Origin of the sequence: Microbacterium sp. CGR1, from assembly GCF_001266755.1 — a bacterium.
GTDB lineage: Bacteria > Actinomycetota > Actinomycetes > Actinomycetales > Microbacteriaceae > Microbacterium.
Genome location: NZ_CP012299.1, coordinates 2,258,146 through 2,484,128, shown reverse-complemented (window position 1 = coordinate 2,484,128; position 225,983 = coordinate 2,258,146). Strand labels below are relative to the sequence as shown.

Genomic DNA, 225,983 nt, shown 5'->3' with positions numbered 1-225,983 from the left:
ACAATCACATCGAAGGCTTCAACGAGCACGTCTGGTTCGACCCGCACACGATGATCCACGTGGTCGAGGCGATCGCCGATGAGCTTGCCGCGATCGACCCCGACGGCGACGCGGAGTTCACCGCCAACGCCGAGGACATCGTCGCCGACCTCGAGGGGTTCGAAGCCGACCTCGAGACCCTCAAGACGGATGCCGCCGGCGCCGATGTGATCATCACCGAGCCGCTGCCCGGCTACATCGCCACCGCCGCCGGACTCACCGATGTGACCCCCGAGGGATTCGCGGAGTCGGTCGAGGAGGGCAGCGATGTCGCCCCCGCGACCCTGCTCGAGACCCTGAACGTCGTCGACAGCGGCGACGTGGCAGCCGTGCTCACCAATGCGCAGACCGGCGGGGCCGAGACGCAGCGCGTCGAGGATGCCGCGACCGCCGCCGGCATCCCTCTCGTCGCGTTCACGGAGCTGCTGCCCGAAGGATCGTCGTACTCTGAGTGGATGAGTGACGCGATCCAGAGCCTCGCCGACGCGCTCCAGTCGTGAGCGCCGCCGCCGACGCGCGGGCAGGAGCCGAGAAGTCGAACCCCGTGCTCGAGGTGCGGGGAGCCGCCCTCCAGCGCGGTGACCGGGAACTGTGGTCGGGCCTCGACCTGACCGTCGAGCTCGGGGAGTTCATCGCCGTGCTCGGACCGTCTGGTTCGGGCAAGACCACGCTGCTGCGCAGCATCCTGGGCCTGCAGCCGCTGTCGGCCGGCGAGATCTCGGTCGCCGGCGGGCCGGTGCGCAAGGGCAACCCGCGCATCGGATACATCCCGCAGCAGCGCTCGCTGGCTCCCGACACGAGCATGCGGGCCCGCGATCTCGTGGCGCTCGGTGTGCAGGGCAGCCGCTTCGGCTTCCCGATCCCGCACCGCGGCGACAAGGCCAAGGTCGATCAGCTGCTCGCCTCGGTCGGAGCCGCGCACTACGCCGACCGCCGGGTCGGCCTCCTGTCGGGCGGTGAGCAGCAGCGACTGCGCGTCGGTCAGGCGCTCGCCGACGAACCCGCCCTGCTGCTGTGCGACGAGCCGCTGTCGAACCTCGATCTCGCGAACCAGGTCGCGATCACCGACATCATCGACCGCCAGCGTCGCGATCGCCGCGCCGCTGTGCTGTTCGTCACCCACGACATCAACCCGATCCTCGGCCGCGTCGATCGCATCCTCTACATCGCCGGCGGTCGCTTCGTGCTCGGCACCCCCGAAGAGGTGCTGCAGACCCGCGTGCTCACCGAGCTCTACGGCACCCCGGTGTTCGTGCTGCGCGCCGGCGACCGACTCGTCGTCGTCGGGGTGCCGGATGCCGAGCCCCACCACCTGCACGACCACGACCACGGAGGTGCCGCATGAACGTCATCACCGGCATCGTGCCTGCGGTCGACTGGAGTGACGTGTTCTCGTTCCAGGACTACGGCGAGCTCGTCGCCCTGCTCGCGAACTCGATCATCGCGGGTGCGGTGCTCGGCATCGTCGGCGGACTGATCGGCGTCTTCGTGATGCAGCGCGACCTCGCGTTCGCGGTGCACGGCGTCAGCGAGCTCTCGTTCGCGGGTGCCGCCGCAGCCCTGCTCTTCGGGGGCAGCGTGGTCGTCGGATCCCTCGGCGGTGCGCTCGTGGCGGCGATCCTGATCGGCGTCCTGGGGGCCAAGGCCCGAGATCGCAATTCGATCGTCGGGGTGCTCATGCCGTTCGGCCTCGGCCTCGGCATCCTCTTCCTGTCGCTCTACGACGGGCGCAGCGCCAACCGCTTCAGTCTGCTGACCGGACAGATCGTCTCGGTCTCGAGCCCCGACCTCGGCTGGCTGCTCGGCATCAGCATCGTCGTGCTGCTCGGGCTGCTGCTCATGTGGAACCCGCTGCGCTTCGACTCGCTCGACCCCGAGTCGGCCGCGGCCCGCGGTGTGCCGACCCGCGCGGTGAGCCTGCTCTTCATGGTGCTGCTCGGTCTGATCGTCGCAGTCAGCGTGCACATCATCGGCGCCCTGCTCGTGATGGCGCTACTCGTGACTCCCGCGGCGGCCGCCATGCGCGTCTCGGCCGGGCCGGTCGCGGTGCCTCTGCTCGCGGCGCTCTTCGGGTTCGTGTCGGCCGTCGGCGGCATCCTGCTCGCCCTCGCGGGCACGCTGCCGGTGAGTCCGTACATCACGACCCTGTCGTTCACGATCTACGTCGTGTGCTGGATCATCCAGCGCGCCCGAGGCGGCGTGCGCCGCGTGCGGGCCTGACGTTCCCAGGGCCCGGCAAGGGCGGCGCGCCTAGAATCGTGGGTATGGCTCAGCGGAACACCTGGCAGCGCGATCGCGTGCGCGAAGCCCTCGCCGACGCGCGAGGATTCGTCAGCGCGCAGAATCTGCATGCCTCGCTCCGCGACGACAACACCGGCATCGGCCTCGCCACGGTCTATCGAGCCCTGGCCGGACTCGCCGCAGCCGGCGACGCCGACTCGCTGCAGAGCCCCGAAGGCGAGGCGCTCTACCGCGCCTGCACGACGCAGGGCCACCACCACCACCTGATCTGTCGCAACTGCGGACTCACGGTCGAGATCGAGGCGACCGACGTCGAGCAGTGGGCGCACCGCACCGCGGCCCTCCACGGCTTCACGGATGCCGCGCACGTGGTCGACATCTTCGGGCTGTGCGCCTCCTGCACCAACAAGCGGGACGCCGAAGAGGCAGCGAACGCGTGACCACCCAGGCCGCTCCACGGACGGTGCACTCGCACCGGCCCTCCCGATCGCCGCGCTCGCCGTGGATCGGGGTCGGCCTCGGCGCCGCGATCGTGCTCGCGCTCTTCCTGATCGACCGGTTCCTTCCGTCGCTCTTCACCGCGAGCCTGCCCAGCAGGGCTCAGGACGGACTGACCCTCGCCCTGAGCGTGCTCATCGAGGCGCTGCCGTTCGTGATCCTCGGCGTGCTGCTGTCGATCGTCGTCCAGGTGTGGCTGCCCGCCGACGTCATCCACCGCTGGCTGCCGAAGCGCGCATGGGCCCGGCGTGCGGTGCTGTCGCTGCTCGGCATGCTCATCCCGGTGTGCGAGTGCGGCAACGTGCCCTTCGCCCGCGGTCTCATGATGCGCGGGCTCGCACCGGCCGAGGCGCTGACGTTCCTGATCGCCGCCCCGATCGTGAACCCGATCGTGATCCTGACCACGCACGCGGCATTCGGCTTCGACGACGGCATCCTGGTGGCCCGTCTCATCGGCGGATACCTGATCGCCAACCTCATCGGCTGGATCTACAGCCGCCACCCCTCGCCCGACTCGCTGCTCACCCAGCGGTTCATCGACACCTGCGATCGCGTCACGCACGAGCACGGCACACCGGTGCGCCGCAGCCTCACGCAGTTCCTCGTCGAGCTGCGCGCCGTGATGCCCGCGCTCGTGATCGGATCGGCGCTCGCCGGAGCGGTGCAGGTGCTGATCCCGCGCGAGGTGCTGCTGGCGATCGGCTCGAACCCGGTGCTGTCCATCCTGGCGATGATGGCCCTCGCGATGACCGTCGCGATCTGCTCGAACGTCGACGCCTTCTTCGCCCTGTCGTTCGCCTCCACCTTCTCGTCGGGCGCGCTCGTGGCGTTCCTGCTCGTCGGCCCGCTCGTCGACGTGAAGATGCTCGCTCTCATGCGCACGACCTTCACCACCCGCACCCTCGTCGGGATCGTCGGCGTGGTGCTGTTCGCCGCCTTCGCGATCGGGATCGGGGTGAACGTCCTTGTCTGATCACGCGCACCCCACGCAGGCCCGCTCGCGCGCCCGTGCCCTGGGCACCCGCTGGCTCGGCATCGGTCTCGCCACGGTGATCTCGGTCGTCACGCTCGGACTCGGCCTGACCGGTCGCCTGAATCTCTACATCAGCCCCGAGTCGGTGTGGTTCGCCTGCGCCGCGGCCGTCGTGACTCTTGCCGGAGCGATCTGGTCGTGCACCCTGCCGCTCGGCGAAGAAGGCGACCACGGACACGATCACGGACACGGCACGGATGCGGATGCCGAGCCGTCGCCTCGCCGCAGCCTCACCCTCGTGGGCACGGTCACCGGAGGTGTCGTCGCTTCGGGTGTCGTCATCGCAGCGCTCGTGCTGCCGCCCGCATCGCTGTCGGTCGAGCTGGCGATGTCGCGGGTCGGAGAGCAGACCGCGCTGTTCGCCGGGGCCGACGATGTGACCCTCGGGGTCGCCGACACCGCGACCTTCGGGGTGGGCGACTGGGCGAGCGTGTTCGCGACGGCGACCAACACCGCCGCCTACGACGGCAAGACGGTCACGCTGACCGGCTTCGTCACCCCCACGGATGCCGACGGCGTCAACCTCACGCGCCTCGTCATCACGCACTGCGTGATCGACGCGCAGCCGGCGACGCTACCGGTGACGATCGATGCGGGAGAGTTCGACACCGGCCAGTGGGTCGAGGTCGAGGGCACGGTCAAGGCGGATGCCGACGGCTCGCTGCACGTCGAGCCCACCACCGTCACCGCGATCGACGAGCCTCAGGACCCGTATGAGTACTGACGACGAGCGCCCCGACCTCCCGGCGGTGCCGCGCACGCGCGCCGAGCTGCGCGCCGCCCGCGAGGTGGAAGCGGCCGCTGCTGCCGCGGATTCCCCGTCGCCGTCGGTGAGCGACGCCGGCGCAGCCGAACCCACCGCCGAATCGCCGGACGAGGGTGGCGGGGCAGAGCGAGCCGGAACGTCTCCTGCGACCGACACGCCTGTCGTCTCACCTGCGGCTCGCGGGGCTCGCGGGGCCGGCGGCGAACGGCCGACGCGTTCGACCTTCGTCCCGCCTGATGCGGAGTCCACGACGTCGTTCGCGGCTCACTCCACGACCGACTACGCGCCCCCGGCGCCGGTGCAGCCGAAGGCCGAGAAGAAGCCGAAGGCCGAGAAGAATCCCAAGCCGGCGAAGGCCGCCAAGCCCGCAAAGGCCGCCAGGCCGGAGAAGCCCGCCAAGCCGGAGAAGCCCGCGAAGCCCGAGAAGTCCGACACCCCGAGCGACCGCCGGTTCCTGCTGGCGCTCGGCGCTGTGCTCGGCATCCTCGTGCTGGTGGGGGCGGGACTCGGCGTCGTCAGCCTCACCCAGGGACCCCGCATCACCGAGGTGCAGGTCGACCCGACCGAGGCCATCGAGACCTCCGGCAGCCGGGTCATCCTCACCGCGAACCAGTCCCTCGCCGCGATCGACGAATCGCAGGTGACGGTCGATCCCGCCGTGCCCTTCACCCTCGACGCCGCGGGCCGCGGCATCGGCATCCGCTTCACCGTGCCGCTCGACGATGACACCGAGTACACGGTGAAGGTCGCCGATGCGGTCGGCGCCGGAGGCGGCCCGAGCGCCACGCTGTCGACGAGCTTCTCGACTCCGGCATCCCACATCTTCCTGCTGCGCCGAGACCCCGACGGAAACGACCAGATCTTCCGCACCGACCTGTCGGGTGAGAAGGCACAGCCCGTGTTCGCGGCCGACAAGATCAACGACTTCCGCGCGACGTCGTCGCAGCTCGTGGTCTCGGTCGAGGAGGACGAGGGCTCGAAGCTGCTCGTGATGGACCGCGACGGGACGGATCAGCGCGAGCTCGAGCTGCCCGGTGTCGGATACGTCGGGGCGATCCAGGTCTCCGACCGCGGGGGTCTGGTCGGCTACAGCTACTCCGACAAGGAGCTCAGCGATACGGAGGGGCGCGCCAGCGTGCTCGTCACCCAATCGCTGAGCGGCGACGACGAACCGGTGGTGACAGAGGTCGGGGGCAAGGAGGCGAACATCTTCGTCTGGCAGTTCGTGCCGGACAGCTCCGCCGTGCTCTTCATCGACTTCGACGGTGCGCTCTCGCTGGTCGACCGCTCGACCGATGCGGGAGTGCAGTCCCTCGGACTCGCGACGACCATCCAGGGCATCTCGCGGGGCACGTACACGGCGATCGTCGAGCGACTCGACGGCACGGTGGTCGAGCTGAACCTCGCTGACGGGTCGGAGGTGCCGCTCGAAGCATCGACTCCCGACTACGGCACCGCGATCACGATCACGCCGTACCCCGGCGGCACGCTGCGCCACGTGGTGTCGCGCGACGAGAACGGTCTGCCCGTCGGTCAGGCGGTCATCCGGGTCAACGACGAGGGCGCGGCGACACCGCTCGTCGAGGTCGATTCGACCGACTCGATCCTGCAGGCCTGCGCGTCGCCCAGCGGTCAGTACGCCGCGGTCGTCATAGCGCCGGAGCTCGCCGACAACCCCTACGACCAGATGCTGCTGCCGCTGCCCGAGAACCTCGAGACGCACCTGCTCGACCTGCGCACGGGTGACGAGATCGTGGCGCTCACCGGCTTCGACGCCTCGTGGTGCCAGACGGCCCCCCAGTTCTGAGCCCATGCCGACGGATGCCCTGCACCGAGCGACCCGCGCCGAGCTGAGCGGGCTGCCGGTCGAGGTCGCTCCGCTGCTGCTCGGCGGCGAGCTGCGCACCGTCGTGGCCGGCTCCGAGGTGCGACTCCGACTCACCGAGGTCGAGGCCTATCACGGGCAGGGCACGGGACCGGCGGCCGACCCCGGGTCGCACGCGCGCATGGGGCGCACCGCACGCAACGCGACGATGTGGGGCGAGCCGGGGCACCTGTACGTCTATCTGAGTCACGGCATCCACTCGTGCGTGAACGTCGTCTCGGGCCCCGAGGGTCAGGCGGGCGGGATCCTGCTGCGTGCGGGCGAGGTGGTGCACGGGGCGGATGCCGTCGCGGTGCGCCGCCGTGCGACGCCCCCTCTGACGGCGACCGCGCGGCGCGACCTCGCGCGCGGGCCCGGGCGATTCGGCCAGTCGGCGGGCCTGCGGCATCCGATCCACGACGGCATCGACGCGATCACCGGAGCGGACTTCGCGGGCGCCCGCGCCGAGCTGTGGCTGCGTGACGAACCGGTGACCGATGTGGCGACCGGGCCGAGGGTCGGTGTGGCCGGCATCGCCGGGACCGCGGCATTCCCCTGGCGCTTCTGGATCTCCGGCGACCCGACGGTCTCGCCGTTCCGCTGGGGGAGGGGCGCTCAGGCCGAGTGTCTCCACACCATGGGCGTCGGCAGCATGATCCCCTCGCGCGGACGCTGATCGTCGCGCAGCTGCGCGAGGACGGATGCCGCGGCCGCGGCCCCGAGACCTTCGGCAGGCTGGTCGACGGTCGAGAGCAGCGGGGTGGTGCGCGTCGCCCACGTGCTGTTGTCGAAGCCGACCACGCCGACGTCATCCGGCACACGCCGTCCCGCTTCGCGCAGCGCCCACATCGCTCCGGCGGCCACCGCGTCGGACGCGGCGAAGACTCCGTCGATGTCGGGTGCTCGGTCGAGCAGTCGCCTCATGGCGGCGGCTCCGTCGGCGTAGGAGTACAGCGGCACCTCTTCGACGAGGTCCGGATCGAAGTCGTCGCCGAGAGCGTCGGTGAATCCGGCGAGTCGATCGGTGCCCGAGTCGCGGTCGAGGGCGGCGGCGATCATGCCGACCCTCGTGCGACCGGTCGCCAGCAGACGTGAGGTGACGGCCTGCGCGGCGCCGCGGTTGTCGACGCCGACCCAGGCGGCATCGACGTCGGGTGGGTGGCCGACGTAGGCGACAGGCAGGTCGAGTCGCATCACGGCCTTGGTGATCGGATCCTGCGCTCGGGCCGAGACGATCACAGCGCCGTCGACGAACCCGCCGTTGAGGTAGCGCGCGACGCGTTCGGTGTCGCGCACCGAGTCGACCACGAGGCAGACCATCTGGTAGTCCGCCTCGGAGAGAGTCTCGTTCGTGCCGAGCATGATCGCGCCGATGTTGGGGTCTTCGAGGAACAGCGCGTGCGGCTCGTGCACGATGAACGCGATGGCCTGGGTGCGCTGTCGCACGAGGTTCTGGGCGGCGGTGTTCGGCACGTAGCCGACCTCGCGGATCGCCTCTTCGATCGCGGTGCGCGCGGCGTCCGACACGTAGCCGCCGTTGATCACGCGGCTGACGGTTCCCCTGGAGACTCCGGCGACGCGCGCGACATCGTGCACGGTGCTGCGACGGCGGGCGGAAGTGCTCATGATCGACAGCCTATCGACCCGGACTTGACGGGATTCGCCACGACATGCGACGATGTGTGCACGTTCACAGAAATCCCGATCGCTGTTTCGACGCAGCGGACTGTGCACGTGCACACATGATCCGCAAAGGAGCGTCACCGATGGCCGCCGCTGTGTCCGACCGCATCGCCACCCTCTCCGCAGGGCGCGGCCTCGTCTTCGGATGCGACTACAACCCGGAGCAGTGGGACCGCAGCGTCTGGCCCGACGACGTGCGGCTCATGCAGCAGGCCGGCGTGGGTCTCGTGGCGATCAACATCTTCGGCTGGTCGTCGATCAACCCCGCCAGGGGAGTGTGGGACTTCGCGGCGCTCGACGAGATCATCGCGCTGCTGCACGCCGCGGACATCCGCATCAACCTCGGCACCGGCACGGCCTCGCCCGCACCGTGGCTCACCGCGCAGCATCCCGAGATCCTGCCGGTCGGCGAAGACGGGACCGTCTTCCAGCAGGGCGGTCGTCAGGGGTACTGCCCGAGCTCGCCCCTCTTCCGCGCGTACGCCGCCGAGGTCGTCACCCGTGTCGTCGAACGCTACGGCGACCACCCGGCCGTCGCGCTCTGGCACGTGTCGAACGAGCTGGGCTGCCACAACGCGCTCTGCTACTGCGACACGAGCGCCGAGGCCTTCCGTGGCTGGCTGCGCGAGCGGTACGCCGACATCGACGCGCTGAACCGCGCGTGGGGCACGACATTCTGGAGCCAGCGCTACAGCGACTTCGACGACGTGCGGGTGCCCGCTCAGGCCCTCTCGCTGCGCAACCCGGGGCAGATCCTCGACTTCCAGCGCTTCAGTTCCGACGAGCAGCTCGCGCTCTACCGCGCCGAAGCCGCGATCCTGCGCGAGCGGAGCGACGTGCCGGTGACGACCAACTTCATGGTCACCGCGCACATCCGCAACCTCGACTACTGGTCGTGGGCGGGCGAGATGGATCTGATCGCCAACGACCACTACCTCGACCGTCGCCTCGACGACGCGCGGGGCGAGCTCTCGTTCGCCGCCGACCTCACCCGCGGCCTCGCCCAGGGTGCGCCGTGGCTGCTCATGGAGACCTCGACCGGCGCAGTGAACTGGCAGCCCTACAACCTCGCCAAGGCTCCCGGTGAGCTGCAGCGCAACATCGCCGCGCACATCGCGCGCGGCGCCGACGGCATCTGCTTCTTCCAGTGGCGGGCGTCGACCCAGGGCGCCGAGAAGTACCACACGGCACTCGTGCCGCACGCGGGCGAGGACTCCGACCAGTGGCGCGAGGTCGTCGCGCTCGGCGGACTCCTCGATCGCCTGGGCGAGGTCGCCGGGACGCGCGTCGTCGCCGACGCCGCACTGTTCTTCTCCTGGGAGAGCTGGTGGGCCGCCGAGAACGAGGGCCGTCCGAGCGAGGCGCTGACCTACCTCGGCCAGGTGCATGCCGCGCATGCCGCGCTGGCGGATGCCGGCGTCACGACAGACGTCGTGCGCCCCGGCGCAGACCTCGACGGCCACCGCCTGCTGATCGTCCCCGCGCTGCACCTCATCGGCGATGCGGATGCCGCGGCGATCGCCCGCGCGGTCGAGAACGGCGCGACAGCACTGATCACCTTCTTCAGCGGCATCGTCGACGAAGAAGACAGAGTGCGCACCGGCGGCTATCCCGGCGCGTTCCGCGACCTGCTCGGCATCCGCTCGGAGGAGTTCACGCCCCTGCGTCCCGACGAGACCGTCACCCTGACCGACGGCACGACCGCGACAGTGTGGAGCGAGCGCCTGAAGGCCACGGATGCCGAGGTCATCGCGTCGTTCGTCGACGGCCCCGCCGCCGGACGCCCCGCGATCACGCGGCGCGCGACGGGAGCGGGCGAGGCCTGGTTCCTCGGCACCCAGCCCGCTCGCGAGGACTACCGCGCACTGATCGCACGGCTCGCCGCATCCGCGGGTGCCGCGCCCGTCCCCGGCGCCGGACCCGACGTCGAGATCGTGCGCCGCACCGGCGACGCCGGCTCGTTCCTGTTCGTCATCAACCACGGATCCACGGATGCCGAGGTCGCGGCCGCAGGTCACGACCTCGTCACCGACGCCCGCGCCACCGGCCTGGTGCCGGCCGGTGCGGTCCGCATCATCAAGGAGGATGTATGACCACCACGCTCGCCGCTCCGGCGGTCGCCTCAGCGCCGAAGGCGCCGGGCCGCCGCCGACGGATCCCGCACAAGGGCGCCATCGCGTTCCTCATCGTGCCCTTCGGCGTGCTGTTCGCGCTGTTCTACGTCGTCCCCATCGCCTACGCGTTCTGGCAGTCCCTGCTCGTGGTCGAGCGCGACGGCACCTTCGGCAAGGCCGAGCAGGTGTTCGGCGGCTTCACGCAGTACGTGCTCGTCTTCCAGAACGAGGCCTTCTGGGCATCGATGGGGCGGATGCTGACCTTCGGCGTCGTGCAGGTGCCGGTCATGCTCGGCCTGGCCCTGCTGTTCGCGCTGCTGCTGGACTCGCCGCTCGTCCGCGGCAAGCGCTTCTTCCGCCTCGCGTTCTTCGTGCCGTATGCGGTGCCCGGTGTCATCGCCGCGATCATGTGGGGCTCGCTGTTCTCGCCGAACCTCTCGCCGTTCACCGCGATCACCAAGAACATCGACTTCCTCGGGGCAGACCTCGTGCTGTGGTCGATCGCGAACGTCGTGACGTGGGTCTACGTCGGCTACAACATGCTGATCATCTACTCGGCGCTGCTCTCGATCCCGCAGGAGCTCTACGAGGCGGCCATCCTCGACGGCGCCGGACAGTGGCGCATCGCCTGGTCGATCAAGATCCCGCTGGTGCGCCCGGCGATCGTGATGACCGCGATCTTCTCGATCATCGGCACGCTGCAGCTGCTCGCCGAACCGCAGGTCTTCCGTTCGTTCAGCTCGGCGGTCACGAGCACGTTCACCCCGAACATGACCGTCTACGCCACGGCATCCATCCCGAACACCAACCTCGCGGCCGCCTTCTCGGTCGTGCTGGCCGTGACGACGTTCGTGCTGTCGTTCGGATTCATGAAGTACATGCAGCGCAAGGAGCAGAACGCATGAGCACCATGACGATCGTCGCCCCCGGTCGGGGCTCGCGCGCACAGGCCCCGCGCGGAAAGGGTGCTCGCGAATCGGGCATCTCCCGTACCGGCGCCATGCTGATCATGGCCGTGTTCACGGTCTACTTCCTGCTGCCGCTGTGGTGGCTGCTCGTCGCGTCGAGCAAGGAGACCGGCGACATCCTGACCACCGCCCCGCTGTGGTTCGCCGACTTCCACCTGCTCGACAACATCGCCGAGCTGTTCGCCTACCGCGACGGCGTCTACCTGCGCTGGCTGCTGAACTCGGTGCTCTACGCCGCGCTCGGCGGTGCCATCGCGACCCTGCTCGCCGCCATGGCCGGCTACGCCCTCGCGAAGTACCGGTTCCCGGGCCGCGACCTGATGTTCGACATCGTGCTCGGCGGAGTGCTGGTTCCCGCCACGGCCCTCGCGCTGCCGCTGTTCCTCATCTTCAGCCAGGCGCAGCTGACCAACACGTTCTGGTCGGTGTTCCTGCCGTCGATCGTGAGTCCGTTCGGCGTCTACCTGGCGCGGATCTTCGCGGCCTCCTCCGTTCCCGACGAACTGCTCGAGGCGAGTCGGCTCGACGGCGCGGGGGAGATCCGCACGTTCTTCACGGTCAGCATCCGACTGATGACGCCCGCGCTGGTGACGATGTTCCTCTTCCAGTTCGTCGCCATCTGGAACAACTTCTTCCTGCCGATGATCATGCTGCGATCCGAAGACCTCTTCCCGGTCGTCTTCGGTCTCTACAACTGGAACAACCAGCTGAACCAGCTGCCGGAACTCCGTGGTCTCGTGCTGATCGGCGCTCTGCTGTCGGTCATCCCGCTGATCGTCACCTTCCTCCTGCTCCAGCGCTTCTGGCGCAACGGACTGGGCGCCGGCGCCCTGAAGTGAGCAGGCGGCCGCCCGGACCGACCGGACGGCCCGCACCACCGCACCATCCCTACCGCACCACCCCCATCGCATCCACGAAAGGATCGAAATGCAGCATTCGAAGATGAAGGCAGCCGCTGTCATCGCCATCTCGGCACTCGCGCTCGCCGGTTGCTCGGCGTCCGGCGGAGACAGCTCCGGCACCGGCGGCGAAGCCGCCGCGTGCACCCCGGCGGACGGCGACGTCACGCTCGAGTTCACCTCCTGGATCCCCGGCATCGAAGACGTCGTCGAGATCTGGAACGAGGCCAACCCCGAGATCCAGGTCGACGTGCAGACCGGCCCGAACGGCAACGGCGGCACGTACCAGAACTTCTTCAACCAGATCAAGGCCGGCGATGCGCCCGACCTCGGTCAGATCGAGTACGACGCGCTGCCGAACTTCCTCGTGCAGGACGGCCTCGAAGACCTCAGCGCCTGTGAGGACGTCGTCGCCGCGGAGGACCAGTTCGTCGACTGGGCCTGGGGACAGGTCACCCTCGGCACCGAGGGCGTCTACGGCGTTCCGCAGGACACCGGCCCCATGGCGCTGTTCTACCGCGCCGACCTCTTCGAGCAGAACGGCATCGCGATCCCCACCACGTGGGACGAGTACCGCGAGGCGGCCGTGAAGATCCGTGACCTCGGCGGATACATCACCAACTTCTCGCAGTCGGACATCAACCAGTTCGCCGGCTTCGCCTGGCAGGACGGCGCTCAGTGGTTCTCGAGCGACGACGAGGGCTGGACGGTGTCGCTGGCCGACGACGCGACCACCACGGTCGCCGACTTCTGGCAGAGCATGCTCGACGACGACCTCGTCGCCACGGTTCCCGCCTGGACCGACGAGTGGAACAACGCCTACAACTCCGGTCAGGTCTGGACCTGGAACTCCGCCGTCTGGGGCGCCAACTCGATCTCCAGCGGAGCCCCCGACACCGCCGGCTCCTGGGCTGTCGCACCGCTGCCGCAGTGGGAGGCCGGCGGCACCGCGGCCGGCAACTGGGGCGGGTCGTCGACCGCTGTCCTCAAGGGCAGCGAGCACGTCTACGAGGCGACGAAGTTCGCGCTGTGGCTCAACACGTCGGATGAGGCGCTGACCGCGCTCGCCGAGGCCGCCAACCTCTACCCGGCCACGACAGCCGGTCTCGAGCTGCCGGTCTACGCCGAGGGCGTCGAGTTCTACGGCGGACAGAAGATCTACGACGTCTTCGCCGACGCCGCCACCCAGGTTTCCCCCGACTTCGCGTGGGGCCCGACCATGACCCAGACCTACTCGGACGTGTCCGACGGCTTCAAGGCCGCGGTCTCGGGCAACGGCACTCTGCTCGACGCGATCGAGAAGGGCCAGACGGCGACCATCGACGCGCTCAAGGCCGCATCGATCCCCGTCACGGAGTAACACCTCTCGGAGGCCCGCCCGTATGCTCACGGGCGGGCCTCCCCCTTTTCGTCTGGAGCGGCAATGAGCGAACTCGTCCACCTGACCTCGGCCGGCGTCAGCGTCGTCATCGACACGACGAGTGCGCGACTGCTGCACTGGGGCGCGGCGCTCGACACCGCCGACCTCGACGCACTCGCGGTGTCGTCGACCGGGGCTGTGACGTTCAGCTCGTTCGACGCCTCGCGCACCTTCCCGCTGCTGGCCGTCGAAGCCGACGGATGGTCCGGCGCCCCGGCGCTCGCGTGGCACCGCGGCGGGCTGCACAGCGCTCCGCTGCTGCGCTCGACCGGGTGGAAGGCGACGGAGTCATCGCTGCGCGGGGAGTTCGCGGATGCCGCGGCCGGCGCATCCGTCGTCCTCGATCTCGAGCTGGATGCCGTCGGCGTGCTCACCGCCCAGGTGTCGGTGACGAGCACGGCGGATGCTGCCGAGCCGCTCGACCTGCTCGCCGCGCGCATCCTGCTGGCGATCCCCGCGCATGCGACAGAGGTGCTCGATCACACCGGACGCTGGACGGGCGAGCGGCGACCACAGCGAGGCGCCCTGCGCCACGGAGCGCATCTGCGTCAGGTGCGCCGCGGTCGCGGTGGCCACGACGCCCCGTACCTGACCGCGATCGGCACCGACGGGTTCGGCTTCCGCCGAGGGGAACTGTGGACCGCGCACGTCGCGTGGAGCGGGGACCTCGAAGTCGGCGTCGAGCGTCTTCCCGAGGGTGCCGGCGTTCACGGGGCGGTGCTCGGCGGGGGAGAACTGCTGCTGCCCGGCGAGATCCGGCTCGGCGCGGGGGAGACGTACGTCTCGCCTCGGGTGTTCCTCGCCTACGGCGAGAGCGGGCTCGACTCCGTGTCGGCCCGCCTGCATCAGACCGTCCGCGCGTTCTCCGCACACCCCACGACGCCGCGCCCTCTCGTGCTCAACACCTGGGAGGCCGTGTACTTCGACCACGACCCCGCGAAGATCATCGAGCTGGCCGAGGCTGCGGCATCCGTCGGCGTCGAGCGGTTCGTGCTCGACGACGGATGGTTCCGCGGACGGCCCGACGACCGATCAGGACTTGGCGACTGGTTCATCGACGACGCCAAGTGGCCGGAGGGGCTGCGGCCGCTCGCCGATCAGGTGCACGGTCTCGGGATGCAGTTCGGTCTCTGGTTCGAGCCTGAGATGGTGAACCCGGTCTCCGACCTCGCCGCGCAGCATCCGGACTGGGTGCTGCAGGCCGCGCCCGACGCGCCCACCTGGCGGCATCAGAAGGTGCTCGACCTGGCGAACCCGGATGCTGCGGCCCACCTGCTGGAGCGCATCGACGCCCTGGTCTCCGAGATCGGCATCGACTTCATCAAGTGGGACCACAACCGCGACCTGCACGCCGCGGTGTCGCCGCACACCGGCCGCGCGTCCGTGCATGCTCAGACGGCCGCCTTCTACGCCCTGCTCGACGCGCTGCGCGAGCGGCATCCCTCTCTCGAGATCGAGTCGTGCGCGAGCGGCGGAGCCCGCGTCGACCTCGGGGTGCTCCAGCGCACCCAGCGCGTCTGGGGCTCGGACTCGAACGATCCGATCGAACGGCAGCAGATCCAGCGCTGGACAGGCGCTCTCGTGCCCCCGGAGGTCGTGGGGTCTCACGTCGGTCCGCCGGTCGCCGAGACGACGCATCGCGCGGCATCCTTGCCGTTCCGCATGGCCACCGCGCTGTTCGGGCACGCTGGCATCGAGTGGGACATCACGCGGTGCACGGATGACGAGCGGGAGGCGCTGACCCGCTGGACGGCGCTCTATCGCGAGCTGCGGCCGCTGCTGCACTCCGGGGTCACCGTGCGCAGCGACGAGGTCGACGACGAGACGCTGCTGCACGGCGTCGTCGCGGTCGACGGCTCCCGCGGTGTGTTCGCGTGGGTGCGGCAGGGTGCGTCGGTCGACGCGTTCACGCCGCGCACCCGCATCCCCGGACTGCAGCCCGGCGGGCGCTACCGGCTGCGGGTGCGGGACGAGCTGGGCACCGCGACGCGGCATCAGGTCTCGGACCCCGCCTGGCTGGATGCCGGGATCGAGGCGACCGGCGCGTTCTTCGAGACGGTCGGGGTGCCCCTGCCCCTGCTCGCGCCGGGGGCGGCGCTGCTGCTCGAGGTCGTTCGGGTCTGACTCGGGGTCGTGCTAAACTGACTCTTTGTCTGCGCACACTCCTGTGCGTAGTTCGCGTGCTTCCCCTTCTTTGGCCGAGAGATCGGCGATGCGGGGTGGCGCGCAGACAAGGGATCTTGGGTGAGACCGTCCGGTCTCACGGTATAGAAGGAGTCACATCATGGCAGCAGTGTGCCAGGTGACAGGAGCTGTTCCCGGCTTCGGTCACAACGTCTCGCACTCGCACCGCCGGACGAAGCGTCGCTTCGACCCGAACGTGCAGAAGAAGACCTATTTCGTCGCTTCGCTCGGTCGTAAGATCACGCTCAACGTGTCCGCCAAGGGCATCAAGGTGATCGACGTCCGCGGCATCGAGAACGTGGTCAAGGACCTCCAGGCGAAGGGTGTGAAGCTCTAATGGCCAAGAAGGCTCAGGACGTACGTCCGATCATCAAGCTGCGCTCCACGGCAGGTACGGGCTACACGTACGTGACCAAGAAGAACCGCCGCAACACCCCCGACCGCCTCGTGCTCAAGAAGTACGACCCGGTCATCCGTCAGCACGTCGAATTCCGAGAGGAGCGTTGATCAATGGCTAAGAAGAGCAAGATCGCTCGCAACGAGCAGCGCAAGGTCATCGTCGAGCGTTACGCAGAGCGTCGCGCCGAGCTGAAGAAGACCCTGGTCGACCCGAACGCCACCGACGAGGCCCGCGAGGCCGCACGCGTCGGCCTGCAGAAGCTGCCGCGCAACGCGTCGCCGGCTCGCGTGCGTTCGCGCGACGTCATCGACGGCCGCCCCCGCGGTGTCCTCACGAAGTTCGGCGTCTCGCGCGTCCGCTTCCGTGACATGGCACACCGTGGCGAGCTGCCCGGTGTCACCAAGTCCAGCTGGTAAGTCTCAGCAGACAAGCCGAAAGGGGCGAGGATCTTCGGATCCTCGCCCCTTTCGCTGTCCCCGAGCCTGTGGCGCTCGCTGCGAAGGGGATCTCTCGCTGAAAAGGGGATGCTGCGCCATTCGCTCCTTCGTTGCATGAGATCTCCTTCGCAGCAGTCGCTCTGCACCGAGGGGCCGAGTTCACGGTTCTCTACAGGGGCCGGGTGCGCGGCCTCCTCGGAAGCCGACCACGGGGGAGTATCGCCTGATGGATGCGGTCACCGAGCTCGAACGTCAGGGTGGGTCGCGCGCGTCGAGCGACTTCGGTCACTCGGGGTGAGCGCTCACACACTGCGCCGTGCGAAGGAGCTCGGTGCGGTGAGATCGATCCGTCGAGGATGGATTGCGCTGCCCGACGCCGACCCGATCGTCGTGGGCGCCGCGACTCGCGGGGTCGTCATCACCTGCGTCACCGCAGCCGAGCGCATGGGGTTGTGGGTGCCGAACGCATCGTCTGTCCACGTGGCTGCCCGCCCGAATGCCGCCCGCGTGCGGGTGCCGTCGCAGGTCGTCGTCCACTGGTCGCGCCCGGTGGTTCAGCGCGACCCCGACTCCACCGTCGACGGGCTCGTCAACACCCTCGCCGTGGTGGCGCGCTGCCAGCCGAGAGAGACCGCCCTGGTGATCTGGGAGTCGGCTCTGAACAAGGGGCTCGTCGACGAGCGTGTGCTGTCGCGATTCGAGCTGCCGCCCGCCGCCCGGGAGCTGCTCGAATCCGCCAGGCCGTTCTCGGACTCGGGTCTCGAGACGATCTTCGTGTCGAGGCTGCGGTGGTTGGGTCTTGCGATGGTGCAGCAGGCGTGGCTGCACGGACACCGTGTCGACCTCCTGATCGGCGAGCGCCTGGTGATTCAGATCGACGGAGCGACACACGTCGGAGCACGGCGGATGACGGACATCGAGCATGACGCACAGCTCATGCTCCGTGGCTATCACGTGCTGCGGTTCGGGTACGGGCAGATCATGGCTCGCTGGCCAGAAGTGCAGGCGATCATCATGGATGCGGTCGCTCAGGGCAGGCATCTCGGCTGATGTCCTCGCTTGCAGAGAAGGAGATCTCACCCAGCGAAGGACCGAATGCCTCATCCAGTCCTTCGCTGCGCGAGATCTCCTTCGCACACCGAGGCGCTCTCCGTATCGCAGATGCCCTCCGAGGCGGCGCAGCGCCCCGCATCAGGCGACGGATGCTGTCGCGTGCTCCACCGCCCAGGTGAGCGCGTAGTCGGCGATCTCCTCCCAGCCGTTCTGGCTGACGAGACGGTGGGTGCGGCCCGCATACTCCTTGTACTCGACGATGGCGGTGCTGCCGGACGAGTGGTACTTCTTCACGATCGCGCGTCCGATGGCCGGGGGCACGACGTGGTCGATCTCGCCGGTGATGACGAGCAGCGGGGCGCGGTCGGCGCGTGCGTAGTCGACGTGGGTGACTCCGCCCTTCTCGTTGAGCACCGAGGTCACGCCCTCGAAGAAGACCTTGTTGTAGGAGTTCACGGCGTACTCCTCCCAGAGGGCGTCGGATGCTGCGCGGGGGAGGTCGTTGCCGAACGTGAAGTGGAAGTGGCGCTTCGACAGCGGCTTGGCTCCGTTGATGCCGAAGGGGTTGGAGAGGATCGGCGTTCCGGTCCACAGGGTCGAGAGGGGCAGTGCGGTGACGCCGGCGGTCTGTCCCGGGGCCACGCCCACGTAGACGGCGCCGAGGCCGCGGTCGGCGAGCATCTGGGTGAGCACGCCGCCGAACGAGTGGCCCATGATGATCGGCTTGACCGGAAGCGCACGGATGATGCGCTCGTAGTTGTCGGCGATCTGCTTCAGACCGATCCCCTTGAGGGCCGACGGGTCGCGGCGGATGTCCTCGACGGAGCGGTCGTCGATCCCGGGCCATCCCGGGATGATCACCTCGTGGCCCTGCGCGCGGAACCGCTCGGCCCACGTGTCCCAGCTCTTCGGCGTCATCCAGAGTCCGTGGATCAGGACGATCGGGGTCTTGTCGGTGCTGTTCATCGTTTCTTCTCCTATGTCTGCCCCGCCCGGTGCGAGTGCGTTACGCTGGTAGTAGACCGAACGTTCTATCTAGCACAACCTATTCCCGAAAACCCGAATCGGATGACACGATGAGAGGGATCATCATGAAGACCACGACTTCCAGCTCCGCTCCGACGACGGCTCCTAAGCGGCCCAGCGCAGCCCGCGCCCGGCTGATCGACACGGCCACCAGGCTCTTCTACGAAGAGGGGATCCATGCGGTCGGCGTCGACCGCATCACCGATGAGGCCGCGGTCACCAGGGCGACGCTCTACAACCAGTTCGGCGGCAAGGAGAACCTCGTCCTCGCGTACCTGCGCAACGAAGACGAGATGCTCCGCGCGATGTTCGCCGACGCGGGCGAGGCGGTGACGGATCCTGCGCAGCTGGTCGACGCCGTGATCGACGGCATCGCCGCCGACATCCGCCTCCGGCACACGCGTGGCTGCCCGTTCATCAACGCGGCAGCGGAGTATCCGGATGCCGACGGTGCCGTCCGTCTGCTGATCGACGAGCACCGGGAGTGGTTCCGCTCGACGCTCCAGGCCGTCGCCGAGCAGGCCGGCCTCGAGAGCCCCGTCGATGTCGCGGCGTCCCTCGTGCTGCTGCGCGACGCCGCGCTCGTCGGCGGGTACATCGACGGAGACGAGCGGGTCACGCCGGCGTTCGAGCGCACCGCGCGCTCGGTGGTCGCCGCCCACCGCCCGCTCTGAGGCGGCGACGGGGCGGCGGATGGCGGCGGGTCGATGGCGGCCAGCTGGCGGCTGACTGGCGGCTCGGTGGCGTGGCGGCGGATCGGGGCCGCTGGAGAGCATGGAGAACATGAACACGACACGAATCACAGAACTGCGCCAGGCGCAGGGGTGGACTCAGGAACGACTGGCGACCGAGAGCGGCGTGGGACTCAGAACCGTGCAGCGCCTGGAAGCCGGACAGGATGCGAGCCTGGAGACGCTGTGTCTGGTCGCGGATGCGCTGCAGGTGCCGGTGCGGGACCTCTTCGCCACGATCGACGATGAGGCACTCAGCAGCCGGGTCGATTCGCTGCAGCAGCGCACGGATGACCAGCAGGCCGCGCGTGATCGCATCGCCCACGCCTGGACCTGGCTCTATGTCGGCATCGGCATCGTGTGCACGCTGCTGAGCTTCACGTTCTCGTATGGACTCGTGCTGTTCCTGTCCTACTGGGTGGGCGGGTATGTGATCCTCACTGCGCTGCGTCGGATCGTCCTCGAGCCCCGGCTGGACGCCCGGTATCCGTTGTCGAAGGAGACACGCACCCGTCGTGCGAAGCGCCGCGCCGCGATGGCCTCCGCCGCGGCCGACGACGCATCCCCGACCGCCACGACGACGGCCGAACCGACCTGAGACGCGTCGTCGCCCGGGCTGATCTGCGCGCGCCGAGCGAAGGAGATCTCTCTCACGCAAGGGTCCGAACGGTGATTCCGCCCCTTCGTGGCAAGAGATCGCCTTCCCACGATGAGGCCGACAGGCGCGCTGAAATCGATGCCCACGAGTCACATTCGTCACTTCTGCCCCACGACACGCCGCCGAAAAGCCCAAAACCCGCGAAATGACGCGGAAATGTGGGTGGTGGTTGGTACATTCAAGGCGGTCACTCGACCAACGGAGGGCAGCAGCCCTCTGAACCACAACGATGCGACGGGAACCTCGTCGCTGGAGGATGACATGGCTGACAAGTCCATCACCAAGACCGAGCTCGTCGCGAGCATCGCTTCTGCCACCGGCCAGAGCCAGGCCACCGTCTCGGGTGTCCTCGACGCGCTGTTCTCCTCGGTCTCCGACGCTGTTGCCAAGGGCAGCAAGGTCTCGATCCCGGGCTGGATCTCGTTCGAGCAGGTCGCGACCGCAGCTCGCACGGGCCGCAACCCGCAGACCGGCGCCGAGATCAAGATCCCGGCCGGCCACCGCGTCAAGGTGACCGCTGGTTCCAAGCTCAAGGCTGCCGTCAAGTAAGACCGCACCTCTTCGAAGGCCGCTCCCGATCCATCGGGGGCGGCCTTCGTGCGTCCTCCCCGGATCCGCGGCTTAGGCTGGAGGGGTGAGTGCCCGCGCCGTGCAGACCCCGACCCGCTCCGCGTATCGCGCGGCCGGAATCGGCATCCTGCTCGCGACCGGACTGATCGGCGTGATCTTCGCCCTCGTGATCGGCGGAGGCGCGGCTCCGCTGCTGCTGCAGGATCCGGGTCCCTTCGTGCGCTGGGCCACCCCCATCGTCAAGCTCGTGATGAACATCGCGGCCGCGGCGATGCTGGGTTCGCTCGTGCTGGCGCTGTTCGCCCTGCGCAGCGAGGAGAAGTCGTTCGACACGGCGCTCAACACGGCCTCGGCCGGCGCTGCCGTCTTCACGGTCACCGCCGGCATCAGCGGATTCTTCACCTTCATGGCGGCCTTCAACCCGCAGCTGAGCGCCGAGCGCGAGTTCGGTGAGCAGCTCGGACGATTCCTGCTGCAGCTGCCGCTCGGTCAGTCCTGGCTGATCACCACGATCATGGGCTCGGTGATCACCGTGCTCGCGTTCGCGTGGCGCACGTGGACGCCGACGCTCATCACGGCGATCCTCGCCGCGGCATCCTTCCTTCCGCTGGCGACGCAGGGTCACTCCGGGGAGCTCGCCGGTCACAACATCGCGGTGAACTCGATCCTGCTGCACACGATCGGCGCGGCCGTGTGGCTCGGCGGCCTGCTGCTCGTCGTGATCCTGCGCGACCGCTCGGGCGTGGGCACGGCGCAGCTGGTGAGCCGCTATTCGAGTCTCGCGATCGCCGCGTTCGCCGTCGTCGCGATCTCGGGTCTCGCCCGCTCCGTCGTCTCGTTCGGCGACATCTCGCAGCTCTGGACGCCGTACGGCACCATCCTGCTCGCGAAGGTCGTGCTCCTCGTCGGTATGGGAATGCTGGGCGCCTGGTATCGCACCCGCCTGATCCCTCGGCTCGAGGACGACGGAGCCGCGCGCTGGTTCTGGATGCTGGTGCTGTGCGAGGTCGCTCTGATGGGTCTGGCCTCGGGAGCTGCCGCCGCGCTCGCGCGCACGCCCCCGCCCACCGGCGAGGAGGCGGCGTTCGTGCAGACCCCCGCCGAGAACCTCACCCGCTCCCCGCTGCCGCCGGAGTTCACGATCGACCGCTGGTTCACGGCGTGGGACATCGACGTGCTCTGGCTGGTGGCCGCCGGGTTCGGCCTCTTCCTCTACCTCGCCGGCGTGCGCCGACTGCGGCTCCGTGGCGACCGCTGGCCGATCCACCGCACCGTGTTCTGGGTGCTGGGAATGCTGATGCTGCTCTGGGTCACGGGCGGCCCGATCAACGCGTATCAGGAGTATCTCTTCAGCGTGCACATGCTGGGACACATGATGCTGTCGATGGCGATCCCGCTGCTGCTGGTCTCGGGGGCGCCGGTCACGCTGGCCCTTCGAGCGATCCACAAGCGCGACGACGGCACCCGCGGTGGTCGCGAATGGATCATGTGGGCCGTGCACTCGCCGTTCTCGAAGGTCGTCACCCACCCGTTCGTGGCGGCGGGCATCTTCATCCTGTCGCTGTGGGCGTTCTACTTCACCGACCTGGTGCGCTGGTCGATGTTCGAGCACCTCGGCCACGAGTGGATGGTCGCGCACTTCCTCATCTCCGGCTACCTGTTCGTGCTGAGCCTGGTCGGCGCCGACCCGGTGCCCTACCGTCTGCCCTACCCGGGGCGCCTCATCACCCTGATCGCCATCATGGCCATGCACGCCTTCTTCGGCGTCGCGATCATGATGCAGGAGGGGTTGATGGTCGCCGACTGGTTCGGGTCGATGGGGCGCACCTGGGGCCCGACGCCCATCGAGGATCAGTACATCGGCGGCGGCATAGCGTGGTCGATCGGAGAGATCCCGACTCTGATCCTCGCGATCACCGTCGCGATCCAGTGGAGCCGCAGTGACACCAAGCTGCAGAAGCGCCGTGACCGTCATGCAGACCGCACGGGCGAGGCCGAGCTCGAGGAGTACAACCAGAAGCTCGCGGCGCTCGCCGAGCGCGACCTGCGTCAGGCGGAGCGCGACGCACGGTGACCGTGCTCCCGGCGGGCGTCAGCCCGTGGACTCCTCGTCGGGGGATCCGACCCGGATCGACACCTTGCCGTCGGGGAGGATCGTGATCGATCCGTTCACCTGGAACGGGACGTCTTCCGACCGCTCCTGAACCGAGCCGTCGAAAAGCGAGCGGATCTCGACGTCGACGTGCGCGACGGCATCCGTCGGGGGGATCTTCCAGTGTCCGCCGTCGGGCACGACGCTCACCTGCGGTTGTGCGGCGATCGACCACTTCGGCAGCGAGGCGAGGCGGTTGGAGACCTCGAGGCCGAATGGGCAGGCGGTCGGCTGCAGCACCTCCTGCGTCGTGCAGGTGGTGAGGAACTCCTCGACCCGCTGCTGCACCACCGCGACGAAGTCCGAGGTGGGCTCGGTCTGCACGTCGACGGGCGTGGTGGCGAGCGGGGTGTCGGCGAGGACGCCGATGCCCTCGGACTCCGCGATCGCAGTGTCGACGGTGACCGAGTACAGCCCCGGCGTGAAGACCAGCAGGGGAAGGGGATCGAGGGGTGCGGCCTCCGCCCCGGCGGGTGAGACCTGGCGGCGATCCATCTCGAAGCCGTTGACGGCGAACTGATCGGCACCGCGCACCGTGAGCTCGACCACGGCCAGCGGGCTCGTCGTGAAGCGCCAGTTGGGGGTGACCCCCGCCCAGCCGTCCTGCTCGACGGTGAAGGTGGTGGTGCCGGCGTGCCCGCTCGCCTCGTACGACACGGTCACCTCGGTCTTGCCGGACTCGTCGGCCTGTTCCGACTGCACCTCGACGTCGGTGAGCGGCGCGAGTGCCGAGTGACGCAGCAGCGCCTCCGACGCCGTGGCTCCGATGCCGGCGATCTCGAGGGTCTCCCGATCGATCGCGACGCCGGGCACGCGCAGAGCGTCAGCCGCTCGTCCTTCCGAGAGCAGGTCGAGGTAGCGCACCACGAACGCCGATGGCCCGTAGAACTGCTGGTACAGGGTGGCTCCACCTGCACCGAGAGCGGCGACGAGCACGAGGCCGATGACCGCGAGGAGCGCGAGATCGGCAGCGAGGCGCGAGCGCCGGGGCGCCTTCGTCTCGACCTGCTGCATGGCGTCAGTCTAGAAGCGTGGCCTGGGACGACGCCGTGCGTGAGTCGGTGTGCGTCGGCCGCGATCGCTGTGTTCCTCGGATGCCGGGCGGCGCCGCCACGTAGCATGGGGAGGCACGGTCTCGCCGTGCATTCCCGCCTCCGTCCGTGTGAGAGAACCGTGTCGCTTCCCGCCCTGTCCGAAGAGCAGCAAGAGCTGTTCCGGTTGATCGAGGACACCAGCGAGCACGTCTTCATCACCGGTCGAGCGGGCACCGGCAAGTCGACGCTGCTGCAGTACTTCTCGTGGAACACGAAGAAGCAGATCGCCATCTGCGCGCCGACCGGCGTCGCCGCGCTCAACGTCGAGGGTCAGACGATCCACTCCCTGTTCCGGCTGCCGATCGGACTGATCGGCGACTCGGACATCGATCAGAACGACAACACGCGACGGATCCTCAATGCGATCGAGACGCTCGTGATCGACGAGATCTCGATGGTCAACGCCGACCTGATGGATGCGATCGACCGTTCGCTCCGTCAGGCGCGGGGCAAGCGGGGCATCCCGTTCGGCGGAGTGCAGATCGTGATGTTCGGCGATCCGTATCAGCTGGCTCCCGTGCCGCCGCGCGGCGACGAGCTGCGCTACGTCAAGGACCACTACCGCTCGTTCTGGTTCTTCGATGCCAAGGTCTGGGCGGGTCCGGCCGGCGGTGAGGGTGACGATGACGACGGGGGACTGTTCGCCGTCGACACCCGGGCCGAGCTGCACGTGCGCGAGCTCGTGCAGATCCACCGGCAGTCGGATGACGGTTTCAAGGCGATGCTGAACGCGGTGCGGTACGGGCGGGTCACCGCGGAGATCGCGGGAGTGCTGAACACGCAGGGCGCGCGCACACCACCGGACCCGGAGCCGGGAGAGGTGCCGATGATCACCCTCGCCACCCGCAACGACATCGTGAACACCATCAACAGCCGCCACCTCGCAGCGCTGCCCGGCAAGGAGCAGACGGCGCGTGCCGAGGTCAGCGGCGAGTTCGGGAAGGGCGAGGCGTCGCTGCCGGCCGAGTCGGAGCTCAAGCTCAAGATCGGCGCGCAGGTGATGTTCCTCCGCAACGACACCTCGATGTCGGGCGAGCCGCCGCGGTGGGTGAACGGCACGATCGGCACGGTCGTGCGGATCCTCGGAGAGACCGTGCGCGTCGAGATCGACGGCGAAGAGGTCGACGTCGAGCCCGCGGTCTGGGAGCGGTTCCGATACTCCTACGAGCCGAGCACCAAGAAGCTGAGCCGTGACGTCGTGGCGGAGTTCACCCAGTTCCCGCTGCGCCTCGCGTGGGCCGTCACGATCCACAAGTCGCAGGGCAAGACCTACGACCGCGCGATCATCGACCTCGGCTCAGGCGCCTTCGCTCCAGGGCAGACCTATGTGGCGCTGTCTCGGCTCACGTCGCTCGACGGGCTCTACCTGTCGAGGGCGCTGCGCCCGAGCGACATCCGCGTCGACGAGGATGTGCGCCGCTTCATGCGCGACGCGTGGCTCGCGGCATCCACTCCCGAGGTCGGGAAGGGCTGAGCCCGTTCGTGGTCAGGCGGCGACGCGTGCGCGGTCGAGGTCTTCGAAGAGCTCGGTGTTGAACCGGTAGGCGAGCAGGACCTCGTCGATCACACGCTCGCGCTCGGCGTCGTCCCAGGGGGCCGAGTCGAGCTGCTCGCGGTAGACGTCCTTGAACGCCGACGGGTCGGCGATGTCGTCGAACAGATAGAAGCCGATGCCGTTGGTCTCGAAGCCGAAGCGGCGTGCCATGACGCGTCCGATGAAGATGCCGCCCGACAGATCGCCGAGGTAGCGCGTGTAGTGATGCGCGACGAAGCCACCGGCCCAGGTCGCCCCGACCTGGCGGATGCGCTCGACGTAGCGCTGCGTGGTCGGCAGCGCGACGATCACATCGCGCCAGTGCGCCCCGAGGAGGAACTCGAGGTCGGCCTCGAGCGCGGGCAGGCGGGTCAGCTTGTCGCTGAGGAAGACGGATGCCACGGGGTCCTGGCGCATGCGCTCGCCCGCGCCCTCGAGGGCTTCGTAGATGAAGTAGTGCTGCGCGACGAGCGCGATGTAGTCCTCGCGCGATCCTTCGCCCTTGAGCAGGTCGGACATGAAGCCTGCACCCTCGCTGCGCGAGTGCGAACCGGAGGAGCGCTCACGGAGGGCTGCGGAGAAGGAGAGGATCTCGGACATGTGCCCAGTGTAAGGGTCGCCTAACCTGAAAGGAAACCCCTCGGTGAGCCGAGCGTCATGCGTGCGGACGCGGCTCGACCCCGAGCTTCTCGCAGGCGAGATCGTAGAGCGCGACGACCTCGCGGCGCACGGCGGGGCGCTCCGTGATCGGACCGGAGGGCCAGGGGATGTGAAGCTCGGAGGCCTCGCCGGAGCGGGTGACCTTCCAGACTCCGCCGTCGCCGTCGAGGTCCGTCATCACGGCGTCGGTGATCTCGTCCGACTGAGACCCTTCGGCCGGCGCGAAGGCGCGCGTGATGAGCAGATTGTCATCGGTGTGGTCGCCGTTCATGTGGCGGAGGATCGCGGAGACGACGTCGGCATCGAACGTGTGGGGCATGGTGATCACCCTAAACGGCGTTCGGTGATGCCTTTCTTTCAGGATGGGCGTTCTAGACTCGGGAGACACGTCTTCCGGGGGTCCCCTTTCATGCAGCTTCTCTCGTCGCGCACGTTCCGCGCAGCAGTGGCCGGCGCAGCCGCGCTCGGGCTCTTCCTCACCGGCTGCACGGCCGAACCGGAGTTCAGCTACCAGCCTCCGTCCCAGGTCGACGGCCCTCTGCCCGACGACACGGTCGCCGCCATGGAGGCGGCCATCACCAACGCGCTCGCCGCATCGGGTGCCTCGGGCGCCGTCGTGGGCGTGTGGGCTCCGTGGAGCGGCAGCTGGGTCGCCGGCCTCGGCACCCAGACCCCCGGCGGTGACGAAGAGATCAGCACCGACATGTCCTTCCGGATCGCGGACATGACCCGTCTCATGACGTGCGACGTGCTCTACGGTCTGGCCGATGACGGCGTGGTCGATCTCGACGACCCCGTGCCCGACCACGTCTCGGGCGTCGCTGACATGAAGGACATCACGCTGCTCGACCTGTGCAACAGCACGAGCGGCGTCGGCTCGTCCGAGGCGACCGCGCAGGCCGCATGGTTCACCACCCCCGAGCGCGTGTGGGCACCCCTCGAGCTCGCGGCGTACGGCCTCGGCGCCCCGCGCACCACTCCGAAGACGACCTACACGAACTCGGATGCCGGCTACCTGCTGCTCGGACTCGCACTCGAGCGGGCGTCCGGCCGCACGGCGTCCGAGCTGATCGCCGAGTACGTGACCCAGCCGCTCGGTCTCTCGGCGACGTCGCTGCCTTCGCCGGCCCCGGCGCCGCCCTCTGACGGACCGGTCATGAACGGGCACTACCTGACACCCGTCGAAGGCGGGTACGACTGTGCGGCCCCGGTCGACATCACCACGCTCTCGTCGAGCACCGGCTACACCGACTCCGGCGTCGTGTCGACGATCGAGGATCTCGGTCGGTACGCCCAGGCCGAAGCCGCGCAGAAGCTGCGCACGAAGGACGAGCCGAACCGCTTCGGAGCTCCCCTGCCGCAGGGCCCCCAGGCTCCCTCCTGGCTCCAGGCCACGGGCGGGGCTCTGCTCGTCGGCTCGATGGTCGGACAGGCGGGCTGGACTCCCGGGTATCAGACGTCGGCGTTCTCCGACCCCGAGACGGGCTTCACGGTCGCAGTGTCGCTCAACAACTCGACGACCGGCGCGACGACCGCGATGTACCTGGCCTGGGAGCTCGCGGCGATCGCCTCCAAGGTGCCTGCGGCCGCGGGTGAGACCGCTCCCGAGTTCGGGCTTCCGTTCACGGCCGAGCAGTATCACCAGGCCATCACGGACTCGGCGGTCGCCTGCGTCGCACCGCCGGCCGCCTAGGGCCCGGCGCACGACCGCCGCGGCATACCGACGAAGGGAACGCCGATGGCGATCATCGACAACGCGATCTACGTCGACGGTGTCCGCACCGAGAATCCGCGGAGCCTCAGTGAGACGTTCGAGGTGCTGCGCGAACGCGGCGGCATGAGCTGGATAGGTCTGTACCGGCCGAGCGAAGCCGAGATCCGCGAGGTCGCCGACGAGTTCGGCATCCACGCTCTCGTCGTCGAGGATGCGCTCTCGGGTCACCAGCGGTCGAAGCTCGAGCGGTACGGAGACGTGCTGTTCATGGTGCTGCGATCCGCCCGGTATCTGGATGCCGCGGAGGAGGTCGAGTTCGGCGAGATCCATGTGCTCGTGGGGCCCGACTTCGTGGTGACGATCCGCCACGCGGAGTCTCCCGACCTGGGGCGGGTGCGACGCCGACTCGAAGACGACCCCGGTCTGCTGAAGCTCGGTCCGGAGGCGGTGCTCTATGCGATCCTCGACGAGGTCGTCGACGAGTACGCACCCGTGCTGTCGGGACTCGAGAACGACATCGACGAGATCGAGAGCCAGCTCTTCGAGGACGAGGTCGACGCGACGCAGCGCATCTACGAACTCGGTCGTGAGGTGATCGACTTCCAGCGCGCGGTGCAGCCTCTCGCGGGCATGCTGGACTCGCTGCTGCGAGGTTCGACGAAGTACGAGGTCGACGAGGAGCTGCAGCGGTACCTGCGCGACGTGCTCGACCACACCCTGCGCGTGTCGGAGCGCGCGAACACCTTCCGCACGGTGCTCGACAACGCGCTGACCGTCGAGTCCACGATCGTGGCGCGGCGGCAGAACGAGGAGATGCGGCGGATGACCGAGTTGAGCATCCGCCAGAACGACGAGGTCAAGAAGATCTCGGGCTGGGCGGCGATCCTGTTCGCCCCGACGCTCGTCGGCACGGTGTACGGCATGAACTTCGACCACATGCCCGAGCTGCATTGGACGCTCGGATACCCCATGGCGGTCGCTCTGATGCTGGCGATGGGCGTCGGGCTCTACTGGGCGTTCAAGCGCAAGGGCTGGCTGTAGGCCCCTGACCGCGGGCGCGCCGAACGTCGACGTGGTCGATTGTTCCGCATTCGCCACCGAAGTGCAACTAGTTACAAAAAGTGCTTGGAAACCGCTATCCGGTCGGCTAGCGTCGAGATGGCCGACGAGAGTCCGGCACAGAATCAAGGGAGATCACATGCACAACGCAACGACGCGCGCCGCACGCAGCCGCCTCCTGCTGGTGACCGCCGGTGTCGCGGCCTCCGCTCTCGCGCTCACCGGGTGCGGCGGGGGCTCAGGCGACTCGACGGCATCTGCAGACAAGACCACGATCCGATTCCTCTACGCCACGGGAGACGAGACCTGGAACGCGGTCGTCGACCAGGTCGTCACGGCCTTCAACGAGCAGAGCGACACGACGGAGGTCAAGCTCGACCCGCTCCCCGCCGGCTCGGACTACGCCACGGCGCTCAAGACCGTCGATGCGACAGGCAACTGGCCGGCCGTAGTCGACATGCGCGACACGCTCACCTATGTCAATGCGGGCAAGCTCGCGGGCATCCCCGATGAGGTCACGGCCTTGCTCGAGCCCGATGCATACGCTCCCGCAGCGGACGGCGAGGTCTACACCGTGCCGTACAGCGCGCTCAACGGCGAACTCGGCATGAACATCGTCTACAACAAGGCCTACTTCGAAGAGCACGACCTCGAGGTCCCCGAGACCTATGACGACTTCATCGACCTGCTCGATGAGATCAAGTCGAACGGCGACGTCCCGCTGGCGACGGCCGCCGCTGAGGTGTGGCCGTCGGATCAGCTCTGGAAGCCCCTCGCCGCGCCGACGTTCGCAGAGTTCAGCGACGACGGCGGCTTCTGGAACGTGGCCGCCGAGGGCGGCGCCTCGGTGGCCGACCTGAAGGCTCCGCTCGAGGAGCTGAAGATGATCATGGACAACTACGTGCTCGAGGGATGGCAGTCCACCGCCGACGCCCAGACCACGACCCTCCTTGTCAACGAGCAGGCCGTCATGGCCACGTCCTCGGCCGGCCTCGGACGTCTCATGGACATCAACAAGGTCGACCCGGAGTTCGATGCGGGGCTGTTCATCATCCCCGACGAGGACGGCAAGATCAACGTGCTCAAGAACAGCGTCGTCGGCGACACCGCCGGCGGACTGGCGATCTCGTCGCAGGCGGCGGAGAACGAGGACGAGTACGCCTCGGCGGTCGAGTTCCTCACCTACTTCTACTCGGTGGATGCGGCGAACCTGATGGAGGCGAGCGGCTGGATCTCGCCGAACATCCTGAAGTCCGACGAGGTCGAGCGCAACGACACGATCCCCGGTGCGGAGGACTTCTTCGCACTCCTCGAGAACCCGGACCTCGTCTGGTACGAGAACGCGCCGACGCTGAGCACCTTCAGCTCGGTCAACACGTTCTTCCGGCAGTCGCGCATCGAGATGCAGGACGGCCAGACCACGATCGACGAGACGATCGCGAAGGTCCAGGCCGAACTCGAGGCGCAGGTCGCCGCAGCCGGTTGATCCGGCCCCGAGGGCGCGGGCCCGACCGCGCCCTCGGCACCCGGCAGACGGCGATCGATCAAGGAGAGAACATGAGTGCACACACCGCGGTCCGCGTGCGGCCCCGATTCGGACGAGGGCGTCTGGCCATGCTGGGCTTCGTCGTCCCGGCCCTGGTGATCTACCTCCTGATGGTGATAGTCCCGTCACTGCAGACCCTGCAGCTGAGCCTGACCGACTGGGACGGCATCAGCGACGGCTACGACTACGTCGGCATCAAGAACTACGAGGACATCGTCGCGAGCACTCGCTTCTGGAACGCGGTGCGCAACACCCTGATCCTGGGACTCGGCTCGGCGCTGATCATCAACGTGATCTCGCTCGCCGTCGCACTGATGCTCGACAAGCTCGACCATGCACAGGGCTTCTTCCGCACGGCCGTGTACCTGCCGGCCCTGGTCAGCGCCTTCATCATGGCGACGATCTGGAAGTACCTGCTCAACTACAACTTCGGCTCCGTCAACACGGTGCTGCGTGACATGGGGCTTCCCGAGTGGGCCCGCGACTGGCTGGGTGACAGCAGCATCGTGATCTGGGTGATCCTCTTCATCACCTGCTTCACCCTGGGCGGCAACACCACCCTCATCTATCTCGCCAACCTGCAGTCCGTTCCGCAGGAGCTCATCGAGGCGGCCCGCATCGACGGGGCCAGCGGAGCGAAGGTCTTCTGGAACGTGACCTGGCCGATGATCGCGGGTGCGGTGACCGTCAACATGACGCTCGCGATGATCGCCGGTTGGGTGATCTTCGACCAGGTGCTCGTGCTCACGTCCGGTGGGCCCGGGTTCGTGAGCGAGACCATGGCGTTCTTCATCTACAAGGTCGGCTTCGGCGAATACCGTGCCGGCTTCGGGTCGGCGGCCGCCGTCGTGCTCTTCATCGTGGTGATCGTGAGCACCGTCGCCGCGAACGCCTACATGCGCAAGAGGGAGATCCAGGCATGACCGAGACGATGACCCAGGTCACCATGAAGATCGAGCCCGAGCAGCGTCCGTCGGGCCTGGCCCGCATCCCCCGTCCACCGCGTCAGCGGCGGGAGAGGAAGAAGTGGTCGCTCGGGGAGATCATCGTGATGGTCGTGCTCAGCGTCCTGGTGCTGATCGTCGCCTCGCCGGTGATCTACGCCCTGCTGAACTCGTTCCGCTCATACGCCGAGATCACGAAGGATCCGATGGGGCTCCCGACCTCGTTCGCCTTCGACAACTACGTCGCCCTGTTCCAGCAGACCGACTTCCTCGAGGCGGTGCTGAACACACTCATCATCACGGTGGGCACCGTCGTGATGCTGATCATCATCGTGCCGATGGCCGCCTACGGCATCGAGCGGATCGGCGGACGCACCTCGCGCTTCCTCTACGTGCTGTTCATCGCCGGGCTCATGATCCCGTTCCAGGTGCGCATGATCCCGCTGGTGAAGGGCTTCGACGACGTCGGTCTCTACAGCACGCTGCTCTCGGTGATCCTCGTGCATCTGGGAGGAGCCGCGAGCTTCGGCATCCTGCTCTACTGCAGCTTCATCAAGGGCATCCCGATCGAGGTCGAGGAGGCGGCGCACGTCGACGGCGCGGGCCGCCTGCGCACCTTCTGGCTCATCGTCTTCCCGATGCTCCTTCCGGTGACATCCGCCTTCGTGATCATCCAGGCGCTCGGTCTCTGGAACGACTTCTTCATCCCGCTGGTCTTCCTCGACTCCTCGTCGGCGGGCACCATCAACGTGGCGATCAACCGCATGGTGGGGCTCCTCACCTCGCAGTGGCAGCTGATCTACACCGGAGCGATCCTCGCGATCGTCCCGTCGGTGGCGATCTTCGCGGCCTTCCAGCGGTACTTCATCAAGGGCATGTCGGTCGGGGCGGTCAAGGGATGAGCGCCGTCGCCACCACCCGACTCGGACGCCTGCTCGGCTACGACGGCATCATCGCGACGCTGCTGCTGGGCGCCTTCCGATACTTCCTCGTGTCGCTCTCCTTCGTGTGCTGCCTCGTGCCGATGCTCGCGTTCCAGGCGCTGGTCGGCTGGCAGGCGACCCATACCGCGCTCTGGCTCGGCGCCGCGGCCGTGCTGACGGTCGCACCCGCTCTGCACGGTCTGACGCAGGCTGCTGCCGGCCTGGTCGACGGCGAGCCGCACGTCGCCCGGATCTTCTGGGCCGCCTTCGCCGGTGCCGTGCGCCACCGCTGGGGTTCCGCGCTCGTGCTGAGCGGCGCAGTGCTGGTGCTCGGATACGACGTGGCGCTTCTCGGAGCGGATGCGAACGTGCTGCTCGGTGCCGTCGCCGTCGCGGCCGTCATCGCCATGGTCGTTGTCGCGGCCGCGTTCCTCACGGACTCGCCGCTGCGCGGTGCCGGCTTCGCGATCGCCGCCGCGCGGATCGTCCTGCAGCGCCCGCACCTCGCCCTCGTGTGGCTGCTGGTGGGCGCCTTGGCTGCGCTCGCGACCACTCTGCCCGTGGTCGGCGCGGTCGGCTGGCTCTCCGCCCCGGCCCTCGCCGCCGTCGCGGCGACGATCTGCAATCGCGCACTCGGCTTCGACCGCTCGCGTCAGCGGGTGGGAGCATGATCGCCCGGATCGCCGGCTTCACGATCGCGTGGAGTGCGGATGCGCCCGCGACCCTGGCCGTGGACGACGGGCATCCGGCGCCTCTCGTCGAGATCTTCACCGCGGCCGAACAGCGTGCGCGCACCAGTCAGGCGTACGTGCGCTCGGCGCTGGGCGCCCGCCTGAGTTCGACGCGAACGGAGACGGCGAGCGACGCCGTCACGCTCGTGCAGCGGGATCCGCGCACCGGGCTCGAGGTCACGAGCGTGCTGTCGCTGTCGGGTTCCGCTCTGCGTGTGCAGCACACTCTTCGCGCCACGGCGCCGGGCCAGGTCACGGTCACGGCCGTCAGCTCGGCGAGCGTCGGGCTCGGCGCCGGGCCGAACGCGGGCGAGGACTACGACATCCTCACCGCGCGCAGCGAGTGGCTGGCGGAGAACCGCTGGTACCGTCGTGCTCTTTCGGACGAGCTGCCCCCGCTCTCCCTCCCGATCCACGCGCAGGACGGCCGCGGTCACGCCACACTGACCAGCCATGGGGCATGGTCGACCGGTGAGCATCTTCCTGTCGGCGCGCTGCTGCGCCGCGACGGCGCCGCCGTCGTCTGGCAGATCGAGAGCGGAGCCGGATGGCATGTCGACCTCAGCCAGGGCCTCGACGGTCTGACGCTGTCTCTGCTCGGCCCCACGGATCTCGAGCATCAGTTCGCCCACACGCTCGGTGAGGGCGACGAGTTCACCAGTGTCCCGGTCGTGCTCGCGGCCTCCCCACGAGGTCTCGACGCGGCGATCGCCGGCCTCACCTCTCACCGCCGTGCGATCAGACGCGTCGACGGACCCGATCTCCCGATCGTCTACAACGACTTCATGAACACACTCATGGGCCAGCCGTCGTCCGAGGCGCTGCGCCCGCTGATCCGGGGTGCCGCAGACGCGGGCGTCGAGGTGTTCTGCATCGATGCCGGCTGGTTCGCCGACCCCGCCATCGGCGACTGGTGGGACACGGTGGGCGAATGGCAGGAGGCCGCCGACCGGTTCGACGAGTCGGGCCTGCGAGGCATCATCGGCGAGATCCACGCCGCAGGGATGCGCTCGGGGCTGTGGCTCGAACCCGAGGTCGTGGGTGTCAACAGCCCCGTCGCCGAGGCGCTGCCGGACGACGCCTTCTTCCGACGCTTCGGCGTGCGGGTCACCGAACACGATCGCCATCACCTCGACTTCCGGCACCCCACGGCCCGCGCCCATCTCGACGAGACCGTCGACCGGATCGTGCGCGACTACGGCGTCAGCTTTCTGAAGCTCGACTACAACATCAACCCCGGTGCCGGCACCGACTGGCAGGCGGCGGCCGCCGGCGACGGTCTGCTCGGGCACATCCGCGCGTTCGGGGACTGGCTCGACGACGTGCAGCGCCGGCATCCCGCACTGCTGATCGAGAACTGCTCGTCCGGTGCGATGAGGGCGGACTATGCGCTGCTGGCGCGAACGCACATGCAGTCCACGAGCGACCAGCAGGACTTCCGGATGTATCCGCCGATCGCCGCATCCGCCCCCGCGTCGATCCTTCCCGAGCAGGCGGGCAACTGGGCCTATCCCGCGGTCGGGATGTCGGATGCCGAGACGGCGTTCACGCTCGTCACCGGGCTCAGCGGACGGCTGTACCTGTCGGGCTTCCTGGCCGAGCTGCGCGAATCGCAGCGCGCGCTCGTGGCCGAGGCCGTCGCGGTGCACAAGACCCTCCGCACGCAGCTTGCGATGAGCGACCCGTTCTGGCCGCTCGGTCTGCCGGGGTGGGAGGACGACCTCATCTGCCTGGGTCTTCGCGCCGAGGGGCGCACCCTGCTCTTCGTCTGGGACCGCTCCGACGAACCGCGAGCGGTGACCATCCCCGGTGTCCATACGGCCGAGACGATCTTTCCGGCGGGTCTGCCGGCGGTCGGCATGGCAGATGACTCGTGGCGCCTCGAGGATGTCGACGGCGGCATCCGGATCGAGACGGGCGACGGCATCGGCGCTCGCGTTCTCCGCGTCGGCGAGGGCCACGCATGACCGGCCGGATCCGGCCCGGCGAGGTGCTCGTCGATGATCGCGGGAGCATCGCGCAGCTGCACGGCATCGGCGTTCAGCGGGTGGGCGGTCACTGGTACGCCTGGGGCGAGGACAAGACCGCGGGAGACCGCTTCACGGCCGTGGCCTGCTACCGCTCCACCGACCTCGCGAGTTGGGAGTACGTCGGCGATGCGCTCGCCGCGGGCGGGGGAGATCTCGCCCCCGATCGGATCGTCGAGAGGCCGAAGGCGCTGCAGCGCCCCGACGGACGCTGGGTGCTGATCATGCACATCGACAGCGCCGACTACTCCGATGCGAAGGTCGGCTATGCCGTCGGCGACGCCCCTGAAGGTCCGTTCGACTACCGAGGGAGCGAGCGCCCTCTGGGCAACCTCAGCCGGGACATCGGGGTGTATCAGGAGGACGGCATCGGCTACCTCCTGTCCGAGGACCGCGACCACGGACTGCGCATCTATCGCCTGCGGCCGGACCACTGCGGCGTCGAGTCCGTCGTCGCGACGCTGCGCCAGCAGGATCGCCCGGAGATCGGCTACGAGTCGCCGACGCTCATCCGCCATGAGGGCACCTACTACCTCTTCGGCTCCGACCTCACCGGGTGGGACCTCAACGACAATAAGTACTCGACCGCTCGGTCGCTCGAGGGTCCGTGGTCGCCGTGGCAGGATTTCGCTCCGGCGGGGACTCGCACCTTCGATTCTCAGGTGAGCGTCGTGCTGCCCGTCGAGGGAGCGCATGTGTACATCGGCGACCGCTGGAATCGAGACGACCTCGCATCCTCTGAGCCCGTCTGGCTGCCCCTGCACGTCGAGGAGGGTCGCGCCGAACTGATCTGGCGCGACGACTGGAGCATCGAGGAGCTGAAGAAGTGAACGCCCGACCCCGCGCGATCGTCGCGATGAATCCACCGGCGCTGGCCGAGAACCTGTTCGGCCCGCACCGGGCACGGCTGAACGATCTGGTCGACGTCAGCGCCGAGGTGATCACCGAATTCGACGGCGACCTCGCGTCGCACCTGATGGCCGACGTCGAGATCCTGCTGGCCGGGTGGGGATGCCCGCACATCGACCACGATCTGCTCGATCGGATGCCGGGCCTGCGCGCCGTCGTGTTCGCAGGCGGCACCGCGAGCTCGATCCTCGACACGGTGGAGGCGACCCGCCGCGGCATCGTCTTCACGAACGCCGGTGAGGGCAACGCCCAGGCGGTCGCGGAGTACACCGCGGCCACGATCCTGCTCGCCGGTAAGCGGGCGAAGTACGCCGAGCAGATCTATCGGGAGGGGCGCGCCTTCGTCGACCGCGAGGCCGACCTGATCGACAGCGGCAATTTCGGGCGAACCGTCGGACTCGTCGGGGCGTCGCGGATCGGGCGCCGGGTCGCACAGCTGCTGCAGCCGACCGACCTGCGGGTGCTGATCTACGACCCCTACGCGTCCGAGGAGGAGATCGTCTCGCTGGGCGGACTCAAGGTCGAGCTCGACGACCTGCTCGCGACCTCCGACATCGTCTCGCTGCACGCCCCGGCGACTCCCGAGACCGAGCACATGCTGGCGGCGCGCGAGTTGGCGATGATGCGCGACGGCGCTGTGCTGATCAACACGGCGCGTGGCTCGCTCATCGACCACGACGCTCTGCGTCGGCATCTCCGGACGGGGAGGCTGGACGCGATCCTCGATGTCACCGAACCCGAGCCGCTCGCTGCGGACGACGAGCTGTGGACGCTGCCCAACGTGACGCTCACGCCGCACATCGCCGGTGCCACCGGCAATGAGCTGCACCGTCTGGGGCGTGACGTCGTCGACGAGGTCGCGCGGTACATCGCGGGTGACGCCTTCGTCGGCTTCGAGCGCGTGCCGGGGGTCGTGTGATGGGCGTGGTGCGCAATCCGATCCTGCGCGGATTCAACCCCGACCCGTCGATCCTCAGAGTCGGCGACGAGTACTTCATCGCCACGAGCACGTTCGAGTTCCACCCGGCGGTGCGCATCCACCATTCCACGGATCTCGTCGACTGGACGGTCCGAGGCCATGCGCTCGACGAGGGGTTCGACCTCCGTGGCATCCCGGACTCCGGCGGGGTGTGGGCGCCGAGCCTGTCCTACGCCGACGGCCGGTTCTGGCTCGCGTACTCGGTCGTGCGATCGATGGACGGCGACGACAAGGACATCGACAACTACCTCGTCACTGCCGAGAGCATCGACGGCCCGTGGAGCGAGCCGGTGCATCTGGGCTCACGCGGCTTCGACTTCTCGTTCTTCCACGACAGCGACGGAACACATTGGATCGTGGGCGTGCAGTGGGATCAGCGGCCCGAGCATCCGTCGTTCGGGGGACTCGTTCTCGAGCAGTATCTGCCCCACGAGCAGCGCACCTCCGGCGAGGCGCGCGTGATCCATCAGGAGCCCACGCTCGTCGAGGGTCCCAACCTCTATCGGATCGGCGACTGGTACCACCTCCTGATCGCCGCCGGCGGCACGGGCTGGAACCATGCCATCACGGTCGCGCGGTCCCGCGACCGCTTCGGACCCTACGAGCGCGACCGGCAGCCGTTCGTGCTGACGAGCCGCGACGCACCCGGTGTCCCCCTGCAGAAGGCGGGGCACGGTGAGCTCGTGCAGACGCCGGACGGCGAGTGGATGCTGGTGCACCTGGCCAGTCGGCCCACGCTGCATCTCGGTGAGCGGTTCAGCACTCTCGGGCGCGAGACGTGCCTGCAGCGCGTGGTCGTCGACGGCGACGGCTGGCTGCGACTCGCCCAGGGCGGCCATCACGCCGCTCTCGAGGTCGAGGTCGCCGGTGCGCAGGTCGGTCGCGCTGTCGCGAGCGGCTTCACCGACCGCTTCGATGCGGCGCACCTCGACAGCCGCCGCTGGTCGACTCTCCGTGCCGCACTCGACCGCGACACCGCCGACCTGACCGCCCGACCGGGGTGGCTGCGTCTGCGCGGTGGTCACTCGGCGGCATCCGTCTTCGATCAGGCGATGATCCTCACGCGGGTCGAAGAGCATCACGCGATCCTCGAGGCCACCGTCGATGCGGAGCCGACGAGCACGCGTGAGCTCGCGGGCCTGATCGCCTGGTACGACCGCAACGGCTGGATCGGGCTGCAGCTCACCTGGGATGCCGAGAACGGGCGGCATCTGCGCGTCGTGAGTCGCGACGGGTCGCGCACCACACGCTCTGCGCCGATCGCCGTGCCGCCCGGGCCGGTGCGGATGCGGATGGCCCTCGACGGCCCCGGCCTCCGCTTCGCGGTCGCCTCGGTCGACGACGCTCGCTGGAGAGATGTGCCCGGCGTGCACCCCGCATGGACGCTGTCCGACGATCACGGTGATCGCCTGCGGTTCACCGGGATGTTCTTCGGCATCCGTGCCGACGATCTCGACGGGCGCGGCTGGTCGGCCGACGTCTCCGATGCCTCGCTGCGGTATGCGGCTCGCGGTGCCGACCTGGCGGGGGAGGGCTGACCCTCACCCGAGCCTGCAGATCACCGCGACGTTCCCCTCCTGCATGCCCTCCCGCCGTCACTCGACGGCGCAGTCACGGAAGAGAGATCGATGAAGATCGAACACCGCAGTATCCGACGCACGATCGGCGCTCTGACAGCGGGCGTGATCGCTCTCAGCGGCGCGCTTCTGGTCGCACCGCCCGCCGCCGCAGCATCCGCTGCACCGGCATCCTCGCTTCTCGAAGCCGCCGTGCAGGCGCCGCTGCCCGAGATCGAGCAGACCGTCAGCGATGCCGGGTTCGCGCATCCCGGCATCGGCTTCTCGGCCGACCACCTCGAGAACATGCGCACCCAGGTGCGGGCCGGGGTCGATCCGTGGGCGAGCTACTACGACGCGATGGTGGCGACGCGCTACGCCTCGCGCGACTTCCGCGCCGAGAACGCCCAGCCGGGCACCGACGTCCCGAAGAACGACGCCTACGCGAGCGCTGGCATGAGGTCGATGGCGCTGAAGGACAGCATCGGCGCGATGACCCAGGCGCTCGAGTACGCGGTGACGGGTGACGAGCAGTATCGTGCGAACGCTCTGCACGTGCTGCGCACCTGGAGCAGCCTCGACCCAGCGAAGTACCAATATTTCGGTGACGCGCACATCCACACGGGCGTACCGCTGTACTACATGCTGATCGCGGCCGAAGTGATCCGCAGCACGGAACCCGCGAACGAGAGCCTCGACGGATACGACCTGCGGTGGACGGATGCTGACGAGCAGCGCATCGAGGACAACCTGGTCCGACCGGTGCTCGGCACGTTCCTCTTCTCGAACAACCGGCTGTGGAACCAGCACCTCTACGGCGTGATCGGCATGGTCTCCGCGGCGATCTTCCTCGATGACGCCGAGCTCTACGCCGAGCGCGTGGAGTGGTTCACGGTCAACTCGGAATACGAGAGCGAGCACGATCTGTACGGCGGCAACGTCAACGGATCGCTCGCACAGCTGTTCCGCGAGATCCCGGCCGACGCTCCCGGCAACCCCACGGGCGAGCCGTTCGTGCAGCACATGGAGATGCTGCGCGATCAGGCGCACGGTCAGGGCGACGTCGACATCTTCGTGGCGCTCGCCCGCATCGTCGACGCGCAGGGGACCAGACTCGATCCGGTCACCGGCACCGTGTCGAGTGCGTCGGATGCGGTCTCGCCCTACCGGTTCCTCGATGATCGCATCCTCGACGGTGCCGACACGTTCTATGCCTTCATGATGGGCGAGGAGGTGCCGTACGTTCCGGCGAACGAGGGGGGCGCGATCTCGCAGGCCTACCGTGGCCGACTGCAGGATCCGCTGAGCGAGGCGTACCTGCAGTACCGCTACGTCGCTGACGTCGATGTGGCCGACGCTGCGCCCCATGTCGCCGACCTCTACGAGCAGAGGGACGGCCCGCTCTACTACTACGGCAGTGGCGTGCAGAACTTCTGGAACGATCGCGGCTCGGACTACACTGGCGCCGAGTACTGGGTCGCATTCCCGCAAGAACTCGCCGAGGTCGACGACCCGGTCGCTCCACTCGCTCCGAGCGCCGAGCTGTCGGTCACGACATTCGGCACCCCGCTCGGCGACGGCGCCGAGCGGGAGGCCGATGCCGACGGCACCTCCTTCATCCGTCTCGATGCCGGTGCGGATGACGCGAACCTCGCGATCCGGCGCGCGATATGGGGCGACCGTGCGTCGCAGTCCCTGGTCGGGGTGAAGGTGCGCAGCGACGGCACCGCCCGGCTGCAGGCCTCCCGCACGGCGGACGAGGCCCCGTTCACCGAGGTCGTGATCCCGGACACCGGCGGCGACTGGCGGTACGTGTGGTTCGACCTGGCGCTCGCGGCGGCCCCAGGTGCGGTGGGAGAGAACATCGTCTTCCTTCGCGCGACCGGCTCGGATGCTCGGGTCGACGTGGCGGGGCTCCTGGCTCAGGCGAACGGCGTGCTCACGCCACCGCGGTTCACGGACGCGCCCGCACTCGACGTCGTGCTGGTGGCGGGGGAGCCGTGGACTCGCGGAATCGGGACGACCGATGCCGACGGCGAGACCGTCACCCTCGCACTGCACGACGCGCCCGCCGGTGCGGTGCTGCAGGGCGACGAGCTCAGCTGGTCGCCCGACCAGGCAGGCGATGCCGCGATGACCCTCGCGGCGTCCGACGGGACCACCGTGACCGCGCTGCCCGTGACCGTCACGATCGCCGATGACCGCACGGGGGCGATCGCCGAACTCGTCGCCCGCGTCGGTGAGAGCGCGGAGTACACCTCGGCGAGCTGGGCGCGGATGACCGAGGCGCGAAGCGCCGCGGACGATGGAGTCGCATCGGCGGATGCTGCCGCATTCGGCATCCTTCTCGAAGCGCTCGGCGACGCCGTGTCGAACCTCGTGACGCTCACCCCGGTGCTGCCGGACGGCACGCTCGACTACCGCTCGCTCGTGTCGGCCCCGCCTATCACGGCTGCCCAGTTGACGGCGCTCGCCGACGGCGACAACCAGTCGACCTGGGGTGACCAGCGGGTTCAGAGCATCGTGTTCGACTTCGGTTCGGGTTTCCGTCTCGACGCAGAGCGCTTCGGCCTGCAGGCCAGAGACACCTTCGCCAATCGCGCCGAGGGCACGAACGTCTACGGTTCGAACGACGGCGCCATCTGGACGCTGCTCACCGCGCATCCGAACGTGGGCACGGATGCCACGATCGAGTGGATCGATGTGCGCAGCGACGTGCGCGATTCGACATTCCGGTTCGTGAAGCTCCAGGTCGATGAGCCCGGTGTGCCGTCGGATCCCGCGTATCCGGGAATCTGGAGCATCGCCGAGCTGCGCATCGACGGCGCCAGGAGCGAAGCCGTCGGGTCGATGGATGCGGTCTCGATCGCGTCGTCCGATGCGGTCGCCGGTCGAGTGGTCGCCGGCGACAGCGTCGATGTGACGCTGACCGGACCCGCCGACAACGCGGGCGTCGCGGTCACCGTGCTCGGAGCCCCGGCCGAGGTGACGTCGCCGTCGCCCGGGACCTGGATCGCCAGTGCGACCATCGCCGCGGGCGAGGCGCAGTCGGGCCGAGTCGGATTCACCGTCGACTTCACCACGGCCGACGGTCGTCGCGCCGACACGATCCACGCCACGACCGACGGCTCGGTGCTGTACCTGTCGAGCGACGGCGGACGCATCGACTCGGCATTCCGCGATGCCGCGGTGCTGCGACCCGACGGGGTGGCGGACGCCGCGTGGACCCAGTACACGGCGCGAATGCTCGACGGCGACCCCGCGACGCACTCCGACACCCGACTCAACTCCGGTCTCTACGGCAACGTGTGGGACTTCGGCCCCGACGCGACCGTGTCGTTGTCCGGTGCCGAACTGCTCGTGCGGCAGGACGGCTACGGCACCTCGCGCATCTCGGACATGCGGCTGGAGGGGTCGAACGATCTGACCACGTGGGCGCGTCTCACCCCGTCAGTGCCGGCGAAGACCCTCGATTGGCAGACGTGGTCCGTGGCGGATGACACGGCCTTCCGGTACGTGCGTCTCGTGAACGGCCAGATTCTGAACGTCGCCGAGCTGATCCTGTTCGGAGTCGTGACGACCGCGCCCGCGATCGAGGCGTGGGATCCGGTCGCCGTCTACGACGCCGGCGACGCGGTCTCGCACCAGGGCGCGACCTACACGGCGCAGTGGTGGACGAAGGGCGACGCCCCCGGCAGCTCGGCGACAGGTTCGTGGATGGAGCAGGGAGCGCTCGTTCCGGCGGCCGGCGACGGCGTGCGGGTCTGGACGTCGTCGTACGTCTACGTGGGCGGAGAGGTGATCGCCCACCAAGGGCACGCCTTCCGGGCCCGGTGGTGGACGCGTGACCAGGCGCCAGGCGATGCGAACGGGCCATGGGAGGATCTCGGCGCCTTCTGATCCGTTCTCCGGGGCGGTGCGGCCGGGGTCTCCGGTCGTGCCGCCTCTCCTGACGGGACCGACAGTCGAGAGCGGATGCGGATGTGGCCGCGGTGCGCTCAGTCCGAGCGCACGGGTCCCGTCGATCCGCGGACGATCAGCTCACCGGGCAGCACGACCGGGCCGTCGTAGGCTCCCCCGACGGCGATGCGTCCGGCCAGCTCTCCCACATCGTGGAACGGCGCCCGCACGGTGGTCAGCGAGGGCGTCAGGTCGGCGACCAGCTGCATGTCGTCGAAGCCGACGACCGAGATCCGCTCGGGAATCGCGATGCCTTCTGCGTGTAGCGCCCGGCACACCCCCACCGCCATGATGTCGGTCTGGCACACGATCGCGGTGACGTCAGGGTCGCGGCCGAGCAGGTCGAGAGTGGCCGCGGCGGCGTCGTCCGAGGTGTTGCTGCTTCGCACCGCGAGCGCGGGGTCGAACGCGATGCCGGCGTCGTGGAGACCGTCCTGGTAGCCGAGGAAGCGCTGATGCGGAGTGGTCATGTCATCGAGTGAGCCGAGGAACGCGATGCGTCGGTGGCCGAGAGTGACCAGATGCTCGACTCCTGTGCGGACTCCGCCGCGGTGGTCGTAGTCGATCGAGGCGATGTGCGGGTGGTGGGGGAGAGCCGCTCGACCGCACAGGATCAGCTGCGCGCCGACCCGTGCGAGGGTGGCCGAGTATCGTTGCGCCCGCGCCTCGAACTCCTCGGTGGCCGGGGTGGAGCCCACGAGCAGGACGGCAGCCACTCGCTGCTCGCTCAGGGTCTCGATCAGGGCGGCTTCGCGCTCGACGTCCCCGCCGGTCGTGCACATCGTGAAGAGGTGGCCGTTGGCGGTCGCGACGTCTTCGGCGCCGCCGGCCATGGAGGCGAACGTGGGCCCGACCATGATGCTGGACACGAACGCGATGCTGCGCCGCCCGACGCCCATCATCGAGCGAGCGAGACCGTTCACGACATAGCCGAGCTCTTCTGCGGCAGCGAGCACTCTGGCGTGGCTCGCAGACTTGCCTGCGGCGCGGCCGGCCAGCACGCGCGAGGCGGTCGCGCGTGAGACGCCCGCGGCCTGGGCCACTTCGGCGAGAGTCGGGCCGCCACCGCGTTCGGGCCCGGGCGTCGCATTGCGACGTGCGGGCGAGCCGTCATCGATCGTGGTGGTCACACTGGGAATCTATCGCGGCGACCGCGTCGCGGCGCGCAGGCCCGCAACTAGTTCCGGTCTCGCGTTCTCGGTCCCACGGCTGCGAAAGGGAATGCGGGTGGCACTGGGGAGCAGCCCCACCCGCGAGTGCCGCGTCCGTAGGGGAACGCGAGCTCTCGGACACGAAGTCGACTCAGGTCCCCAGGGCCGGCTTCTCGTCCCACTATCGAGACGCTGACGACGCCCGTTCCTGACGCCGCAACCAATATTCCGGTCGGATCCGTGCCCGGACGTCACTTGCCGCCCGGGGTGACGACGACCGCGTAGTCGGCTCCAGGACCGGTGACGCCCGACTCCGCATCGACGTATCGCAGGGTGAGCAGGTGGAATCCGAGATGGATGTCGGGGATGTAGTCGTCGGAGGTCACCTCGTCGATGGCGATGAGGTGGGGCACCACGACGCCGTCGACGGCGACCTGCACCCAGCCGCCCGGGATGCCCTCGAGAGTGATGAGCGCGTCGTCCTGCTCGCCGTCGGCGTCAGCATCCCCCCGCTCGAGGTGGGGGCGGGGCTGATCACCGGAGATGACCGGCACGGGGAATGCGAGGGGGCCGACCGGCTCGCTGAGGTCCACGTCGCCGGAGGGTGAGGTGTGCTGGGCTGTGAGCGTCATGCCCTGCCTCAGCTCGTCTCCCGCGACGGAGAGCGTGAACTCACCGTCGCCGTCGACCGGCGCCTGGGCGAGGACGGATCCGAGCTCGTCGATGACGGCGACCATGCTGCCGGGGATGCCGGTGCCGCTCACCGAGGCCGCGAGGGGACTGCTGGTGTCCCACCCGTCCGGACCGATCGCGAACACGGGCGGGATCTCGACCGGCGGGATCTCGACCGGCGGGGTCGCCACGGGGGGTCTGGTCGCCGGAGGGCCCGCCGCCGGCGGTGCGGCCACCGGGGCGCTCGGCGGCTCCGGAACGGCGCGCACAGGTGTGTCCTGCCGAGTCGTCTCGACGACCGGCTGCACTGGCGGCTCCACCGGAGCAGGAATGAGCGGTGCGACAGGTGGGGGCGTCGGTGACGTGTCGTCGTCCGTCGCGGGTGTGGCACCGGGAGTCGGGGCGATGGGTCGGGCGGCGGGCCCGGACGCCTCACCACGGTCGCCGTCTGCCGCCGGTTGCGACCAGGGGCCGACCATCGCCACGGCGACCGTCGCCGCAAGGGCGACCGCGCTTCCCGCGGCGATCCCGATGGTGAGCACGCGGCGGGTCCGCAGTGCGGCGGACGGTCCGATGACGGAGGCGCTCGCTGCCGCGCCGGGCTCGAGAGCGGCGTAGGCGGCTGCCCCGGCGCTGCCGAGTGCGAGGGGCAGCAGCACGGCCCGCAGCTTCGACGAGGCCGTGTCGATGTCTCGCGCGATGATCGTGCAGCCGGCGCACCTTTCGAGATGGGACTCGAGGCGGGGGCGCTCGTGCCGACTCACCGGGCGTCGAGAGCGGCGCACGAGCCGCCCGCACGCCCAGCGACACTCCTCGGGACGGGAAGGGTCGGCGATGAGCGCATCCAGCCAAGCATGGCGGAATCCGTCGCGAGCGCGGAGAGCCAGCGCAGACACGGCATTCGGAGTCAGTCCCATCAGCGGAGCGATCTCGCGCGGCTTCATGCCCTCGACCTCGAGGTACCAGAGCAGGGTGCGGTGGTTCTCGGGCAGATTCTTGAACGCCGCCGCGAGCATCGTCTTGTCCGACAGCTGCTCGATCGCGTCGGGGGCCTCATCGGGGATCTCCTCGATGAACTCGATCGGGATGTCCTTCTGCTTGCCGCCCCACGTCGCGGCGGCGTTGCGGATGGCGGCGTAGAGATACGCCCGGAAGCCATCGGTCGGTCCGCCGCCGTTCTGCATCGCGCTGAACGTCTTCGTGAAGGCCTCGCTGACGAGGTCGTCAGGGTCGATGGAACGCGTCACGGCGCGGGCCGCGCGGAGCCCCGCCTCGGAATGGCGCTGCCACAGCACGGCGAACGCTCGGGCGTCTCCGCTGCGCGTCGCGTCGGCGAGCTCGGCATCCGACCGCGTGTCGGTGCTCGGATCTGTGGTGATGCTCATGGCGTCCCCCCGATCGTGGTGACGGGGTCCGGGTCACCGACTCCGAGACCGCGGAGGCGGTCTCGGAGTCAGCATACGCTCAGAGCTTGCTTTCGAGGGGCGAGTTGTGATATATCGGAACGCTGAAGTATCGCGGGGGCGATCCCGCGCGAGTTCTCGCCGCCGCTCCGCCTACTGCTCGGGCTCGTCGTCGACCTCGACCCCGGGTCCGGGTCCCGGCCGCACGGCGGCATCGGGGAGGATGTCGATGCGGGTGTTCCCGTCGTGCTCCGAGACCTCGATGCGCGGGGCGGCATCGGCCTCGGTGGCATCAGGGGCCGCGGTCAGCTGGTCGTGGCGCTTCTCCTCGCTCGTCATGGCGTCATCGGCGTCGGGGGTGAGGTCAGGCGTGCTCATCGTTCTCCTTCGTGGTGGTGGATGACGGGGCTCCGTCGTGGTCGCGACGGTCGGAGCGGTTGCGGCCCCAGCGGGCGAGCAGGTACAGCACGGCGCCGACCGCCAGCAGGATCGCGCCGAACAGCCAGACGACCCCTCGCTGCTGGGTGAGCAGCAGGATGCACGAGGCGATGCCCAGCACCGGGATGACCGTCCAGATGCGGAAGTGATCGTGCTCGACGCGGTCACGTCGCAGCACCAGCACCGAGACGTTGACGCTGAGGAAGACGAAGAGCAGCAGCAGCACGACGGTCTCGGCGAGCGTCGCCAGATCGCCGACGAGCGTGAGTCCCATCGCGACGAGGGTCGTGGTGAGGATCGCCACCCACGGGGTCTTTCGATTCGGCAGCACGCGGCCGAGCACGGCGGGCAGCAGGTTCTGCTCGGCCATCCCGTAGGTCAGGCGGCTCACCATGATCATCGTGAGCAGTGCACCGTTCGCCACCGCGATCAGGGCGATCAGGCTGAACAGCCAGGAGGGGATGCTGGCACCCGCGGCCTCGACGACCGACAGCAGCGGTCCGCTCGACTCCTGCAACTCGGACGCCGGCAGTGCGATGGAACTCGCGACCCCCACGAGCACGTACACCGCACCGGCGGTGAAGAGCGCGCCGAAGAGGGCTCGCGGATAGGTGCGCCGCGGATTCTTGACCTCTTCGATCATGTTCGCCGAGGTCTCGAAGCCGACGAAGGAGTAGTAGGCGATCACCGCTCCCGACAGGACCGCCAGGGCGACGGGCGTCCCCTCGGGCGTCTGAGTCAGCCGCGAGGCGTCGCCGCCGCCGCCGACCACGAACATCCCGACCACGACGATCACGATCACGAGACCGCTCAGCTCGATCGCCGTCATCACGAGATTCGCGCCGAGCGACTCACGGATGCCGCGGGCGTTGAGTGCTCCGACGATCGCGAGGAAGACGATCGCGACGGGAATGGTCGGCAGGTCGAAGAACGTGCCGAGGTAGTCGCCGGCGAACGCGATCGCCAGGCCCGCGGCGCTCGTCACGCCGGCCGCGAGCATGCTGAACCCGACCAGGAACGAGACGACGGGGCTGTGGAAGGCGCGCTCCGCGAAGACGGATGCCCCGCCGGCGCGCGGATACTTGGTGACCAGCTCGGCGTACGACCCCGCGGTCAGCAGCGCGAGCAGGAGAGCGAGAAGCAGCGGTGCCCACAGCATCCCGCCGACCTTCTCGGACAGCACACCCATCAGGGCGTAGATGCCGGCGCCGAGCACGTCGCCCAGGATGAAGGCGAACAGCAGGGGGCCGGTGATGGCGCGACGCAGGCGAGTGGGCTCCTCCGGCGTCGTGGCGGTGTCGGAAGTCATCCCGGAACAGTACGGACAAGCGTGCCGATGTGGCGACGGGGTTGACATGCCGTCGCATCGCATTCAGGTATTTCACAGGCGCCAGCGCGGCGTACGCCCGGACTCCGACTGCCGTCGCTAGATTCGGGGGCGTTATCGGAGGGTGCGTCGGCTGGAGTGCGCAGGCGGACGGGGGTCGCCTTCCCTCACCTCTCAGAAAAGAGCACTTCTCATGTCAGGTACTCCCCGAAAGGCGCTCGCCGAAGCGATCGCCACGTTCCTCTTCGTCCTCACGATCATCGCGGCGATCAACAGCGAGAGCCCGCTGACTCCGCTCGCGATCGGCTTCACGCTCGCCGTGCTCGTCTTCTCGACCGGCCACATCTCGGGCGCTCACCTCAACCCGGCGGTCTCCGTCGGCGTCTTCATCCGTGGCGGCCTCAGCGTCGTCGACTTCATCGCCTACCTCGTGGCGCAGTTCGTCGGTGGCGCGCTCGCCGCGCTGGTCAGCTTCGCCGTGTGGCCCGCCGGTGGCGAGGCTCTGGTCGTCGAGGTAGGACCCGCCTTCTTCGTCGAGGCGCTGTTCACGCTGATCCTCGTCTGGGTCGTGCTCAACACCGCGACCTCGAAGGACACCGAGGGCAACTCGTTCTACGGCCTCGCGATCGGGGCGACGGTGTTCGTCGGCGCAGCGACCGTCGGTTCGATCTCGGGCGGCGGCTTCAACCCGGCGGTGGCCCTCGGCCTCTCGGTCGGCGGGTACTTCGACTGGGCCTCGCTGTGGCTCTACATCGTCGCCCCCGTGGTCGGCGCGGTCATCGCGGCTCTGCTCTTCCGCGTGCTCAACGCGGACGATGCCAAGAAGATCGGCGCGTAACCACTCTTCATCGAACGCCGCGTCCTCTCCGGAGGGCGCGGCGTTCGTGCGTGTGGGGGTGTTCCGGAATCATCCGTCCGGGGGATGCCGTCGTGAGGTGGCCCGTCATAGCGTGGATGCATGCTGATCGTCGAGGAACTCCACATGCTGCTTCTCCGGCCTGATGGCCGCGTCGAGAGCGCGGTGAGCGTGAACCGCCTGTACGGCGAGGTCGCGGCCGTGATCGTCGACCTCGCCCTGCACGGACGCATCGCGGTGTCGGACGAGAAGAACCCGGTCGTCGACATCGTGTCGACCGACCCGACGGGCAACCCGATCCTCGATACGACACTGCAGCGCCTCGTGCCGTTGCGCGGCAAGCGGCTGCAGTCGCTCGTGGTGCGCCCCAAGCTCGATCCGCTCGAGATCGTGGTCGAGTCGCTCATCGTGCAGGGCGTGCTCGTCAGAGGGGAGCGCGGATTCTTCGGCTGGGGGTCGGCACGCACTCCCGAATCCGATTCGACGCCCGAGCAGGCGCTGAGGGCGCGGCTCGCCGCGGTGCTCGCCGGAACGGGGGCTCCGACGCAGGCCGACCTGGCGCTGCTTGCGATCCTGCAGAATCTCAACGCGGCGCACGCGATCCTGCGCGAGGAGTCCGGCGGGCTGTCCTCGCGCGACCTCAAGAAGCGGATCGAGCAGCTCACGGCAGGATCGCAGGCAGGGGATGCCGTCGCCAAGGCGGTCAACGATGCGATCACGGCCGCGATGGTGGCGATAATGACGCCGACGATCGTGGCGGCGACCATCACCTGACACCGGTCAGCGCAGCACCGGCATGCCCTCTGCGAGATCGCCGATGACCGGGTTCGCGTCCTGAGGGTCGACCACGAGACCGGTGATGGCGTCGACGTTCAGAACCGGGAAGCGCGAGATGGCGCCGATCTTCTCCTCGCTGCCCAGGACGTAGGTCTGTGCACAGCGTGCGGCGATCGCGCGTTTGGTGGCGGCGTCGTCGAGGTTGCCGGTGGTCAGGCCGTGGACGGGATCGACGCCCGTCACGCCCAGGAAGAACAGGTCTGCGGCGAGATGCTGCACGGCCTCCATAGCGAGGGGGCCGCTCGCGACCATCGAGAAGCGGGCGAGTTCGCCGCCGAGGATCACGACGCGGGCGTCGGAGTGCTCGGCGACGGCGAGGGCGATCGCCGGGCTGGGGGTGATGACGGTCAGGTCGGCGCCGTACGGCAGCATGCGGGCCATCGCGAGCGTCGTGGTTCCGGCATCCAGCACGATCGTCGAGCCCGGCAGGATCAGCTCGACGGCGCGGCGGGCGACCCGCTCCTTGCTCTCGGTGGCCAGCGACGAGCGCTCGTCGACGGGCCGATCGGCCGGCGGAACCGGCAGAGCGCCGCCATAGACGCGGACGAGTTCGCCCGTGTCGGCGAGCTCGCGCAGATCGCGACGGATCGAGTCCTCGGAGACGCCGAGATCGGTGGCGACGTCCTTCGCCACCACGCGACCGTCTCTGCGCAGAATCTCGCGCAGATGATCCTTTCGTTGCGCACTCAGCATCCGAAGCTCCATCCCGTTCATTCACGAAGTTGCACGTTCCTGCACGGTTAACGTTACAGTCTTCTCCATGAACACACCACTGCTGATTCTCATCGCCGGCCCCTACCGCTCCGGCACGGGCGGCGACCCCGCCTTGATCGCCCGCAACCTCGAGGTCCTCGAAGAGGTCGCGGCCCCCATCCACCGTCTCGGCCACGTGCCGATGATCGGCGAATGGGTCGCCCTGCCGATCCTCCGAGGCATGGACGAGACGGATGCCGCCGAGGGCGACGTCATGTACGAGACGGCCCACCGACTGCTGCAGCACTGCGACGCGGTGCTGCGCCTGCCGGGAGACTCCGCTGGCGCCGACAAGGACGTCGAGATCGCGCTCGAGCGCGGGCTGCCCGTGTATCGATCGATCGACGAGATCCCGTCGAGGGATGCCGAAGCCGCCTGAGCGCTGCTCATCGGGAGGGGGCCGTGGCCGGCCGGTGGCTAGGCTCGTGAGCATGACAGACGATGTGCGCAACGTCCACGACGCCCTCTCGGCGATCACCGAGCACTGGCAGCCGCACCGGCTCACCAGCGTCAACGACTACGACGTCAAGGTCGTCAAGCTCCAGGGCGAATTCGTCTGGCACACCCACCCCGACACCGATGAGCTGTTCATGGTGGTGAGCGGCCAGCTCACCATCCAGCTCCGCGACCGTGACGTGATTCTGCACCCGAACGACGTCTTCGTCGTGCCGCGCGGGGTCGAGCACTGCCCGAAGGCGACGGACGAGGTGCACGCGATCCTGTTCGAGCCGAAGGGAACGGTCAACACCGGGGACGCCGGAGGCGACATGACCGCGACACTCCAGGAGCTCGCCTGATCCGCCGTCAGATCGTCAGATCGTGAAGCGCACGCCCGAGAGGTGCTCGGCGACCGACCACAGTTCCGCGCCGACGTCGACCGACCGCACCTGGGCGCTCGCGGCGACCCGCTTCGGCGCCCCGCGGAACTCGAGCAGCCCGCCCGGACCCCAATAATCGCCGCCGGTGGCATCGGCCGCGACGGCAGCATGCACGATCGGCGCGGCCCCGGCATCCTTGCCCTGCACGAGCGGGCGGCTGACCGACGCGAGGGCGCGCGTCAGAGGTGAGACCGCGGCGAGTCCGTCGCGGTGCGCAGTCAGCGGATCGACGGCGTAACCGGGGTGAGCACACAGCGCAGACCGCGCCGTGCCCCGCCACCGGCGGTTCAGCTCGAAGGCGAGGGCCATCAGGGCGGCCTTCGAGCGGCCGTACTGACGCAGCGACGCACCCGTCCACGGCTGAGAGAGCGTGCCGGGGTCGATCTCGGCGAAGCGATGCGCCAGCGATCCGACGGCCACGACCCGAGCGTCGTCGGCGAGCAGACGGTCGAGCTGGGCGACCAGGGCGAAGTGTCCGATCGCGTTGGTGCCGACCATGAGGTCCAGTCCGTCCGCGGTGCGGGCGCTGCGATCCGCCGCCTTGACCCCGGCATTGCAGATCACCGCATCGAGCCGCTCGTCGAGCGATGCCGTCGCCGAGGCGACGCTCGCCAACGACCCGAGATCGACCGGCACGATGTCGAGGTCGGCACCCGGAACCTGCGCGCGGATCGACGACACGGCCACCTGTGCGCGCTTTGCCGACCGGCATCCGAGCAGCACCCTGGCACCCTGCGTGGCCAGGATCTCCGCGCACCAGTATCCGATGCCCGCGTTCGCCCCGGTGACGAGGATCGTGCGGCCGGTGAGGTCGGGGAGCGCGAGCGGCGAGGGCATGTCCTCCAACCTAGGCGGAGACACCCACCCGGTCGGCCGTGCGGACGATCGTCGCGAATCCGCGCGCCGCCAGGATGCTCTCGGTCCGCTGCATGATCTCGTCGCCCGAGACGGCCGCGAGCCCGTCCGTCGCCTCGATCGCCGAGGTCGTCGTCGCATCCGTCACGAACTCCACCGTGAAGCCGAGGTCGGCCGCCATCCGGGCCGTCGTCTCGCAGCACTGCTCGGTGCGGATGCCGCAGACGACCACTCGGCCGACACCGCGGCGCCGGAGCTGATCTTCGAGATCGGTCGATGTGAACGCGTTGACGGTGGTCTTCGTCACGGCGATCTCGTCGCTCTGCGGGTCGAGGTCGGAGACCACCCGGACGAAGCCGTTGGCCGGATCGAAGACTCCTCCGCTGCCCGGCTCGGAGTGCGTGACCCACACGACGGCGTCTCCCGACCGACGCGCGTACGCGACGAGCTGGGAGATGTTGTCGATGACGCCCGGGTTGGCGGTGGCCGCCCACTCGTCGGGTCGCTGGCGGAAGGATTCCTGCGCGTCGATCACGAGCAGGGCGGTGGCGGGGGAGTCGTGGCTCATCCGATCATCCTCGCGGTCCCGGCCCGCGACGGCCAGTGCCTGCACGGCCAGCGACCGCGTGTTCTCTGCCGTCGATCGCCGCTCGGGCGCCGTCTCGCAGATTCTCCCGACGAATCTGTGACGAATCTGTGACGAATCCCGCTCGGCGCTCGTCCTATCTGTGAGCGACCCACACACGCTCCCGGCGAAGCCACCACGGCCCGGCCGGCACATCGTGAGACGAAGGAATGGTCATGGCAACTCAGGATCAGAACACCCCCACCAGCCCCGCCGACAAGGAGCTCGCTCAGACGTCGACCGCACCGAAGCCGGCTGCCTCGGGTTCGCGCGTCGACCGCACGTCGGCATTCTCGACGTCGCGCGTCCCCGCCGACTCGGATGCCGCGGGCAAGACGGTCATCGCCGACGGCGTCGTCGCCAAGGTCGCCGGCATCGCCGCCCGTGAGGTCGCCGGTGTCTACGCGCTCGGCGGTGGCGGAGCACGTGCCTTCGGCGCCATCCGCGACGCGGTCAACGCCACCGACCTGACGCAGGGCGTCAAGGTCGAGGTCGGCGAGACGCAGGCCGCCGCAGACCTGACCATCGTCGTCGAGTACCCCGCCCCGATCCAGGAGGTCGCGAGCAACGTGCGCGCCGCCGTCGCCGGTGCGATCAGCCGCCTGGTCGGTCTCGAGGTCGTCGAGGTCAACGTCGAGGTCAACGACGTGCACGTCCCCGGTGACGACAACCAGGAGAACGAGGAGTCGCGAGTCTCATGACCCCCACCACCACAGGCGCCCTGATCGGCGCACTCCTGGCCCTGGCCGCTCTGCTGTTCGGGTTCTGGGGATTCCTCCTCATGGCCCTGTTCGCCGGCGTCGGAGCAGTCATCGGCCGGATCGCCTCCGGCAAGCTCGACGTCCGCGGTCTCGCCGACGCCTTCACAGGGCGGCGCACCTCCTGATGCGCGTCGACCAGCACCTCGCCGCCGGTGGCGGCCCCGCGCGGGCCGCCACCGCAGAGGCCACCGTCCCTGGGCGCATCGACGTGAAGGAACGCGTCTACCGCACGGTCACCGAGAAGGCGTCCGCAACCCTGATCGGTGTGCCGCGCGGTGACGTGAAGGTCGACGTCGCCGAGCACCCGGGCGGGATCGCCGTGCGCATAGCGACCCCGCTTCCCATCCCCGATCTCGACGACACCGTCGCGATCTCCCAGAGCGTCCCCGTCCTCGACCGAGCTCGTCAGCTGCAGGAGCAGCTGCAGGAGAGTCTCAGTGGTCTTCTCGGACGTGACGTGACCCGCATCACCCTCACCATCACCGGTGCCACCATCCCAGAGAGGAGACGAGTGCGATGAGCACCCCGGTTCTTCGTCGCGTCGTCCGACGCGAGACGCATTCGCCGCGCACCGTCGCGATGTTCGTCGCGGTCATCCTCCTCATCCTCGCCCTCGCCTACATCGGGCTCGAGATCGTGCTGAGCCTCGCGGCGCAGCCCGCTCTCCTGCTGGGTCCCGCCGCGGCGGGCGGATGGCTGGTCGGCCTGCCCACCGCACAGCCGGCCGGACTCGTGATCGCGGGCAGCGTCGTGCTCGCCCTGATCGGCGTCGTGCTCGTCGTGCTGGCCGTCACTCCGGGTCGCCTGTCACGGCACACCCTCGAGGCGGGCGACAGGGCGGTCGTCGTCGACAACGGCGTGATCGCCAGCGCGCTCGCCCAGCACCTCTCGGAGGAGACGGGCCTGGCTCGCGAGAGCATCACCGTCGGAGTCGGCCACCGCAGTGTCGACGTCACCGTGCGCCCCGGCGCCGGCATCCCCCTCGACAAGGGCGCCGTGCAGTCGGCCACGGAGGCAGAGCTGCAGACCTACCGGCTGACCCGCAGCGTCCGCACCCGCGTGCGCATCGAGCGCCCCCACGAGAAGGAAGACGAGCTGTGAACAACACCAACCGTGCGCTGAACCGCACCCTGCTGCTCATCATCGGCCTGCTCTTCCTCGGACTGGGCGCTCTCGGCATCGCCATCATGAGCTGGCCGACCGCCACCGACATCTGGACGTCGGCCGGCACGGACGCCCGCTCATGGCTCGACCAGGCGATCGCCGCCACGGCCATCGCCGGCGGCAGCCTCTCGTGGATCGGCATCGGCGCAGTGGCCGCGATCGTCATCGTGATCGTGCTGCTCATCGTCGCCCTCACCAGCATCTCGGGCCGCCGGTCGAAGACCGCCTTCCGCTCGAGCGGAGCACAGAACCCGCTCGGACGTGTCACGGTCACCGAGTCGTTCGTGTCGGATGCCGTCAAGAACTCCCTCGCGGGGAGCGCGGAGATCCTGTCATCGCAGGTCACCGCGAACGACATCCGTCGAGAGCCGGTGCTGCATGTGGCCGTCACGCCCCGGCAGAACACCGATCCGCGTGAGCTGGTCGACCACATCGACAAGCTGCTCACCAACCTCGCCACCCTGACCGGCCGCGAGAGCGCGACCTTCGTCTCGATCCACACCGGCCTCCGGGCGCGGCTCGCGCACGACCAGCGACGTCTGTCGTGAACCTCGGACCTCGCCCCCACCACCCCAGGAAGCAGGACAGCACCATGCGAAACAAGATCCTCCTCATCGGCGCCATCGCCTTCGTCGCCTACGTCGTGGGCAGTCGGGCAGCGACCGTGCAGGTGAACAAGGGCGAGTCCGTGCGGCACCAGCTGGTGCGCATGTGGAACGACCCGAAGGCGAAGAAGGAACGCGCCAAGGCAGCCAAGAAGGCGGCGAAGGCGGCCGAGAAGGCACTCGACAAGGTCCGCCGCTGACACCCCTCCACAGACTTATCGTCGGTCGCGACACGCAACGGCGATAAGACGACGGGAATCCTCCCGCCGTCACGATCACCCTCACGAAAGGAGCTCCTCATGGGACTCGATGACAAGATCAAGAACGCCGCTCAGGACATCGCCGGCAAGGCGAAGGAAGCGATCGGCAACGCGACCGACAACGACAAGCTCGCCGCCGAAGGCAAGGCCGACCAGGTCAAGGCCGACGCGAAGAAGGCCGGCGAGAACGTTAAGGACGCATTCAAGAAGTAAGACCCCCGGCGCGGGCGGATGGAGCGGTGTCACGCTCCATCCGTCCGTTGCTGTGCGCGGCGAGGATGCCGTGAGACGATGCCGGGGATGGATGCTGCCGCTGATGACGAGCTTCGCGAGCTACGGGCTCGTGCCTACGGTCCGCGTGCTGACATCGCGAGCGACCCGTCCGCGGTCCGCCGACTCGAGGAGCTCGAATCCTCGCGCAGCGCGGCGTCGACCGGGGGCGCGGCGGGATCCCAGGCCGCTGGCGCCGCATCCGTTGCGGCATCCGCCGCCGACTCGGAGCGCGCCGAGCTGCGGGTCGTGCATCCCTCGGCCGATGCATCGCGCGAGAGCGGTGACCTGCTCGACCGACTGGACGACGAGTCCACGTGGGACGAATCGGTCGCACCCGCGGCCCCGCACGGGGTGACCGGGTGGCCGGGGCGCCTGGCGAGGTGGCGAGCACCGCTGTGGGTGGCCTCCGTGGCGGCGTCGGCCGCGCTCGCGGCATCGATCGCCTACGCCTTCGCCGTGGTCCCGCCCGTGTCGTCTTCTGCGGGTGCGCCGCAGATCGAGACGCTCGAGCTCACGAGATCCGGCGTGATCGCGCCCGGGTGGTTCGGCGCGGAGAAGGATGCGGCATCGGCCGAGTTCTCCGGCCTGACGGTCTTCCTGACGCCCGGGTGGTACGCCGACTCGGGAGAGCGTTCGTCGGAGAACGTCTGTCTCAATGTCGTCAGGAACGACCAGCTGCCCGATGTGCGTGACTTCACCGAGACGTCCTGGAGTTTCGAGGGCCAACGGTACGCGGCGTGCGGCGTGGGTGCATTCCCGCCGACCGTCGCGGTGCCGTTCGACTCCGAGACCCCCGACGAGCTCGCCGAGCGCTTCCCGTCAGGCGTGGCGCTGCAGTTCGTGCTCGACGGCGACCATGTCGGAGTCTTCCTCGACAGCGGCGAGGAGTAGATCCCGACGCACCGTCAGTGTGCGGCGGTGTCAGCCTCTCGACGGGCATCCGGGGCGGTCGGGAAAGCGGGGATCACGCTCCGGAGATACGCCCGCAGCACCCGGTCGATGTCCGTGTTGTCGCGGTTATAGAGCCATTGGATCTGCAGTCCGTCCATCAGTGCGAGATAGGTCGACGCAAGGGTGTCGGAGTCCTCGTCCGACCTGAGTTCCCCGTCGCCGCGCACCTCGTCGAACGCGCGGGCGAGATACTGCCGGAGGCGGTCGTACTGCAGGCGATGATGCTCGTGCGCCGGATGCTCGGTCGCCGTGGCATCCGCGCGCAGCAGGCTGTACAGCTGGATGAGGCCTGGGCGGTCGGCGTTCTGGGTCGAGACTTCGAGCACGGCGGCCAGTGAGTCGATCCCTCGGGTGTCGCGGATGCGCTCGGCGTCCTCGTCCTGGCGCTGGTCCAGCACTTCGGTGAGCAGCTCCTCCTTGCTTCGGAAGTGGTGTCCGAGACCGCGGCGGCTGATGCCGGCACGGTCCGCGATGTCATTGAGAGAGGTGGCGAAGTAGCCGACCTGTGCGAAGCCCTGCATCCCCGCCTCGAGGATCCGCTGACGCACGGCTGCGCTCTTCGCGTAGGGACCGCGGCCCCCGTGTGTGGCGTCGTTCGTCATGTCTTCTCCTGACCGCTCCGGTCCTCTCGACGACGTCCCGGGCACCTTCGAGAGTACTTCGAATGAAATTACCCATCTGTGGCGTATTTCGTGCTATCTTCATGAAAACCGCCATACCTGGGTATTTTGGCGGACGTCAAGGAGGATGCTGTGCTGTCAGAGTCGATCGCAAGAGACGATGTCGAGAGTCGTGAGGACCGGCGAGCGTCGACGGGTCGCTTCCTCTTCACCGACGGCTGGGCATATCGCAGCAAAGTGACCGCCTTCCAGGAGCTCGGCGGCAGCTCGGCATCCGAATGGACTTCGGTGCACCTCCCGCATGACGCGCTCATCGCGCAGGAGCGCCGCGCTGACGCGCCGCGAGGAGAGACCAGCGGGTACTTTCCCGGTGGAGCGTTCGAGTATCGGAGGACGCTCGAGGTTGCTGCCGAGCTCGCTGGCCGTCTGATGCGGCTCGAGTTCGACGGCGTGTACCGCGATGCAGCCGTCTACGTAAACGGTCACCTCGCCGGACAGCGGGCGTTCGGCTACTCCCGTTTCTCGGTGCGGATCGACCCGTTCCTGGTCTTCGGGGCCGAGAACGAGATCCGAGTGGAGTGTCGTACCCACCTCGACAGTCGCTGGTATGCAGGAGCGGGCATCTACCGTGATGTGCATCTCGTCGTGAAGGACGCGGTGCACATCGTGCGTGACGAGTTGAGAGTGAGCACGCCGAGTGTCGACACCGACAGCGCTGTGGTCGAGATCGCCGCCGTCGTGGAGAACAGCGGTGCGTTGACGCGGACGTACCGCCTCGAGGTCGACGTCGTCGGGACATCGGGCGAGATCGCCGCAGCGGGAAGCTCTCCCGTGACTCTGCTGCCCGGCAGCCGCGCGACCGTTCGGCGGCGGCTGTTCCTCGAGGATCCGGCGCTGTGGAGCGTCGACGCGCCGAACCTCCACGACGTGCTGATCACGTTGCGCGACCCCGTGGACGAGCGCGTGGTCGACGAGGAGAACGCGGTCGTCGGCATCCGATCACTGCAGCTGGATCCCCGCCATGGCCTCCGCATCAACGGCGAGGTCGTGAAGCTGCGCGGCGCCTGCATCCATCTCGACAACGGCCCGCTCGGCGCGGTGTCGATGCGCGCCGCGGAGGAACGGAAGATCGCCCGCCTGAAAGAGGCGGGGTTCAACGCGATCCGCAGCTCGCACTGCCCGATGAGCACCGCGCTGCTCGAAGCCTGCGACCGACTCGGGATGCTGGTGATGGATGAGACGTTCGACGTCTGGACATCGGCCAAGAGCGACTACGACTACTCGTTCGACTTCCCCGAGTGGTGGGAGCGCGACATCGAGGCGTTGGTCGCGAAGGACTTCAACCACCCGAGCGTGATCTTCTATTCGATCGGCAACGAGATCCCCGAGACCGGAACGCCGATCGGCTCGACCTGGGGTCGCCGACTCGCGGAGAAGGTGCGGTCGCTGGACTCGACGAGATTCGTGACCAACGGCATCAATCCGTTCGTGGCGATGCTCGACACGATCGTGCCGCAGATGAAGGCGCGTCGCGAGGCGAGTGCGCCTGAGACGGCGGGCGGGGTCAACACGATGATGGCGGGGTTCGGCCAGATGATGGGTCATATCCAGTCTTCCGATGCGGCGACCGAGCGCACGGAGGAGTCGTTCGCGGTGCTCGACGCTGCGGGCATGAACTACTCCGACGCCAGATACGTCCAAGACCGCGAGCGCTTCCCTGACCGGATCATCGTGGGCACCGAGACGTGGCCCAGTTCGATCGCCGGCAATTGGGAGCTCGTACAGGCCGACCCGCGAGTCATCGGGGACTTCACCTGGACCGGCTGGGACTACCTGGGCGAGACGGGTCTCGGCACCGTCCGGTACCTGCCTTCCGCCGAGGCGGGCGACACCGCCCCGACATCGGGCTTCTCGGGGGGATTCCCCGAACTCACGGCCTGGTGTGGCGACATCGACATCATCGGCACGCGGCGTCCGGTTTCCTACTTCCGCGAGACGGTCTTCGGCCTGCGGTCTGAACCGTATATCGCCGTCGAACGACCCGCCGTCCACGGTGTCCCGGTCGCGGTGGCAACGCCCTGGTCGTGGACCGATTCGCTGAACAGCTGGTCCTGGGCCGGATTCGAGGGGCGCCCGGTGGAGGTCGAGGTGTACAGCGACGCAGACGAGATCGAGCTCCTGCTCGACGGGGCCGTGATCGGCCGCAGTCGGGTGGGAGACCCCGCGCCGTTTCGTGCCGCCTTCACGACGACGTACAACCCGGGAACGCTCGAAGCGGTCGCGTATACCGACGGAGTCGAGACGGGAAGAAGCATGCTTCGCAGCGCGTCGAGCGATCTGCGGCTCTCGGTCGATGTCGAGCGTGCTGTGCTCCGCCACGACGGCACCGATCTCGGCTTCATCGAGGTGGCACTCACGGATGCGACCGGAGCGGTGCACGCCGCCCGCGATCAGGCCGTGACAGTCACCGTCGAGGGCGCGGCCGTGCTGCAGGCTCTCGGCAGCGGCGCACCGGCAACCCGGGAGACCTTCTCGGCCGACACGCATGACACCTTCGACGGGCGCGCACTCGCCATCATCCGTCCGATCGGCACCGGAGACATCACAGTCACTGTCTCGTCCGAGTTCGCGAATCCAGTGAGCGTCGCCCTGACGGCATCCTGACCGACCCCGCACCTTCACCAGACACCCGCACACACGCCACGCACGCCAGACAAAGGAGTCACCATGAGCACCGACGACCACACCGCACCGGGGACCACCCCTGTGACCGCAGGAGTCAGCGACCCGCTGCTGAACGCAGCGACCGTCCCCGAGGAGCCGGTCTTCACCGAGACAGGCACCCTCATCGTGCGCGAGAGGGTGAGCAGAGCCTTCATCGCCCTCCTCGCACTCGGCCTGTTCGGCACCTACCTCGCATTCGTCACCCCGATCGCCATCTCGCTCGCTCTGCGGGTCAACGTCCTCGCGCCCGAAAACCCGGAGTACCTCGGTCTGCTGCTCGGCATCGGCTCGCTCGCCGCGCTGCTGGTCGGGCCGCTGGGTGGGCAGCTGAGCGACCGCACAAGATCACGCTTCGGGCGCCGCCGTCCCTGGCTCATCGGCGGTGTACTGCTCGGACTCGTCGGTCTCACCGTTATGGCTCTCGGCCCGAACGTCCTCGTGCTGGGTCTCGGGTGGATCATCGCCCAGATCGGTCTGAGCCAGGCCGCCAACCTCTTCACGACGATTCAAGCCGACAAGCTGCCCGAGTCGCAGCGAGGACGCGTCGCCGCGATCACCGGGTTCGTGACGATGGTCGCGCCTGTGGTCGGTGCGGTGGTCGGCGGTCGATTCGCCACTCAGCCGTTCCTCCTCTTCCTCGTCCCCGGTGCCGTCGCGCTCCTCTTCGTCTTCGTCTTCGTGCTGTTCTATAAGGACGCCGACAGTCGTTCGCTGACCTTCGACGGACCCCTCTCGGTGAAGGGCGTGCTCTCGGGGTACGTCTTCAACCCGAAGCGCTACCCCGACTTCGCCTGGAACTGGTTGGGCCGCTTCCTGTTCTTCTTCGGGCTCACGCTCAACACGACCTACACGGCTTACTTCTTCGCACAGCGCCTGGACATTCCCGTCATCGAGATCGGCGACACCGTCGCGACCGTCGGCCTGATCGGCATCCTGGGCACCATCGTGGGAGTCTTCGCCGGTGGGTTCCTGTCTGACAGGCTTCGTCGTCGTAAGCCGTTCGTCCTGGGCTCCGCGATCCTGTTCGGGATCGGAGCCATTGTCATGGTCCTCGCGCCCGACTTCACGCTGCTCATCATCGGCTCGCTGCTGACGAACCTGAGCATCGGGGTCTTCTCGGCGGTGGATCAGGCGCTGTTCCTCGACGTGCTTCCCGAAAGGGACACCGAAGCGGGTCGCTTCGTCAACATCACGCAGTTCGCCACCACCATCCCCCAGGCGCTGGCGCCACTCGTCGCGTCCGGTGTCCTGACGCTGATCGCCACGGAGGGAGGACCGAACTATTCGGTGCTCTATGTGGCTGCAGCCGTGCTCGTCGTGATCGGTGGATTCGTCATCCTCCGCGTCAAGTCCGTCCGCTGAATCGCTATACGCACGAAGGATCTCCGAGATGACCGACACCTCCTTCGCGTTCCTCTGGGGTGCGGCGACTGCGCCGCACCAGGTCGAGGGCAACAACGTCAACAGCGACTGGTGGCTCTATGAGCAGCTGATGCCGCACTTCGGCCTGAGCGGCGACGCGGTCGACAGCTATCACCGGTATGAAGAAGACATGCGGCTGTTGGCGGATGCCGGTCTCACCGCCTACCGCTTCGGCATCGAATGGTCGAGGGTCGAACCGATCGCGGGAGAGTACTCACGAGCGGCGCTGGCACATTACCGCCGCATGATCGACACCGCACAAGGGCTCGGTCTCACGCCCGTCGTCACCCTTCACCACTTCACGAGTCCGCGCTGGTTCGTCGAAGAGGGCGGGTGGCTGGGGGACACCGCCATCGACCGGTTCGCGGCCTATGTGACCCGGGTCGTGGAGATCCTCGACGGCGTCGACTGGGTGTGCACGATCAACGAGCCCAACATGCTCGCCCTGATGGTGCTGATGTCGCGATCGATCAACCCGGACGCCGTACCGTCGTTCATCACCCCCACGGTGCAGCCGGGCGAAGGGTTCGTGCTTCCCCGTCCGTCTCTCCACGTCGGTGAACGGCTCGTCGAGGCTCACCTCGCTGCGCGCGCCGTGCTGAAGGAGCGCACCAGCGCCCGGGTCGGATGGACGCTGGCGAATCTCAATCTGTGGGCGAAGCCCGAGAACGAGGTGTACCTCGAGGCCGAGCGTCACGCACGGGAGGATCTCTATCTCCGAGCGGCGCGCGACGATGACTTCATCGGTGTGCAGGCCTACTCGACGCAGGAGATCGATGCGCAGGGATTCGTGGCGGCGGAGCCGGGACCGGAGAACACGCTGGTCGGAACCTACTACCGTCCGGATGCTCTCGAATCGGCCGTGCGGCACGCCTGGGAAGTGACCGGCGGCGTGCCGATTCTCGTGACCGAGAACGGGCTGGCTACGGCCGACGACGATCGTCGAATCGCATACACGACAGGGGCGCTCCGCGGACTGGCCACCGCGATCGATGACGGTATCGATGTGCGCGGTTATCTGCACTGGTCTCTGCTCGACAACTTCGAATGGGGCCACTGGGAGCCGACGTTCGGTCTCATCTCCGTCGATCGAGAGACTTTCACGCGCACACCGAAACCGAGTCTGGCGTGGTTGGGCGAAGTCGCCGCGAGCGATGGGGGCGCGATCGGCATCGGTTTCCCTCGGGCGCGCCTGGCGGAGGGAGCGCGCTGATGGGCGTCGCGATCAACCGGCGCGAGGTCGTGAGCCGTCACGACGTCACCGTCAGCACGCCCGACCCCGAGCACGTTCTCACGGTCGGCAACGGCGACTTCGCCTACACCGCCGACATCACGGGCATGCAGACGTTCACGGCGTTCCACGATCAGTCCCTGGCGGTCAGGGAGGGCCGAGTCGCGGTCAACACGGCGACGATGAGCTCCTGGGGATGGCACGAGATGCCCAACCCCGAGGGTTTCGTCCTCGACGACGCGATGTCCGAGCACCTCACCCGCCGAGGAGCTGTGCGTTACCCCGACCGCCACGACATGGAAGGTGCGATGCGCGGCCAGGTCGCTGACGAGAACCGGGCCGGCGCTTGGTTGAACGCGAACCCGCAGCGGCTGGATCTCGGTCGCATCGGCTTCGCGTTCGACGACCCGGCAACGGGCCCTGAGGCGCTGCGGGACACGCGGCAGACGCTCGACCTGTGGTCGGGGGTCATCCGCTCGGCATTCGTCTTCGACGGGCAACCCGTATCCGTTCAGACGGTGTCGGCCCCCGACGAGTCGCTCGTGGCCTTCCGCATCCACTCTCCGCTGATGGGCGACGGACGGCTGAGGGTCGCGCTGCGTTTCCCCTACGCACATCCGGGGTTCTTCCAGACCTCCGACTGGTCCTCGCCGGAGCGCCACGAGTCCGCCCTCGAGTCGACTGATCTCGGTGCTCGGATCATCCGCACCCTCGATGACACGGCCTATGGGGTCGAACTCGGTTTCACCGGTGGCAGCATCAGTCGGATCGCAGCTCATGCGTTCGAGCTGCGATCCGACGGCGACGATCTCGACCTCATCGTCCGCTTCACCGAGGAGAGCGCCCGAGAACTGCCCACCTTCGACGAGGTGGCCTCGGCCTCGGCGCTCTCGTGGGAGCGCTTCTGGAACTCGGGCGCCGCGGTCGACTTCGCCGGAACGGACGATGCTCGCGCTGCAGAACTCGAACGCCGGATCGTGCTCTCGCAGTACCTCACAGCCGTGAACTCCGCTGGAGTGATGCCGCCGTCGGAGACCGGACTCATCACCAACTCCTGGTCGGGCAAGTCACATCTGGAGATGCACTTCTGGCACGCCGCGCACTTCGCGACCTGGGGTCGCCCCGAGCTGCTCGAACGCAGCCTCGGGTGGTATCGCGCTATCGCCGACCGGGCGCGGGCGACTGCCGACGGGCAGGGCTATCCGGGGATCCGTTGGCCCAAGCAGGTCGGCCCGGAGGGGAGGGAGAGCCCCGACCCGATCGGCTCTTTCCTCGTCTGGCAGCAGCCGCACGTGCTCTACCTGCTGGAGCTCGTGTGGAGAGCGTCGGACGCGGTGAAGCGCGCCGCGCTGATCGACGAGTTCGGCGATCTCGTCGTGGGCACTGCGGAGTTCATGGCCGCTTTCGCAGAAGAGCGTGGCGGCCGTTTCCACCTGCTCGGGCCGCTCATGCCGGCGCAGGAGTTCTATGACGTGACCACCACCGAGGATCCCACGTACGAGCTCGCATACTGGTGGTGGGGGCTGGAGATTGCCCAGCGGTGGCGCGAGCGTGCGGGTGAACCTCGACGAGAGGACTGGTCCGCCGTGCAGAACGGACTGACCTCGCCTCATGTCGAGAACGGGCGCTACACGGCCATCGCCACCGCGCCGTACCTTCGTCGCGACGATCATCCGTCGTTGCTGGCCGCGTTCGGAGTGCTGCCATCGACGCCTGTGATCGACCCGAGCATCATGCGCGCGACGCTCGACGACGTCCTGCGCACATGGGAGTGGCCGTCGGCGTGGGGGTGGGACTTCCCGGTACTCGCCATGACCGCCTCCCGGCTGGGATCGGCCGACGTCGCCATCGATGCGCTGATGCGCGACGAGGTGAAGAACCGATTCACCGCGGTCGGGCACAACAGTCAGATGGGTTCGATCCTCCCGATCTACCTGCCAGGCAACGGCTCGCTTCTCGCCGCCGTCTCGATGCTCGCCACGCACGGGTTCCCACCGACGTGGACCGTCGCCACCGAAGGCTTCTCTCCATGGCCGTGAATGACAGCATCCGTCCCGGTGAGGTCTGGCTCGACACGACGGGTGCGCTGATCCAGGCCCACGGCGGTTCGGTGCTCGACGAGAACGGCACGCTCTACTGACACGGCGAGACTAACGCCCTTAGGCGCTCGCGCCCGCACCCTCCGGCGCACCCACCGGCGCACCCACCCGCGGCACCGCGGCATATCCCGGGCGGATGAACCACGACGGCAGCGCTCGCCGCAGGTCGCTCGGGCCGGTCGCGGTGGCGTCTTCGGCGAGCAGCAGCGTCGTCCATTCGATGTCCCCGCGCCAGAACCGGGTCAGCGCTCGGAGCGTGCAGCGCACCTCGACCGACACGTCGTACCCGGGGTCGGCGTCGCACACGTCGGCCTCGCCGTCGTGGATCACCAGCCACCACCGGCGCTGCGCCGGACTCGCGTCCGTGAAATGCAGTGCGATCACCGTGCGCGCATCGGGGACGGTGCCGTGATCGACGTTGCGGTGCATATCCCACAGCAGCAGCTTGGGGTCGAGGTCGGCGTCTCCGAGCTCGCCGATCCAGCGCACCCCCCACGCCGAGAGCTGTTCGACGACCGGACGCAATTCGGCACCCGCGACGGTGAGCACGTAGCGGACGTCAGCACCCTGGGTGATCCGCTCGATGAGGCCGGCACGCTGCAGCTGGTCGAGTCGATGGGACAGCAGCGTCGGCGACATGCGGGGGAGGCCGCGGCGCAGCTCGTTGAAGTGCTCGGTGCCGAGCAGAAGCTCACGCAGCAGGAGCATCGTCCACCGCTCGTCCAGCAGCTCCATCGCCTTGGCGACGGGGCAGAACTGATAGTAGGGGGCGCCCACGGACCTCACGATAGACCCGGTACAGATCGGATACTAGAGCGGTCTGCGCGGGGTTCGTAGCGTGAGGATCACAAGGCAGAGGAGCCCACCATGAACACCACCACCGACCTCCAGGCCGACGCCGACCGCGCGCTGAAGGCGAAGCACAGAGTCGTCTGGGCGCTCGGCGACTATTCGGCCGTCGCGCGCGAAGTGATCCCCGAACTCGGTCGGGTGCTCGTCGCCGAGAGCCGCATCGGGCCGGGCGATCGCGTGCTCGACGTCGCCGCCGGCACCGGCAACGCGTCGATCGAAGCTGCACGCACCGGTGCATCCGTGGTCGCGAGCGACCTCACGCCCGAGCTGCTCGAGATCGGCAGGCAGGATGCTGCACGGCAAGGCGTCGAGCTCGCCTTCGAGGAGGCGGATGCCGAGGCGCTGCCCTATGCGGACGACTCTTTCGATGCCGTGCTCTCGTGCGTCGGCGTCATGTTCGCGCCGCATCACGAGGTCGCGGCCGGCGAGCTGACGCGGGTGGTGCGCGCCGATGGACGGCTGGCGTTGATCAACTGGACGCCCGAGGGGTTCGTCGGACAGTTGTTCGCCACGCTCAAGCAGTTCGTCCCCGCGCCGCCTGCCGGTGTGCAGCCGCCGCCGCTCTGGGGTGACGAGGAGCACGTGCGCGCCCTCCTCGGAGACCGCGTGGCCGAGCTGTCGACGGAGCGTCGGCAGCTGTCGGTCGACAGGTTCGCGTCGGGTGCGGAGTTCCGAGACTTCTTCCGGGACTTCTACGGCCCGACCGCGGCGGCGTACCGAGGCATCGGCGACGACGTACAGCGGCGAGCAGAGCTGGACGATGCCCTGGCCGCACTCGGCGACCGCCACCTCGAAGACGGTCGAATGGACTGGGAGTACCTGCTCGTGACGGCCCGCGTCGTCTAGAGCGGCGCCGTCGGGGCGTTCGACGCACGAAGGGGCCGACCGGGCATCGCCGGTCGGCCCCTCTCTGTGCGGTCGTCAGCTGATCGCGGCGCGCAGCTCGGCGGCGGCGTCTCCGACGTTCTCGGCGCTGTAGATCGCGCTGCCCGCGACGGCGACCTGCGCCCCGGATGCCTGGACGGCGGCGATGCTCGAGGCGTTGACGCCGCCCGCGACGGAGAAGGCGACGCCGGATGCGGTGCCGTCGGTGAGCAGGCTGTCGAGCGAGTAGCCGTCCTGCGCCTGCTCGTCGAGACCCGCGTGCATCTCGACGAACTCGGCACCGAGGCCGATGACCTGCTGCGCGCGGGCGGGCTTGTCGGCGACGCCGATCAGATCCACGACGATGCCCTTGCCGTGCTTCTTCGCGGCCTTCACCGCGCCGGTGATCGTGCTGTCGTCGGCCACGCCGAGCACCGTCACGAGATCCGCACCCGCGCCGAAGGCGATGTCGGCCTCGAGTTCACCCGCATCCATGGTCTTGAGGTCGGCGAAGATCACCTTGTCGGGGTGGGCGCTCTTCAGGGCGGTGATCGCCGAGAGGCCTTCGCTCTTGATCAGCGGGGTGCCGAGCTCGAGGATGTCGACGTGCGCGGCCGCGGCGGCGGCGAGCTCGAGGGCCTTCTCGGTGCTGAGCGTGTCGATGGCGAACTGCAGTTTCATGGGTGTTCCGTTCGTTCTGCGGGGTGGATGGTGGGGCGGCAGCCGCTCATTCGAGGTTCGCGTGGCGCGGCCAGAGGTCGTCGGCGCTGGTGCCCTGGCGCTGCCAGAGGGCGTGGAAGAGCCCGTCGCCGATGACGACGACCGCCTGCTCGAACAGGCTCGCCGCGTACTGGTGCGAGGCGTCGGCCGTGCGGTCCAGCTTCTGGGCGGCAGGCACCCGCACGACGACGTCGGCGAGCTCTGACAGGGGCGACGTCGCTGCGGTCGTGAGCGCGCCGATGCGCGCCCCGACCGACGAGGCGCGCTGCGCGGCTCGCACGATCGATTCCGTCGTTCCCGACCCGCTCGCCGTCAGCAGCAGGTCGTCGGCCTCGATTGCCGGAGTGGTGGTGTCGCCCACCACATGCACGTCGAGTCCCAGGTGCATGAGGCGCATCGCGGTCATTCGCAGGGCGAGCCCTGAGCGGCCGGCTCCGAGCACGAAGACGCGCCGGGCATCGACGACGAGGTCTGCCAGATCGATGAGCTGATGCGCGTTCGCGACGCTCGTGCGCTCCGCGACGCGGAGCAGCTCGTTGGCGATGAGGGAGATGGCGGCGCCGGGCGACATCGTGGCGGTGAGAGGCATGTCTCCACTCTTGCGATCGCGCGACCTTCGGGCGCTCCCGCCTCGGGACCGTTCCACCTACCCGAAGGGAGAGGGACGAATAGAGTAGGTGATCATGAGCATCGAAGAGCATGCTGGGCCGGCGGGATCACGCCGACTGGCCGCAGACCACGCGCTCGCCCTCGCCGAGCAGCGGGACCGCTACGCCCTCACCCTCGAATCCCTGCTCGCGACGCTGCGCTCGCAGCGGCTCGACGACCGGGCGGCACGCACGATCGCGGTCGATGTCGCGGCCGGTGCACTGGTCGGACTGCGGACGCACAACGATGAGCAGGGAGCAGGACTCGAGCCGGTGACGGGCGCCTTCGAGCGTCTGCGCGGCGATCTGCGCCCGCTCGTGCGATACAGCGAACTCGACGTGCAGTTCGTCGAGCCCCCGGCCAACGGTCGCGCGCTCCCCGGGGTGATCGCCCACTCTGCGCGCTCGATCGTGAGAAGCACCGTGCTGGCGATCGTCGACCGCGGAGAGACGCGACGCGTGCGCATCCAATGGGACTGCGACGGATTGAACCTGCTGATCGCGATCCGCGACGACGGCCGAGGAGACCTGACGACGCACGACGACGCACTTCGCCCGATCGCCGAGCAGGTCTCTGCGCTGTCAGGCGACCTGTCGGTGGCCTCGACACCCGGATGGGGGTCGGAAGTCGGCATCCGCCTTCCTCTCGATCCACCGGCCGAGCCGGGCGATCTGCCGGATGCGATCGACGCCAGCCCGCGAGAGCGCGATGTGCTGCGACTGGTGTCGGCGGGGCGCCGCAACCGCGAGATAGCCGAGACGCTGAACGTGAGCGAGAACACGGTGAAGTTCCACGTGTCGAACCTGCTGCGCAAATCCGGGGCGGCGTCACGCGCCGAGCTCGCGGCCATCGTGCGCGGCTGACCACCCCTTCGGGTGGGGCTGTGCCTGCTCGGAAGGATAGGTGGGGAAGTCGCGACAAGCACGCCGCGGAGGGGCGTGATCAGTCCTCGCCGTCGAAGAGACCGCCGTCGAGCAGCCAGTTGTAGCGGAGTCGGAGCGCACGCTCGGTGCTCGCGGCGAGCGCACCGACGACGAGCGAGATGTTCGCCCACGGGGGCAGGTGGATCGGGCTCTCGAAGGTTCCGATGGCTTCCGCGATCGGCGGGATCTGCGTGATCTGCTCGACGAGCTGCGGAACCCCGAGCACGAGCGCCACGACGAGCACGACGATCGACACCCCGCCGATCGCGCGACTGAGCCCGGGCGCCCTGCGATGCAGTCGGGCGCGTCGACCCTCGGCGGAGGCGGGGTCGGGAGACAGCTGTCTCTCCGTGCCGTCGTCGCCGACGAAGTGGGCTCGCTTCAATCCGTATCCGCTGGTGGCGACCTCGATCATCCCACCCGGCACGGCGAAGGCGGCGGGCAACTTCGATGTCGCCTGATTCACGCCGTCGCGGTAGAGCTTCGCGCGTACGACCCCGTTCTCGTCTCCGCCGAGGCGCAGATCCACCGACCAGGTCTCGACACGGCCCTCAGGCCCGGCCAGTCGCAGGTGCAGAAGAGAGCGCGAGAACGGCTGCCACCAGCGATAGCGCTGCAGAGAGTGGCCGTCGCCGGGCTTCGCGCGTCTCGCCGCGCGTCGCCGTCTGCTCTCGGAAGCCATCCGTTCGACCCTAACAAGCGGCAGGGGGCCGGTGCCAGGGATGAATCCGACCGGCGCCGCATGCCTCTTGACTCCGGCGCTCAGCGCTCTACCCTGGCAGGCATGTGCCGCAACATCGTTCCTCTGAACAACCTCGCCCCACCGGCCACCGATGACGAATGTCATGAGGCCGCAGTGCAGTTCGTGCGCAAGATCTCGGGTGCGAACGCCCCCTCCCGCGCCAACAGGGAGGTGTTCGACCGTGCTGTCGCTGAGATCGAGAAGTCGGTGCGACATCTGCTCGATGACCTCGTCACGACCGCACCCCCGAAGGACCGCGACGAGCAGCGCGAGAAGCGACAGGCTCGCTCAGCCGAGCGGTACGAGGCGATCCGGGTCTTCCAAGAGGCCAAGCGCGCGGCGAAGGCGGCGGCGGACTGAGCCCTCGCTAGTCGTCGCGGAACACGGCATCGACCGCCATCGTGAGCGTGTTCGTCTCGGATTCGAGGATCGACTCGTCCGAGGGGAGCGCCCGTTCGAGGGCCAGGCCGGCGAGGACGGAGTTGAGGAAACGCGCGCGCGTGGCGTTGTCTCCGGCCGGGAGTGAGCCTTCGTCTTCGAGGACGGACAGCCAGTGCTCGACCCTCCGCTGCCCTTCGCGCTCGATGGCCAGGTAGGCATCACGGAGTTCGTCCGTGAGCTCGGGTTCGATGAAGGTCCGGTGCAGGATCGTGGCTGCCTCGCGTGCCTGCGCCCCGACGCCTGACGGAGCGAGCACCTGCCTCAGACATGCGAGGAGCCGCCCCTTCGCCGTCAGCGACTCGTCATGGATCGGGTCGTCCGGTGCGATCACCTCGTAGACCACGCGGAGGACCTCGTCGAGCAGCGCCCGCTGCGTCGGGAAATGGAACCGCAACGACCCGGTGCTCACACCGGCCCGCGCTGCGACCGCGCGGACGCTGAGCTTCGCGCCGCGTGATTCGCCGAACATCGTGAGTGCCGCGTGCAGGATGCGGTCCTTCGTCGGCAGCATGCTCGGGTCGGCGGTCATCATCCCATTCTCCACGACCCCCGGTGACACAGTGTGTTAGCGTGGCGTGCGTCCCTCACTAACACACCGTGTTAGTCCATCGACGGGAGCACCCATGACACTCATCCGCAGGCCTTTCCAGATCATCCGCTCGAACCTCCGCGTCTACGCGCTTCTCAATGCGCTCGCCTACGGCACCTTCGCGATCGGCTTCATCCTCGGGCTGCGCTTCCCCGACCTGGTCGCCGGCCGCGCCCAGGCGCTGGAGGACGACGGCACAGCGAGCCTCGTCACCTCTCTGCTCAGCAGTCCCTGGCTCTTCGCGCTGACGATCCTGGCGGTCAACACCCTGCGGCTCGGCGCCCTCACGATCCTGCTGCCCTCGCTCGTCGTGCCGTTCCTCGGACTCGCGACGTTCGCGGTCTGGTCGGTGACGACCGGAGTGACCCTCGTGCCGACGACGCCGGAGGGGTGGGTCGCGCTGATCCCGCATTCGCTGACTCTCGTGATCGAGCTGCAGGCCTACATCCTTCTGCTGCTGGGCGCGTTCCTGCTGGGCCGGTACTGGGTTCGCCCACAGGCGATCGGTGCGCGGAATCGACGCGCGGCCTACCTGCGCGGACTCCAGCACATCGGCTGGCTGAGCCTGCCCGCGCTCGCGCTGCTCATCATCGGGGCGCTCTACGAGGCCTTCTCGTTGCTCTACTTCGTGTACCCCCTGCAGCAGTGGCTGCTCGGATAGACGGAACGGACATCGACACGGCGATCTAAGAAATCTTCATCCAGGTGCATCCAAACCCGGCGCTCCCGGAGAACAACTCCTATGAAGGGCCGCACAGGGCGGTCCGGGTACAGGAGGAACAGATGCGCAAGACAGTCGCCGCCGGCCTCGCCGTCGGAATGATCACCGCTCTCGGTCTGGCCATGCCGGCCGGCGCCGCCACCACCCAGGCCGCACAGCTCTCGGTGCTGCACGCGATCCCCGACACCCCCGTCGACGTGTACGTGAACGGCGAGCTCACCCTCGACGACTTCGCGCCCGGAGACCTCGCCGGACCGCTCGAGCTGCCCGCCGGTTCGTACGAGGTGGCGCTCACCGCTCCCGATGCCGCCGACGCCAGCGCGCCCATCCTCGGCCCGGCGACCCTCGCTCTCGAAGCGGGCGGGAACTACACCGCCGTGGCCCACCTGACCGAAGCGGGCGAACCCGGCCTCAACCTCTTCACCAACGACATCTCGCAGACGGCTCCCGGCCAGGGGCGACTCACCGTGCGTCACACCGCCGCGGCGCCCGCGGTCGACATCCTCGCGGGCGGATCGCCCGTGATCGAGAACCTCACGAACCCGAACGAGGCCAAGCTCGACCTCCCCGCGGGCACCGTGTCGGCCGCCGTCGCTCTGACCGGCACGACCGACCCGGTCATCGGTCCGGCAGACGTCGCGATCGAAGAGGGCGTCAACACGATCGTCTACGCGTGGGGCAGCGCCGAAGACGGCAACCTCGCGATCGCCGCTCAGACGATCTCGGGACTCCACTCGAACCCCGACGGAGTGCCCTCCGGCACCGCGGGCTACCTCGCTGAGCAGGATGCCTCGGCGAACGCCCTCCTCTCGGCGGGTCTCGTCGCCCTCGCGATCGCGACCGCCGTGGGTGCGGGCCTGATCGTCCGTCGCCGCCAGACGGTGCGCTGATGCTCCGAGGCACGCTGCGGACGGCCCGTCTGCGCCGCGTCATCATGACGTTCGGCGCCCTGGTCACCGCGGCGTGCCTCGTGGCATGCACACCGGGAGGGGCGGGCGCGGATCTCCCTCCTTCCACGGAGTCGCCCCCCACGACTCCATCGCCCGTCCCTCCCACTCCCGCGAGAGACGTCGCCGTGCGGCCGGGTGCTCTCCCCACCCCGACCGCATCCGTCGCTCCCGTGGGTCTGGCCATCCCGTCGCTCGCCATCGACATGCCGGTGACGGACGTCGGGGTGGCCGACACCGGACAGATGGAGCTGCCCGTAGACCCGGCCATCGCCGGCTGGTATCGATACGGAGCGGATGCCACGAGCACGAGCGGCCGGATTCTGATCGCAGCGCACGTCGACGCGATCGATTATCCGATCGGACCGCTCGCTCGCCTGCGGGACGTGCCCGCCGGCGAGACCATCCTCATCACGGCGGCCGACGGCACCAGCCGCGAGTTCGTGGTGCAGTCGCTGACCTACTACGAGAAGGCCGCACTGCCGACCGACGAGCTCTTCCAGCGTGGTGGCCCCTCGGCCCTTGTGCTGGTCACGTGCGGCGGACCTTTCGACAGCCAGACCGGGCACTACCGCGATAACGTGGTCGCGGTGGCGGTCCCGCGATGAGGCGGGGTGATCACCATGGAGAGGAGACTCCGGGTGGATGAGACCACCGAAGCCGAAGCGGCGCTCGACCGGCGCTTCGTCGCGGGCGACGAGCAGGCGCTCGCGGAGCTCTACCGGCGGTGGTCGCCGGTCGTCTTCACCCTGGCGCTGCGCTCGCTCGGCGATCGGGGGGATGCCGAGGATGTCACCCAGCGCACCTTCGTGTCGGCGTGGAACTCGCGTGCCGGATACGACTCGTCGAAGGCGCGACTGTCGACCTGGCTGATCACGATCGCGCGGCGCCGGATCGCCGACACGTTCGAGGCGCGCGCCAAGGTGCAGCAGCTGCAGGCCGAGATGGAACGACTCACTCCGCCCGACGCCCTCGTCTCCGAATCGATCGATCTGTCCGAGACGCTGCTGCTCTCGAGCGAGCTCCAGCAGCTCGCGCCGGATGCACAGGCCGTCATGCGACTGGCCTTCTACGATGACCTGACCCACGAAGAGATCTCACGCAGAATGGGGATGCCGCTCGGCACCGTGAAGAGCCATATCCGCCGAAGCCTTGCCCGCATGCGCGACCGATTGGAGGTGAACCGTGTCACATCTCGATGACGAGAAGATCGCCCTGATCGCGATGGGCGAACCGGCCGGATCCGACGCCGACATGGAACACCTCGTCGAGTGCGAGAACTGTGCCGCCGAGGTCGCTGCGATGTCGCGGGTGGCGCTCGTGGCGCGCTCCAGCGTCGTCGAGGGCGATCTGGAATCCCCGCCCGCCGACGTCTGGTCGAGGATCCACGGCGAACTCGGGCTGACCTCGGCGGTCGCTGCCGACCCGGCATCCGACGTCCACCCGCCGGAATCGGAGTCCGCATCGGCACCGGCTGCATCGGCACCGGTCTCGGCGGCCGGTCCGGCGACAGCGACTGAGGCGGATGCTGCGGAAGCGGCTGCGCCGCGACACCGGGCTCGTGTCCGTCCACGCCGCCGCTCGTCGGCCACCATGTGGATCCTCGCCGCGTCGATGGCGCTCGTCGTCGCGATCGGCGCCGGAGTCTGGATCGCCCGCACCCTCACGCCCTCCTCTGCCGTGATCGCCTCTGCCGAGCTCGCCGCGTTCCCCGACCATCCCGATGCGGAGGGACAGGCCCGGATCGACGACGACGGCGACGGCCGGCGCACGTTGACGGTGACCCTCGACGGCGACGAGCTCGTGGCTGGCGATTACCGCGAGGTGTGGCTGATCCGCGAGGACGGACAGGCGCTGATCAGCCTCGGGGTGCTCGACGAGTCGTCGGGCACGTTCCGCGTCCCCGACAGTGTGGACCTCGACGAGTACCGCCTGGTCGACATCTCCTTCGAGCCGGTCGACGGCGATCCTGCGCACTCGGGCGACTCGATCGTGCGCGGCGAGCTCGACTTCGCGTGAGAGGCGCTCGCGAGCGCCCCTCGCGCGACGGCGATCTTACGCCGCGTGCTCGCGGACCACGGGCCGCGTGAGCCGCGGGATCAGCGAGGGCGTGCTCTCGCGGTACTCGACGTAGTCGGCGCGGTCGCCCCACTTCTCCTCGGCGCGAGCCTCGAGCAGCGGGATGCCGCTCACGCGCGTGAGCAGCAGGATGACGAAGAGCGGCGAGAGGATCGCGACCCACTGCCATCCGGCGAGCACGGGCGCGGCGGTGAGGAAGACGCCGACCCAGATCACGATCTCACCGAAGTAGTTGGGGTGGCGCGAACGCGACCACAGTCCGGTGCGGATGAATTCGTCCTTGTGACGCGGGTCGGCGCGGAAAGCGGACTTCTGCGCGTCGGCGACGATCTCGACGGTCATCCCGGCCACCCACACGATGATGCCCACGACGGTCAGCCATCCGACGGGCGCTCGCGAGGCGGCATCCGTGCTGATCGCGATCCACGCCGCTGCCGCCGTGATCGACACCCACGCGCCCTGGATCACCCACACCTGCAGGAAGCGCACCGGCGATCCCTTGATCTCGTCGAAGCGGCCGTCGGATCCGGCCTTGTGCACGCGCATCGCGAGGAACGATCCGAGGCGTGCCGCCCACAGGATCACCATCGCCGCGAGAATCCAGCTGCGGGCATCGGGCAGGGGCGTCATCAGCACGAGGGCCACGGAGATGGCGAGGAAGGTGAGGCTGCCGGTGAGGTCGAAGAACCGCTCGGTGCGCAGAAGCATCGCGGGGATGAAGGCGAGGATCTGGATCGCGAAGGCCGCGGCGACGGCGATGGCGAACAGCGGGGTGCCGCCGACGGTCGCGCCGCCCTGGCTGCCGGCGAGTGCGACGAGGGCGCCGATGACGAGGGCGACGATGATCGCGATCAGCGAGGACCGGGATGACTTCGGTGCGGAGGAAGTGGGGGAGGACATGGTGTTCTTTCCGGTTGTCAGAGGTAGAGGTCTTCGACGGTGAGGGCTGCGCGATGCAGCACGACGCTCCGCTTGAGCTTCATGGTCGGGGTGACGAGTCCGCGGTCGTCGAGGTCGGCGAACACGACGCTGAAACGGCGCACCTGCTCGCTGCGAGCGACGAGCGCGTTGGCGGCGTCGACGGTGCGCTGCAGGCGGGCGCGCAGCGTCGGCTCGGTCACGGCGCGGATGTCGGTCTCGGCGAGGAGAGGGATGCTGAGCCCTTCGGCATCCGCCCATGCCCGGGTCTGCTCGGGGTCGAGCACGAGGAGCGCCGAGAGATACGGCTTCCCCTCGCCGACCATCACCGCGTGCGAGACCAGCGGATCCGCCTCGACGACGCTCTCCCAGCGGGTCGGCACGATCGTCTTGCCGTTCGACGTCACGATCACGTCCTTGAGGCGGCCGTCGAGGATCAACCTGCCCTGGTCGTCGAGGCGCCCGAGGTCGCCCGTCCGGAAGAATCCGTCGATGAAGGCGCCGTCGTCGTGCGCGGGGTTGCGGTAGCCGCTGAAGACGCCGAGCCCGCGGGCCAGCACCTCTCCTTCGTCGCTGATGCGCACCGTGAGTCCCGGAAGCGGCGAGCCGACGCTGCCCGACGCGATGCGACCGGGCAGGTTGCCGGTGAGGGGCGCGGTCGTCTCGGTCAGGCCGTAGCCCTCGATGACAGGGACGCCGATGCCGCGGAAGAAGAGCGACAGCTCCGAGTCGAGCGCTGCTCCGCCGGAGAGGATGTAGTCGACCCGCCCGCCCATCACAGCGCGGAGGCGGCGGTAGAAGACGGCGTCGTAGAGGCGGTGACGCAGGCGCAGCCCGAGGCTCGTTCCGGGGGTGAGGCCCGCGTCGACCCGCTCGGCACGCCGGCCCCACGCGATCGCCGTCGCCCGAGCCTTCTCCCACACGGCGGTGAGACCCTTGTCGGACGCCTTGGCGGCGGCTGCCGCCTCGATCTTCTGCAGCACGCGCGGCACGACGACGAGGAACGTCGGGCGCAGTGTGTCAAGGGTCGCGACGACGGTCGACGGGTCGGACAGGTGCGCGATGCGCATCCCGCTGGCGAGGCAGATCAGCTGCAGGCCGCGCGCGAGCACGTGGGCCAGAGGCAGGAAGATGACGGTGTTGCCCTGCTCGTTCACGATCTCGCGGTAGGCGGCGGCGATGTTGAGCACCTGCCCGAGGAAGTTCCGGTGCGTGAGCACGACCCCCTTCGGCTCGCCCGTGGTGCCCGAGGTGTAGACGATGGTGGCGGGGTCGTCCTGCGTGGCGGACGCCCTGCGTGCCTCGAGCTCCTCGTCGGTGACGGCGGCGCCCCGCGCCACCAGATCGGAGAGCGTGCCGGACACTGCGGCATCCATCGTCCAGGCGCCGAGCGTGATCCGCTCCGTGTGGGTGAGTGCGGACTGCAGCAGCACCGCGTGCATCGAGGTGCCGCCGATGGCCAGACGCACATCCGCGTCCGCGATGATCGCGTTCACCTGCGTGGGGGAGGACGTCTCGTAGATCGGCACGACGACAGCGCCGGCGTACCAGGCGGCGAGGTCGGCGACGGCCCACTCGTAACGAGTCGGAGCCATGATCGCGATGGCATCACCGGCCCGCACGCCCTGGGCGATGAAGCCCTTGGCCAGAGCGCGCACCTGGCCGAGGAACTCGCGGGTCGTGATCGGGCGCCACGCGTCACCGACATTCGCTCCCTTGACCTCGAAGGCGACGTGGTCGGGAGCTGCGGTGACTCGCGCGACGAGCAGGTCGGTGACGTTGCGGTACCCGTCGAGGTCGGCGAGCGGCGGGGTCGACGATTCGAGCATCGGAACTCCTCTCGGGCGCACGAGAACGGGCCCATCTGCTCCTGTTCGGAGCGGAGGAGGAAACGGATGGCAAGAGAAAACCCCCGGGCGAGCCGGGGGTCCTGTGGAGGGGCTGACGGGAATCGAACCCGCGCTATCTGCTTGGGAAGCAGAAGTTCTGCCATTGAACTACAGCCCCGCACCTGCATCCGAGGAGCAGGTGAACGCAAGCCTACCCGCCTGATCCGTCATGGCCAAAGTGTCGGCGGCGTGTGCCAACTAGGCTGGGGCCGTGCTTCTCAGCGACCGCGACATCAGAGCAGAACTCGCCTCCGGCCACATCGGTCTGGATCCGCACGAGCCGGAGATGATCCAGCCGTCGAGCATCGACGTGCGGCTGGACCGGTACTTCCGTCTTTTCGACAATCACAAGTACCCGTTCATCGACCCGTCGGTCGATCAGCCGGAGCTGACTCGGCTGATCGAGGTCGACCCCGACGAGCCGTTCATCCTGCACCCGGGCGAGTTCGCGCTCGGTGCGACGTTCGAGCAGGTCTCGCTGGCCGACGACATCGCAGCCCGCCTCGAGGGCAAGTCGTCGCTCGGTCGCCTGGGGCTGATCACGCACTCGACCGCCGGCTTCATCGACCCCGGGTTCACGGGGCACGTGACGCTCGAGCTCGCGAATGTCGCGACGCTGCCCATCAAGCTGTGGCCCGGAATGAAGATCGGTCAGCTGTGCTTCTTCCGGCTGACGTCGCCGGCCGAGAACCCGTACGGTTCGGGCCCGTACGGCAACCGCTACCAGGGGCAGCGCGGGCCGACCGCATCCCGCTCGTTCCAGAACTTCCACAAGACGGACGTCGGCACGACCGACGTCGGAGCCGTAGGGGGCTGAGATGAGCAGTGACAGCAGAGATCCGTACATCCGACCGGAGGATGCTGTCATTCCGCCGCCTCCGCCCGAGTCCGAGGTTCCGGATGCGGTGATCCCGCCGCCTCCCGCGGAGTCCGAGATTCCGGATGCCGTCATTCTGCCGCCTCCGCCCGAGGCGATGCTTCCCAGCACTCGCCGGTCGCGGCCCAAGCCGGCGATCCTCACGGGCGATCAGCCGGCGCCGGTGGCCGACGACTGGGCGCAGCCGTCGGTGGCACCTGAGGTGCCGACATCCGGGGGATACCGCGCGCTGTCGGCGGTGATCTTCGGATTCCTCATCGTGCTGCTCGCGGCGGCGATCGCCGGTGCGGTCTACCTCGGCACGACGGTGTCGTTCGCGCAGTCGGCGGGTGCCCCGGATGTCGTCGCCGCCGCCGCGACTCTGTGGCGTGGGTGAGCTGCGACGCGACCCTGAGGTCGACGCCGCGTACGTGACGGTGGGCGCAGCCATCGCGGATGGCGAGGTCGCGAGAACCGTCGCGGTGAACCTGCCCGACGACATCTCCGGTGAGCTGTTTCTCGACTTCGATCGCGACGGCCACCTGCTCGGCATCGAGATTCTCGGTGCCTCCCGGTTGCTCCACCCGGAAGAACCGGGCGCCTGACCTTCGCGCCGTGCGACGCGTCGGCCGAGAGTGGCGCCAGTGCTTCCCTCAGCGTCTCCTCGAGGCCCAGATGTATGCGGGCACTGCGACTCCGACGACGACGACATGCATGACCATGAGCCCGATGACGGCGCTCACCGTCGTTCCCGGGATGAAGCGGAGAACGAGCAGCAGGACGTCGGGGATGAACGACGCCACGGTCACGATCGGCACGAGGATCGAGAGCGTGCGGCGGTGGTTGCGGGCGCGGCGGCGCACGAGCGACCAGCCGATCCAGCCGACGACGATGCCCAGAGTCGTGAACAGAGCATAGGCGGGCAGTGTCAGCGGCCCGTATGTCGCCGGAGCGCCGGCAGCCACTGCGAGGAGGGCCACGACGGAGTTCGTCGCGATGGCCGCGGCGATGGCGGCGGTGAGGATGAGTGCGGTGCGCAACCGGGATCCGGTGGTGCGCCGGTCTGCGCGGACGGCGGTGGTGACCATGACGGCTCCTTGGAGTGTGGTTCGGATATCCGGTACCGAGTAGTACCGGATATAAACGGTACTGCTCGATACCGGAATGTACAATGGGTCCGATGAGCGCAGATGCGACGACCAGACCGGCGGGGCGTCCTCGTGACCCCGGCGTGGAGGCGTCGATTCTCGAGGCGGTGCAGGATCTGCTGATCGAGAGCGGCTACGCCGGCACGACGATCGGCGCCGTGGCAGAGCGCGCCCGCTGCGGGCGTTCCGCGATCTACCGCCGATGGGAGACGAAGGCCGAGCTCGTCGTGGCAGCGGTCGGTGCGCTGCAGGTCGCTGCCGAGGTGCCGGACACGGGCACCCTCCGCGAGGATCTCCTCGCTGCGGCGATGCACTTCGCGAGGGCGGATGACCGCACGGCCGGCGTGCTCGCCAGCATCCTGAGCGAGATCGGACGCGACGACGAGCTGCGCGACATCGCCTATCGAGTGGTCGGCGGACCGCCCGTCGCGGCGCTCACGGCAGTGATCGAGCGATGGATCGAGCGGGGCGAGGTGCGTGCGGACGCTCCGGTCGCGCTCATCGCCGGCCTCGTGCCGACCGCGGCGTTCGGCAGCGTCAGCCTGCGGCGGCGCGCACTCGAATCGGATGCGGTGGTGCAGCTCGTCGACGAGGTCGTTCTGCCCGCTCTACGCTAGGCGCCTCTCCGCGGCTCGCGACGGGGTCGGCGCTGTTCTCCTGGCGTGAGCTGCCTCGGGGTGGGGTTCCGACGGGCGGGAACGCCCCGTGCGCCGAAGCGAACGGGGCGTTCTGGGTGCAGCGGATGCGGGTGTGACGCCTCAGGCGTCGCGGCCGCGGGAGAAGCCGGCGTCGAAGCCGCGCTCGTAGGCGTGCTGCGCCGCGCGGGCGACGCGGTGCTCGCCGTGGCGTACGTCTCCGAAGCCACCGTGACCGTGACCACCATGGCGGTGGTCACGGTCTTCCGCGATGTCATGCGGGTGGCCGTGGTGGCCGTGGTGTGAGCGGCGTGCGTCCGCGAAGCGGTCGTGGCCCGGGTGTCCGCGGTGACCGCACTCGCGGCGGCGGAACTCGGCATCCGATTCGTGGTCGTGCTCGTGCTCGGACGCGAAGTCGGGTGCGACACCGTGATCGCGTCCGAACGGGTGTCGGTGGTGGCGGCCGAAACCGCGCCCCGGGGCGAATCCGGGTCCGAAACCGTGGCGGCCGAAGCCGCGGCGACGGCCGCGTCCACGAGGAAGCGGCGTCTGCTCGTCCCAGCCGAACGCGCGAGCGATCTGCTCGAGCGTGGCCAGTGTGGTCTCGAGGTCTTCGGGTCCGACCGCGTCGGTGACCTTGGCGCGGATGCCGTCGACGACGGCACTGAGGCGGTCTTTCGCCGCGCGGCCGTCGTCGGTGAGCGTCCAGCCGCGGTCGCTGTCGGTGTCGGCGACGACCCAGCCGCGCTCGACCAGGCTGTGCAGCTTGTGTGCGTTGAGGGGGCGGCGGGCCGGCGCGGTGCCGTCGATGATGTTCAGCATCCGCCAGTCGCGGCGGCTTGCATGCTCGCCGTCGAAAGCGGAGTCGAACTCGGCCGCCATCAGGCGGTCGACGGCCTTCAGCCAATAGCCGAAGGGGCGGGAGGTGCTGTCTGTGTTCTGAGTGTCAGAGGTGTTCATGGGTGGAGTCCTTAGATGTCATGGAGCATGTTCTTGTCACTATGCATGTATATGTAGTGTGACATGTAGTGCAGATCCATGTCAAGTCGCATGTAAAATCGATCTGTGAGCGCCGCAGAGAACGACCCCGCCGAGGCCATCGCCCGCGCCCTGTCGCGCCTTCGCGGAAGGCGCCCCGGCGACCGTGGTCGCGGATCGCGAGGGATGGGCGGGCCGCACGGCTGGCACGGCGGACCCCACCCTGACCACTTCGAGCAGGGGAGTCACGGACGTGGGCACCCTGTGCACCCCGGCATGCCGCCGTGGGCGATCGACCCGTCCGGACGCTTCGGCGGCCCGGCGCGGATGCGGATGCTCGAGGCGCTCGCCGCGGCATCCGCTCCTCTCAGCGTCAGTGATCTCGGCGCGGCGATCGGAGTCGATCAGCCCCGGGCCTCGCGGCTCGTGCAACAGGGGGTCGCTCACGGTTTCGTGCGCCGCGAGGCCGACCCCGACGACGCGCGGCGCACGCGCATCGCGTTGACGGACGAAGGGCGCAAGGTCGCTCGGGGCATGCGCGGCGAGCGGCGGGAGGCGCTCGGCAAGGCGCTCGCCGCATTCACGGATGAGGAGCGCGATCAGCTCGCGACGCTGCTGAACAAGCTCGCCGACAACTGGGAGAGCTGACTGGCGCGTGGCGGTACTGGCGGTCGGTGTGGGTAGGCGCTCGCCGGTGTTCCGGAATGCATGTCCAGTGTTCCGGAATATGCTTCTGACCTGGCTGAAAAGAGGCTGACTTCAGGGCTCGAATGTCGGTGGCCCCGTGTGTGATGGAGTCATGTCATCCCGCACTCGTGCCCTTCTCGATCAGGTCGTCTCCGACCTCGATCAGGTGCTGTCCGACGACGCGCTCGCGGGGCTTACGGATGCAGAACGGGTCGAGGTGCTGCAGGCTGCGAGCGCGGCGTTCCGGCGGGTCGAAGCCGTGGTGGTCGAGACGATCGCCGCAGGGGATGCGGTGGACTTCCCGCATGCCACGGGGCGCCGCACTCAGAACGAACTGCTGCAGCGCACCCTGCTGACAGACGTGCGAGAGGCGACGCGCGTCGGCAAAGTGGTCGCTCTGGTCCGCCGGGACGTGAATCTGGTGTCCGGCGATCGGCTGCCTGCTCGCTGGCCGGCGCTGCGGGAGGCGCTGCTCGATGGGGTGATCGGAGTCGCGGGGATGCTCGCCGCGACAGAGCCGATCGAGAAGGTGTCGCATCGCATCGGTGCCGCTGATCGGCTCGACGCCGACACGTGTCTCGCTCGCGCGGCTCGCGGCATCAGACCTGACGCCGAGGCGGGCCCCGACGGGGAGGTCCGTGGCCCGGCGCCCACACTCGATGAGCTGAAGCTGCTTGCTGAGACGCTGGTCGCGCTGCTCGACCCTGATGGAGACGGGCCGGGTGATGAGCCTGCCCGGCGTCGGGGGATAACCCTCGGGCGGGTGCGAGACGGGCTGCGGTCGATCAAGGGATACCTGACGCCCGAGGTCGCCGCGCAGTTGGAGCTGATCCTCGATGCGCTGAACAACCCCAAGGGGGACGGGCCGCCGATGCCCGGCGTCGCGTTCACGCCCGCGGCCGATCGCGGTGACGCGGAAGACGGCGATGCGGCAGACGGCGACGAGGATCCGTACAACTCCGATCCGCGTGCCGTCATCGATGACCGCACGCCGGCGCAGAAGCGTCATGATGCTCTCGCCGCGGCATTGGCGATCGCCGCCTGTCATCGAGATATGCCCGCACTCGGAGGCGCCGCACCGGTGCTGGTCGTGACGGTGGATGCGAACGACCTCGTGAACGGCACCGGGCGTGCGAGCGTCAGCGGTGCGTGGGGCCAACTGCCTCTGAGTGTCGCCTCCCACGTCGGATGCTCCGGCACCATCCAGCGAGTTCTCCTCGACGAGGGTCGGATCATCGGGATCACGACGACCGATCGGGTGTTCACCGTGCATCAACGTCGCGCGATCATCGCCCGCGACAGAGAATGCCTCATCCCCGGGTGCCATGTCCCGGCATCCTGGTGCGAGATCCATCACGTCACCGAACACGCCAGGGGCGGGCCGACGCACACCGACAACGGGGTGCCGTTGTGCTGGTGGCACCACCGGAGTCTGGGAACGTCCGGGTGGGAGATCCGGATGAATGACGGCATTCCGCAGGTGCGAGGGCCGAGGTGGTGGGACCCCGCACAGCAATGGCGCACCCCAAGACTCAGCGCCTCGGCGCAGGGCAGAACGCGGCGGCCGCCCGTCTTCGCGCGTGCCGGATGAACTCTTCGCGCGTGCCGGATGAACTCAGACAGCTGCCCCGAACTCGAGGGACTCCTCGTCATCGACCGACAGCGACAGCACCACCGTCTCGACGACGTCGTGCGCCTCGATCTGCTGCTCGATCGCGCGCAGGCTTCGAGCCACATCGTGCTCGCGCGCGTCACCGGTCAGGTCGACCTCGGCGACGATGAACAGGCGGTTCGGGCCCACGTACTCGATGTGCAGATACGTGAGCCGCTGGATCTGCGGAGACGAGAGCAGCGCCCGCCCGACTCGATCACGCAGCGCGGGCGACGCGTTGGAGCCCACCAGAAACGCGATGTTGCGTCCGATGAGGATGACCGCCACGACACCCAGCAGGATGCCGACGAGGATCGACCCGATCGCATCCCATGCGGCGACGCCGGTGACCTGGTGCATCGCGATCGCGCCGGCCGCGATCACGAGGCCGATCAGAGCCGCCAGGTCCTCGAAGAACACCGCCCGCAGCGTCGTGTCGCTGGTGTCGAGCACGTAGTCCCACGTCGACGATCCGCGCTCGCGTGCCAACCGTCGAGACTTCACCATCGCCTGCGTGAACGACGCGCCCTCGAGCACGAATGCGATGCCGAGCACGGTGTACGCGACGGTCGGGCTCTCGACCGGGCCGGTCTCGGACAGCTCTTGGACACCATGCATGATCGACACGATCGAGCCGGCGGTGAAGATGCCGAACGCCGCGATCAACGACCAGACGAACGCCGCGCGCCCGTAGCCCAGCGGATGCCGGGCATCCTTCGCCCGCGCACCACGGCGGTCGGCGATCAGGAGGAAGACCTCGTTGCCGGCATCCGCCCACGAGTGCGCGGCTTCGGCGACCATCGACGCGGAAGAGGTGATCACGGCCGCGACCGTCTTGGCGATCGCGACGAGGATGTTGGCGAGGAAAGCGATGATGACCGTCACGCGGTCAGGCTACTCCCGGGGCTGCGACGTCCGCGGGCCATCGGATCAGGCCCGCTGTGTCGCCTTCACCGGCAGCAGCAGGAGGAACCCGGCGATCAGCACCAGCACGATGCCCAGGATGCCGTACGACGTCGACCCCGAGAGCACGATCAGCAGCGTCCACGCACCGGATGCCATCCAGCTCGCCGCCCGCCCGGTCGTGGCGTAGAGGCCGAAGATCTCGCCCTCGCGCCCGGCCGGGGTGATGCGGGCGAGGAACGACCGGGATGCCGCCTGCGCGGGACCGACGAATGCGCAGAGCAACAGGCCGCCGATCCAGAACACGACCGTGCCCGCATCCACGAGGAAGAAGACGGCGAGCCCCGCGATCACCATCGAGGCGAGCGAGATGAGGATGATGCGCTTCGGCCCGAAGCGGTCGTCGTAGCGTCCGGCGATGATCGTCGAGACACCCGCGATGAGGTTCGCGGCGATGCCGAAGATCACGAGATCGAGGAAGGCGAAGTCGAACACCTGGCTGGCGATGACGGCCCCGAAGGCGAAGACGCCGCCGAGTCCGTCGCGGAACACCGCGCTCGACAGCAGGAACCAGAACGTCTGACGGGTCTCGGGGTTGCGGTAGAGGCCGACGACGTCCTTCACGAGAAGTCCGTAGGAGGCGAAGAAGCCGACCTTGCGCTCGGGGCGCCCGAGCGACGGCTCCGGCACGTTGAGGAAGATCGGGATCGAGAAGACGATCGCCCAGATCGCGCAGCCGACGGCGATGATGCGGAAGGGCAGCCCGCCGTCCTCCGGCAGGCCGAACCAGTCGAGCATGTAGAAGATGACGACCAGGACGAGAGCGATGATCCCGCCGATGTAGCCGAACCCCCATCCGAGCCCCGAGATGCGGCCCACGGTCTTGGGGTTCGCGATGCCGACGAGCATCGCGTTCGAGTTCACGGCAGCGATCTCGCCGAACACAGAGCCGGCCGAGATCAGTGCGACGCCCAGCCAGAACAGCGCGGGCGTCGGCTCGACGAACCAGAGGCCGAACATGCAGGCGACGAGCGCGCCGGTGCCGATCCCGAGCCAGAGCTTCTGGCGCCCCGCGGCATCCGCTCGCTGCCCGAGCACCGGTGCGATCAGGAGGATCGCGATGCCGGCGATCGTCGACCCGAGGCCGAGCCCCGAGGCGAGATCGGCCTCAGCGGCTTCGCGGATCGGATCCTTGGCGTCGAGGCCCGCGATCGACGCCGGCAGGAAAGCCTCGGTCGTGAGGTACAGGGCCGTGAAGATGAAGGTCAGGATGACGGTGTTGAAAGGCTGCGTCGCCCAATCCCACAGCGCCCACGAGTAGACCTGCTTCTTCGGGGCCGGTGTCTCGCCGCGCAGGTCGAGGCCGATCACGCCGACCGCGCCGCTGTTGGCCGTCGCAGCGGGCTCGGGCACCGCGCCGCTCTGCGGGGAATCGCTCATGCTCGAAGTCTGGCGGCGCGGGGTGAACGGACGGTGACGGCGCGCCGGGTGCCGGTGCGAGGCGCGCCGCCTTCACGCGTACGACGCGGCGAGCAGCTCGGCGAACAGCTCTTCGGGGTCGCGTTCGACACGGCGGCGGGTGAACCAGTCGCAGATGTTGACGCAGTCGCGGTGCAGGAGATCCAGGCCTCGCGGGTTCGCGATGATGTCCACGATCTGCGGCAGGTCGATCACCCGCACCCGGCCGTCGTGCACGAGCAGGTTGTACGCCGAGAGGTCGCCGTGGGCGAAGCCCGCCGCAGCGAAGATCCGCATCAGGTCGACGATCTGGTCGTACAGACCGGCCAGCTCGCCCCGGTCGCTGCGCACCGCCGCCAGGCGGGGTGCCGCGACCCCCGCTCGCGTCGCCGATGAACTCCATCAGCAGCTCGGTGCCGTTGACCTGCACGGGGTAGGGGACCGGCGCGCCGAGCTCCCACATGCGGCACAGCGCATCGAACTCCGCGAACGACCACTGCAGGGCGGCGACCGCCCGGCCGTGATCGCTCTTCTTCGCGAGCGCCCTGGTGTCGCGGGTGTTCCTGGTGCTGCGGCCCTCGGTGTAGACGCCCGAGCGGTGGAAGCTGCTGTGATCGGTGTCGCGGTAGCGCTTGGCGGCGAGCAATGTGCGCTGGGCGGGGTCATCCGGCATCGCCCGTTCGAGCAGGAACACGTCGGCCTCCTTGCCGGTCTTCAGGATGCCGAGTTCGGTGTCGAGCGCGCCGGCGCTCGTCACCACCCAGGCCGGCCAGGGCAGCGGCCCACGTTCAGAGGGGGTGATCGCCGGCCAGGTGGTCCAGCGCTGGCCGTCGCCGGGCTCGACATCGGCGAACGTCGGGACCGATTCGAAGGGGGAGGCGTCGAAGGTCGACGCACCGGAGAGACGGGAAGAGGATGCTTCGGAAGAAGCGAACAGATCAGACACGGTGTGGCTCCTGAAGAGGGAGGCCACGCGCGGATCAGGAGCGGGAGGCCTCGAGAGGAAGGATGTCGGCGAAGGGCACGACAGAGACGGCGGTCATGTCATCCACTCCTCTCGCTCTGGCCTTCCGGGAGAACCCCGGTGCGTCGTCGAGCCTAGGGTGCGGAGCCGACCGGTGTCCAGACCCGATCCGGACGAATGGTCGGATGCCGTGGACGCCGCGTCGGGCGGAGGGGCCGCAGCGCTGCGAGTGTGGAGCCATGACGACGACCGCGCCCGTGCCCGTGACGACCGCCCGCACCGAGAGCATCCGTTACGGCGGGCTCATCGTGCTCATGCTGATGGGCTTCCTGCTCGTCACGGCGGAGTTCCTGCCGAACGGCGTGCTCACCGAGATGGCCGATGCGCTCGGCGTGACCCCCGGTCAGGCGGGACAGACCGTCACGGTCACCGCTCTCGTCGGCCTGATCGTCGCACCGACGGTGGGACTCATCTTCCCCCGCCTCGACCGTCGATCGCTGCTCGTCTGGATGGCGCTCGCCGCAGCGGTGTCGAACCTCATCGTCGCCGTCGCGCCCAACCTGATCATCGTCCTCCTCGCCCGATTCCTGCTCGGGGCCGCGATCAGCGCGTTCTGGGCGATGTCGATCACGGTCGCCGTGCGCCTCGCCGGACCCGAGCATCTCGGCAGAGGGGTCATGTTCACGTCCGCGGGCGTCTCGCTCGCCACCGTCGCCGGAGTGCCGCTGGGCGTGATGCTCAGCGAGATCGTCGACTGGCAGACGGTGTTCGCGATCGCCGGTGTGCTCATGGTGCTGCTGGCCGTCGCGCTGAGAATCGTGCTGCCCTCGGTGCCGGCGGAGCAGGCGTCCAGCATCCGACTCCTGGTCGACACGGTTCGCCGCCCCGGCATCGCACTCGGCATGGTCGGACACGTGCTCGTGGTGCTCGGGCACTTCCTCGCCTACACGTACGTGCGACTGGCTCTCGAGCGCATCCCCGAGGTCGACGGCTCGACGATCATCCTGCTGCTCGCGCTCTTCGGCGTCGGCGGTCTCGCCGGCAACCTCGGTCTCGGGTTCTTCATCGACCGCACGTTCGCCTTCTTCGCCGTCTTCGCGCCGCTCGTGATCGCGGCCTCGGTGCTGTCGATGATCTTCCTGTCGGGATCGGTCCTCGGCATCGCGATCGTCGTGCTCGTCTGGGGGTTCTTCTTCTCGTCCTGGCTGCTCGTGATCAACACCTGGGTCGGCCACCGCACCCCCGATCGCCTCGAGGCCGGGGGCAGCCTCGTGGTCGTCGGGTTCCAGGGGGCCATCACGATCGCCGCCGGTGTCGGCGGCCTGCTCGTCGACACGCTGAGCGTCGAGGTCGTCTACGTCGTGGGCGCGGCGGCTCTGCTGCTCGGTGCCGTGCTGTTCGGTGCATCGAACCGGATGAGCACCGCGGCGGCGCGGCTCTGAGCCGTCTCGCCGTGCCCGGCAGGGCGGTCGCCGGGCTTAGGCCGGAACGGCGGTGAGCTGCGATGCCCGCCAGGCGGAGGGGGGCATCCCGGTGCGGCGGCGGAACGCACGGCTGAAACCCTCATCCGAGGCGTAGCCCAACTCGCGAGAGATCTCGCTGATCGACCGGCCCTCGCTCAGCATCCGCTTCGCCGCGTCGACGCGCACCTCGGTGACGTAGTCGGCGGGTGAGCGTCCGATCGCGCTGCGGAACCGCTCGGCGAACACCGACCGAGACATCGCGCCGACGTTCGCGAGGCGCTCGACCGTCCAGTCGCGCCCGGGCTGCTCGTGGATCGCCTCGACCACCCGGTCGAGGAACGGATCGTTCGACACCGAGGGCCAGCCGGCCGGTGCGCAGCCGTTCGCCGCCCAGGCACGGATGACCGAGAGCAGAACGGTCTGCGCCATCATCCGGCAGATCACGGGATCGCCCTGACGCGAGGGGCAGGTGGCGGGGTCGGAGGGGCCCATGCTGCCGGCGAGCGCGGCCGCCGCCGGCTCGAGAGCGGCGAACGACATGACGGTGATCGGATCGGGAAGAAGCGCGGCGATCATCGAGGCGCTGTCCGAGAACTCCAGGTCGACGACCACCAGGTCGGCCGTCCCGTCGGCTTCGAGGGCGATCGCGGCGCGGCCGAGCGTCAGGAACGCGTCTCCGGCGACCAGGTTCGCGCTCAGCGGGCGATCGTCCACCGCGACGAGCTGGGCCGCGTCGTCGACGTCGAGGCGGCATCCGGTGGTCAGCGGGGGGTGCCCGTGCACCGAACCCGATGCGATGTACACGAGGGTGGCGGCACCCGAGGCGATCGGCAGGATGCCGCCGGTGGCGAGTGCGACGCGACGGGCGACACCGACGCGGAGGTCGACGGCGTCGAGCACCTGCCCGAGGGCTGCGGAGTCGACGGTCACCATGCCTTCGGCAACGCCCGGGCTCTCATAGCTATTCCGGATACGCTGAAGGACCCCCACCCGAGGAGTCCCGTGTTCCGCACACCCGACCGCCTGTTCCGAGTTCTCGCGATCGCGGAGGCGATCACCTGGACCCTTCTGATCTCGGCGATCATCGCCCGTGCCGCCGGTGCGCCGGGCATCGTCGTGACGGTGGGCGGTGGCATCCACGGGTTCGTGTTCCTCGCCTATGCGGCGACGGCCGTGCTCGTCGCGCTCAACCAGCGCTGGCACCTCGGCGTCGCGATCCTCGCCGTGGCGAGTGCGATCGTGCCCTACGCGACCATCCCGATGGAGATCTGGCTGCACCGCACCGGGCGGCTGGCCGGTGACTGGCGCCTGGAGCAGACCGACGACCCGCGCGACGCGCGCTGGTACGACCGCCTCATGCGCTGGTTCCTGCGTCGCCCGTGGGTGCTCGCGATCCTGCTCGCCGTCGGCATCGTCGCGCTGTACGTGATCCTGCTGCTGGTCGGCCCGCCCGGCGGCAAGTGAGCCGAGGCCCGGCTCACGAGATGACGACGGCGTTCTTGTCGATCACCTCGGCCATCGTCGCGTCGATGTCGCCGCCGGTGCAGTCGACGATGACGTAGAGTCCGACCCCGGTCGCGGTGAAGGCGCGCGCCGCCATCGCCCACTGGCGGTCGGCCTCCTGCCCGAGGACCTGCCGGTTCTCGACCTCGGCATTGCCGCCGACCTGGTAGCTGAAGCCTCCGGTGGTCGACAGCGGGGTGATCGCGGCGGCATCCGCCTCGCCCAGGATGACGGCGAGCATCGCATCGGAGCTCACGCTGTCATCGCCAGCCACGGTCGGCACGTCGGGGATGAGCCCCTGCCAGAACTGCGCGGTGCACGTGTCGTCGACCGTGCCGTAGGTCCAGCCTCCGTTGCCGTCGTCCGGCTTGACGATCTTCCAGCCGTCGTCGACGACGAAGCCGTCTCCCCACTGGATGTAGGCGCTCGCCGGGATGTCTGCGCCGTCTGCGAAGGTCATCGACGACGGCAGATCGCCGGAGGGCTCGTCGGAGGGCTGCTCGGACGGGACCGCGGTCGGGGAGGGATCGGGTCCGTCGCCGTCGGGGACATTCACCGGGATCTGCGCATACAGGCATCCGCTGAGCGGCAGCACGGCCAGCGCGACCACCGAGGCGGCGGCGAGGCGGACGAGCGGCGAGACCTGCGAGATGCGCGTCATGCCGGTCAGCCTAGCCCTCGGTGCGGGCACCGAGTCAGTGCGCTGTCGCGATCCCGACCGCGTCGTGCACGATCACGGACGCGACCCTCGCGCCGGCCCCCGCGGCGACGATCAGCTGCTGAGGGCCGGGGATCGCCGCATCGCCGGCGGCGTAGAGTCCTGGGACGTCGGTGCGCCCCGAGCGGTCGGTGACGAGGTGCCCGTCGTGGTCGATGGCAGGCGCGAAGCCGCGGAGGAACGACAGATCGGTCTCCCATTCGGGGCGCACGAAGCCGCCCTCGACGGCGACGACGGTGCCGTCGGTCAGTCTGATCGCCTCGATGCGGCCGCGGTCGCCGACGAGCTCGGCGATGGGATGCCGCTGCACGGCCACTCCGGAGGCGGCGAGCTCGGCCTCTTCGGCGGGGCTGACGGTGTCGGCTCCGAGGGTGAAGATCGTGAGATCCTCGGTCCAGCGCGCGATGAGGCGGGCTCGCTCGGCGATGTCGGGGGTCTCGCCGATGAGCGCGAGTCGTCGGCCGCGCAGCTCCCACGCGTCGCAGGCGGCGCAGCTGAACAGGCTGATGCCGTAGAAGCCGCGGAGGTTGGGGACGTCGGGGAGGGTCTCGCGCAGGCCCGTCGCGAGCAGCACGGTCCGGGCGGCCACCACGTCGGTGGGATCCTTGCGCCCCACGGATGCCGTGAACCCGCCGGCCGCATCCGCGGCCGGATCGGCATCCGCACCTGCATCCGTCCTGCGGAGTTCGAGCACCCTGACGCGTGTGCGCACCTCGATGTTCGGGTAGGCGGCGAGCTCTTCGCGGGCCATGCGACGCAGCTCGTGAGGGGCGACTCCGTCACGGGTGAGGAAGCCGTGGGAGTTCAGCGTGGCGGCGTTGCGCGGGCGATCGGCGTCGACCACGAGCACCCGCATGAGCGAACGGCCGAGATTCAGGGCGGCGGAGAGGCCGGCGGGGCCGCCGCCGATCACGAGCACGTCGTAGGTGTCCGCCTCAGCAATTCGCACGTCCTCAGTCTGCCATCTCGGAGCTGAGGGTCGCCTAACTCGCGGGGGCCTCGGCGTGCGGGCTGAGCATGACGACGTCGCCGACGACCACGACCGCGGGGGAGCGCACCTGCCGCTCGGCGGCGAGATGCGCGATCGTCGCGAGCGTGCCGACGGTGACGCGCTGCCGTGCGCCGAACCCGTCCTCGATGATCGCCACGGGGCAGTCCCCGCCGCGCTCGCCGGCCGCGAGGACGTGCGCCGAATGGCCGAGCGTGTTCACGCCCATGAGCAGCACGACGGTGTGGTCGCGTCCGCCACCGAGCGCGACGATCTGATCATGTGCGCTGGCGACGGTGAACGTCTCGGCGGTTCCGCGCTGCGTCAGCGGGATGCCGGCGAGGCCGGGCACCGCGACCGCGCTCGTCACGCCGGCGACCACCTCGACGGGAATGCCGGCCGCCTCGCAGAACAGCTGCTCCTCGCGACCGCGGCCGAAGACGAACGGATCGCCGCCCTTGAGCCGCACCACGCGGCGCCCGTCCCTGGCCAGCGAGACGAGCAGTGCGTTGATGCCGTCCTGCGGCACCGGGTGGTGACCGGGGAGCTTGCCGACGTCGACCACCTCGGCATCCAGCAGGACGCCGTCCTCGGCGAGCTGCGCGAGCACGACCCGGGCTCCGAGACGGTCGGCCACGATCACATCGGCCTGCTGCAGCGCACGCAGACCGCGCAGAGTCAGCAGGCCCGCGTCGCCGGGTCCGGCACCGACCAGCGTGACCGTGCCGACCCGGGAGGGCGTGTCCGGGGTCATGACCGTGCGGCAGTGGCGGGCAGTCGAGCCGCCGCCTCGTCGTATCGGGCGATGACGAGGTCGATCAGCGGCTGCGGCACCGTCACGCCGTCGAGCAGGGGCGCGGTGACCGAGCGTCCTGCGGTCTGCCTGATCGTGAGGTCGAAGAAGAAGCCCTGCGCGAGCAGATAGGTCGAGACGACCGCGTCGGGGTGCGCGGCGATCGATGAGGGCAGGTCGGGCTGCCGGGCCGCGAGATAGGCGAGCTCGACCTTCGCGCCGAGTCGCAGCGAGAGCAGGGAGGCCATGGCCTCGGCATCCGTCACCGACGCGGGGTCGCGAGAGCCCGCCACCGCGAGGATCACCGGCTCGAGCCGTGCCGCGTCGGCGGACGTGGCGGAGGCCGCACCTGCTGCCGCGAGTCGATCCGCGAGCACCTCGGCGAGCCGGGGGTCGGGTCCCATCGCGTCGCTGACGACGGCGTCCGGCTTCTTCGCCGCCATCCCGTGCAGGTCGTGGTGCACGTGGAAGCCGCGCGACAGCAGCAGCGGCACGATCACGACCGGCCCCTCGATCGTCGGAAGGAGGTCGGCGGCATCGGGCTGCTGCACGTCGACGAAGGCGCTGCGCACCTCGACGTCGGGAAGCGCGGCGGCGACCGCATCGACCAGGTCGGCGATCGCCCGGGCACCCTCGGCATCCGAGGTGCCGTGCGAGACGGCGAGCAGGATGGGGCGGCTCATGGTGCGACTGTAGGCGAGCCGTGTGACGACGGTGTTTCGAGGATCTCGCGGCGCCTCGGGCGCGAATGTGCGCGCCTGGTCGCAAAGTTGAGCCGGGTCATATCAACTTCATTTGACAGCCTCGGGAGGTCGGAGTACAGTTGAGTCATCGCGACTCAGGTTTCCCTGATCGCCCCGGATCTCCAGACCCACATCAACCTCAGCAACAAAGGAGAATCACATGGCACGTGCTGTTGGAATCGACCTCGGTACGACGAACTCCGTCGTCAGTGTCCTCGAAGGTGGCGAGCCCAAGGTCATCGCCAACGCCGAGGGCTTCCGCACCACCCCCTCGGTCGTCGCATTCACGAAGGACGGCGAGGTGCTCGTCGGCGAGACCGCGAAGCGCCAGGCCGTCACGAACGTCGACCGCACCATCGCATCCGTCAAGCGTCACGTCGGCACCGACTGGACGTTCGACGTCGACGGCAAGAAGTGGACGCCGCAGGAGATCTCCGCGCGCATCCTCCAGAAGCTCAAGCGCGACGCCGAGTCCTACCTGGGCGACACGGTGACGGATGCCGTCATCACCGTCCCCGCGTACTTCAACGACGCCGAGCGTCAGGCCACCAAGGAGGCCGGTGAGATCGCGGGCCTCAACGTCCTGCGCATCATCAACGAGCCGACCGCCGCAGCCCTCGCCTACGGCCTCGACAAGGGCAAGGAAGACGAGCTCATCCTGGTCTTCGACCTGGGTGGCGGAACCTTCGACGTCTCGCTCCTCGAGGTGGGCAAGGACGACGACTTCTCGACGATCCAGGTGCGCTCCACCGCGGGTGACAACCGCCTCGGCGGTGACGACTGGGACCAGCGTCTCGTCGACCACCTGATCAAGCAGTTCAAGGAGACCACGGGCGTCGACGTCTCGGGCGACAAGATCGCTCTGCAGCGTCTCAAGGAGGCGGCTGAGCAGGCCAAGAAGGAGCTCTCCTCCTCGACCAGCACCAGCATCAACCTGCCCTACCTGTCGTTGACCGAGTCGGGCCCCGTCTCGCTCTCCGAGACCATCACCCGCGCGAAGTTCGAGGACCTCACCAAGGACCTCCTCGACCGCACCAAGAAGCCCTTCGAGGATGTCATCCGCGAAGCCGGCATCAAGGTCGCCGACATCGATCACATCGTGCTCGTGGGTGGATCGACCCGTATGCCCGCCGTCGCCGAGCTCGTCAAGCGCGAGACCGGCAAGGAGGCCAACAAGGGCGTCAACCCCGATGAGGTCGTCGCCGTGGGCGCAGCCCTCCAGGCCGGTGTCCTCAAGGGTGAGCGCAAGGACGTGCTGCTCATCGACGTCACGCCCCTCAGCCTCGGAATCGAGACCAAGGGCGGCATGATGACCAAGCTCATCGAGCGCAACACGGCCATCCCGACCAAGCGCAGCGAGACCTTCACCACGGCAGACGACAACCAGCCGTCCGTCGCGATCCAGGTCTTCCAGGGCGAGCGCGACTTCACCCGCGACAACAAGCCGCTGGGAACGTTCGAGCTCACCGGAATCGCCCCGGCTCCCCGCGGCATCCCGCAGATCGAGGTCACGTTCGACATCGACGCCAACGGCATCGTGCACGTGTCCGCCAAGGACAAGGGCACGGGCACGGAGAAGTCGATCGTCATCTCCGGCGGCTCGTCGCTGTCGAAGGAGGACATCGAGCGCATGGTGCGCGAGGCCGAGGAGCACGCGGCTGAGGACAAGGCGCGCCGCGAGGCCGCCGAGGTCCGCAACCAGGCCGAGACGCTCGCGTACTCGATCGACAAGCTGATCACCGAGAACGACGAGAAGCTGCCCGAAGACGTCAAGACCGAGGTCAAGGCCGACGTCGACGCTCTGAAGACGGCTCTGGCCGGCGACGACGACGAGGCCGTGAAGACCGCGTTCGACAAGCTGAACCAGTCGCAGGGCAAGATCGGCGAGGCCATCTACGCACAGTCCCAGGCAGAGGGCGCTCCGAGCGCCGACGCCGCGGGCGAGGCTCCGGCCGATGACACCTCCTCCGACGAGGACGTCATCGACGCCGAGGTCGTCGACGACGAGGACGAGAAGAAGTAATCATGACGGACAAGAACTTCGAAGGTGACGACGAGGTTCGCAGCGAGGGGTCGGATGCTCAGGCATCCGGCCCCGCGCCGCAGAATCCCGACTCGCGCGAGGCCGCGGCCGCAGAAGGATCCGACGAGACGCCGGTCGACGGCGCCCCCGACGATCTGACGGTCGATGACATCCTCGGCGCCACCCAGACCGGCGAGGCCGCAGCAGAGGACGCTGTGCTCGCCGACCTGGAGTCGACGCTGCTGAACGACCTCAAGCGCCTCCAGGCCGAATACGCCAACTACCGCCGCCGCACCGAAGAGCAGCGCCAGGTCGAGATCGAGCGCGCGAAGGGCGAGGCCGCCAAGGGCCTCATCCCCGTGCTCGACGATCTCGACCGCGCCGCGCAGCACGGTGACCTGGTCGAGGGGACTCCCTTCGCCGTCATCGCCGGCAAGGTGCGCGCGGTCGTCGAGCGTCTCGGTGTCGTCTCGTACGGCGAGAAGGGCGAGGAATTCGACCCGCAGCGTCACGAGGCGATCTTCCAGCAGCCCACCCCGGGCGCCGACAAGACCACGGTGCTCGAGGTCGTCGAGGTGGGTTACCGCCTCGGTGACGTCGAGCTGCGTCCCGCGAAGGTCGTCGTCGCCGTACCCGCAGAGTAGGTGATCGATGGCTAGCCAGGACTGGTTCGACAAGGACTTCTACAAGACCCTCGGGGTCACGAAGGACGTCAGCGACGCTGATCTCAAGAAGACGTACCGCAAGCTCGCTCGCAAGTATCACCCCGATTCCAATCAGGGTGATGAGAAGGCGGAGGCGAAGTTCAAAGAGGTCAGCGAGGCGTACTCCGTGCTCTCTGACGCCGAACAGCGCAAGGAGTACGACGAGATCCGCGCGATGGGCTCGGGCGCACGCTTCACGGCGAGCGGCGCGGGCGCGGGCGGCTTCGAAGACGTCTTCAGCCGGTTCGGGCAGCAGGGGCGCGGGCAGCAGCAGTCCGCCGACTTCGAGGACATCTTCGCGATGTTCAACCAGGGTCAGGGCGGCTCGTTCGGCTCCGGTCGGTTCGGGCAGACCTCCGGCGGATACCGCGGTTTCGGCGGACCCCAGAAGGGGGCCGACGTCACGGCGCGCACCACGCTCGACTTCGTGACGGCCGTGCAGGGCGAGACGATCACCCTGCAGGGCGAAGACGGCAAGCCGTTCAAGGTCAAGATCCCCGCGGGCGTCGCCGACGGTCAGAAGATCCGGCTGCGCGGCCGCGGGCGTCCCTCGCCCGACGGCGGCGAGAGCGGCGACGTGGTGGTCCAGATCGCTGTGCGACCGCATCCCGTCTTCACCCGTGAGGGGCTGAACCTGCGCGTCATCGTGCCGGTGACCTTCACGGAGGCCGCCCTCGGCGCGACCATCGAGGTTCCCACTCTGAGCGGCGATACGGTCAAGCTCCGTGTCGCGCCCGGTACACCGTCCGGACGCGTTCTGCGCGTCAAGGGGCGCGGGGTCACCACCTCGAAGGGCACCGGCGACCTGCTCGCCGAGCTGCAGATCGCGGTGCCGTCGCACCTCGACGAAGCCGCTCGGGAGGCGCTGGAGAAGTTCCAGGCGCTCGAGCCCTCGGAGAATCCGCGGGCCGACCTGATGGCCAAGGCCCGCCGCTAGAGAACCGCAGCACCTGATGATGACGAACGCGAACACCGAGGAAGAGGTGAGGGAACATGGCTGACCAGCACATGGATGCCGACACCCCGGTGTTCGCGATCGCCGTCGCCGCCCAGCTCTCGGGGCTGCACCCGCAGACCCTGCGCCAGTACGACCGCATCGGGCTCGTCGTGCCCGGCCGGACGTCCGGCGGCTCACGCCGATATTCGACCCGCAACATCGAGCAGCTCCGCGAAGTCGCTCAGCTGTCGTCGGAAGGCGTCAGCCTTCCTGCGATCGCACGCCTTCTCGACCTCGAAGACGAGAACCGGATGCTGCGCCGCCGCGTCGCCGAACTCGACGCCGCTCTGCGCGCCGAGCGTGAGAACCGCCCGGGCATGCGCGTCTTCGCAGCAGGATCCGCCGGTGTCATCCCGATGCCCAGTGGTCGCCGCATGCGTCGATCGGCCGAGGTCGTGCTCTGGCATCCGGGCAGCGGCCGGGGCTGACAGCTCGCGGCTCGCAGGGTGCAGCCGGCACGCGTCGTCCACCCGCGCGCGGTATCGTTGCGACACGATGAGGATGACGCGTCGCACACTGCTGATCGGCGCCGGAGCCGGTGTCCTGGGAGTCCTGCTGGCCTCCTGCACGCCCGAGCCGGCGCCGTCTCCCACGCCCGATCGCTCGCCGACTCCGAAGCCGACCGCCGGGTCGATCACGCCCGCGGCGTTCGCCCGCAGCTCCTGGACGACCGACCCGTTCGCGCTGGGCGCCGCGAGCTTCACTCCCGTCGGCACGCAGGCGAGTGCCCGCGAGGCGCTGGCCGAGCCGATCGACGACCGCCTGTTCATCTCCGGCGAGGCGACGGATGTCGACGCGCCGGGCACGATCGCGGCTGCGCTCCGATCTGGAGACCGGGCCGCCGATCAGCTCCTCCGCGCGGCCGACAGCGGTGAGCGTGTGGCGATCGTCGGTGCAGGACTCGCGGGTTCGGCCGCCGCAGCTCGCCTCGTCGCCGAGGGGCTGCAGGTCACGGTGTTCGAGGCCCGCGACCGCGTCGGCGGACGCGTCCAGTCCGTGGTCGACGACAAGGCCTGGCCGTTCCCCGCTCAGCTGGGCGGCTGGCTGCTCGGGTCCTCCGACGACGTCCTGCTCGACGCTCTCAACGCCCTCGACATCCGCACGGTTCCGGTCACCGGCTCGCTGTGGCGGTCGACCGACGGCGACGTCGAGCCGGTGCCGATCGAGCCGGTGCAGGCCGCCATAGCGACTGCCCAGCAGGGCCTGACCGACGCGTCTCTCGACGACGCGCTCGCGGCGGCGGGTGCCGACCTCGAGGAGCCGGGGCTGGCAGCACTGCTCGCCTCGGTGGCCGCCAGTGCCGGCGCCGATGCGTCCGATGTCTCGACGTGGTTCCCCCCGCGACTGCCGGTCGACGAGATGCTGGCGCCACTCGGCGACCTCACCCCGGCGATCGAGGGGCTGCTCGAGGGTGCGAAGCTGAGCCTCTCGTCGCCGGTCAGTCGCGTCGCCTACGACGAAGCGGGAGTCAGCCTCGGCATCGCCTCGGGCGAATCGCTGTCGTTCGACCGCGTGCTGATCACGGTGCCGCTCGGTGTGCTGAAGAGCGAGGGTCTGCAGTTCTCTCCCGCGCTGCCCTTCGGTCAGCGCGGAGCGATCGCCGAACTCGGCATGGGGCGCATCGAGACGGTGTGGCTGCGCTTCGATGATCCGTTGATCGTGGCGGAGCCCGAGCCCGAGCCCGAGGAAGGCGCCGATGCAGCGGATGCCTCCGCCGCCACGCTCTGGCATGTGGTCGGCGGCGATGCGCTGATCCGCACGTGGATCAACCTCGCACCGGCCACCGGCGAGAACGTCGTGGTGGGCATCGTCGGCGGAGAAGCGGCGGGCACATTCGCCGAGCTGAACGACCAGAAGGCGGTCGAGGCCGCGATCGCCTCGCTCGCGCCCTTCCTCAGTGCCCCTGCCTGATCGCACGAGCCTGCTCGCCCCCTGCCTGATCACGCGAGCCTGATCCTGCCGGCTCGAGCGTGCTCAGACCTCCGGCCGCTCGTGGCCGCGCCGTCGCATCCTGCTGACGAGCACGATCACCGTCGCGACGAGAGCGAAGATCGCCAGGGCCACTGCGCTGGTGATCAGGAACTCGGGCGGGCCGGACACCTGCCGCGGGTCGAGGAAGTAATACGGGTACCAGCCCACCGACGGTCCGCGCCACATGGTGACGCCGCCCCAGGCGAGCGGGAAGGTGAGCGCCGTCGGCACCACCCACCACGGCACCCCGCGGTGCCCGGGGGTGAGCACCCAGGCGAGGGCGGTGCAGGCCGGCAGGTAGAAGTGCAGCACCTGGTCCGACCAGGGCACGTCGACGCGGATGCCGCGCAGACCCGCCTGCCAGACGATGAGCGCGAAGGCGAGCCCTGCCGTGATGGTCCAGGTGAGCACGAGGGCCAGAGCCACGGTGAACCAGCGGGGGTCCGTCGCCCGGATGAAGGCGAGCACCGTGCCGATCAGCAGCACGACCACGAGGGCGCAGTTGGACTGCACGGTGAGATAGGCGAAGAAGTTCTCGCCGGCGATCGTCCGCGAGCTCAGACCCCAGAAGAGGCGGTGCACGAGGGCGACGGTGCAGACGGCTGCTGTCGTCAGGCGCAGCACGCCGAACACCGATCGTGCCCTCACCTTCGCCTCTGCCCCTTTCCGGCTGTGCCCGATGTTCCCGTATATCGCGCATCATGCCATCCGGCGAGTCTACGGAAGAGAACGGGGCGGGCGTCTGCCCCGCGACTCGTACAGGAGACGGAAAAGTCGTCTTCATAGCGTGGATGCAGGGATCGCCCCTGCTCCGCGCCTGGCGCGCGGTGTCCTGCCGCGAAGGAACACCTCCTCATGACGAACACCACCCGCCCCTCTGCCGCCGCCTCGCTGGGACTGCTCGTCCTCCGCGTCGTGGTCGGCGCCGTCTTCGCCGCTCACGGAGCGCAGAAGATCTTCGAGTACACCCTCCCTGGAACCATCGGCAGCTTCGCAGGCATGGGCATCCCTCTGCCCGAGATCGCGGGTCCGGTCGTCGCCTTCATCGAGCTGATCGGCGGCATCCTGCTGGCGCTGGGACTCTTCACGCGCCCCGTCGGCATCCTGCTCGCGATCGACATGATCGCGGCCCTGTTCGCGGTGCACCTTCCGGCTGGCCTCTGGGTCGGCGAGGGCGGCTACGAGTTCGTCGCCGTTCTCGGCGTCGCGGCCCTCGCGCTCGCGTTCACCGGCGCGGGCCGCTTCTCGCTCGACGGCGCCTTCCTGCGCGGTCGTGTTCCCGCCTGGCTCAGCTGAGCGTGCGGGGGAGCGCCCCACGGGGCGTTCCTCCGTCGGTGTGTATCCTGTCAACAGTTAACAGGAGGTCACCGTGACACAGACCGTCAAGCGCGGAGAGTCCCTCGGCGCGCAGGTGGCGCAGGTCCTGCGTCAGCGCATCGTGCGCGGCGAGCTCTCGCCCGGCGCGCGCATCACCGAGGAGGCCCTCGCCGAGGAGTTCTCGGTGAGCAGGGGGCCGATCCGCGACGCCCTCACCCAGCTCAGCTTCGAGAAGCTCGTCGAAGTGCAGCGCCCTCGAGGCGTGTACATCACCGGGCTCTCGCAGGACGACGTGGATCAGCTCTACAGTCTGCGCGGCGCCCTCGAGCAGCTCGCATTGTCGCGCGCCATGAGAGTGGAAGACGACGAGCGCTGGGCATCGATGGCGGCTGCGGTCGATCGCATGAGTCAGGCCGCAGACAGGGGCGATCACGCCGCCTTCGTCGCCGCCGACCTCGAGTTCCACTCCGAGATCTACGTCCTCGCCGACCATCCGCGTCTGCAGGGCGCGTGGAGTCAGTACCTGCCGACCTTCGCGTCGCTCCTCGAGGTGACCATCAATCACGACGACGACCTCCACGAGTCGTCCGATGACCACATGAAGCTCATGGAGGTGATGCGCTCCGGCAGCCCCGACGAGGCTGCGGCGGTGCTCACGGCCCACCTCGACGGCGCACGCGACCGGATGCTCAGCGAGCTCGCCGACCGTCCCGCCTGACGGCGCCTGCGCGTCGGATCTCTGACGGTCTCCGACAGATCTCCGTCCGGATCAGGCGGGAGGCGTCAGGCGACGACGCAGCACCCAGGTGTTGCCGGTCGCATCGCCGCTGTGCTCGAAATCGTCGAGCACAGCGCTCGACAGGGCGAGGCCGCGTCCGCTCTCGCTGTCGACGCCGGGCATCGTGACCGCATCCCAGTCGATCCTGGCCGGATCGGCCGTGTCGACGAAGGTCGCGACGAGGTCGTCGGCGCCGACCTCGATGTCGACCTCGACGGTGATGCCGACATCCGGCTCGCCCTGCGCGTCAGCGTGCGTGGCGATGTTCGTCGACACCTCGCTGACCGCCAGTGCGAACAGCGTGCGGTCCTCGGGCGCCACATGCGGGGCGGACTCCCAGAGGGCGTCCAGGGCGTCGAGGACGTGCTCGACGAAGGCGGGGCCGGCGAGGCCCGCGACGTGCGCCCGGCGCTCCTCAACGCCCATCGAACGCCGTCTCGGGTGTCGGGTGGTCGAGCAGCACGCGGTCGAGATTCGTCAGGTGCAGCACCGTCCGCACCGCCTCGGGCACTGCTGCGATGCGCAGATCGCCGCCGGCGACCCTGGCGCTCTTCAGACCGCCGACGAGGGCTCCCAGCCCCGACGAATCGACGAACTGCAGGTCGGCCATGTCGATCACGATTCTCGACTCGCCTCCGGCCACGAGGTCGTTCACCGCCTTGCGGAGCAGCGGTGCTCCCGTCGCCGTGAGGCGTCCGGACAGGGAGATCACGGCGAAGCCGTCCCTGATGTCAGTGCTGAGATCCATGGTTCTCCTCCTCGAGGGTTCGGGCCGGTCCGCGGTAGCGGGCGGCTTGGATGATGACGCTGAGCACGACGAGGTCGTACAGCACCCACACCGTGTTGACCAGGGTGCCGGTGCCGTCGCCCGTTCCGATGACGACGCGGGTGATGCCGATCACGAGCGCCACGCTGAGCACGACCATCGCGGTCAGCTGCGGCCAGATCTCGCGCCACGGCACTCCTCGCGGATCCCGTCCGTCCTTGCGCGTCACGGCGAACGACAGGGGGCGGCCGAAGACCACGTTCGCGAACGCCGTCCAGCATGCGCGGATCCAGACCGGGAACAGCGCGAGCGAATACTGCTGCCCGCGCCAGGTTCTCAGCCCCTTGGCGACCACGAGGAACAGCAGCTGGTTGACGAGGAAGTAGGGCAGGAACCGCACGAAGAAGTCGACCGACCAGGCGGTCACGGGAAGCACGCCGAACACCAGGTAGACGACCGGCGCCGTGAGATAGATCACGGCGGCGAACCCCGAGAGATAGCTCCACATCGTGGCGAAGTACATCAGCCGCTGCCCGATCGACAGTCCGCGCTTCGCGAGCGGGTTGTCGCGCAGCATCACCTGCAGCGTGCCCTGTGCCCAGCGCAGGCGCTGCGTCAGCATGGTCCGCAGATCCTCGGGCGCGAGGCCCTTCGCCAGGATCTCGTGGTGGTAGACGCTGCGCCAGCCGAGCGAGTGCAGCTGCATCGCGGTGGCCATGTCCTCCGTGACCGAGATCGTGGCGAGCGGAAGGATCGGCTGCGCCTCATCGCCGCGGTCGAGGCGGAGAGCGTCGAGCAGCGCTCGTACGGCGTCGAGAGCAGTGATCGGCGACAGATCCGACTGGGCGAGCGCCGTCAGACCCGCCTCGTCGACGACGATCGCGTCGAGCTGCGCATCGTGGGCGATCGGCAGGGAGCCCAGCTCCGCGAGGTCGGATCTGATGCCGGCGAGATCCTTGGCGACCAGGATCACCGAGGCGTTGTGCACCGCAGCCAGCACCGCGTCGGCGACCTCGCGCACGGGCGCCCCGCCGGCGAGATCACGACGGCTCTGGCCGATCGTCACGTGCAGTGCGAAAAGCTCGCGACGGAGTTCGGGATCGGATGCCGAGCGCATCTCCTTCTCGACCAGGGTCTCGGAGGTGCGCAGCGCGCGAGCCGCGGTGTCCGTCACCTCGCGCACGTAGCCGATGATGCCGAGCTGCATCAGGGCGTCGCGACGGAGCACGGCGTTCGATCCGCAGAAGAACGCCGCGTTCCAGCCGTCCTTGCCCTGCTGGATCGGGCCATAGAACAGCGGCGCCTGGCTGCCGAGCGGATCGGCCTCGTCGACGTTGACGAACCACTGCGGGGTCTGCACCACGGCGACCTCCGGGTCGTCGGCGAAGTACCCGAGCGTGCGGTGCAGGATCAGCGGATCGGGGATCTGATCCGCGTCGAGGATGAGGAGGAACTCCCCGTCGGTCTCGAAGAGCGCGCTGTTGAGGTTGCCCGCCTTCGCGTGACGGGGCTTGCCCATCCAGTCGTCGGAGCGGGTGAGGTAGCCGATGTCGGCGTCGCGGGCGGCCCGCTCGAGCTCGGGTCGGGCACCGTCGTCGAGGATCCAGGTGGTGTGCGGATAGGCGATCCCGCGCGCGGCTCGCGCGGTCGTCATCACGAGCTCGATCGGCTCGTTGTACGTCGCGATGAACACGTCGACCGTGCCCTGAGGCGGCGACACGGGAGCCGGCCGCTCTTTGGCCCGCCACATCGTGAGACAGAAGAGGAAGGTGTCGATCAGGCTGTAGGTCTCTGCGATCACCAGGGGCACGGCGATCCACCACGCCGACCAGTTCACCGATTCGAGCCAGCGCCACGCGACGTAGTTCACACCGAGCAGCACCGACAGCACCGCGATGATGCGGATCGCGGCGAAGCGGGCGGTCATGCGTCGCGCCGCACCACGACCACGGTGATGTCGTCGGTCGCTCGATCGTCCGAGATGAGCTGCAGCGCCTCGTTGATCGCCCCATCGGGACCGAGCGCGTCGAGCACGCGGGCCACGTGGGCGAACGGGTCATCGGCGTCGAGCACGTCGAGCAGGCCGTCGCTGCAGCACACGAAGGCGTCTCCGGGTTCGAGGCGCGTGCTCCGGGACTCCCGAGCATCCTGGTCCGGAAGGGCGGCGCCCATCCCCAGGGGGAGGCCGGTCGAGCGAAGGTGCTCCCACGAGCCGTCGGCTCGGAGGATGAACGCGAGGCTGTGCCCGGCGTCGATCACCTCGAGATCGCCGGTCTCGGGCTGCAGCTCGGCGTGGACCGCCGTCACGAACATCGTCGTCTCGGAGAGGTCCTCCTCGAGCAGCCGGTCGGCGTCGGCGACGGCCTCGGCGATGCTGCGCTCGGGAGCGGTGCGCAGTGAGGCGCGCACCCCCGCGGCGACGATGGCGGGACCCGTGCCCTTGCCCATCGCGTCGGCGAGGGTGATGCGCAGCGCGCCGCCGTGGAGGCGGAGGTCGTAGAAGTCACCCGCCAGGCGGCCCCTCGAGGCGCCCCCGCCCGCGATCGTGTAGCCGGCGATGGTGGGGAGCGAGTGCGGTCGCAGCGCGCTCTGGATCAGAGTGGCCTGATCGAGCTCGGCGTCGGCCGCGAGCTCGGTCTGCACCCAGAAGGCGAGGTCGCGCAGCAGGTCGCGCTGCGCCTCCGAGAAGGTGTGCGGCTCGGTGTCGAGGACGCACAGCGTTCCCACCGGTTCGCCGCCGGGTGCGTGCAGCGGGTGCCCGGCGTAGAACCGGAGGTGCGGATCACCGACCACGAACGGATTCGCCGCGAAGTTCTCGGTCGCGCTGGCATCCTCGATCACCACCGTGCGGTCCTGGCCGACCGTGTAGTCGCAGAACGAATCCTGTCGGGGCGCCTCTCGCCCGCCGAGTCCGATCTCCGACTTGCGCCACTGGCGGTCGCCGTCCAGGAGCGAGACGCTCACCATCGGCATACCGAACATCTGCTGAGCCAGCCTGGCGACCCGATCCACTCGTTCATCCCGTGGTGTGTCCAGGATCCCGAGTTCCTCCAGTGCCTGCTGGCGTCTGCGTTCATCGAACATTGCTCCGCTCCCCTCGTAGCTGCTCTCATACTCGCACCTGCCGGGGCGCGGATGACAGGCGGTGGCGGAGAGTTGTATACCGGTATCAGTGTTGACTGTTAACAGTCAACACTGATACGGTCAGGGGGTCGACAACAAGGTCGACCCACGTAGAGGAGCAAAGATGCCCCGCAAGCGCATCACCCGGGCCGCCGCCGCTCTCGCGGCCGTCGCCGCCACCGCTCTCGTCCTGTCGGCCTGCACGAAGGTCGAAGAGGGTGAAGACGCGGAATCCGCCTTTCCCGAGAATGACATCCGTCTGATCATCCAGGCGAACCCGGGCGGTGGATCCGACCTGTCGTCGCGTGCCCTCGCGACCGAGCTCGAGGGCATCCTCGGCGTCAGCGTGATCCCCGAGAACATGCCGGGTGCGGCAGGTGCTCTCGCGATGGAGTACGTCGGATCGCAGGATCCGGACGGCTACGTCATCGGGTTCGCCCCGGTCGAGATCGCGATGCTCAACACCACGCAGAGCGCGAACGTGCTGCCCGAGGACTTCGACCTGCTGGGCCAGATCATGCTCGCCCCCGGTGTCGTCACGGTCGGCGCGAACAGCGGCATCGAGACTCTGGAAGACCTGGTCGCCCAGGCCGAGGCCGGCGCCGTGACCGTCGCCAACTCCGGCGCGGGTTCCATCTGGGAGGCCGCGACGATCGGCCTCGGCGACGCGACCGGCGCCGCGTTCACGCCGGTTCCCTACGACGGTGGAGCGACGGCGGTCGCCGCCGCCGCATCCGGTGAGACCGTCGCCGCCGTGTCCGGCCTGGGCGAGGCTCTCGCGCAGGGCGAGGCCGTGCGCATCCTCGCGGTCCTCAACGACGAGCGTCACCCCGACGCCGAGGACGTGCCGACAGCCGACGAGGCGATCGGCGAAGACGTGGTCTTCGGCGGCTGGGGCGGCATCTACGCCCCCAAGGGTCTGCCGGATGACGTGAAGAGCGAGCTCGAGGCCGCCGTCAAGGAGGCCGTCGAGTCCGACACCTACCAGCAGTTCCAGAAGGATGCCGGCAACCTCGTGGTCTACCGCGACTCGGCCGAGTGGACGACGTTCGTGAACGAGCAGTTCGACCTGTTCAAGGACCTCCTGGGCTGACCGGCTCCGACTGCGGGGTCGGCCGCACGCCGGCCCCGCGGTCCGTCGCCGCACGTCAGACCAGGGAAGGAGCACCATGTCCCACGCCGATGTCACTCCTGCGATCGAGCAGGACGCGCACCAGGGAGCACCGCCCTCGCGACCGCTCGAGATCGTCTTCGGCGCCGTCGCCCTGGCGTTCAGCGCCGGCTATCTCTTCCTGGCCACGCAGATCCCGCTGCGCCGAGAGGCACTGCCCGGACAGATCGACGCGCGCTTCTGGCCCATGGTCCTCGCGGTCGCGGCGGTCGTCGTCTCGCTCGTGATCCTGGCTCTGGCGATCACCCGCCCCGCTCCCGGCCGCGAAGACCTCGACCGCATCCAGCCGGGCGGCGTGGTCCGCGTCATCGCCACCCTGCTGATCGCCGGGGCCTTCATCGCGGTGTGGTCGCTCGGATCCGTCATCCTCTTCGGCTACCGCATCGAGGTCTTCCCGATCGCCGCCGCCGTGCTGATGGCCGCTCTCATGCTCCTCTACGGGCACCGCCGGTGGCTGAGCCTGATCATCTACTCCGTCTCCGTCACCGCGTTCGTCTACGTGGTGTTCGGCATGCTCCTGAGGATCCCGCTGTGAACGCGCTCATGGAGGGGCTGAACTCGCTCCTCGACATCTCGATCCTGCTGTACATGCTCGTCGGGCTGCTGCTCGGCTTCATGGTCGGCGCCTTCCCCGGCATCACCGCGACCATGGCGGTCGCTCTCGCCGCAGGATTCACGCTCACGCTGGAGCCCGTGCAGGGCCTCGCGGTGCTGCTGACGATCTACGTCGCCGCGAACTTCGGCGACCGCGTGCCGTCGATCCTCATCAACACCCCCGGCACTCCCGCGTCGATCGCGACGACTCTCGACGGCTATCCGATGGCGAAGCAGGGGCGAGCCGGTCTCGCGCTGACGATCTCGGCGATCGTCTCGGCCGTCGGCATCCTCGCCTCCCTCGTGCTCTTCGCAGTCGCCGCCGTGCCGATCGCCAGCTTCGCCCGCGACTACTTCAAGTCGCCCGAGCTGTTCGCGCTCGTCGTGTTCGGCATCGCGATCATGATCGGGATCTCGTCGAAGTCGATGCTCAAGGGCATCCTCGCCGGTCTCTTCGGCCTGATGCTCGGCACCGTCGGAACGTATGCCGCCACGGCGGACCAGCGATTCACCTTCGGAGTGCTCGAGCTGGTCGAGGGCGTCAACTTCATCGCCGTGATCATCGGACTCTTCGGCATCGCCGAGCTCTTCGACCAGCTGCTCACGTATCGCAAGTCGCACGTGCGACCGATCTCGAGCCTCGGCCGCTGGTGGCCGAATCGCGCCGAGCTGAAGCAGAGCGGTCGAGCCACCGCGGTCGGCGGCGCCGTCGGTCTCGGGGTCGGGCTCATCCCGGCAGCCGGTGGCGACATCGCCGGTCTGATCGGATGGGAACGAGCCCGCAAGGCATCGAAGCACCCCGAGATGTTCGGCAAGGGCTCGATCGAGGGCGTCGCGGCGTCCGACACCGCGTCCAGCGCCACGCTCGGCGGCTCCCTCACGACCACGATGGCCCTCGGCATCCCCGGCGACTCGGTGATGGCGGTGATGATCGGGTCGATGATCATCTGGGGCATCACCCCCGGACCCACGCTGTTCACCAACCGCCCCGACCTCGTCGTCTCGATCGTGGGCATCATGCTCGTCGCGACCCTGCTCTCCCTCGGGCTGAGCCTCGTGCGCATGAAGGGCATGGTGAAGCTGCTCGACGTGCCGCAGCCCTACCTGTGGAGCGGCATCCTGATCTTCTGCATCATCGGCACGTACGCCACCTCGAACAGTCTGTCGACCGTCGTCACGATGCTCGTGTTCGGTGTCATCGGAGTGCTGCTCAAGCGGATGCAGGTGCCGGCCGGGCCGATCGTGCTCGGCCTGCTGCTCGGCCCCCTGGCCGAGGAGAACCTGGCTCGCACGCTGGCGATCCTGCCCACGCGGCCGTTCTTCGAGGTCGTCAGTCCCATCGCGATCGTGCTGCTCGCGCTCGCCGTGCTCTCGATCGTCATGCCGGCGATCCGCGCGGCCCGCACACCCCGTGCCGAGCGCGGCTCACTCGAGGACTCGATCCTCGATGCCGAGAGCCGGGAGCAGATCGAGAAGGCGCACGGCGAGCTCGCCGCCGACCCCGACCTGCTCACATCGACCGTCCGCAGCGTCCCGGCCGCCACGAGGCGCCCGCGCAAGACCCGCAAGAACTCCAAGGAGAACGAGAAGTGACCCGCTACGACATCCTCACCGCCGTGCCCACAGCCTTCCACAGCGACGGCGCACTCGACCTCGAGGGATCGCGAGCGATCTTCCGCTTCGTCGCCGAATCGGGCAACGAGGGCGCCTTCGTCCTCGGCACCACGGGCGAGTTCCCTGCCGTCGACGCGACCGAGTTCGCGGCGATCGTCGAGGCCGCGCTGGCCGAGCTGAAGGACCGCATGCGCGTCGTCGTGCACGTCGGCCAGCCGAGCACCTTCGAGGCGCTGCGTCTCGTAGAGATCGCGAAGGGACTGGGTGCGACCGAATTCGCCGCCCTCACCCCTTACTACCTCAAGGCCACGGACGAGTCGATCTTCGAGTACTACGAGGCGCTGTCGAGCGCGATCGGCGACGGTCGTCTCTACGTCTACATCTATCCCGCGCGCAGCGGGAATCCGGTGTCGGTCGAGCTGCTGACGCGGCTTGCCGCGCTGCCGAACATCGTGGGCGCGAAGATCAGCGAGCTGTCGCTCGACGACATCGCCGCCTACAGGGCCGCGGTGCCCGCCGACTTCGACCTCTACACCGGCGCCGACCGCGACCTGATCGCGGCCGTGCAGGTGGGTGCCCAGGGTGTCGTCTCGGGCGTCTCCTCGGTCACCCCGAAGCCCTTCCGTGCCCTGGCCGACGCCGGCCGTTCCGGCGATGCCGACGCCATCGCGGTCGCTCAGGCCGCGGTCGACGATGTCGTGTCGCTCATCGGCGGCGACATGGCGCGGATGAAAGAGGCCTACCGCGTGCTCGATGTGGTCGACACCCACTGCCGCATGGCGATCGCCGAACCGACGGACGACGAGCGTCGCGCCGTCGCGCAGGTGGTGGCGGCGCACAGCTAGCCGCTCGCATCTCGCGCCGCGTGGGGCGGGCCGGCTCACAGCCGGTCGGGGCAGGATGGACCCATGTCCGACTCCCCGTATGAATCCCGGCCATGGCTCGACTCCTACGCGGACGGTGTGCCCGCCGAGATCGACGCTCCGACGCAGACGCTGCCGGAGATGATGTCGGCGAGCATCGCCGCTTTCGCTCGTCGACCGGCGCTCGAGTTCTTCGGTGCGGTCACGACCTACCGCGAGCTCGGCGACCGGATCGCGCGCGCTGCCGAGGGGCTGAGGCGCCTGGGCGTGCACAAGGGTGACCGGGTCGCCCTCGTGCTGCCGAACTGCCCGCAGCACGTCGTGGCGTTCTACGCGGCGCTGCGCCTGGGAGCGATCGTCGTCGAGCACAACCCGCTCTACACGGCGAGGGAGCTGCGGCACCAGTTCGAGGATCACGGAGCGAAGGTCGCGATCGTCTGGGACAAGACGGTCGACACGATCGCCGAGTTCCCCTCCGATCTGCGAGTCGAGCACATCGTGAGCGTCGACCTCACCGAGGCGATGCCCGCCGCTCAGCGGATGCTGCTGCGCCTGCCCATCCCGAAGGCGCGCGCGGCGCGCGCGAAGCTGACGGCCACCCCGCGGACACGGCGAGCAGTGGCCTGGAGGAAGCTGGTCGACCATCGGCCGCTCTCGCGCAAGGTCGCCGGCCCGACGCTCGACGACACCGCCCTGCTGCAGTACACGAGCGGAACCACGGGCACGCCCAAAGGCGCGATCCTCACTCACGCGAACCTGCGCGCCAACGCGATGCAGGGCCAGGCATGGGTGCCCGGTCTGGTCGACGGCGAGGAGACGTTCTACGGCGTGCTGCCGCTGTTCCACGCCTACGGCATGACGCTGTGCCTGACCTTCGCGATGAGCATCGGCGCGAAGCTGGTGCTCTTCCCGACGTTCGACCTCGGCCTGGTCACGAAGGCGGCCCGCACCAGTCCGCCCACGTTCCTGCCCGCGGTCCCGCCGATCTATGACCAGCTCGCCCGAGCCGCATCGCGGGGGACCATCGACCTCTCGACCGTCCGATTCGCCATCTCCGGGGCGATGAGCCTTCCCGTCGCGACAGTGCAGCGGTGGGAGGAGGCCACCGGCGGTCTGCTCGTCGAGGGCTATGGCATGACCGAGAGCTCGCCCGTCGCGCTCGGCAACCCGATGGGCAGGAGCAGGCGCCCTGGCACGGTCGGAGTGCCCTTCCCGAGCACCGAGATCCGCGTCGTCGACCCCGCCGACACCGACGTCGACCTGCCCGTCGGCGAACGAGGCGAGCTGCTCATCCGCGGCCCGCAGGTCTTCCAGGGGTACTGGCGCCGTCCCGGCGACACCGCCGATGTCCTGCTGGCTGACGGATGGCTGCGCACAGGCGACATCGCCGAGGTCTCGGTCGACGGCTTCGTCACGATCGTCGACCGCCTCAAGGAGCTCATCATCACGGGCGGCTTCAACGTGTCGCCCAGCGAGGTCGAGGACGCGCTCGAAGCGCACCCGGACGTGGTCGCGGCCGCGGTCGTCGGCCTTCCGCGGTCGAGCGGGGGAGAGGAGATCGCCGCTGCGGTCGTGCTCCGCGAGGGAGCTGTGCTCGACACCGGTGCGCTGCGCGACTTCTGCCGCACGCGGCTGACGCCCTACAAGGTGCCCAAGCGCATCACGGTCGTGGACGAGCTGCCCCGCTCGCTCATCGGAAAGGTCCTGCGCAGGCAGGTGCGGGATCGGATGCTGGCCGACTGACGCGCCGGCGCAGACGAACTCTCCGTGGCGACCTGAAACCGGTTACAGTGTGCCGATGGCCACGATCTACGATGTCGCTCGACTCGCGCAGGTCTCGCCCGCCACCGTCTCGCGGGTGTTCAACGGCACCAGCGTCTCCGCCGCGAAGGTCGAGGCGGTGCGCCGGGCCGCCGAGCAGCTGCGTTTCACGCCCAACCGCACGGCTCGCAATCTGCGGCGGCAGAGGTCCGAGGTCATCGGGCTGGTGATCCCCGACATCGAGAACCCCTACTTCACCGAGATGGCCAGAGGCGTCGAGGACGTCGCGTCCGAGGCCGGATACTCGGTCGTGCTCTGCAACTCCGACTCGCAGCCCGAGAAGGAGACGACCTACCTCCAGATCGCGGTCTCCGAGCACATGTCGGGCGTGATCATCGCCCCCGCGTCCGAACGCACGAGGCTCGACGGCATCCTCGACACGGGGCGCCCCGTCGTCGCCGTCGATCGGCATACGGTCTACGACGTCGACGGTGTGGTCATGGCCAATCGCGAGGCCGGGGCATCGGCCACCGAAGCGCTGCTCGCCGCCGGATTCCGGAGGGTCGCGTACATCGGCGGTCCGGAGGGGATCGACACGGCCGCAGAGCGCGCTGCCGGCTGGCGGTCTGCGCTCGCGGCGCGCGCCCCCGAGGTCGATGCCGATGAGCTGCTGCGCTTCGCGACCTTCCGCGTCGACGGAGGCAGGGGCGCCATGGAAGAGCTGCTCGCGCTCCCGGAGCCGCCGGACGCGGTGGTGGCGGGCAACAACCTGATCGGCGTCGGTGCGATCCAGGTGCTGACGGAGCACGGCCTGACCCCGCCGCGGGTCGGCGTGGCGGTGATCGGCTCGCTGCCGTTCACCACCCTCTCGCCCACAGCGGTGACCGTCGTGCGCCTCCCGGCACGCGAGATGGGAGTCCGGGCGGCGCGGATGCTGCTCGAGCGCATCGGTGGGGCCGGTGGTCCGTCGCGCACCGTGGTGCTGCCGGCCGAGGTCCAGCCCGCCCGCGCGGGCGCGACCGCCACGCGCTGACGCAGACGACGCTCTGTCCTACTGCTTGCGTGCTGAAACCGATTTCACGTACAGTTGCAGGACACGTGCGATCAAGGAGGACGCGAGTCATGACCTATACCCTGCCGACGACGGCATCCCGACCGGTGTCCGCGCCGAAGACCGCGTACCTGATCGCCTCCGGCGACCTGCGCGAAGCCGCGAACACGGGCGGCTGGCCCGTGCAGGTCGAACTCGAAGCGGGCGTCACCGGCGTCTTCGAACAGCTCGGCTGGAGCGTCGTCCGAGCCAACGACGTCGATCCCGAGACCGGCCACGGCTTCATCTCGAGCCAGCGCATGGGCCTCGAGGTCTTCAAGAACATCCCGACGGATGCTCCGCTGATCGTCGCCGAGGCCGTGTGGCAGTACTCGCACCACGTGCTCGCAGGACTGCGCACCCACGAGGGGCCGATCCTCACGGTCGCGAACTTCGCCGGGGACTGGCCCGGCCTGGTCGGACTCCTCGGCCTCAACGCCGGCCTCACCAAGATGGGCAAGCCCTATTCCACGATCTGGTCGGTCGACTTCACCGACGACTGGTTCACGAGCGGCATCAGGGAGTGGACGGAGACCGGGTCGATCACCCATGACGCCTCGCATGTGCGTCCTCTGCCCGAGCTGCCGGACAGCCCCGAGAAGCAGCTGGGTGAGGCGCTCGCCGCCGAGCTGCGCGCCGAGAAGGCCATCATCGGCGTCTTCGACGAGGGCTGCATGGGCATGTACAACGCGATCTTCGACGACGAGCTGCTCAACCAGACGGGCATCTACAAGGAGCGCCTCTCGCAGTCCGCGCTGTACGCCGAGATGCTCGAGGTCGGCGAGGATGAGGCGGATGCCGCCTACGACTGGCTGATCGACGCCGGCATGACCTTCCGCTACGGCGAGGATGCCGCCACCGAGCTGACCCGTGAGCAGGTGCAGTGGCAGCTGAAGATGTATATCGCCGCACTCCGCATCGCCGACGATTTCGGGCTCGACGCTGTCGGCATCCAGTACCAGCAGGGCCTGAAGGACCTCGTCCCTGCATCGGACCTCGCCGAGGGCATCCTGAATTCGACCGAGCGCCCTCCCGTCACCTCTCGCGACGGTTCGCGCGTGCTGCACGACGGCCGGGCCTTCCCGCACTTCAACGAGGCTGACGAAGGGGTCGCGGTCGACGCCCTCGTCACCGACCGCGTCTGGCGCGCCATGGGTCTGGTGCCCGACAACACCCTGCACGACGTGCGCTGGGGCGAGGACTTCGACGGAGAGTTCGTCTGGGTCTACGAGATCTCGGGCTCGGTGCCCGCCTCGCATCTCGGCGGATGGCAGAACGCCGAGGGCTGGCGACAGGGTCACGTCTTCTTCCCTGCGGGCGGCGCCACGATCAACGGCGTCTCGAAGCCGGGCGAGATCGTGCTGTCGCGCGTGTTCATCGCCGACGGCATCCTGCAGGCCGACATCTTCCGCGCCTCCGTGGTGGAGCTGCCTGCGGAGGAGACGCAGCGACGCAAGGATGCCACGAACCCGGAGTGGCCGATCGCGCACGTCGTGCTGCACGGCATCTCGCGCGACCAGTTCATGGCCCGCCACAAGGCCAACCACGCGCAGCTCGTCTACGCGCCCGACGCCGAGACGGCCGACAAGGCGCTGATCGCGAAGGCCGCGATGTTCGCGGGCATGGGCATCCAGGTCAATCTCGTCGGAGATGTGACCATCTGAGCGAGGGGTCCAGGCGGTCGAGAAGGGGCGGATGCTGCGGCATCCGCCCCTTCTTCTCTGCCTTCCCGTCACATCACTTAAGCGCTATAGTCGGCGACAGGTCGCGACGGCGCGACCGGATTCGACAACGACGCCGAAGGAGACGATCAGTCATGAGCCAGAACGTCAGGAATCACCGGTTCCGAAAGGGCATCGCCGGTCTCGGAGTGCTCGCCACCGCTGCTGCCGGCATGCTCGCCGGAACCACGGGTGCCGCCGCCGACACGACCGAGCCGGTCGACCCGCAGCTCGCCGTGTACGTCGAGGTGAACTCGAACGATTTAGCCAACGTCGCCGACTACACCCTTGCCGAGTCCGGAGACGCCGCCATCGACATGGCCATGATCTTCGCCGCCAACATCAACTACGACGGCGAGAAGGCGTACCTGCACTTCAACGAGCGGGTCACCGAGACGCTCGACGACGCCGAGACGCAGATCCGTCCGGTGCAGGAGAACGGCACCAAGGTGCTGCTCTCGGTGCTCGGCAACCATCAGGGTGCGGGATTCGCGAACTTCACCTCCTATGCGCAGGCGGATGCGTTCGCCGCGCAGCTCGCCGACGCCGTGACGACCTATGGTCTCGACGGCATCGACTTCGACGACGAGTGGACCGAATACGGGGCGAACGGCACCCCGCAGCCCAACCCGCAGTCGTTCGGATGGCTGGCCACGGCGCTGCGCGACCGTCTCGGACCCGACAAGATCATCAGTCTGTATGCAATCGGTCCGAGCTACACGACGACCGACTTCACGCTGTTCGACGCGGCCGGCGTGCTCGACTACGCCTGGAACCCGTACTACCCGACCTATGACGCGCCCACCGTTCCGGGGCTGGAGGACCGCACCCGACTCGGGGCAGCGGCGATCGACCTCTCGAACACGAGCGCCGCGACGGCGGAGGACTTCGCGACCCGCACGGTCGCCGACGGCTACGGCGTCTATGTCGCCTACAACCTCACCGCGACCGATCAGTCGGCCTATCTCTCGGGCATCACCGAGGCGCTGAAGGGCGAGGCGACGGAGTACCGGGCGGCGCCTCGCGACACCACCTCGCCGACCGTCACGATCAAGGACGGCGCGCGATTCACCAAGTTCGAGACCGACGGCAGCTACCAGCGCGTGAGCTACAAGCTCTTCGACGAAGGCAAGATCGACCGGCTCTCCGTGAACGGGGTCGTCAAGGACCTCGCGGACAACGCGTGGAGCGACCTGAACTTCGTGAAGCCCGGTGTCTTCGGTGCGGTCGTGGGGGAGAACACTCTGCAGGTGGTCGACGTCGCCGGCAACGTCACCGAGCTCTCGTTCGTCCTGTCGAAGTGACGACGCGCGCTCGAGGCCATCACCCGAGGTCGAAGACCTCGATCTGACGGATCGTGACCTCGGCATCCGCTCGCAGGCGGATCGCCGGGGTCACGACGCGCGACACCAGCTCGAACGGGGTCGTGCGATCGGCCGGGAGTTCCGCGTCGTAGGTGGTCGGAGCCGCCGCCCAGCATCCGTCCGCGTCGAGGATCTCCCATCGCAGCCGAGACGACGGGGCGCCGGTGGCCATCGTCACTGTGAGATCGGAGACCGCGCGCGGCTCGGCGAAACGCCATCCTGCCCATTCGCCGGCCGCCAGGACGACGCCGCTCGAACCGCTCGGGTCGCTCCGGTCGCTCGGGTCGCCGTCGTCGAACAGGCGGTCCGCATCGATGACGGATGCGGACGCGATGACGCCTCCTGTGTCTGCCGTGAGATCGCGGCACCAGGGCGCGATCTCATCCGTCATCCGCTCACCCGTCTCGAGAGCATCCGCGGGCTCGGTTCCGAAGACCAGTTCGAGCTCGACGTCCCCGACGAGGGCGTCCCCGGCGAGCGCATCCCCGGCGAGGGCGTCGACGGGAAGTTCGGCCCTGGGCAGGTCGACCCCGTCGAGCCGGGCACGCTGCAGCACGTGCGCTCCCGGCTCGCGGCGATGAGAGCGGATGCGCAGCGAGCGGCCGTCCGCGCGATCGACGCGGATGTCGTCGAAGAGGGGCGAGCCGATCCGCAGCACGCCGGACGCGAGCTCGAGCGGGTAGAGACCGAGCGCGGCCCACAGCCACCAGGCGCTCATCTCGCCGTTGTCCTCGTCGCCGGGGAAGCCCTGTCCGATGTGGGCGCCTGCGAAGAGACGCCCGGCCAGCTCGTGCACGATCGCGCCGGCTCGCCACGGCCGGTCGCTGAACGCGTACATGAAGGGGATGTGATGGGCGGGCTGATTCGAGATCGCGCACATGCCCGAGCGCAGGGCCCGCGCCTCGCGTTGCTCGTGGATGACGGTGCCGTACGCCCCGCCGAACCGCTCGTCGGCGGTCTCCGGCTCGGCGAAGAGCGCGTCGAGGTGCTGTCCGAAGGCCCCACGTCCGCCGTGCAGCGCGGCGAGGCCGGCGCCGTCGTGCACGGCGCCCACCGACATGCCCCAGGCGTTCGTCTCGACGTTGTCGCCTCCCCAGGTGCGCGGGTCGAACTCGGGGGCGTGGTCGCCGTCGGCATCCCTGCCGCGGAGGAACCCGGATTCCGAGTCGAAGAGTGTGCGATACGACCGTGCTCGGTTGGCGAAATAGCGGGCGAACGAACGGTAGCGAGCGGCATCGCGGTCGGAGCCGGGAGCGGCTGCGCGTTCGGCTTCGAGGGCCAGCTGCTCGGCGAACCGGCCCAGCGCCGCGTCGCTCACCGCGTTCTCGACGGTCCAGCTCATGCCCTCCGGCACCTCGGACGAGATGTAGCCGGTGAAGCGTCCGCGTGCGATGCCCTTGCGGCCGCGCCGCGCATCGGGCCCGGGTTCGCAGGCGTTGCGCCATCCGCTCTCGAACGCCTCCGCCCGGTCGAACGCCACGCCCCACCGGGCGGCATCGGCGAAGATCTGGTCGCTGGAGGTGCCGACCATGCTGTCGACATATCCGGGCGCGCTCCACCGCGCCATCCACCCTCCGCGACGGTACTGCTCGAGCTGGCCGTCGAGCAGTCTGCCGGTCAGCGAGGGATCGAGCAGCGCGAGCGCCGGCCACTCGGTGCGATAGGTGTCCCAATAGCCGTTGTTCACGATGAGCTCGCCGTCGACGATCGGCGCGCTCGTCTCACTCTCCCCGAACGGCGCGCGTGGGGCGAACACGTCGGCGAAGCGATGCCGCGGCGCCTCTGCAGTGCCGGCATTCTCGGCGGCGGAGTTCGGATACAGATGCATCCGATGCAATGCGGCGGCTATCCGGTTTCGATTCTCCTCGTCGGCCAATCGGCGATACGGGGTCTCGGATGCGTCGAGCGGCGGGATCGTCACGCGGCCCAGCACCCGGTTCCAGGAGGCTGCGGCTTCCGCTCGCAACTCGTCATATGCGATGCCCAGAGGACACTCGATCTCGAGACTGCGCCTGGCCTGCTCCACCGACAGGAACGACACGGCCACGCGCACCTCGAGCGACCCGTCGCCGGCGACGTAGCCCGCGACCCGCGCCCGTCCGTCGTCGTCGAGGGCGCCGTGCAGACTCGTCGCAGGGTCGCCCTCGCCATGCAGCACGGCGCCCGCGAAGTAGCAGCGGGGGGAGTTGCCCCAGTCCTCGGATCCCTCGGGCGTCCACCCCTCGAAGCCACCGCCGTCGGTCCAGTGCAGTTCGCCGTCATCGGTGGGCTGATCGATCACGAAGCCGACGACGGCGTCAGTGTCTGCGCCATGCACGCGGAAGGCGGCGGTGTGCGACGTCGCGGTCATCTCCACGCGCAGACCATCACCGAGATCGGCGGCGTACTCGTGGGGGCGTGCTCGCTCGGTGCCCGGGGCGATCCACCGGCGGCGCGCGGCGCGCTCGGAGGCCGGATGCCCGTCGAACGGCATGAGCTGGAGCACCGAGCGGTCGCCGATCCACGGACTCGGCTGGTGCGAGAACTGCAGGGCCTCGAGGCGTCGCCCGGGTGGATCGTCGTGGATGCTCGGCCGATACGGCCAGCGCGTGTCCGAGGCATCGGTCGCCGCGGTGACGAAGGTGAAGCCGTGCGGCACGGCGACGGCGGGGATGGTGTTGCCACGCGAGAAGCGCGGGCCCGAGTGGCTGCCGCGACGAGTGTCCACTCGCTCGACCGGTGGCGGGTCGGCGACGGCATCCTGCTGCTCGACCTGCTCCTCGACCATGACCTGCACGAATCCCGTGACGAGCGGGGGCAGTCCGCTCATCCCCGCCAGGGATCCGCTGCCGAGCACCAGCTCGACGGTGACGGAGGTGTCCGGGGCCGAGCCGGGGAGCATCGGCGCCAGCGACACGGTGTCGGCGTTCCACTGCTCGGGCATGCTCCAGCGCGCCGCGAACTGGGCATCGGCGGTCATGGCGAAGTCGTACCGGTCACGCACGGCGGCTGTCTCGCCGAGCCGCGCGCCGCCGTCCCCGCGGACATCGACGGTCACCGCGAGGGCGGCATGCGGAGCCAGGGTCGCCGCATCGCCGTCTGCGTAGAACGCCCAGTGCAGCAGAGTGTCGGGGCTGATCGCGACGTCCGCGAGTCCGGGAACATCGATCCGCTGTTCGCCCGCTGACGGATCGAACGAGTAGGCGAACACGTCACCGCGGAACACGCCGGAGTGAGGCCGGGACGACGGAGGATCGGCGGGTCCGTCGGCGGGCGTGAGCTGGGCGTCGCTCACCCCTTGACCGCGCCCTCCTGCACGCCCTTGAAGAAGAACCGCTGCGTGAACGAGAACATGATGACGATCGGCACGAGGGCGATCATGGTGCCCGCCGCGATCAGGCGCGGGTCGACCGAGAAGCTGCTGTTGAGGTAGGCCATGCCGACGGTGAGCGTGTACTTCGACGGATCGGAGAGCACGATGAGGGGCCAGAGGTAGTCGTCCCAGGCGCCGATGAAGGCGAAGACCGCGACCACCGAGACCATGCCGCGGATGTTGGGCCACACGATGTGACGGATGCGCTGCCAGGTCGTCGCTCCGTCGACCGTCGCGGCGTCCAGCACGTCCTTCGGGATCATGCGGCAGGCGGTGGCGACGAGCAGCACGTTCATCGCGCTGATGGCGCCGGGTAGGAACACGCCCCACAGGGTGTCGGCGAGGCCGAGCGAGCGGATGGTGAGGAAGTTGCTCGTCACCGTGACCTCGCCGGGGAAGAGCAGGGTCGAGAGCAGGATGGCCATGACGATCCACTTGCCGCGGAACCGCATGCATCCGAGGGCGTAGCCGGCGAAGGTCGCGAGCACCACGTTGCTGACGACGGTGCCCACCGAGACGAGCAGCGAGTGCCAGGCGTAGAGGTACACCGGCACGATCTCGGCGACCGTGGCGTAGTTCTGCAGCGTCGGCTCGCGGGGGATCAGGTTGGGCGGGAACGAGTAGATGTTCTCCTGCGGACCCTTGAACGACGTCGAGAGCTGCCAGAGGAACGGGCCTATGACGAGCACCAGCACGAGCAGCAGCAACGCATAGCGGCCGATGAGCCCGCCGAGCGTCGGCTTGCTGAAGTCGCCGGAACCGCGGCGGCGGAAGATGGGTTCGCGCGTGGTCGCAGCCGGCTGATCGTCAGGGCGACGGTCGTCGTCGATGCGGGGCGGAGTGAGGGTGCTCATGCGGAGACCTTCGCCTTCTTCTCGCGATTCATGAAGGCGATCGCGGCCAGCGGGATGAGGGTGAGGAGGAACAGTGCGACGCTGATCGCCGAGGCGTAGCCGATGTTGCCGTTCAGGCCGGAGCCGACCTGGCGGATCAGCATGACCAGCGACATGTCGTATCCGCCGGGACCTCCCGTGCTCTTGGAGAGCACGTCGAGCTCGGCGAACACTCTCATCGCCGAGACGGCGATGAGCACCGCGATGAGGAGCATCGCTCCGCGCACCGACGGGATCGTCACCGACAGGAAGCGACGGAACGAGCCGGCGCCGTCGAGCATGGCCGCCTCGTGCAGCTCCTTGCCGACATTGCCGAGCGCGGCGAGGTACACGACCATGTAGTAGCCGAGACCCTTCCACACCGTGAGCAGGATCGCGCAGCCGAGCAGCAGCCACCGGTCGACGAGGAACGCCATGGGCTTGTCGACGAGGCCGAGGAACTCGAGCGTCTGGTTGATGATGCCGCGGCTGTCGAACAGCCAGGTCCAGATCAGGGCGACGACGACGACCGATGCGATGACGGGGAAGTAGAAGGTGGTGCGGAAGAACGCGATGCCAGGCAGCTTCTTCTGCACGAGCAGGGCGAGCAGCAGGGGAAGGATCGTGAGCAACGGCACGCAGACGACCACGTAGATGATGCACGTGGTGAGGGCGTTCCAGAACATCTCGTCGCCGAACATCCGCTCGTAGTTCGCGGCGCCGACGAACTCGGGAGTCCGCAGAGGACGTGCGTTCGTGAAGCTCAGGAAGACGGTGTTGAGGAACGGCCAGAGCGCGAACACCAGCACCCAGACGACGGCGGGGCCGAGGAGCAGCCAGGGTGTGAACCACCGGTGCGATCGCATGGTCGTCCTCCGGCTCCGGATGCTGGTGTGCGCGCTCATGGCTTACTGGTCCACGCGGTTCGCGTTGGCGTACTCGACGATCTTGTCGAGCTGCTCCTGCGCGTCGGCCTCGCCGTTGACGGCGAGCGCGATCTGCTGGGTCATGTACGTCGCCATGTCGGAGGTCCACTGGAACGGGATCGCCTTGGCGTCTTCCATGGCTGTGAACACGGTGTCGATCGCGGAGAGCTGCTTCTCGTCGGTGATCGACGAGGAGATGTTCTCGACGACGGCGTCGCCGCCCGCGGAGGTGCCGGGAGCGGTGCCGACCGCGAGCGATGAGAACGCGACCTGGTTCTCCTCGTTCGTCGCGAACTCGGCGAACGCGAGGGCGGCCTCCTTGTTGTCGGAGTCGGCCGAGACGTTCAGTCCCTGCACGTAGAGCGGCGGGATGCCCAGTCGCTGCGTGGCGACCGTGTTCTCGAGCAGCGCGGGCGCGTCCTTCGCGAGGTCGGTCGTGAAACCAGTGCCACCGGTCGTGAAGGCCACCTTCTCCTGGATGTACGCCTCGGCGTTTCCGCCGTAGTCGCCGGTCAGCGCCTCGGCCGGCATGGCTCCGGCCGCGTACGCGTCGGCGTACTTCTCGATGATGGCCGCGGCCTCGTCGGTGTTGAAGTCGAACTCGCCGTCGTCGTTGATGACCTCCATGCCGGCCGACGTGAACGTGTCGAGTGCCGGGATCGATGACAGCAGCTGGACCTTGCCGCCGGACTCGGTCGCGACGTCCTTCGCGAGGGTGAGCAGCTCGTCGACCGTCGTCGGGAGGTTCTCCTCGGTGACGCCGTAGGGGGCGAGCTGAGCGAGGTTCCACCATGATGCGTCGCTGGACAGGTACCAGGGCAGACCGTACGTGCCGTCGACACCCGGGTACTGGCTGTAGGCGTCCCATGCGCCGGTGTTGTATGCCGACTTCAGGTCGGGGTCGGCCGTCTCGAGGTCGACGAGCTTGCCGGCGGCGACGAGCGGGTAGGCGATGTCCGGCGGCAGGTTCAGCACGTCGGGCAGCGTGTCGGCGTTCGCCTGGCTCAGGATCTTCTCCTGGTAGCCGTCGCCCGGCTGGTCGAGCCACTCGACCGTGACCTCCGGGTGCTCCTTCTCGAACGCGTCGATCAGGTCTTCGAAGTAGGGCGTGAACTTCTCGTTCTTCAGCGACCAGGTCTGGAACTGGATCGTCCCGCTCAGCTCGCCGGAGGTGTCGATCGGTCCGTCGGCACCGGATGTGGCACCGCCTCCGGTGCAGCCGGCGAGCGCCATGGCGCCGATCGTGAATGTTGCCAGAGCGACAATGCGTGCGGGAACTTTCATCGTGCTTCTTCCTCGAGGCGGGCGATTGGCGGTGTCCGTCGAGCGGACTACAACGCTTTAGCAGATGAAACCATCCGATCCCGTCGCTGTCAAGGTCTCGGGACTGCGTGCATCGGCGGGCCGCGGTATTCCGGGTAGCGGTCCATTGCTCAAGCGTTATAGTGGTGCGACCACGTCCTCGTCGGAGGGCTCTGTCGGAAAGGTCCGAACACATGACGCAGCGCCGCGCTCTCGATGCTCGCCTGAGATTCGGGGCGAACTACACGCCGTCGAAGGACTGGATGCACTCCTGGCTCGACTTCACCCCCGACGATGTGCGCAGGGACTTCGCGGCGCTCGCCGAGCTCGGTCTCGATCACGTCCGGGTCTTCCCGTTGTGGACGGTGCTGCAGCCGAACCGTACTCTGATCCGCCCGAAGGCGATCGACGACGTCCGCTCGATGGTCGACATCGGCGCCGAGTTCGGGCTCGACGTCAGCGTCGACGTGATCCAGGGGCACCTGTCGAGCTTCGACTTCGTCCCGTCATGGTTGTACACCTGGCACGACCGCAACATGTTCACCGATCCGAAGGCGCTCAGCGGGCAGGTCGACCTCGTTCAGACGCTGGCCGGTGCGCTGCGCGATGCGCCGAACTTCCTCGGCCTGACGCTGGGCAACGAGACGAACCAGTTCTCGGCGCACACGCACCCGTCCCCGTGGCCCGTGACGATCGACGAGGCAGGGCACTGGATCGAGTCGCTGCTCTCCGCGGCCGAGGGCGCGGCCCCCGGCCTCTCGCACGTGCACAGCGAGTACGACGCGGTCTGGTACATGGACGGGCACGGCTTCACGCCCGCGCACGCGTCTCGGCTGGGCGAGATGACCACCATCCACTCCTGGATCTTCAACGGCACGGCTCAGCGCTACGGCGGCCGTTCGGTCGCCTCCGACCGCCACGCCGAGTACCTCATCGAGCTCTCGCGCGCCTTCGCGACGGATCGGGATCGACCGGTCTGGCTGCAGGAGGTCGGCGCTCCGTCGAACTGCCTCGACGAGCGCGAGATGCCCGGATTCCTCGAGGCGACCCTGCGATCCGCGGTGCGCACCGAGAACCTCTGGGGCGTGACCTGGTGGTGCTCGCACGATGTGAGCCGGGAGCTCGGCGACTTCCCCGAACTGGAGTACTCGCTGGGCCTGGTCGATCAGAGCGGTGCGGCCAAGCCGATCGGCCGCCGGTTCGCCGAGCTGATCCCCGAACTGCGCGAACGGGCGGCCACGCCGGAGCGGGAGACGGCCATCGTCGTCGACGTCGACGAGCGCGAGGTGCCGGTGAGCCGGGCGGCGCTGAGCCCCGGCGGTGCTGTGTTCCAGGCGTGGGTGGATGCCTGCGAGCGCGGGCTCGACCCCGCCTTCGTGACGTCTCAGACCGTGCGCGACGACGCGGCGCTCGCCGCGCGCGGCATCCGTCACCTCATCCGTCCTGATCTGTCGACGAGCGGTGTCGACCCCTACGGCTCCGTCAACACCGTCGTCAGCGGCTGAGCGCGACGGCGTAGCGGCCGAAGGGCCTCCGTCAGGACGCGGCCGTCGGCGGGGCGGTGCTCTCGCGGGCGGTGAGCGTCGGCGTCGGACCCTGCGCGCTCGGGAGGTTGGTTCCGGCGACGATCTGCTGCAGCAGCAGTGTCGCGGCCTGCTCGCCGAGCTCGAACGTGTCGCGGGTCATCGCGGTGATCGACGGATTGATCAGGCCGGCGATGACGGAGTCGTCGAAGGAGGCGATCGACACGTCGCGGGGCACCGCACGGCCCATCTCCTGAGCGACGCGGAGGCCGGCGACGGCCATCACGTCGTTGTCGTACACGATCGCCGTCGGGCGGGGCCTCGCGGAGAGCAGCGATCGCGTGACCGCGGATGCGCGTGCGGGGGAGAAGTCCGTCGTGATCACTTCGCTCGAGACGCCGTCCGCAGCCATGCGATCGAGCACCTCGGCACGCAGCCGGGTGTGCTCGAGCTCGGCGGGACCCGCGACGTAGGCGATGCGGGTGTGTCCGAGCGCGGCGAGGTACGAGAAGAGGGTCTCGGCCACCTCGTCGTCGGCGATCCAGACGCTCGGCACCGCTCCGTCGGGTGAGGGCTTGGAGCCGATCAACACGGCGCGGGCGTCGAGGGCTGCGATCCGGTCGCTGCGCGGGTCGTCGTCGCGGGGGTCGATGAGGATGATGCCGTCGACCTGGTTCGACGAGCGCCACTGCCGATGCACCTCCATCTCCTCGGCGATGTCGGTGACCAGCCGCAGCTGCAGGCTGACCTTGCTCTCCGACAGTCGGGATTCGATGCCCGCGATGAGGTCGGTGAAGAAAGCCTCGGAGCCCAGCGAACGGGCGGGGCGTGCGAGCGCGAAGCCGACCGTGTTGGCGCGGGCTCCCACGAGGGCGCGTGCCGCCGAGCTCGGCTGCCAGTGGTTCTCCTCGACGATCGCGAGGATCCGCTGGCGCGTCTCGTCGCTCACCCCCGGGCGTCCGTTGAGCGCGAACGAGACTGCTCCGGGCGAGACTCCGGCCATGCGCGCGATGTCCGCGATGGTGACGCGTTTGGCCGAGGTCATGGGCCTCACACTACTTGATCGGTTTAGCCGCTCGGTAGCCGCACGACAGGGGTCTGACACGCTCGGTGCGAGATTCACTAGATCGCTTTAGTAAATCCGATAGCATTGTCGGCACCTGCCCGAGAATCGGGCTCCAGTCGCGCACAACGCCTATGCACCACTCACCGTCGAGCCCGGAGAACCAGATACATGCATGACGACACCTCCCTCACCGTCGGCCGCGTCAAGAGGGTGCTCGACGAGCGCATCCGCCCGGCCGTCCACTCGGCCGCCGTCCCCCTCACCGTCGAGGTCAACCAGATCCCCGGCGAGCCGATCAGTCCCGCCGACGGGCTCGCACTGGACTTCGCCCCGGCATCCGTGCCGAGCATGTGGGGCCCTGCCTGGTCGACGACCTGGTTCAAGATCACCGGCGCAGTGCCCGCCGACTGGGCGGGCCGTCGGGTCGAGGCCGTCATCGACCTCGGGTTCGACATCAACATGCCCGGCTTCCAGTGCGAGGCGCTCGTCTACCGGCCGGACGGAACACCGGTGAAGAGCATCAACCCACGCAATCAGTGGCTGCCGATCACCGAGACCGCGCAGGGCGACGAGCCGGTCGAGCTCTACCTCGAGGCGGCCGCCAACCCGGTTCTGCTCGACTACCACCCCTTCCTGCCGACGCAGGAGGGCGACATCCGCACGTCCTCCCGCGAACCGCTCTATCGCACCCGCCGCATCGACCTCGCCGTCTTCGAGCAGGAGGTGTTCGAGCTGTCCCTCGACCTCGAGGTCCTGTTCGAGCTCCAGGCCGAGCTGCCGGCGACCTCGCCGCGACGGATGCAGATCCTGCAGGCGATGGACGATGCCCTCGACGTGCTCGACCTGCAGCACATCGTCGAGACCGCTGCCGATGCCCGAGCTCGACTGGCGCCCGCGCTCGCGGCGCCCGCCGAGGCCAGCGCCCACCGCATCTCGGCGATCGGACATGCGCACATCGACTCGGCCTGGCTGTGGCCGGTGCGCGAGACGATCCGCAAGGTCGCCCGCACCACGTCGTCGATGGCGACGTTGATCGACGAGCAGCCCGACTTCCTCTACGGGATGTCGAGCGCGCAGCAGTACGCATGGCTCAAGGAGCACCGGCCCGAGGTCTACTCCCGGGTCAAGGCCGCGGTCGCGGACGGGCGATTCCTGCCGCTCGGCGGCATGTGGGTCGAATCCGACACCGTGATGCCGTCCGGCGAGTCGCTCGTGCGCCAGTTCTCGTTCGGTCAGCGGTTCTTCGAACGCGAGTTCGGCATCCGCTCGAAGGGCGTCTGGCTGCCGGACAGCTTCGGATACTCGCCCGCGCTGCCGCAGCTCATGCGCCGGGCCGGGTTCGAGTGGTTCTTCACGCAGAAGATCTCGTGGAATCAGCAGAACGTGTTCCCGCACCACAGCTTCCTCTGGGAGGGCATCGACGGCTCGCAGGTGTTCACGCACTTCCCGTCGATGGACACGTACAACTCGCAGCTGAGCGGCATGGAAGTCGCCAAGGCATCTCGTCAGTTCAAGGAGAACCGCGTGACGTCGCGGTCGATCGCACCGGTGGGCTGGGGCGACGGGGGCGGTGGCACCACGCGCGAGATGACCGGCAAGGCGAAGCGCCTCGAGAACCTCGAAGGCAGCGCGCGGGTCGTCTGGGAGCACCCGGACACCTTCTTCGAGGCGGCCAGGGCCGAGCTGCCGAACCCGGCCGTGTGGGTCGGCGAGCTCTATCTCGAACTCCACCGCGGAACGCTCACCAGCCAGCACGCCACCAAGGCGCTGCACCGGTGGTGCGAGCACGCACTCGTGGAGGCGGAGCTGTGGGCGGCGACGGATGCCGTGCGCACCGGCGCCGCATATCCCCAGGCCGAATTCGACCGCCTGTGGGAGACGGTGCTGCTGCACGAGTTCCACGACATCCTGCCCGGCACCTCGATCGCCTGGGTGCATCGTGAGGCCGTCGAGGTCCTCTCGCGCGTGCTCGCCGATGCGCAGGCGCTCGCCGACGCCGCGCGCCGCTCCCTCGCCGGAGAAGGCGAGCGCGAGCTGCGGTTCGTGCCGACCTCGGTCGGCGGCGGTCGTGCCCTCGGCGCCGGCTTCGTCGAGGCGCCGGCCCCGGCATCCGTCCTGCTCGCAGGAGAAGACGGCGGCTGGCGGCTCGAGAACGAGCTGGTCTCCGTGCTGATCTCCGCCGAGGGACTCATCGTCTCGGCGGTGGACAAGGCGTCGGGCCGAGAGGCGGTGGCCGAGGGGCGGGCGGCGAACCTGTTCCAGCTGCACCAGGACTTCCCGAACATGTGGGACGCCTGGGACATCGATCGCTACTACCGCAACAGCGTCGACGACCTCACCGCGGTCGCATCGATCTCGGCATCCGTCGTCGACGGGGTCGCGACCGTCATCGTGACCCGGGCGTTCTCGGAGTCGACGATCGAGCAGACCATCACGCTCGCCCCGGGCGAGCGCACCGTGCTGTTGCGCAACGACGTGGACTGGCACGAGACCGAGAAGCTGCTCAAGCTCGCCTTCCCTCTCGACATCCAGGCCACGCACACCGAGGCCGAGACGCAGTTCGGCTACCAGTCGCGGGTGACGCACACGAACACCAGCTGGGAGGCTGCGAAGTTCGAGACCTCGATGCACCGTTTCGTGCTGGTGCGCGAGCAGGACTTCGGTGTGGCGCTCGTCAATGACTCGATCTACGGGTACGACACCTCGCGTGAGGTCTCGGACGACGCGGTCGCGACCACCGTGCGGCTCTCGCTGCTGCGCGCACCGCGGTTCCCCGATCCCGACACCGATCACGGGCACCACGAGATCACGATCGGCTTCGTGATCGGAGCGGATGCGGCGATCGCGACGACCGAGGGCATCCGACTCAACACCGCGCCGACGGTCGTGCACGGCGAGCGCGAAGTCGCGCCTCTCGTGTCCGTCGACGGCGACGGCATCGTGGTGTCGGGCGTGAAGCTCGCGGATGACGGCTCCGGCGACGTCATCGTCCGTCTCTATGAGGCGCTCGGTCGCCGCGCCGTCGGTTCGCTGGTCGCCGACTTCGAGCACAGGGAGATCCGTGAGGTCTCGCTGATCGAGGATGCGATCGACGACCCGCGCGTCGGCGGAGAGCTGCGCCTGCGGCCGTTCGAGGTGCGGACGCTGCGCATCGCGCGCTGAGGCAGTCGGGAGGATGTCCTTCGACCGGCGTCCTCCGCGGAAGAACCCATGGCGGGCGGGGATCCCCGAGCAGACCACCGGTGGTGTGAAACGAGACGCCTCGAGTCGCGCCCAGGGTGCGCGTCGACAGGCGAAGCGCGACTCGCGCTGAACGCCACCCGAGGGGCGGCGAGCGGATGCGGCCATTGTGGCGGCCGCCTCACGGGAGGACGATGGGCGGATGGCGACCGTCGATGATGTCCGTGAGATCGCTCTCGCGCTCCCCGGTGTGACCGAGCGTGTGGGCGGACACACCGGCGAGCCCTCCTGGCGCCTGGCGAGCGGTCAGATCGCCTGGGTGCGTGGGCCGAGCAAGGTCGATCTGCGGCAGCTCGCCGACCTCGGGCTCGAATGGCCGTAGGGGCCCGTGCTGGGCGTGCGAGTCGGCAGCCTCGATGAGAAGGCGGCATTGCTCGCCGCAGAGCCCGAAGGGCTGTTCTCCATTCCGCACTTCGACGGGTACCCCGGTGTGCTGGTGCAGCTCGATGCGGTCGAGCGCGACCGGCTGGCGGAGATCATCGCGGACGCCTGGCTGGTGCGGGCTCCGGTGCTCGTCGCGAAGCAGTGGCTCGCGGACCGCGGGTTGGACTGACCACGCCGCGATCAGGCCTCGTTCAGGCCGCGACGAGGAACGGGCGGGCGGCGTCGAGGAACGCGCGCGGGTCGTCGGCCCACAGGCGGATGCGGTCGACCTGATGAGTCCCGCCCTTCGGCGCGAGGCCCGGGAGCCGGATCGCGACGGGGCGTTCGAGTTCGATCTCGATGTTGGTCTCGTCCTGCATCCGCTCGGCGTACTCCGAACCGATGACCCGCGGCTGCTTGGGCTCATCGACGCGACGACTGATCGCGATCGACGCGATGTCGGCCCAGCCGATCGGCACGTCCAGCTCGAGTCCGCTGCGCACCCGGACGCCGTCGGGCCCCACGGCGTGCGGGCGCATGAGCATCGCGCACAGCAGACCGACCATCCAGGTGACGCCCCAGATCCCGAGCACCAGCAGAGTGATCCGCACGACGGGCCACTGATGCACGATCAGGTCGAGGATCGGGATCTCGACAGCGGAGAGGCCGATGAAGATGATCAGCACGGTGAGCACGGGACGGTGATAGCCGATCCCCGTGCCGCCCTTCGGGACTGCGGGACGACGGGCGATCGCACGCGCGATGCTCGAGTAGACGCGAAGCTCGGCGACCCATGCGCGATGGAGGAAGGTGAGGATGCGCGCGATCGGGGTCGGGCTCGGAGCGGTCGTCTGCAGATGCTCGGTCATGGCGTGCCCTCCGGTGTGGGTGCGGGGGCCGGTGCCGGGGTCGGTGTCGGCACCGGTGCGGGTGCGGGTGCGGGGGCGTGCGCGCTCGCCGCGGAGGTGACGAGGTTCTCGAGATGCGCGGCGACGGCTGTCAGGCCACGCTCGACCGCGGCGCGGTCGTCGGGGGCGATCGCGTTCAGCAGCGTCTCATTGAGCTGCGCGTGCTCCTCCTGCATCTGCGACATGGTCTCGAGGGCGGTCGAGGTGAGCTCGACCAGCACGGCGCGGCGGTCGGAGGGATGGGGGGTGCGACGGACGTGACCTGAGCCCTCAAGTGCGTCCACGAGAGCGGTGATGTTGCGAGGTGTCACCCCGCAGAGGGTGGCAAGGGTCTGCTGCGTCGACGGACCGGTGTGCTGCAGGACCCACAGGAGGTGCACACGGGTCGGTGTGAGATCCGTGCCGGCGAACGCGCGGGCCATGTCCTTCTGGAACAGGTCGGCGATCTGAAGGAGGCGGTCGACGAAGAGGGGTTCCATGTGGTTACCCTATTACATTGTTACCTCTGTTCACAATAGGCGTCGCCTGATGGCGTGCACCCTGCGCTGTGCCATTCTGGGAGATCAGAATACGGATCTGATCTGGGGTAATTCGAGGTGGTTTCGGGTCTCGAATGTCGGTGGCCCGGGGTTGACTAGGGGGTATGAACAGCACTGCGGAGCTTCTGGATCGGGTCATCGCCGACCTCGACACGGTGCTGTCCGATGACGCGCTGGCGGGGTTGTCGGATGCGGATCGGGTGACTGTTCTGCAGGGTGCGGGTGCTGTCTTCCGCCGCGCGGAGGCCGTGATTGTCGAGACGATCGCGACGGGCGACGCGGCCGACTTTCCGCATTCGGCGGGGTGCCGGGGCCTGAATGAGCTGTTGCAGCGGACGGTGTCGGTGGATGTGCGGGGCGCGTCCCGGGTCGACAGGGTCGTTGATCTGGTGCGGCGACCGGTGAGTCTGGCGGGGGAGAGGATGCCGGCGCGGTGGTCGGAGATGCGTCTCGCGTTGCTGGATGGGGTGGTCGGGGTGGCCGGGTTTCTTGCGGCGACGGGGCCGATCGAGAAGGTGTGGGATCGGCTGACGGTCGATCAGCGGTTGGCGGCGGATGTCGCGTTGGCGGGGTGTGCTCGCGGCCACGGCGTCGTGGTCGACGCTGTTGATGAGGGCCTGGAGGCTGATGAGCCGGGTCCGGCGCCGACCCCGCAGGACTTGAAAGCTCTTGCCGAGGATCTCGCGTCGATGTTCGACCCCGATGGGGAAGAACCCAAGGATGAGGACTCCCGGCGCCGGCGGGGCATCACGATCGGTCGTCTCACGCACGGCGTGCACGCGATCCGCGGGTATCTGACCCCAGAGGTCGCGGCGCAGTTGCAGCTGATCCTGGACGCGATCCTCAACCCCAAAAGCGACGGCCCGCCCATGCCCGGAGTGCACTTCGCCCCGAGCGAGGGCGCCGATGCGGATGCGGATGCGGATGCTGGTGCGGATACTGACGCCGGCCCGGACGTAGAGGACGGTGACCCGTTCAACTCGGATCCGCGGTGTGTGCTCGATGACCGCTCCGCGTCGCAGAAGCGTCACGACGCCCTCGCGATGGTGTTCGCCATCGCCGCGCGACACAACGACATGCCCACCCTCGGCGGTTCCGCGCCGGTCCTGGTCGTGAACGTCGACGCGAAGGATCTCGTGGGCGGAATGGGCGGAATGGGCGGAAAGGGCGGAATGGGCGGAGCGGGCGGAAACGGTGGGTGGGCGACGATCCCCGGATCCGGTGCCCACGTCCCGGTCTCCGTCGCCGCCCAGGTCGCCTGCGCGGGGACGATTCAACGGGTGCTGGTCGATGCGGGCAGGATCATCGGGATCACGACCACCGACCGGGTGTTCACGGTGCACCAACGCCGGGCGATCATCGCCCGCGACAAAGAATGCCTCATCCCCGGGTGCCACGTTCCGGCATCGTGGTGCGAGATCCACCATGTCGTCGAGCATGCCAGGGGTGGTCCGACTCATACCGACAACGGGGTGCCGTTGTGCTGGTGGCACCACCGATCCCTCGGGACCTCGGGGTGGGAGATCCGCATGGACGACGGGGTCCCGCAGGTACGAGGACCGAGATGGTGGGATCCCGACGAACGATGGCGCACACCGAGGCTCAGCGTCCTGCGGAACGTGCACGTTCGAGCTGCCCCTATGCGGGTCTGACCTGACGGCGTTGACCGGAGAAGAACAGCCGAATATGGGACCTTCGCCCGCATCCACGACCCGGGAAGGTCCCGCGATCGAACTCTGGCAACCGCCGCTCGGGCGGGAGAATCGAGCTCAGGCGGGTCCGAGGCGGAGCACCTCGGGAGATTCGCCGCCCGTGACCTCATCGGCGACCCGGATGCTGCGCGCGAGGTCATCGAGCGCACCGTCGAGCGTGCCGAAGCGTTCGCGGTCGCTGCACATCGCGGTCAACGTCACCAGGTGCGTGCCGGTGTCCCAGGTGTAGGTGACGAACGGCGGAGATGCAGGGGACGGCGGCATCGCCACGACGAGCTTCTCTCCCGTGCCCAGCCAGCGGCTCGAGAAGGACTGGGTGTCGTCGTAGTCCATCGGCATCGAGGCGCGGGCGATCCGGACTTCGGGAGTCAGCGCCTGCGCGGTCGCCATCGCCACGACCAGCTCAGGGTCCGCCTTCCAGGTCCAGACGAGCACGCGCCCGTCCGCCCGGCGCATCAGCATCGGCGCCGCCTGGCTCATCGCCCAGGCGCCGAGCCGCGAGCCCGGACGCTGCGTGGCGCCGATCGCCGAGTTCACCTGCCCCAACAGCATCCGGATCGCCGCCTTGCGGTGCCGGCGACCCCTCCATCCGAGCGAATCCGTCACGGGGATCCACAGTTGCGGGTCGGCGTCGGCAGTCAGTCGCATGCCTCCACGGTAGGGGGTGAGGCTGAGGGATGCCGGTATGCCTCAGCAGCTCGAACAAGCCCCTCGGGTAGAGTGGCGAGCGCCCGATCGGGCTCCCCTGGCCGCCGTACCGTAAGGCAGAATGTCCTCCTCTACCTCCGATCCGACGAGTGCTTCCGACGTCGCTCCCCACACGGGACCCCGTCCACTGCGCATCCTGATCGGATGCGACACCTTCGCGCCCGACATCAACGGTGCCGCGCGCTTCGCCGAGCGCCTCGCCGCCGGTCTCGTGCAGCGCGGCCACGACGTGCATGTCGTCGCCCCGAACCTGGTCTACCGCCGCACGCCCGCGCGGACGGAGGTCATCGAGGGCGAGCCGATGACTCTTCACCGACTGCCCTCGGTGCGCTGGGCTCCGCACGACTGGCTGCGCTTCGTCTGGCCGTGGCGCGTGAAGCACTACGCCCGCAAGATCATCGACGACGTGCAGCCCGACGTCGTGCACATCCAGTCGCACATCGTGATCGGTCGCGGCCTCTCGCGCATCGCCCACGAGCGGGGCATCCCGGTGATCGCGACGAACCATGTGATGGCCGAGAACATCCTCGACCACACCACGATGCCGAAGTTCATCGACGATCTTGTGCTGCGGTGGGCGTGGGGAGACGCGAAGCGCACCTTCGCACTGACCCGCGCGATCACGACGCCGACGCGTCGAGCAGCCGACTTCCTCGAGCGCACCGTCGCCGTCGAGAACGTCATTCCCGTCAGCTGCGGCATCGACCGCACCCAGTACACGCCGGTCGTCGCACCCCGTGACGCGAATCGCATCATCTTCGTCGGCCGACTGACCGCCGAGAAGCAGGTCGAGGTCATCCTGCAGGCGATGACGAAGCTCGACCCCGCACTGCACGCCACGTTCGACATCGTCGGCGGCGGGGACCAGCGCAAGCAGCTCGAGAATCTCTCGCACCAACTCGGCCTCGCCGACCGCGTGACGTTCCACGGACGCACCAGCGATGAGGAACTGCGGGCGCTGCTCTCGCGTGCCTCCGTCTTCACGATCGCCTCGATCGCCGAGCTGCAGTCGATCGCGACGATGGAAGCCATGGCCTCAGCGCTCCCGATCGTCGCGGCGGATGCTGTCGCACTGCCGCACCTCGTGCACGACGGCGAGAACGGCTACCTGTTCGAACCGGGCAATGCCGATGCCCTGGCGGCGCGGCTCACCGATGTGCTGACCGCGTCACCCGGGGAGTACGCCCGCATGCAGCAGGCATCCCTCGACGGCGTCGCGATCCACGACATCAACCGCACGCTCGACACCTTCGAGGCGCTGTACCGCGACGAGCCCCTGCCCGAGTGACGGCACCCGCCATGCACATCGTCTTCTTCGGCGATCAGCACCTCGACTCGCTCGGCGGGGCGCAGGTGTCGATGCGGCTGCAGCGCGAGTTCCTCGAGCGCGCAGGCCACACCGTGACCGTCGTGGCACCGAAGATGCACGGATCGCGGGCTGCACGCGGCACCGATCCCTCGAACCTCGACCTGCCGTCGGTGCCGATCACCGTCGACCGCGAGTATTCGATGAGCTGGCCCGGACGCCGCACGGATCGCTTCCTCGATCGGGCGCTGACGCATCGACCGCCCGTGGATCTCGTGCATGTCCAGGCGGACTTCTGGGGTGCGTTCATCGGGCACCGATATGCGGCTCGACACGGCATTCCCGTCGTGCACACCATGCACAACCGCGTGGACGTGGGGATCGCCGCGGTCACCCCGCTGCATAGGCCGGTGCTCTCTGCGTTGAACATCTGGCGGCGCCGGGCGCTCGCGGGGGTGGTGCCGACGATCGGCGGCAGTGACGGCTGGGCGTTCCTGCGTGGAATCGCAGGCGGCGCGTCAGCGGTGACAGCGCCGTCGACCCACTTCGCCCGACGCCTCGAAGAGCATGGGGTATTCAGTCCGGTCGATGTGGTGTGGAACGGCATCGACGACGACATCCGCGACGCGACCCTCGCCGCCGCCCCCGGCGAGCGTGAACCGGGGCGCCCCCGTTTCGTCTGGCTCGGGCGCATGAGCCCCGAGAAGCGACTGCTCCCCTTCCTCGAGGCCTTCGTCGAATCGGGAGTCGATGCCGATCTCGAGATCATCGGCGGAGGCGCCCAGCGAGCCGCGGCCGAGAAGATCGTCGAGGACCTGCCGACGGTCCGATTCGCCGGCAAGCTCAGCTATCCCGACACGCTGGCGCGAATCGCCGCCGCTGACGCGCTCGTGCAGACCTCGATCGGCTTCGAGACGCAGGGGATGACGCCGTTCGAGGCGGCGACGCTCGGCACGCCGTCTGTGATCAGCGACCCCGACATCGCCGCAGAGCTGGGTGGCGGTCTCTGGGCTGTCCCGGGTGCGTCAGGCACCGAGGACCAGCGACGGGCGGGTCTCGTCGAGACGCTGCGCCGCGCGGCATCCGACATCGCTGCCGGCACCGCACCTCTGCCCATGCGCGAAGTCTCGGAGTCGTTCCGTCAGTCGTCGCGCACCGCCGCGATGATCGAGGTCTATGACCGCGTGCTCGCGGCCGACTCTCGCACTCAGAACCCGAAGTAGTAGAACAGGTTCGACACCCACGAGACGAGGGTGCCGACGACGGCGCTGCCGCCCACGCCGATCGCGATCGCCGCGAGCAGGTGAGGTGCCGGGCGCCGAAGCGCGATGAGTCCCAGCACCAGACCGGCACCCGCGCCGGCCAGCACGATGAGATTCACGAGGTTCGACAGCAGATCGACGAACTGGTAGCCGACGCTCATGTACATGAACGGGGTGACGATCTGGAAGAAGAGCCCCACGGCCGCGGCACTCACCGCCACGATCAACGCGGTGCGACCGAGGCTCCCGGGCCGCGGTGCTGTCTGCCCTGATGCGTACGGCGGCGTCGGGACTCCGTAGGGCTGGGCGGGCTGTCCGGAGGGCTGGCCGGGTTGCGCGTACGGCTGGCCGGGTTGCGCATAGGGCTGGCCGGGTTGCGCGTACGGCTGGCCCGGCTGCGTATATGGCCTGCCCGAATCCTGGGGGGCGTCTGGGTTCTGCTGCTGGTCGCTCATCGAATCTCCGGACGGTCAGAAGGGAAGCGCGTAGAAGAGATTCGACACCCACGAGATGACGATTCCGACGAGCTGCGATGCGGTGACGCCGATCGCGATGCCGGCGAGGATCTTCGGCCCCGGTCGTCGCACCGACATCAGGCCGAGGATGAGTCCGACGACGGCGACGACCAGCACGAGTCCGTTGCCGATCGCCGAGAACGCGCCGATCGCGAAGGGGTCGCCCGTCATCCGGAACATCAGAGGGTACGACAGCGTGACGACAAGCCCGATCGCGAGCGAGACCAGAGCGAGGAGGAAGGCGGTGCGCCCGAGGCCGGCTCCGGGCTGGGCCGGACGCTGCTCGCCCGGGTACGGCTGTCCGGCATATGTTTGTCCGGCATAGGGCTGTCCGGCATGCTGCTGTCCGGGGTAGGGCTGTCCGGCGTGCGGCTGGCCGTCGTGCGGCGCGTGCTGCGGTTGCGTCGGCTGCGGTGCCGGCTGCGGTACCGGCTGCGCCGGATAGTGCGAGCCCGCGTAGTCCGGGGGAGTTCCGTGTGGCTGCGCGGGAGGCTGCTGGGGCTCGCTCATGCACACGAGCGTAGCCGCGCATGCCGGCGCGCAGGGAGATTCCGCTCCGGTTCAGCGATAGACGCGCCCGGTCTCCGCTCGGTCGAGCGCGTCTCGATCGGCGACGCGGGACCAGTCAGTGGGAACGCGTCGGTATCCGTCGCGGCGGAGTTCGATGACCGTGGACACGAGAGCCCACACGGCGAGGGCTATGAGTGCGATGATGAGGAACATGGCAGAAACGCTACGATCACTGTTGATCTGCCACGAGTGGCAGAATAGACTCTGCACGTAGGAAAACTGCCAAACCGGGAGAGCGCCATGATGAAGACCGTCGCCTGCGTCGTCCAAGACGGATTCGCGCCGTTCGAGTTCGGCCTCGCCTGCGAGGCGTTCGGACTGGACCGGTCGAACGACGGGGTCCCGAACTTCGACTTCCGGGTCGTCGCTCCGCACCCCGGTGTCGTGCAGTCGAAGCTCGGCTTCTCGATCAACGTCGAGCATGACCTGTCGTTCGCCTACGAAGCGGACCTCGTCATCCTGTGTCCGGTTCCCCGGGAGTACTGGACGCAGATCGACCCGCTGCTCCTCGAGGTCGCCCGCGACGCGGTCGCGCGCGGCGCTTGGGTGCTGACGATCTGCAGCGGATCCTTCATCCTCGGCGCCGCCGGAGTGCTCGACGGGCGTCGGGCGACCACGCACTGGATGTACTCCGACGTGATGGCCGAGATGTATCCCGAGATCGACATCGACCCCGACGTGCTCTTCGTGCAGGACGACCGCATCATCACGAGCGCAGGCACGGCGGCGGGCATCGACGCCTGCCTGCACCTGCTGCGGATCGAGCTCGGGGCAGAACTCACCAACCGCATCGCCCGTCGCATGGTCGTGCCGCCGCAGCGCGACGGAGGCCAGGCGCAGTTCATCGACCGTCCGATCCCTGTCGCCCAGAACGATTCGCTCGCCGCCGTCGCGGACTGGGCCGTCGCGCACCTCCGCGACGATCTCGGCGTCGACCAGCTCGCGGCCCGCGCGCTCATGTCTCCCCGCACGTTCGCCCGACGGTTCAAGGCGGAGTACGGCGCGACTCCGGCGGCCTGGCTGGCGCGGCAGCGTGTGCTGCACGCCCAGCGGATGCTCGAGCGCAGCGATCTGTCGCTCGAGCAGATCGCCGACGAGTGCGGCTTCGGGTCGGCGGCCGTGCTGCGGCAGAACTTCTCGCGGGTGCTCGGCACCACCCCGACGGCCTACCGTGCGCGCTTCTCGTGCGCCGACGACGGCGAGTCGTCTGCGGCCTGAGCGCGGCACTGCGCGACGCACGCTGCGCTCAGCGACGCACGCTGCACGGCGCGACGCACGCGGCGCTCAGCGGAGCACGCTGCTCAGTGGTCCCAGTGGCCGGGGCTGGGAAGTGCGCGATAGTCGACGTCGACCCCGTCGGGGGTGACCGCGGCGGTGCAGTACAGCAGCGACTGGGTCGGGTAGCCGTGCGGACGGTTGTCGCGGATGATCGCCCGATCGTCCTCCGGGTCCAACCGTGCCGACGAGGCGAGCAGGGTCGTCCACTCGCCGGTCCAGTCGCCGCTGTCGGCCGCGGGCCCGAGCGCCCGGAACTCAGGCAGCCACGCCGCGATCCGGGGAGTGCCGAGGTCGTCGAGGTCGTCGTGCGCGATCATGTGGATGCCGTCGCCGAGCGGTGTCTCGCGCAGCTCCACGCCGTCCCAGCTCAGCACGCGCGCTCCCTCCGGCCGAACCTCGAGCAGGTTGTAGCCGTGCATGGGAAGCGGAGCCACGGGGGACAGCCCCATGACCGATTCGAGGGCGAGCGAACCGCGAGAGACGGCGATGTCTGCCGCGAGATCCACGACGTCGGCGCGGTTCAGCAGCACCGCGAGTCGTCTGTCCGCCGCATTCACCGCGAGCCACGCGCCACCGGCACGCCGGTCGCGGATGCCCGAGACCCCGGGGTAGGCGTCCGGCCACCATTCGCCGAGGGCATCCCACTCCCGTTGCGGGTCTTCATCGCGCACCGCGAGCAGTCGCGCGGTCTCGGATCCGGCCACATCGATCACCACGGTGCACACGGGATCCAGTCTAGAAGCGCGTCGCAGTCCCGGGCCCGCGACGTCGGATGCTGGGGCAGAATCGAACCGTGAACATCGTCGTCGGGGTTACGGGTGGCATCGCCGCATACAAGACAGTGCACCTGGTGCGTCTGCTGACGAAGGCCGGACACGAGGTGACCGTCGTTCCGACCGAGGACGCCCTGCGATTCGTCGGCACCCCGACGTGGGAGGCTCTGAGCCGGCATCCGGTCACGACGAGCGTGCATGACGACGTCGCGCGGGTGCGTCATGTCGCACTGGGCCAGAACGCCGACCTGGTGATCGTCGCCCCCGCGACCGCGAACTCGATCGCGAAGATCACCGCGGGCATCGCGGACGATCTGCTCGGCACCACGCTGCTCGCGACCGAGGCTCCGGTGCTCATCGCGCCGGCCATGCACGCCGAGATGTGGCGCAACGCCGCCACGCAGGCGAACATCGCGACCCTGAGGTCGCGCGGAGTGCATCTGGTCGGCCCGTCCGACGGCGAGCTCGCCGGGGGCGACAGCGGGCCCGGCCGCATGTCGGAGCCGGAGCAGATCTTCGAGGCGGCCCTCGCGCTCCTCGCGCCGCGTGACCTCGACGGGCTGGGTGTGGTCGTGTCCGCGGGCGGCACCAGGGAGCCGATCGATCCCGTGCGCTTCCTCGGCAACCGGTCGAGCGGCCGACAGGGCATCGCGCTCGCGGTGGACGCCGCAGCCCGCGGCGCGAACGTCACGCTGGTCGCCGCCAACATCTCAGCGGATGTGCTGGCCGATGCCCGGCATCCGTCCGTCAGGGTCGTCCCGGTCGGGACCGCGGCCGAGCTCGCCGACGCGATGAAGGATGCCGCCGGGGCTGCCGACATCGTCATCATGGCCGCCGCCGTCGCCGACTACCGCCCAGCGACGGTGTCGGAGCACAAGCTCACGAAGGAGCAGGGCGTGCTCACGCACCTCGACCTGGTCGAGAACGAGGACGTGGTCGCCGCGCTCGCGGCATCCCGCGCCGACGGCCGTGCGCCGCAGGGGCAGACCATCGTCGCCTTCGCGGCCGAGACCTCGGAGGACGCGGACGAACGTCGCGAGCGCGCTCGCCGCAAGCGTGAGCGCAAGGGCGTCGACCTGCTCGCGGTGAACCTCGCGAACGCCGATCACGGCTTCGAGAAGCGCGACAACGCGCTCGAGATCGTCGGGGCGGGAGGTGAGGTCGTGGCATCCGCCGCGGGGTCGAAGCGCGAGGTAGCCCGCGTGATCCTGGATACCGCGCGCAGAATGCGCTAAACTTGAGTCACATCCACTCAACTTTGTGGATGCCGACCCGAAGGAGTCCCCCCAGGAGGAACACATGCCAAGCCCGCAGAGCAGTCCCCAGAACGATGACCAGCAGTCCGCCCTCCAGCAGTTCGGTATCAATCTGACCGACCGTGCCCGACAGGGCAAGCTCGACCCCGTGATCGGGCGAGACAGCGAGATCCGTCGAGTCAGCCAGGTGCTCACCCGTCGCACGAAGAACAACCCCGTGCTGATCGGCGAGCCCGGCGTCGGCAAGACGGCCGTCGTCGAGGGGCTCGCCCAGCGCATCGTGGCGGGTGACGTCGCCGAGTCGCTCAAGGACAAGGAGCTCGTGTCGCTCGACATTTCGGCCCTCGTCGCCGGGGCGATGTACCGCGGCCAGTTCGAGGAGCGGCTGAAGAGCGTCCTCAAGGAGATCACCGAATCCGACGGGCAGATCATCACCTTCATCGACGAGCTGCACGTGCTCATGGGCGCGGGCGGCGGCGAAGGCTCGGTCGCGGCGTCGAACATGCTCAAGCCGATGCTGGCCAGGGGCGAGCTGCGGCTGATCGGCGCGACGACTCTCAACGAGTATCGGGAGTTCATCGAGAAGGACGCCGCTCTCGAGCGTCGCTTCCAGCAGGTCTACGTCGGTGAGCCCACGGTCGAGGACACCATCGCGATCCTCCGGGGGCTCAAGGGCCGCTACGAAGCGCATCACGGGGTGACGATCGCCGACAGCGCGCTGGTCGCCGCCGCGGCACTGTCGAACCGGTACCTGCCGGCCAGGCAGCTTCCCGACAAGGCGATCGACCTGATCGACGAGTCGATGTCGCGGCTCAAGATGGAGATCGATTCGTCTCCGGTCGAGATCGACCAGCTGAAGCGTCAGGTCGACCGCATGAAGCTCGAAGAGCTGGCGCTCAAGCGCGAGAAGGACGCCGCGTCGAAAGAGCGGCTCGCGGCCCTCCGCGAGCAGCTCGTGGGCATGGAGGCGCAGCTCGCCGAGCTCGAAGCCCGCTGGGCGCGCGAGCGCCAGGGCCTCAACCGTGTCGGCGACCTGAAGAAGCAGCTCGACGATGCGATCACCCAGCGCGACCTCGCGATGCGGGAGGCCGACTACACGCGCGCCTCGAAGCTCGAGTACGAGACGATCAAGCACCTCGAACGCGACATCGCCGAGGCCGAGCAGGCCGAGGCGACGGTGTCGACCGAGGGTCGCATGGTCAACGAGCAGGTCACCGACGAGGACATCGCCGCCGTGATCGCCGCATGGACCGGCATCCCCGTCGGGCGACTGCTGCAGGGTGAGAGCGAGCGACTGCTACACCTCGAATCCGAGCTCGGCAAGCGCCTGATCGGACAGAAGGATGCCGTGAAGGCCGTCTCCGATGCCGTGCGGCGCTCGCGTGCGGGCATCAGCGACCCCGGTCGCCCGACCGGATCGTTCCTGTTCCTCGGCCCGACCGGTGTCGGAAAGACCGAGCTGGCGAAGGCCCTGGCCGACTTCCTGTTCGACGACGAGCGCGCCATGGTGCGCATCGACATGTCGGAGTACGGCGAGAAGCACTCCGTCTCCCGGCTCGTCGGAGCCCCTCCCGGGTACGTGGGCTATGAGCAGGGCGGTCAGCTGACCGAGGCGGTGCGACGGCGTCCCTACAGCGTCGTACTGCTCGACGAGGTCGAGAAGGCGCACCCCGAGGTCTTCGACGTGCTGCTGCAGGTTCTCGACGACGGTCGACTGACCGACGGACAGGGCCGCACGGTCGACTTCTCGAACGTCATCCTGATCCTCACCTCGAACCTCGGTTCGCCGATCCTCATCGATCCGACGCTGTCGCCCGATGAGAAGCGCGAGCAGGTGATGGCGCTCGTGCACCAGGCGTTCCGGCCCGAGTTCCTCAACCGTCTCGACGACATCGTGATGTTCTCCGCGCTCAGTCAGGACGACCTGGCGCAGATCGTCGAGCTGTCGATCGACCAGCTGCACGACCGCCTGCGCGATCGGCGACTCACTCTGGCGGTCACGCCCGACGCGCGGTCGTGGCTCGCCGAGCGCGGCTACGACCCGATGTTCGGCGCCCGGCCGCTGCGGCGTCTCATCCAGACCGAGGTGCAGAACAAGCTGGCCACGGCGTTGCTCTCGGGCGGCGTGCACGACGGCGACCTGGTCAGGGTCGACGTCGCGGTCGACGGCAGCGGGCTCATGCTCACGTCGACGTCACCCGAGCCCGAGCCCGATCTCGGATCCGACGACGACGATGTGATCGACGCCGAGCTGCTCGACGAGTAGGACCCGGCCATGTGCCTCGGTCACCCCCGGGCATGACAAGAGGGGCGGATGCCATGGCATCCGCCCCTCTTGTGTGTCGCCCGTGGGCGATGCGTCAGGCGCTGAGGATGACGGTCTCGTCGATCGGGCGACGCACGCGCGGGGCGACCTCGCCCTGCTGGAGTCCTTCAGGAAGACCGGCGGCGTCACCGAGCTCACCGACAGCGATGACGGTGAGGGCGGAGAATCGCGGCGACAGGTCGGCGAACTCGCGGATGACCTCGGGGTCGAAGCCGCTCATCTGGTGCACGAGAAGACCCTCGTGGTGGGCCTGCACCGAGAAGTGCGCGACGGCCTGGCCGAGGTCGTAGACCGCGTGGCTGATCGCCTTGCCCTCTTCGGACTCGGTCTCGGCGATCGCGACGACGAGCGCCGAGGCCTTCGAGGCCCAGAGCTGGTTGAACTCGACCAGCGAGTCGACGACCTGGTCGAACAGTGCGGTGCCGCGGCGAGCGACGATGAACCGCCACGGCTGCAGGTTGTAGGCCGACGGCGACCAGCGTGCGGCCTCGAGGGCGGCGTTCAGCTTGGCGTCGTCGATCGTGGTCTCGGCGTCGTAGGCGCGGGGGCTCCAGCGCCCGGCGAGGACGTCGAGGACGGGGTGCTCGGTGGGGGCGGTGCGGTCGATCACGGGAGTGCTCACGGAAGTGCCTTTCGAAAAGGAGTCGATCGGACTCCTTCGTCCGGGTACGAGGGTCTCAACAGATGTATGTGAACGCATATTCCCGATGACGCGAGATGACGTCGGGGGACGATCCGCGCTCAGTCCAGCAGGTTGCGGGATGCGGCGGAGGCGAGAGCTCGCCGCACCGCACGGATCGACGGCGCTGCGGCCGATACCCGACGAGCGGAGGAGAAGATCTCCCGACGTGGCTCATCGGGCAGCGGCGTGAGCGCGACGGTCGGTGCCTCGCCGGCCCACACGAGCTCGGGAAGGAGTCCGACGGCGAGACCGGCGCGGATCAGACGCACGTGCGCCGTGAGATCGGCGACCTCGAAGCGCACGTCGGGCTCGAAGCCGGCGGTGCGGCACAGCTGCTCGGCCCAGGCTCGCGACGCCGTGCCTGCGGGTTCGAGCACCCACGGCGCATCCCTGGTCGACCAGAGCGCGGCGACGGCGTCCTCGGCATCCCGGGTCCCCGGCTTCCTGGCCAGCGTGATGGAGTCGTGCACGAGCACCACCCGATCGAGATCGGCGTGGATCGGGCGGGTGCGACCGGGGTACTGCTCGGCGAGGATCAGGTCGAAGTCGCGGCTCGAGACGCCGACGAGCCCGGTCTCGGGATCGCTCTCGGTGACCTCCACGCGCAGGGCCGGATGCTGCTCGCGCAGCGCGTTGAGCGCCCCGGGGAGCAGGGAGTGCGCCGTCGATTGGAAGACCGCGATGTGCACGGTGCCGGTCACCTCGGTGAGCGACTCGGCGACCGCCACCTCGGCGTGTTCGAGCTGATCGAGGATGCCGATCGCCTCGGCCACGAGCACGGTGCCCTGCGGGGTGAACTGCACGCCGCGCCCCACCCGGCGGAGCAGCGGGACGCCGACGTCTCGTTCGAGGGCGCTGAGCTGCTGCGACACCGAAGCCTTGCTGTACGAGAGCGCATCGGCGACGGCCGAGAGCGTGCCGCGACGAGACAGTTCGACCAGCATCCGCAGTCGGTTGACGTCGAGCATCCTGAGCCTTTCGGAGTCGTCCCCATCGTTCACTCCGGCTGAACAGAATGGTCCCGAATCGGTTGATAGACGTAGCCTACCGGCGAGGCTGACAATGATCGAGCCGCACACGTTCCCGGGTGTGCGATCCCCCTGGAAGGCTCATCCCGATGACTGTCGTCGCCGACACCACCACCCCCGACACCACGCCGAGCACCGACGAGGTCGCCGCCCTCGTGCAGCGTTGGCTCACCGAGAGCGAGACGCACCCCGTCGAGCCCGCAGCGCAGCGTCTCTCCGAGGTTCTCAAGGACCCGAACGGACTCGCCTTCACGGTCGGCTTCGTCGACGGCGTGATGCGCCCGGAAGACCTCAGTGTCGCCGGCCGCGCTCTCGCCGACCTCTCGGACATCACGCCCTCGCTGCTGCCCGGCTACCTCCGCGCCGCGATCAAGACCGGCGGCTTCTGGGCGCCGAAGCTGCCCGGCGTCGTCGTGCCGATCTCGCGCCGCGTGCTGCGCGCGATGGTCGGGCACCTCGTGCTCGACGCGACGCCGTCGAAGCTCGGCCCGGCGATCGCGAAGCTGCGCAAGAGCGGCAACCGCCTGAACCTCAACCTCCTCGGCGAGGCGGTGCTCGGCGAGCGTGAGGCCGGCCGCCGCCTGCAGGGCACCTACGACTTCCTCGCCCGCAAGGACGTGGACTACGTGTCGATCAAGGTGTCGAGCGTCGTCAGCCAGCTGTCGATGTGGTCGTTCGACGAGGCCGTGGCCGACGTCGTCGAGAAGCTCACCCCGCTGTACGAGCTCGCCGCGACCTCGGAGGCCGCCGGCAAGACCAAGTTCATCAACCTCGACATGGAGGAGTTCCGCGACCTCGACCTGACGATCGCGGCGTTCACCAGCATCCTCGACCAGCCCGGGCTCGAGAACCTCGAGGCCGGGATCGTGCTGCAGGCCTACCTGCCCGATGCGCTCGGCGCGATGCAGCATCTCCAGGAGTGGGCCTCGGCTCGCCGCGCGAAGGGCGGTGCGCCGATCAAGGTGCGCGTCGTCAAGGGCGCGAACCTCGCCATGGAGCACGTCGACTCGGCGGTGCACGGCTGGCCGCTCGCCACCTACGGCACCAAGCAGGATTCCGACACGAACTACAAGCGGGTGCTCGACTGGTCGATGACGCCCGATCGACTGGATGCCGTGCGCATCGGTGTCGCGGGACACAACCTCTTCGACATCGCCTACACCTGGCTGCTGGCGCAGGCCCGCGGGGTGACGGATGCCGTCGAGTACGAGATGCTCCTCGGCATGGCGACGGGTCAGGCCGAGGCCGTCCGCAAGGACGTCGGTCAGCTGCTGCTCTACACGCCCGTGGTGAACCCGGCCGAGTTCGACGTGGCCATCGCGTACCTCGTGCGCCGCCTCGAGGAGAACGCGAGCCCGGAGAACTTCATGTCGGCCGTGTTCGAGCTCGCATCGGACCCCGCACTGCTCACTCGCGAGCGTGAGCGCTTCGAGCGCTCCCTGGCCGGTCTCGAGGCCGACCGCTCCGTGCCCTCGTCGAACCGCGTGCAGGACCGTGCGGCCGAGGCCGCCGCGGGTGCCGGCGGTGAGGTGACCACCGGTTTCGAGAACCAGCCCGACAGCGACCCGGCGATCGCCGCGAACCGCACCTGGGGTCGCGAGATCCTGGCGCGGTCGCTGGAGTCGACACTGGGTCTCGACTCGATCGCTCTCGCCAAGGTCGAGACGACCGACGAGCTCGACGGCATCTTCGCCGCCGCATCCGCCGCCGCCGTGCGGTGGGCCGCCCTGCCGGCCGCCGAGCGTGCGGCCGTGCTGCACCGCGCGGGCGACGAGCTCGCCGCCCGTCGCGGCCAGCTGATCGAGATCATGGCCCACGAGGCGGGCAAGACCATCGCCGAGGCCGACCCGGAGGTCTCGGAGGCGATCGACTTCGCGCACTACTACGCCGAGCGTGCCCTCGACCTCGAGAACGTCTCGGGTGCGGAGTTCGTCCCGTCGAAGGTCACCGTCGTGACGCCGCCGTGGAACTTCCCGGTCGCGATCCCCGCCGGTGGAGTGCTCGCCGGCCTCGCCTCGGGCTCCGGTGTGATCATCAAGCCCGCCAAGCTCACGCAGCGCTGCGGCGCGGTCATGGTCGAGGCGCTGTGGGCGGCCGGTGTGCCGCGTGACCTGCTCGCCCTCGTCGATCTCGCGAACCGCGATCTCGGCACGCGTCTCGTCGCCAGCCCCGAGGTCGACCGGGTCATCCTCACCGGTGCCTACGAGACGGCGCAGCTGTTCCGCTCGTTCCGCTCCGACCTGCCGCTGCTCGCCGAGACCAGCGGCAAGAACGCGATCATCGTGACGCCGTCGGCCGACCTCGACCTCGCGGCCGCCGACGTCGCCCGCAGCGCGTTCGGCCACGCGGGGCAGAAGTGCTCGGCGGCATCGCTCGCGATCCTCGTGGGCTCGGTCGCCGACTCGCAGCGCTTCGAGCGTCAGCTGGTCGACGCCGTCACCTCGATGCGCGTCGGCCTGCCCGACGACCCGGCGACCCAGATGGGACCGATCATCGAGCCGGCGAACGGCAAGCTGCTCACGGCGCTGACGACTCTCGAAAAGGGCGAGCGCTGGCTCGTCGAGCCGAAGAAGCTCGACGACGAGGGGCGTCAGTGGACTCCCGGCGTGAAGATCGGCGTCGCTCCGGGCTCGACCACGCACCTGACGGAGTTCTTCGGACCCGTGCTCGGCGTCATGCGCGCGAAGGACCTCGACGAGGCGATCCGCCTGCAGAATGCCGTCGACTACGGCCTCACCGCCGGCATCCACTCGCTCGACTCCGATGAGGTCGCCACCTGGCTCGACCAGGTCGAGGCCGGCAACCTCTACGTCAACCGCGGCATCACCGGCGCGATCGTGCAGCGTCAGCCGTTCGGCGGCTGGAAGCGCTCCGCGGTCGGTGCCGGCGCGAAGGCCGGTGGCCCGAACTACCTGTTCGGCCTCGGAGAGTGGGCCCCGGCCGAACTTCCCGCCGCAGCGCCCGGCGCCGCCGTGAACTCGGCCGTCGAGGCCGTGCTCGCCGCTGCGGGTGCAGACCTCGGCGCCGTCGAGATCGAGTGGCTGCATCGCGCCGCCGCGTCCGACGAGCGTGCCTGGGTCGACGAGTTCGGCGCCGTGAGCGACAAGTCCGGTCTCGGTGTCGAGCGCAACGTGTTCCGGTACCGCCCGGTCGCCGTCGACGTGCGCATCGCCGAGGCGGCGTCGCTCGCCGACGGCATCCGCGTGATCGCCTCTGCGCTGCGCAGCGGCAGCCCGTTCACGGTGTCGGCATCCGCTCTGCCGTCTCGCGTCGAGAAGGCGCTGCGCGCGCAGGGCGTGACTCCGAAGATCGAGAACGACGCCGCCTGGGTCAAGCGCTACGCGAAGGCCGCGGCGAAGGCCGAGCACACCTGGCAGCGCGTGCGCCTGGTCGGCGGCGATGCGTCGGCCCTGTTCGAGGCCCTCGGCGGCACGCCTGATGTCGCCGTCTGGTCGCACGCCGTGACGGGTGCGGGTCGCGTCGAGATGCTGCCGTTCCTGCACGAGCAGGCCGTCTCGATCACGAACCACCGGTTCGGCAACCCCACGACCCTGTCGGAGGGCCTGATCTGATCCCGGACTGTGACCGTCTGAACGACGAGGCCCCACCCTGCAGACGTCTGCGGGGTGGGGCCTCGTCGATGGAGGGGTGTCCGAGCGACCTCAGCCGCGCAGCGCCTCGCCGAGCTTGACCCGCGACCCCATGCGCAGCAGCGAGTTCTCGTAGATCTTCGCGCCGATCATGATCGCCGCGACGCAGCTGGCGAGCAGGATCACGAGGCTGAGCAGCGGCTCCCACCACTGCGCCTCGCCGACGAACAGCCGCATCGGCATGCCGACCGGAGCCGAGAACGGCACGTACGACATGATCGTCAGCACCAGCGGGTTGTCGTTGAAGAAGATGACCAGGATGTACGGCGCCATGATCAGCATCGTGATCGGGGTGGTGGTCGAGCCGATGTCCTCCTGACGCGAGACCATCGATGCGGCAGCGGCGAACAGGGCCGCCAGCAGGATGAAGCCGAAGAGGAAGAACACGGCGAACCAGATGATCGGGGCGCCGAGGGTCGACAGCACCTCGCGTTGACCCGTCGCTATGAGACCGATGGTGGCGACCGCGGCGAGGGCGAGGATCTGACCCATCGCGAGGATCGTGTTGCCGATCACCTTGCCCGCCAGCAGCGTGCGGGCCGAGATGGTCGACAGCAGGATCTCGACCACGCGGGTCTGCTTCTCCTCCACGACGCTCTGCGCGATGGTGCCGCCGAAGGTCGCCGCCGCACCCATGAAGACGACTCCGAACGCGATCGCGATGAAGTACCGCAGCAGCGGGTTCGTCGTGGCCGGTTCGAGGATCTCGATGTCGGGTGCCTGCGACAGCGCCGACACGAGGCTGGTCGGGGCGTCCTTGAGAGCGATGATCGTCACCCCGGTCGGTCCGTCGCCGGGGAGCACCGCGGCGTCGACCTTCTCCGATCGCACGAGCTCTTCGGCCGCGGCCTGGTCGGCGACCTCGGTGATCTCGACTGAGGGGAGAGCCGACACCTCGGATGCCGTCTCGGAGGTCACTGCGACGGGCATCGCATCGGTGTTCTTGCTCGCGAACCCCCCGATCACGATGCCGGCGAGGGCGAGCAGCAGCAGGATTCCGGTGGAGATCAGGAACGCCTTGCTGCGCAGCTTCGACCCGATCTCCCGCTCGGCGACGAGCCAGATCATCGATGCCTGCGAGGGCGAGCCTGCAGACCCGGTGGTGTTCGAGGTGCTCACTGGATGACCTCCTTGAAGATCTGGGCGAGGGACGGATGCTTGGGGGCGAAGCTCGCGACGTCTCCGCGTTCGACGGCGGTGCGCAGCACGCGCTGCGCGGTGTCGGCGTCTTCGGCGTCGAACAGGGCGTAGCCGCCCTCGAAATCGATCACGGTCACGCCGGGCTCGGCGCGCAGCCAGCCGGCATCCCCGGCGGAGACCAGCTCGTAGCGGTCGCCGGCGTGCTGAGCGCGCAGCCCGTCGCGCGAGCCGGCCGCGCGGATCGTGCCGCCGGCGAGGATCACCAGGTCGTCGCAGAGCCGCTCGACCACATCGAGCTGGTGCGAGGAGAACAGGATCGACGCGCCCTTGGCGGCGCTCGCCTGGAGCACCGATGCGACGACGTCGACCGCGAGCGGGTCGAGGCCTGAGAACGGCTCGTCGAGGATGAGCACCTCGGGGTCGTGCACGAGGGCGGCGGCGATCTGCGCGCGCTGCTGGTTGCCGAGCGACAGCGACTCGATCGTGTCTCCCAGGCGCTCGCCGAGTCCCAGCTCGGTGAGCAGCGCGGTCGCGCGCGACTCGGCATCCGCCTTGCTGAAGCCGTGCAGACGGGCGAGGTAGACGATCTGCTCGAGCACCTTCATCTTCGGGTAGAGGCCGCGCTCTTCGGGCATGTAGCCGAAGTGGCGCCGGTCGGTGCTCGACAGCGGCCGACCGTCGAGTGCGACGGTGCCCCCGTCGGAGCCGAGCAGCCCGAGGACGATGCGCATGGTCGTGGTCTTGCCGGCGCCGTTGCCGCCGACGAACCCGGTGAGGCGCCCCGGCGCCACCTCGAATGAGACGTCGTCGAGCACGCGCCGAGAGCCGTAGCTCTTGGTGATGCCGGTGAGTACGAGCTTTCCTGTGGTCATGCCTTCACGCTATGGCGCGGTGCGGGACCGCGGCATCCCCCACGTGGCGGATCTGCGGGTGGAGTTGCGCAGCGCGGGAGGCGACGGTGGTCCGCCGTGCGGGGGAGAGCCCGCGTCAACGCAGGAAGAGCACCGAGAGGATCCCGAGCGCGAACGGGGCCATGGTCACGACGAACATGACGCCGACGATGATCCCGACGATCAGCCAGGGGCTGCGTCGCCGGAGGCGCTGGCCGGGCAGGGCGACGCCCGGCGGCGGGGAGTGAGCAGCCCTGCGGGCGCAGCGAACGGCAGGGCGGGAGCTCCCGGATAAGGGCCAGGATGCTGCCCTGGAATCTGCCCTGGACCCTGCAGTGCTGCCGGGGATCCCGGATGCTGCGTGAGCCGCAGCCGGTCATCGCGCCAGCGCGCCCACTGGTCGAGCTTCGTGAGAAGCGCCCCGACGGCTCCGAACAGCCACGCCCAGGTGGCCGGGTCGAGGGTCGAGACATCGCGTCGTGCATAGAGGAACAGCCAGTCGTCGACGATCTCGACGTCGAGCTGCGCGGCGTGGTCGATGAAGCGCGCCATCACATCGGGGGTGAACAGGTACAGCGCATCGACCTCATAGCCCGTCGGGCAGTAGAGCGAGAAGTAGCGGTCGAAGTCGCCCTCGAGCGAGAGGCGCTGGTCGCTTCTGAAGGCGCCAGCGAGCGTGCTGCCGAGCGTGTTGTTGCCGAGCGCGTCGAGCACGATGTTCGGCAGGGGCACGTCGAGTTTGACCGCGACGTATCCCCAGCGATGCGTCGTCGACTGCTTGCCGTTGCTGGTCGTGTACTGGTAGTTGCCGAACTCGACGAAACGCGGCTCCACGCCGCGCAGCACGTCGGTCGACATCCGACTCGAGCCCGACGAGAAGATCATGCCGGGCAGGGGCGGCTCGTCGATGCGGTCGAGATAGCTCATGGCGTTGGCCCGGGCGAATCGCGCGAAGCGGAAGCGAGTGATGTTGCGCAGGCGGATGCTGCGGCGCACGAGCATCACGACGCCGACGACGATGCCGGCGAGAAGCATGAGCCCGATGAGCGCGGCGACGGCGACCCCCGCCTCCTGACCGACCGCATAGCCGAGGCCGAGGATCATGATCCCGAAGATGGGAACGACGCAGAGCAGCGCGAATCCGACGCCGACCCAGGCGATGATCCGTGCGGCCGACGTGGGGTGAGCGGTGCGCTGGGCGCGTGCGAACGCGTCGACCTCGGCGGAATTCACCGGATCGAGCAGGGCGCGGGCGTCGAAGGACCCGGCGGGAGCACCGGCCGACGGCACAGGAGCAGGCGTGGGAACTGTCACGCGTCCACGGTAGCCGAGCGCCTTCTCCGCAGCGTCAGCGACGGCCGGCGTGCAGAGCGGTGCGCACGAGGAGTCCGGCCACGAGAGCCCAGAATGCGGCGCTGACGCCCAGCACCGCGATGCCGGATGCCGCCACCAGGAAGGTCACCACGGCGGGGATGCGCTCGCCGGGGTCGTCGATCGCCTGCTGCACCGACGACCCGAAGGCGGCGAACAGCGCGAGCCCCGCGACAGCCGGGATGACTGCGTCGGGAGCGAGCAGCACCAGTGCGGCGAACGCTGCCGAGAAGCCGCCGAGCACGAGGTACGAGACGCCGGTCGAGACACCGGCGACCCACCGGCGCCGTGGGTCGGGATCGGCGTCGGGTGAAGCGGCGAGGGCCGCGCTGATCGCCGCGAGGTTGATCGCATGGCCGCCTGCCGTCGCGCCGATCGCGGTGCCGACACCCGTGACGAGCATCGCCGGACGCCAGGGGACCTCGTAGCCGAAGCTGCGCATGATGGCGATGCCCGGCACGTTCTGCGAGGCCATCGTCACGATGAACAGCGGCAGCGCCACCCCGACCAGAGCGCCGACCGTGAATGTGGGGGCGGTCAGCTCGATCCGGGGGACGAGGAGTCCGGCATCCACTGCCGTGCTCTCCTGCACCAACGAGACGGCCACCACGACTGCTGCCGCGACGAAGGCGAGCGGCACGGCCCACCGCGGCGCGAGACGCGCGAAGACCAACCACGTGATCACCACGGGAACCACGCCCCACGGATTCGCCACGAGTCCGGTGATCGGTGCGAGACAGAGGGGCAGGAGCACTCCGGCGAGCATGGCCTGCGCGATGGACGGAGGGATGCGGGCGATCAGGGTGCCGAGAGCGGGCCACAGCGCCGTGAGCAGGATGAGCGCGGCCGTGACGAGGAACGCGCCGACGGCTGCCGACCATCCGCCGTCGACTGCTCCGGTGGCGGCGAGGAGGGCGGCGCCGGGAGTCGACCAGGCGACGGTGATCGGCATCCGATATCGCCAGGCGAGGACGACGCAGGCGAGCCCCATCGTGAGGCTGACCGCGAGCAGCCCGCTGGCGGCCTGCTCGGGGGTCGCTCCGACGGCGCTGAGGCCCGTGAGCACCACGGCGAACGAGCTCGTGAACCCGACCAGCGCGGTGACCACCCCGGCCAGGATCGGTCGGGAGAGGGGCGCGGCGGTCGGCATGCGTCAGAGGCTATCGCGTGTCGAGGTCACGCCAATCCCATCCGGTGCGCGAGGACGACGGCCTGCACGCGGTCGCGCGCGCCGAGCTTCTGCAGGATGCGCGACACGTGCGTCTTCACCGTCGCCTCTCCGATGAACAGGGCGCTCGCGATCTCGGCGTTGCTGCGCGCATCGGCCAGCAGCACGAGCACCTCCGCCTCACGGTCGGTGAGCGGGTCGGCGAGCACGGTCGCTGCGACCTGCGACGGCACGGAGGCGGATGCCGGTGCGGATGCCGGTCCGGGGGCCGTCGTGAACCGAGCCAGTACGCGTCGTGTGACCTCGGGTGCCAGCATCCCGTCGCCCGCGGCGAGGGCCCGCACCGCGGCGATGAGATCCTCGGCGCCGGCGTTCTTGAGCAGGAAGCCACTCGCACCGGCGTCCAGCGCCTGATAGAGGTAGTCGTCGCGATCGAACGTCGTGACGATCGCGATGGCCGCGCCGACCTCCGGGTCGGCGACGATCCGCCGAGTGGCCTCGATGCCGTCCATGTCGGGCATCTGCACGTCCATCGTGATGACGTCGGGGCGCAGAGCGGATGCCTGCGCCACGGCGTCGGCGCCGGTCGCCGCCTCGCCGACCACCGTGATGTCGGGTTGCGTGTCGAGGATCGTCCGGAATCCGGCTCGCAGCATCGCGTGATCGTCGACGAGCAGAACGCGGATGGGTGCGTCGGACCCGCTCATGAGGAGACACCCGTCTCGATCGGCGACGCGGCCTGCGCGCCGCCGGCGCCGGTCAGCGGAACTCGAGCCCGCACCCGCAGACCTCCCGCCGCGCGAGGAGCGACGTCGAGCGTGCCACCGGATGCCGCGGCGCGCTCGCGCATGCCCAGCTGACCGAGTCCGGGGCGAAGCACGGCCACGGCGCGACCGGTGTTGACGATCTCGACCTCGACCCCGTCATCGTCGTAGCGCACGCGCACATCGGCGGTCGCGCCGACGCCGGCATGACGCCGGGCATTCGTGAGCGACTCCTGGGTGATGCGATACAGGTTCACGGACACGACCGAGGGCACGGGCCTCGGGGTGCCGATCACCGCATAGTCGGTGGGCAGTCCCGCCTCCGACGACGCGTCGACCAACGAGCGGATGTCGTCGAGCGTCACGGTCGACGCGGCATCCGCCGTCTCGCCGCCGGGTGTGCGAAGCGTCTCGAGCAACTGCCGCAGCTCGTGGATCGCATCGCGCGCGGAGTCCTCGATGCCGCTGAGGATGCTCGTGGTCTTCGCAGGGTCCTGATCGATCACGAGACGAGCGGCGCCCGCCTGCACGCCCATGACCGACACGTGATGGGCGACCACGTCATGCAGCTCTCGGGCGATGCGCACGCGGTCGAGGGCGACGGCCTGCGCCGCGGTCACCTCGCGCTCCTGCTCGAGTTCGGCCGTGCGCTGCTCGAGCACCGCGCGTTCGCGTGCGGCGTGCCAGGAGCGCTCGCCGAAGTAGTAGGCGCCGCCGAAGTACAGCACGTTCAGCAGCAGCTGGATGAGCATGAACGCGAGGTACGGAGACAGGAGTCCCGCCGCGACCTCGGCCTTCGCCGCCTCTTCGATGGCTTCGCGGTACATCGTGATGATCAGCCAGACGAACATACCCAGGATAATGCCGATGCGCACGATCATCGCGGCCCGGCGGTTGTTCATCCAGGCGCCGACCGTATACAGCGACACGAACATGGCGATGTTGCCGACATAGATCTCGGGCACCTGGAACGAGATGGCGAGGAAGTATGCCAGCGACACGGCGATCGCGACCGGGGCCGGCCAGCGCCGACGCACCGCCAGCGGTGCGGTGACCGCGACCGCGTAGACGAGAGCCGTCCACGGTTCTGCCCGGGTGTCGCCGTAGATGTCGGCCACGGTCGAGAGAGCGGCGCTGAGGACGGCGCCCACGAACATGACCGCCGCGAGCACGAGGTCGCTGCGCTGCTCGCGGACGCTGGGGATGCGGGTGAACGGCGCTGCAGACATCCTCTTACCGTAGAGCCGGGGCGGATGCGGCGGCATCCCCCGCACGGGGGATCGTGGCGGGGCCGTGGTGACGTGCAGACACGCGATCCTGCGAGAATCGAGCGTGACCTCGACTCCGCACACCGCGAAGCCCCGCCTCGCCCCGCTCTACCTCGCCGGATTCACCACCGCTTTCGGGGCCCACGGCATCGCGGCGGCGCTGGGCGCGGAGACCGAGGACATCGGGTGGACGCTGCTCGCGTTCGGGCTCACCCTCGCGCTCTACGACCTCGCCGAGGTGCTGCTCAAGCCGCTGTTCGGCGCGCTGAGCGACCGGGTGGGCGTGCGCCCTGTCATCATCGGCGGCCTCCTCGCGTTCTCGGCGTTCTCGGTCGTCGGCGCCGTGGTTCCCGGCATGCTCGGACTCGTCATCGGTCGATTCGGGCAGGGTGCGGCGGCATCAGCCTTCTCGCCGTCGTCGTCGGCTGCCGTCGCCCGGCTCACCGACGATGCCACCCGCGGGAAGTACTTCGGTCGCTACGGCTCGTGGAAGAGTCTTGGCTACGCGCTCGGTCCGCTGATCGGCGCCGTGCTCGTGGTCTGGGGCGGCCTGCCCGCGCTGTTCTGGGCGCTCGCCGTGCTCGGTCTCGGCGCTGCACTGTGGGTCGCTGCAGCGGTGCCACGGGTCGCCGTGCTGCCCCGCAAGCGAGTCACGCTCGTCGATCTCGGTCGAGAGCTGATCGCGCCCGGATTCCTCGTCCCGACCCTGGTGCTGGCGGCGACGACCGGCGCCCTGGCGGTCGCCGTCGGATTCCTCCCGCTGCTCGGGCGGCAGGCCGGGCTCGACATCGTCTGGAGCATGGCCATCGTGACCGTGCTCGCGATCGCGTCGAGCGTGGCTCAGCCGTTCGTGGGCGCCGCGCATGACCGCGGCCGCATCTCGGTGCGCACAGGCGCCGTCGGTGGCCTGGCGCTGATCGCGGCCGGCATCGCGCTCGCCGCGGTCACACAGACTCCGGCCGCGCTCGTCGTCACCGCGCTGCTGGTCGGCATCGGCGTCGGGGTCGCGACGCCGATCGCGTTCTCGCACCTGGCCGCATCGACCCCGCCGGAGCGGATGGGCCGCACGATGGGCAGCGCCGAACTCGGACGCGAGCTGGGAGATGCGGGTGGTCCTCTCGTGGCGGGCGCCGTGGCGACGGCATCCGTCCCCGGCGTCGGTCTCGCGGCGGTGGCCGCGCTCACGGCCGGAGCCGGAGTGCTCGCGCTGGTGGGATTGCGGCGGGACCGCAGAAGCTCTTGACGCGTCACTTGTATTTTGCAAGTGTTGGCGCATGAGCCTCTTCATCACCTGCCCCGTCGAGAGCGTCGACCGGGCCACCGCGTTCTACACCGCTCTCGGCTGGACCCTCAACGCCGAGATGTCCGATCACAATGTGTCGTGCTTCATGATCGCGCCCGAGCAGTACGTGATGCTCGGCAGCCGCGAGATGTATGCGAGCGTCGGCGGCACGGAAGACGTGATCGGCGGCCCTGACACCCCCTCGAAGGTCACTGTCTCGTTCGACCTCGACAGTCGTGAGGCGGTCGACGAGCTCGTCGACCGCGCGGCTGCCGCCGGCGGTCGGATCGGCGACACCGACGACTACCCCTTCATGTATCAGCGCCAGTTCGACGATCCGGACGGCTATCACTACTCGCCGTTCTGGATGAAGCCGGACGCCGATCCGGGCGCGTGAGCGACCTCGCCGCAGCCCTCGACGTCGTCGGTGCCCGCTGGGCCCTGCTCATCATCGAGAAGCTGCTCGACGGGCCGCAGAGATACGGCGATCTGCAGCGTGAGCTCGGAGCTCCGACGAACATCCTCGCGACACGTCTGCGCGAGCTCGAAGCGGCCGGAGTGCTGCGGCGACTGCCCCTGCGGCACAACACGCGCGCCTATGCCCTCACCGAGCGAGGCGTCGCATTGCGGGAGGCGATCGAGGCTCTCGGCCGCTGGGGCGCGGAGGTGCCGGCACCCGCCGAGCAGAACGAGCGCATACTGTGAACATCGCCGCCCTCTCGTGCGAAGGAGCACTCTGATGACCGGACGCATTCTGATCGACCTCTTCATGACCCTCGACGGCGTCGCGCAAGGGCCGGGCGGCATCGACGAGGATCCGTCCGGAGGCTTCGAGTTCAGCGGTTGGCAGGCAGGGTATCCGTCGTCGGGGATGGGGCCCCAGGTGCAGCGGGGGATGCAGGGACTCGATGCGCTGCTGCTCGGGCGCCGCACGTACGACATCTTCGCCGCGTACTGGCCGCATCACACCGACGGTCCGTCGGGGGAGATCGGCAGGCTCTTCGATCGGGTCCCGAAGTATGTGGCGACACGGGATGCCGACCTCGATCTGTCATGGAAGGGCAGCGAGCGCGTCGGTGACGATCTCGCCGCGGAGATCGCCGCGATGCGCGAGCGACACGACGAGGTGCACGTGATCGGCAGCATGGACCTCGCGCACTCGCTGCTGGCCGAGGGTCTGTTCGACGAGCTCAACCTGTGGGTCTACCCGATCCTTCTGGGCACGGGCAAGAAGGTCTTCGACGACGGCGCCGAGCCGGCGGTGCTGCGACTGCTCGAGCCGCCGGTCGCCGACGACAGCGGAGTGATGCTGCTGCGCTACGGACGGACGGATCGGGTGCCCGAGGTCGGCACCTTCGAGGACTGAAACGGTATATCGCCCGCTTCTTCCCTCCTGCGTGGCGATCCGATAGCTTCAACTCAACGCGGCCACTCGTGCGTCGTCGGCGCGTGCGCAGCTGACGGCGTTGGCGACGAGGACCCGGTGACTTCTGCGGAAGGGGCCGGGTTCTCACTGTCCTGCTCAGCGGGCGCCGAGCACCCGCTCGATCACCCTCGCCACCCCGTCGTCGTCGTTCGAGGTGGCCGTCTCATCCGCGGCGTCCTGCACGACGTCCGTCGCGTCGGCCATCGCGACGCCGTGGCCGGCCCAGCGCAGCATCTCGACATCGTTGAGGGCGTCGCCGAAAGCGATCACATCGCGGCGGTCGATCTCGAGGTGCTCGCAGAGGCGCGCGAGCCCGGTGGCTTTGGTCACGCCCTCGGCCATGACCTCGACGAACGGGGCGCCTGAGAGCGTCGCCTCGAAACCGGTCAGCCCGAGGTCGCGCAGCGCGTCGAACAACGCCGTCGGGGCGAGTTCTGGGTGCCGGATCACGAGCTTGAGGCTGGGTGCGGCCAGCACATGATCGGGTTCGACGCCGCCCATCGTGCGTGGATCGCGTTTGTGGTCGGCGAGATCGGCGATCTCGGCATAGCCGTGCTGCGCGACGAACGTCTCGCCGCCCTCACGCACGCTCGCGAACAGCAGTCCGGGGATGCTGGCGCGCAGCGCCTCGGCCAGGGTGCGGATCGTCTCTGCCGGAAGCTCTTCCGCGAACAGCATCCGTCCGTCGACGAGATGTGTCGCGTAGGCGCCGTTGCTGCACAGCGCCCAGCCGTCGAAGCCCGCGCCGTCCGCGAGCGCGCGTAGACCTATCGGCTGACGAGCGGTCACCGGGACGACGTGGATGCCACGGGCGCGCGCCGCGTCGAGGGCCGCGCGGGTGCGCCGCGTGACCGATGACGAGGAGTCGAGCAGTGTCCCGTCGAGATCGGTCGCGATCAGGCGGACGGTCACAGTCTCAGGAGAAGATCATCGGCAGGTCGTCGTCTTCCTCGGCCCCGCCGAGGTCGAACTCGACGACCACGGGGACGTGGTCACTGGGCTGCTCGCCCTTGCGCTCTTCGCGGTGGATCGACGCCCCGGTGACCGCCTCGGCGAGTGTCCTCGAGCCGAGGATGAAGTCGATGCGGATGCCCTCGTTGCGAGGGAACTTCAGACGCTGGTAGTCCCAGTAGGTGTAGCCCTCGGGAAGCAGTGGGCGGACGACGTCGGTCAGACCCGCGTCGGCGAGAGCGAAGAAGGCCTGACGCTCCTGCGGCGAGACGTGCGTCGAGACGCCCTCGACGATGTCGGGGTCGCCGTTGTCGGCGTCGAACGGGATGATGTTGAAGTCGCCCACCAGAGCGAGCGGCAGTTCGGGGTTCGCCGAGAGCTCTGCCGCCGTGGACTTCTTCAACTCCTCGAGCCAGTGCAGCTTGTAGGCGTAGTGCGGGTCGTCGAGCGAGCGGCCGTTCGGCACGTACAGGCTCCACACGCGCACACCGTCGACGAGCACGCCGAGCGCACGTGCTTCGAGCGGTGCATCCGGTCCCTCGTGTCCCTTGGCGAAGCCCGGCATGCCGTCGAAAGACGTGCGGACGTCGGTGGTCGGCAGGCGGCTGGCGATCGCGACGCCGTTCCATTGATTCAGGCCGTGGACCTCGACGTGGTAGCCGGCCTCTTCGAACGGCCCGTAGGGGAACTGCTCGGGTTTGCACTTGATCTCCTGCATCGCCAGCACGTCGATGTCCTCTCGGACGGCGAACTCGACGGTGCGGGTGACACGGGTGCGGATGGAGTTGACGTTCCAGGTAGCCAAGCGCATGCGTCAAGCCTAGGCCTTGCCTCCTACACTGGATGCCGTGACCGCACTCGACGCAGACCGCCAGACCCTTCTCGACCTGATCAAGGACGAGGCGGTGTTCCACGGAGACTTCACGCTCTCGAGCGGCAAGAAGGCGACGTACTACGTCGACATGCGCAAGCTCACGCTCGACCACCGCGCGGCACCGGCGATCGGTCGCATCATGCTCGACCTCATCGGCGACCTCGACGTCGTGGCAGTCGGCGGCCTGACCCTCGGCGCCGACCCCATCGCGAACTCGGTGCTGCACGCCTCGGTCGCCGCCGACAAGCCGCTCGACGCGTTCGTCGTGCGCAAGGAGCCGAAGGACCACGGCCGCGGTCGCCAGATCGAGGGTGCAGACGTCGCCGGCAAGCGCGTCGTCGTGCTCGAAGACACCTCGACCACCGGGCAGTCCGCGCTCAAGGCCGTCGAGGCGCTGCGCAAGGAAGGGGCCGAGATCGTCGCCGTCGCCGTGATCGTCGACCGCAAGACGGGCGCCCAGGCCGCGATCGAAGCCGAGGGCCTCGAATGGCGTGCCGCCTTCGACCTCGACGACCTCGGACTCGACCCCCAGTGACCCGCTACGCGCTGGCCGTCGACGTCGGCGGCACGAAGATGGAGGCCGCGCTCGTGGACGAGCACGGTGTGCTCGTCGGCGGCAGCCGCTCGCGACAGGCGACCGGGCGCCAGGCGACGCTCGAGTCGCTGAACGACGCGGTGATCTCGATCGTGACCCACGCTCTGGCCGCTGTGCCGGCGGATGCCGACCTCGTGGGCGCCGGTGCCGGAAGCGCCGGACCCATCGACCGTGCCGCCGGAGCGATCATGCCGGTGAACATGCCGCTCGCGCGGGGCTTCGGTCTTGCGGAGTCGGTGCGCTCGGCGGCATCCGCTGCGCTCGGCCGCGAGGTTCCGACCGTCCTCGGCCATGACGGTGGCGCGCTCGCCCTGGCGGAATCCTGGCTCGGCGCCACGCAGGATGCCGGCGCCTCGCTGTCGATCGTCGTCTCGACCGGCGTCGGCGGAGGGTTCGTCGTCAACGGCGCGTACATTCCCGGAGCCACCGGCAATGCCGGGCATCTCGGACAGGTGCGTCGCGAAGGCGGGCTCACCCTCGAGGAGATCGCCTCGGGGCCCGCGAGCGCCGCCTGGGCTCAGCAACAGGGCTGGACCGGAGCCACCGGCGAGGACCTGGCTCGGGATGCCGCCGCGGGCGACGCCGTCGCCCGCGCGGCCATCGAGCGGTCGGCGAAGGCGGTCGGAGAAGCGCTCGCGGATGCCGCGACCCTCGTCGACCTCGACATGGTCGCGATCGGCGGCGGGTTCTCTCGCGTGTCCGCCGACTACATCGACCTCGTGCAGCAGGCGCTCACGGCCAGTGCCGCGCACGAGTACTCGCGGCGTACCCGGGTCGTGCGCTCGGGACTCGGCGACGAGGGGCCGCTCATCGGCGCCGCGGCGCTCGTCCTACGCGGACCTGTCGGTCACCGGGGAATCAGCGCCCCGCGACGATCAGGTGACGCTGCGGCCCTTCGAGTCGGGCCACCGCGACCTTGAGTTCGGTGACGTCGGCGGCGACTCCGTCGATGCGTGCGGTGAGTTTCTCTTCGACTCCGTCGATGCGTGCGGTGAGTTTCTGTTCGACTCCGTCGATGCGTGCGGTGAGTTTCTGTTCGACGCCGTCGATGCGTGCGGTGAGTTTCTCTTCGACGCCGTCGATGCGTGCCGTGAGCCTCTGTTCCACTCCGTCGATACGCGCACCGAGCGACGTCTCGACGCCGACGAGATCGGTGCGGAGGGAGTCGGATCGGCGGATGCACCAGGCGAAGCCCGCGAACATGGTGCCGCCCAGAGCCAGCAGGAGGCCGACGGCGCTGATGACGATCGTGATGATCTCGGCGGACACGAACATGCTCCCATTCTGGGGGTGGCGGGTGGGGTCTCGCAGAATGCTACGCGGGCGACGACCGGGGCCGTCGGCGGTGCGGGTCATCCTTCGGGCACAGGGGAGAACGCGGTCCAGAAGATGATCGTGCAGAAAAGATCGATGCTTTCCGTTCGCCCCCCTAACAAAACCGGCCTACGCTCGTAGCAGGCGACGGAAGGAACACGCATGCGCGTACTCGGACTGCTCTCGGGCACCTCACACGACGGCATCGACGTCACGGTCGTGGACTTCGCAGAGAGCGACGGAGCGCTGCGCGGCACGGTGCTGCACGAAGACAGCGTGCCGTACGTCCCCGACCTGCGGGCCCGACTCGTCGCGGCGCTGCCTCCGGCGCCCACGACGTTCGCCGAGGTCTGCGAGCTCGACACCCTGATCGGCCAGGCCTTCGCCGAGGTCGCCGCCACGGCATCCGACGTCGTCGGGGGAGTGGATGCCGTGTGCACGCACGGCCAGACCGTCTTCCACTGGGTCGCCGACGGCCACGCGCTCGGCACCCTGCAGATCGGGCAGCCGGCGTGGATCGCCGAGCGGGTCGGCGCACCCGTGGTGTCGGACGTGCGCATCCGTGACATCACTGCGGGCGGCCACGGTGCACCGCTCGTGTCGTTCCTCGATGAGCTGCTGCTGCGCGGTCGGGCGGGAGTCTCGGCGGCGGTGAACCTCGGCGGCATCGCGAACGTGACCGTGGTCGGTCCCGACGGTCTGTCGGCCTACGACATCGGCCCGGCGAATGCACTGGTCGACGCGGTGGTCGTCGCCGAGGGGCTGAACGACCGAGGCTACGACGCGGATGCCGCGATCGCTCGCACCGGCACCGTCGACGACGTGCTGCTCGCCGAGCTGCTCGCCGACCCGTACTACGCCCTGCCCGCGCCCAAGAGCACGGGCAAGGAGCATTTTCACCTCGACTATGTGCGTGCGCACGTCGACCGCATGCGACCCGGCATCGCGCCGGCCGACCTGATCCGCACGCTCACCGAGCTCACGGTCCGCACCGTCGCACACGACATCCGCACCGCCGGCATCCGCTTCCTGGCTGTCTCGGGTGGCGGGTGCCACAACCCGCTCATCATGCAGGGGCTGCGTGAGGCGCTCCCCGACATCGAGGTGGTGCTCGCCGACGAGCTCGGCGCCCCGGTCGACAGCAAGGAGGCGATCCTGTTCGCGCTGATCGGATGGTGCACGTTGCATGGCGTCGCGGCCGTGACGCCCGGCGGCACCGGAGCGCGGGAAGCCCGAATCCTCGGCACCATCACACCCGGTGCGGGTCCGCTGCGGATGCCGGAGCCCGTGGATAGAGTGCGCAGCCTGACGCTGCGCTGATCGAGGGATCGGGGCGCTCAGCGCTTGCGGTCGTCGTCGTCCCAGGGGCCTTCCCACCAGCCGGCGCGCCCATCGCCCCCGCCGCCTCCGCGGCGTCGGGAGCGGAAGAACTGCACCACCCACACGGTCAGCGTGCTGAGGAGGATCAGGAAGATCACCAGGAACAGCAGGTCGGACTGGTTCATGGGCGTTTCCCCTCCGCGGCATCCGCCACGATCTTGGCGATCCGAGCGGACCGCGTCTCGGCACGCTTCGCCATCGCGATGTGCGTCAGGCCGAACTTCTTGACCGACTTCGGAAAGGCGTCCCAATGGGCCCGCGCGGCGGGCAGGGCATCCAGCGCCTCCGTCAGTTCGGGCGGCTCGATCCCGGCTTCCGGGCCGTCGAGCAAGGTCCACGACCCGTCCGCCTTCGCGGACTCGAGTACGCGGATGCCGGCCGGTGCGAGCTGTCCGGCGGCCTCGAGGTCGATCAGTCTCGCCTTGTTCGTCGCTGCCCATCCGCTGCCGCGTCGTCGGGGTGAGAACCACTGGCCCACCGTCTGGTCGTCGAAGGTGCGCACCGGACCGTCGATCCATCCGAAGCACAGAGCCTGACGCACGGCATCGTCGTATCCGACACCTCCGGCCCGGTTGCCGCGAACGCTCAGCAGCCAGACTCCCGCGATGCGCTCATGATGCTCCTCGAGCCAGGCGCGCCACGCGGACGCATCCGCTGCGACGACCCGCTCTCCTTCGTCGAGCGCGCCCACGTCAGTCCTCGTCGAGCGTCGGAATCGACTCGGTGACGGTGGGCAGCAGGTCGGCGACCGAGTCGACGATCTCGTCGGGCCGGAACGGATACTTCTCGACCTCGGCCTCGTCGCTGATGCCGGTCATCACGAGCACGGTGTGCAGCCCCGCCTCGATGCCGGCGATGATGTCGGTGTCCATCCGGTCGCCGATCATGCCGGTCTTCTTCGAGTGCGCGCCGATCTTGTTGAGCGCCGAGCGGAACATCATCGGATTCGGCTTGCCGACGACATACGGCTCCTTGCCCGTCGCCTTGGTGATGAGCGCCGCGATCGCGCCGGTCGCCGGCATGACTCCGTCGGCCGAGGGGCCCGTCGCATCGGGGTTCGTCACGATGAAGCGCGCGCCCTTGATGATGAGTCGGATCGCCTTGGTGATCGCCTCGAACGAGTAGTTGCGAGTCTCGCCGACGACCACGAAGTCGGGATTCGTCTCGGTCATGATGAACCCGGCCTCGTGCAGGGCCGTGAGGATGCCCGCCTCGCCGATCACGAAGGCTGAACCGCCCGGCAGCTGCTGCGCGAGGAAGTCCGCGGTGGCCAGCGCCGAGGTCCAGATCCGCTCCTCGGGCACGACGAGTCCGCTGGCGCGGAGGCGGGCCGACAGGTCTCGTGCCGTGAAGATCGAGTTGTTCGTCAGCACGAGGTACGGGATGTCGTTCTGCTCCCACCCGGCGAGCAGCTCGGACGCGCCGGGAATGGCGTCGTTCTCATGCACGAGCACGCCGTCCATGTCGGTCAGCCAGCATTCGATGTTGTCGCGGTGTGCCATGAGCACAGCTTATGGGGCGGCGATTACGGGCAGGTGTCAGGTTGTGGCGAGGCTGTCAGGCGCTGAGCCAGACCACCTCTGCGGCGCCGTCAGGAAGCGTCGTCTCGACGCCGTCGAGCTCGATGCCCCGGTCCGTGGTCGTGATGCTCGCCGCGACGGCGACGCCAGCCGCCTCGAGGGCGCGCAGCAGCTCGGGGTCGCGGTCGTCGACGCGCAGCACGCGGCCGACGTGACCCACCGGCGCGTCGGCGAGAAGGATGAAGGGCTCGCGTTCGACGACGCCCGCGGCATCCGGGATCGCGTCGCCGTGCGGGTCGAATCGTGGCCGGCCGAGGCGTGCGTCGATGCCCTCGAGAAGGCGGTCGCTGATCGTGTGCTCGAGCACTTCGGCCTCGTCGTGCACCTCGTCCCAGCCGTAGTCGAACTCCTGCACCAGCCAGGTCTCGATCAGGCGGTGGCGTCGCACCATGGCCAGGGCGCGCTGCGTGCCGGCATCGGTCAGCCGAACGGCGCCGTAGGGCACGTGCGAGACGAGGCCCGCGGCGGCGAGCTTCTTGACCATCTCGGTCACCGAAGACGGAGCGATGCCGAGCTTCGCCGCGAGCACCGACGGGGTGATCGGCGCGTCCTGCCACTCGGTGTGCGCGTAGACGGTCTTCAGGTAGTCGTCTGCTGCGGGGGATGCCACTCGTCCAGCCTAGATCAGGGGTTCGCGACGTCGACGAGGATGCCGAAGGCGACCTGGCCGGCGAAGAACACGATGAGGAAGCCCAGCAGAGCGGCGAAGAGCGAGAGGCGTCCGTCGAACCCTTCGATCTCGGCGATGCCGATCTTGCGGGCGCGGAAGGCCAGCACCAGCGTCGCGATGCCCAGCGCCAGCTGCACCCACGGGCCGCCGAACGGAAGCACGGTCGGGAAGGCGACGAGGAGGCCTCCGATCACGCCGGTCGCGATGCCGGTCCACGTGAGGATGCGGACGGTGCGGCGCGCGGGTTCGGCAGACATCCTTCGAGCCTAATCGCCTGGCGAGGGCGCCGTGGACGCTGTGAATCGTGTCAATCGGGCCCGATTCCTTGACGCGAGAGGAGCGCGGCGGGTAGCTTCGACCGGGCACGGGAAAACGCTATCCGAGCGGGCTGCAGGCCCAGAGATGGATTTCGATGATGAACATCCGACACCGATCATTCCGCGCCGTCGTGGCGCTGGCCGCCGCCGGCTGCCTCGTCGCGGGTGGTGCGCAGAGCGCGGCAGCGGCGTCACCCGCAGCCCCGGCCGCGGGTCGCCACGATCACGGCACCCCGGCACCGCAACTCGAGTCGCTCGACCGCGGACTCGTCGCCGTCTCGACCGCCGAGGGCGTCTTCCTCAGTTGGCGACTCCTTGCGACCGAGACGACGGGCGCGACCGAGACCGGCCTCGCCGGCCCCGACTTCGCCGTCTATCGCGACGGGGCGAAGGTCGCCACGGTCACCGACAGCACGAACTACGCGGATGCCGGCGGCTCCGCCACCTCGGAGTACTCCGTCGTCCCGATCGTGAGCGGCATCGAGCTGACGGCATCCGCGTCGGCATCCGTCACCGCCTGGGCCGACGGTCACCACGACCTGCCCCTGCAGAAGCCGGCCGACGGGGTGACGCCGAAGGGCGAGGCCTACACCTACTCGGCGAACGATGTCTCGGTCGGCGACGTCGACGGCGACGGGCAGTACGAGTACGTCGTGAAGTGGGACCCCTCGAACTCGAAGGACGTCTCGCAGCGCGGCTACACCGGGCCGGTCTATCTCGACACCTACGAGCTCGACGGAACGCTGCTGAATCGCCTGGACCTCGGCGTGAACATCCGCGCCGGAGCGCACTACACGCAGTTCCTCGTCTACGACTTCGACGGCGACGGCCGGTCCGAGACCATGCTGAAGACGGCGCCCGGCACGAAGTCGGTGCAGTATGCCGACGACGGCTCGGTCGCGAGCGAGTCGTACATCACTCTCCCCAAGGACGACCGCAAGGCCGGGTACTCGAACGACGACGACTATCGCCTGAGCGCCGCGGACTACGAGCAGCGTCTGGTCGAGATGTTCCTCGGGTGGAGTGACCGCGAGGAGGTCGTGTCGGGCCAGTGGCCGGCCACTCTCGAAGAGGCGTGGGGCATGCCCGTGACGCACGACTACCCGCTCTCGCCGGAGGCCGCGCAGGAACTGGCGACCACCTTCATCGACGTGTACGCGCCGAGCCGCAGCGCGCGCAACCTGCTGCGGGAGTTCGAGGGCTTCATCGTCGACGGACCCGAGTACCTCACGGTCTTCGACAGCGCGACCGGCAAGGAGCTGCAGACCATCCCGTATCCGACCGAGCGAGGAGACGACGGACTGCTGTGGGGTGACTACGCGATGTCGCGCATCGAGCCGGCGAACCGCGTCGACCGCTTCCTCGCCGGCGTCGGATACCTCGACGGGCAGCATCCGTCGGCCGTCTTCGCTCGCGGGTACTACACGCGCACGACCGTCACGGCCTTCGACTGGGACGGCAAGCGCCTCACGGAGCGGTGGGGCGTCGACAGCGGCCACGTGCCGATGACGAACCCGTTCAACGACTCCCCGCACGGCCGGGACGGCACCGACCCCGAGTTCGGCACGATCACGACGCAGGGCGATCACTCGCTGAGCTTCGCCGACGTGGATGCTGACGGTAAGCAGGAGCTTGTCTACGGATCGGCGACGATCGACGACGACGGCAGCCTGCTGTACAGCTCGTTCGACGTGCTCCCCGAGGGAAGCGCCGACCCCGGGGCGACCGTGCGCCTGGGCCATGGCGACGCCATGCACGTGACCGATATCGACCCCAGCCGCCCCGGCCTCGAGATCTGGACGGCCCACGAGGGTGCGACGAGCGCACCGTACGGGTCGGTGATGCGTGATGCCGCGGCGGGAGAGTCCCTGTTCGGGGCGTACTCGGGTCGCGACACCGGTCGCGCCATGATCGGCGACGTGCGTCCCGACGTGCCGGGTATCGAGGTGTGGTCGAGCATGCCAGGCGGCACCGAGGGCAGCGGACTCCTGAGCGCGACCGGCGAGGTGCTGCAGCCGGAGACGCCAGGCACCAACATGTCGATCCGCTGGGCGGGCGACCTGACGACGCAGCTCGTGAACGGCAGCGGCGCCCAGACGCCGACCATCGACGACTGGACCCGCGGGACGCTCGTCACCGCGACCGGAACGCTCACGAACAACGGCACGAAAGGCAACCCGTCGCTCGTCGCCGATGTGCTGGGGGACTGGCGTGAGGAGCTGCTCGTGCGCACCGCGGACTCGAGCGCGCTGCGGTTCTTCACGACGACCGAGTCGACGGCGCACAAGCTCACGACCCTGATGCACGACGTGCAGTACCGGGCCGAGACCGCGCGTCAGCAGACCACCTACAACCAGCCCGCGTACACCTCGTACTACCTGGCGAGCGACATCGACTGGTCGCAGGTGCCGGTGGTGACAGCGCCGACGACTCCGAAGGCTCCGACCTTCACCGACAAGCCGGGCACCTCCCGCGACGAGGTGAAGGTGCCGAAGAACGTGACAGGCATCAGCTACTACGTCAACGGCGAGAAGGTCGAGGCGCGGGGCGGCAAGGTGAAGGTGACGGGAGAGGTGACCGTCGTCGCCGTCCCCGAGCCCGGATGGCGCATCGCCGACGGCGCGACCTCGCAGTGGACCGAGACTCTCCGCTCTCGCTGACGGCGCGGTGACAGGACGCCGCCCCGAGTCGACTCTTCCCGTGCCGGCTCGGGGCGGTTCTGCGCGCAAGGGTCGTGCTGCGCGCGCGAGGCCGGTCGCTCAGGCGCCCGTCAGCACCAACCAGAGCAGGGCGCCATTGAGCGCGATGAGCAGAACGGATGCCACGATGCCCGCCGCCGTCGTCCAGGTGCGATTCGCCCAGACGCCGAGCGTGCGACGCTGCGCGGTGAGCGCGACGAGGGGGATCAGCGCGAACGGGATGCCGAATGAGAGGACGACCTGGCTGAGCACCAGCGCCAGCGTGGGATCGAAGCCGATGCCGAGGATCACCAGCGCGGGGATCAGGGTCACGAGTCGACGCGCGAGAAGCGGGATGCGCACGTGCAACAGGCCGTGCATGATCTCCGCTCCCGCGTAGGCACCGACGGATGTCGAGGCGAGACCGGAGGCCAGCAGCCCGACCGCGAAGAAGGTCGCGACGACAGGCCCGAGTCCCGCGGCGAGCGCGGCATGGGCGCCTTCGAGCGAATCCGTCCCCTCGACACCTGCCAGGTTGGCGGCCGCGAGTAGCAGGATGCCGAGGTTGACGGTGCCCGCGATCACCATCGCGATCGAGACGTCCCAGCGGGTCCCCGTGAGCAGGCGACGGATGCGCGAGGTCTCGGTTCGCGCAGTCTCCGTCGGCCCGTGCGCCGCGGCGGCACCGAACCGATCGCGAGTGAGCGAGGAGTGCGCGTAGATCGCGTGCGGCATGATCGTCGCGCCGAGGATGGAGGCGGCGAGGAGCACCGATCCGGTGCCCTCGAAACGGGGCACCAGGCCACCGACGATGCTCGCGGCATCCGGCGGTGCGATGAAGAGCCCGGCGACGAAGCCGACCGCGATGATCACCATGAGCCCGATGATCACGAACTCGAAGGGCCGAGCGCCGCGGCGGCTCTGCACCGTCAGCAGGACCATCGACACGGCGCCGGTGATGATCCCTCCGAGCAGCAGCGGGATGTCGAACAGAAGGTAGAGGGCGACCGCGCCGCCGATGACCTCGGCCAGATCTGTCGCCATCGCGACGAGCTCGGCCTGCAGCCAGTAGGCCCGACGGGCCCACGGCCTCGTGAGGCGCGCACCCAGCACCTCGGGGAGACTCTGCCCCGTGACGACGCCGAGCTTCGCCGACAGGTACTGGATCAGCCAGGCCATCACGTTGCCCGCCACCACGACCCAGACCAGCAGGTACCCATACTGCGCGCCGGCGGTCATGTTGCTCGCGACGTTGCCCGGATCGAGATACGCGACACCGGCGACCAGCGCGGGTCCGAGGAGCCAGAGGCTGCGGGGCGCGGTGGCGCGGGTGGGCGTCGGCCCCTTCTCGACGACAGCATTTTTCGGCATGCCGAAATCGTAGCGGATATTTCGGCGTACCTAAATCTCTGTTGCGGATGCGCCGGATAGCCTGGCTGGATGGATGAGCAGGCGCCCGCGGATGCAGCGGAGACAGGCGGATCGTCGGCCCAGCCCGGATACGGGGTCGGACCCTGGCCCGGCGGCGAGGTCGAGTGGCCTGCGGGGGAGCAGTACGACCCCGAGCTGCTGGCCGTCGGAGACACGCGCAACGTGATCGATCGCTACCGCTACTGGCGGATGGACGCGATCGTCGCCGACCTCGACACCAAGCGGCATCCGTTCCACGTGGCCATCGAGAACTGGCAGCACGACATGAACATCGGCTCGATCGTGCGCAGCGCCAACGCGTTCCTCGCCGACACCGTGCACATCATCGGCCGGCGCCGGTGGAACAAGCGGGGCGCCATGGTCACCGACCGCTATCAGCACGTCGTGCACCATGAGGACGTCGAGGCCTTCACCGCCTGGGCGACCGCCGAAGGCCTGCCGATCGTCGCCGTCGACAACGTCGAGGGCGCAGTGCCCGTCGACCGCGCGGATCTGCCGCAGAGCTGCGTGCTGCTGTTCGGTCAGGAGGGACCGGGTCTCTCGGATGCCGCGCTCGCCGCGGCATCCGCCCACATCGAGATCACGCAGTACGGCTCGACCCGGTCGATCAACGCGAGCGCGGCCGCCGCGGTGATCATGTACGAGTGGTGCCGGAGGCATGCGGGCTGACGGCGGCGTCGGACCCTCTCGACACGATGCCTGCTCGGGCGTAGCGTGAGTGCCGATCTGAGGAGGTCGACATGGCAGCGATCAGTTCCATCCGCCCGTTTCTCTGGTTCGACGGGCGGGCGCAGGAGGCGATGGAGTACTACGTCTCGGTGTTCCCGAACTCGTCGATCGACCAGGTGGTCCTGTACCCCGACGAATCGCTCGATCGACATTTCGAGGGCATGAGCGGCAAGGTCCTCAACGGCGACTTCACCCTGAACGGCTCGCCGTTCGGCTGCCTCGACGGAGGCCCCGAGTTCGCGTTCAACGAGTCGATCTCCTTCGTGATCGGGTGCGAGGATCAGGCCGAGATCGACCACTACTGGCAAGCCCTCTCGGCCGTGCCGGACTCGGAGGCCTGCGGCTGGTGCAAGGACAGGTTCGGAGTGAGCTGGCAGGTCGTGCCGGCCGGTCTGGATCTGCTCCAGCAGAGGCCAGAGCAGATTCAGGCGCTCATGCACATGAAGAAGATCGTGATCGCCGAGCTCGAGAACGCCTGATCCCTCGCGGCGTCCTCAGTTCCCGAGATTCCGGGATACGTGTAGACGTCCGGAGTCGCAGCGATCGTGCAGTGCTAGACGCCGGCGGTGACCCAGCGACCCGAGCGCACGCGCCAGCCGAGAGTGCCCAGCCGAGCGAGCAAGTAGATGCCGAAGAAGGCGATGGCGAGCCAGATGAGGCCCGCTGACGCATCGACTCCGCTCGCGGCGATGATCCAGAGTGCCGGCAGGAACGGCACGAGATTGATCCCGCCGGCGATCGCGAGGTAGCGCGCGTCGTTCGCCCCCATCAACACTCCGTCGAGCACGAACACCACCCCGGCGATCGGCTGCGCGAGCGCGAGGATCAGCAGCGCCGGCTGCACGAGCGCCGCGATCTCGGCGTCGCCGGTGAACACGATCCCGAGGACTCCGGAGAGTGCAGCGATGACAGCCCCGACCACGACGCCGAACCACGCGCCCCAGGCCACGGTGCGTTTCAGCACCCGATGCACCTGTCGCTCGTCGCCGGCACCGAGCTCTTTGCCGATCAGCGCCTGTGCGGCGATCGCCAGCGCGTCGAGCGCGAATGCCGCCGCCGAGAAGATCGTGAAGACGATCTGCCATCCGGCGAGCTCCTCGGTGCCGATGCCGGTGGCGACGGCGACCGTCGCGAGCAGAGCGACGCGCAGGCTCACGGTGCGCAGGAACAGCCAGCCGCCCGAGCGCGCTGTGCTGCCCATGCCGTCCCGTCGGGCTTTCAACGATGCGTCGTGCCTCGCCGCGAGCCGCCGGATCACGAGGACGTATGCGCCGACCATGCCCCACTGGGCGACGACCGTGCCGGCCGCCGAGCCGGCGATGCCCCAGCCCAGCCCGTAGATGAACACCACGTTGAGCAGCGCGTTGGCCCCGAACCCGAGGCCGGCGATCCACAGGGGAGTCATGGTGTCCTGCATCCCGCGCAGCAGCCCGGTCGCGGCGAACACGATGAGCATGGCCGGGAGCCCCCACATCGAGACGACGAGATAGGCGTTGGCATCGGCGGCCACGGCGTCGCTCGCGCCGAACAGCGAGACCAGCCAGGGGGAGGATGCCGCGCCTGCGGCGGCGAGCACGGCCCCGATCGCGAGGGCGAGCCACATGCCGTTGATCCCGACCGAGACGGCCTCGCCCGGTCTGCCGGCGCCGAACAGTCGGGCCACCGCCGGGGTCGTCGAGTAGGCGAGGAAGACCATGAGTCCGACGATCGTCTGCAGCACCGCACCCGCGATGCCCAGGCCCGCGAGCGGCGTCGTGCCGAGATGTCCGACCAGCGCCGCGTCGACGATGAGGAACGCCGGTTCTGCGATCAGGGCGCCGAGCGCGGGGACGGCGAGGCGCAGGATCTCGCGGTTGAGAGTGCGCTCGGTCATCCTCCGAGCCTATGGGCTGGCGCGGACAGCAGGCGGTGCAGCACGCCCGCTCCGCCCTCCGGATCCGGTGCGGTCGTACCCTGGAAGGACCAGGATGCGACGGAGGTGCATCATGACGGATCCACGGGAGGCCGCGGCGCGGTACCGTGCGCGGCAGCGAAGCCGGGGGGACGACGAGGACGACAGCGAGTCCGGTGCAGAACCGGGCATCGCCGCAGCGACGGATCGAGCCGCCTTCATCGAGACGGCGATCCAGGTCGCGATCCGCCGGGGCGATTTCGACGATCTCCCCGGTGCGGGCAAACCCCTCGAGGGACTCGGAACGCACCACGACCCCGACTGGTGGATCCGCCGCAAGATCGAGCAGGAGAACCTGACGGGTCTCGGTCCGCCGGCGATCCTGTTGCGCACCGAGGATCGCGAGCTCGACGACCAGCTCGACCTGCTCGGTCGCGAGGCCGACGTCCGGTCGGTGCTCGAGGACTTCAACGGTCGGGTGCTCGAGGCCCGACGCCAGCTGCAGGGCGGTCCGCCTGTCGTGACGAGTCCACGCGACATCGACGCCGAGGTGGCGGCGTGGGCCGAGCGACGTTCGGCGCGCTTCGCGGCGCGTGCTGCGGAGACGCCGGAGCAGCCCCGGCGACGACGGTTCGGCCTCCGGCGCAGGGCGTGACCCGTCCCCCCGAATGTCGGAGCGACGCATAGGCTGGTCGGCATGACCGACGTGCTCCCCTCTGGCCTTGAGACCTCCGAGTTCAGCTCCGACATCCGCCCGCAGGACGACCTCTACCGCCATGTCAACGGCGCCTGGCTCTCCCGCACCGAGATCCCCGGCGACAAGGCGCGGTGGGGGTCCTTCCATCTGCTGGCCGAGCGGGCGGAGAAGGACGTCAGGGCGATCATCGAGGAGTCGCAGGATGCCGAGCCCGGCACTCTCGCCCGCAAGATCGGCGACCTGTTCGCCAGCTTCATGGACACCGAGCGGATCGCCGCCGCCGGGGTGACGCCCCTCGCCGAGACGCTCGCCGAGATCGACGCGATCGACGGCATCCCCGCGTTCCTGCGCACGGTCGGCGCCTACGATCGCGACGGCCGGGCCCACCTGATCGGGTTCTACGTCGACGGCGACCCGGGCAACCCGGAGCGCTACCTCCCGGTGGTCGTGCAGTCGGGCCTGTCGCTGCCGGACGAGAGCTACTTCCGGCTCGACACCTTCGCCGAGACCCGAGCGGCGTACCGCGCGCACCTCGAGCGACTGCTCGCGCTCGCCGGAGTCGCGGATGCCGCGGGCACCGCCGACCGCTCGATCGCCCTCGAGACCGAGCTCGCCGGGCACCACTGGGACAACGTGCGCAGCCGCGATGCCGTCGCCACGTACAACCTGAAGACCTGGGCCGAGATCCAGGAGCTCGCCGGTGTCGACCTCGAGCCGTGGCGCGATGCCGTCGCTCCCGGCCACCCCGAGGCGTTCGCCGAGGTCGTGGTCTCGCAGCCGAGCTTCCTCGAAGGCCTCGGGTCGCTGCTGACCGCCGAGCGTCTCGACGAGTGGAAGGCCTGGCTGCGCGCCCAGGTCGTGCATGCCGGGGCTCCGTATCTGACCGACGACTTCGTGCAGGAGAACTTCTCGTTCTACGGCACCGAGCTCACCGGCGTCCCCTCGATCCGCGAGCGCTGGAAGCGCGGTGTCTCGGTGACCGAGAGCGCACTGAGCGAGGCGATCGGCAAGGTCTACGTCGAGCGGCACTACCCGCCGACGGCGAAGGCCGCGATGGATGAGCTCGTCGGCAACCTCATCGAGGCCTACCGGCAGAGCATCACCGACCTCGAATGGATGACGGCCGAGACCCGCGAACGCGCACTCGCCAAGCTCGACTCCTTCACGCCGAAGATCGGGCACCCTGCCGTGTGGCGCGACTACTCGAGCCTCGAGATCGACCGCGCCGACCTGTTCGGCAACGTGCGCCGTGCGGCGATCTTCGAGCACGACCGCAACGTCGCGAAGGTCGGCAAGCCGATCGACCGTGACGAATGGCACATGCCGCCGCAGATGGTCAACGCCTACTACAACCCCTCGATGAACGAGATCGTGTTCCCGGCGGCGATCCTGCAGTACCCGTTCTTCGACGCGTCGCGCGACGCGGCCGCCAACTACGGCGGCATCGGCGCGGTCATCGGTCACGAGATCGGTCACGGATTCGACGACCAGGGCAGCCGCTACGACGGTGACGGCAAGCTCGAGGACTGGTGGACGGATGCCGATCGCTCCGCGTTCGAGCAGCGCACCAAGGCCCTCATCGCGCAGTACGACGAACTCGTGCCTGAGGGACTCGCCGCCGAGCACCACGTCAACGGAGCGCTGACGATCGGTGAGAACATCGGCGACCTGGGCGGTCTCGGCATCGCGCTCAAGGCGTACGAGATCGCACTCGACGGCGCCGAGGCGCCGGTCATCGACGGCTACACCGGCGTGCAGCGCCTCCTGCTGTCGTGGGCGCAGGTCTGGCAGCAGAAGAGCCGCGACGCCGAGACGCTGCGCCTGCTCACGATCGATCCGCACTCTCCGAACGAGTTCCGGTGCAACCAGATCGTCCGCAACATCGATGCGTTCTACGAGGCGTTCGACGTGACCGAGACCGACGCGCTGTGGCTGCCGCAGGACTCGCGCGTGACCATCTGGTGAGCGCTCCGGCCTCGGCGATCGCGCCGGGTCGGGGTGCCCTGCTGTCTGCCGGATGACGTTCTGATGACCGTATACCGGAGTATGTAGGGCATCCTCACCTGGCGGGGTTACGATATCCGTGCTGCGGCGGATGGACACCGCAGCATCCCGCCAATCCAACCCCCCTGTTAAGGATCACGCGTGGGTGCTTCCGAGCCTGCCGACGGCCCGCCACTGGCCTCGCTGCGCCGCTCTCAGCGGACCAGCCGACGCTTGCCGCGCCGTGCTGCCGCAGGGCGCAGGTCGTTCACCTCGACCTTGCGGGCGCTCGAACAGCTGGCGGATGCCGGGGCCCAGGTATCGGTGCATGTCGTCGATCTCGACAACCACACGCACGTCCTCGCGGGCGACGACCATGTGACCATGCCGGTCGCCGGACTCGGTGTCGTGCCCCTGCTGATCGAGGTGGCGGCCGCGTTCGAGGCGGGCACACTCGATCCGCTCGAGATCGTCGAGCGCACCGCCGTCGATCCGGTGTCGACGTCGGGGCTCTGGCGCCACCTGCACGCGCCCGCCCTGCCGCTCGAAGACCTCGCCGTGCTCGCGGCCACGGCCGGCGACCCCATCGCGGTCAACGCTCTGCTGCAGCGGGTCGGTCACGACCGGGTGCGCGAGCGCATCGAGACTCTCGGACTGCGCCGCACCGCGGTTCTCGACCGATTCCGTGACGAGCGCGGCCCCGATGATGCTCCGCACGTCGCCGTGGGCTCTGCACGCGAGTTCGCGGGTCTCTTCTCGGCACTCGTGAATTCCCAGGCGGTGGGGGCGTCGGTGAGCGCTCAGGTGTCCGAGTGGCTGAGCCTCAATCAGGATCTGAGCCTGGTGGCATCCGCGACCGGCCTCGACCCGTTCGCACACGACCACGACGCGCACGGCCTGCTGTTCATCAACAAGACCGGCCGCGACCGCGGCGTGCGTGCCGAAGCGGGAGTGCTCGCCGGGCCGCGCGCGGGTGTGGCCTACTCCCTGATCGTCTGCTTCGACGATCTGTCGATCACGCACCGACTCCGCGCGCACGACGCCTTCCGCGTCCTCGGGGTCGAGCTCATGGAGTACACCCACTGATCGCATTCCACGCCCGACGCGACGTCGGCCGCGGTTAGCATCGAGCAATGCCCCGTACAGACTGGACCCCGCATCGTCGTGATGACGGAGAACTGCTCGGTTGGATCCATCCGGAAGGCGAGGCCTGGGTCGCGATCGATGTGCTCGGGCGCGCGGTGTCCGGGCCGACGGAGTGGCTCGACGCCGAGGCGGCCCTGCAGGACCACGGGATCGCGTGGCTCGCCGACCCGTGGATGCTCGAGGGCGAGGCCGAGCGCCCCCTGCGCGTGCGCATCGTCGAGGTCACGCCCGATGGCAAGGGGAGATCGGGGCGCATCGTGGTGAAGGTCGACGACTTCGGCGACATCACTCGTCCCGCCACGCAGCAGTACGTGCTCTCCTGGCCCGCCCCTGATCGGCTGCGGACGCCATCGCCGACGGATCCCGATCCGCGGGCGTTCTGACCCGACCGTTCGTGGACTGCGGGCGCCGGCGTGCGCGGTGTGCGTGCGCGGTCAGCCCGGCAGCGAGGGGTGCTGCTCGGACGAGCGCTGGCGGGGGATGAACAGCGACAGGACGAGAGCGACGATTCCGGCGGCGATCGCGAGCCAGAAGCACACGTCGAACGCCGCCCTCGTCGGCACGGATACCCCGCCGACGTCGATGCTCATCGCGGCCAGCACGCCGCCCATCACGGCAGACGCGCTCGACGTGCCGACCGAGCGGAAGAGGGCGTTGAGTCCGTTCGAGGCGCCGGTCTCGTTCGCGGGCACCGACCGCATGATGATCATCGGCATGGCGGCGAACGTGAAGCCGATGCCGACGCCGATCAGCAGGTTGCCCACCAGGATGTGCCACACCTCGCTCGACCACAGGAGCACGAAGACGTAGGCGAGCACGATGGCTCCCGCGCCGACGGTGAACAGCGGACGAGGTCCGACGGTGCGCTCGAGCCATCCCGACAAGGGTGAGATCACCATCATCACGAGGCCGGCGGGCATGATGATCAGCGACGCCGAGACCATGTCGAGCCCGAAGCCCGCGCCCGAGGCCGCGGGGCCCTCGAGCAGCTGCGGGAACGTCACGTTGGAGGCGAACAGCGCGAAGCCCATCCCGATCGCGGCGATGTTGGTGAAGAGCACGGCGGGGCGCGCGGCGACCCGCAGGTCGAGGAGCGGATCGTTCGCCCGCAGCTGGTACCAGCCCCAGACGAGCAGTACGCCCACGCCGCCGATGATGCAGGTGAGGGTCAGCGGTGCCGTCCAGCCCCACTCGGCACCGCGGGACACGAACAGCAGGATGCCGGTGAGTCCGATCGCGAGTCCGATGGCGCCGAGCACATCGAGGCGTCCGGGGAACCGCAGCACATCCTCGGGGATCACGAGCAGCACCAGTGCGAGACCCACGACGCCGAGAGCCGCGGCGAGCCAGAACAGCCAGTGCCAGTCCGCGTTCACGGCCAGCAGCGCGGCGACCGGCATCCCGATCGCGCCTCCGACGCCCATGGTCGCGCTCATCAGGGCGACGGCCGTGCCCAGGCGTTCGGGAGGCAGCACGTCGCGCATGATCGCGATGCCGAGCGGCACCACACCCGTCACCGCGCCTTGGAGCGCTCGACCGATGATGACTCCGATGATCGAGCCCGACAGTGCGGCGATCAGGGAGCCGAGAATGAGCAGCCCGAGCAGCACGATCACCACTCGGCGCTTGCCGTACATGTCGCCGAGCCGGCCCGAGATCGGAGTGGCGACGGCGGCGACGAGCAGCGTGATCGTGACGACCCAGGTGGTGTCCTCGCGAGACGCGTTCAGCAGGCGCGGCAGCTCGGCCTGCAGGGGCACGACGAGCGTGAACATGAACGACGAGCAGAGGCCCGCGAAGGCCAGGACGGCGACGATGGCCCACTTGGGTGGTGTTCGGGAGAGTCTTCTGCGCGCGCGATCTTCGTTCTCTCCCATCGCTTCAGGCTATCGGCGTCTGCGACACCGGAGGCGCGAGGACGATGCGATCGTCAGCTCACGCCCTTCATCAGTCGCAGCACCGGCTTGACGGCGAACAGCAGACCGAGGCCGACCACGATCGCTATCGCGCCGAGGATCGAGAAGTACGGCACCTCGTTCTTCGGGTCGTAGAACTGCACGAGCCAGCCCGAGATCGCGGTGCCGAGTGCGATCGACAGGAAGAACAGCGCCACCATCTGGGTGTGGAACACCTTCGGCGCGAGCTTCGTCGTGACCGACAGGCCGACGGGAGAGATGAGCAGCTCGGCCACGGTGAACACGAAGAGGATGCCGACGATCGCGAGCAGGGGCGTGGAGTTGGCGCCGCCGCCTGCGAACGGCAGGAACAGCAGGAACGCCGCACCCATGATGATCGCTCCCAGTGCGAACTTCACCGGGGTGGAGGGCTGGCGCGGGCCGAGGCGCGTCCAGATCGCCGCGAAGACGCCGGAGAGGATGATGATGAACACGGGGTTGATCGACTGGACCCACGAGACGGGCATCTCGAATCCGAAGATGTTGCGGTCGAGGCGCTCATCGGAATAGACCGTGAGCACGGTGAACTGCTGCTGGTACAGCGACCAGAACGCGACGCTCGTGATGAAGAGCGGCAGGAATCCCCACACGCGGGAGCGCTCGGTGCCGTCGATCCGCCGACTGCTGAGGATGACGGCGAAGTACGCGACCGTCGCGATGATGGTTCCGATGATGACGATGTCCGCCAGGTTGTCGGCCTGGATCACGCCGATGAGCACCAGCACCGCGATGAGCGCGACGGCTGCGACCGCGACGATCGCGACCAGCGGATAGCGCGACCGGGGGAGCGGGTTCGGCACGCGGCGCGCCTCGTCCGGCAGCGCCTTGCGGCCGAAGGAGTACTGCACCAGCCCCAGCGTCATCCCGATCGCGGCGAGGCCGAAGCCATAGTGGAATCCGAGCGACGACTGCAGGATGCCGGTGATGATCGGCCCCAGGAAGGCCCCGAGGTTGATGCCGAGGTAGAACAGCGAGAATCCGGCATCCCGGCGGGTGTCGTCGGCGCTGTAGAGGGTTCCGACGACCGACGTGGCGTTCGCCTTGAGGCCACCGGATCCGAGGGCGACGAGCACGAGCCCGACGCCGACTCCGATGAACCCGGGAAGCAGGGCCAGGGCGACGTGCCCGCCGACGATCACGATCGCACTGATGAACAGCACTCGCTCCGACCCCAGCATCCGGTCGGCGATCCACGCGCCGAGGATGGTCGAGAGGTAGACCGACCCTCCATAGGCGCCGACGATGCCGCCCGCGACGGCCTGCGAGAGTCCGAGGCCGCCCTCGGTGACCGAGAAGTACAGGTAGATCAGCAGGATTCCCTGCATGCCGTAGAAGCTGAAGCGCTCCCACATCTCGACTCCGAAGATGTGGACGAGCGCCCAGGGCTGCCCGAAGAACCTGGTGTCGGACTTCTCGGCGGTCGTATCGCTGGTTGACATCCCTCCACGGTACGCCCGCTCGCGGCATGGTTCCCAGACCGTTCGCGTCGCTCGATTCCGAAAACGGCGACCGGAGGGGCAGACTGGGGGCGTGCGAACCATCCGTGATCTGGACACCGTTGAACTCATCATCGACGCGCAGGGCCTGCTCGACTCCATCCGGGGCCCCGAGCGCGTGATCGACGCCGGCACGCTGCGCGCCCTGCAGCAGTCCGGCAACTACGTCGTCGGCCTCTTCGACGCCGAGAGCGGCGAAGAGCGGATGGTGGGCGCGTCGATCGCGTTCTTCGGCGCACCCGGACGCCGGGCGATGCACTCGCACATCACGGCACTGCTGCCTGACTACCGCGGACGCGGGTGGGGGCGCGAGCTCAAGGAGCACCAGCGCCAGTGGGCGTTCTCGCGCGATGTCGGCCGCATCACCTGGACGTTCGATCCGCTCGTCGCCCGCAACGCGCACTTCTTCCTCACCGTTCTCGGCGCACGTGTCACCGGATACTCGGTCAACCGCTACGGCATCTTCGGCGGCGGGGATGCCGGGGACGAGAGTGACCGGCTCGACGTCGAGTGGGCTCTCGCCGACATCGCGAAGCCACCGGCATCCGACGCGATCGTCGAGACGCTCGAGATCCCCTCGGACATCGAGACCATGCGCATCGAGGATCCGGAGGCGGCGCACGAGTGGCGTACGCGGCTGCGCGCGCAGATGGAGGGGCTGCTGGGCAGCGGCCTCGCTCTCTCGGGGTTCGATGTCGAGAAGGGCTACCTCTTCACGGCCTGAGCGCCGCACACCTGGCCTCGCCGGGGTCCTGACGCGAAGCGGTCGCGGATAAGATTGAGGTGCCCGTGATCACGGGCTTTCCCACCGCCGACCATTGGAGCCACCGTGGCCGAACAGTCCCGTCTAGACAAGGTCATCGCCCTTGCCCGCCACCGCGGGTTCGTCTTCCAGGCGGGTGAGATCTACGGCGGTTCGCGGTCCGCGTGGGATTACGGGCCCCTCGGCACCGAGCTCAAGGAGAACATCCGCCGCCAGTGGTGGCAGACGTTCGTGCGCGGCCGCGGCGATATGGTCGGCCTCGACTCGAGCATCATCCTGCCCAAGCGCGTGTGGGAGGCGTCCGGTCACGTCGCGACCTTCACCGATCCGCTGGTCGAGTGCCTCAGCTGCCACAAGCGCTTCCGTGCCGACAACCTGATCGAGGACTTCGAGGCGCGCAAGGGCCGCAAGGCGGAGAACGGCCTCGCCGATGTGCCGTGCCCGAACTGCGGCACGAAGGGACAGTACACCGAGCCCAAGTCGTTCTCGGGTCTCGTCAAGACCTACCTGGGAGTCGTCGACGACGAGTCCGGGCTGCACTTCCTGCGCCCCGAGACGGCTCAGGGCATCTTCGTGAACTTCTCGAACGTGCTCACCGCCAGCCGCAAGAAGCCGCCGTTCGGCATCGGCCAGGTCGGCAAGGCGTTCCGCAACGAGATCACGCCCGGAAACTTCATCTTCCGCACCCGTGAGTTCGAGCAGATGGAGATCGAGTTCTTCACGCCGCCCGCAGAAGCTCAGGAGTGGTTCGACCACTGGGTCGAGGCGTGCTGGAACTGGTTCATCGATCTCGGCATCGACCCCGAGAACATGCGCCAGTTCGACGTTCCCGAAGATGACCGCGCGCACTATTCGGCCGGCACCATCGACGTCGAGTACCGCTTCGGTTTCACGGGCAAGGAGTGGGGCGAGCTCATGGGCGTCGCGAACCGCACCGATTACGACCTGTCGAGCCACAGCGAAGCCTCGGGCCAGAGCCTGACCTACTTCGACCAGGCCACCGGCGACCGTTACACGCCCTACGTGATCGAGCCCTCGTTCGGCCTCACTCGCGCCATGATGGCGTTCCTCGTGGACGCGTATCGCGAAGAAGAGGTGCCGAACGCCAAGGGCGGCACCGATGTGCGCACCGTGCTCAAGCTCGACCCGCGTCTCGCCCCTGTCAAAGCCGCCGTGTTGCCGCTGAGCCGCAACGAGCGCCTGTCGCCGCTGGCGCGCGAGGTCGCTGACACGCTGCGCAGCTCGTGGGCCGTCGACTTCGACGACGCGGGCGCGATCGGCCGTCGCTACCGCCGTCAGGACGAGATCGGCACACCGTTCTGCGTCACGATCGACTTCGACTCGCTCGACGACCGTGCGGTCACCGTGCGCGACCGCGACACGATGGCGCAGGAGCGCGTCTCGATCGACGATCTGCACGAGTACCTGGCCGAGCGTCTCAAGGGCGCCTGACGCGCGGACCACCGGAACGAGAGGCCCGCTGTCCGAGAGGACGGCGGGCCTCTCGCGTCAGCCGGTGACGGTCAGCTGCACCTGATCGGTGCCGCCCGCCTCTACCCAGGCGAGCGAGCGCTCGAGGATGCCGCGGAGCACGTCGAGGTCGATCTGTTCCAGGTCCTTGATGTAGAGGCATCCGACGCCGGTGCTGTGCGGGCCGAGGTTCTCGAGCGCGCCCGAGTGAGCATCGACGCCGTCGAACAGATAGATGGTGGTCGCCGCTTTGCGCGGGGCGAAGCCGAGCAGGCCGCTGTCGCCCTCGGTGCCGGTCGGGTACCGGTAGTGGCAGCTTCCGAATCCGATGATCGTGCCCCAGGTCTGAGGGTCGCGGCCCGTGATCTCCTGCATGATCGCGGTCAGCGTCTCGGCATCCCGGCGGCGGACCGCAGGAGTGGAGCGGGCGATGAGACCTGCGACGTCATCGCCCGTGGGTTTCATGCGTTCGCCTTCGCCGCAGCTTTCATGGCCTTCTTGTGCTCTCGTACTCTGGTAAGCGATTCGGGCGAGACGATGTCGGCGACGCTGCGGTACGAACCCTCGGTGCCGTAGTCGCCGGCGGCCTCCCGCCATCCCGCGCCGGTGAAGCCGTACTGCTTGCCGAGCAGAGCAAGGAAGATCTTCGCCTTCTGTTCGCCGAAGCCGGGAAGGGCCTTGAGTCGCTTCAGGACTTCGGCGCCCGACGGATCACCGTCGGTCCAGATCGCCGAGGCGTCTCCGTCCCACTGATCGACGATCTCCTGGCACAGGGTCTGCACGCGTGCCGCCATCGAACCCGGGAACCGGTGCACGGCGGGCGTCGTCTTGAACGCCTCGAGGAACTCGTCCGGGTCCATGGCCGCGATCGTGGTGGCGTCGGACGCGCCTGTGCGCTGCTCGATCTTCAGGGGACCGGCGAAGGCCGTCTCCATCGGAACCTGCTGATCGAGCAGCATCCCGACCAGCAGGGCCAGCGGATTGTCGGTGAGCAGCGCGTCTGCGGCGGTGTCTCCGGTGATGTGAAGGGCCATGCATCCAGTCTGGCACCGACGCGCTCCGATGCCGGAGTCAGATGCGCTGGAGCTTGGGAAGGGGGCCCTCGAGACGCGCGACCGAGATTCGGACATCCGCGATATCGGCCTTGAGCTCTGTCTTGACGTCGTAGATGTCCTGCTTGAGTTCCGACCGGAGCTCGGCGATGTCGCCTTTGAGCTCGGTGCGGAGCTCGGCGATGTCGCCTTTGAGCTCGTTGCGGAGTTCGGCGATGTCGCCCTTGAGTTCGGTGCGGAGTTCGGCGATGTCGCCCTTGAGCTCGGTGCGGAGCTCCGCGATGTCGCCTTCGACCCTCGCGAACCGTTCATCGACCCTGTCGAATCGCTCGTCGATCCTGTCGAACCGGACTTCGAGCCCTTTGGCCTGCTTTGCAAGCATCCGAGAGACGCCGCCGAGCACGGTGGCGGTGACGCCGAAGAGGGCGACGATGATGCCGATCAGGTTCGGATCCACGAGCATTCCCCCAGTCTGCGCCGCGTGATCGACGCTGTCGTGGGTTCGACGATATGAAGCATCGAAGTGGCCGCCGGGGCGACCGCCGTGCTTCTCCCGAGCGCTGTGGAAAGACCACCGCAGAGGGCTCCCGTGCAGAAGGAGCGCTGCTCAGGCGGTCGCGGCGCCGTCGGTATCGGACGACAGCGCGGACTCGACCGGCTCGATGCCGTACAGCGTCGAGAGTGCAGTCGCGAAATCGTCCGCGCGGCCGGCAGCGGCCAGTTCGTGGGCGCGGGTGGTCGGCACGTGCAGCAGCACGCCGGTCAGGTGGCGAAGCGCCTGCTCGACCCTGCCGTCCTCATCGCCGCGTGCGCGAGCGCGGCCGATCTCGGCCTCGAGCAGCGCGAACATATGCGACCGCAGGGCGACGACCGACGGCGTGACGCTCTGTCTGCTGCCGACGACGTGGAACGTGTCAGCTGCTTCGCGCACCACGGTGCGTGCGGCATCCGTCGCCTGCAGCTCTTCGAGCGGTGCGTGCAGGCTGATGGTCTCGAGGTCGAGCAGCGCGACGCCTTCGAGTGCTGCGACGGCGGGGTCGACGTTGCGCGGCATGCCCAGGTCGACGACCATCTGGCTGTGCGACGCGACGGGGCACCCCTCGGGTGCGATGCCGGTCGGCGCCTGCAGGTGCTCAGGTGTCAGCACAGGAGCGGTCGCCGTCGTGCAGGTGATCAGCAGGCTCGATCGCGAGGCGACGCGCGCGTAGTCCTCTGCGGCGACCGGACGGATGCCGTGCTTCGCGGCGAACTTCTCGGCGCGGCCCGAGGGTGAGTACACCGAGATGTTGACGGCTCCCCGTTCGCGCAGTGTCGCGAGGGTGACGGCTGCGTAGGCACCGGTGCCGACGAGCAGCACGCGCTCCGTCGACCAGTCGGCGATGCGGCTGTCAGCGAGTTCGAGGGCGAGGCGCACGAGCGAGCGGCCGGCCCGGCCGAGGGCTGTGACGTTCTTGACCTTGCGCTGCGCCTGGCTCGCGCGCTGGAAAAGCCGCTCGAGCTCGGGCGAGGTGGTGCCCTCCTTGCGCGCGGACTTGAGGGCGCGACGCACCTGACCGGCGATCTCGCCTTCGCCGGAGACGACGGATTCGAGTCCCGATGCGACGGAGAAGAGGTGCTCCGCCACGCGACGACCGGAGTGCACCTCGTAGGCGCCGTCGAGTTCGGACGCGCGGATGCCGGTCGATGCTTCGACAGCCTCGAGCACCGCCTCGACACCGATCGCGCCCGCTGCCGTGACGGGCTCGTCCATCTCGACGTAGGCCTCGAAGCGGTTGCAGGTAGCAAGAACGACCGCACCCTGCACGCAGGACGCCATGTCCACGACAGTGGAGGCGACGTCATCGGGGGTGCGGCTCAGGCGTTCGAGCAATTCGAAGGAGGCGGTCTTGTGACTCGCCGTGACAACCAGCAGCACATGACGATTCTACCTGAGGCTTCATGCAGGTCGGCCCGGCGGCGGATGGGAGGATGGTCGCATGGTCCTCTCCGACGCTCCGCTGCTGCGCGCCCTCACCGGCCCCCGCCCCGAACATGCTCCCGTGTGGTTCATGCGCCAGGCCGGCAGGTCGCTGCCCGAGTACCGCGAGCTGCGCGTCGGCACGCGCATGCTGGACGCCTGCCTGACTCCCGATCTCGCGGCCGAGATCACGCTGCAGCCCGTGCGTCGTCACGGCGTGGACGCCGCCGTGTTCTTCAGTGACATCGTCATCCCGCTGCGTCTCGCGGGGGTGGACGTCGAGATCGAGCCCGGACGCGGCCCCGTGTTCGCCGACCCCGTGCGGTCTGCCGCCGATGTCGATCGCATCACAGCGATCGACCCGCTGTCGCTCGACGGCACCGCGATCGCCGAGGCCGTCGGCATCGTCACCGCTGAGCTCGGCGACACCCCCCTGATCGGATTCGCGGGTGCTCCCTTCACCCTCGCCGCGTACCTCGTCGAAGGCGGCCCGTCGAAGGAGCACCTGCGGGCTCGGGCCATGATGCACGCCGATCCGGAGTCGTGGAACCGCCTCGCGGGCTGGCTCGCGCAGGTCTCACGCCGGTTCCTCGAGATCCAGCGGGATGCCGGAGCATCCGTCGTGCAGTTGTTCGACTCCTGGGCCGGCTCGCTGAGCACCGCCGACTATCGCGCGTACGTGGCACCGCATTCGCGTGTCGCCCTCGATGCCATCGGCGTGCCGAGCATCCACTTCGGCGTGGGCACCGGGCCCTTCCTCGCCGACATGCGCCTGGACGGCATCGCCGACGGCGTCGGTGTCGACTGGCGGATGCCGCTCGACGAGGCCGCCGCGATCCTCGGCCCCGACGTCTCGGTGCAGGGCAACATCGATCCGGCACTGCTGTCGGCTCCGTGGCCGGTGCTCGAGGCGCATGTGCGCGACGTCGTCGAGCGCGGGCGTGCCGCCAGGGGACACATCGTCAACCTCGGGCACGGCGTGCCGCCCGAGGCGGACCCCGATCAGCTCACCCGTATCGTCGAGCTGGTCCATTCGATCTGAGTCTCAGAGCGCTTCGCGGCCGAGCTTCACGAGGATGCAATATAGCGTCAGTGCTAGATTGCACACATGACAGATAGCGCGTCGGACGTCTTCGCGGCTCTGGCGCACCCGACGAGGCGCCAGATCCTGCAGGATCTGAAAGAGGGCGAGCTCGCAGCGGGTGAGATAGCCTCGCGGTTCTCGTCGAGCGGGCCGACGATCTCGCGGCACCTCGGCGTTCTCCGTCAGGCCGGTCTCGTGAGCGAGCGTCGTGATGCCAACCGCATCCTGTACTCCCTCGTCGGCGAGCGGCTGGCACTCTCCGTTGGTGACTTCCTGTCGACCGTGTGCCCCGAGCAGATCGTGCTCCGTGAGGTGCGCAAGCGCGGCACCGGGCGGGAATCCGCGGTGCAGACCGAGGCGTGACGGGTTTGTCCGGCCGAATGCTGGACGCCGTTTCCCCGGCGGATGGAAGGATTGACGCATGACGTCGAAGCCAGCGAACAGTGAGACGCCCCGCGCCGAACCGGCCGACCTCGCCGCGAGGGCGGCGGAGAGGCACATCGTCGTCATTGGCGGGGGCATCGGCGGCCTGATCGCTGCCCGGGAGTGCGTCAAGGTCGGCATGCGCGTCACCCTGCTCGAGGCGACGGATGCCGTCGGCGGCGCCATCCGTCGCGCTGAGCTCGACGGAGTGGTGGTGGATGCCGGCGCGGAGAGCTACGCGACGAGGGGCGGCCGTGTGCGCGCTCTGATCGAGGAGCTCGGCCTCGCCGACCGCATCGTCGCGCCCGCGGCAGGAAGCGCCTGGCTCGCTGGCATCCCCGGCATCGGCGCGGCACCGCTGCCCGTCGGTGGGATCCTCGGAATCCCCGGCAATCCGTTCCAGGAGGACGTCCGCCGCATCATCGGGTGGTCGGGCGCATGGCGTGCGTACCTGGATCGCGTTCGCCCGCCGCTGACGATCGGCCACAGTCAGAGCCTCGGCAGACTGGTGTCGTCGCGCATGGGGGCCAGGGTGCGCGATCGTCTCGTCGCCCCGGTCACGACCGGTGTGTACTCAGCCTCGCCTGACGACGTCGACGTCGACATCGCGGCCCCCGGACTCAACGCAGCCCTCACTCGCGTCGGATCGCTCTCGGGGGCGGTGCAGACGATGCGGCAGGAGAGCGCGGACAGAGCTGCGAAGGCGCGCGGAGCCGCGAGTCACGAGGGTGCCGCGCTCGCGCCCGGCGCGGCCGTGGAAGGGCTCGACGGCGGTATGACGGTGCTGATCGAGGCGCTGGTCGTGGATATCGAGAAGCTCGGTGGCGTCGTGCACACCGGCGCGCGGGTGACGCAGCTGACGCGCACCGCCGAGGCGTGGATGGTGAAGGCTCACGCCGACGTCGCTCCCGTGGCAGACGCCGTTCTCGGCGACGCTCACACGGAGGAGATCGAGTTCGCCGCAGATGGCGTGGTGGTCGCGACCTCCGAGGCCGCCGCGAGGCGACTTCTCGAGAAGAGCGTGCCCGCACTGGCGGAGACCGCGCCGGCGGATGCTCCGGAGATCGAGATCGTCACACTGCTGCTGGAGCCGTCGGCACTGGCGGGTGCTCCACGGGGCACCGGCGTGCTGACCGTCCCCGGCAGTCACACAGCGAAGGCGCTCACCCACTCCAGTGCGAAGTGGGACTGGGTGCGCGCCGCGGCCGGCCCCCGGCACGTCGTGCGGGTCTCGTTCGGAGCCCAGGGCGAACCCGCCGCCACCACCGCGCTCGACGACGACGCCGCGGCTCGACTGGCGCTGAGCGAAGCATCGGCTCTCCTCGGCGTGCCGCTCGCGGCGGGCGACCTCGTGGCGTCTCACCGCGCGAGGTACGTGCAGTCGCAGCCTGCATCGATCATCGGCTCCGGTGCGCGCCGAGAGGCCGCGAGGTCGGCTGTGCAGGGCGTGCACGGGCTCGCCGCCGTCGGCGCGTGGCTGGCCGGCACGGGTCTCGCCCAGGTGATCCCCGACGCGCGCGAAGAGGCGGACCGGCTTCGTCGGGCGCTGCTCTGGGACTGACGCCGTCGCACGAACCCGAAAGTCGCTCCGCTGTCAACCCTCTGCGTGACAGATGCCGAAATCGGCATACGGGGCTACGCTGGACACCTGCAGGCGGCTCCGAGTCGTCGGTTCGCCCCAGGCGTTCACACCGGAACAACGTGAGGAGACCCCATGAAGGGGAAGATCGGACTCGTCGTAGGAATCGGCGTGGGATACGTGCTCGGAACCCGCGCGGGCCGCGAGAGGTATGAGCAGATCAAGACGCAGTGGCTGAAGGTCTGGAACCTCGACCCGGTGCAGGAGCAGGTCGACAAGGTCAAGGGCTACGTCGGCGACAAGGCGGCGGCAGTGCCCGGTGCGATCTGGACCGGCGTGCAGAAGGTCGTCAAGTCGGCCGGCGGTGGCGACAAGACCGCTGGGCAGCGACTCGACTCCGCCGTGGCTGCGGGGCGCAAGGCCGCTGACGACATCGTCGACGCCACCGAGGACGCCGTCGAAGAGGTCAAGGACGCCGCGAAGAAGGACGACCCGAAGAAGCCCGCGGCCAAGAAGCCGGCAACGCCCGGCTCCACCGCCGCGAAGTCTGGCAGCTGACATGCCCCGCGGATACCGCGATCGCGCCGAGGACAGCCTGCTGTCCCTGATCGGCGATCTTCCCGAACTCATCAGCAGCCTCGTCAAAGCCGAGATCAACGCGGCCAAGACCTGGATCTCGAAGACGGCGAAGGACGCGGGGATCGGCTCCGTCTGGTTCCTCGTCGCTCTTTTCTTCCTGTTCTGGGCCGTGCCGGTGATCCTGGTGTTCGCGATCGCCGGGCTGTCGTCGTGGTGGCCGGTCTGGCTGTCCGCCCTGGCGGTGCTCGGCATCCTGATCCTCGCCGTGCTGCTGTTCGCGCTGCTCGGCATCCTGAAGTTCCGCAAGGTGCTCGCTCGTAAGAACCCCGCGCAAGCGGTGGGCGAAGACATCCGACTCGTGAAGGAAGCCGGCAATGACGAACTCTGAGATCACGAGGCCTCTGCCCAAGACGGCAGTTCCGGCGGGCATCGTCGACCCGGTCCAGTCGGCTCGGGCGGAGCTGAAGGCCGCTCTCGCGGCGATCGAGGTCAAGGGCAACTTCCCCCGGCGCATCGACACGGCCTCCAAGCGCGCCGCGGCGAAGGCGCGGGTCTTCGCCGACCGCAACCCCGCTGCCGCGATCGTGGGAGCCGTGGGCGTCGCGGTGATCGTCGGCGGTGCCGTCTGGGCGATCGCGCGCGCGCTCTCACGCTGACCGCAGGCCGAAATCCTCGCATCCTGACTCGCGTTCGCGAGTGCTTCACAAAGGGGGCAGACTGGATCCATGTCCGATGCGCGCGAAGAGAACCCGTCCGGCTTCACCCTCTGGGCAGTCTGGCGACGAAACCCCGATGTGGCTGTCACCGAGTCCGACTCCACGGAGCTCGAGACGATCGTCTCGTACATCGAGGACTCCGGCGTCACGGTCCGCGGCTTCTACGACGTCTCGGGCCTGAAGGCGGACGCCGATCTGCTCGTGTGGCTGCACGGCGACACTGCCGAGGACCTGCAGAAGGCTCTTCGCCGCCTCCGCCGCACCGAGTTGCTGCGCACCCTGCTGCCGGTCTGGAACGTCATGGGCGTGCACCGCGATGCCGAGTTCAACCGGGCTCACGTCCCGGGATTCCTTCGCGGCGTGGAGCCGAAGGACTGGCTGTGCCTGTACCCGTTCGTCCGCACGCCGGAGTGGTATCTTGCGCCCGAAGAGGAGCGCCGGAAGATGCTCGCCGATCACGGACGCAAGGGAGCGGCGTTCACCGGGGTCATCGCGAACACGGTCGCCGCATTCGCCCTGGGCGACTACGAGTGGATCCTGCCGCTCGAAGCCGACGAGGTCACCGAGCTGGTCGATCTCATGCGCGACCTGCGCTACACCGACGCGCGCCTGTACGTGAAGGAGGAGGTCCCGTTCTACACGGGTCGACGCCTCCGGTTCGACGAGATCGCGGACGTGCTGCAGTAGGTCGACGATGAACACTCAGAGTCAGACCCCCTCCCCGATCCGATTGGGCACCCGCCGCAGCGCGCTCGCCCAGGCGCAGTCGGGGCACGTCGCCGCCGCGCTCGAGAAGATCTCGGGGCGCCCCGTCGAGCTCGTACCGATCACCAGCGAGGGCGACACGAATCGTGCGTCGCTGTCGGAGATCGGCGGTCAGGGCATCTTTGCCACGCGTCTGCGAGAGGCACTGCTCGCCGGCGAGTGCGACTTCCTCGTGCATTCGCTCAAGGACCTTCCCACCGCGATCCCCGACGGTCTCGTCATCGCAGCGACCCCGGTGCGTGAGGACGCGCGCGACGTCGCGATCACTCGCGGCGGCACACCGCTGCACCAGCTCCGTTCCGGCAGCAAGGTCGGCACGGGATCCCCCCGGCGCATCGCGCAGGTGCACCGGAGGGCTCCGCACGCGGAGGTCGTGGACATCCGGGGCAACGTCGATTCTCGTCTGCAGCGGGTCGCCTCCGGCGAGTTGGATGCGGTGATCCTGGCTGCGGCCGGTCTGTCGCGCCTCGGCACGGACTCCCCGCTGCGCCGCGAAGAGCTGGGCCTCTCCGAATGGCCGACAGCGCCGGGGCAGGGATCGCTCGCCGTGGAGACGCGCACGGATGCCCCCGCAGAGCTGCTCGCCGCGCTCGCCGAGCTCGACGACTTCGACACGCGTCTGGCGGTGACCGTAGAGCGTGCCGTTCTCGAGGGGCTGGATGCCGGATGCCAGGCGCCGATGGCCGCACATGCGGTCGTCGAGGGCGACGAGATCCGCATCAGGACAGTCGTCTACGCCACCGACGGTGGGCGCCGTATCGGCCTCGACGTCACCGAAGCCGTGAACGGGGAGTATATTCGTCGGAACGGCAGCGGCAATGGAGCGGATGCTGCCGGTGGTGCAGACCCGATGCACGCAGCACGCGAGATCGGGTTGTCTGTCGCCCATCGGCTGCTCGAGCAAGGGGCGGCCGACCTCGTCTCCCGAGAGCATTCCTCATCATGACCAATTCGAAGCAGGACCGACCGCTGGACGGCTGGCGCATCCTCGTACCCCGCGGAGGGCCGTGGGGCGATGGTGTCGCCGCCAGCCTGCGCTCCCGTGGCGCGGTGCCCGTCGTGGCACCGCTGATCAATTTCGCCGCCACCACCGACCAGGCAGCCCTGGACGTCGCTCTCACCCGGCTCGCGGATGGAGAGTACGACTGGCTGACGGTGACGAGTGCGACGACCGTCGACGTGATGTTCGCGCACCGCGCGATCGTCCCGCGCCGCACGAAGATCGCGGCCGTCGGCGAGACGACCGCCGCCGCCCTGCAGGCGGTCGGCTACGAAGTCGCGATGGTGCCGGACGAAGACAATTCGGCAGCGGGCATGGCCGAGCAGCTCATCGCCCTCGAGACCGAGCCTCGTCGCATCCTGGCGCTGCGCAGCGAGATCGCGAAGCCCGTGCTCAGCGTCCTCCTGCAGGAGGCCGGTCACGATGTCGACAGCGTTGTGGCGTATCGCACGGTCGGCGTCCCGGTCACGGAGCGCATCAAGCGTGATGTCGAGAACGGACGGATCAACGCGATCCTGATCACGAGCGGTTCGGTCGCCGAACAGGTGCGCGAGCAGTTCCCGCTGATCCCGGACGACACGCTGCTGGCGGCCATCGGTCCGCGCACCGCGAAGGATGCCGATCGGGCAGGTCTGCCGATCACCGTCGTCGCCGACCGTCAGACTGTGGACGCGCTGATCGACGCGGTGTCGAGCTACACCCTCCCGCACGCGGCGGACGAGTTGGCACCGTGAGCTTCCCCGACGTACGACTGCGCCGCCTCCGCCAGTCTGCTGCAGTACGTGGACTGGTGCGCGAGACCTCGATCGAGCCTCGTCAGCTGGTGCTTCCACTGTTCGTCCGCGAGGGACTCACCGAGGCCGCGCCCATCGGATCGATGCCGGGAGTCGCGCAGCATTCGCTCGACTCTCTGCGAGCCGCCGCGACCGAGGCGGCCGAGGCGGGTGTGGGCGGTGTGATGCTGTTCGGCGTGCCCGCCGTGCGCGACGCTCAGGGCTCGGGTGCCGACGACCCCCAGGGCATCCTCAACGTCGCGACCGAGGCGCTGGCCGCCGAGGTGGGCGATGCACTCGTGGTGCAGACGGATCTCTGCCTCGACGAGTTCACCGATCACGGTCACTGCGGCGTTCTCGCAGCTGACGGGTCGGTCGACAACGATGCGACCCTCGAGCGGTACGCCTCCATGGCGCTCTCGCAGGCCCGCGCCGGCTCGCAGCTGCTCGGTCTGTCGGGGATGATGGACGGCCAGGTCGCGGTCATCCGCGAGGCGCTCGACTCGGACGGCTACACCGACGTGCTGCTGCTCGCGTATGCCGCCAAGTACGCGAGCGCGTTCTACGGCCCGTTCCGTGAAGCCGTCGATTCGCAGCTCACGGGCGACCGTCGTACCTATCAGCTCGACCCGGGCAATCGTCGCGAGGGTGTGCGAGAGGCCGTCGTCGACGAGGAGGAAGGCGCCGACATCGTCATGGTGAAGCCGGCGATGGCGTTCCTCGATGTGCTGCGGGAGGTGCGCGACACCGTCCACATTCCTGTGTGGGCATATCAGGTCTCCGGTGAGTACGCGATGATCGAGGCGGCCGCTGCGAACGGCTGGATCGATCGTCGTGCATCGGTCCTCGAGTCGCTGCTCTCGATCCGCCGTGCGGGTGCTGACGTCGTCCTGACCTACTGGGCGACCGAGGCCGCCCGCTGGCTGCGCGGCTGAGTCGCGCACACCTTCGCTGAGAGCCCCGTCGATCTGAGGCCCGCCCTCAGGTCGGCGTATTAGCCTGGATGGGATGCCGGGAGAGGTCCGCGCATCGTTGAGGAGTGTGCTGTGACCGACCGCAATGACGACCTGTTCTCCGCTGCCCGCACGGTGATCCCCGGAGGGGTGAACTCGCCGGTGCGCGCGTACGGCTCGGTCGGCGGCACGCCGCGCTTCCTCGCCTCGGCGAGCGGCGCGACGGTGACGGATGCCGCAGGCAACCGCTACGTCGACCTCGTGGCATCCTGGGGGCCGGCGCTGCTCGGCCACGCGCAGCCGGATGTGGTCGCCGCCGTGCAGGAAGCGGCCACCCGAGGCCTCTCGTTCGGCGCTCCCACGGAGGGCGAAGTCGAGCTCGCTCAGCTGATCGCCGACCGCGTGCGGTTCGGGGAGGTTCGGCCGGTGGAGCGGGTGCGGCTCGTGTCGACCGGAACCGAAGCGACCATGACGGCGATCCGCCTCGCCCGCGGCGCCACCGGACGCGACCTGCTGGTGAAGTTCGCCGGGCACTATCACGGGCACTCCGACGGTCTGCTCGCCGCGGCGGGCTCCGGTGTCGCGACGCTCGCGCTTCCGGGTTCCGCGGGTGTGCCTGCGCCCATCGCGGCTCAGACGCTGGTGATCGACTACAACGATCCCGACGCTCTCGCAGCTGTGTTCGCCGAGCACGGCCCGCGCATCGCAGCGGTGATCGTCGAGGCCGCAGCGGCGAACATGGGCGTCGTTCCGCCGCTGCCGGGGTTCAACCGCCTGCTCGCCGAGACCGCTCACGCCCATGGCGCCCTGCTGATCCTCGACGAGGTGCTGACGGGCTTCCGCGTGCACCCGGCGGGCTTCTGGGGGCTCCAGGCGGCCGCCGGTGAGGACTATCTGCCCGACATCATCACCTTCGGCAAGGTCGTCGGCGGAGGGATGCCGCTGGCTGCGCTCGGAGGCCGTGCGGAGATCATGGACCTTCTCGCTCCTCTGGGACCCGTCTACCAGGCGGGCACGCTGTCGGGTAACCCGCTGTCTGTCGCCGCGGGTCTCGCGACGCTGCGCCTCGCCACGCCGGAGATGTACGCGACCGTCGACGCGGCCGCAGCGCGAGTCTCCCGCGCCCTGGATGAGGCGCTCACGGAGGCCGGTGCGACCCACGCCGTCGCCCATGCCGGCAACCTCTTCAGCGCCTCCTTCCGCGGATCTGCACCTCGCGACTACACCGAGGCTCAGGCGCAGGAGTCGTTCCGGTACGCCCCGTTCTTCCATGCGATGCGCGAGCAGGGCGTGGCGCTCCCTCCGAGCGTGTTCGAGGCGTGGTTCCTCACCGCCGCTCACGGTGAGGAAGAGCTGCAGCGCATCGAGGCAGCTCTGCCCGTGGCTGCGCGCGCCGCAGCTGATGCCGCTGCGACTGCCTGAGCGGAGCTGACCCCCAGCCGCCGTGACGGCTCCCTCGCGGAAGGCCTCTTGGACGCGCGGGTGGCCTCGCTCGAGGAATGCCGCATCCGTGAAGGCATACTCGATGCTGCCCTGAGCGATGCGACCGGCTGTTCGTCCTCCAGCCGGACTGCCGTCGCTTCTCGACCCAGGAGTCGAGAAGCTCTGCACGCTGCTCGAGGCCGGGGTCGGTGGCGAATCTCATGTTCCGAATCTAGTAGATTTGTTCGAAAGTCGAGCGGAACACCGGAATGGAAAAGGGGTGGAATCGTGGGAACCGACAACGGATCGTTGCCTTCCTGTGAACAAGACACAGACATCTGGAAGGGTGCCGCTGGCAGACTGGACGCATGGTGACGTTGCTGCTGGACCAGACGCAACTCGAGATCGTGCTCTCGCCGATCGAGCGTGCGGCGAGCTTCCACCGGGACAACGTGCGGCTCGTGCGCGACACCATCACCAAGGTCCAGCTCATCGATGATGCGTGGACCTGGTTGCGTGGCGTGCCGAACCCGGGGACGCACATCCCCGGAGTGCTCGCCGCAGGCACGTGGAAGGCCGCAGGCAGCGTCGACTTCGTCCTCATCCGCAAACGTCGTCCCAGCGTGGTCATCGATCTCTCCGGGGATGCGCAGTACCGGCGTCTGATCCTCACGACGAGGCACGGCCTCGCCCTGACCCAAGCGCTCCGACTCGATGTGTCGGATGAGCCGGCCGACGTCGAGGAGATCGTGGCGACCTCGCCCACGCCGGTCTCGAAGGGCAGCCGCCGCCCAGTGATCCGCCCGCGTCCCGCCTGACCGTCACGGAACGGGAAACGCCCTCCGCAGCCTTATGGCGCGGAGGGCGTTCGCAATGGGGGAGCGACCTCAGGAGCGGTCGTGCTCACCTTCGTGGTGCTCACCTTCGTGGTGCTCACCTTCGTGGTGCTCGTGGTGCTCGCCCTCGTGGTGCTCACCTTCGTGGTGCTCACCTTCGTGGTGCTCGTGGTGATCGCCGTCGTGGTGCTCACCTTCGTGGTGCTCACCTTCGGCATCCGACGCTGCCTGCGCGTCGGCTGATGCGTCGGCGTCTCCGAGCGGATAGTCCTTCGGCTCGTCCTCGTAGTACGCGCGCGCTGCTGCAGCGAGCATCGAGGTGACGGCCGCGGATCGGGGGTCATCGTCAGACGGTGCGGCGACGTCATCAGACGACTCCGACGCGTCTTCGGAGTCGTGCGCCTCGCCGAAGAACTCGACGCCGGAGTGCTCCTCCGCGCCGCTCTCGGCCGCCGAGGGGACATCGGGATCGGTGGGAGCATCGACAGGGGTCGTGCCGAAGAGGATGTCGTCGAAGGAGGGCTGAGGGTGATCCTCGGCCGGGGTCTCGTGCTTGGTCGATTCCCCCGTCGAGTCGTCGTCGCCGGAGACCTCGTCACCACCCGCATGCGCGGCATCGGAGGCGACATCAGCCGCATCCTCGGCGTCGTTCGCATCCGAGGCGTCCGCTGCGTAGCCGAGCTCCGCCGCGGCGTACTCGATGTCGCGAGCCGCATCCGCTGCATCCGCGGCGGCGTCAGCCTCGACGTCGGCCGCATCGGCCTCCGCGCGTTCGGCGTCGGAATCGGACGAGTCGGAATCGGACGAGTCGGCTTCGGACGAGTCGGCTTCGGACGCGTCGGCGTCGGACGCAGCAGAATCGGGGGCACTCGGACCGGACACGTCCTGAGCGTCGGGCGTCGCAGGGACCGCCGCGAGCGGCGCTGTCGCATCCGCGACCGGCGTCTCCGACTCGATGACCGGTGCAGCCGTGATGGCCTGCGGGGCGAGTCTCCCGCCGCGCACGAGCTCGATGAAGACGTCTTCGAGCGTCGGGCCGCGCTGCACCAGGGTCGCCAGAGCGATGCCGGCCGATGCGGCGATGGCGCCGACGGCGCCGGCATTGCTGCCGCGGACCGTGAGACCCGAGCGGAGCACCTCGACCTCGAGGCCGGCGGCCGAGAGCGCCGCCTTCAAGGCCGCGCGATCTTCGGCGTCGACGACCACGGATCCGGCGGACGGGTCGGCCAGCTTCTCGATGCCGCTCGAGAGGACCAGCTGGCCCTTCGAGAGCACGAGCACGTGGTCTGCGACCTGCTCGATCTCGCTCAGCACGTGTGAGGAGACGAGAACCGTGCGGCCCTCATCGGCGAGGCGGCGCAGGAGGAGGCGAATCCACCGGATGCCCTCGGGGTCGAGCCCGTTCGCCGGCTCGTCGAAGACGAGCGCGCCAGGGTCGCCCAGCAGCGCGTGCGCGACGCTCAGCCGCTGCCGCATCCCGAGCGAGAAGCTGCCGATGCGTCCTTCCGCTTCGTGCTCGAGCCCGACCAGAGAGAGGACCTCGTCGACACGCGAGAGCGGGATGCCGTTGGCCTTGGCCGCGATGGTCAGCTGGCGGGCCGCCGAACGCCGCGGGCGGTAGGCGGTCTCCTCGAGGACAGAGCCGATGGTGCGCAGCGGGTGACGCAGTTCAGGATGTGCGACTCCGCCGATCGTGGCGGTGCCGCTCGTGGCGCGCACCTGACCGAGGAGGATGCGCAGCGTGGTGGTCTTTCCGGCACCGTTCGGGCCGAGGAAAGCGGTCACGACGCCGGGCTCGACCCGCGCGGAGAAGTCGGACACCGCCGTCACGTCGTTGAACCGCTTCGTGACGTGCGTGAACTCGAGCACCTGTCCGTCGGGCATCTGCGACCTCTCGTTGCAGTGGGCAGTTCTGTCTATCCTGCCGGAAAAGCCGCCGGATCGTGCATTTACCGTACAGACACGGCCGGATGCAAGGCTCAATCCACCGGGTAGCCTGGCAATCGTGACCGAATCCAGCGCCGCTTCCCGGGTCCTCGTCCGTACCGAGGGAGCCCTCGGCAGGCTGACCCTGAACCGACCGGAAGCGATCAACGCGCTCGACTTCGGCATGGTGCAGGAGATCACGCGCACGCTGGAGCGGTGGCGGTACGACACCGATGTGCAGATCGTGCTGATCGACGGCGAAGGCGACCGAGGCATGTGCGCCGGCGGCGATGTGCGGGGACTGCACGCGCAGATCGTGGAGGGCCGATCCGATGAGACGGCGGAGTTCTTCCGCGCGGAGTACGCGCTGAACGCGATGATCGCCGAGTACTCGAAGCCCGTGGTCACCGTCGCCGACGGCATCACGATGGGCGGAGGCGTCGGACTGTCGGGCCACGCGGCCATCCGTATCGTGACCGAGCGATCGAAGCTCGCGATGCCGGAGACGCGGATCGGCTTCACGCCCGACGTGGGCGGCACGTGGCTGCTGTCACGCGCTCCTGGGCGGTTCGGCGAATACTTCGGGCTCACGGGGGCGTCGATGAACGGAGCGGACGCCGTACTGCTCGGCTTCGCCGACCATTTCGTGCCCTCCGATCGCCTCGACGCGCTGCGCGAGGCGCTCGCGTATCGTGCCGATCCGACAGGACCGGCCGAGATCGTGCTGCTGTTCGACGAGACTCCCGATCCGTCGACGCTTCCGGCCTCTCGGGGATGGATCGACCACGCGTTCTCCGCCGGCACGGTCGCGGAGATCGTGTCGCGGCTGCGCGCGGACGAGGCCCCGGATGCCGCGGCGACCGCGGATCTGCTCGAGAGCCTGGCGCCCACCGGGCTGGCCGTCACGCTCGACGCCGTGCGGGAAGCACGTGCGCTGCCGAACCTGCGTGCCGCCCTGGAGGGTGAGTACCGCCGCGTCATGTGGTTCGTCCTGCGGCATCCCGACCTCGTGGAGGGGATCCGGGCGCAGCTGATCGACAAGGACCGCAATCCGAAGTGGAACCCGGCGACGATCTCCGAACTGCCTGCAGACCCCGGCGCCGACGCTCGACACTTCACGCCCGAAGACCCCCTCTTCTAGAGCAATTCGATATATCCGCGGTTGTTCGCCGCGGTGCATAAACCGCTGGCCGCGCCCGAAATGGTTCGCTGTGAGCGAAGGTCCGCCCACAGGGGGATACGAATGTCCGGAGTTCGTGCCACCCTTGCATGTGCGCGATCGTCGGCCTGCGTCCGCCCGTCGGGAGATCCGCCGATTCATCCTTCCTAGAAAGTCCGCCTGTGCTGGGAAAAATCCTCCTCCGTTATCTCGCCCGCTATAAGTGGCTGCTCGTCGCCGTGCTGGTGTTCCAATTCGCCAGCGCTCTGGCCACCCTCTACCTCCCGCGCCTGAACGAAGACATCATCAACAAGGGCGTGGCCCAGTCCGACACCGCCTACATCTGGCGCACCGGGCTCTTCATGCTCGCCGTCTCGCTCGGCCAGATCATCGCGTCGGTCATCGCGACCTACTTCGCGGCTCGCGCGTCGATGGGTGCGGGGCGCGACATCCGTGCCGACGTCTTCGCCAAGGTCAGCGGATTCTCCGAGCGAGAGGTGTCGGAGTTCGGCGCCGGCTCGCTCATCACGCGCAACACGAACGACGTGCAGCAGGTGCAGATGCTCGCGATGATGGGCGCGACGATGCTCGTCACCGCGCCGCTGCTCGCGATCGGCGGCATCATCTTCGCCGTGCAGACGAACATCGGCCTGAGCTGGCTCATCGCCGTGTCCGTCCCGCTGCTGCTGATCGTCGCCGGTCTCGTCGTCAGCCGCATGGTTCCGCTGTTCCGCAGCTATCAGGGAAAGCTCGACACCGTGAACCGCGTGCTGCGCGAGCAGCTCACCGGCGTGCGCGTGGTCCGTGCCTTCGTCCGAGAGGGCATCGAAGAAGAGCGCTTCCGCGGTGCCAACACCGACATCATGGTCGTCGGCCGCAAGGTCGGCTCGCTGTTCGTCCTGCTGTTCCCGCTGTTCATGCTCATCCTCAACGTCACGATCGTGGCGGTCGTGTGGTTCGGCGGCATCGAGGTCAACAGCGGCACGGTGCAGGTCGGCACGATCTTCGCCTTCATGCAGTACATCGGCCAGATCATGGGCGGCGTCATCATGGCCAGCTTCATGGCGATCATGATCCCGCGCGCGGCAGTGTCGGCCGAGCGCATCGGCGAGGTCCTCGAGACGCAGTCGAGCATGGTGCGGCCGGCCGACGGCGTGACCGACTTCCCGACACCCGGTTCGGTCGCCTTCGACGGCGTCGAGTTCACCTACCCGGGCGCCGACTCTCCCGTTCTCAAGGGCATCAGCTTCGCGGCCGAGCCCGGCGAGACGGTGGCGATCGTCGGATCGACCGGTGCCGGCAAGACGACCCTCGTGTCGTTGATCCCACGACTCTTCGACGTCTCCGGCGGAGCCGTCTTCGTCGGCGGCGCCGATGTGCGCGATGCCGACGTCGAGTCGCTGTGGGCGACCATCGGCCTCGTTCCGCAGCGTCCGTTCCTCTTCACCGGAACGGTGGCCTCGAACCTCCGGTACGGCCGCGAGGACGCGACCGATGAAGAGCTCTGGCATGCGCTGGAGATCGCTCAGGGACGCGACTTCGTCGAGGAGATGCCCCAGGGGCTCGACTCGAGGATCACTCAGGGCGGCACCAACGTCTCGGGCGGTCAGCGTCAGCGCCTGGCGATCGCCCGCGCGATCGTCCGTCAACCGCAGATCCTGGTCTTCGACGACTCGTTCTCCGCGCTCGACCTCACCACCGACGCCCGACTGAGGCAGGCGCTGTGGCGTGAACTGCCGCACGTGACCAAGATCGTGGTCGCGCAGCGCGTCTCATCCATCACCGATGCGGACCGCATCGTCGTCCTCGAAGGGGGCACCATGGTCGGCGTCGGCACGCACGAGGAGCTTCTCGAGACCAGCACGACCTACCGAGAGATCGTCGAATCGCAGCTGGGGGTGGACGCATGAGCGAGCAGGACGCTCCCCGGACCCGCCGCGGTCGCGCGGCCAAGGCGGCGGACACGACCACTGCGGTCGAGCCGGAGCTGACAGACGAAGAGAAGTACGAGGCCGAGCTCGCCGAGAAGGCGCGCCAGGACGGCGGCGGCTGGGACAGCGTCGCTCCCGGAAAGGCCGACAACTTCGGCAAGAGCTTCAGCCGGATGATCGGGCTGCTCAAGCCGTCGGCCGTCTGGTTCATCCTGGTGTCGATCGCCGGCGCCGTCGGCGTCGTGCTCACGGTCGCGGCGCCGAAGGTCCTGGGTGAGGCCACGAACCTCATCTACAAGGGCTTCATCTCCGTGCAGCTCGCGCAGGCGAACGGGGACTTCCCCGGGTTCCCCGCCGGCACTCCGCAGGACGATGTCGTCGCGGCACTCCGCCAGGGAGGACAGGACGACTTCGCCAACCAGGTCGAGGCCCTCGGCGCCTTCCGTGTCGGTGACGGTGTCGACTTCGACGCGCTGCGGTGGATCATCATCGCCGTGCTGGCGATCTATGTCACCGCCGCCTTCCTCAGCTGGATCCAGGGTTACGTCATCAACGTCATCATGGTCCGCACCATGTGGCGTCTGCGCGAGCAGGTCGAGGCGAAGATCAACCGTCTGCCGCTGTCGTACTTCGACAAGGTGCAGCGCGGTGATCTGATCTCGCGCGTGACCAACGACATCGACAACATCACCCAGACCATGCAGCAGTCGCTGTCCGGCGCGATCACGGCCGTACTCACGGTCGTGGGCGTGCTGGTCCTGATGTTCTCGATCTCCTGGCAGCTCGCTCTCGTCGCGCTCGTGGCGCTCCCGCTCATGGGTGTGATCTTCGGCGTCATCGGTCCTCGCTCGCAGAAGGCGTTCGGCACCCAGTGGCGCAAGGTCGGGCGTCTGAACGCTCGCGTCGAAGAGGCCTTCTCCGGTCACGCGCTGGTCAAGGTCTTCGGTCGCGAGCAGGACGCGCTGGAGAAATTCCAGGGCGAGAACGAGGAGCTGTTCCAGGCCAGCTTCAAGGCGCAGTTCCTCTCCGGCATCATCATGCCGGCGATGACCTTCGTCGGCAGCCTCACCTACGTGGGCATCGCGGTGCTCGGCGGTCTCATGGTCGCCAACGGGCAGTTGCGTCTCGGAGACGTGCAGGCCTTCATCCAGTACTCGCAGCAGTTCACGCAGCCGCTGTCCGAGCTCGGTGGAATGGCGGCCGTCGTGCAGTCCGGTACGGCATCGGCCGAGCGGGTGTTCGAGCTCCTCGACACCGAAGAGCAGGAAGCGGACGACGCGGATGCTCCGAAGCTCGCCGACGGCAAGGGCGTCGTGGAGTTCGAGAACGTCGCGTTCTCGTACACTCCCGACCGTCCGCTGATCACCGACCTCTCGTTCCGGGTCGAGCCCGGTCAGACGGTCGCGATCGTCGGCCCGACGGGAGCGGGCAAGACCACTCTCGTCAACCTCATCATGCGGTTCTACGAACTGAACGGCGGGCGCATCCTGCTCGACGGTCAGGACATCTCCGAGGTCACGCGTGACCAGCTGCGCTCTCGCACCGGCATGGTCCTGCAGGACCCGTGGCTGTTCGCGGGGAGCATCCGCGAGAACATCCGGTACGGACGCTCGACCGCGACCGACGACGAGGTTCTCGAAGCGGCGAAGGCGACCTATGTGGATCGCTTCGTGCATGCCCTCCCCGAGGGCTACGACACCGTGCTCGACGAAGACGCGTCGAACGTCTCGGCGGGCGAGCGTCAGCTGATCACGATCGCGCGAGCGTTCGTGGCCCAGCCGTCGATCCTGATCCTCGATGAGGCCACGTCGGCGGTCGACACCCGCACCGAGCTGCTGCTGCAGCACGCGATGGCGGCGCTTCGACAGGGACGCACGTCGTTCGTGATCGCGCACCGCCTGTCGACCATCCGCGATGCCGACCTCATCCTCGTGATGGAGCACGGAGACATCGTCGAGAAGGGCACGCACGACGAGCTCATCGCCGCGCAGGGCGCCTACTGGCGCCTCTACCAGTCGCAGTTCGAACAGGCGGCGACCGACATCGACGCAGAGGACGCGCTCACCGGGTCGACTCCGGTCGTCATGAGCGGCGACGCCGAAGACGCGGCTGCGTCGGCACAGGTCGGCGTCTCGGTGGGGGCGCAGACTCCCGCCGCCGAGGTAGCGGCCGCGCAGGCAGTCGTCGAACGGCCGGATGCCGGAGGCGCCTCACGCTCCTGAAGCGCCAGAGCGCCTGAAGCGCCAGAAGCGCCAGGGCGCCTGAAGCGCCAGAGCGCCTGAAGCGACAGAGCCCCTGAAGTGACAGAACGCCTCGCCTCCCGAATCCCGGGAGGCGAGGCGTTCTGCGTCCGTCGGGCTTTCGCTGGAGGGACGACGCGTCAGCGCTGGTCGGCCGTGATGCCGAGGAGTTCGAGGGGGTGGGTCAGCCGCCACCACGGGCTCGGGGCATCGACATCGTCGGCGAGCGACAGCGACGTCGTCACCGTGTTCAACGGCCCGACGCTCGTCATCGTGCCGACCTCGTCGCCCGCTTCGCGGTTGTCGCCGAGTGAGAAGTCCGTCGAGGCCTCGGCGACGGCGCCGTTCCACAGGACCACATCGGCATCCGCATCCGTGACGACATCGGTGCTCGCGCCCCACGCCGTGGTGACGGTGCCGACGACCGTGCCCTCGGCGACGGCGGGAGTCTGCTGCTCCAGCGCCGTCTCGACCTGCGTGAACAGCGAACGGGTCTCCGTGAGGCGCTGCGCGTCGTCGGCCTGACCGAGAACCGACGCGTACAGATGCACAGTCGTGTCGTCGACGGTGACGACCTTCGCGGTCAACAGGTTCCAGCTGTCGCCGAGCGTGCCGGTCTTGACGCCGATGACGCCGGGGTCCGCCAGCATCCCGTTCGTGTTCACCACCGTGCCCGCACCCGGAAGATCGACCGACGGAGTTCCGACGATGCCGGCGAAGACGGGGTTCTGCATCGCGATCTCGGCCAACGCGACGAGCGACTCGGGTGTGGCCCGGTTGCGGTCGTCGAAGCCCGACGGAGTGATGATCGTGATGTCGTCGAGACCACGGTCGCGCAGCCACACAGCTGCTGCGGCGGTGAACGACGACGGGGAATCCCAGATCTCCGCGGAGAGCCGGTCGATGTAGTTGTTGGCCGATCCGAGCAGCGTTCCCTGGAGGAGCTGGAACTCGGTGAGAGTTCCCCCCACGGGCACGTCGAGCGCGGACTGGTCGGAGCGGCGGTAGTCCCAGTAGGCCAGGTTGTCGGCCCGCGTGAACGAGAACTCGGGGCCCTGCTCGCCCACGGCGAGGGGCATCCGCTCGAGCACCATCAAGCTCGAGACGACCTTGGTGACGCTTGCGATCGCCGCAGCGTCGAGCGACGACGACGTCGTGCCGATGCCGCCGATCCCCACGGCAGCGCTTCCCTTGGCAGGGAAGGTGATCGCGGCGGCGGGCGCCGCGACGGGGGCGAGTTCGACGGCCTGAACCGTCGGCGCGACCTCGTGCAACGGCCACAGCATGGCCGATCCGGCGTAGGTGCCGAGCAAGCCGACGAGGACGCCGAGCGGCACCAGCACGCCGGGCCGGGCGATCGCCGGGCGCAGGTGCGCTCCGGTCAGCAGTGCACCGCCGCTCTCCACGGCCGGCGCGTCATCGAGCGCGTCGGTCGCCGGGTGCTGGGCCACGTCGACCGGGTCGACCCACGTCAGGGGAGTGCCGCCGCTGTCTTCCTCCGCCCACTGCGCGGGGGGAGTCGCCTCAGGAGTGAAGATCGCAGAGACGTCGTCATCCGCAGGAACGGCGGAGGCGGTGGCCTCGGCGGAATCGGGAGCGGTCACCTCCTCACGGTACCGAACTCGTGCGGGGATCCGTGTCGCTGCAGCGGGAGAGGACGCGGGGTGTCGCCTCTGGGTAAGATCGTGGGTACAACCACGGGAGTCCGGCGAGCCGGGCTGAGAGGGAGCGAATCGCGCTTCGACCGTCGAACCTGATCTGGGTCATGCCAGCGCAGGGAGGAGTCACAGATGAGTACATCCACGTCCGGATCCACCACGGGATCGGCATCGGCCACGCAGTCGTCGACGGGCCTCGGTCGCCCGCAGCTCTGGCGCTGGCGGGTCGTCGACATCGTCGTGGCGAGTGTCATCGCCGTCGCATGCGCGATGATCTTCCTGCTCTGGAACGTCGGCTACGAGGTGCCGAGCAGCATCCTGACGCCGCTGCTCCCCGGTGTGCAGGGCCTGCTCGCCGGCCCCTGGCTGATCGCCGGAGTGCTCGGCGGCCTGATCATCCGCAAGCCCGGTGCCGCTCTGTACACCGAGCTGGTCGCCGCGATCATCTCAGCACTCGTCGGCAACGCGTGGGGCCCGCTCACGATCGTCTCGGGCCTCGTACAGGGTCTCGGCGCAGAGCTGGTGTTCCTGATCTTCCTGTACGGCGTCTGGCGGCTGCCTGTCGCGATGCTGGCTGGTGCCGGTGCGGGTCTCGCCTGCGGCATCAACGACCGCATCCTCTGGTACGCCGGCGCCGACACGCTCTTCACGAGCGTCTACATCGTCTCGACGACCATCTCGGGCGCGGTCATCGCCGGACTCGGGGCATGGTTGATCGCCCGAGGCCTCGCCGCCACGGGCGCCCTCAGCCGGTTCGCCGCCGGCCGCGAGGTCACCGCACGGGTGTGAGCTCGCTCACGACGCCCGCCACCCTCGAAGCCCGTGGCTGGGGGTGGCGGTACGCGACGCGACGGCGCTGGGCGGTGCGCGACGTCGACCTGCGCATCGAGCCGGGGGAGCGGGTGCTGCTGCTCGGCGCCTCCGGCTCGGGCAAGTCGACGCTGCTCCAGGGGTTCGGTGGGGTGCTCGGCGGTGCGGATGAGGGCGAGACGCACGGTGCGCTGCTCGTCGACGGCGTGCCGCCCACCGACGCCCGGGGTCGGGTCGGGATGGTCCTGCAGGATCCCGATACGCAGACGATCCTCGCGAGGGTCGGCGACGACGTCGCCTTCGGCTGCGAGAACCTCGGCGTACCCCGAGACGAGATCTGGCAGCGGGTGCGCGCGGCGCTGGACGCCGTAGAGCTCGACGTCGACCTCGATCGATCCACGGCCGCGCTGTCGGGCGGTCAGAAGCAGCGTCTCGCCCTCGCCGGCGTGCTCGCGATGCGACCGGGTGCCATCCTGCTCGACGAACCGACGGCGAACCTCGACCCCGAGGGGGTGCGGGACGTACGGGATGCCGTGGCCGCCGCCCTCGATGCAACGAGTGCGACCCTCGTGGTCATCGAGCATCGCATCGACATCTGGCTGCCGCTCGTGACCCGGGTGATCGTGCTCGGCGCCGAGCCGGATGGAACGGTCGTGCTCGCCGACGGCAGCCCGGACGCGGTCCTCGGCGCTCGGGGCGCGGAGCTCGCGGCATCCGGTGTCTGGGTTCCCGGGCACCCGCCCGCCGTCCCGCCCGCACCGGCGCAGCGGCCGGGAGCGACGCTGCTGGAGGCCCGTGGTCTCACTGTGTCTCGCAGGCGCGGGCTCGCCGTCGCCGGTCCGTTCGACGTCGATGTGCGTGCCGGAGAGGTGCTCGGGGTCACCGGTGCGAACGGCGCAGGCAAATCGACGCTCGGGCTCACGCTCGCGGGATTGATCCCGGTCGAAGAGGGTCGGGTCGCCGCTCTGCCGCCCCTCGCCGCCGGAGAGAAGCCGGATCCCATCCACTGGTCGTCGCGCGCGCTGCTCACGCGCATCGCGTCGGTCATGCAGACGCCCGAGCACCAGCTGCTCGCCAAGACCGTGCGCGACGAGCTGTCGGTCGGGCCGCGGGCGCTGAAGCTGCCGGACGCCGAGATCGCCTCCCGAGTCGACGACCTGCTCGAAAGACTGCGGCTCACCTCGCTCGCCGCAGCCAATCCCTACACCCTGTCGGGCGGAGAGAAGCGGCGGCTCACGGTCGCCGCCGCCCTCGCCACGCGGCCCCGGATGCTGGTGCTCGACGAGCCCACCTTCGGGCAGGATGCGACGACCTGGGCCGAACTCGTCGGCCTGATCGCACGTCTGCGCGACGAGGGCACGGCGATCGTGGCGATCAGTCATGACGAGGCCGTGCTCGAGGCTCTGCACGCTCGGCGCATCGAGGTGGGACGATGATCGATCCGCTGACCGCCCGCGTCGAACGGTCCGGTCCGATCGCCCCGCGCTCGGCCCTCGCGAAACTCATCGCGGCGCTCCTCATCGCCCTGCCCCTCGTGCTGACGATCGACGTGGTGTCGGCATCCGTCGCCCTGCTGCTCGAGATCCCTCTGCTCGTGCTCGCTGGCCTGCGCGCGAAGGAGTTCTGGACCCGCACCGCGGTGCTGTGGATCGCGGCGCCGCTCAGTGCGGTCACGATCGCTCTCTACGGCGCGACCAGCGGCACCGTGCATGTCGAGTGGCTCGTCATGCGCATCAGCGACGGGTCGCTCGCGCTCGCTGCGGCGACCGCCGTGCGCGTGCTCGCGATCGGACTCCCCGCGGTGGTGCTCTTCATCACGGTCGACCCCACCGACCTCGCCGACGACCTCGCGCAGCGGGTGAGGCTTCCGGCGCGATTCGTCGTCGGCGCGCTCGCGGGGATGCGGATGCTGGGCCTGCTCGTCGACGACTGGCGGGCGCTGTCTCTCGCGCGGCGTGCGCGCGGGGTGGCCGACGAGGGGCGGGTCCGTCGTGCGCTCGGCATGGCGTTCGCGCTGTTCGTGCTGGCGATCCGTCGTGGATCGTCGCTGGCGACGGCCATGGAGGCTCGCGGCTTCGGCGGTGCGGCACCGCGTTCGTGGGCGCGGGAGTCGAGGTGGGACCGACGCGACACGGCGCTGGTCATCGTCGCGGCGGTGATCCCGGTGGTGGCGATCGCGGCGGCGGTGCTCACGGGTGCGTGGAACTTCATCCTCGGCCCGACCGCCTGACGAGCCCAGGACCTGACATCGCCGCCCGAACCACCGGACCTGGCAGCATCCACTCAGCGTTCTCATAGCTGGAATGCCGATGTATTCGCTAGCATCGAGTGAACCCAAGGGGAGTACTCCACCACGGGCGGCTCGTCATTACGGATGTCCCTGCATCCCGGGTCCCCGGTCCTCGTTCTCGAGGATGGAGAAGACCTTGGCGTCGACCTCGTCACGCCTCGTCTTCTGGAGACCTCCTTGAACATCACCCCCCTCGTGTGGATCATCACGATCGCCGTCACGATCGCCTTCTTCGTGTACGAGTTCTTCGCGCACGTGCGAAAGCCCCATGAGCCCACCATCGGCGAGTCCGCCCGCTGGTCGGCGTTCTACATCGGTCTGGCCCTGCTGTTCGGCGTCGGCATCGGCACCGTGTCGGGCTGGACGTACGGCGGTGAGTACTTCGCCGGGTACCTGACCGAGAAGGCGCTGTCGATCGACAACCTCTTCGTGTTCCTCATCGTGATGACCGGCTTCGCCGTGCCGCGCATCTATCAGCAGAAGGTGCTGATGATCGGCATCGTCATCGCGCTCATCATGCGCGGTGGATTCATCGCGCTCGGCGCCACGCTGATCGAGAACTTCTCCTGGATCTTCTACCTCTTCGGTGCGCTGCTGCTGTTCCTGGCCTACCGCCAGGCGTTCGCACAGGGCGACCACAACCCGGCCAACGGCCGATTCATGCGCTTCGTGCGCCGTATCCTGCCGGTGAGCGACGAGTACAACGGCGACCGCCTGACCGTGCAGCGCGACGGCAAGCGATTCTTCACGCCGATGTTCCTCGTGATCATCGCGATCGGCTTCGTCGACCTGATCTTCGCGGTCGACTCGATCCCCGCCATCTACGGTCTGACCGAAGAGGCCTACATCGTCTTCACGGCCAACGCCTTCGCCCTCATGGGCCTGCGCCAGCTGTACTTCCTCATCGGCGGCCTGCTGCAGCGCCTCGTGTACCTCGCGCAGGGCCTCGCGGTCATCCTCGCGTTCATCGGCGTCAAGCTCGTGCTGCACGCGATGCACGTCAACGAGCTCCCGTTCATCAACGGCGGAGAGCCGATGCTGTGGGCGCCTGAGATCCCGATCTGGTTCTCGCTCGTCTTCATCGGCGCGACGATCGCCGTCGCCACCGTCGCGAGCCTCATGAAGACGCGACGCGACGACAAGCGCGACGCGCTCGACACTCCTGATCCGTCCAGCTCTGCACCGCTCACCACCGACACCCAGAAGGAACACTCGTGAACCAGTCGCGCCGCTCCGACGCGTCCGCAGACCCCGACAGACCCGGCGCCCGAATGACCTCGGGCACCCCCGCACCTCGTGAGGTGACCCGCTGATGGGCGACCTCGCGGTGAACATCGCTCTGGTGTTCGTGTTCGTCCTCGTCGGCGGCGTGTTCGCCGCGACGGAGATGGCCCTCGTCACGTTGCGTGAGAGTCAGATCAATGCGATCGCTGCTCGTGGCAGACGAGGCGAGAAGGTCGCGAGCCTCGCTCGCAACCCGAACACCTTCCTCTCGGCGGTGCAGATCGGCGTGACGGTCGCCGGCTTCGCCTCGGCCGCTTACGGTGCGACCTCGATCGCCCCGTCGGTCGCGCCTCTGCTCGAGAACCTCGGGGTCGCCGCTCCGCTGGCTCTCACCCTCTCGACCGTGCTGCTGACGCTCGTGATCGCCTACCTGTCGCTCGTGCTCGGCGAGCTCGTGCCCAAGCGGCTCGCCATCCAGCGCAACGCCCAGTTCGCGTATGCCGTCGCGCCGGTGCTCGACGGCTTCGCCGTGGTCATGGGGCCGGTCATCTGGCTGCTGTCGGTGTCGACGAATGCGGTCGTGCGTCTGCTGGGCGGCGACCCGCACAAGGCGGCGGACGAGCTCAGCGAGGAGGAGCTGCGCGACATCGTCGCGACGCATCAGAGCCTCCCCGACGACGAGCGACGCATCCTCGACGACGTGCTGTCGCTGCGCGGACGTCAGGTGAGCGAGGTCATGCGGCCCCGTCCCGAGGTCGTCGCGCTCGACGGCGCCGCGACGCTCGCCGAGGCCATCGCGGAAGTGCGCGAGCTGCCGTTCTCGCGGTACCCGGTGATCGACGCCTCGCTCGACGACATCGTGGGGTTCGTGCATGTGCGCGACCTCTTCGAGGCCGCCGCCGACGACCCGACGCGCGCGGTGCTCGGACTCATGCGTCCCGTCGAGTACGTGCCCTCGACTGCGGGCGTGCTACCCACCCTGACCCGCATGCGGGCGGCCGGTCACCAGATCGCCGTCGTGGTCGACGAGTACGGCGGCACCGACGGCATCGTGACGCTCGAGGACCTCGTCGAAGAGGTCGTGGGCGAGATCTTCGACGAGTACGACACGGAGGACCGGATGCCGGACGCCGGCGGCGCACTCGACGGCCGCCTCAATCTGCAGGACTTCGCCGAGATCACCGGGATCGCGCTGCCCCGTGGCGCATCGGACACGGTCGCGGGCTTCGTCACCGAGATGCTCGGCCGCCTCGCGGTGGTCGGTGATTCGGTCGAGGTGCCCGGTGCGACGATCCGCGTGACGGCCGTCGATCGTCGCCGGATCTCGGAGATCCGAGTGGCCGTGCACGAGGACGCCTCGCCGACCGACTGAGTCGAGTCTCAGGTCTCGTTCCAGAGTCGGCGGTAGTACTCGAGCCGAGGCGGCTCGTGCAGGTCGGCCGGCACCCTGACGCCGCGCTCGACCGCGTTCGCGATCCTCCATGCGGAGCTCCAGGTCCAGGGGCACTGCTCGACGGGCAGCGAGTCGTGCATCGCGCGCAGCGCGGTTCCGACCGCGCGTACGGCGGTCTCGGGGTCGTCGATCCATCGGGGGTCCACAGCGCTGCGGCCCGGGAGCGCAGCCGTGACGAGCCACTCGTGCGTGGCGTCCTCACCCTGATCGATCACCTCGGGAACCGCGATCCAACGCCGTGCCCACCGCATCCGCTCCGCTTCGTCCCGCATGTTCGCCTCGGCGTCATGCGGGCCCCAGTTGATGTAGCGCCCGTCGTCGGTGCGAAAGGTGAGCCCGCCGATGCCGTTCAGCCATACCGGCGTGAGCGTGGCGCCCGCGGCCAGTGACCGCACGATCGGCGGGATCTCCGTCGTCGTGGAGGGGATGCTCATGGGGCGCTCATCTCATGTTCGAACGTATATCGGTATGCGTGTATTTTTCCGGCTCCGGGCGGCGGGACGCGGTTAGTCTCAGTCCCGGTCGCCGTCGGCGGCCGCATCATCCATCCCACTCGACACATCAGAGGTCTTCGTGCGCGTTTCGTCCCGGTCACAGTGGTGGCGGCGGCAGGGCAGCGATGCCGATGCCTCCTCGTCCGCATCCGCGGCTCCCGAGGTCGCACCCGGTGCCGATTCCGATGCCGCTCACGCTACCGCGGTCGGGCTGCCGAAGGCTCCGGCGATCTCGTCGCAGGAATCCGGCGAACGGGATCTCGACCAGTTCGTCGAGTGGATCTGGCGCGGCGACGCCCCGGCATCCGCACAGGCACCTGACGCCGGCGTCGAGCGCACACGCATCACCATAGAGGAGCAGTACAACATGAGTTCACTTGACGACGCCCTGCAGCAGCTGCTGGCCATCGAGGGCGCCACCGGCGCCGCGATCGTCGACTACGGCAGCGGAATGGCACTCGCCCAGGGCGGCAACCCCTCATTCGACCTGGGGATCGCCGCCGCGGGCAACTCGAACGTCGTGCGCGCCAAGCTGGCGACGATGCGCGACCTCGGCATCACGGATGAGATCGACGACATCCTCATCACCCTGAGCTCGCAGTATCACCTGATCAACGTGCTCAACACGACCGGTGCGAGCGGGCTCTTCATCTACCTCGTGCTCAACAGTGCGTCGGCGAACCTCGCGCTCGCACGCCACAAGCTGAAGGGCATCGCCGCGCAGATCCAGGTCTGATCTCGTGAGTCACTCCGAAGGGGCGGGGCCGTCATGGCCCCGCCCCTTCGACGTGCGCGGCGTAGGCTCGGGGTCGACACCGTCGCGGGGCTTTCGCGATGTGTCACCTGAAACTCGGAATCAGCTAAACTGACACTGAGTCGCACACGTTTCGAAGGAGAACCGCATGCAGATCCAGGGCTCGAGTGCTCTCATCACCGGCGGTGCGTCCGGTCTGGGCCTCGCCACCGCGCGGACGCTCGCCGCCGCCGGCGCCGTCGTCACCATCCTCGACCTGCCCTCGTCGGCCGGGGCCGAGATCGCCGCAGACCTCGGCGGGGTGTTCTCGGGCGGAGACGTCACGAGCGCTGAGGATGCCGCTGCCGCAGTGGCCGCAGCGCAGGCCGCCGCTCCGCTGCGGATCGTCGTCAACTGCGCGGGCATCGCCCCGCCGGCGAAGGTGCTCGACCGCGAGGGCAACCCGGCCGTGCTCGCCGACTTCGAGCGCATCGTCCGCATCAACCTCGTCGGCACCTTCAATGTCCTGTCGCAGGCCTCCGCCGTGATCGCGAAGAACGACGCGACCGACACCGGCGACCGTGGTGTCATCGTGAACACCGCGAGCGTGGCCGCTTTCGACGGGCAGATCGGCCAGCCGGCATACTCGGCCTCGAAGGGCGGCGTGCACGCCATGACGCTTCCCGTCGCTCGCGAGCTCGCTCGTTACGGCATCCGCGTCTGCACGATCGCTCCCGGCATCATGGAGACCCCGATGCTGATGGGCCTGCCGCAGGCGGCGCAGGATTCGCTGGGCCAGCAGGTGCCGTTCCCCTCGCGTCTCGGACGCCCCGACGAGTACGCCTCTCTCGTGCAGCAGATCGTCGAGAACGGCTACCTCAACGGCGAGACGATCCGCCTCGACGGCGCGATCCGCATGGCACCGAAGTAAGCCCGAACCCCGAAGTCCCGAAGCCCCGACGCTCCAAGGAGAATCCATGTCACTGGCAGGCAAGACCATCCTGATGTCCGGCGGCAGCCGCGGCATCGGACTCGCGATCGCACTGCGTGCCGCGGCTGACGGCGCGAACATCGCGATGCTGGCGAAGACCGACACCCCGCATCCGAAGCTCGAGGGAACGGTGCACACGGCCGCCGACCAGATCAGGGCGGCGGGCGGTCAGGCGCTGCCGATCGTCGGGGACGTGCGCGACGACGACGACATCACCGAGGCCGTGCTCAAGACGCAGGGCGAGTTCGGCGGCATCGACATCGTCATCAACAACGCCAGCGTCATCGACCTCTCGCGTTCGCTCGACCTCGGCGCGAAGAAGTATGACCTGATGCAGGACGTGAACGTCCGCGGCACGTTCATGCTCTCGCGCGCGGCGGTGCCGATCCTGAAGGACGCCGAGAACCCCCACATCCTGTCGCTGTCGCCGCCCCTGAACCCGACGCCGAAGTGGCTCGGTGCGCACACCGGATACACGCTCGCGAAGTTCGGCATGACGATGGTCACGCTCGGCCTTGCCGCGGAGTTCGCCCGCGACGGCATCGCCGCCAACACCCTGTGGCCGCGCACCACCATCGCCACCGCCGCGGTGCAGAACCTGCTCGGCGGCGACAAGGTCATGGCGGCGAGCCGCACGCCCGACATCTACGCCGACGCCGCCTACGCGGTGCTGCTCAAGCCCGCGGCCGAGTACACGGGTCAGACCCTGATCGTCGAGGACGTGCTCGAGGCCGACGGCGTGACCGACTTCTCGCATTACGCCGCCGTCCCCGGCACTCCCGACGACCGGCTGTTCCCCGACATCTTCCTCGACTGAGGTGGTCTTGCCGCGGGGAGCAGACGGTCAGAACAGCAGGTAGACGGCGCCGGCGATCGTCAGCACGATCACGATGCGGTCGAACAGCACCTGGTTCATGCGCTTCGCGAGGCGGATGCCGCCCAGAGCGCCGAGCACCACGAGCGGCGCGAGCACGGCATCCATGAGCAGCACGTGGCCCTCGAAGAGGCCGAGGCCCGCGAGGAACGGGATCTTCACGAGGTTGATGATCGCGAAGAACCAGGCCGAGGTGCCGAGGAACACCTGCACGGGCGTGCGGGTGGCGAGGAAGTACATCGACATCACGGGTCCGCCCGCATTGGCGACCATGGTCGTGAAGCCACCGAGAGTGCCGTAGACGCCCGAGAGCACGATGCCTCCCGGTGCGGGCGACGCGGCATCCGCCCGGTCCTGCCGCCATCGCCGCCACAGGGTGACTGCGATCATCGCCAGCAGGATCACGCCGATCGCCCGACGCACGATGCCGTCGCCCGCGAGCGCGAGGAACGCGAAGCCGGCCAGCAGCCCTGCGAGTACGGCGGGCGCGAGGCGCAGCAGCGTCGGCCAGTGCGCGTGGCGGCGATAGGTGATCAACGCGAACACGTCGCCGACGATGAGCAGCAGGAGCATCGCGGCGGTCGACGTGCGCGCGGGGAGCACGGTCGCGAACAGTGCGATGGCCAGGATACTGCCGCCGGGGAGCGCGGTCTTCGAGATGCCGATCGTGACGGCGGCGAGGCCGAGCGCCGCCCAGGCGAGGGGTGCGAGTTCGATCACCGGGTCATCGGCCGACTCAGCTGCGGGTCGCAGCGAGCGCCGCGGCGAAGCGGGCCGAGCGCTGTTCGATGTCGGCCCAGTCGGATGCAGCGAGCGAGGCGCCGTTCGCGAGGTCGCCGCCCGCTCCGACCGCCACGGCTCCGGCGCGGAACCAGTCGGCGAGGTTGTCGGGGCTGACGCCTCCGGTCGGCATCAGCGGAGCATCCGGGAACGGTCCGCGCAGCGCGCCGAGGTACGAGGGCCCGCCGAGGGACGCGGGGAAGATCTTGACCACGTCGACGCCGAGCTCGAGCGCGCCCATGACCTCGGTCGGGGTCATGGCACCTGTCATGACGACGCGGCCGGTCTCGAGCATCGCTCGGGTCAGAGCGGGCAGGGTTCCGGGGCTGACGAGGAACTCCGCACCGGCATCGGCGGCGAGGGCGGCCTGCTCGGCAGTCGTCACTGTGCCCGCGCCGATGTAGGCCGCGTCGCCGTGGCGCGCGATGAGTTCGCGGATCACCGCGGGGGCATCGGGGGTCGAGAAAGTGACCTCGATGCCGGTCACGCCACCGCGGATGATCGCCTCGGACGCCTCGAGTGCGAGCTCGGGCGAGGGTGCGCGCAAGACGGCGAGGACGCCGGTGGAACGGGCGCGGGAGAGGCGGTCGGGCATGGCGAAGACTCCTTCGATGGGGGATCGGCTCCATTCTCCCCGACCGCAGCCTGTAACTACAAGTGGCGCGGGTGTGGCCAGGCCTCGACGACGTCCTTCGCCTGTTTGAGGCCGAGCCCGGTGTGCTCCCTGACCAGCTTGATCGCCTGGATCTTCTGCTCGGCGGCGATGAGCCGGTCGACCTCGGAGGCGACGGATGCCGGCAGCGCGCCCCGCACCGACGACGGCGTCGCCGTGATCGACGAGTGGGCGGCCGAGGCGTTCGAGACGGCCGCGAGGTGCGGTGCCGTGGTGCTGACGGACCAGTGGTCGATCCGGTCCTTGGCCTCCTGCAGGCGCACGCCCGTGTGCTGCCGGTAGAGCTTGATCGCATGGATCTTCTGCCCGGCGGCGACGAGACGATCGATCTCGGCGATCGCCGCAGGTGTCAGCTGCGATGCCGAGGCGGTCGAGGTCGAAGCGGATGCCACGGATCGGGCCATCGTCGGCGACGGGGTGAACACGTGCGGCTCCGGTGCCTTCGGGCGCATCGATCGCAGTGCGGCGCCGATGATCACCACGCCCACGACGACAGCTGCGATGACCGCGCCGACAGCGATGATGATGTCCATGGGGTCAGTCTAGGGACGCCGGGGCCGGCGCCCCAGGCGCTTCCCACCCGGCACCGCGTACCCTGGAGGTATGACCGAGACTCCCCGCACGCGCGAGACGCGCCCCGCCACGGCACCCGCGTCGTCCCGTTCGGGGGCAGTCCGCTCGACCGGCACCCCGCAGGTGCGTCCTGCGACCGAGGGATGGACGCAGCAGAAGGATGCCGAGGGGCGGCCGCTGCTGCAGTTCGCGAGCCCGAAGCGCGGCAAGCCGCCGGTGCATCTCGCCGACCTCACGCCCGCCGAGCGCGTCGAGAAGGTCAAGGAGCTCGGCCTGCCCGGCTTCCGCGCGAAGCAGCTCTCGACCCACTACTTCCGGCACTACACGTCGGATGCTGCGGAGATGACGGATCTTCCGGCCGACACCCGGGAGCAGCTCGTCGCCGGCATGCTGCCGCCGCTGCTCACCGAGGTGCGCCGCCTGGAGACCGACCGCGGCGACACGATCAAGTTCCTCTGGCGTCTGCACGACGGCGCGCTGGTCGAGTCGGTGCTCATGCGCTACCCGGGCCGCATCACCCTGTGCGTCTCGTCGCAGGCCGGGTGCGGCATGAACTGCCCGTTCTGCGCCACCGGCCAGGCGGGTCTCACCCGCAACATGTCGACCGCCGAGATCATCGAGCAGATCGTCCGCGCCAACCGCCTGATCGCCGAAGGCGGTCTCGGCGGCAAGAAGGCCGACGACCACTCGATGGAGCGCGTGTCGAACATCGTCTTCATGGGCATGGGTGAGCCGCTCGCCAACTACAAGCGCGTGATGGACGCGGTGCGCTCGATGGTCGCGCCCCAGCCCGACGGCCTGGGCATGAGCGCGCGCGGCATCACGGTGTCGACGGTCGGACTCGTGCCGGCCATCAAGAAGCTCGCCGACGAGGGCATCCCCGTCACCTTCGCGCTGTCGCTGCACGCACCGGATGACCACCTGCGTGACGAGCTCATCCCGGTGAACTCCCGCTGGAAGGTCGACGAGGCGCTCGACGCCGCCTACGACTACTACGCCAAGACCGGCCGCCGTGTCTCGATCGAGTACGCGCTGATCAAGGACATGAACGACCACGCCTGGCGCGCCGACCTGCTCGCCGACAAGCTCAACGAGCGCGGCCGCGGCTGGGTGCACGTCAACCCGATCCCGCTGAACCCGACGCCCGGCTCGATCTGGACGTCGTCCGAGCCCTCGGTGCAGAACGAGTTCGTGCGCCGCCTCAACGACGCAGGCATCCCGACGACCCTCCGCGACACTCGCGGCAAGGAGATCGACGGTGCGTGCGGTCAGCTCGTCGCGACGACCGAAGACGAGGCTGCCTCCGCCGCCATGGCCTGAGGGCCGGTGCCGCGATCGCGAAGGCCGTCGCGGCGACCGAGAGTCTGGGCGCGCGACAGCCACGACTCGATGCGCGCGGGGCTCGCGTCCTTGACGCCCAGCATCCGCGTGGTGCGCACCGAGCGGATGCCGCAGAACCTCATCGTCCCGCGGGCGACGTGCGTCTGTGCGGGGAGCCCGGTGAAGGGCGTGAGGAACCACGGGGTGTCCGCCAGCAGGAACAGGCGTCCGTTCGCAGCCGTCAACAGGCCTTCGGGCATCCCGAGCTTCGAGTACCGGTACTCCTGCTGCGGCAGCAGGGCCCGATCGAAGAACCCCTTCAGCAGCGCCGGCACCGACCCCCACCAGAGCGGCGTGAACACCACGACCGTCCGCGCTTCGGCCAGTGCGCGCTTCGCGTCGATCAGGTCGGGCTCGAGCTGCATGCGCCGGCGGTAGCCGAAGCGCAGCGACGGATCGAAGTCGAGATCGCGCAGAGCGAGGACACGGGCGTCGCCGTGCGCTGCGGCATAGCGTCGGGCCAGTTCTGCGGTGAGGGATCCGGCATCGGGGTGGCCGTCGATGATCAGTGCGGATGGCATGTGCGCTCCTATGTTGACAGTGTCAAGCAGTGGTGGACAGTGTCAAGATAAGCAACAATGTTGCTTGTGTCAAGTTCCCGATCCGGCTATCACCACGGTGACCTCGCCCACGCCCTCGAGGCGGCGGCGATGCAGCTGCTCGCCGAGAAGCCCGCGGGGGAGATCAGCCTGCGCGAGGTCGCCCGCGCCGCCGACGTGAGCCATAACGCCCCGTATCACCACTTCTCCGACCGGCGCGGTCTGCTCAAGGTCCTCGCCGAGCGCAGCATGGCCGACCTGGTGGACGCGGTGCGCGGCGGGATCGAGGAGGCGCCGGACTCCGCATCCGCCGTGATCGAAGGCGGTGCCGCGTACATCCGCTACGCGGTCGAGCATCCGCACGGCTTCGACGTGATCTACGACCCGACGGTGTGCATCCCCGGTGAGCCGAGCGAGACCATGGCCCCCCTGATCGATGAACTCGAGCAGCTGCTGTCGGAGGCGTCCGTGGCGGCGGGCCTCGACGCGCAGAGCGTCACCGGAGTGTGGGGCCTCGTGCACGGACTCGGAACGCTGTGCGCCGCCGGACATTTCTCGCTCAAGGACGCGCTCGCCGCGAGCGCCGATGCGCTCGTCCGCATGCTGCCGCGCTGACCCTGACGAGGCCCGCGGAGGCGGAAACACAGGGTTCGTGCACGTTTTCCACAGGCGACATTTCGTAGATTGTCGGAATGCCCTATTCCGCTCACCGCCCAGGACGGTTCGATTCGCAGGGTCGGATCATCCTCGACAGCGACCCGAACGCTGACACGGACGACCTCGACTTCCTGCGCGCGTACGAGCCCACGGGCGCCGATCTGCCGGAACCGCAGCAGGCACCCGAGGTGCCCGATGCGCCGGAGCAGGAGCAGGATGCCGCGGCATCCGCCCGTCCCGTGCGTGAGCCCAAGCCCCGGCGTCAGCCGCGCGAGCGCGCACCGCGCGTGCCGGGTTCGCGTCTGCGCAAGCTCGCCATCCTCGGCGGAGCCGAGGGCGAGATCCTCGACCGCGTCCCCGGCGAGACCCCGCGCTTCGTGCAGATGTTCTTCGTGCTGGCCGGAACCGCACTGGTCTCGGCGATCTCCATGCTGTTCGCACTGACCACGGGCGTGCAGGCCGCGATCTGGCTGGCCGTGCCGCTGGCGGTCGTCTGGGCGCTCATCATCTTCAACCTCGATCGCTTCCTCACCTCGACCATGACGTCGACCCGCAACGTCTGGAAGCTCATCGGCCTCGCGATCCCACGTGTGATCATGGCCGCGATCATCGGCTTCGTCGTCGCCGAGCCGCTCGTGCTGCAGATCTTCCACAACGACATCGCGCGCGAGGTCGCCTCGACGAACATCACCCAGGCGCAGGCCGACCAGGATGCACTCGAGACCGGCCCCGAGAAGAAGGCGCTCGACGCCGCATCCGACCGCGTCGCCGAGCTCGAGAACCAGGCGGCGACCGGAATCGTCGCCGGCACCGACTCGTCGTCGGCGACCGAATCGGCCGCGCAGGCCACGGTCGACGACCTGACGGCCAAGATGACCGAGCAGCAGGCCGTGATCGACCAGGCCCGCGTCCTCTACCAGTGCGAGCTCACCGGCGAAGGTGCAGGCACGGTTCCCGGCTGCACCGGCGTGAACGGCGAGGGCGCGAGCTCGGATGCCGCCCAGGCCCAGCTCGCCGAGGCGCAGCAGACCTACGACGCGCTCGCCGCGCAGCTGCGCACCGCCAACGAAGAGCTGGCAGCCGCGGGCACCGCCGCGAAGGAGAACACCAGCACGTCGGAGTCGCAGAACCGTGAAGAGGCGCAGTCTCAGCTGCCCGCCGCGCGCGACAGCTATGACACCGCGCTCGCCGCGTACAACGCGCGCGCCGAATCGGTGGCGTCCGGCAACGCGGGCGCGATCGGTCTGCTCAGCCAGATCAGCGGTCTGAACAGGCTCAGCGAGAAGGAGCCGACGATCCTGTGGGCGCACATCCTCATCGCCGCACTGTTCTTCATGATCGAGCTGCTGCCCGTGCTCGTGAAGGTGCTCACCTCCTACGGCGACCCGTCGCTCTACGAGAAGGCCGTGGCGATCCGCAAGCAGGTCGCGCTCGACAAGGTGACCGCCGAGGGGTTCCGCGATCGCGCGGCGATCGTCACAGTGCAGTCGCAGGGGATCCAGGCGGATGCCGGATCAGGCGAACCGCAGACCCGCGCCGAGCGCAAGGAGGCCGCGCAGGCCGCCGAAGAGCGTGACGCGGCGCAGGAGCGCGAGCTCGCCGAGAAGCGCGCCCAGGCGCAGACCCTCGCCGAGCAGGAGCAGCTGGTCGAACCGCGCATCTGACCGCCTGCAGCGTTGGTTCCGATTGCAGTCGGTGCCGTCTGGTCATGCCGGGTGGATGCCCGCTGGGTGGCACCGGTGTCGCGTGGCGGGAGTATCGGGCTGCTCTCAGCGAGCGCCTTTAGCGTGACGGCATGAGAAGACGGCGTCAGACGATCATCGTGTCCACGGTCGGAGTGGCCGTCGTGGTCATCTACGCCGGCCTGGCCGCACTGCAGATCCTCGTGTTCACACCGCTTGCCGCGGTGCCAGGACTCTCTCTCGCAGAGGTCAAGGCCGAGATGCACAGTGCAGGAGAGTCGCTGAACGAGGCCAGTACGATCTCCATCCTCGCGATCGGCCCGCTGATCGCCGTGGTCGTCGCCGCGATCGCGGTGAGAGCTCGCGCACACCCCGCGATTCCGGCCATCACGCTTCTCAGCGTTCTGATGTTGGGCGGGCCAGGGCTCTTCGTCGCGTCCTTCGGACCCGGCATGGGGATGGCGGACACCTTCATGGTGGCGGGCGGGATCTTCCTCCCGGGGGTGATGCCGTTCTTCGTCGTCAGCGTGATCGCGGGGGTAGCCCTGACGGTGGGGGTGATCCTGGCGGCGACACTCGCGAGAGGGCGTGCGCGTCCGGAGCCGGCCTCACGTCCGTCGGTCTGAGACCGGTCACGGAGATCCGGGCCCGGCGTCTGCCACGGCCGGTAGCGTTATGGCATGGTCAACTATCGCTATCTCGGCAACAGCGGTCTCAAGGTCTCTGAGATCACCTACGGCAACTGGGTCACGCACGCTTCGCAGGTCGGCGACGACGCCGCCGTCAAGACGGTGCACGCGGCGCTCGACGCCGGCATCACCACATTCGACACCGCAGACACCTACGCGAACACCGCGGCAGAGGTCGTGCTCGGCAAGGCGCTCGAGGGTCAGCGCCGCGAGGGTCTCGAGATCTTCACGAAGGTCTACTTCCCGACCGGCCCCAAGGGTCCGAACGACACCGGGCTGAGCCGCAAGCACATCCTCGAATCGATCAACGGCTCGCTGACGCGCCTCGGCACCGACTACGTCGACCTCTACCAGGCGCACCGCTTCGACTACGAGACCCCGCTGGAGGAGACGTTCCAGGCGTTCGCCGACGTCGTCCGCCAGGGCAAGGCCCTCTACATCGGCGTCTCGGAGTGGACGGCCGAGCAGCTGCGCGAGGGGCACGCCCTCGCGAAGCAGCTCGGCGTGCAGCTGATCTCGAACCAGCCGCAGTACTCGATGCTGCACCGTGTGATCGAGGGCAAGGTCGTGCCCGCATCGGAGGAGCTCGGCATCTCGCAGATCGTCTGGTCGCCGATGGCGCAGGGCGTGCTGTCGGGCAAGTACCTGCCGGGTCAGCCGGTTCCCGAGGGCTCCCGCGCGACGGATCCGCACAGCGGCTCCGACTTCATCAAGGGGTTCCTGCAGGACGACATCCTCACCGCCGTGCAGAAGCTCAAGCCGATCGCCGAGCAGGCCGGCCTGTCGATGCCGCAGCTCGCGATCGCCTGGGTGCTGCAGAACCCGAACGTCGCCGCAGCTCTCGTCGGAGCCTCGCGCCCCGAGCAGCTCGCCGAGACGGTCAAGGCCTCGGGCGTGACGCTCGACGCCGACACGCTCGCGGCGATCGACACCGCACTGGGCGACACGGTCAACCGCGATGCAGAGGCCACCTACTCGGTGTCGCCGAAGGCCCGCCTGGTCTGACGGATGCATGACGAAGGCCGCCGTCCCTGAGGGGCGGCGGCCTTCGTCATATCCGGATGCGCCTACTCCTTGACGGCGCCGGCGGTCAGGCCCTGCACGATCCAGCGGCTCGCGAGTGCGAACATCACCATGGTCGGCAGGATCGTCAGCACGGCTGCGGCGCTCATCGAGCCCCAGTCGATGTTGAAGGTCGAGATGAACCCGTTCAGCGCCGACGGCACGGTGCGGTTCTCGTCGGTGTTCATCAGCACGACCGACAGGAACAGCTCGTTCCAGCAGTTGACGAAGTTGAAGATGAAGGCCGCGATGATGCCCGGGGTCATCACCGGCACGAGCACCCGGAACAGCGCGCCGAAGCGCGAGCATCCGTCGATCATCGCCGCCTCTTCGAGCGCGTCCGGCACGTTCTCGAAGAAACCGCGCAGCATGACCGTGGAGAACGGGATGCAGACCGCGATGTACACGAGGATCAGGCCGGGCTTGGTGTCGACGAGGCCCAGGTCGGTCATCATCGAGTACAGCGGGCCCAGCGCGATGAACGCGGGGATCATCTGCGTGAGCAGGAACGCCACCAGCACCGTCCCCTTGCCGCGGAACTCGAAGCGCGCGATCACATAGGCGCTGAGCAGAGCGATGAGCGTCGCGACCGCACCCGCGATCGTCGCCACCAGAGCCGAGTTGCCGAGGAAGACCCCGAACGAGCTCTGCTCGAACAGGCTCACGTAGTTGTCGAGCGACGGCTCGCTGGGCCAATACTCGATCGGGAAGGAGTTGATCGTTCCCGGCGACTTGAACGACGTCAGCGCGATCCAGTACAGCGGGAAGAGCGTGATGACGAGCCAGAGGGCGAGACCGACGACGCGCACGACGCCGCCGACCGAGACCTTGCGCTTCGGACGCGGTGCCTTCGCGATGTCGGGGACGGTGAGACGCCGGGTCTCGGTGACCGTGGTTCCGGTGATGGTCATCGCTGGACCCTCCGCATCGCCATGAGGTAGAACGCGCAGAACACGAACAGGAACGCGACGACGATGAGTCCGATGGCGCTCGCGATGCCGTAGTTGCCCTGCTGCGTGTAGTTGATCATCCACGTCGTGATGATGTGGGTCTGGTTCGCCGGCCCGCCGTTGGTCATCGCGTAGATGATGTCGGGGAAGTTGAAGATCCAGATGATGCGCAGCAGGATCGTCAGCAGCAGCGTCATCGAGATGTACGGGATGATGATCGAGAACAGCTGACGCACCTTGCCTGCGCCGTCGAGGCTCGCGGCCTCGAGCATCTCATCGGGCACGGACTGCAGAGCCGCGAGGATCATGATCGCGAAGAAGGTCACGCCGTACCAGATGTTGGCGACGATGACCGCGAACATCGCGAGCTTCGGATCCGCCAGCCAGGGCAGCGGGGCGTCGATCAGGCCGGCCTTCATGAGCAGGTCGTTCACGACGCCGAACTCGGCGTTGAACATCCAGCGGAACAGCATCCCGATCAGGAAGCCCGAGACGGCCCACGGGAAGAACACGAGCGCCTGGTAGAGCCCGCGGAAGCGGAAGCGCTTGCGCAGGGCGAGCGCGATCAGGAAGCCGATCACGAGCTGAGGCACGAGCGAGCCGACGACCCACAGGACGGAGTTCCAGGCGACGATCGGGAAGGCAGGGTCCTGGAAGACGGTGACGAAGTTGTCGAAACCCACCCACGGGGTGGAGGTGAGATCCCACAGGTTCCAGTCGTGGAAGGCCATGCGTGCGCCCTGCAGCATCGGCCAGTAGGTGAACCAGCACACGAACACGATCGCCGGGGCCATGAAGGCCAGCAGCGTCAGCGCGTGGCGGCCACGGAAGGGGCGGCGCCGGCGGGATGCCGGGGAGGCCCCGCCGGCGGTGCCGACGGAGCCCCCTTCGAGAGTGGTCCGGGTCACGGATCAGCCCTTTTCCGCAGCGTACTTCTCGGTCCAGAAGGTGTCCCACGACTCGAGCAGCTCGGTGGTCGACATGTTGCCGAGCAGCACGTTCTGCACGTCCTGGTCGGACTTCTGGATCCACTCGGTCCACCAGCTGACGCCGCGAGGCTGCTTGACGTTGACGTAGGTCTCGGGGTCCTCGGTCATCGTGACATAGCTCGTCCACGGGCCCGAGGAGTAGAACTCGTCATCGGCTGCCTCGGAGATGATCGGCACGAGGCTGTTGGCCTGCGCGAACTCGGTGGCCGGCTCGGCCGACGAGAGGAACTCGACGAGCTTGACCGCAGCATCCTGGTGCTCGCTGTTCTCCGCGACGCCCCAGCCGGCGACGGCCAGCGGTTGCGCGGCCTTGCCCGACGGGCCGACGAGCAGCGGGGCGGTGTCCCACTGATCCTCGGTCAGAGAGGAGTCCTGCACGGTCGCGATGACCTCGGGGTCCTGCAGCAGGAACGCCGTGGTGCCGTTGGTGAAACCGGCGACCATCTCGGGGTAGCCCCACGACACGGCGGACGGCGGCGACGCCTCCTTGAAGAGGTCGAAGTAGTCGTCGACGGCTTCCTGCGCCTCGGGAGCGGCGAAGATCGTCGACCCGTCCTCCATCAGGAAGGCGTCATCGACGTCGAGGCCGTCGATCGTGTAGGCCTCGATAGCCGCGACCACATTGCTGTTCGCGTTCTGGCCACCGCGGAACGCGTAGCCGTAGATGTTGTTCGCGGGGTCCTGGATGGCGCTGGCCTGCTCGAGCAGATCCTTCCAGCTGTGCGGCGGGCCGTCGAAGCCCGCCTCCTCGACGAGGTCCGTGCGATAGAAGAGCGACAGGCCGTAGAAGCCGTACGGCACGAAGTAGCTCTTGCCGTCTGCGGCCACGGACGCCGACTGCGCGTTGTCGGTGAGGGCATCCCAGCCGTCCCACTTCTCGAGGTCGGCCGAGATGTCGTGCAGCCAGCCGTTGTTCGCGAACGGTCCGACGGTGATGTCGCGGACCTCGAGGACGTCGACGCCCTTGCCCGACTGCAGCATCTGCTGGATCTTCGCGTCGGCCTGCTCGGTGGGCGGCGAGACGAGCTTGACCTTGATGTCGGGGTTCTCCTTCTCGAAGTCGTCGAGGAGTCCGCGCAGCAGGTCGGTGCGGGCAGGATTGGTCAGGCTCTCGACCATCTGCAGGGTGACGGTGCCGTCGGCGGACTCGCCGCCGCCTGCGGAACAGCCGGTGAGCGCGAGTGCGGCGACGGTGCCGATTCCCGCGGCGGTCGTCAAGATTCTGTTCTTCTTCACGAGGTGCCTCTCAGTTGGTGATGGTGGTGGGTCGGGTGGTGGGTGGAGGGGTGGGTCGGGTCAGGAGACGATGATGGAGTCGGCGGTGCGGATGCCGGCGCGGCGGAGGATCTGCGGGATGCAGCGCTCGACGAAGGCCTCGAAGTCGGACGCCTCTGTGTAGAGGTGCGCCGACAGGCGGAAGTAGCCGACGCCGCGGAAGCTGGTGAACGCGGTCTCGACGCCGGTCTCGTCGAGCAGGTCCATGCGCAGGGCATCGGCTTCTTCGCGGGTCGAGCCGAGTCCGAGCGGCAGTCGTACGAGTCGCATCGACGGCACGGGCGAGGGCAACGGAGTGAGGGGGTCTTCGTCGCCGTAGGGGCGCAGGCCCTCGGCGATGATCTCGGCCCCGGCATCCGCCATCTGCGCCATCGCCTGACGGGCGTTGTGCCACCCGAACTCGGACTCGATGAACTCGATCGATGCCGGGGTGGCGAGGTAGGTCGTCGCGTCGATCGTGCCCTGGGTGTCGAAGCGCTCGGGGTAGGGCTCGTTCGCCGCCCACGAGTCGATGAGCGGCCACAGGTCGTCGCGGTCGGGGGCGTTGGTGACGAGCAGGGCGGAACCGCGCGGGGCGCAGGGCCACTTGTGCAGGTTGCCGAACCACCAGTCGCCGCCGGCGACCGCGGCGGCATCGGCGACGAGACCGGGAGCATGAGCGCCGTCGACGAGGGTGCGGATGCCCCGTTCCGCCGCGAGCTCGGCGATGCGCCGGGTCGGCAGCATCCGCGCGGTCGGCGAGGTGATCTGGTCGACCACGATCAGGCGGGTGGCCGGAGTGAGTGCGTCGGCGAAGCGCTGCACGACCTCGTCGTCGGAGGCGAGCAGCGGCAGCTCGACGGCGCGGACGGATGCTCCGAAGCGGCGGGCCAGGCGCTGCGCGCCCATGGTGATCGCTCCGTAGCCCTGGTCGGTGACGAGGATCTCGTCGCCGCGCTCGAGGTGCAGGGCGTTGTAGACGACGGTCGCGGCGGCGGAGGCGTTTGGGACGAAGACGCTGTCTTCGGCATGGGCGCCGAGGAACGGAGCCGTGCGCTCGCGAGCGTCGCGCACCCGTTCGGCGATGCGGGGGAACCACTCGACCGGGCTGAGGTCGGCACGACGTCGCAGGGCATCCTGCTGCTCGACGACGGCCGTGGGAACCGCGCCGAACGAGCCGTGGTTCAGGTGGATCACGTCGGGATCGAGCGGCCACGCATCACGGGCTCGGATGCCGGAGTTCAGCGTGAGCGGTGCGGGGAAGAGTGGTGCGGGCATCGGTCCTCGTCGGTGCAGTGGGGGAGTTGTTGCACAACTTTGCCACACGGCTTTCGAAATGGCTACGAAAAGGCGAGGATGAAACATAGTTGTCATACGAATTTGACGAAGGGTCTGCGTCCGACAGACTCAGCAAGGGGATCGGGCGGTGTCAGGAGGATGACGATGAGCGCACTGGACACAGCGCTGCACGGGCTGCGTGCGCTGATCGCGGACGGCGAGCTGCGTCCCGGCGACCGTCTGCCGAGCGAGGGGGAGCTGTGCGAGACGCTCGGCGTCTCACGCGGATCGCTGCGCGAAGCCATCCGCATGCTGGCCGCCCTCGGTGTGCTCGAGACCCGGCACGGCTCGGGCAGCTACGTCAGCGAGCTGCGCGCCGCCGACCTGATCGGCAGCCTCTCTCTCACGGTCGGACTCCTGCCCATGGCCGGGGTGCTCGAACTGACGGAGCTTCGCCGGGTGCTCGAGCCCCACGCAGCTGCGCTCGCCGCGGCCCGCATCGACGCCGCCACGATCGAGACGCTCAGCGGCGTGCTCGATGAGATCGAGGCGAGCGACGACTTCGAGGACCACTCCCGCCTCGACCACGCCTTCCACATGACGATCTCGGAGGTCGCCGGCAACGACGCGCTCACGAGCCTGATCGACGTGCTGCGCTCACGCTCGCGGGCCTATCGGATCCCGGATGCCGGCGATGCCGCCGAACTCAAGCTCCACTCGGATGCCGGGCACCGGGCGATCCTCCGCGGACTCGCGGCGGCGGACCCGGTCGCGGCGTCGGCTGCGGCATCCGCCCACGTGGCTCAGACCGAGTACTGGGTGCGCCGGTACACCGATACGGATCTGCGCGCCGAAGGGTCGTCCGTCGAGTCGCCCTGAGTGACGACGATCGCCCTCTCGTCTCGACCGGTCTGCACAGTTCGCCTCGGTCTGCACAGGCGTGCGGTCGCCTCGGGGGCCGCGCGGGGCGCTGGGTGCTGTGTGCGTATCGGGCGGAGGGGACGCCGCGGTCAGGCGAGGGTGATGTCGACCTGGATCTCCGTGGCGATGCGCTCGAGGTCGCGACGCAGGGCATCGATGTCGACCGACGACGGAACCCGCGCGATCACGGATGCCTCGAACAGACGGCCGCCGGCCATCGCGGCATCCCGGGTCTCGGTCGCGAGCTCCTCGATGCTGAGTTCGTGCGCGTTCAGCACGTTCGAGACCTCGCGGACGATGCCGGATCGGTCGTTGCCCAGCACCCGGATCTCGAGTCGCTGCTCGTCCTCCGCGTCGTCATCAGGCGTTCCGGTGAGGACGGCGAGCGTCAGGAGCCCCTGTCCCTGAAGTCCGCGGAGCGCCGTCTGCAGCTCGTCGGAACGGTCGGCGGCGACCGAGACCTCGATCACTCCGGCGAAGGTGCCCGCGAGCTCGGCCAGCGAGCTGTTCTCCCAGTTTCCGCCGTGGGCATCGACGACATCGGCGACGGCTGCGACGAGTCCGGGGCGATCGGCACCCGCGACAGTGAGGATGAGAGTAGTCATGCGGCCAGCGTAGCCGGAGCGCCTCGGCCCGCGACGGCCATGACTCCGGAGAATGTGGCGGCTCGAACCCGAGGAAGCGTGTTCTCCCGGGTGACCTGCCCGGATCTCCGGAGTCATGGAAGCGGAACGAGGGTCAGTCGACCCAGACCCCGGTCTCGAGGAAGTGATCGAGGCGGGTGCGATGCGGGTCGAGGTCCCAGCCCTGCTCGGCGACCCACTCATCGTTGAAGTACGTGCCGGCGTAGCGGATGCCGCTGTCGCAGATGAGCGTGACGATGCTGCCGGTCTCGCCCGCCGCGCGCATGCGCGCGATCAGCTGGAATACGCCGTACAGGTTGGTGCCGGTCGAACCTCCGGCCCAGTGCAGGGTGCGCTCGCGCAGCATCCGGATCGCGGCGATCGACCCCGCGTCGGGAACGCGGATCATCTCGTCGATCACACTGGGCACGAACGAGGCCTCGACGCGCGGGCGGCCGATGCCCTCGATGCGACTGGGGCGTCCGGCCGGCGCGTCGACGGTGCCCGCCCATCCGTCGTAGAACGCCGAACCCTCGGGGTCGACGACCGCGATCTGCGTCTCGTGGCGGCGGTACTTCACGTACCGGCCGAAGGTGGCGCTCGTGCCGCCGGTGCCTGCGCCCACGACGATCCAGCGGGGGATCGGGTGGCGTTCCTGCGACAGCTGGCTGAACACGCTCTCGGCGATGTTGTTGTTGCCGCGCCAGTCGGTCGCCCGCTCGGCGAACGTGAACTGGTCGAGGTAGTGGCCATGGCATTCGGAGGCCAGGCGCTGAGCCTCAGGAGACATGTCCTCGGCGCGGTCGACGAAGTGACAGCGTCCGCCGTAGAACTCGATGAGGTCGATCTTCTCCTGGCTGGTCGAGCGCGGTACGACGGTGACGAAGGGCAGCCCCAGCATCCGCGCGAAGTACGCCTCGGAGACGGCCGTCGATCCGCTGGACGACTCGACGAGAGTGGAGTCCTCGGTGATGCGTCCGTTGACGAGTCCGTACAGGATCAGCGAGCGCGCGAGACGGTGCTTGAGCGACCCGGTCGGATGCACCGACTCGTCTTTCAGGTACAGGTCGATGCCCCACTCGGGTGGCAGCGGGAAGAGGTGCAGATGGGTGTCGGCGCTGCGGTTGGCGTCGGCTTCCAGCAGGGCGATCGCGGTGCTGGTCCAGTCGCTCATGCTTCGAGCGTAACGCTCCTCTAGCGGGGCGTGTAGCCGCCCTCGCCCGTCTCGCCGTCGTACGTGAAGACCTCGTCCTCGAGGGTGATCTGGATGTCGTCGCCGAGGGGCTGCTCGGCGAGCAGACGCTCCTCGAGCATCGTCATGCGCTCCTCGTACTCCTGCGCCTGCGCATCGTCGACACCCCAGATGGTGGCGACCTTCATGTCGGTGAGGAAGTAGAGGAAGGCGGAGACGGCCGTGCGGTTGAACTCGGTGTCGGGGATGCTCTGCCAGAGCGCGCCGCTGTCGCGCAGGCGCTTGTACTCGTCGATCTTCGCCTGGAGCGCGTCGGCGATGGCGGAGGCGTCGGCGTCGGCGTCGCCCGAGCCGTCGGAGTCCGGGTCGCCCTGCGGTGCCTCGGAAGGCGCTGCGGGCTCTTCCGTGACGCTCGTGGCCGGAGGCGCGGTCGCCGGTTCGGTGCGCGAGCTCAGCAGCAGGCTCACGGCCACCGCGATGCCCACGACGACGATCAGCACGAACGCCGCGACCGCTGCGATGACGATGCCGACGGTCCGTCCTGAACGCGGAGGAGGAGGCGCGGACGGGGAAGCATATGCGGCGCCGTAGGGAGGCGACGGCTGCCCGGGGTGCGGCGGCGGGTACGCGGCCATCTGCGGATGCAGCCCCGGCTGGGAGGCAGAGGCGTACGGCGGCAGCGGCGCGGGCGGCCCGGGGATCCCGCCCAGCGGCGGGGCCAGCGGGACGGAGGATCCGAGCTGTGCCGGCGCCGCGGCAGGCGGCGGAGGGATGACCGGGTCGGAGTCGGATGCCGGTGGATGCGCGTCGTCGACCATCGTGTCTTCCCCCCGATCGCATCGCCCCGTGCGATGCGTGCTCTCGTTCCAGGCTAGTCCGCGACCCGTGCTCGGCCGACCCACCTGTGAGTGGATGCCGCGTGCGGATGCGGCTAGCGGACGGTGCCGGCGCGCGAGGTGCTGCCGTCGCCGTCGACGTGCAGCAGCGACGCCTGCGACTGCTCCTGCTGCAGCTGGAACTCGAAGCGCGAGCGGTCGCCGCGGTGGTGCGCCACGAAGTACTCGATCGGCGTGCCGTCGGAGGAACGGCTCACGCTGCGCAGTCGCAGCAGGGCGGAGCCGGCGCTCACCCCCAGATGCTGCGCCTGCTCGTGGGTCGCGACGGTGGCCTCGGCCGAGCGGACGCCGCTGGTCGCCACGATGTCGTGATCGGCGAGCAGGCGGTACAGGGACCGCTCCGAGAGGTCGACGCCGAGCGTGACTCCGCCGACGGCATCCGGCATCCAGGTGGTCGAGAGCGACCAGGGTTCGCCGTCGACGTGACGCAGACGGTCGAGCACCACGACCGGTGCGCCAGGGTCGACCTCGAGTGCCGCCGCGATCTCGTCGTCGGCGAGAGTCTGCTCGTGGCGCAGGACGTCGCTGTGCACGTGCCCGCCGCGGCGCTCGACGTCGTCGTAGAGGCCGATCAGCGTGTGC

Annotated in this window: 223 protein-coding genes, 1 tRNA gene, 2 pseudogenes and 1 riboswitch (2 of these 227 only partly in view); of the genes and pseudogenes, 138 read left to right on the top strand and 88 right to left on the bottom strand. The window is 68.9% G+C overall.

The genetic code is table 11. From position 1 onward, the window contains the following. The 8 genes in view from AKG07_RS11980 to AKG07_RS11945 are tightly spaced (at most 44 nt apart) and all read left to right on the top strand, a layout consistent with a single transcriptional unit that may run on beyond the window. Nucleotides 1-539, top strand: the 3' portion of a protein-coding gene (locus tag AKG07_RS11980; protein WP_053098132.1) for a metal ABC transporter solute-binding protein, Zn/Mn family. Its footprint begins 457 nt before the window's first position; 539 of the gene's 996 nt are visible here — the last part of the coding sequence; its start codon lies beyond the left edge, outside the window; it ends in the stop codon at nt 537-539. Beyond that, nucleotides 536-1,384, top strand: a complete 849-nt coding sequence (locus tag AKG07_RS11975; RefSeq protein ID WP_053098131.1) for a metal ABC transporter ATP-binding protein — start codon at nt 536-538, stop codon at nt 1,382-1,384. The genes AKG07_RS11980 and AKG07_RS11975 overlap by 4 nt, the downstream gene beginning before the upstream one ends. Then, a complete protein-coding gene (locus tag AKG07_RS11970; RefSeq protein WP_171821957.1) occupies nt 1,381-2,259 on the top strand; it encodes a metal ABC transporter permease in 879 nt (292 codons plus the stop codon). Before AKG07_RS11975 ends, AKG07_RS11970 begins: the two co-directional genes overlap by 4 nt. Nucleotides 2,260-2,303: 44 nt before the next feature. Then, entirely contained in the window at nt 2,304-2,720 is a 417-nt protein-coding gene (locus tag AKG07_RS11965; protein ID WP_042540517.1) for a Fur family transcriptional regulator, read from the top strand. Further along, on the top strand, nt 2,717-3,751 hold the full coding sequence (locus tag AKG07_RS11960) for a permease (RefSeq protein WP_150115130.1): 1,035 nt from the start codon (nt 2,717-2,719) through the stop codon (nt 3,749-3,751). The genes AKG07_RS11965 and AKG07_RS11960 overlap by 4 nt, the downstream gene beginning before the upstream one ends. Further along, nucleotides 3,744-4,535, top strand: coding sequence for a TIGR03943 family putative permease subunit (locus AKG07_RS11955; protein WP_233277261.1), 792 nt, complete (start codon nt 3,744-3,746; stop codon nt 4,533-4,535). Before AKG07_RS11960 ends, AKG07_RS11955 begins: the two co-directional genes overlap by 8 nt. Continuing rightward, nucleotides 4,525-6,384: an Ig-like domain-containing protein gene (locus AKG07_RS11950; protein WP_053098130.1), complete on the top strand. Its 1,860-nt coding sequence runs from the start codon at nt 4,525-4,527 to the stop codon at nt 6,382-6,384. The genes AKG07_RS11955 and AKG07_RS11950 overlap by 11 nt, the downstream gene beginning before the upstream one ends. Before the next feature lie 4 nt (nt 6,385-6,388). Further along, complete coding sequence (locus tag AKG07_RS11945; protein ID WP_053098129.1) at nt 6,389-7,117, top strand: DNA-3-methyladenine glycosylase; 729 nt, start codon at nt 6,389-6,391, stop codon at nt 7,115-7,117. Here AKG07_RS11945 and AKG07_RS11940 read toward each other — a convergent pair. After that, entirely contained in the window at nt 7,057-8,067 is a 1,011-nt protein-coding gene (locus AKG07_RS11940; RefSeq protein WP_053098128.1) for a LacI family DNA-binding transcriptional regulator, read from the bottom strand. The two genes, AKG07_RS11945 and AKG07_RS11940, sit on opposite strands and share 61 nt — an antisense overlap. 140 nt (nt 8,068-8,207) lie before the next feature. On the opposite strand from AKG07_RS11940, the gene AKG07_RS11935 reads away from it, so the two are divergent. The 9 genes from AKG07_RS11935 (at nt 8,208) to AKG07_RS17490 (ending at nt 17,596) form a co-directional block, all read left to right on the top strand. After that, entirely contained in the window at nt 8,208-10,217 is a 2,010-nt protein-coding gene (locus tag AKG07_RS11935) for a beta-galactosidase (RefSeq protein WP_053098127.1), read from the top strand. Continuing rightward, nucleotides 10,214-11,143 (top strand): carbohydrate ABC transporter permease, encoded by a 930-nt coding sequence (locus AKG07_RS11930; protein WP_053098126.1) that lies wholly within the window; start codon nt 10,214-10,216, stop codon nt 11,141-11,143. Before AKG07_RS11935 ends, AKG07_RS11930 begins: the two co-directional genes overlap by 4 nt. After that, on the top strand, nt 11,140-12,045 hold the full coding sequence (locus AKG07_RS11925; RefSeq protein WP_372984668.1) for a carbohydrate ABC transporter permease: 906 nt from the start codon (nt 11,140-11,142) through the stop codon (nt 12,043-12,045). Before AKG07_RS11930 ends, AKG07_RS11925 begins: the two co-directional genes overlap by 4 nt. 88 nt (nt 12,046-12,133) lie before the next feature. Beyond that, nucleotides 12,134-13,465, top strand: a complete 1,332-nt coding sequence (locus AKG07_RS11920) for an ABC transporter substrate-binding protein (protein WP_053098125.1) — start codon at nt 12,134-12,136, stop codon at nt 13,463-13,465. Nucleotides 13,466-13,528: 63 nt separating this feature from the next. Continuing rightward, a complete protein-coding gene (locus AKG07_RS11915; RefSeq protein ID WP_053098124.1) occupies nt 13,529-15,649 on the top strand; it encodes an alpha-galactosidase in 2,121 nt (706 codons plus the stop codon). 160 nt (nt 15,650-15,809) lie between these two features. Next, nucleotides 15,810-16,046, top strand: a complete 237-nt coding sequence (gene rpmB, locus AKG07_RS11910) for a 50S ribosomal protein L28 (RefSeq protein WP_042540533.1) — start codon at nt 15,810-15,812, stop codon at nt 16,044-16,046. Next, complete coding sequence (gene rpmG, locus AKG07_RS11905) at nt 16,046-16,216, top strand: 50S ribosomal protein L33 (RefSeq protein WP_017203558.1); 171 nt, start codon at nt 16,046-16,048, stop codon at nt 16,214-16,216. The genes rpmB and rpmG overlap by 1 nt, the downstream gene beginning before the upstream one ends. Nucleotides 16,217-16,219: 3 nt before the next feature. Continuing rightward, a complete protein-coding gene (rpsN, locus tag AKG07_RS11900) occupies nt 16,220-16,525 on the top strand; it encodes a 30S ribosomal protein S14 (RefSeq protein ID WP_042540535.1) in 306 nt (101 codons plus the stop codon). A 315-nt stretch (nt 16,526-16,840) separates the two neighbouring features. Further along, nucleotides 16,841-17,596 (top strand): endonuclease domain-containing protein, encoded by a 756-nt coding sequence (locus AKG07_RS17490; RefSeq protein WP_233277260.1) that lies wholly within the window; start codon nt 16,841-16,843, stop codon nt 17,594-17,596. Nucleotides 17,597-17,737: 141 nt separating this feature from the next. On the opposite strand, the gene AKG07_RS11890 is transcribed toward AKG07_RS17490, so the two are convergent. Then, nucleotides 17,738-18,565 carry an alpha/beta hydrolase gene (locus AKG07_RS11890; protein ID WP_053098123.1) on the bottom strand — a complete coding sequence of 276 codons (828 nt, stop codon included), beginning with the start codon at nt 18,563-18,565 and terminating at the stop codon, nt 17,738-17,740. Nucleotides 18,566-18,690: 125 nt separating this feature from the next. On the opposite strand from AKG07_RS11890, the gene AKG07_RS11885 reads away from it, so the two are divergent. From AKG07_RS11885 to AKG07_RS11870, 4 genes are all read left to right on the top strand, one after another. Next, nucleotides 18,691-19,299 (top strand): TetR/AcrR family transcriptional regulator, encoded by a 609-nt coding sequence (locus AKG07_RS11885; RefSeq protein WP_053099295.1) that lies wholly within the window; start codon nt 18,691-18,693, stop codon nt 19,297-19,299. A 109-nt stretch (nt 19,300-19,408) separates the two neighbouring features. Further along, nucleotides 19,409-19,954 carry a helix-turn-helix domain-containing protein gene (locus tag AKG07_RS11880; RefSeq protein WP_082298054.1) on the top strand — a complete coding sequence of 182 codons (546 nt, stop codon included), beginning with the start codon at nt 19,409-19,411 and terminating at the stop codon, nt 19,952-19,954. A 321-nt stretch (nt 19,955-20,275) separates the two neighbouring features. Then, nucleotides 20,276-20,563 (top strand): HU family DNA-binding protein, encoded by a 288-nt coding sequence (locus AKG07_RS11875; protein ID WP_042541574.1) that lies wholly within the window; start codon nt 20,276-20,278, stop codon nt 20,561-20,563. An 85-nt stretch (nt 20,564-20,648) separates the two neighbouring features. Continuing rightward, entirely contained in the window at nt 20,649-22,658 is a 2,010-nt protein-coding gene (locus AKG07_RS11870; RefSeq protein WP_082297919.1) for a cytochrome c oxidase assembly protein, read from the top strand. An 18-nt stretch (nt 22,659-22,676) separates the two neighbouring features. On the opposite strand, the gene AKG07_RS11865 is transcribed toward AKG07_RS11870, so the two are convergent. Continuing rightward, entirely contained in the window at nt 22,677-23,750 is a 1,074-nt protein-coding gene (locus AKG07_RS11865; protein WP_053098121.1) for a hypothetical protein, read from the bottom strand. Nucleotides 23,751-23,909: 159 nt separating this feature from the next. On the opposite strand from AKG07_RS11865, the gene AKG07_RS11860 reads away from it, so the two are divergent. Continuing rightward, nucleotides 23,910-25,304: an ATP-dependent DNA helicase gene (locus AKG07_RS11860; RefSeq protein WP_053098120.1), complete on the top strand. Its 1,395-nt coding sequence runs from the start codon at nt 23,910-23,912 to the stop codon at nt 25,302-25,304. A gap of 12 nt (nt 25,305-25,316) precedes the next feature. On the opposite strand, the gene AKG07_RS11855 is transcribed toward AKG07_RS11860, so the two are convergent. Continuing rightward, entirely contained in the window at nt 25,317-25,964 is a 648-nt protein-coding gene (locus AKG07_RS11855; RefSeq protein WP_053098119.1) for a biliverdin-producing heme oxygenase, read from the bottom strand. A gap of 55 nt (nt 25,965-26,019) precedes the next feature. Next, entirely contained in the window at nt 26,020-26,343 is a 324-nt protein-coding gene (locus AKG07_RS11850) for a DUF2470 domain-containing protein (protein ID WP_053099293.1), read from the bottom strand. A gap of 90 nt (nt 26,344-26,433) precedes the next feature. Between AKG07_RS11850 and AKG07_RS11845 the strand changes: the two genes are divergently transcribed. The 11 genes from AKG07_RS11845 (at nt 26,434) to AKG07_RS11795 (ending at nt 42,312) form a co-directional block, all read left to right on the top strand. Further along, nucleotides 26,434-27,717 carry a serine hydrolase domain-containing protein gene (locus tag AKG07_RS11845; protein ID WP_053098118.1) on the top strand — a complete coding sequence of 428 codons (1,284 nt, stop codon included), beginning with the start codon at nt 26,434-26,436 and terminating at the stop codon, nt 27,715-27,717. 45 nt (nt 27,718-27,762) lie between these two features. Continuing rightward, a complete protein-coding gene (locus AKG07_RS11840; protein WP_053098117.1) occupies nt 27,763-28,779 on the top strand; it encodes a magnesium and cobalt transport protein CorA in 1,017 nt (338 codons plus the stop codon). Between the two features lie 157 nt (nt 28,780-28,936). Continuing rightward, nucleotides 28,937-30,283, top strand: coding sequence for an ABC transporter substrate-binding protein (locus AKG07_RS11835; RefSeq protein WP_053098116.1), 1,347 nt, complete (start codon nt 28,937-28,939; stop codon nt 30,281-30,283). Between the two features lie 71 nt (nt 30,284-30,354). After that, nucleotides 30,355-31,266, top strand: a complete 912-nt coding sequence (locus AKG07_RS11830; RefSeq protein ID WP_053098115.1) for a carbohydrate ABC transporter permease — start codon at nt 30,355-30,357, stop codon at nt 31,264-31,266. Continuing rightward, nucleotides 31,263-32,189, top strand: a complete 927-nt coding sequence (locus tag AKG07_RS11825; RefSeq protein ID WP_233277259.1) for a carbohydrate ABC transporter permease — start codon at nt 31,263-31,265, stop codon at nt 32,187-32,189. The genes AKG07_RS11830 and AKG07_RS11825 overlap by 4 nt, the downstream gene beginning before the upstream one ends. Continuing rightward, complete coding sequence (locus AKG07_RS11820; protein ID WP_053098114.1) at nt 32,186-32,881, top strand: hypothetical protein; 696 nt, start codon at nt 32,186-32,188, stop codon at nt 32,879-32,881. Before AKG07_RS11825 ends, AKG07_RS11820 begins: the two co-directional genes overlap by 4 nt. Further along, a complete protein-coding gene (locus tag AKG07_RS11815; protein WP_053098113.1) occupies nt 32,878-34,908 on the top strand; it encodes a glycoside hydrolase family 36 protein in 2,031 nt (676 codons plus the stop codon). The genes AKG07_RS11820 and AKG07_RS11815 overlap by 4 nt, the downstream gene beginning before the upstream one ends. After that, complete coding sequence (locus AKG07_RS11810; RefSeq protein WP_053098112.1) at nt 34,905-35,798, top strand: family 43 glycosylhydrolase; 894 nt, start codon at nt 34,905-34,907, stop codon at nt 35,796-35,798. Before AKG07_RS11815 ends, AKG07_RS11810 begins: the two co-directional genes overlap by 4 nt. Then, nucleotides 35,795-36,796 carry a hydroxyacid dehydrogenase gene (locus tag AKG07_RS11805; RefSeq protein WP_201778460.1) on the top strand — a complete coding sequence of 334 codons (1,002 nt, stop codon included), beginning with the start codon at nt 35,795-35,797 and terminating at the stop codon, nt 36,794-36,796. The genes AKG07_RS11810 and AKG07_RS11805 overlap by 4 nt, the downstream gene beginning before the upstream one ends. Further along, nucleotides 36,796-38,394: a glycoside hydrolase family 43 protein gene (locus AKG07_RS11800; protein WP_053098111.1), complete on the top strand. Its 1,599-nt coding sequence runs from the start codon at nt 36,796-36,798 to the stop codon at nt 38,392-38,394. The genes AKG07_RS11805 and AKG07_RS11800 overlap by 1 nt, the downstream gene beginning before the upstream one ends. Nucleotides 38,395-38,484: 90 nt before the next feature. After that, nucleotides 38,485-42,312 carry a carbohydrate-binding protein gene (locus tag AKG07_RS11795; RefSeq protein WP_053098110.1) on the top strand — a complete coding sequence of 1,276 codons (3,828 nt, stop codon included), beginning with the start codon at nt 38,485-38,487 and terminating at the stop codon, nt 42,310-42,312. Between the two features lie 98 nt (nt 42,313-42,410). On the opposite strand, the gene AKG07_RS11790 is transcribed toward AKG07_RS11795, so the two are convergent. From AKG07_RS11790 to AKG07_RS11775, 4 genes are all read right to left on the bottom strand, one after another. After that, a complete protein-coding gene (locus AKG07_RS11790; protein ID WP_053098109.1) occupies nt 42,411-43,502 on the bottom strand; it encodes a LacI family DNA-binding transcriptional regulator in 1,092 nt (363 codons plus the stop codon). Between the two features lie 272 nt (nt 43,503-43,774). Beyond that, nucleotides 43,775-45,580 carry a sigma-70 family RNA polymerase sigma factor gene (locus AKG07_RS18200; protein ID WP_053098108.1) on the bottom strand — a complete coding sequence of 602 codons (1,806 nt, stop codon included), beginning with the start codon at nt 45,578-45,580 and terminating at the stop codon, nt 43,775-43,777. A gap of 171 nt (nt 45,581-45,751) precedes the next feature. Then, a complete protein-coding gene (locus AKG07_RS11780) occupies nt 45,752-45,976 on the bottom strand; it encodes a hypothetical protein (RefSeq protein ID WP_053098107.1) in 225 nt (74 codons plus the stop codon). Beyond that, a complete protein-coding gene (locus AKG07_RS11775) occupies nt 45,963-47,345 on the bottom strand; it encodes an APC family permease (protein WP_053098106.1) in 1,383 nt (460 codons plus the stop codon). The genes AKG07_RS11780 and AKG07_RS11775 overlap by 14 nt, the downstream gene beginning before the upstream one ends. Nucleotides 47,346-47,556: 211 nt before the next feature. Here AKG07_RS11775 and AKG07_RS11770 point away from each other — a divergent pair, with 211 nt between their 5' ends. Both AKG07_RS11770 and AKG07_RS11765 read left to right on the top strand, forming a co-directional pair. Beyond that, nucleotides 47,557-48,201, top strand: coding sequence for an MIP/aquaporin family protein (locus AKG07_RS11770; protein ID WP_053098105.1), 645 nt, complete (start codon nt 47,557-47,559; stop codon nt 48,199-48,201). Nucleotides 48,202-48,321: 120 nt separating this feature from the next. Continuing rightward, nucleotides 48,322-48,993 carry a GOLPH3/VPS74 family protein gene (locus AKG07_RS11765; protein WP_053098104.1) on the top strand — a complete coding sequence of 224 codons (672 nt, stop codon included), beginning with the start codon at nt 48,322-48,324 and terminating at the stop codon, nt 48,991-48,993. Between the two features lie 6 nt (nt 48,994-48,999). On the opposite strand, the gene AKG07_RS11760 is transcribed toward AKG07_RS11765, so the two are convergent. Then, nucleotides 49,000-49,749 (bottom strand): DeoR/GlpR family DNA-binding transcription regulator, encoded by a 750-nt coding sequence (locus AKG07_RS11760; protein ID WP_053099290.1) that lies wholly within the window; start codon nt 49,747-49,749, stop codon nt 49,000-49,002. Nucleotides 49,750-49,816: 67 nt separating this feature from the next. Here AKG07_RS11760 and AKG07_RS11755 point away from each other — a divergent pair, with 67 nt between their 5' ends. Beyond that, nucleotides 49,817-50,188 (top strand): DUF4406 domain-containing protein, encoded by a 372-nt coding sequence (locus tag AKG07_RS11755; protein ID WP_171821956.1) that lies wholly within the window; start codon nt 49,817-49,819, stop codon nt 50,186-50,188. 52 nt (nt 50,189-50,240) lie between these two features. Continuing rightward, entirely contained in the window at nt 50,241-50,606 is a 366-nt protein-coding gene (locus AKG07_RS11750; RefSeq protein WP_053098103.1) for a cupin domain-containing protein, read from the top strand. A gap of 15 nt (nt 50,607-50,621) precedes the next feature. Here AKG07_RS11750 and AKG07_RS11745 read toward each other — a convergent pair whose 3' ends face one another. Then, nucleotides 50,622-51,524 (bottom strand): SDR family NAD(P)-dependent oxidoreductase, encoded by a 903-nt coding sequence (locus AKG07_RS11745; RefSeq protein WP_053098102.1) that lies wholly within the window; start codon nt 51,522-51,524, stop codon nt 50,622-50,624. A gap of 10 nt (nt 51,525-51,534) precedes the next feature. After that, nucleotides 51,535-52,110 carry an isochorismatase family protein gene (locus AKG07_RS11740; RefSeq protein ID WP_053098101.1) on the bottom strand — a complete coding sequence of 192 codons (576 nt, stop codon included), beginning with the start codon at nt 52,108-52,110 and terminating at the stop codon, nt 51,535-51,537. 233 nt (nt 52,111-52,343) lie between these two features. On the opposite strand from AKG07_RS11740, the gene AKG07_RS11735 reads away from it, so the two are divergent. The 8 genes from AKG07_RS11735 (at nt 52,344) to AKG07_RS11700 (ending at nt 56,121) form a co-directional block, all read left to right on the top strand. Next, nucleotides 52,344-52,868: an Asp23/Gls24 family envelope stress response protein gene (locus AKG07_RS11735; protein WP_053099288.1), complete on the top strand. Its 525-nt coding sequence runs from the start codon at nt 52,344-52,346 to the stop codon at nt 52,866-52,868. Continuing rightward, nucleotides 52,865-53,053 (top strand): DUF2273 domain-containing protein, encoded by a 189-nt coding sequence (locus AKG07_RS11730; RefSeq protein ID WP_053098100.1) that lies wholly within the window; start codon nt 52,865-52,867, stop codon nt 53,051-53,053. Before AKG07_RS11735 ends, AKG07_RS11730 begins: the two co-directional genes overlap by 4 nt. Beyond that, nucleotides 53,053-53,448, top strand: coding sequence for a hypothetical protein (locus AKG07_RS11725; protein ID WP_053098099.1), 396 nt, complete (start codon nt 53,053-53,055; stop codon nt 53,446-53,448). Before AKG07_RS11730 ends, AKG07_RS11725 begins: the two co-directional genes overlap by 1 nt. Further along, nucleotides 53,445-54,029, top strand: a complete 585-nt coding sequence (locus AKG07_RS11720) for a DUF6286 domain-containing protein (RefSeq protein WP_053098098.1) — start codon at nt 53,445-53,447, stop codon at nt 54,027-54,029. Before AKG07_RS11725 ends, AKG07_RS11720 begins: the two co-directional genes overlap by 4 nt. Next, the gene (locus AKG07_RS11715; RefSeq protein WP_053098097.1) at nt 54,026-54,640 is read left to right on the top strand and encodes a hypothetical protein; all 615 of its coding nucleotides are present in this window, start codon (nt 54,026-54,028) and stop codon (nt 54,638-54,640) included. The genes AKG07_RS11720 and AKG07_RS11715 overlap by 4 nt, the downstream gene beginning before the upstream one ends. A gap of 44 nt (nt 54,641-54,684) precedes the next feature. Beyond that, on the top strand, nt 54,685-54,897 hold the full coding sequence (locus AKG07_RS11710) for a hypothetical protein (RefSeq protein ID WP_053098096.1): 213 nt from the start codon (nt 54,685-54,687) through the stop codon (nt 54,895-54,897). A gap of 99 nt (nt 54,898-54,996) precedes the next feature. Continuing rightward, complete coding sequence (locus AKG07_RS11705) at nt 54,997-55,170, top strand: CsbD family protein (protein ID WP_053098095.1); 174 nt, start codon at nt 54,997-54,999, stop codon at nt 55,168-55,170. Between the two features lie 87 nt (nt 55,171-55,257). Beyond that, nucleotides 55,258-56,121 (top strand): hypothetical protein, encoded by an 864-nt coding sequence (locus AKG07_RS11700; protein ID WP_053098094.1) that lies wholly within the window; start codon nt 55,258-55,260, stop codon nt 56,119-56,121. A 14-nt stretch (nt 56,122-56,135) separates the two neighbouring features. Here AKG07_RS11700 and AKG07_RS11695 read toward each other — a convergent pair whose 3' ends face one another. Beyond that, nucleotides 56,136-56,783 carry a TetR/AcrR family transcriptional regulator gene (locus AKG07_RS11695; RefSeq protein ID WP_053098093.1) on the bottom strand — a complete coding sequence of 216 codons (648 nt, stop codon included), beginning with the start codon at nt 56,781-56,783 and terminating at the stop codon, nt 56,136-56,138. A gap of 150 nt (nt 56,784-56,933) precedes the next feature. Between AKG07_RS11695 and AKG07_RS11690 the strand changes: the two genes are divergently transcribed. The 4 genes from AKG07_RS11690 to AKG07_RS11675 all read left to right on the top strand — a co-directional run bounded on the left by AKG07_RS11690 (nt 56,934) and on the right by AKG07_RS11675 (nt 64,217). Beyond that, nucleotides 56,934-59,465: a glycoside hydrolase family 2 TIM barrel-domain containing protein gene (locus AKG07_RS11690; protein ID WP_233277258.1), complete on the top strand. Its 2,532-nt coding sequence runs from the start codon at nt 56,934-56,936 to the stop codon at nt 59,463-59,465. Between the two features lie 63 nt (nt 59,466-59,528). Then, a complete protein-coding gene (locus AKG07_RS11685) occupies nt 59,529-60,887 on the top strand; it encodes an MFS transporter (protein WP_082297917.1) in 1,359 nt (452 codons plus the stop codon). A 28-nt stretch (nt 60,888-60,915) separates the two neighbouring features. Beyond that, nucleotides 60,916-62,160 carry a glycoside hydrolase family 1 protein gene (locus AKG07_RS11680; protein ID WP_053098092.1) on the top strand — a complete coding sequence of 415 codons (1,245 nt, stop codon included), beginning with the start codon at nt 60,916-60,918 and terminating at the stop codon, nt 62,158-62,160. After that, nucleotides 62,160-64,217, top strand: coding sequence for a hypothetical protein (locus AKG07_RS11675; RefSeq protein WP_053098091.1), 2,058 nt, complete (start codon nt 62,160-62,162; stop codon nt 64,215-64,217). The genes AKG07_RS11680 and AKG07_RS11675 overlap by 1 nt, the downstream gene beginning before the upstream one ends. Before the next feature lie 120 nt (nt 64,218-64,337). Here the strand turns inward: AKG07_RS11675 and AKG07_RS11670 are convergent, their stop codons facing one another. Then, nucleotides 64,338-65,054 carry a winged helix-turn-helix transcriptional regulator gene (locus AKG07_RS11670; RefSeq protein WP_053098090.1) on the bottom strand — a complete coding sequence of 239 codons (717 nt, stop codon included), beginning with the start codon at nt 65,052-65,054 and terminating at the stop codon, nt 64,338-64,340. 90 nt (nt 65,055-65,144) lie between these two features. On the opposite strand from AKG07_RS11670, the gene AKG07_RS11665 reads away from it, so the two are divergent. Next, complete coding sequence (locus tag AKG07_RS11665) at nt 65,145-65,975, top strand: class I SAM-dependent methyltransferase (RefSeq protein WP_053098089.1); 831 nt, start codon at nt 65,145-65,147, stop codon at nt 65,973-65,975. A gap of 75 nt (nt 65,976-66,050) precedes the next feature. Here AKG07_RS11665 and hxlA read toward each other — a convergent pair whose 3' ends face one another. Beyond that, nucleotides 66,051-66,674, bottom strand: a complete 624-nt coding sequence (gene hxlA, locus AKG07_RS11660) for a 3-hexulose-6-phosphate synthase (protein ID WP_053098088.1) — start codon at nt 66,672-66,674, stop codon at nt 66,051-66,053. A gap of 46 nt (nt 66,675-66,720) precedes the next feature. Beyond that, a complete protein-coding gene (hxlB, locus tag AKG07_RS11655) occupies nt 66,721-67,302 on the bottom strand; it encodes a 6-phospho-3-hexuloisomerase (protein WP_053098087.1) in 582 nt (193 codons plus the stop codon). A 94-nt stretch (nt 67,303-67,396) separates the two neighbouring features. Here hxlB and AKG07_RS11650 point away from each other — a divergent pair, with 94 nt between their 5' ends. Further along, entirely contained in the window at nt 67,397-68,224 is an 828-nt protein-coding gene (locus AKG07_RS11650; protein WP_053099285.1) for a helix-turn-helix transcriptional regulator, read from the top strand. Between the two features lie 79 nt (nt 68,225-68,303). Here the strand turns inward: AKG07_RS11650 and AKG07_RS11645 are convergent, their stop codons facing one another. After that, the gene (locus AKG07_RS11645; protein ID WP_053098086.1) at nt 68,304-68,966 is read right to left on the bottom strand and encodes a hypothetical protein; all 663 of its coding nucleotides are present in this window, start codon (nt 68,964-68,966) and stop codon (nt 68,304-68,306) included. A 102-nt stretch (nt 68,967-69,068) separates the two neighbouring features. On the opposite strand from AKG07_RS11645, the gene AKG07_RS11640 reads away from it, so the two are divergent. Further along, nucleotides 69,069-69,386, top strand: a complete 318-nt coding sequence (locus AKG07_RS11640; protein WP_053098085.1) for a DUF2277 domain-containing protein — start codon at nt 69,069-69,071, stop codon at nt 69,384-69,386. A 7-nt stretch (nt 69,387-69,393) separates the two neighbouring features. On the opposite strand, the gene AKG07_RS11635 is transcribed toward AKG07_RS11640, so the two are convergent. Further along, complete coding sequence (locus AKG07_RS11635) at nt 69,394-69,996, bottom strand: TetR/AcrR family transcriptional regulator (RefSeq protein WP_053099284.1); 603 nt, start codon at nt 69,994-69,996, stop codon at nt 69,394-69,396. A 94-nt stretch (nt 69,997-70,090) separates the two neighbouring features. On the opposite strand from AKG07_RS11635, the gene AKG07_RS11630 reads away from it, so the two are divergent. The 5 genes from AKG07_RS11630 to AKG07_RS11610 all read left to right on the top strand — a co-directional run bounded on the left by AKG07_RS11630 (nt 70,091) and on the right by AKG07_RS11610 (nt 73,743). Then, the gene (locus AKG07_RS11630; RefSeq protein WP_171821955.1) at nt 70,091-70,717 is read left to right on the top strand and encodes a stage II sporulation protein M; all 627 of its coding nucleotides are present in this window, start codon (nt 70,091-70,093) and stop codon (nt 70,715-70,717) included. Between the two features lie 122 nt (nt 70,718-70,839). After that, a complete protein-coding gene (locus AKG07_RS11625) occupies nt 70,840-71,667 on the top strand; it encodes a DUF4397 domain-containing protein (RefSeq protein WP_053098083.1) in 828 nt (275 codons plus the stop codon). Next, a complete protein-coding gene (locus tag AKG07_RS11620) occupies nt 71,667-72,332 on the top strand; it encodes a class F sortase (protein ID WP_233277257.1) in 666 nt (221 codons plus the stop codon). Before AKG07_RS11625 ends, AKG07_RS11620 begins: the two co-directional genes overlap by 1 nt. Nucleotides 72,333-72,365: 33 nt before the next feature. After that, on the top strand, nt 72,366-72,926 hold the full coding sequence (locus AKG07_RS11615; protein ID WP_150115128.1) for an RNA polymerase sigma factor: 561 nt from the start codon (nt 72,366-72,368) through the stop codon (nt 72,924-72,926). Continuing rightward, complete coding sequence (locus AKG07_RS11610) at nt 72,910-73,743, top strand: anti-sigma factor (protein ID WP_053098082.1); 834 nt, start codon at nt 72,910-72,912, stop codon at nt 73,741-73,743. Before AKG07_RS11615 ends, AKG07_RS11610 begins: the two co-directional genes overlap by 17 nt. A 36-nt stretch (nt 73,744-73,779) precedes the next feature. On the opposite strand, the gene AKG07_RS11605 is transcribed toward AKG07_RS11610, so the two are convergent. The 3 genes from AKG07_RS11605 to AKG07_RS11595 all read right to left on the bottom strand — a co-directional run bounded on the left by AKG07_RS11605 (nt 73,780) and on the right by AKG07_RS11595 (nt 76,728). After that, entirely contained in the window at nt 73,780-74,703 is a 924-nt protein-coding gene (locus tag AKG07_RS11605) for a DUF1295 domain-containing protein (RefSeq protein ID WP_053098081.1), read from the bottom strand. 17 nt (nt 74,704-74,720) lie between these two features. Beyond that, nucleotides 74,721-76,550, bottom strand: coding sequence for an AMP-dependent synthetase/ligase (locus AKG07_RS11600; protein ID WP_053098080.1), 1,830 nt, complete (start codon nt 76,548-76,550; stop codon nt 74,721-74,723). 104 nt (nt 76,551-76,654) lie between these two features. Next, nucleotides 76,655-76,728 (bottom strand) — tRNA-Gly (locus AKG07_RS11595). Between the two features lie 93 nt (nt 76,729-76,821). Between AKG07_RS11595 and dcd the strand changes: the two genes are divergently transcribed. The 3 genes from dcd to AKG07_RS11580 are packed head-to-tail and all read left to right on the top strand — an operon-like array spanning nt 76,822 to nt 78,071. Continuing rightward, nucleotides 76,822-77,427: a dCTP deaminase gene (gene dcd, locus AKG07_RS11590; protein ID WP_042536862.1), complete on the top strand. Its 606-nt coding sequence runs from the start codon at nt 76,822-76,824 to the stop codon at nt 77,425-77,427. 1 nt (nt 77,428) lies between these two features. Further along, nucleotides 77,429-77,863, top strand: coding sequence for a hypothetical protein (locus AKG07_RS11585; protein ID WP_053098079.1), 435 nt, complete (start codon nt 77,429-77,431; stop codon nt 77,861-77,863). After that, on the top strand, nt 77,856-78,071 hold the full coding sequence (locus AKG07_RS11580; RefSeq protein WP_230100931.1) for a DUF2283 domain-containing protein: 216 nt from the start codon (nt 77,856-77,858) through the stop codon (nt 78,069-78,071). Before AKG07_RS11585 ends, AKG07_RS11580 begins: the two co-directional genes overlap by 8 nt. Nucleotides 78,072-78,119: 48 nt before the next feature. On the opposite strand, the gene AKG07_RS11575 is transcribed toward AKG07_RS11580, so the two are convergent. Then, a complete protein-coding gene (locus AKG07_RS11575; protein WP_053098077.1) occupies nt 78,120-78,554 on the bottom strand; it encodes a DUF6069 family protein in 435 nt (144 codons plus the stop codon). 92 nt (nt 78,555-78,646) lie between these two features. Here AKG07_RS11575 and AKG07_RS11570 point away from each other — a divergent pair, with 92 nt between their 5' ends. Then, nucleotides 78,647-79,231, top strand: coding sequence for a TetR/AcrR family transcriptional regulator (locus AKG07_RS11570; protein ID WP_053099281.1), 585 nt, complete (start codon nt 78,647-78,649; stop codon nt 79,229-79,231). Here the strand turns inward: AKG07_RS11570 and AKG07_RS18250 are convergent. Beyond that, nucleotides 79,228-79,785, bottom strand: a complete 558-nt coding sequence (locus AKG07_RS18250; protein ID WP_171821954.1) for a hypothetical protein — start codon at nt 79,783-79,785, stop codon at nt 79,228-79,230. The genes AKG07_RS11570 and AKG07_RS18250 overlap by 4 nt on opposite strands. On the opposite strand from AKG07_RS18250, the gene AKG07_RS18245 reads away from it, so the two are divergent. From AKG07_RS18245 to AKG07_RS11555, 3 genes are all read left to right on the top strand, one after another. Further along, nucleotides 79,751-80,224, top strand: coding sequence for a hypothetical protein (locus AKG07_RS18245; RefSeq protein ID WP_171821953.1), 474 nt, complete (start codon nt 79,751-79,753; stop codon nt 80,222-80,224). The genes AKG07_RS18250 and AKG07_RS18245 overlap by 35 nt on opposite strands. Before the next feature lie 90 nt (nt 80,225-80,314). Continuing rightward, nucleotides 80,315-80,875, top strand: coding sequence for a MarR family winged helix-turn-helix transcriptional regulator (locus tag AKG07_RS18090; RefSeq protein ID WP_233277256.1), 561 nt, complete (start codon nt 80,315-80,317; stop codon nt 80,873-80,875). A 151-nt stretch (nt 80,876-81,026) separates the two neighbouring features. Further along, complete coding sequence (locus AKG07_RS11555) at nt 81,027-82,505, top strand: HNH endonuclease signature motif containing protein (RefSeq protein WP_053098075.1); 1,479 nt, start codon at nt 81,027-81,029, stop codon at nt 82,503-82,505. Between the two features lie 24 nt (nt 82,506-82,529). On the opposite strand, the gene AKG07_RS11550 is transcribed toward AKG07_RS11555, so the two are convergent. From AKG07_RS11550 to AKG07_RS18160, 4 genes and pseudogenes are all read right to left on the bottom strand, one after another. Further along, nucleotides 82,530-83,450 (bottom strand): cation diffusion facilitator family transporter, encoded by a 921-nt coding sequence (locus AKG07_RS11550; protein WP_053098074.1) that lies wholly within the window; start codon nt 83,448-83,450, stop codon nt 82,530-82,532. A 45-nt stretch (nt 83,451-83,495) separates the two neighbouring features. After that, nucleotides 83,496-84,908, bottom strand: coding sequence for an MFS transporter (locus tag AKG07_RS11545; protein ID WP_053098073.1), 1,413 nt, complete (start codon nt 84,906-84,908; stop codon nt 83,496-83,498). A gap of 72 nt (nt 84,909-84,980) precedes the next feature. Next, complete coding sequence (locus AKG07_RS18165) at nt 84,981-85,277, bottom strand: RIO1 family regulatory kinase/ATPase domain-containing protein (RefSeq protein WP_250635868.1); 297 nt, start codon at nt 85,275-85,277, stop codon at nt 84,981-84,983. 94 nt (nt 85,278-85,371) lie between these two features. Then, nucleotides 85,372-85,599, bottom strand: a pseudogene (locus AKG07_RS18160) (serine/threonine protein kinase); the annotation flags it as partial. Between the two features lie 530 nt (nt 85,600-86,129). Between AKG07_RS18160 and AKG07_RS11535 the strand changes: the two are divergent. Next, on the top strand, nt 86,130-87,332 hold the full coding sequence (locus AKG07_RS11535; protein WP_053098072.1) for an MFS transporter: 1,203 nt from the start codon (nt 86,130-86,132) through the stop codon (nt 87,330-87,332). Nucleotides 87,333-87,368: 36 nt separating this feature from the next. Here the strand turns inward: AKG07_RS11535 and AKG07_RS11530 are convergent, their stop codons facing one another. Beyond that, nucleotides 87,369-88,286, bottom strand: coding sequence for a helix-turn-helix domain-containing protein (locus tag AKG07_RS11530; protein ID WP_053098071.1), 918 nt, complete (start codon nt 88,284-88,286; stop codon nt 87,369-87,371). A gap of 69 nt (nt 88,287-88,355) precedes the next feature. On the opposite strand from AKG07_RS11530, the gene AKG07_RS11525 reads away from it, so the two are divergent. Then, complete coding sequence (locus tag AKG07_RS11525) at nt 88,356-88,817, top strand: DUF3817 domain-containing protein (RefSeq protein WP_053098070.1); 462 nt, start codon at nt 88,356-88,358, stop codon at nt 88,815-88,817. A gap of 13 nt (nt 88,818-88,830) precedes the next feature. Here AKG07_RS11525 and AKG07_RS11520 read toward each other — a convergent pair whose 3' ends face one another. Genes AKG07_RS11520 through AKG07_RS11505 form a run of 4 tightly spaced genes read right to left on the bottom strand, consistent with a single transcriptional unit; the run spans nt 88,831 to nt 92,038 of the window. Further along, entirely contained in the window at nt 88,831-89,517 is a 687-nt protein-coding gene (locus AKG07_RS11520) for a hypothetical protein (protein WP_053098069.1), read from the bottom strand. A gap of 34 nt (nt 89,518-89,551) precedes the next feature. Next, nucleotides 89,552-90,523 (bottom strand): NAD(P)/FAD-dependent oxidoreductase, encoded by a 972-nt coding sequence (locus AKG07_RS11515; protein WP_233277255.1) that lies wholly within the window; start codon nt 90,521-90,523, stop codon nt 89,552-89,554. A gap of 34 nt (nt 90,524-90,557) precedes the next feature. Further along, a complete protein-coding gene (cobA, locus tag AKG07_RS11510; protein ID WP_053098068.1) occupies nt 90,558-91,316 on the bottom strand; it encodes a uroporphyrinogen-III C-methyltransferase in 759 nt (252 codons plus the stop codon). Further along, complete coding sequence (locus AKG07_RS11505; protein WP_053098067.1) at nt 91,313-92,038, bottom strand: sirohydrochlorin chelatase; 726 nt, start codon at nt 92,036-92,038, stop codon at nt 91,313-91,315. The genes cobA and AKG07_RS11505 overlap by 4 nt, the downstream gene beginning before the upstream one ends. 220 nt (nt 92,039-92,258) lie before the next feature. Between AKG07_RS11505 and dnaK the strand changes: the two genes are divergently transcribed. From dnaK to AKG07_RS11480, 5 genes are all read left to right on the top strand, one after another. Further along, nucleotides 92,259-94,121 (top strand): molecular chaperone DnaK, encoded by a 1,863-nt coding sequence (gene dnaK, locus AKG07_RS11500; protein WP_053098066.1) that lies wholly within the window; start codon nt 92,259-92,261, stop codon nt 94,119-94,121. 2 nt (nt 94,122-94,123) lie between these two features. Further along, nucleotides 94,124-94,765, top strand: a complete 642-nt coding sequence (locus AKG07_RS11495) for a nucleotide exchange factor GrpE (RefSeq protein ID WP_053098065.1) — start codon at nt 94,124-94,126, stop codon at nt 94,763-94,765. Nucleotides 94,766-94,772: 7 nt separating this feature from the next. Further along, on the top strand, nt 94,773-95,762 hold the full coding sequence (locus tag AKG07_RS11490; protein ID WP_053098064.1) for a DnaJ C-terminal domain-containing protein: 990 nt from the start codon (nt 94,773-94,775) through the stop codon (nt 95,760-95,762). Between the two features lie 56 nt (nt 95,763-95,818). Next, nucleotides 95,819-96,250, top strand: a complete 432-nt coding sequence (locus AKG07_RS11485) for a heat shock protein transcriptional repressor HspR (protein WP_053098063.1) — start codon at nt 95,819-95,821, stop codon at nt 96,248-96,250. A gap of 73 nt (nt 96,251-96,323) precedes the next feature. After that, nucleotides 96,324-97,733, top strand: coding sequence for an FAD-dependent oxidoreductase (locus AKG07_RS11480; RefSeq protein WP_233277254.1), 1,410 nt, complete (start codon nt 96,324-96,326; stop codon nt 97,731-97,733). A 63-nt stretch (nt 97,734-97,796) separates the two neighbouring features. Here the strand turns inward: AKG07_RS11480 and AKG07_RS11475 are convergent, their stop codons facing one another. After that, nucleotides 97,797-98,441, bottom strand: coding sequence for a Pr6Pr family membrane protein (locus AKG07_RS11475; protein WP_230100937.1), 645 nt, complete (start codon nt 98,439-98,441; stop codon nt 97,797-97,799). Between the two features lie 207 nt (nt 98,442-98,648). On the opposite strand from AKG07_RS11475, the gene AKG07_RS11470 reads away from it, so the two are divergent. Continuing rightward, a complete protein-coding gene (locus AKG07_RS11470) occupies nt 98,649-99,089 on the top strand; it encodes a DoxX family protein (protein ID WP_053098060.1) in 441 nt (146 codons plus the stop codon). Between the two features lie 73 nt (nt 99,090-99,162). Further along, complete coding sequence (locus AKG07_RS11465) at nt 99,163-99,828, top strand: GntR family transcriptional regulator (RefSeq protein WP_053098059.1); 666 nt, start codon at nt 99,163-99,165, stop codon at nt 99,826-99,828. A gap of 51 nt (nt 99,829-99,879) precedes the next feature. On the opposite strand, the gene AKG07_RS11460 is transcribed toward AKG07_RS11465, so the two are convergent. From AKG07_RS11460 to AKG07_RS18225, 4 genes are read right to left on the bottom strand one after another with little or no spacing between them, the layout of a single operon-like run. Further along, nucleotides 99,880-100,314: an ATP-binding protein gene (locus AKG07_RS11460; RefSeq protein ID WP_053098058.1), complete on the bottom strand. Its 435-nt coding sequence runs from the start codon at nt 100,312-100,314 to the stop codon at nt 99,880-99,882. Beyond that, on the bottom strand, nt 100,304-100,636 hold the full coding sequence (locus AKG07_RS11455; protein WP_053098057.1) for an STAS domain-containing protein: 333 nt from the start codon (nt 100,634-100,636) through the stop codon (nt 100,304-100,306). The genes AKG07_RS11460 and AKG07_RS11455 overlap by 11 nt, the downstream gene beginning before the upstream one ends. Beyond that, nucleotides 100,620-102,581 (bottom strand): glycosyltransferase family 2 protein, encoded by a 1,962-nt coding sequence (locus AKG07_RS11450; RefSeq protein ID WP_053098056.1) that lies wholly within the window; start codon nt 102,579-102,581, stop codon nt 100,620-100,622. The genes AKG07_RS11455 and AKG07_RS11450 overlap by 17 nt, the downstream gene beginning before the upstream one ends. After that, nucleotides 102,578-103,738: a PP2C family protein-serine/threonine phosphatase gene (locus AKG07_RS18225; protein ID WP_072592050.1), complete on the bottom strand. Its 1,161-nt coding sequence runs from the start codon at nt 103,736-103,738 to the stop codon at nt 102,578-102,580. Before AKG07_RS18225 ends, AKG07_RS11450 begins: the two co-directional genes overlap by 4 nt. 163 nt (nt 103,739-103,901) lie before the next feature. On the opposite strand from AKG07_RS18225, the gene AKG07_RS11440 reads away from it, so the two are divergent. From AKG07_RS11440 to AKG07_RS18075, 8 genes are all read left to right on the top strand, one after another. Continuing rightward, a complete protein-coding gene (locus AKG07_RS11440) occupies nt 103,902-104,870 on the top strand; it encodes a tripartite tricarboxylate transporter substrate binding protein (RefSeq protein WP_053098055.1) in 969 nt (322 codons plus the stop codon). 76 nt (nt 104,871-104,946) lie between these two features. Next, nucleotides 104,947-105,483, top strand: coding sequence for a tripartite tricarboxylate transporter TctB family protein (locus tag AKG07_RS11435; protein WP_053098054.1), 537 nt, complete (start codon nt 104,947-104,949; stop codon nt 105,481-105,483). Next, on the top strand, nt 105,480-107,135 hold the full coding sequence (locus AKG07_RS11430; protein ID WP_053098053.1) for a tripartite tricarboxylate transporter permease: 1,656 nt from the start codon (nt 105,480-105,482) through the stop codon (nt 107,133-107,135). The genes AKG07_RS11435 and AKG07_RS11430 overlap by 4 nt, the downstream gene beginning before the upstream one ends. Further along, nucleotides 107,132-108,001 carry a dihydrodipicolinate synthase family protein gene (locus tag AKG07_RS11425; RefSeq protein ID WP_053098052.1) on the top strand — a complete coding sequence of 290 codons (870 nt, stop codon included), beginning with the start codon at nt 107,132-107,134 and terminating at the stop codon, nt 107,999-108,001. Before AKG07_RS11430 ends, AKG07_RS11425 begins: the two co-directional genes overlap by 4 nt. A gap of 63 nt (nt 108,002-108,064) precedes the next feature. Next, a complete protein-coding gene (locus AKG07_RS11420; protein WP_053098051.1) occupies nt 108,065-109,762 on the top strand; it encodes a long-chain-fatty-acid--CoA ligase in 1,698 nt (565 codons plus the stop codon). 55 nt (nt 109,763-109,817) lie between these two features. Further along, nucleotides 109,818-110,813, top strand: coding sequence for a LacI family DNA-binding transcriptional regulator (locus AKG07_RS11415; protein WP_053098050.1), 996 nt, complete (start codon nt 109,818-109,820; stop codon nt 110,811-110,813). A gap of 89 nt (nt 110,814-110,902) precedes the next feature. Then, nucleotides 110,903-112,534: a fucose isomerase gene (locus AKG07_RS11410; protein ID WP_053098049.1), complete on the top strand. Its 1,632-nt coding sequence runs from the start codon at nt 110,903-110,905 to the stop codon at nt 112,532-112,534. Between the two features lie 152 nt (nt 112,535-112,686). After that, nucleotides 112,687-113,895, top strand: a complete 1,209-nt coding sequence (locus AKG07_RS18075) for an endo-beta-N-acetylglucosaminidase H (protein ID WP_233277253.1) — start codon at nt 112,687-112,689, stop codon at nt 113,893-113,895. A 19-nt stretch (nt 113,896-113,914) separates the two neighbouring features. On the opposite strand, the gene AKG07_RS11400 is transcribed toward AKG07_RS18075, so the two are convergent. From AKG07_RS11400 to AKG07_RS11385, 4 genes are read right to left on the bottom strand one after another with little or no spacing between them, the layout of a single operon-like run. After that, a complete protein-coding gene (locus tag AKG07_RS11400) occupies nt 113,915-117,229 on the bottom strand; it encodes a GH92 family glycosyl hydrolase (RefSeq protein ID WP_053098048.1) in 3,315 nt (1,104 codons plus the stop codon). After that, the gene (locus tag AKG07_RS11395; RefSeq protein ID WP_201778459.1) at nt 117,226-118,161 is read right to left on the bottom strand and encodes a carbohydrate ABC transporter permease; all 936 of its coding nucleotides are present in this window, start codon (nt 118,159-118,161) and stop codon (nt 117,226-117,228) included. The genes AKG07_RS11400 and AKG07_RS11395 overlap by 4 nt, the downstream gene beginning before the upstream one ends. Continuing rightward, nucleotides 118,158-119,045, bottom strand: coding sequence for a carbohydrate ABC transporter permease (locus AKG07_RS11390; RefSeq protein WP_053098047.1), 888 nt, complete (start codon nt 119,043-119,045; stop codon nt 118,158-118,160). The genes AKG07_RS11395 and AKG07_RS11390 overlap by 4 nt, the downstream gene beginning before the upstream one ends. Before the next feature lie 42 nt (nt 119,046-119,087). Further along, complete coding sequence (locus AKG07_RS11385) at nt 119,088-120,389, bottom strand: ABC transporter substrate-binding protein (protein WP_082297914.1); 1,302 nt, start codon at nt 120,387-120,389, stop codon at nt 119,088-119,090. Nucleotides 120,390-120,601: 212 nt separating this feature from the next. On the opposite strand from AKG07_RS11385, the gene AKG07_RS11380 reads away from it, so the two are divergent. After that, nucleotides 120,602-121,912, top strand: coding sequence for a glycoside hydrolase 5 family protein (locus tag AKG07_RS11380; protein ID WP_053098045.1), 1,311 nt, complete (start codon nt 120,602-120,604; stop codon nt 121,910-121,912). A 31-nt stretch (nt 121,913-121,943) separates the two neighbouring features. Here the strand turns inward: AKG07_RS11380 and AKG07_RS11375 are convergent, their stop codons facing one another. Next, nucleotides 121,944-122,975, bottom strand: a complete 1,032-nt coding sequence (locus tag AKG07_RS11375) for a LacI family DNA-binding transcriptional regulator (protein ID WP_053098044.1) — start codon at nt 122,973-122,975, stop codon at nt 121,944-121,946. A gap of 189 nt (nt 122,976-123,164) precedes the next feature. On the opposite strand from AKG07_RS11375, the gene AKG07_RS11370 reads away from it, so the two are divergent. The 3 genes from AKG07_RS11370 (at nt 123,165) to AKG07_RS18065 (ending at nt 126,789) form a co-directional block, all read left to right on the top strand. Then, nucleotides 123,165-126,158 carry an alpha-mannosidase gene (locus AKG07_RS11370; RefSeq protein ID WP_053098043.1) on the top strand — a complete coding sequence of 998 codons (2,994 nt, stop codon included), beginning with the start codon at nt 123,165-123,167 and terminating at the stop codon, nt 126,156-126,158. 220 nt (nt 126,159-126,378) lie between these two features. Continuing rightward, on the top strand, nt 126,379-126,558 hold the full coding sequence (locus AKG07_RS18070) for a hypothetical protein (RefSeq protein ID WP_233277252.1): 180 nt from the start codon (nt 126,379-126,381) through the stop codon (nt 126,556-126,558). A 6-nt stretch (nt 126,559-126,564) separates the two neighbouring features. Then, on the top strand, nt 126,565-126,789 hold the full coding sequence (locus AKG07_RS18065; protein ID WP_233277251.1) for a hypothetical protein: 225 nt from the start codon (nt 126,565-126,567) through the stop codon (nt 126,787-126,789). 22 nt (nt 126,790-126,811) lie between these two features. On the opposite strand, the gene AKG07_RS11360 is transcribed toward AKG07_RS18065, so the two are convergent. Together AKG07_RS11360 and AKG07_RS11355 are read right to left on the bottom strand one after the other, a co-directional pair. Next, nucleotides 126,812-127,468: a hypothetical protein gene (locus tag AKG07_RS11360; RefSeq protein WP_053098042.1), complete on the bottom strand. Its 657-nt coding sequence runs from the start codon at nt 127,466-127,468 to the stop codon at nt 126,812-126,814. After that, nucleotides 127,465-127,986: a MarR family winged helix-turn-helix transcriptional regulator gene (locus AKG07_RS11355; protein ID WP_082297913.1), complete on the bottom strand. Its 522-nt coding sequence runs from the start codon at nt 127,984-127,986 to the stop codon at nt 127,465-127,467. The genes AKG07_RS11360 and AKG07_RS11355 overlap by 4 nt, the downstream gene beginning before the upstream one ends. Nucleotides 127,987-128,150: 164 nt before the next feature. Between AKG07_RS11355 and AKG07_RS11350 the strand changes: the two genes are divergently transcribed. Then, complete coding sequence (locus AKG07_RS11350; protein ID WP_053098041.1) at nt 128,151-129,698, top strand: HNH endonuclease signature motif containing protein; 1,548 nt, start codon at nt 128,151-128,153, stop codon at nt 129,696-129,698. A gap of 117 nt (nt 129,699-129,815) precedes the next feature. Here the strand turns inward: AKG07_RS11350 and AKG07_RS11345 are convergent, their stop codons facing one another. Continuing rightward, nucleotides 129,816-130,406: a hypothetical protein gene (locus AKG07_RS11345; protein WP_053098040.1), complete on the bottom strand. Its 591-nt coding sequence runs from the start codon at nt 130,404-130,406 to the stop codon at nt 129,816-129,818. A 121-nt stretch (nt 130,407-130,527) separates the two neighbouring features. Here AKG07_RS11345 and AKG07_RS11340 point away from each other — a divergent pair, with 121 nt between their 5' ends. Next, nucleotides 130,528-131,754, top strand: a complete 1,227-nt coding sequence (locus tag AKG07_RS11340; RefSeq protein ID WP_053098039.1) for a glycosyltransferase — start codon at nt 130,528-130,530, stop codon at nt 131,752-131,754. After that, nucleotides 131,751-132,995: a glycosyltransferase family 4 protein gene (locus AKG07_RS11335; protein WP_308418029.1), complete on the top strand. Its 1,245-nt coding sequence runs from the start codon at nt 131,751-131,753 to the stop codon at nt 132,993-132,995. Before AKG07_RS11340 ends, AKG07_RS11335 begins: the two co-directional genes overlap by 4 nt. Here the strand turns inward: AKG07_RS11335 and AKG07_RS17475 are convergent. The 3 genes from AKG07_RS17475 to AKG07_RS17885 are packed head-to-tail and all read right to left on the bottom strand — an operon-like array spanning nt 132,980 to nt 134,272. Next, nucleotides 132,980-133,489: a hypothetical protein gene (locus AKG07_RS17475; RefSeq protein ID WP_082297912.1), complete on the bottom strand. Its 510-nt coding sequence runs from the start codon at nt 133,487-133,489 to the stop codon at nt 132,980-132,982. The genes AKG07_RS11335 and AKG07_RS17475 overlap by 16 nt on opposite strands. Nucleotides 133,490-133,504: 15 nt before the next feature. Then, nucleotides 133,505-134,059, bottom strand: coding sequence for a hypothetical protein (locus AKG07_RS11325; protein WP_150115127.1), 555 nt, complete (start codon nt 134,057-134,059; stop codon nt 133,505-133,507). A 51-nt stretch (nt 134,060-134,110) separates the two neighbouring features. After that, on the bottom strand, nt 134,111-134,272 hold the full coding sequence (locus AKG07_RS17885; RefSeq protein ID WP_171821952.1) for a hypothetical protein: 162 nt from the start codon (nt 134,270-134,272) through the stop codon (nt 134,111-134,113). A 90-nt stretch (nt 134,273-134,362) separates the two neighbouring features. Here AKG07_RS17885 and AKG07_RS11320 point away from each other — a divergent pair, with 90 nt between their 5' ends. After that, the gene (locus AKG07_RS11320) at nt 134,363-135,337 is read left to right on the top strand and encodes a GlxA family transcriptional regulator (protein ID WP_171822003.1); all 975 of its coding nucleotides are present in this window, start codon (nt 134,363-134,365) and stop codon (nt 135,335-135,337) included. Nucleotides 135,338-135,420: 83 nt separating this feature from the next. On the opposite strand, the gene AKG07_RS11315 is transcribed toward AKG07_RS11320, so the two are convergent. Beyond that, nucleotides 135,421-136,122, bottom strand: a complete 702-nt coding sequence (locus AKG07_RS11315) for an NRDE family protein (RefSeq protein WP_082297911.1) — start codon at nt 136,120-136,122, stop codon at nt 135,421-135,423. A 68-nt stretch (nt 136,123-136,190) separates the two neighbouring features. Here AKG07_RS11315 and coaBC point away from each other — a divergent pair, with 68 nt between their 5' ends. Both coaBC and AKG07_RS11305 read left to right on the top strand, forming a co-directional pair. Next, nucleotides 136,191-137,405: a bifunctional phosphopantothenoylcysteine decarboxylase/phosphopantothenate--cysteine ligase CoaBC gene (gene coaBC / locus AKG07_RS11310; protein WP_053099274.1), complete on the top strand. Its 1,215-nt coding sequence runs from the start codon at nt 136,191-136,193 to the stop codon at nt 137,403-137,405. A 64-nt stretch (nt 137,406-137,469) separates the two neighbouring features. Further along, a complete protein-coding gene (locus tag AKG07_RS11305) occupies nt 137,470-139,692 on the top strand; it encodes an ATP-dependent Clp protease ATP-binding subunit (RefSeq protein ID WP_082297910.1) in 2,223 nt (740 codons plus the stop codon). A gap of 94 nt (nt 139,693-139,786) precedes the next feature. Here the strand turns inward: AKG07_RS11305 and AKG07_RS11300 are convergent, their stop codons facing one another. Both AKG07_RS11300 and AKG07_RS11295 read right to left on the bottom strand, forming a co-directional pair. Continuing rightward, entirely contained in the window at nt 139,787-140,374 is a 588-nt protein-coding gene (locus tag AKG07_RS11300) for a nitroreductase family protein (RefSeq protein WP_053098035.1), read from the bottom strand. Between the two features lie 119 nt (nt 140,375-140,493). After that, on the bottom strand, nt 140,494-141,402 hold the full coding sequence (locus AKG07_RS11295) for a LysR substrate-binding domain-containing protein (protein WP_053098034.1): 909 nt from the start codon (nt 141,400-141,402) through the stop codon (nt 140,494-140,496). A gap of 149 nt (nt 141,403-141,551) precedes the next feature. Between AKG07_RS11295 and AKG07_RS11290 the strand changes: the two genes are divergently transcribed. Beyond that, complete coding sequence (locus tag AKG07_RS11290) at nt 141,552-145,034, top strand: bifunctional proline dehydrogenase/L-glutamate gamma-semialdehyde dehydrogenase (protein ID WP_053098033.1); 3,483 nt, start codon at nt 141,552-141,554, stop codon at nt 145,032-145,034. Nucleotides 145,035-145,124: 90 nt separating this feature from the next. On the opposite strand, the gene AKG07_RS11285 is transcribed toward AKG07_RS11290, so the two are convergent. The 6 genes from AKG07_RS11285 to AKG07_RS11260 form a co-directional block, all read right to left on the bottom strand. Further along, nucleotides 145,125-146,180 (bottom strand): ABC transporter permease, encoded by a 1,056-nt coding sequence (locus tag AKG07_RS11285; RefSeq protein WP_053099273.1) that lies wholly within the window; start codon nt 146,178-146,180, stop codon nt 145,125-145,127. 47 nt (nt 146,181-146,227) lie between these two features. Then, nucleotides 146,228-147,124, bottom strand: coding sequence for an ABC transporter ATP-binding protein (locus AKG07_RS11280; RefSeq protein WP_053098032.1), 897 nt, complete (start codon nt 147,122-147,124; stop codon nt 146,228-146,230). A gap of 201 nt (nt 147,125-147,325) precedes the next feature. Then, nucleotides 147,326-148,456: a hypothetical protein gene (locus AKG07_RS11275; RefSeq protein ID WP_233277250.1), complete on the bottom strand. Its 1,131-nt coding sequence runs from the start codon at nt 148,454-148,456 to the stop codon at nt 147,326-147,328. A 34-nt stretch (nt 148,457-148,490) separates the two neighbouring features. Beyond that, nucleotides 148,491-149,663: a benzoate/H(+) symporter BenE family transporter gene (locus AKG07_RS11270; protein ID WP_053098031.1), complete on the bottom strand. Its 1,173-nt coding sequence runs from the start codon at nt 149,661-149,663 to the stop codon at nt 148,491-148,493. 26 nt (nt 149,664-149,689) lie between these two features. Beyond that, nucleotides 149,690-150,388, bottom strand: a complete 699-nt coding sequence (locus AKG07_RS11265; protein WP_053098030.1) for a response regulator — start codon at nt 150,386-150,388, stop codon at nt 149,690-149,692. After that, the gene (locus AKG07_RS11260) at nt 150,385-151,674 is read right to left on the bottom strand and encodes a sensor histidine kinase (RefSeq protein ID WP_053098029.1); all 1,290 of its coding nucleotides are present in this window, start codon (nt 151,672-151,674) and stop codon (nt 150,385-150,387) included. Before AKG07_RS11260 ends, AKG07_RS11265 begins: the two co-directional genes overlap by 4 nt. 103 nt (nt 151,675-151,777) lie before the next feature. Here AKG07_RS11260 and AKG07_RS11255 point away from each other — a divergent pair, with 103 nt between their 5' ends. From AKG07_RS11255 to AKG07_RS11240, 4 genes are read left to right on the top strand one after another with little or no spacing between them, the layout of a single operon-like run. Continuing rightward, complete coding sequence (locus tag AKG07_RS11255; protein WP_053099272.1) at nt 151,778-152,956, top strand: MFS transporter; 1,179 nt, start codon at nt 151,778-151,780, stop codon at nt 152,954-152,956. 31 nt (nt 152,957-152,987) lie between these two features. Further along, nucleotides 152,988-153,392 carry a VOC family protein gene (locus tag AKG07_RS11250; protein ID WP_053098028.1) on the top strand — a complete coding sequence of 135 codons (405 nt, stop codon included), beginning with the start codon at nt 152,988-152,990 and terminating at the stop codon, nt 153,390-153,392. Beyond that, complete coding sequence (locus AKG07_RS11245) at nt 153,389-153,700, top strand: winged helix-turn-helix transcriptional regulator (protein ID WP_053098027.1); 312 nt, start codon at nt 153,389-153,391, stop codon at nt 153,698-153,700. The genes AKG07_RS11250 and AKG07_RS11245 overlap by 4 nt, the downstream gene beginning before the upstream one ends. Before the next feature lie 34 nt (nt 153,701-153,734). After that, on the top strand, nt 153,735-154,361 hold the full coding sequence (locus AKG07_RS11240; protein ID WP_053098026.1) for a dihydrofolate reductase family protein: 627 nt from the start codon (nt 153,735-153,737) through the stop codon (nt 154,359-154,361). 156 nt (nt 154,362-154,517) lie between these two features. On the opposite strand, the gene AKG07_RS11235 is transcribed toward AKG07_RS11240, so the two are convergent. Both AKG07_RS11235 and AKG07_RS11230 read right to left on the bottom strand, forming a co-directional pair. Continuing rightward, complete coding sequence (locus AKG07_RS11235) at nt 154,518-155,333, bottom strand: Cof-type HAD-IIB family hydrolase (RefSeq protein WP_053098025.1); 816 nt, start codon at nt 155,331-155,333, stop codon at nt 154,518-154,520. A gap of 4 nt (nt 155,334-155,337) precedes the next feature. Beyond that, nucleotides 155,338-156,183 (bottom strand): exodeoxyribonuclease III, encoded by an 846-nt coding sequence (locus AKG07_RS11230; protein WP_053098024.1) that lies wholly within the window; start codon nt 156,181-156,183, stop codon nt 155,338-155,340. A gap of 37 nt (nt 156,184-156,220) precedes the next feature. Between AKG07_RS11230 and pyrE the strand changes: the two genes are divergently transcribed. Then, nucleotides 156,221-156,781 (top strand): orotate phosphoribosyltransferase, encoded by a 561-nt coding sequence (gene pyrE / locus AKG07_RS11225; RefSeq protein ID WP_053098023.1) that lies wholly within the window; start codon nt 156,221-156,223, stop codon nt 156,779-156,781. Continuing rightward, a complete protein-coding gene (locus AKG07_RS11220; RefSeq protein ID WP_082297909.1) occupies nt 156,778-157,761 on the top strand; it encodes an ROK family protein in 984 nt (327 codons plus the stop codon). The genes pyrE and AKG07_RS11220 overlap by 4 nt, the downstream gene beginning before the upstream one ends. Here the strand turns inward: AKG07_RS11220 and AKG07_RS11215 are convergent. Further along, nucleotides 157,700-158,116 carry a hypothetical protein gene (locus AKG07_RS11215; RefSeq protein ID WP_053098022.1) on the bottom strand — a complete coding sequence of 139 codons (417 nt, stop codon included), beginning with the start codon at nt 158,114-158,116 and terminating at the stop codon, nt 157,700-157,702. The genes AKG07_RS11220 and AKG07_RS11215 overlap by 62 nt on opposite strands. Before the next feature lie 201 nt (nt 158,117-158,317). Between AKG07_RS11215 and AKG07_RS11210 the strand changes: the two genes are divergently transcribed. After that, nucleotides 158,318-159,475, top strand: a complete 1,158-nt coding sequence (locus AKG07_RS11210) for an anhydro-N-acetylmuramic acid kinase (RefSeq protein WP_053098021.1) — start codon at nt 158,318-158,320, stop codon at nt 159,473-159,475. Nucleotides 159,476-159,492: 17 nt separating this feature from the next. Here AKG07_RS11210 and AKG07_RS17880 read toward each other — a convergent pair whose 3' ends face one another. The 5 genes from AKG07_RS17880 to AKG07_RS11190 are packed head-to-tail and all read right to left on the bottom strand — an operon-like array spanning nt 159,493 to nt 162,042. After that, nucleotides 159,493-159,660, bottom strand: coding sequence for a hypothetical protein (locus AKG07_RS17880; protein WP_171821950.1), 168 nt, complete (start codon nt 159,658-159,660; stop codon nt 159,493-159,495). Then, a complete protein-coding gene (locus tag AKG07_RS11205) occupies nt 159,657-160,226 on the bottom strand; it encodes a YdeI/OmpD-associated family protein (RefSeq protein ID WP_053098020.1) in 570 nt (189 codons plus the stop codon). Before AKG07_RS11205 ends, AKG07_RS17880 begins: the two co-directional genes overlap by 4 nt. A 1-nt stretch (nt 160,227) precedes the next feature. Next, the gene (locus AKG07_RS11200; RefSeq protein WP_053098019.1) at nt 160,228-161,037 is read right to left on the bottom strand and encodes an HAD-IIA family hydrolase; all 810 of its coding nucleotides are present in this window, start codon (nt 161,035-161,037) and stop codon (nt 160,228-160,230) included. 55 nt (nt 161,038-161,092) lie between these two features. After that, nucleotides 161,093-161,725: a metal-dependent transcriptional regulator gene (locus AKG07_RS11195; RefSeq protein WP_053098018.1), complete on the bottom strand. Its 633-nt coding sequence runs from the start codon at nt 161,723-161,725 to the stop codon at nt 161,093-161,095. Between the two features lie 14 nt (nt 161,726-161,739). Further along, nucleotides 161,740-162,042, bottom strand: coding sequence for a hypothetical protein (locus tag AKG07_RS11190; RefSeq protein WP_053098017.1), 303 nt, complete (start codon nt 162,040-162,042; stop codon nt 161,740-161,742). A gap of 158 nt (nt 162,043-162,200) precedes the next feature. On the opposite strand from AKG07_RS11190, the gene AKG07_RS11185 reads away from it, so the two are divergent. Then, entirely contained in the window at nt 162,201-164,762 is a 2,562-nt protein-coding gene (locus tag AKG07_RS11185; protein ID WP_053099271.1) for a rhamnogalacturonan lyase, read from the top strand. Nucleotides 164,763-164,861: 99 nt separating this feature from the next. On the opposite strand, the gene AKG07_RS11180 is transcribed toward AKG07_RS11185, so the two are convergent. After that, nucleotides 164,862-166,151 carry an Nramp family divalent metal transporter gene (locus AKG07_RS11180; protein ID WP_053098016.1) on the bottom strand — a complete coding sequence of 430 codons (1,290 nt, stop codon included), beginning with the start codon at nt 166,149-166,151 and terminating at the stop codon, nt 164,862-164,864. Nucleotides 166,152-166,220: 69 nt separating this feature from the next. Between AKG07_RS11180 and AKG07_RS11175 the strand changes: the two genes are divergently transcribed. Further along, complete coding sequence (locus AKG07_RS11175; RefSeq protein WP_053098015.1) at nt 166,221-166,880, top strand: TrmH family RNA methyltransferase; 660 nt, start codon at nt 166,221-166,223, stop codon at nt 166,878-166,880. Nucleotides 166,881-166,951: 71 nt separating this feature from the next. Beyond that, nucleotides 166,952-167,419, top strand: a complete 468-nt coding sequence (locus AKG07_RS11170) for a VOC family protein (RefSeq protein WP_053098014.1) — start codon at nt 166,952-166,954, stop codon at nt 167,417-167,419. A 74-nt stretch (nt 167,420-167,493) separates the two neighbouring features. On the opposite strand, the gene AKG07_RS11165 is transcribed toward AKG07_RS11170, so the two are convergent. Beyond that, a complete protein-coding gene (locus tag AKG07_RS11165; RefSeq protein ID WP_053098013.1) occupies nt 167,494-168,813 on the bottom strand; it encodes an MATE family efflux transporter in 1,320 nt (439 codons plus the stop codon). 112 nt (nt 168,814-168,925) lie between these two features. Between AKG07_RS11165 and AKG07_RS11160 the strand changes: the two genes are divergently transcribed. The 4 genes from AKG07_RS11160 (at nt 168,926) to AKG07_RS11145 (ending at nt 173,040) form a co-directional block, all read left to right on the top strand. Then, nucleotides 168,926-169,486: a DnaJ family domain-containing protein gene (locus AKG07_RS11160; protein WP_053098012.1), complete on the top strand. Its 561-nt coding sequence runs from the start codon at nt 168,926-168,928 to the stop codon at nt 169,484-169,486. 42 nt (nt 169,487-169,528) lie between these two features. Further along, nucleotides 169,529-171,493 (top strand): M13 family metallopeptidase, encoded by a 1,965-nt coding sequence (locus tag AKG07_RS11155; protein WP_053098011.1) that lies wholly within the window; start codon nt 169,529-169,531, stop codon nt 171,491-171,493. Nucleotides 171,494-171,673: 180 nt separating this feature from the next. Then, nucleotides 171,674-172,597: a serine hydrolase gene (locus AKG07_RS11150; RefSeq protein ID WP_053098010.1), complete on the top strand. Its 924-nt coding sequence runs from the start codon at nt 171,674-171,676 to the stop codon at nt 172,595-172,597. Between the two features lie 47 nt (nt 172,598-172,644). Further along, entirely contained in the window at nt 172,645-173,040 is a 396-nt protein-coding gene (locus AKG07_RS11145) for a hypothetical protein (protein WP_053098009.1), read from the top strand. A 51-nt stretch (nt 173,041-173,091) separates the two neighbouring features. On the opposite strand, the gene AKG07_RS11140 is transcribed toward AKG07_RS11145, so the two are convergent. Together AKG07_RS11140 and AKG07_RS11135 are read right to left on the bottom strand one after the other, a co-directional pair. Beyond that, nucleotides 173,092-174,534 (bottom strand): MFS transporter, encoded by a 1,443-nt coding sequence (locus AKG07_RS11140; RefSeq protein ID WP_053098008.1) that lies wholly within the window; start codon nt 174,532-174,534, stop codon nt 173,092-173,094. A gap of 53 nt (nt 174,535-174,587) precedes the next feature. Beyond that, on the bottom strand, nt 174,588-176,051 hold the full coding sequence (locus AKG07_RS11135; protein WP_053098007.1) for a peptide MFS transporter: 1,464 nt from the start codon (nt 176,049-176,051) through the stop codon (nt 174,588-174,590). A 91-nt stretch (nt 176,052-176,142) separates the two neighbouring features. Here AKG07_RS11135 and AKG07_RS11130 point away from each other — a divergent pair, with 91 nt between their 5' ends. Together AKG07_RS11130 and AKG07_RS11125 are read left to right on the top strand one after the other, a co-directional pair. Then, the gene (locus AKG07_RS11130; protein ID WP_053098006.1) at nt 176,143-176,832 is read left to right on the top strand and encodes a GNAT family N-acetyltransferase; all 690 of its coding nucleotides are present in this window, start codon (nt 176,143-176,145) and stop codon (nt 176,830-176,832) included. A 105-nt stretch (nt 176,833-176,937) separates the two neighbouring features. Continuing rightward, nucleotides 176,938-178,323: a glycine--tRNA ligase gene (locus AKG07_RS11125; protein ID WP_053098005.1), complete on the top strand. Its 1,386-nt coding sequence runs from the start codon at nt 176,938-176,940 to the stop codon at nt 178,321-178,323. 57 nt (nt 178,324-178,380) lie between these two features. Here the strand turns inward: AKG07_RS11125 and AKG07_RS11120 are convergent, their stop codons facing one another. From AKG07_RS11120 to AKG07_RS11105, 4 genes are all read right to left on the bottom strand, one after another. After that, nucleotides 178,381-178,806, bottom strand: a complete 426-nt coding sequence (locus AKG07_RS11120) for a DUF1801 domain-containing protein (protein ID WP_053098004.1) — start codon at nt 178,804-178,806, stop codon at nt 178,381-178,383. Beyond that, a complete protein-coding gene (locus AKG07_RS11115; RefSeq protein WP_053098003.1) occupies nt 178,803-179,375 on the bottom strand; it encodes an HhH-GPD-type base excision DNA repair protein in 573 nt (190 codons plus the stop codon). The genes AKG07_RS11120 and AKG07_RS11115 overlap by 4 nt, the downstream gene beginning before the upstream one ends. 37 nt (nt 179,376-179,412) lie before the next feature. After that, entirely contained in the window at nt 179,413-179,856 is a 444-nt protein-coding gene (locus AKG07_RS17950; RefSeq protein WP_053098002.1) for a hypothetical protein, read from the bottom strand. A gap of 144 nt (nt 179,857-180,000) precedes the next feature. Then, the gene (locus AKG07_RS11105; protein ID WP_053098001.1) at nt 180,001-181,308 is read right to left on the bottom strand and encodes a glutamyl-tRNA reductase; all 1,308 of its coding nucleotides are present in this window, start codon (nt 181,306-181,308) and stop codon (nt 180,001-180,003) included. Nucleotides 181,309-181,369: 61 nt separating this feature from the next. Here AKG07_RS11105 and hemE point away from each other — a divergent pair, with 61 nt between their 5' ends. From hemE to AKG07_RS18240, 13 genes and pseudogenes are all read left to right on the top strand, one after another. Next, a complete protein-coding gene (hemE, locus tag AKG07_RS11100) occupies nt 181,370-182,392 on the top strand; it encodes a uroporphyrinogen decarboxylase (RefSeq protein ID WP_053098000.1) in 1,023 nt (340 codons plus the stop codon). Between the two features lie 66 nt (nt 182,393-182,458). Next, a complete protein-coding gene (locus tag AKG07_RS11095) occupies nt 182,459-182,797 on the top strand; it encodes a metalloregulator ArsR/SmtB family transcription factor (protein WP_053097999.1) in 339 nt (112 codons plus the stop codon). A gap of 58 nt (nt 182,798-182,855) precedes the next feature. Beyond that, nucleotides 182,856-184,418 (top strand): protoporphyrinogen/coproporphyrinogen oxidase, encoded by a 1,563-nt coding sequence (locus AKG07_RS11090; RefSeq protein WP_053097998.1) that lies wholly within the window; start codon nt 182,856-182,858, stop codon nt 184,416-184,418. Nucleotides 184,419-184,571: 153 nt separating this feature from the next. Further along, on the top strand, nt 184,572-184,994 hold the full coding sequence (locus AKG07_RS11085) for a hypothetical protein (protein ID WP_053097997.1): 423 nt from the start codon (nt 184,572-184,574) through the stop codon (nt 184,992-184,994). Between the two features lies 1 nt (nt 184,995). After that, complete coding sequence (locus AKG07_RS11080) at nt 184,996-185,403, top strand: phage holin family protein (RefSeq protein ID WP_053097996.1); 408 nt, start codon at nt 184,996-184,998, stop codon at nt 185,401-185,403. Next, nucleotides 185,390-185,671, top strand: a complete 282-nt coding sequence (locus tag AKG07_RS11075; protein WP_053097995.1) for a hypothetical protein — start codon at nt 185,390-185,392, stop codon at nt 185,669-185,671. The genes AKG07_RS11080 and AKG07_RS11075 overlap by 14 nt, the downstream gene beginning before the upstream one ends. Nucleotides 185,672-185,740: 69 nt before the next feature. Beyond that, nucleotides 185,741-186,418 carry a hydrogen peroxide-dependent heme synthase gene (gene hemQ, locus AKG07_RS11070; RefSeq protein ID WP_053097994.1) on the top strand — a complete coding sequence of 226 codons (678 nt, stop codon included), beginning with the start codon at nt 185,741-185,743 and terminating at the stop codon, nt 186,416-186,418. Nucleotides 186,419-186,425: 7 nt separating this feature from the next. Continuing rightward, complete coding sequence (gene hemC / locus AKG07_RS11065; protein ID WP_053097993.1) at nt 186,426-187,442, top strand: hydroxymethylbilane synthase; 1,017 nt, start codon at nt 186,426-186,428, stop codon at nt 187,440-187,442. Next, complete coding sequence (locus AKG07_RS11060; RefSeq protein ID WP_053097992.1) at nt 187,439-188,230, top strand: uroporphyrinogen-III synthase; 792 nt, start codon at nt 187,439-187,441, stop codon at nt 188,228-188,230. Before hemC ends, AKG07_RS11060 begins: the two co-directional genes overlap by 4 nt. Further along, the gene (hemB, locus tag AKG07_RS11055; protein WP_053097991.1) at nt 188,227-189,204 is read left to right on the top strand and encodes a porphobilinogen synthase; all 978 of its coding nucleotides are present in this window, start codon (nt 188,227-188,229) and stop codon (nt 189,202-189,204) included. Before AKG07_RS11060 ends, hemB begins: the two co-directional genes overlap by 4 nt. A 111-nt stretch (nt 189,205-189,315) precedes the next feature. Then, nucleotides 189,316-190,644 carry a glutamate-1-semialdehyde 2,1-aminomutase gene (gene hemL, locus AKG07_RS11050; RefSeq protein WP_053097990.1) on the top strand — a complete coding sequence of 443 codons (1,329 nt, stop codon included), beginning with the start codon at nt 189,316-189,318 and terminating at the stop codon, nt 190,642-190,644. A gap of 368 nt (nt 190,645-191,012) precedes the next feature. After that, a complete protein-coding gene (locus AKG07_RS11045; protein WP_053097989.1) occupies nt 191,013-191,462 on the top strand; it encodes a hypothetical protein in 450 nt (149 codons plus the stop codon). Continuing rightward, a pseudogene (locus tag AKG07_RS18240) lies at nt 191,459-191,572 on the top strand (hypothetical protein); the annotation flags it as partial. The gene AKG07_RS11045 and the pseudogene AKG07_RS18240, both read left to right, overlap by 4 nt. On the opposite strand, the gene AKG07_RS17945 reads toward AKG07_RS18240, so the two are convergent. After that, entirely contained in the window at nt 191,532-193,364 is a 1,833-nt protein-coding gene (locus tag AKG07_RS17945; protein ID WP_201778458.1) for an ATP-binding cassette domain-containing protein, read from the bottom strand. The pseudogene AKG07_RS18240 and the gene AKG07_RS17945 overlap by 41 nt on opposite strands. Nucleotides 193,365-193,485: 121 nt before the next feature. Between AKG07_RS17945 and AKG07_RS11035 the strand changes: the two genes are divergently transcribed. The 3 genes from AKG07_RS11035 (at nt 193,486) to AKG07_RS11025 (ending at nt 198,718) form a co-directional block, all read left to right on the top strand. Continuing rightward, entirely contained in the window at nt 193,486-194,547 is a 1,062-nt protein-coding gene (locus AKG07_RS11035; protein ID WP_053097988.1) for an enoyl-CoA hydratase/isomerase family protein, read from the top strand. A 200-nt stretch (nt 194,548-194,747) separates the two neighbouring features. Beyond that, nucleotides 194,748-196,475, top strand: a complete 1,728-nt coding sequence (locus tag AKG07_RS11030) for an ABC transporter ATP-binding protein (protein WP_053097987.1) — start codon at nt 194,748-194,750, stop codon at nt 196,473-196,475. After that, entirely contained in the window at nt 196,472-198,718 is a 2,247-nt protein-coding gene (locus AKG07_RS11025; protein ID WP_053097986.1) for an ABC transporter ATP-binding protein, read from the top strand. The genes AKG07_RS11030 and AKG07_RS11025 overlap by 4 nt, the downstream gene beginning before the upstream one ends. Before the next feature lie 158 nt (nt 198,719-198,876). On the opposite strand, the gene AKG07_RS11020 is transcribed toward AKG07_RS11025, so the two are convergent. Then, a complete protein-coding gene (locus AKG07_RS11020) occupies nt 198,877-200,340 on the bottom strand; it encodes a hypothetical protein (protein WP_053097985.1) in 1,464 nt (487 codons plus the stop codon). A gap of 83 nt (nt 200,341-200,423) precedes the next feature. Beyond that, a riboswitch (TPP riboswitch) is annotated at nt 200,424-200,533 on the top strand. Between AKG07_RS11020 and AKG07_RS11015 the strand changes: the two genes are divergently transcribed. The 5 genes from AKG07_RS11015 (at nt 200,527) to AKG07_RS10995 (ending at nt 206,090) form a co-directional block, all read left to right on the top strand. Next, nucleotides 200,527-201,183, top strand: coding sequence for an ECF transporter S component (locus AKG07_RS11015; RefSeq protein WP_053097984.1), 657 nt, complete (start codon nt 200,527-200,529; stop codon nt 201,181-201,183). It overlaps the preceding riboswitch by 7 nt. Beyond that, nucleotides 201,102-202,640 carry an ABC transporter ATP-binding protein gene (locus tag AKG07_RS11010; protein ID WP_171821949.1) on the top strand — a complete coding sequence of 513 codons (1,539 nt, stop codon included), beginning with the start codon at nt 201,102-201,104 and terminating at the stop codon, nt 202,638-202,640. The genes AKG07_RS11015 and AKG07_RS11010 overlap by 82 nt, the downstream gene beginning before the upstream one ends. After that, complete coding sequence (locus AKG07_RS11005; protein ID WP_053097983.1) at nt 202,637-203,434, top strand: energy-coupling factor transporter transmembrane component T family protein; 798 nt, start codon at nt 202,637-202,639, stop codon at nt 203,432-203,434. The genes AKG07_RS11010 and AKG07_RS11005 overlap by 4 nt, the downstream gene beginning before the upstream one ends. A 237-nt stretch (nt 203,435-203,671) precedes the next feature. After that, a complete protein-coding gene (locus AKG07_RS11000) occupies nt 203,672-204,712 on the top strand; it encodes a TerC family protein (RefSeq protein WP_053099269.1) in 1,041 nt (346 codons plus the stop codon). A gap of 94 nt (nt 204,713-204,806) precedes the next feature. After that, nucleotides 204,807-206,090: a hemolysin family protein gene (locus AKG07_RS10995; RefSeq protein WP_053097982.1), complete on the top strand. Its 1,284-nt coding sequence runs from the start codon at nt 204,807-204,809 to the stop codon at nt 206,088-206,090. 8 nt (nt 206,091-206,098) lie between these two features. Here AKG07_RS10995 and AKG07_RS10990 read toward each other — a convergent pair whose 3' ends face one another. After that, entirely contained in the window at nt 206,099-206,605 is a 507-nt protein-coding gene (locus AKG07_RS10990) for a phosphotransferase (protein WP_082297907.1), read from the bottom strand. A 139-nt stretch (nt 206,606-206,744) separates the two neighbouring features. Between AKG07_RS10990 and AKG07_RS18060 the strand changes: the two genes are divergently transcribed. From AKG07_RS18060 to AKG07_RS10975, 3 genes are all read left to right on the top strand, one after another. Next, on the top strand, nt 206,745-207,401 hold the full coding sequence (locus tag AKG07_RS18060; protein ID WP_233277249.1) for a hypothetical protein: 657 nt from the start codon (nt 206,745-206,747) through the stop codon (nt 207,399-207,401). A gap of 166 nt (nt 207,402-207,567) precedes the next feature. Continuing rightward, nucleotides 207,568-208,329 carry an SDR family NAD(P)-dependent oxidoreductase gene (locus AKG07_RS10980; protein ID WP_053097981.1) on the top strand — a complete coding sequence of 254 codons (762 nt, stop codon included), beginning with the start codon at nt 207,568-207,570 and terminating at the stop codon, nt 208,327-208,329. Nucleotides 208,330-208,375: 46 nt separating this feature from the next. Continuing rightward, entirely contained in the window at nt 208,376-209,206 is an 831-nt protein-coding gene (locus AKG07_RS10975; RefSeq protein ID WP_053097980.1) for an SDR family oxidoreductase, read from the top strand. Nucleotides 209,207-209,233: 27 nt separating this feature from the next. On the opposite strand, the gene AKG07_RS10970 is transcribed toward AKG07_RS10975, so the two are convergent. The 3 genes from AKG07_RS10970 to AKG07_RS10960 are packed head-to-tail and all read right to left on the bottom strand — an operon-like array spanning nt 209,234 to nt 211,249. Beyond that, nucleotides 209,234-209,983 carry a sulfite exporter TauE/SafE family protein gene (locus AKG07_RS10970; protein ID WP_053097979.1) on the bottom strand — a complete coding sequence of 250 codons (750 nt, stop codon included), beginning with the start codon at nt 209,981-209,983 and terminating at the stop codon, nt 209,234-209,236. Between the two features lie 16 nt (nt 209,984-209,999). Then, entirely contained in the window at nt 210,000-210,638 is a 639-nt protein-coding gene (locus tag AKG07_RS10965; protein ID WP_053097978.1) for a bifunctional 4-hydroxy-2-oxoglutarate aldolase/2-dehydro-3-deoxy-phosphogluconate aldolase, read from the bottom strand. A gap of 56 nt (nt 210,639-210,694) precedes the next feature. Further along, nucleotides 210,695-211,249, bottom strand: a complete 555-nt coding sequence (locus tag AKG07_RS10960; protein ID WP_053097977.1) for a ribosomal protein L7/L12 — start codon at nt 211,247-211,249, stop codon at nt 210,695-210,697. A gap of 70 nt (nt 211,250-211,319) precedes the next feature. Here AKG07_RS10960 and rlmN point away from each other — a divergent pair, with 70 nt between their 5' ends. Further along, entirely contained in the window at nt 211,320-212,609 is a 1,290-nt protein-coding gene (gene rlmN, locus AKG07_RS10955) for a 23S rRNA (adenine(2503)-C(2))-methyltransferase RlmN (RefSeq protein WP_171821948.1), read from the top strand. Here the strand turns inward: rlmN and AKG07_RS10950 are convergent. After that, nucleotides 212,558-213,190: an NAD(P)H-dependent oxidoreductase gene (locus tag AKG07_RS10950; protein WP_053097976.1), complete on the bottom strand. Its 633-nt coding sequence runs from the start codon at nt 213,188-213,190 to the stop codon at nt 212,558-212,560. The genes rlmN and AKG07_RS10950 overlap by 52 nt on opposite strands. 66 nt (nt 213,191-213,256) lie before the next feature. On the opposite strand from AKG07_RS10950, the gene AKG07_RS10945 reads away from it, so the two are divergent. The 4 genes from AKG07_RS10945 to AKG07_RS10930 all read left to right on the top strand — a co-directional run bounded on the left by AKG07_RS10945 (nt 213,257) and on the right by AKG07_RS10930 (nt 217,241). Then, complete coding sequence (locus AKG07_RS10945; protein WP_053097975.1) at nt 213,257-213,823, top strand: TetR/AcrR family transcriptional regulator; 567 nt, start codon at nt 213,257-213,259, stop codon at nt 213,821-213,823. Nucleotides 213,824-213,900: 77 nt separating this feature from the next. Beyond that, nucleotides 213,901-215,529 (top strand): DUF4407 domain-containing protein, encoded by a 1,629-nt coding sequence (locus tag AKG07_RS10940; protein ID WP_053097974.1) that lies wholly within the window; start codon nt 213,901-213,903, stop codon nt 215,527-215,529. 131 nt (nt 215,530-215,660) lie between these two features. Further along, nucleotides 215,661-216,173, top strand: a complete 513-nt coding sequence (locus tag AKG07_RS10935; RefSeq protein WP_150115125.1) for a hypothetical protein — start codon at nt 215,661-215,663, stop codon at nt 216,171-216,173. A 54-nt stretch (nt 216,174-216,227) separates the two neighbouring features. Continuing rightward, complete coding sequence (locus AKG07_RS10930; RefSeq protein WP_053097972.1) at nt 216,228-217,241, top strand: aldo/keto reductase family protein; 1,014 nt, start codon at nt 216,228-216,230, stop codon at nt 217,239-217,241. 62 nt (nt 217,242-217,303) lie between these two features. Here the strand turns inward: AKG07_RS10930 and AKG07_RS10925 are convergent, their stop codons facing one another. The 4 genes from AKG07_RS10925 to AKG07_RS10910 are packed head-to-tail and all read right to left on the bottom strand — an operon-like array spanning nt 217,304 to nt 221,769. Next, the gene (locus AKG07_RS10925) at nt 217,304-218,209 is read right to left on the bottom strand and encodes a carbohydrate ABC transporter permease (protein ID WP_201778457.1); all 906 of its coding nucleotides are present in this window, start codon (nt 218,207-218,209) and stop codon (nt 217,304-217,306) included. Continuing rightward, nucleotides 218,206-219,156: a carbohydrate ABC transporter permease gene (locus AKG07_RS10920; RefSeq protein ID WP_053097971.1), complete on the bottom strand. Its 951-nt coding sequence runs from the start codon at nt 219,154-219,156 to the stop codon at nt 218,206-218,208. Before AKG07_RS10920 ends, AKG07_RS10925 begins: the two co-directional genes overlap by 4 nt. Nucleotides 219,157-219,159: 3 nt before the next feature. Then, the gene (locus AKG07_RS10915; RefSeq protein ID WP_053097970.1) at nt 219,160-220,473 is read right to left on the bottom strand and encodes an ABC transporter substrate-binding protein; all 1,314 of its coding nucleotides are present in this window, start codon (nt 220,471-220,473) and stop codon (nt 219,160-219,162) included. A gap of 60 nt (nt 220,474-220,533) precedes the next feature. Continuing rightward, a complete protein-coding gene (locus tag AKG07_RS10910) occupies nt 220,534-221,769 on the bottom strand; it encodes an aminotransferase class V-fold PLP-dependent enzyme (RefSeq protein ID WP_053097969.1) in 1,236 nt (411 codons plus the stop codon). Between the two features lie 165 nt (nt 221,770-221,934). Here AKG07_RS10910 and AKG07_RS10905 point away from each other — a divergent pair, with 165 nt between their 5' ends. Beyond that, nucleotides 221,935-222,648, top strand: a complete 714-nt coding sequence (locus tag AKG07_RS10905; protein ID WP_053099265.1) for a FadR/GntR family transcriptional regulator — start codon at nt 221,935-221,937, stop codon at nt 222,646-222,648. A gap of 131 nt (nt 222,649-222,779) precedes the next feature. Here AKG07_RS10905 and AKG07_RS10900 read toward each other — a convergent pair whose 3' ends face one another. The 4 genes from AKG07_RS10900 to AKG07_RS10885 all read right to left on the bottom strand — a co-directional run. Beyond that, nucleotides 222,780-223,295, bottom strand: a complete 516-nt coding sequence (locus AKG07_RS10900; protein WP_053097968.1) for a glycine cleavage system protein R — start codon at nt 223,293-223,295, stop codon at nt 222,780-222,782. A 133-nt stretch (nt 223,296-223,428) separates the two neighbouring features. Then, entirely contained in the window at nt 223,429-224,487 is a 1,059-nt protein-coding gene (locus AKG07_RS10895; protein ID WP_053097967.1) for a PLP-dependent cysteine synthase family protein, read from the bottom strand. Between the two features lie 20 nt (nt 224,488-224,507). Further along, a complete protein-coding gene (locus AKG07_RS10890; protein WP_053097966.1) occupies nt 224,508-225,323 on the bottom strand; it encodes a hypothetical protein in 816 nt (271 codons plus the stop codon). Between the two features lie 113 nt (nt 225,324-225,436). After that, nucleotides 225,437-225,983, bottom strand: partial view of a GntR family transcriptional regulator gene (locus AKG07_RS10885; protein ID WP_053097965.1) — the 3' portion only. It continues 257 nt past the right edge of the window; 547 of the gene's 804 nt are visible here — the last part of the coding sequence; its start codon lies beyond the right edge, outside the window; the stop codon is at nt 225,437-225,439.

Coding starts and splice junctions, on each gene's coding strand:
- AKG07_RS11340 (WP_053098039.1), top strand. CDS start 130,528: ATGTCCTCCTCTACCTCCGATCCGACGAGTGCTTCCGACGTCGCTCCC.
- AKG07_RS11775 (WP_053098106.1), bottom strand. CDS start 47,345: ATGACTTCCGACACCGCCACGACGCCGGAGGAGCCCACTCGCCTGCGT.
- AKG07_RS11450 (WP_053098056.1), bottom strand. CDS start 102,581: ATGACCGCCCGCTTCGCCGCGATCCGCATCATCGCGGTGCTGTCGGTG.
- AKG07_RS11490 (WP_053098064.1), top strand. CDS start 94,773: ATGGCTAGCCAGGACTGGTTCGACAAGGACTTCTACAAGACCCTCGGG.
- AKG07_RS11780 (WP_053098107.1), bottom strand. CDS start 45,976: ATGAGCACGCCTGACCTCACCCCCGACGCCGATGACGCCATGACGAGC.
- AKG07_RS11675 (WP_053098091.1), top strand. CDS start 62,160: ATGGGCGTCGCGATCAACCGGCGCGAGGTCGTGAGCCGTCACGACGTC.
- rpsN (WP_042540535.1), top strand. CDS start 16,220: ATGGCTAAGAAGAGCAAGATCGCTCGCAACGAGCAGCGCAAGGTCATC.
- AKG07_RS10965 (WP_053097978.1), bottom strand. CDS start 210,638: ATGCCCGACCGCCTCTCCCGCGCCCGTTCCACCGGCGTCCTCGCCGTC.
- AKG07_RS11825 (WP_233277259.1), top strand. CDS start 31,263: ATGACCGAGACGATGACCCAGGTCACCATGAAGATCGAGCCCGAGCAG.
- AKG07_RS11420 (WP_053098051.1), top strand. CDS start 108,065: ATGTCCGACTCCCCGTATGAATCCCGGCCATGGCTCGACTCCTACGCG.
- AKG07_RS11285 (WP_053099273.1), bottom strand. CDS start 146,180: ATGATCTGGCTCGTCGCCGAGCGGGAGATCGGGTCGAAGCTGCGCAGC.
- AKG07_RS11455 (WP_053098057.1), bottom strand. CDS start 100,636: ATGGATCTCAGCACTGACATCAGGGACGGCTTCGCCGTGATCTCCCTG.
- AKG07_RS11815 (WP_053098113.1), top strand. CDS start 32,878: ATGATCGCCCGGATCGCCGGCTTCACGATCGCGTGGAGTGCGGATGCG.
- AKG07_RS17945 (WP_201778458.1), bottom strand. CDS start 193,364: ATGCCCGACGGACAGGTGCTCGAGTTCACGCACGTCACGAAGCGGTTC.
- AKG07_RS11800 (WP_053098111.1), top strand. CDS start 36,796: ATGGGCGTGGTGCGCAATCCGATCCTGCGCGGATTCAACCCCGACCCG.
- AKG07_RS11935 (WP_053098127.1), top strand. CDS start 8,208: ATGGCCGCCGCTGTGTCCGACCGCATCGCCACCCTCTCCGCAGGGCGC.
- AKG07_RS17885 (WP_171821952.1), bottom strand. CDS start 134,272: ATGTTCCTCATCATCGCACTCATAGCCCTCGCCGTGTGGGCTCTCGTG.
- AKG07_RS11855 (WP_053098119.1), bottom strand. CDS start 25,964: ATGTCCGAGATCCTCTCCTTCTCCGCAGCCCTCCGTGAGCGCTCCTCC.
- AKG07_RS11720 (WP_053098098.1), top strand. CDS start 53,445: ATGAGCACCCCGGTTCTTCGTCGCGTCGTCCGACGCGAGACGCATTCG.
- AKG07_RS11495 (WP_053098065.1), top strand. CDS start 94,124: ATGACGGACAAGAACTTCGAAGGTGACGACGAGGTTCGCAGCGAGGGG.
- AKG07_RS11820 (WP_053098114.1), top strand. CDS start 32,186: ATGAGCGCCGTCGCCACCACCCGACTCGGACGCCTGCTCGGCTACGAC.
- AKG07_RS11695 (WP_053098093.1), bottom strand. CDS start 56,783: ATGACGAACGACGCCACACACGGGGGCCGCGGTCCCTACGCGAAGAGC.
- AKG07_RS11555 (WP_053098075.1), top strand. CDS start 81,027: ATGTCATCCCGCACTCGTGCCCTTCTCGATCAGGTCGTCTCCGACCTC.
- AKG07_RS11140 (WP_053098008.1), bottom strand. CDS start 174,534: ATGGGAGAGAACGAAGATCGCGCGCGCAGAAGACTCTCCCGAACACCA.
- AKG07_RS11165 (WP_053098013.1), bottom strand. CDS start 168,813: ATGACCGAGCGCACTCTCAACCGCGAGATCCTGCGCCTCGCCGTCCCC.
- AKG07_RS11395 (WP_201778459.1), bottom strand. CDS start 118,161: ATGAGCACCCTCACTCCGCCCCGCATCGACGACGACCGTCGCCCTGAC.
- AKG07_RS11505 (WP_053098067.1), bottom strand. CDS start 92,038: ATGAGCCGCCCCATCCTGCTCGCCGTCTCGCACGGCACCTCGGATGCC.
- hemC (WP_053097993.1), top strand. CDS start 186,426: ATGAACACTCAGAGTCAGACCCCCTCCCCGATCCGATTGGGCACCCGC.
- AKG07_RS10980 (WP_053097981.1), top strand. CDS start 207,568: ATGCAGATCCAGGGCTCGAGTGCTCTCATCACCGGCGGTGCGTCCGGT.
- AKG07_RS18200 (WP_053098108.1), bottom strand. CDS start 45,580: ATGAGCATCACCACAGATCCGAGCACCGACACGCGGTCGGATGCCGAG.
- AKG07_RS11435 (WP_053098054.1), top strand. CDS start 104,947: ATGTCCCACGCCGATGTCACTCCTGCGATCGAGCAGGACGCGCACCAG.
- hxlA (WP_053098088.1), bottom strand. CDS start 66,674: ATGAAACTGCAGTTCGCCATCGACACGCTCAGCACCGAGAAGGCCCTC.
- AKG07_RS11605 (WP_053098081.1), bottom strand. CDS start 74,703: ATGTCCTCCCCCACTTCCTCCGCACCGAAGTCATCCCGGTCCTCGCTG.
- AKG07_RS11210 (WP_053098021.1), top strand. CDS start 158,318: ATGCGCGTACTCGGACTGCTCTCGGGCACCTCACACGACGGCATCGAC.
- AKG07_RS10975 (WP_053097980.1), top strand. CDS start 208,376: ATGTCACTGGCAGGCAAGACCATCCTGATGTCCGGCGGCAGCCGCGGC.
- AKG07_RS11575 (WP_053098077.1), bottom strand. CDS start 78,554: ATGGTCACCACCGCCGTCCGCGCAGACCGGCGCACCACCGGATCCCGG.
- AKG07_RS11370 (WP_053098043.1), top strand. CDS start 123,165: ATGCATGACGACACCTCCCTCACCGTCGGCCGCGTCAAGAGGGTGCTC.
- AKG07_RS11325 (WP_150115127.1), bottom strand. CDS start 134,059: ATGAGCGAGCCCCAGCAGCCTCCCGCGCAGCCACACGGAACTCCCCCG.
- AKG07_RS11545 (WP_053098073.1), bottom strand. CDS start 84,908: ATGAGCGATTCCCCGCAGAGCGGCGCGGTGCCCGAGCCCGCTGCGACG.
- AKG07_RS11890 (WP_053098123.1), bottom strand. CDS start 18,565: ATGAACAGCACCGACAAGACCCCGATCGTCCTGATCCACGGACTCTGG.
- hxlB (WP_053098087.1), bottom strand. CDS start 67,302: ATGCCTCTCACCGCCACGATGTCGCCCGGCGCCGCCATCTCCCTCATC.
- rlmN (WP_171821948.1), top strand. CDS start 211,320: ATGACCGAGACTCCCCGCACGCGCGAGACGCGCCCCGCCACGGCACCC.
- AKG07_RS11025 (WP_053097986.1), top strand. CDS start 196,472: ATGAGCGAGCAGGACGCTCCCCGGACCCGCCGCGGTCGCGCGGCCAAG.
- AKG07_RS11380 (WP_053098045.1), top strand. CDS start 120,602: ATGACGCAGCGCCGCGCTCTCGATGCTCGCCTGAGATTCGGGGCGAAC.
- rpmB (WP_042540533.1), top strand. CDS start 15,810: ATGGCAGCAGTGTGCCAGGTGACAGGAGCTGTTCCCGGCTTCGGTCAC.
- AKG07_RS11930 (WP_053098126.1), top strand. CDS start 10,214: ATGACCACCACGCTCGCCGCTCCGGCGGTCGCCTCAGCGCCGAAGGCG.
- AKG07_RS11635 (WP_053099284.1), bottom strand. CDS start 69,996: ATGACCGCCGACCCGAGCATGCTGCCGACGAAGGACCGCATCCTGCAC.
- AKG07_RS11270 (WP_053098031.1), bottom strand. CDS start 149,663: ATGCCGACCGCCGCGCCCCTCTCCCGACCGATCCTGGCCGGGGTGGTC.
- AKG07_RS11680 (WP_053098092.1), top strand. CDS start 60,916: ATGACCGACACCTCCTTCGCGTTCCTCTGGGGTGCGGCGACTGCGCCG.
- AKG07_RS11915 (WP_053098124.1), top strand. CDS start 13,529: ATGAGCGAACTCGTCCACCTGACCTCGGCCGGCGTCAGCGTCGTCATC.
- AKG07_RS11760 (WP_053099290.1), bottom strand. CDS start 49,749: ATGCTGAGTGCGCAACGAAAGGATCATCTGCGCGAGATTCTGCGCAGA.
- AKG07_RS11600 (WP_053098080.1), bottom strand. CDS start 76,550: ATGCTCGAATCGTCGACCCCGCCGCTCGCCGACCTCGACGGGTACCGC.
- AKG07_RS11240 (WP_053098026.1), top strand. CDS start 153,735: ATGACCGGACGCATTCTGATCGACCTCTTCATGACCCTCGACGGCGTC.
- AKG07_RS11770 (WP_053098105.1), top strand. CDS start 47,557: ATGTCAGGTACTCCCCGAAAGGCGCTCGCCGAAGCGATCGCCACGTTC.
- AKG07_RS11850 (WP_053099293.1), bottom strand. CDS start 26,343: ATGCCCCACACGTTCGATGCCGACGTCGTCTCCGCGATCCTCCGCCAC.
- AKG07_RS11950 (WP_053098130.1), top strand. CDS start 4,525: ATGAGTACTGACGACGAGCGCCCCGACCTCCCGGCGGTGCCGCGCACG.
- AKG07_RS11585 (WP_053098079.1), top strand. CDS start 77,429: ATGAGCAGTGACAGCAGAGATCCGTACATCCGACCGGAGGATGCTGTC.
- AKG07_RS11345 (WP_053098040.1), bottom strand. CDS start 130,406: ATGCGACTGACTGCCGACGCCGACCCGCAACTGTGGATCCCCGTGACG.
- dnaK (WP_053098066.1), top strand. CDS start 92,259: ATGGCACGTGCTGTTGGAATCGACCTCGGTACGACGAACTCCGTCGTC.
- AKG07_RS11015 (WP_053097984.1), top strand. CDS start 200,527: ATGAGTACATCCACGTCCGGATCCACCACGGGATCGGCATCGGCCACG.
- AKG07_RS11265 (WP_053098030.1), bottom strand. CDS start 150,388: ATGAGCGGGTCCGACGCACCCATCCGCGTTCTGCTCGTCGACGATCAC.
- AKG07_RS11620 (WP_233277257.1), top strand. CDS start 71,667: ATGCTCCGAGGCACGCTGCGGACGGCCCGTCTGCGCCGCGTCATCATG.
- AKG07_RS11925 (WP_372984668.1), top strand. CDS start 11,140: ATGAGCACCATGACGATCGTCGCCCCCGGTCGGGGCTCGCGCGCACAG.
- AKG07_RS11320 (WP_171822003.1), top strand. CDS start 134,363: ATGAAGACCGTCGCCTGCGTCGTCCAAGACGGATTCGCGCCGTTCGAG.
- AKG07_RS11115 (WP_053098003.1), bottom strand. CDS start 179,375: ATGGCCCTTCACATCACCGGAGACACCGCCGCAGACGCGCTGCTCACC.
- AKG07_RS11705 (WP_053098095.1), top strand. CDS start 54,997: ATGGGACTCGATGACAAGATCAAGAACGCCGCTCAGGACATCGCCGGC.
- AKG07_RS11360 (WP_053098042.1), bottom strand. CDS start 127,468: ATGACCGAGCATCTGCAGACGACCGCTCCGAGCCCGACCCCGATCGCG.
- AKG07_RS11375 (WP_053098044.1), bottom strand. CDS start 122,975: ATGACCTCGGCCAAACGCGTCACCATCGCGGACATCGCGCGCATGGCC.
- AKG07_RS11700 (WP_053098094.1), top strand. CDS start 55,258: ATGGATGCTGCCGCTGATGACGAGCTTCGCGAGCTACGGGCTCGTGCC.
- AKG07_RS17950 (WP_053098002.1), bottom strand. CDS start 179,856: ATGCTCGTGGATCCGAACCTGATCGGCATCATCGTCGCCCTCTTCGGC.
- AKG07_RS11840 (WP_053098117.1), top strand. CDS start 27,763: ATGGCGATCATCGACAACGCGATCTACGTCGACGGTGTCCGCACCGAG.
- AKG07_RS11885 (WP_053099295.1), top strand. CDS start 18,691: ATGAAGACCACGACTTCCAGCTCCGCTCCGACGACGGCTCCTAAGCGG.
- AKG07_RS11810 (WP_053098112.1), top strand. CDS start 34,905: ATGACCGGCCGGATCCGGCCCGGCGAGGTGCTCGTCGATGATCGCGGG.
- AKG07_RS10905 (WP_053099265.1), top strand. CDS start 221,935: ATGAGCGCACTGGACACAGCGCTGCACGGGCTGCGTGCGCTGATCGCG.
- AKG07_RS11075 (WP_053097995.1), top strand. CDS start 185,390: ATGACGAACTCTGAGATCACGAGGCCTCTGCCCAAGACGGCAGTTCCG.
- AKG07_RS11170 (WP_053098014.1), top strand. CDS start 166,952: ATGGCAGCGATCAGTTCCATCCGCCCGTTTCTCTGGTTCGACGGGCGG.
- AKG07_RS11145 (WP_053098009.1), top strand. CDS start 172,645: ATGCCCCGTACAGACTGGACCCCGCATCGTCGTGATGACGGAGAACTG.
- AKG07_RS10910 (WP_053097969.1), bottom strand. CDS start 221,769: ATGCCCGCACCACTCTTCCCCGCACCGCTCACGCTGAACTCCGGCATC.
- AKG07_RS11625 (WP_053098083.1), top strand. CDS start 70,840: ATGCGCAAGACAGTCGCCGCCGGCCTCGCCGTCGGAATGATCACCGCT.
- AKG07_RS11830 (WP_053098115.1), top strand. CDS start 30,355: ATGAGTGCACACACCGCGGTCCGCGTGCGGCCCCGATTCGGACGAGGG.
- AKG07_RS11710 (WP_053098096.1), top strand. CDS start 54,685: ATGCGAAACAAGATCCTCCTCATCGGCGCCATCGCCTTCGTCGCCTAC.
- AKG07_RS11535 (WP_053098072.1), top strand. CDS start 86,130: ATGACGACGACCGCGCCCGTGCCCGTGACGACCGCCCGCACCGAGAGC.
- AKG07_RS10925 (WP_201778457.1), bottom strand. CDS start 218,209: ATGACCATCACCGGAACCACGGTCACCGAGACCCGGCGTCTCACCGTC.
- AKG07_RS11755 (WP_171821956.1), top strand. CDS start 49,817: ATGAACACACCACTGCTGATTCTCATCGCCGGCCCCTACCGCTCCGGC.
- AKG07_RS10890 (WP_053097966.1), bottom strand. CDS start 225,323: ATGGTCGACGACGCGCATCCACCGGCATCCGACTCCGACCCGGTCATC.
- AKG07_RS11645 (WP_053098086.1), bottom strand. CDS start 68,966: ATGGCTTCCGAGAGCAGACGGCGACGCGCGGCGAGACGCGCGAAGCCC.
- AKG07_RS10940 (WP_053097974.1), top strand. CDS start 213,901: ATGCCCTATTCCGCTCACCGCCCAGGACGGTTCGATTCGCAGGGTCGG.
- AKG07_RS11230 (WP_053098024.1), bottom strand. CDS start 156,183: ATGCGCTTGGCTACCTGGAACGTCAACTCCATCCGCACCCGTGTCACC.
- AKG07_RS11120 (WP_053098004.1), bottom strand. CDS start 178,806: ATGAAACCCACGGGCGATGACGTCGCAGGTCTCATCGCCCGCTCCACT.
- AKG07_RS11640 (WP_053098085.1), top strand. CDS start 69,069: ATGTGCCGCAACATCGTTCCTCTGAACAACCTCGCCCCACCGGCCACC.
- hemE (WP_053098000.1), top strand. CDS start 181,370: ATGGTCCTCTCCGACGCTCCGCTGCTGCGCGCCCTCACCGGCCCCCGC.
- AKG07_RS11765 (WP_053098104.1), top strand. CDS start 48,322: ATGCTGATCGTCGAGGAACTCCACATGCTGCTTCTCCGGCCTGATGGC.
- AKG07_RS11060 (WP_053097992.1), top strand. CDS start 187,439: ATGACCAATTCGAAGCAGGACCGACCGCTGGACGGCTGGCGCATCCTC.
- AKG07_RS11970 (WP_171821957.1), top strand. CDS start 1,381: ATGAACGTCATCACCGGCATCGTGCCTGCGGTCGACTGGAGTGACGTG.
- AKG07_RS11665 (WP_053098089.1), top strand. CDS start 65,145: ATGAACACCACCACCGACCTCCAGGCCGACGCCGACCGCGCGCTGAAG.
- AKG07_RS11725 (WP_053098099.1), top strand. CDS start 53,053: ATGCGCGTCGACCAGCACCTCGCCGCCGGTGGCGGCCCCGCGCGGGCC.
- AKG07_RS11965 (WP_042540517.1), top strand. CDS start 2,304: ATGGCTCAGCGGAACACCTGGCAGCGCGATCGCGTGCGCGAAGCCCTC.
- AKG07_RS10935 (WP_150115125.1), top strand. CDS start 215,661: ATGAGAAGACGGCGTCAGACGATCATCGTGTCCACGGTCGGAGTGGCC.
- AKG07_RS18225 (WP_072592050.1), bottom strand. CDS start 103,738: ATGTTCGATGAACGCAGACGCCAGCAGGCACTGGAGGAACTCGGGATC.
- AKG07_RS11740 (WP_053098101.1), bottom strand. CDS start 52,110: ATGAGCCACGACTCCCCCGCCACCGCCCTGCTCGTGATCGACGCGCAG.
- AKG07_RS10960 (WP_053097977.1), bottom strand. CDS start 211,249: ATGGACATCATCATCGCTGTCGGCGCGGTCATCGCAGCTGTCGTCGTG.
- AKG07_RS17475 (WP_082297912.1), bottom strand. CDS start 133,489: ATGAGCGACCAGCAGCAGAACCCAGACGCCCCCCAGGATTCGGGCAGG.
- AKG07_RS11215 (WP_053098022.1), bottom strand. CDS start 158,116: ATGTTCGTGTCCGCCGAGATCATCACGATCGTCATCAGCGCCGTCGGC.
- AKG07_RS11010 (WP_171821949.1), top strand. CDS start 201,102: ATGGTTGATCGCCCGAGGCCTCGCCGCCACGGGCGCCCTCAGCCGGTT.
- AKG07_RS10895 (WP_053097967.1), bottom strand. CDS start 224,487: ATGAGCGACTGGACCAGCACCGCGATCGCCCTGCTGGAAGCCGACGCC.
- cobA (WP_053098068.1), bottom strand. CDS start 91,316: ATGACCCCGGACACGCCCTCCCGGGTCGGCACGGTCACGCTGGTCGGT.
- rpmG (WP_017203558.1), top strand. CDS start 16,046: ATGGCCAAGAAGGCTCAGGACGTACGTCCGATCATCAAGCTGCGCTCC.
- AKG07_RS11530 (WP_053098071.1), bottom strand. CDS start 88,286: ATGGTGACCGTCGACTCCGCAGCCCTCGGGCAGGTGCTCGACGCCGTC.
- AKG07_RS18075 (WP_233277253.1), top strand. CDS start 112,687: ATGAGCCAGAACGTCAGGAATCACCGGTTCCGAAAGGGCATCGCCGGT.
- AKG07_RS11290 (WP_053098033.1), top strand. CDS start 141,552: ATGACTGTCGTCGCCGACACCACCACCCCCGACACCACGCCGAGCACC.
- AKG07_RS11260 (WP_053098029.1), bottom strand. CDS start 151,674: ATGTCTGCAGCGCCGTTCACCCGCATCCCCAGCGTCCGCGAGCAGCGC.
- AKG07_RS18070 (WP_233277252.1), top strand. CDS start 126,379: ATGGCGACCGTCGATGATGTCCGTGAGATCGCTCTCGCGCTCCCCGGT.
- AKG07_RS11520 (WP_053098069.1), bottom strand. CDS start 89,517: ATGACGCGCATCTCGCAGGTCTCGCCGCTCGTCCGCCTCGCCGCCGCC.
- AKG07_RS17880 (WP_171821950.1), bottom strand. CDS start 159,660: ATGAACCAGTCCGACCTGCTGTTCCTGGTGATCTTCCTGATCCTCCTC.
- AKG07_RS10900 (WP_053097968.1), bottom strand. CDS start 223,295: ATGACTACTCTCATCCTCACTGTCGCGGGTGCCGATCGCCCCGGACTC.
- AKG07_RS11295 (WP_053098034.1), bottom strand. CDS start 141,402: ATGCTCGACGTCAACCGACTGCGGATGCTGGTCGAACTGTCTCGTCGC.
- AKG07_RS11750 (WP_053098103.1), top strand. CDS start 50,241: ATGACAGACGATGTGCGCAACGTCCACGACGCCCTCTCGGCGATCACC.
- AKG07_RS11480 (WP_233277254.1), top strand. CDS start 96,324: ATGACGCGTCGCACACTGCTGATCGGCGCCGGAGCCGGTGTCCTGGGA.
- AKG07_RS11630 (WP_171821955.1), top strand. CDS start 70,091: ATGACACTCATCCGCAGGCCTTTCCAGATCATCCGCTCGAACCTCCGC.
- AKG07_RS11160 (WP_053098012.1), top strand. CDS start 168,926: ATGACGGATCCACGGGAGGCCGCGGCGCGGTACCGTGCGCGGCAGCGA.
- AKG07_RS11390 (WP_053098047.1), bottom strand. CDS start 119,045: ATGCGATCGCACCGGTGGTTCACACCCTGGCTGCTCCTCGGCCCCGCC.
- AKG07_RS11350 (WP_053098041.1), top strand. CDS start 128,151: ATGAACAGCACTGCGGAGCTTCTGGATCGGGTCATCGCCGACCTCGAC.
- AKG07_RS10990 (WP_082297907.1), bottom strand. CDS start 206,605: ATGAGCATCCCCTCCACGACGACGGAGATCCCGCCGATCGTGCGGTCA.
- AKG07_RS10930 (WP_053097972.1), top strand. CDS start 216,228: ATGGTCAACTATCGCTATCTCGGCAACAGCGGTCTCAAGGTCTCTGAG.
- AKG07_RS10950 (WP_053097976.1), bottom strand. CDS start 213,190: ATGCCATCCGCACTGATCATCGACGGCCACCCCGATGCCGGATCCCTC.
- AKG07_RS11355 (WP_082297913.1), bottom strand. CDS start 127,986: ATGGAACCCCTCTTCGTCGACCGCCTCCTTCAGATCGCCGACCTGTTC.
- AKG07_RS11080 (WP_053097996.1), top strand. CDS start 184,996: ATGCCCCGCGGATACCGCGATCGCGCCGAGGACAGCCTGCTGTCCCTG.
- AKG07_RS11865 (WP_053098121.1), bottom strand. CDS start 23,750: ATGCAGCAGGTCGAGACGAAGGCGCCCCGGCGCTCGCGCCTCGCTGCC.
- AKG07_RS11440 (WP_053098055.1), top strand. CDS start 103,902: ATGCCCCGCAAGCGCATCACCCGGGCCGCCGCCGCTCTCGCGGCCGTC.
- AKG07_RS11250 (WP_053098028.1), top strand. CDS start 152,988: ATGAGCCTCTTCATCACCTGCCCCGTCGAGAGCGTCGACCGGGCCACC.
- AKG07_RS11185 (WP_053099271.1), top strand. CDS start 162,201: ATGAACATCCGACACCGATCATTCCGCGCCGTCGTGGCGCTGGCCGCC.
- AKG07_RS11485 (WP_053098063.1), top strand. CDS start 95,819: ATGGCTGACCAGCACATGGATGCCGACACCCCGGTGTTCGCGATCGCC.
- AKG07_RS11280 (WP_053098032.1), bottom strand. CDS start 147,124: ATGACCACAGGAAAGCTCGTACTCACCGGCATCACCAAGAGCTACGGC.
- AKG07_RS11045 (WP_053097989.1), top strand. CDS start 191,013: ATGGTGACGTTGCTGCTGGACCAGACGCAACTCGAGATCGTGCTCTCG.
- AKG07_RS11940 (WP_053098128.1), bottom strand. CDS start 8,067: ATGAGCACTTCCGCCCGCCGTCGCAGCACCGTGCACGATGTCGCGCGC.
- AKG07_RS11180 (WP_053098016.1), bottom strand. CDS start 166,151: ATGCCGAAAAATGCTGTCGTCGAGAAGGGGCCGACGCCCACCCGCGCC.
- AKG07_RS11650 (WP_053099285.1), top strand. CDS start 67,397: ATGAGCATCGAAGAGCATGCTGGGCCGGCGGGATCACGCCGACTGGCC.
- AKG07_RS11415 (WP_053098050.1), top strand. CDS start 109,818: ATGGCCACGATCTACGATGTCGCTCGACTCGCGCAGGTCTCGCCCGCC.
- AKG07_RS11845 (WP_053098118.1), top strand. CDS start 26,434: ATGCAGCTTCTCTCGTCGCGCACGTTCCGCGCAGCAGTGGCCGGCGCA.
- AKG07_RS11305 (WP_082297910.1), top strand. CDS start 137,470: ATGCCAAGCCCGCAGAGCAGTCCCCAGAACGATGACCAGCAGTCCGCC.
- AKG07_RS11175 (WP_053098015.1), top strand. CDS start 166,221: ATGGATGAGCAGGCGCCCGCGGATGCAGCGGAGACAGGCGGATCGTCG.
- AKG07_RS11090 (WP_053097998.1), top strand. CDS start 182,856: ATGACGTCGAAGCCAGCGAACAGTGAGACGCCCCGCGCCGAACCGGCC.
- AKG07_RS11085 (WP_053097997.1), top strand. CDS start 184,572: ATGAAGGGGAAGATCGGACTCGTCGTAGGAATCGGCGTGGGATACGTG.
- AKG07_RS11200 (WP_053098019.1), bottom strand. CDS start 161,037: ATGGCACACCGCGACAACATCGAATGCTGGCTGACCGACATGGACGGC.
- AKG07_RS11005 (WP_053097983.1), top strand. CDS start 202,637: ATGATCGATCCGCTGACCGCCCGCGTCGAACGGTCCGGTCCGATCGCC.
- AKG07_RS11685 (WP_082297917.1), top strand. CDS start 59,529: ATGAGCACCGACGACCACACCGCACCGGGGACCACCCCTGTGACCGCA.
- AKG07_RS11735 (WP_053099288.1), top strand. CDS start 52,344: ATGGCAACTCAGGATCAGAACACCCCCACCAGCCCCGCCGACAAGGAG.
- AKG07_RS11470 (WP_053098060.1), top strand. CDS start 98,649: ATGACGAACACCACCCGCCCCTCTGCCGCCGCCTCGCTGGGACTGCTC.
- AKG07_RS11155 (WP_053098011.1), top strand. CDS start 169,529: ATGACCGACGTGCTCCCCTCTGGCCTTGAGACCTCCGAGTTCAGCTCC.
- AKG07_RS11135 (WP_053098007.1), bottom strand. CDS start 176,051: ATGTCAACCAGCGATACGACCGCCGAGAAGTCCGACACCAGGTTCTTC.
- AKG07_RS11875 (WP_042541574.1), top strand. CDS start 20,276: ATGGCTGACAAGTCCATCACCAAGACCGAGCTCGTCGCGAGCATCGCT.
- AKG07_RS11835 (WP_053098116.1), top strand. CDS start 28,937: ATGCACAACGCAACGACGCGCGCCGCACGCAGCCGCCTCCTGCTGGTG.
- AKG07_RS11460 (WP_053098058.1), bottom strand. CDS start 100,314: ATGGGCGTTGAGGAGCGCCGGGCGCACGTCGCGGGCCTCGCCGGCCCC.
- AKG07_RS11920 (WP_053098125.1), top strand. CDS start 12,134: ATGCAGCATTCGAAGATGAAGGCAGCCGCTGTCATCGCCATCTCGGCA.
- AKG07_RS11795 (WP_053098110.1), top strand. CDS start 38,485: ATGAAGATCGAACACCGCAGTATCCGACGCACGATCGGCGCTCTGACA.
- AKG07_RS11385 (WP_082297914.1), bottom strand. CDS start 120,389: ATGAAAGTTCCCGCACGCATTGTCGCTCTGGCAACATTCACGATCGGC.
- AKG07_RS10995 (WP_053097982.1), top strand. CDS start 204,807: ATGGGCGACCTCGCGGTGAACATCGCTCTGGTGTTCGTGTTCGTCCTC.
- AKG07_RS11570 (WP_053099281.1), top strand. CDS start 78,647: ATGAGCGCAGATGCGACGACCAGACCGGCGGGGCGTCCTCGTGACCCC.
- AKG07_RS11410 (WP_053098049.1), top strand. CDS start 110,903: ATGACCTATACCCTGCCGACGACGGCATCCCGACCGGTGTCCGCGCCG.
- AKG07_RS11945 (WP_053098129.1), top strand. CDS start 6,389: ATGCCGACGGATGCCCTGCACCGAGCGACCCGCGCCGAGCTGAGCGGG.
- AKG07_RS11745 (WP_053098102.1), bottom strand. CDS start 51,524: ATGCCCTCGCCGCTCGCGCTCCCCGACCTCACCGGCCGCACGATCCTC.
- AKG07_RS11095 (WP_053097999.1), top strand. CDS start 182,459: ATGACAGATAGCGCGTCGGACGTCTTCGCGGCTCTGGCGCACCCGACG.
- AKG07_RS11190 (WP_053098017.1), bottom strand. CDS start 162,042: ATGTCTGCCGAACCCGCGCGCCGCACCGTCCGCATCCTCACGTGGACC.
- AKG07_RS11730 (WP_053098100.1), top strand. CDS start 52,865: ATGACCCCCACCACCACAGGCGCCCTGATCGGCGCACTCCTGGCCCTG.
- AKG07_RS11880 (WP_082298054.1), top strand. CDS start 19,409: ATGAACACGACACGAATCACAGAACTGCGCCAGGCGCAGGGGTGGACT.
- hemQ (WP_053097994.1), top strand. CDS start 185,741: ATGTCCGATGCGCGCGAAGAGAACCCGTCCGGCTTCACCCTCTGGGCA.